The 230,686-nt window shown below is 61.1% G+C and carries 202 protein-coding genes and 1 other RNA gene (1 of these 203 cut by a window edge); 87 read left to right on the forward strand and 116 right to left on the reverse strand.

Going from position 1 to position 230,686, the window contains the following annotated elements; all coding sequences use genetic code 11:
- Positions 1–207: 207 nt before the first annotated feature.
- Complete coding sequence (locus tag AC30D9_RS20085; RefSeq protein ID WP_490144706.1) at positions 208–828, forward strand: flavin reductase family protein; 621 nt, start codon at positions 208–210, stop codon at positions 826–828.
- Positions 829–986: 158 nt separating this feature from the next.
- On the opposite strand, the gene AC30D9_RS20090 is transcribed toward AC30D9_RS20085, so the two are convergent.
- Together AC30D9_RS20090 and AC30D9_RS20095 are read right to left on the reverse strand one after the other, a co-directional pair.
- Positions 987–1,220 (reverse strand): hypothetical protein, encoded by a 234-nt coding sequence (locus tag AC30D9_RS20090; RefSeq protein WP_109753768.1) that lies wholly within the window; start codon positions 1,218–1,220, stop codon positions 987–989.
- A 43-nt stretch (positions 1,221–1,263) separates the two neighbouring features.
- The gene (locus AC30D9_RS20095) at positions 1,264–1,617 is read right to left on the reverse strand and encodes a putative quinol monooxygenase (protein WP_109753767.1); all 354 of its coding nucleotides are present in this window, start codon (positions 1,615–1,617) and stop codon (positions 1,264–1,266) included.
- Between the two features lie 325 nt (positions 1,618–1,942).
- On the opposite strand from AC30D9_RS20095, the gene AC30D9_RS20100 reads away from it, so the two are divergent.
- Positions 1,943–2,872 carry an AraC family transcriptional regulator gene (locus tag AC30D9_RS20100; RefSeq protein WP_134925604.1) on the forward strand — a complete coding sequence of 310 codons (930 nt, stop codon included), beginning with the start codon at positions 1,943–1,945 and terminating at the stop codon, positions 2,870–2,872.
- 154 nt (positions 2,873–3,026) lie between these two features.
- On the opposite strand, the gene AC30D9_RS20105 is transcribed toward AC30D9_RS20100, so the two are convergent.
- From AC30D9_RS20105 to AC30D9_RS20130, 6 genes are all read right to left on the reverse strand, one after another.
- Positions 3,027–4,082 carry an ABC transporter ATP-binding protein gene (locus AC30D9_RS20105; RefSeq protein WP_307574271.1) on the reverse strand — a complete coding sequence of 352 codons (1,056 nt, stop codon included), beginning with the start codon at positions 4,080–4,082 and terminating at the stop codon, positions 3,027–3,029.
- A gap of 15 nt (positions 4,083–4,097) precedes the next feature.
- Positions 4,098–4,946: an ABC transporter permease gene (locus AC30D9_RS20110; protein WP_163856938.1), complete on the reverse strand. Its 849-nt coding sequence runs from the start codon at positions 4,944–4,946 to the stop codon at positions 4,098–4,100.
- Entirely contained in the window at positions 4,943–5,851 is a 909-nt protein-coding gene (locus AC30D9_RS20115) for an ABC transporter permease (RefSeq protein ID WP_134925607.1), read from the reverse strand. The genes AC30D9_RS20110 and AC30D9_RS20115 overlap by 4 nt, the downstream gene beginning before the upstream one ends.
- 400 nt (positions 5,852–6,251) lie before the next feature.
- Positions 6,252–7,355 carry an ABC transporter substrate-binding protein gene (locus tag AC30D9_RS20120; protein WP_134925608.1) on the reverse strand — a complete coding sequence of 368 codons (1,104 nt, stop codon included), beginning with the start codon at positions 7,353–7,355 and terminating at the stop codon, positions 6,252–6,254.
- A 216-nt stretch (positions 7,356–7,571) separates the two neighbouring features.
- Complete coding sequence (locus AC30D9_RS20125) at positions 7,572–9,020, reverse strand: aldehyde dehydrogenase family protein (protein ID WP_490144707.1); 1,449 nt, start codon at positions 9,018–9,020, stop codon at positions 7,572–7,574.
- The gene (locus AC30D9_RS20130) at positions 9,017–10,654 is read right to left on the reverse strand and encodes a 5-guanidino-2-oxopentanoate decarboxylase (protein WP_490144816.1); all 1,638 of its coding nucleotides are present in this window, start codon (positions 10,652–10,654) and stop codon (positions 9,017–9,019) included. The genes AC30D9_RS20125 and AC30D9_RS20130 overlap by 4 nt, the downstream gene beginning before the upstream one ends.
- Before the next feature lie 155 nt (positions 10,655–10,809).
- Here AC30D9_RS20130 and AC30D9_RS20135 point away from each other — a divergent pair, with 155 nt between their 5' ends.
- Positions 10,810–11,691, forward strand: coding sequence for a LysR substrate-binding domain-containing protein (locus AC30D9_RS20135; RefSeq protein WP_490144708.1), 882 nt, complete (start codon positions 10,810–10,812; stop codon positions 11,689–11,691).
- 200 nt (positions 11,692–11,891) lie between these two features.
- Here AC30D9_RS20135 and AC30D9_RS20140 read toward each other — a convergent pair whose 3' ends face one another.
- Complete coding sequence (locus tag AC30D9_RS20140) at positions 11,892–12,911, reverse strand: alpha/beta fold hydrolase (protein ID WP_490144709.1); 1,020 nt, start codon at positions 12,909–12,911, stop codon at positions 11,892–11,894.
- 237 nt (positions 12,912–13,148) lie between these two features.
- Positions 13,149–15,461 carry a 5-methyltetrahydropteroyltriglutamate--homocysteine S-methyltransferase gene (metE, locus tag AC30D9_RS20145; protein ID WP_490144710.1) on the reverse strand — a complete coding sequence of 771 codons (2,313 nt, stop codon included), beginning with the start codon at positions 15,459–15,461 and terminating at the stop codon, positions 13,149–13,151.
- Positions 15,462–15,568: 107 nt separating this feature from the next.
- Between metE and metR the strand changes: the two genes are divergently transcribed.
- Complete coding sequence (metR, locus tag AC30D9_RS20150) at positions 15,569–16,486, forward strand: transcriptional regulator MetR (RefSeq protein ID WP_060740854.1); 918 nt, start codon at positions 15,569–15,571, stop codon at positions 16,484–16,486.
- A 170-nt stretch (positions 16,487–16,656) separates the two neighbouring features.
- Here metR and AC30D9_RS20155 read toward each other — a convergent pair whose 3' ends face one another.
- The 4 genes from AC30D9_RS20155 to nosR form a co-directional block, all read right to left on the reverse strand.
- Positions 16,657–17,154 (reverse strand): GNAT family N-acetyltransferase, encoded by a 498-nt coding sequence (locus tag AC30D9_RS20155; RefSeq protein ID WP_307574283.1) that lies wholly within the window; start codon positions 17,152–17,154, stop codon positions 16,657–16,659.
- The gene (locus AC30D9_RS20160) at positions 17,151–17,789 is read right to left on the reverse strand and encodes a LysE family translocator (RefSeq protein ID WP_109753755.1); all 639 of its coding nucleotides are present in this window, start codon (positions 17,787–17,789) and stop codon (positions 17,151–17,153) included. Before AC30D9_RS20160 ends, AC30D9_RS20155 begins: the two co-directional genes overlap by 4 nt.
- A 24-nt stretch (positions 17,790–17,813) precedes the next feature.
- Positions 17,814–18,230 (reverse strand): NUDIX hydrolase, encoded by a 417-nt coding sequence (locus AC30D9_RS20165; protein WP_490144711.1) that lies wholly within the window; start codon positions 18,228–18,230, stop codon positions 17,814–17,816.
- 217 nt (positions 18,231–18,447) lie between these two features.
- Positions 18,448–19,812: a response regulator c-di-GMP phosphodiesterase, NosR family gene (gene nosR, locus AC30D9_RS20170; protein ID WP_134925615.1), complete on the reverse strand. Its 1,365-nt coding sequence runs from the start codon at positions 19,810–19,812 to the stop codon at positions 18,448–18,450.
- A 228-nt stretch (positions 19,813–20,040) separates the two neighbouring features.
- Between nosR and AC30D9_RS20175 the strand changes: the two genes are divergently transcribed.
- The 6 genes from AC30D9_RS20175 to AC30D9_RS20200 all read left to right on the forward strand — a co-directional run bounded on the left by AC30D9_RS20175 (position 20,041) and on the right by AC30D9_RS20200 (position 30,329).
- On the forward strand, positions 20,041–22,332 hold the full coding sequence (locus AC30D9_RS20175; protein ID WP_490144712.1) for a GGDEF/EAL domain-containing response regulator: 2,292 nt from the start codon (positions 20,041–20,043) through the stop codon (positions 22,330–22,332).
- Positions 22,329–24,203: a two-component system response regulator gene (locus AC30D9_RS20180; protein WP_490144713.1), complete on the forward strand. Its 1,875-nt coding sequence runs from the start codon at positions 22,329–22,331 to the stop codon at positions 24,201–24,203. Before AC30D9_RS20175 ends, AC30D9_RS20180 begins: the two co-directional genes overlap by 4 nt.
- 42 nt (positions 24,204–24,245) lie before the next feature.
- Positions 24,246–25,205 carry a cytochrome-c peroxidase gene (locus tag AC30D9_RS20185; protein WP_307574292.1) on the forward strand — a complete coding sequence of 320 codons (960 nt, stop codon included), beginning with the start codon at positions 24,246–24,248 and terminating at the stop codon, positions 25,203–25,205.
- On the forward strand, positions 25,202–27,004 hold the full coding sequence (locus tag AC30D9_RS20190; RefSeq protein WP_490144714.1) for a DAHL domain-containing protein: 1,803 nt from the start codon (positions 25,202–25,204) through the stop codon (positions 27,002–27,004). The genes AC30D9_RS20185 and AC30D9_RS20190 overlap by 4 nt, the downstream gene beginning before the upstream one ends.
- Entirely contained in the window at positions 27,001–28,407 is a 1,407-nt protein-coding gene (locus AC30D9_RS20195) for an ATP-binding protein (protein WP_307574296.1), read from the forward strand. Before AC30D9_RS20190 ends, AC30D9_RS20195 begins: the two co-directional genes overlap by 4 nt.
- 302 nt (positions 28,408–28,709) lie before the next feature.
- Positions 28,710–30,329 (forward strand): FMN-binding glutamate synthase family protein, encoded by a 1,620-nt coding sequence (locus AC30D9_RS20200; protein ID WP_490144715.1) that lies wholly within the window; start codon positions 28,710–28,712, stop codon positions 30,327–30,329.
- A 51-nt stretch (positions 30,330–30,380) separates the two neighbouring features.
- On the opposite strand, the gene AC30D9_RS20205 is transcribed toward AC30D9_RS20200, so the two are convergent.
- The 5 genes from AC30D9_RS20205 to AC30D9_RS20225 form a co-directional block, all read right to left on the reverse strand.
- Positions 30,381–31,976: a glycosyltransferase family 39 protein gene (locus tag AC30D9_RS20205; RefSeq protein WP_490144716.1), complete on the reverse strand. Its 1,596-nt coding sequence runs from the start codon at positions 31,974–31,976 to the stop codon at positions 30,381–30,383.
- A complete protein-coding gene (locus tag AC30D9_RS20210) occupies positions 31,973–32,347 on the reverse strand; it encodes a GtrA family protein (protein WP_307574302.1) in 375 nt (124 codons plus the stop codon). Before AC30D9_RS20210 ends, AC30D9_RS20205 begins: the two co-directional genes overlap by 4 nt.
- A gap of 88 nt (positions 32,348–32,435) precedes the next feature.
- Complete coding sequence (locus tag AC30D9_RS20215; RefSeq protein WP_307574304.1) at positions 32,436–33,959, reverse strand: glucosyltransferase domain-containing protein; 1,524 nt, start codon at positions 33,957–33,959, stop codon at positions 32,436–32,438.
- 269 nt (positions 33,960–34,228) lie between these two features.
- Positions 34,229–35,650, reverse strand: a complete 1,422-nt coding sequence (locus AC30D9_RS20220; protein WP_307574306.1) for an amino acid permease — start codon at positions 35,648–35,650, stop codon at positions 34,229–34,231.
- Between the two features lie 617 nt (positions 35,651–36,267).
- Positions 36,268–36,726 (reverse strand): REP-associated tyrosine transposase, encoded by a 459-nt coding sequence (locus AC30D9_RS20225; RefSeq protein ID WP_490144717.1) that lies wholly within the window; start codon positions 36,724–36,726, stop codon positions 36,268–36,270.
- Between the two features lie 367 nt (positions 36,727–37,093).
- Here AC30D9_RS20225 and AC30D9_RS20230 point away from each other — a divergent pair, with 367 nt between their 5' ends.
- Positions 37,094–40,201, forward strand: coding sequence for a transglycosylase domain-containing protein (locus tag AC30D9_RS20230; RefSeq protein ID WP_490144718.1), 3,108 nt, complete (start codon positions 37,094–37,096; stop codon positions 40,199–40,201).
- A 36-nt stretch (positions 40,202–40,237) separates the two neighbouring features.
- Here AC30D9_RS20230 and AC30D9_RS20235 read toward each other — a convergent pair whose 3' ends face one another.
- The 9 genes from AC30D9_RS20235 to AC30D9_RS20275 all read right to left on the reverse strand — a co-directional run bounded on the left by AC30D9_RS20235 (position 40,238) and on the right by AC30D9_RS20275 (position 50,330).
- Positions 40,238–40,729 (reverse strand): CS1 type fimbrial major subunit, encoded by a 492-nt coding sequence (locus AC30D9_RS20235; RefSeq protein WP_490144719.1) that lies wholly within the window; start codon positions 40,727–40,729, stop codon positions 40,238–40,240.
- 238 nt (positions 40,730–40,967) lie between these two features.
- A complete protein-coding gene (locus tag AC30D9_RS20240) occupies positions 40,968–41,465 on the reverse strand; it encodes a CS1 type fimbrial major subunit (protein WP_490144720.1) in 498 nt (165 codons plus the stop codon).
- 215 nt (positions 41,466–41,680) lie between these two features.
- Positions 41,681–42,163, reverse strand: a complete 483-nt coding sequence (locus AC30D9_RS20245) for a CS1 type fimbrial major subunit (protein ID WP_490144721.1) — start codon at positions 42,161–42,163, stop codon at positions 41,681–41,683.
- A 45-nt stretch (positions 42,164–42,208) separates the two neighbouring features.
- The gene (locus AC30D9_RS20250; protein WP_307574321.1) at positions 42,209–42,952 is read right to left on the reverse strand and encodes a molecular chaperone; all 744 of its coding nucleotides are present in this window, start codon (positions 42,950–42,952) and stop codon (positions 42,209–42,211) included.
- A 61-nt stretch (positions 42,953–43,013) separates the two neighbouring features.
- Positions 43,014–44,261: a hypothetical protein gene (locus AC30D9_RS20255; RefSeq protein WP_490144722.1), complete on the reverse strand. Its 1,248-nt coding sequence runs from the start codon at positions 44,259–44,261 to the stop codon at positions 43,014–43,016.
- Between the two features lie 39 nt (positions 44,262–44,300).
- Entirely contained in the window at positions 44,301–45,563 is a 1,263-nt protein-coding gene (locus AC30D9_RS20260; protein ID WP_490144723.1) for a hypothetical protein, read from the reverse strand.
- Between the two features lie 138 nt (positions 45,564–45,701).
- Complete coding sequence (locus AC30D9_RS20265; RefSeq protein WP_307574705.1) at positions 45,702–46,967, reverse strand: hypothetical protein; 1,266 nt, start codon at positions 46,965–46,967, stop codon at positions 45,702–45,704.
- Positions 46,968–47,183: 216 nt separating this feature from the next.
- Positions 47,184–49,718 (reverse strand): CS1-pili formation C-terminal domain-containing protein, encoded by a 2,535-nt coding sequence (locus AC30D9_RS20270; protein WP_490144724.1) that lies wholly within the window; start codon positions 49,716–49,718, stop codon positions 47,184–47,186.
- A gap of 126 nt (positions 49,719–49,844) precedes the next feature.
- Entirely contained in the window at positions 49,845–50,330 is a 486-nt protein-coding gene (locus tag AC30D9_RS20275) for a CS1 type fimbrial major subunit (RefSeq protein WP_256453693.1), read from the reverse strand.
- 436 nt (positions 50,331–50,766) lie between these two features.
- Here AC30D9_RS20275 and AC30D9_RS20280 point away from each other — a divergent pair, with 436 nt between their 5' ends.
- From AC30D9_RS20280 to purT, 4 genes are all read left to right on the forward strand, one after another.
- Entirely contained in the window at positions 50,767–51,342 is a 576-nt protein-coding gene (locus AC30D9_RS20280; protein WP_134925637.1) for a PadR family transcriptional regulator, read from the forward strand.
- Positions 51,339–52,124 (forward strand): siderophore-interacting protein, encoded by a 786-nt coding sequence (locus AC30D9_RS20285; RefSeq protein ID WP_490144725.1) that lies wholly within the window; start codon positions 51,339–51,341, stop codon positions 52,122–52,124. The genes AC30D9_RS20280 and AC30D9_RS20285 overlap by 4 nt, the downstream gene beginning before the upstream one ends.
- A 300-nt stretch (positions 52,125–52,424) precedes the next feature.
- Positions 52,425–52,892 carry a preQ0 transporter gene (locus tag AC30D9_RS20290; RefSeq protein ID WP_490144726.1) on the forward strand — a complete coding sequence of 156 codons (468 nt, stop codon included), beginning with the start codon at positions 52,425–52,427 and terminating at the stop codon, positions 52,890–52,892.
- A 101-nt stretch (positions 52,893–52,993) separates the two neighbouring features.
- Entirely contained in the window at positions 52,994–54,175 is a 1,182-nt protein-coding gene (gene purT, locus AC30D9_RS20295; protein WP_063324546.1) for a formate-dependent phosphoribosylglycinamide formyltransferase, read from the forward strand.
- Between the two features lie 983 nt (positions 54,176–55,158).
- Here the strand turns inward: purT and AC30D9_RS20300 are convergent.
- Complete coding sequence (locus AC30D9_RS20300; RefSeq protein WP_490144727.1) at positions 55,159–57,573, reverse strand: glucose/quinate/shikimate family membrane-bound PQQ-dependent dehydrogenase; 2,415 nt, start codon at positions 57,571–57,573, stop codon at positions 55,159–55,161.
- Positions 57,574–58,083: 510 nt separating this feature from the next.
- Between AC30D9_RS20300 and AC30D9_RS20305 the strand changes: the two genes are divergently transcribed.
- Entirely contained in the window at positions 58,084–58,314 is a 231-nt protein-coding gene (locus AC30D9_RS20305; RefSeq protein WP_490144728.1) for a VF530 family protein, read from the forward strand.
- 3 nt (positions 58,315–58,317) lie between these two features.
- Positions 58,318–58,962, forward strand: a complete 645-nt coding sequence (locus AC30D9_RS20310; RefSeq protein ID WP_490144729.1) for a Pr6Pr family membrane protein — start codon at positions 58,318–58,320, stop codon at positions 58,960–58,962.
- A gap of 193 nt (positions 58,963–59,155) precedes the next feature.
- Here the strand turns inward: AC30D9_RS20310 and AC30D9_RS20315 are convergent, their stop codons facing one another.
- Genes AC30D9_RS20315 through AC30D9_RS20325 form a run of 3 tightly spaced genes read right to left on the reverse strand, consistent with a single transcriptional unit; the run spans position 59,156 to position 60,502 of the window.
- A complete protein-coding gene (locus AC30D9_RS20315) occupies positions 59,156–59,365 on the reverse strand; it encodes a DUF1289 domain-containing protein (protein WP_134925643.1) in 210 nt (69 codons plus the stop codon).
- Positions 59,362–59,886, reverse strand: coding sequence for a gamma carbonic anhydrase family protein (locus tag AC30D9_RS20320; protein WP_134925644.1), 525 nt, complete (start codon positions 59,884–59,886; stop codon positions 59,362–59,364). Before AC30D9_RS20320 ends, AC30D9_RS20315 begins: the two co-directional genes overlap by 4 nt.
- A 16-nt stretch (positions 59,887–59,902) precedes the next feature.
- Entirely contained in the window at positions 59,903–60,502 is a 600-nt protein-coding gene (locus tag AC30D9_RS20325) for a CoA pyrophosphatase (protein ID WP_014339998.1), read from the reverse strand.
- Positions 60,503–60,647: 145 nt separating this feature from the next.
- On the opposite strand from AC30D9_RS20325, the gene AC30D9_RS20330 reads away from it, so the two are divergent.
- The 3 genes from AC30D9_RS20330 (at position 60,648) to AC30D9_RS20340 (ending at position 63,201) form a co-directional block, all read left to right on the forward strand.
- Positions 60,648–61,199: an NUDIX hydrolase gene (locus AC30D9_RS20330; RefSeq protein WP_210640609.1), complete on the forward strand. Its 552-nt coding sequence runs from the start codon at positions 60,648–60,650 to the stop codon at positions 61,197–61,199.
- A 46-nt stretch (positions 61,200–61,245) separates the two neighbouring features.
- Entirely contained in the window at positions 61,246–61,752 is a 507-nt protein-coding gene (locus tag AC30D9_RS20335; RefSeq protein WP_072409000.1) for a L,D-transpeptidase family protein, read from the forward strand.
- Between the two features lie 375 nt (positions 61,753–62,127).
- Positions 62,128–63,201: a scabin-related ADP-ribosyltransferase gene (locus AC30D9_RS20340; protein WP_490144730.1), complete on the forward strand. Its 1,074-nt coding sequence runs from the start codon at positions 62,128–62,130 to the stop codon at positions 63,199–63,201.
- A 222-nt stretch (positions 63,202–63,423) separates the two neighbouring features.
- On the opposite strand, the gene AC30D9_RS20345 is transcribed toward AC30D9_RS20340, so the two are convergent.
- A complete protein-coding gene (locus AC30D9_RS20345) occupies positions 63,424–63,783 on the reverse strand; it encodes a DUF6124 family protein (RefSeq protein ID WP_490144731.1) in 360 nt (119 codons plus the stop codon).
- Positions 63,784–65,269: 1,486 nt separating this feature from the next.
- On the opposite strand from AC30D9_RS20345, the gene AC30D9_RS20350 reads away from it, so the two are divergent.
- From AC30D9_RS20350 to nagE, 5 genes are read left to right on the forward strand one after another with little or no spacing between them, the layout of a single operon-like run.
- Positions 65,270–66,001 (forward strand): GntR family transcriptional regulator, encoded by a 732-nt coding sequence (locus AC30D9_RS20350; RefSeq protein WP_072395392.1) that lies wholly within the window; start codon positions 65,270–65,272, stop codon positions 65,999–66,001.
- 17 nt (positions 66,002–66,018) lie between these two features.
- The gene (gene nagA, locus AC30D9_RS20355) at positions 66,019–67,125 is read left to right on the forward strand and encodes an N-acetylglucosamine-6-phosphate deacetylase (RefSeq protein ID WP_490144732.1); all 1,107 of its coding nucleotides are present in this window, start codon (positions 66,019–66,021) and stop codon (positions 67,123–67,125) included.
- Positions 67,106–68,128: an SIS domain-containing protein gene (locus AC30D9_RS20360; RefSeq protein ID WP_490144733.1), complete on the forward strand. Its 1,023-nt coding sequence runs from the start codon at positions 67,106–67,108 to the stop codon at positions 68,126–68,128. The genes nagA and AC30D9_RS20360 overlap by 20 nt, the downstream gene beginning before the upstream one ends.
- A gap of 37 nt (positions 68,129–68,165) precedes the next feature.
- Positions 68,166–70,679, forward strand: a complete 2,514-nt coding sequence (ptsP, locus tag AC30D9_RS20365) for a phosphoenolpyruvate--protein phosphotransferase (protein ID WP_490144734.1) — start codon at positions 68,166–68,168, stop codon at positions 70,677–70,679.
- Between the two features lie 33 nt (positions 70,680–70,712).
- A complete protein-coding gene (nagE, locus tag AC30D9_RS20370) occupies positions 70,713–72,428 on the forward strand; it encodes an N-acetylglucosamine-specific PTS transporter subunit IIBC (RefSeq protein ID WP_490144735.1) in 1,716 nt (571 codons plus the stop codon).
- Positions 72,429–72,711: 283 nt separating this feature from the next.
- Here the strand turns inward: nagE and AC30D9_RS20375 are convergent, their stop codons facing one another.
- Complete coding sequence (locus tag AC30D9_RS20375) at positions 72,712–73,023, reverse strand: YqfO family protein (protein WP_307574349.1); 312 nt, start codon at positions 73,021–73,023, stop codon at positions 72,712–72,714.
- A 4-nt stretch (positions 73,024–73,027) separates the two neighbouring features.
- Positions 73,028–76,924: a phosphoribosylformylglycinamidine synthase gene (gene purL, locus AC30D9_RS20380; protein WP_490144736.1), complete on the reverse strand. Its 3,897-nt coding sequence runs from the start codon at positions 76,922–76,924 to the stop codon at positions 73,028–73,030.
- Between the two features lie 288 nt (positions 76,925–77,212).
- Between purL and mltF the strand changes: the two genes are divergently transcribed.
- A complete protein-coding gene (gene mltF, locus AC30D9_RS20385; RefSeq protein WP_134925655.1) occupies positions 77,213–78,673 on the forward strand; it encodes a membrane-bound lytic murein transglycosylase MltF in 1,461 nt (486 codons plus the stop codon).
- A gap of 216 nt (positions 78,674–78,889) precedes the next feature.
- Here the strand turns inward: mltF and pdxJ are convergent, their stop codons facing one another.
- The 8 genes from pdxJ to lptF form a co-directional block, all read right to left on the reverse strand.
- Positions 78,890–79,633 carry a pyridoxine 5'-phosphate synthase gene (gene pdxJ / locus AC30D9_RS20390; RefSeq protein WP_490144737.1) on the reverse strand — a complete coding sequence of 248 codons (744 nt, stop codon included), beginning with the start codon at positions 79,631–79,633 and terminating at the stop codon, positions 78,890–78,892.
- Positions 79,634–79,682: 49 nt separating this feature from the next.
- On the reverse strand, positions 79,683–80,372 hold the full coding sequence (gene recO / locus AC30D9_RS20395) for a DNA repair protein RecO (RefSeq protein ID WP_134925657.1): 690 nt from the start codon (positions 80,370–80,372) through the stop codon (positions 79,683–79,685).
- A gap of 169 nt (positions 80,373–80,541) precedes the next feature.
- Positions 80,542–81,444, reverse strand: a complete 903-nt coding sequence (era, locus tag AC30D9_RS20400) for a GTPase Era (protein ID WP_063324534.1) — start codon at positions 81,442–81,444, stop codon at positions 80,542–80,544.
- Positions 81,437–82,126, reverse strand: a complete 690-nt coding sequence (rnc, locus tag AC30D9_RS20405; RefSeq protein ID WP_109754752.1) for a ribonuclease III — start codon at positions 82,124–82,126, stop codon at positions 81,437–81,439. Before rnc ends, era begins: the two co-directional genes overlap by 8 nt.
- Positions 82,127–82,310: 184 nt before the next feature.
- Positions 82,311–83,165 (reverse strand): signal peptidase I, encoded by an 855-nt coding sequence (gene lepB, locus AC30D9_RS20410; protein ID WP_109754753.1) that lies wholly within the window; start codon positions 83,163–83,165, stop codon positions 82,311–82,313.
- A 5-nt stretch (positions 83,166–83,170) separates the two neighbouring features.
- Positions 83,171–84,970, reverse strand: a complete 1,800-nt coding sequence (gene lepA, locus AC30D9_RS20415) for a translation elongation factor 4 (RefSeq protein WP_109754754.1) — start codon at positions 84,968–84,970, stop codon at positions 83,171–83,173.
- 287 nt (positions 84,971–85,257) lie between these two features.
- Positions 85,258–86,319 (reverse strand): LPS export ABC transporter permease LptG, encoded by a 1,062-nt coding sequence (lptG, locus tag AC30D9_RS20420; protein ID WP_134925659.1) that lies wholly within the window; start codon positions 86,317–86,319, stop codon positions 85,258–85,260.
- Positions 86,312–87,433, reverse strand: coding sequence for an LPS export ABC transporter permease LptF (lptF, locus tag AC30D9_RS20425; RefSeq protein ID WP_134925660.1), 1,122 nt, complete (start codon positions 87,431–87,433; stop codon positions 86,312–86,314). Before lptF ends, lptG begins: the two co-directional genes overlap by 8 nt.
- Positions 87,434–87,747: 314 nt before the next feature.
- On the opposite strand from lptF, the gene AC30D9_RS20430 reads away from it, so the two are divergent.
- The 5 genes from AC30D9_RS20430 (at position 87,748) to rlmF (ending at position 94,482) form a co-directional block, all read left to right on the forward strand.
- Positions 87,748–89,238, forward strand: coding sequence for a leucyl aminopeptidase (locus tag AC30D9_RS20430; RefSeq protein ID WP_134925661.1), 1,491 nt, complete (start codon positions 87,748–87,750; stop codon positions 89,236–89,238).
- A gap of 60 nt (positions 89,239–89,298) precedes the next feature.
- The gene (locus AC30D9_RS20435; protein ID WP_134925662.1) at positions 89,299–89,727 is read left to right on the forward strand and encodes a DNA polymerase III subunit chi; all 429 of its coding nucleotides are present in this window, start codon (positions 89,299–89,301) and stop codon (positions 89,725–89,727) included.
- Positions 89,728–89,735: 8 nt separating this feature from the next.
- Entirely contained in the window at positions 89,736–90,101 is a 366-nt protein-coding gene (locus tag AC30D9_RS20440; RefSeq protein ID WP_134925663.1) for a DNA polymerase III subunit chi, read from the forward strand.
- A 243-nt stretch (positions 90,102–90,344) separates the two neighbouring features.
- Positions 90,345–93,191, forward strand: a complete 2,847-nt coding sequence (locus tag AC30D9_RS20445) for a valine--tRNA ligase (RefSeq protein ID WP_490144738.1) — start codon at positions 90,345–90,347, stop codon at positions 93,189–93,191.
- 265 nt (positions 93,192–93,456) lie between these two features.
- Positions 93,457–94,482 carry a 23S rRNA (adenine(1618)-N(6))-methyltransferase RlmF gene (gene rlmF / locus AC30D9_RS20450; RefSeq protein ID WP_490144739.1) on the forward strand — a complete coding sequence of 342 codons (1,026 nt, stop codon included), beginning with the start codon at positions 93,457–93,459 and terminating at the stop codon, positions 94,480–94,482.
- A gap of 87 nt (positions 94,483–94,569) precedes the next feature.
- On the opposite strand, the gene AC30D9_RS20455 is transcribed toward rlmF, so the two are convergent.
- On the reverse strand, positions 94,570–94,851 hold the full coding sequence (locus AC30D9_RS20455; RefSeq protein ID WP_307574369.1) for an HU family DNA-binding protein: 282 nt from the start codon (positions 94,849–94,851) through the stop codon (positions 94,570–94,572).
- Between the two features lie 396 nt (positions 94,852–95,247).
- On the opposite strand from AC30D9_RS20455, the gene yejK reads away from it, so the two are divergent.
- Positions 95,248–96,252 carry a nucleoid-associated protein YejK gene (gene yejK / locus AC30D9_RS20460; protein ID WP_014340016.1) on the forward strand — a complete coding sequence of 335 codons (1,005 nt, stop codon included), beginning with the start codon at positions 95,248–95,250 and terminating at the stop codon, positions 96,250–96,252.
- Complete coding sequence (locus tag AC30D9_RS20465; protein WP_490144740.1) at positions 96,252–96,608, forward strand: glutaredoxin family protein; 357 nt, start codon at positions 96,252–96,254, stop codon at positions 96,606–96,608. Before yejK ends, AC30D9_RS20465 begins: the two co-directional genes overlap by 1 nt.
- 210 nt (positions 96,609–96,818) lie before the next feature.
- Here the strand turns inward: AC30D9_RS20465 and AC30D9_RS20470 are convergent, their stop codons facing one another.
- The 5 genes from AC30D9_RS20470 to AC30D9_RS20490 form a co-directional block, all read right to left on the reverse strand.
- Positions 96,819–97,754 (reverse strand): glutathione S-transferase family protein, encoded by a 936-nt coding sequence (locus tag AC30D9_RS20470; protein ID WP_490144741.1) that lies wholly within the window; start codon positions 97,752–97,754, stop codon positions 96,819–96,821.
- Positions 97,755–97,833: 79 nt separating this feature from the next.
- Entirely contained in the window at positions 97,834–98,157 is a 324-nt protein-coding gene (locus AC30D9_RS20475) for a GIY-YIG nuclease family protein (RefSeq protein WP_134925669.1), read from the reverse strand.
- Between the two features lie 41 nt (positions 98,158–98,198).
- Positions 98,199–98,669 carry a nuclear transport factor 2 family protein gene (locus AC30D9_RS20480; protein WP_134925670.1) on the reverse strand — a complete coding sequence of 157 codons (471 nt, stop codon included), beginning with the start codon at positions 98,667–98,669 and terminating at the stop codon, positions 98,199–98,201.
- Between the two features lie 86 nt (positions 98,670–98,755).
- Entirely contained in the window at positions 98,756–100,060 is a 1,305-nt protein-coding gene (locus AC30D9_RS20485) for a CynX/NimT family MFS transporter (RefSeq protein WP_307574379.1), read from the reverse strand.
- 36 nt (positions 100,061–100,096) lie between these two features.
- Positions 100,097–100,756: a FadR/GntR family transcriptional regulator gene (locus AC30D9_RS20490; RefSeq protein ID WP_134925672.1), complete on the reverse strand. Its 660-nt coding sequence runs from the start codon at positions 100,754–100,756 to the stop codon at positions 100,097–100,099.
- A gap of 165 nt (positions 100,757–100,921) precedes the next feature.
- On the opposite strand from AC30D9_RS20490, the gene AC30D9_RS20495 reads away from it, so the two are divergent.
- Together AC30D9_RS20495 and AC30D9_RS20500 are read left to right on the forward strand one after the other, a co-directional pair.
- Positions 100,922–101,233 (forward strand): type II toxin-antitoxin system MqsR family toxin, encoded by a 312-nt coding sequence (locus tag AC30D9_RS20495; protein ID WP_490144742.1) that lies wholly within the window; start codon positions 100,922–100,924, stop codon positions 101,231–101,233.
- Complete coding sequence (locus tag AC30D9_RS20500; protein ID WP_232201142.1) at positions 101,230–101,712, forward strand: type II toxin-antitoxin system MqsA family antitoxin; 483 nt, start codon at positions 101,230–101,232, stop codon at positions 101,710–101,712. The genes AC30D9_RS20495 and AC30D9_RS20500 overlap by 4 nt, the downstream gene beginning before the upstream one ends.
- Positions 101,713–101,775: 63 nt before the next feature.
- On the opposite strand, the gene AC30D9_RS20505 is transcribed toward AC30D9_RS20500, so the two are convergent.
- From AC30D9_RS20505 to AC30D9_RS20520, 4 genes are all read right to left on the reverse strand, one after another.
- Positions 101,776–102,540 (reverse strand): amino acid ABC transporter ATP-binding protein, encoded by a 765-nt coding sequence (locus tag AC30D9_RS20505; RefSeq protein WP_003178331.1) that lies wholly within the window; start codon positions 102,538–102,540, stop codon positions 101,776–101,778.
- Positions 102,541–102,550: 10 nt separating this feature from the next.
- Positions 102,551–103,648: an amino acid ABC transporter permease gene (locus AC30D9_RS20510; RefSeq protein WP_134925675.1), complete on the reverse strand. Its 1,098-nt coding sequence runs from the start codon at positions 103,646–103,648 to the stop codon at positions 102,551–102,553.
- Positions 103,649–103,658: 10 nt separating this feature from the next.
- Positions 103,659–104,840, reverse strand: a complete 1,182-nt coding sequence (locus AC30D9_RS20515; RefSeq protein WP_307574387.1) for an amino acid ABC transporter permease — start codon at positions 104,838–104,840, stop codon at positions 103,659–103,661.
- A 65-nt stretch (positions 104,841–104,905) separates the two neighbouring features.
- Positions 104,906–105,937 carry an amino acid ABC transporter substrate-binding protein gene (locus AC30D9_RS20520; protein ID WP_134925677.1) on the reverse strand — a complete coding sequence of 344 codons (1,032 nt, stop codon included), beginning with the start codon at positions 105,935–105,937 and terminating at the stop codon, positions 104,906–104,908.
- 473 nt (positions 105,938–106,410) lie between these two features.
- Here AC30D9_RS20520 and AC30D9_RS20525 point away from each other — a divergent pair, with 473 nt between their 5' ends.
- The 5 genes from AC30D9_RS20525 (at position 106,411) to AC30D9_RS20545 (ending at position 111,690) form a co-directional block, all read left to right on the forward strand.
- Positions 106,411–107,067, forward strand: a complete 657-nt coding sequence (locus AC30D9_RS20525) for an alpha/beta hydrolase (protein ID WP_134925678.1) — start codon at positions 106,411–106,413, stop codon at positions 107,065–107,067.
- A 98-nt stretch (positions 107,068–107,165) separates the two neighbouring features.
- Complete coding sequence (gene rhlB, locus AC30D9_RS20530) at positions 107,166–108,629, forward strand: ATP-dependent RNA helicase RhlB (RefSeq protein WP_490144743.1); 1,464 nt, start codon at positions 107,166–107,168, stop codon at positions 108,627–108,629.
- Between the two features lie 123 nt (positions 108,630–108,752).
- On the forward strand, positions 108,753–109,700 hold the full coding sequence (locus AC30D9_RS20535) for an ornithine cyclodeaminase family protein (RefSeq protein WP_490144744.1): 948 nt from the start codon (positions 108,753–108,755) through the stop codon (positions 109,698–109,700).
- A 147-nt stretch (positions 109,701–109,847) separates the two neighbouring features.
- Positions 109,848–110,975, forward strand: a complete 1,128-nt coding sequence (locus AC30D9_RS20540; RefSeq protein WP_490144745.1) for an NAD(P)/FAD-dependent oxidoreductase — start codon at positions 109,848–109,850, stop codon at positions 110,973–110,975.
- Between the two features lie 88 nt (positions 110,976–111,063).
- Positions 111,064–111,690 (forward strand): helix-turn-helix transcriptional regulator, encoded by a 627-nt coding sequence (locus AC30D9_RS20545; RefSeq protein WP_490144746.1) that lies wholly within the window; start codon positions 111,064–111,066, stop codon positions 111,688–111,690.
- Positions 111,691–111,818: 128 nt separating this feature from the next.
- Here the strand turns inward: AC30D9_RS20545 and AC30D9_RS20550 are convergent, their stop codons facing one another.
- The 6 genes from AC30D9_RS20550 to AC30D9_RS20575 form a co-directional block, all read right to left on the reverse strand.
- Positions 111,819–112,595, reverse strand: a complete 777-nt coding sequence (locus AC30D9_RS20550; RefSeq protein WP_134925688.1) for an ABC transporter substrate-binding protein — start codon at positions 112,593–112,595, stop codon at positions 111,819–111,821.
- A gap of 269 nt (positions 112,596–112,864) precedes the next feature.
- A complete protein-coding gene (gene moaE, locus AC30D9_RS20555; protein ID WP_134925689.1) occupies positions 112,865–113,317 on the reverse strand; it encodes a molybdopterin synthase catalytic subunit MoaE in 453 nt (150 codons plus the stop codon).
- Between the two features lie 3 nt (positions 113,318–113,320).
- Complete coding sequence (moaD, locus tag AC30D9_RS20560) at positions 113,321–113,563, reverse strand: molybdopterin converting factor subunit 1 (RefSeq protein WP_134925690.1); 243 nt, start codon at positions 113,561–113,563, stop codon at positions 113,321–113,323.
- Positions 113,560–114,033, reverse strand: a complete 474-nt coding sequence (gene moaC, locus AC30D9_RS20565) for a cyclic pyranopterin monophosphate synthase MoaC (RefSeq protein ID WP_134925691.1) — start codon at positions 114,031–114,033, stop codon at positions 113,560–113,562. The genes moaD and moaC overlap by 4 nt, the downstream gene beginning before the upstream one ends.
- A 260-nt stretch (positions 114,034–114,293) precedes the next feature.
- Positions 114,294–115,688 carry a PhoH family protein gene (locus AC30D9_RS20570; RefSeq protein WP_109754781.1) on the reverse strand — a complete coding sequence of 465 codons (1,395 nt, stop codon included), beginning with the start codon at positions 115,686–115,688 and terminating at the stop codon, positions 114,294–114,296.
- Between the two features lie 338 nt (positions 115,689–116,026).
- Complete coding sequence (locus AC30D9_RS20575) at positions 116,027–117,151, reverse strand: polysaccharide deacetylase family protein (RefSeq protein ID WP_490144747.1); 1,125 nt, start codon at positions 117,149–117,151, stop codon at positions 116,027–116,029.
- A 282-nt stretch (positions 117,152–117,433) separates the two neighbouring features.
- Between AC30D9_RS20575 and yaaA the strand changes: the two genes are divergently transcribed.
- The 15 genes from yaaA (at position 117,434) to AC30D9_RS20650 (ending at position 137,153) form a co-directional block, all read left to right on the forward strand.
- Complete coding sequence (yaaA, locus tag AC30D9_RS20580) at positions 117,434–118,213, forward strand: peroxide stress protein YaaA (RefSeq protein WP_134925693.1); 780 nt, start codon at positions 117,434–117,436, stop codon at positions 118,211–118,213.
- Between the two features lie 811 nt (positions 118,214–119,024).
- Positions 119,025–120,341 carry a nucleotide sugar dehydrogenase gene (locus tag AC30D9_RS20585; protein ID WP_057448969.1) on the forward strand — a complete coding sequence of 439 codons (1,317 nt, stop codon included), beginning with the start codon at positions 119,025–119,027 and terminating at the stop codon, positions 120,339–120,341.
- Positions 120,342–120,441: 100 nt separating this feature from the next.
- Entirely contained in the window at positions 120,442–121,923 is a 1,482-nt protein-coding gene (alg8, locus tag AC30D9_RS20590; RefSeq protein WP_373459239.1) for a mannuronan synthase, read from the forward strand.
- Between the two features lie 35 nt (positions 121,924–121,958).
- Positions 121,959–123,128 (forward strand): PilZ domain-containing protein, encoded by a 1,170-nt coding sequence (locus tag AC30D9_RS20595; RefSeq protein ID WP_490144748.1) that lies wholly within the window; start codon positions 121,959–121,961, stop codon positions 123,126–123,128.
- Between the two features lie 15 nt (positions 123,129–123,143).
- The gene (algK, locus tag AC30D9_RS20600) at positions 123,144–124,628 is read left to right on the forward strand and encodes an alginate biosynthesis TPR repeat lipoprotein AlgK (RefSeq protein ID WP_134925696.1); all 1,485 of its coding nucleotides are present in this window, start codon (positions 123,144–123,146) and stop codon (positions 124,626–124,628) included.
- A 5-nt stretch (positions 124,629–124,633) separates the two neighbouring features.
- Positions 124,634–126,124 (forward strand): alginate export family protein, encoded by a 1,491-nt coding sequence (locus tag AC30D9_RS20605; protein WP_109754936.1) that lies wholly within the window; start codon positions 124,634–124,636, stop codon positions 126,122–126,124.
- Positions 126,125–126,150: 26 nt separating this feature from the next.
- Complete coding sequence (gene algG / locus AC30D9_RS20610) at positions 126,151–127,740, forward strand: mannuronan 5-epimerase AlgG (RefSeq protein WP_134925697.1); 1,590 nt, start codon at positions 126,151–126,153, stop codon at positions 127,738–127,740.
- An 11-nt stretch (positions 127,741–127,751) separates the two neighbouring features.
- Positions 127,752–129,200 (forward strand): alginate O-acetyltransferase, encoded by a 1,449-nt coding sequence (locus AC30D9_RS20615; RefSeq protein ID WP_490144749.1) that lies wholly within the window; start codon positions 127,752–127,754, stop codon positions 129,198–129,200.
- A 23-nt stretch (positions 129,201–129,223) separates the two neighbouring features.
- Complete coding sequence (locus AC30D9_RS20620; RefSeq protein WP_134925699.1) at positions 129,224–130,348, forward strand: mannuronate-specific alginate lyase; 1,125 nt, start codon at positions 129,224–129,226, stop codon at positions 130,346–130,348.
- Positions 130,349–130,557: 209 nt separating this feature from the next.
- Positions 130,558–132,123: an MBOAT family O-acyltransferase gene (locus AC30D9_RS20625; protein ID WP_134925701.1), complete on the forward strand. Its 1,566-nt coding sequence runs from the start codon at positions 130,558–130,560 to the stop codon at positions 132,121–132,123.
- A gap of 11 nt (positions 132,124–132,134) precedes the next feature.
- A complete protein-coding gene (locus tag AC30D9_RS20630) occupies positions 132,135–133,310 on the forward strand; it encodes an alginate O-acetyltransferase (protein WP_490144750.1) in 1,176 nt (391 codons plus the stop codon).
- 14 nt (positions 133,311–133,324) lie between these two features.
- The gene (locus tag AC30D9_RS20635) at positions 133,325–133,993 is read left to right on the forward strand and encodes an alginate O-acetyltransferase AlgF (RefSeq protein ID WP_490144751.1); all 669 of its coding nucleotides are present in this window, start codon (positions 133,325–133,327) and stop codon (positions 133,991–133,993) included.
- Positions 133,994–134,211: 218 nt separating this feature from the next.
- Positions 134,212–135,663 (forward strand): mannose-1-phosphate guanylyltransferase/mannose-6-phosphate isomerase, encoded by a 1,452-nt coding sequence (locus tag AC30D9_RS20640; RefSeq protein ID WP_134925704.1) that lies wholly within the window; start codon positions 134,212–134,214, stop codon positions 135,661–135,663.
- Positions 135,664–135,824: 161 nt separating this feature from the next.
- The gene (locus AC30D9_RS20645) at positions 135,825–136,289 is read left to right on the forward strand and encodes a multidrug transporter (RefSeq protein ID WP_134925705.1); all 465 of its coding nucleotides are present in this window, start codon (positions 135,825–135,827) and stop codon (positions 136,287–136,289) included.
- Between the two features lie 39 nt (positions 136,290–136,328).
- Positions 136,329–137,153, forward strand: coding sequence for an SDR family oxidoreductase (locus tag AC30D9_RS20650; RefSeq protein ID WP_490144752.1), 825 nt, complete (start codon positions 136,329–136,331; stop codon positions 137,151–137,153).
- Between the two features lie 207 nt (positions 137,154–137,360).
- On the opposite strand, the gene AC30D9_RS20655 is transcribed toward AC30D9_RS20650, so the two are convergent.
- Genes AC30D9_RS20655 through AC30D9_RS20670 form a run of 4 tightly spaced genes read right to left on the reverse strand, consistent with a single transcriptional unit; the run spans position 137,361 to position 142,109 of the window.
- Positions 137,361–138,224: an efflux RND transporter periplasmic adaptor subunit gene (locus AC30D9_RS20655; protein ID WP_490144753.1), complete on the reverse strand. Its 864-nt coding sequence runs from the start codon at positions 138,222–138,224 to the stop codon at positions 137,361–137,363.
- Between the two features lie 10 nt (positions 138,225–138,234).
- On the reverse strand, positions 138,235–138,435 hold the full coding sequence (locus AC30D9_RS20660; protein WP_024617598.1) for a DUF1656 domain-containing protein: 201 nt from the start codon (positions 138,433–138,435) through the stop codon (positions 138,235–138,237).
- Positions 138,425–140,629: an FUSC family protein gene (locus tag AC30D9_RS20665; protein ID WP_490144817.1), complete on the reverse strand. Its 2,205-nt coding sequence runs from the start codon at positions 140,627–140,629 to the stop codon at positions 138,425–138,427. The genes AC30D9_RS20660 and AC30D9_RS20665 overlap by 11 nt, the downstream gene beginning before the upstream one ends.
- A 7-nt stretch (positions 140,630–140,636) precedes the next feature.
- Positions 140,637–142,109 carry an efflux transporter outer membrane subunit gene (locus AC30D9_RS20670; RefSeq protein ID WP_490144818.1) on the reverse strand — a complete coding sequence of 491 codons (1,473 nt, stop codon included), beginning with the start codon at positions 142,107–142,109 and terminating at the stop codon, positions 140,637–140,639.
- 322 nt (positions 142,110–142,431) lie between these two features.
- Between AC30D9_RS20670 and AC30D9_RS20675 the strand changes: the two genes are divergently transcribed.
- Complete coding sequence (locus AC30D9_RS20675) at positions 142,432–143,400, forward strand: LysR family transcriptional regulator (RefSeq protein WP_134925708.1); 969 nt, start codon at positions 142,432–142,434, stop codon at positions 143,398–143,400.
- 27 nt (positions 143,401–143,427) lie between these two features.
- On the opposite strand, the gene AC30D9_RS20680 is transcribed toward AC30D9_RS20675, so the two are convergent.
- Positions 143,428–143,685 (reverse strand): hypothetical protein, encoded by a 258-nt coding sequence (locus AC30D9_RS20680; RefSeq protein ID WP_134925709.1) that lies wholly within the window; start codon positions 143,683–143,685, stop codon positions 143,428–143,430.
- A 236-nt stretch (positions 143,686–143,921) separates the two neighbouring features.
- Here AC30D9_RS20680 and AC30D9_RS20685 point away from each other — a divergent pair, with 236 nt between their 5' ends.
- The 5 genes from AC30D9_RS20685 (at position 143,922) to AC30D9_RS20705 (ending at position 151,967) form a co-directional block, all read left to right on the forward strand.
- On the forward strand, positions 143,922–145,079 hold the full coding sequence (locus tag AC30D9_RS20685; protein WP_307574426.1) for an efflux RND transporter periplasmic adaptor subunit: 1,158 nt from the start codon (positions 143,922–143,924) through the stop codon (positions 145,077–145,079).
- On the forward strand, positions 145,076–148,192 hold the full coding sequence (locus AC30D9_RS20690) for a multidrug efflux RND transporter permease subunit (RefSeq protein ID WP_490144754.1): 3,117 nt from the start codon (positions 145,076–145,078) through the stop codon (positions 148,190–148,192). The genes AC30D9_RS20685 and AC30D9_RS20690 overlap by 4 nt, the downstream gene beginning before the upstream one ends.
- 9 nt (positions 148,193–148,201) lie before the next feature.
- Positions 148,202–148,885, forward strand: coding sequence for a heavy metal response regulator transcription factor (locus AC30D9_RS20695; protein ID WP_134925712.1), 684 nt, complete (start codon positions 148,202–148,204; stop codon positions 148,883–148,885).
- A complete protein-coding gene (locus AC30D9_RS20700; RefSeq protein WP_134925713.1) occupies positions 148,872–150,239 on the forward strand; it encodes a heavy metal sensor histidine kinase in 1,368 nt (455 codons plus the stop codon). Before AC30D9_RS20695 ends, AC30D9_RS20700 begins: the two co-directional genes overlap by 14 nt.
- 231 nt (positions 150,240–150,470) lie before the next feature.
- Positions 150,471–151,967: a sensor domain-containing diguanylate cyclase gene (locus AC30D9_RS20705; protein ID WP_307574431.1), complete on the forward strand. Its 1,497-nt coding sequence runs from the start codon at positions 150,471–150,473 to the stop codon at positions 151,965–151,967.
- A 663-nt stretch (positions 151,968–152,630) separates the two neighbouring features.
- On the opposite strand, the gene lpxC is transcribed toward AC30D9_RS20705, so the two are convergent.
- The 18 genes from lpxC to rsmI all read right to left on the reverse strand — a co-directional run bounded on the left by lpxC (position 152,631) and on the right by rsmI (position 172,107).
- On the reverse strand, positions 152,631–153,542 hold the full coding sequence (gene lpxC, locus AC30D9_RS20710; protein WP_030139673.1) for a UDP-3-O-acyl-N-acetylglucosamine deacetylase: 912 nt from the start codon (positions 153,540–153,542) through the stop codon (positions 152,631–152,633).
- Between the two features lie 112 nt (positions 153,543–153,654).
- Positions 153,655–154,848, reverse strand: coding sequence for a cell division protein FtsZ (gene ftsZ, locus AC30D9_RS20715; protein ID WP_109754807.1), 1,194 nt, complete (start codon positions 154,846–154,848; stop codon positions 153,655–153,657).
- Between the two features lie 98 nt (positions 154,849–154,946).
- A complete protein-coding gene (gene ftsA, locus AC30D9_RS20720; protein WP_134925717.1) occupies positions 154,947–156,206 on the reverse strand; it encodes a cell division protein FtsA in 1,260 nt (419 codons plus the stop codon).
- Positions 156,207–156,220: 14 nt separating this feature from the next.
- Positions 156,221–157,087, reverse strand: a complete 867-nt coding sequence (locus tag AC30D9_RS20725; protein WP_030139675.1) for a cell division protein FtsQ/DivIB — start codon at positions 157,085–157,087, stop codon at positions 156,221–156,223.
- Positions 157,088–157,090: 3 nt separating this feature from the next.
- Positions 157,091–158,056 (reverse strand): D-alanine--D-alanine ligase, encoded by a 966-nt coding sequence (locus AC30D9_RS20730; protein ID WP_490144755.1) that lies wholly within the window; start codon positions 158,054–158,056, stop codon positions 157,091–157,093.
- The gene (murC, locus tag AC30D9_RS20735) at positions 158,053–159,513 is read right to left on the reverse strand and encodes a UDP-N-acetylmuramate--L-alanine ligase (RefSeq protein ID WP_134925719.1); all 1,461 of its coding nucleotides are present in this window, start codon (positions 159,511–159,513) and stop codon (positions 158,053–158,055) included. Before murC ends, AC30D9_RS20730 begins: the two co-directional genes overlap by 4 nt.
- Entirely contained in the window at positions 159,506–160,576 is a 1,071-nt protein-coding gene (gene murG / locus AC30D9_RS20740; RefSeq protein WP_109754810.1) for an undecaprenyldiphospho-muramoylpentapeptide beta-N-acetylglucosaminyltransferase, read from the reverse strand. The genes murC and murG overlap by 8 nt, the downstream gene beginning before the upstream one ends.
- Positions 160,566–161,783, reverse strand: coding sequence for a putative lipid II flippase FtsW (gene ftsW / locus AC30D9_RS20745; protein WP_134925721.1), 1,218 nt, complete (start codon positions 161,781–161,783; stop codon positions 160,566–160,568). Before ftsW ends, murG begins: the two co-directional genes overlap by 11 nt.
- Positions 161,780–163,126, reverse strand: a complete 1,347-nt coding sequence (gene murD / locus AC30D9_RS20750) for a UDP-N-acetylmuramoyl-L-alanine--D-glutamate ligase (protein WP_116833398.1) — start codon at positions 163,124–163,126, stop codon at positions 161,780–161,782. The genes ftsW and murD overlap by 4 nt, the downstream gene beginning before the upstream one ends.
- 5 nt (positions 163,127–163,131) lie before the next feature.
- Positions 163,132–164,214 carry a phospho-N-acetylmuramoyl-pentapeptide-transferase gene (gene mraY, locus AC30D9_RS20755; protein ID WP_109754813.1) on the reverse strand — a complete coding sequence of 361 codons (1,083 nt, stop codon included), beginning with the start codon at positions 164,212–164,214 and terminating at the stop codon, positions 163,132–163,134.
- On the reverse strand, positions 164,214–165,581 hold the full coding sequence (locus tag AC30D9_RS20760; protein WP_490144756.1) for a UDP-N-acetylmuramoyl-tripeptide--D-alanyl-D-alanine ligase: 1,368 nt from the start codon (positions 165,579–165,581) through the stop codon (positions 164,214–164,216). Before AC30D9_RS20760 ends, mraY begins: the two co-directional genes overlap by 1 nt.
- Entirely contained in the window at positions 165,574–167,037 is a 1,464-nt protein-coding gene (locus AC30D9_RS20765) for a UDP-N-acetylmuramoyl-L-alanyl-D-glutamate--2,6-diaminopimelate ligase (protein ID WP_307574441.1), read from the reverse strand. The genes AC30D9_RS20760 and AC30D9_RS20765 overlap by 8 nt, the downstream gene beginning before the upstream one ends.
- A complete protein-coding gene (locus AC30D9_RS20770; RefSeq protein WP_162893922.1) occupies positions 167,037–168,776 on the reverse strand; it encodes a peptidoglycan D,D-transpeptidase FtsI family protein in 1,740 nt (579 codons plus the stop codon). The genes AC30D9_RS20765 and AC30D9_RS20770 overlap by 1 nt, the downstream gene beginning before the upstream one ends.
- The gene (gene ftsL / locus AC30D9_RS20775) at positions 168,776–169,069 is read right to left on the reverse strand and encodes a cell division protein FtsL (RefSeq protein WP_003178214.1); all 294 of its coding nucleotides are present in this window, start codon (positions 169,067–169,069) and stop codon (positions 168,776–168,778) included. The genes AC30D9_RS20770 and ftsL overlap by 1 nt, the downstream gene beginning before the upstream one ends.
- Positions 169,066–170,013 carry a 16S rRNA (cytosine(1402)-N(4))-methyltransferase RsmH gene (gene rsmH, locus AC30D9_RS20780; protein WP_167659354.1) on the reverse strand — a complete coding sequence of 316 codons (948 nt, stop codon included), beginning with the start codon at positions 170,011–170,013 and terminating at the stop codon, positions 169,066–169,068. The genes ftsL and rsmH overlap by 4 nt, the downstream gene beginning before the upstream one ends.
- Complete coding sequence (gene mraZ, locus AC30D9_RS20785; protein WP_003205355.1) at positions 170,010–170,465, reverse strand: division/cell wall cluster transcriptional repressor MraZ; 456 nt, start codon at positions 170,463–170,465, stop codon at positions 170,010–170,012. The genes rsmH and mraZ overlap by 4 nt, the downstream gene beginning before the upstream one ends.
- 308 nt (positions 170,466–170,773) lie before the next feature.
- Positions 170,774–171,127: RNase P RNA component class A (gene rnpB, locus AC30D9_RS20790), an RNA gene on the reverse strand.
- A gap of 74 nt (positions 171,128–171,201) precedes the next feature.
- On the reverse strand, positions 171,202–172,107 hold the full coding sequence (rsmI, locus tag AC30D9_RS20795) for a 16S rRNA (cytidine(1402)-2'-O)-methyltransferase (RefSeq protein WP_134925724.1): 906 nt from the start codon (positions 172,105–172,107) through the stop codon (positions 171,202–171,204).
- A gap of 328 nt (positions 172,108–172,435) precedes the next feature.
- Here rsmI and AC30D9_RS20800 point away from each other — a divergent pair, with 328 nt between their 5' ends.
- From AC30D9_RS20800 to AC30D9_RS20815, 4 genes are all read left to right on the forward strand, one after another.
- Positions 172,436–174,247: a penicillin-binding protein activator gene (locus AC30D9_RS20800; RefSeq protein WP_490144757.1), complete on the forward strand. Its 1,812-nt coding sequence runs from the start codon at positions 172,436–172,438 to the stop codon at positions 174,245–174,247.
- Positions 174,247–174,609, forward strand: a complete 363-nt coding sequence (locus AC30D9_RS20805; protein ID WP_109754818.1) for a YraN family protein — start codon at positions 174,247–174,249, stop codon at positions 174,607–174,609. Before AC30D9_RS20800 ends, AC30D9_RS20805 begins: the two co-directional genes overlap by 1 nt.
- Positions 174,610–174,711: 102 nt before the next feature.
- Complete coding sequence (locus AC30D9_RS20810; protein ID WP_007928463.1) at positions 174,712–175,305, forward strand: phosphoheptose isomerase; 594 nt, start codon at positions 174,712–174,714, stop codon at positions 175,303–175,305.
- Entirely contained in the window at positions 175,302–175,880 is a 579-nt protein-coding gene (locus AC30D9_RS20815; RefSeq protein WP_134925727.1) for a BON domain-containing protein, read from the forward strand. The genes AC30D9_RS20810 and AC30D9_RS20815 overlap by 4 nt, the downstream gene beginning before the upstream one ends.
- 165 nt (positions 175,881–176,045) lie before the next feature.
- On the opposite strand, the gene AC30D9_RS20820 is transcribed toward AC30D9_RS20815, so the two are convergent.
- The 7 genes from AC30D9_RS20820 to rplM all read right to left on the reverse strand — a co-directional run bounded on the left by AC30D9_RS20820 (position 176,046) and on the right by rplM (position 180,923).
- Complete coding sequence (locus AC30D9_RS20820) at positions 176,046–176,459, reverse strand: ClpXP protease specificity-enhancing factor (RefSeq protein WP_058545586.1); 414 nt, start codon at positions 176,457–176,459, stop codon at positions 176,046–176,048.
- A gap of 16 nt (positions 176,460–176,475) precedes the next feature.
- On the reverse strand, positions 176,476–177,093 hold the full coding sequence (locus AC30D9_RS20825; RefSeq protein WP_003178195.1) for a glutathione S-transferase N-terminal domain-containing protein: 618 nt from the start codon (positions 177,091–177,093) through the stop codon (positions 176,476–176,478).
- A 151-nt stretch (positions 177,094–177,244) separates the two neighbouring features.
- Complete coding sequence (locus AC30D9_RS20830) at positions 177,245–178,027, reverse strand: cytochrome c1 (RefSeq protein WP_109754819.1); 783 nt, start codon at positions 178,025–178,027, stop codon at positions 177,245–177,247.
- Positions 178,027–179,238 (reverse strand): cytochrome b, encoded by a 1,212-nt coding sequence (locus tag AC30D9_RS20835; protein WP_134925729.1) that lies wholly within the window; start codon positions 179,236–179,238, stop codon positions 178,027–178,029. The genes AC30D9_RS20830 and AC30D9_RS20835 overlap by 1 nt, the downstream gene beginning before the upstream one ends.
- Positions 179,238–179,831: a ubiquinol-cytochrome c reductase iron-sulfur subunit gene (gene petA, locus AC30D9_RS20840; RefSeq protein WP_008060255.1), complete on the reverse strand. Its 594-nt coding sequence runs from the start codon at positions 179,829–179,831 to the stop codon at positions 179,238–179,240. The genes AC30D9_RS20835 and petA overlap by 1 nt, the downstream gene beginning before the upstream one ends.
- Positions 179,832–180,087: 256 nt before the next feature.
- A complete protein-coding gene (rpsI, locus tag AC30D9_RS20845) occupies positions 180,088–180,480 on the reverse strand; it encodes a 30S ribosomal protein S9 (protein ID WP_003228056.1) in 393 nt (130 codons plus the stop codon).
- Positions 180,481–180,494: 14 nt separating this feature from the next.
- Positions 180,495–180,923, reverse strand: coding sequence for a 50S ribosomal protein L13 (gene rplM / locus AC30D9_RS20850; protein WP_003205365.1), 429 nt, complete (start codon positions 180,921–180,923; stop codon positions 180,495–180,497).
- 245 nt (positions 180,924–181,168) lie between these two features.
- Here rplM and AC30D9_RS20855 point away from each other — a divergent pair, with 245 nt between their 5' ends.
- Entirely contained in the window at positions 181,169–182,209 is a 1,041-nt protein-coding gene (locus AC30D9_RS20855; protein WP_134925730.1) for an NADP(H)-dependent aldo-keto reductase, read from the forward strand.
- Between the two features lie 132 nt (positions 182,210–182,341).
- Here the strand turns inward: AC30D9_RS20855 and AC30D9_RS20860 are convergent, their stop codons facing one another.
- Complete coding sequence (locus AC30D9_RS20860) at positions 182,342–183,478, reverse strand: acyl-CoA dehydrogenase family protein (protein ID WP_116833403.1); 1,137 nt, start codon at positions 183,476–183,478, stop codon at positions 182,342–182,344.
- Positions 183,479–183,723: 245 nt separating this feature from the next.
- On the opposite strand from AC30D9_RS20860, the gene AC30D9_RS20865 reads away from it, so the two are divergent.
- A complete protein-coding gene (locus tag AC30D9_RS20865; protein WP_209022221.1) occupies positions 183,724–184,620 on the forward strand; it encodes a GlxA family transcriptional regulator in 897 nt (298 codons plus the stop codon).
- 191 nt (positions 184,621–184,811) lie between these two features.
- On the opposite strand, the gene zapE is transcribed toward AC30D9_RS20865, so the two are convergent.
- The 3 genes from zapE to AC30D9_RS20880 form a co-directional block, all read right to left on the reverse strand.
- A complete protein-coding gene (gene zapE / locus AC30D9_RS20870) occupies positions 184,812–185,906 on the reverse strand; it encodes a cell division protein ZapE (RefSeq protein ID WP_134925732.1) in 1,095 nt (364 codons plus the stop codon).
- A gap of 103 nt (positions 185,907–186,009) precedes the next feature.
- On the reverse strand, positions 186,010–187,365 hold the full coding sequence (locus AC30D9_RS20875) for a tryptophan--tRNA ligase (RefSeq protein ID WP_490144758.1): 1,356 nt from the start codon (positions 187,363–187,365) through the stop codon (positions 186,010–186,012).
- Between the two features lie 24 nt (positions 187,366–187,389).
- Positions 187,390–188,019: an alpha/beta hydrolase gene (locus AC30D9_RS20880; RefSeq protein WP_490144819.1), complete on the reverse strand. Its 630-nt coding sequence runs from the start codon at positions 188,017–188,019 to the stop codon at positions 187,390–187,392.
- 147 nt (positions 188,020–188,166) lie between these two features.
- Between AC30D9_RS20880 and AC30D9_RS20885 the strand changes: the two genes are divergently transcribed.
- The gene (locus AC30D9_RS20885) at positions 188,167–188,604 is read left to right on the forward strand and encodes a Z-ring associated ZapG family protein (protein WP_134925734.1); all 438 of its coding nucleotides are present in this window, start codon (positions 188,167–188,169) and stop codon (positions 188,602–188,604) included.
- A gap of 94 nt (positions 188,605–188,698) precedes the next feature.
- Here AC30D9_RS20885 and AC30D9_RS20890 read toward each other — a convergent pair whose 3' ends face one another.
- The 8 genes from AC30D9_RS20890 to ehuR all read right to left on the reverse strand — a co-directional run bounded on the left by AC30D9_RS20890 (position 188,699) and on the right by ehuR (position 198,069).
- Positions 188,699–190,084, reverse strand: a complete 1,386-nt coding sequence (locus AC30D9_RS20890) for an aspartate aminotransferase family protein (RefSeq protein WP_490144759.1) — start codon at positions 190,082–190,084, stop codon at positions 188,699–188,701.
- A complete protein-coding gene (locus AC30D9_RS20895) occupies positions 190,081–191,568 on the reverse strand; it encodes an NAD-dependent succinate-semialdehyde dehydrogenase (RefSeq protein ID WP_307574491.1) in 1,488 nt (495 codons plus the stop codon). The genes AC30D9_RS20890 and AC30D9_RS20895 overlap by 4 nt, the downstream gene beginning before the upstream one ends.
- Before the next feature lie 130 nt (positions 191,569–191,698).
- Entirely contained in the window at positions 191,699–192,178 is a 480-nt protein-coding gene (locus AC30D9_RS20900) for an Lrp/AsnC family transcriptional regulator (protein ID WP_307574494.1), read from the reverse strand.
- Between the two features lie 92 nt (positions 192,179–192,270).
- On the reverse strand, positions 192,271–193,272 hold the full coding sequence (gene doeB, locus AC30D9_RS20905) for a N(2)-acetyl-L-2,4-diaminobutanoate deacetylase DoeB (protein ID WP_307574496.1): 1,002 nt from the start codon (positions 193,270–193,272) through the stop codon (positions 192,271–192,273).
- Positions 193,273–193,275: 3 nt separating this feature from the next.
- Positions 193,276–194,466 (reverse strand): ectoine hydrolase DoeA, encoded by a 1,191-nt coding sequence (gene doeA, locus AC30D9_RS20910; RefSeq protein ID WP_490144760.1) that lies wholly within the window; start codon positions 194,464–194,466, stop codon positions 193,276–193,278.
- Positions 194,467–194,505: 39 nt separating this feature from the next.
- Complete coding sequence (locus tag AC30D9_RS20915; RefSeq protein ID WP_490144761.1) at positions 194,506–195,498, reverse strand: cyclodeaminase; 993 nt, start codon at positions 195,496–195,498, stop codon at positions 194,506–194,508.
- Positions 195,499–195,520: 22 nt separating this feature from the next.
- On the reverse strand, positions 195,521–196,492 hold the full coding sequence (eutB, locus tag AC30D9_RS20920) for a hydroxyectoine utilization dehydratase EutB (RefSeq protein ID WP_307574504.1): 972 nt from the start codon (positions 196,490–196,492) through the stop codon (positions 195,521–195,523).
- A gap of 182 nt (positions 196,493–196,674) precedes the next feature.
- A complete protein-coding gene (ehuR, locus tag AC30D9_RS20925; protein ID WP_307574507.1) occupies positions 196,675–198,069 on the reverse strand; it encodes a MocR-like ectoine utilization transcription factor EhuR in 1,395 nt (464 codons plus the stop codon).
- Between the two features lie 289 nt (positions 198,070–198,358).
- Between ehuR and ehuB the strand changes: the two genes are divergently transcribed.
- The 4 genes from ehuB to ehuA all read left to right on the forward strand — a co-directional run bounded on the left by ehuB (position 198,359) and on the right by ehuA (position 201,464).
- The gene (gene ehuB, locus AC30D9_RS20930) at positions 198,359–199,216 is read left to right on the forward strand and encodes an ectoine/hydroxyectoine ABC transporter substrate-binding protein EhuB (protein ID WP_307574509.1); all 858 of its coding nucleotides are present in this window, start codon (positions 198,359–198,361) and stop codon (positions 199,214–199,216) included.
- A 66-nt stretch (positions 199,217–199,282) separates the two neighbouring features.
- On the forward strand, positions 199,283–199,942 hold the full coding sequence (gene ehuC, locus AC30D9_RS20935; RefSeq protein ID WP_307574511.1) for an ectoine/hydroxyectoine ABC transporter permease subunit EhuC: 660 nt from the start codon (positions 199,283–199,285) through the stop codon (positions 199,940–199,942).
- Complete coding sequence (ehuD, locus tag AC30D9_RS20940) at positions 199,939–200,595, forward strand: ectoine/hydroxyectoine ABC transporter permease subunit EhuD (RefSeq protein ID WP_307574512.1); 657 nt, start codon at positions 199,939–199,941, stop codon at positions 200,593–200,595. The genes ehuC and ehuD overlap by 4 nt, the downstream gene beginning before the upstream one ends.
- A 74-nt stretch (positions 200,596–200,669) precedes the next feature.
- A complete protein-coding gene (gene ehuA / locus AC30D9_RS20945; protein WP_307574721.1) occupies positions 200,670–201,464 on the forward strand; it encodes an ectoine/hydroxyectoine ABC transporter ATP-binding protein EhuA in 795 nt (264 codons plus the stop codon).
- A gap of 242 nt (positions 201,465–201,706) precedes the next feature.
- Here the strand turns inward: ehuA and AC30D9_RS20950 are convergent, their stop codons facing one another.
- Together AC30D9_RS20950 and AC30D9_RS20955 are read right to left on the reverse strand one after the other, a co-directional pair.
- Positions 201,707–202,441 (reverse strand): YiaD family glycine zipper/OmpA-like lipoprotein, encoded by a 735-nt coding sequence (locus AC30D9_RS20950; protein WP_490144762.1) that lies wholly within the window; start codon positions 202,439–202,441, stop codon positions 201,707–201,709.
- A gap of 151 nt (positions 202,442–202,592) precedes the next feature.
- Positions 202,593–203,768: an aspartate aminotransferase family protein gene (locus AC30D9_RS20955; protein ID WP_490144763.1), complete on the reverse strand. Its 1,176-nt coding sequence runs from the start codon at positions 203,766–203,768 to the stop codon at positions 202,593–202,595.
- A gap of 97 nt (positions 203,769–203,865) precedes the next feature.
- On the opposite strand from AC30D9_RS20955, the gene AC30D9_RS20960 reads away from it, so the two are divergent.
- From AC30D9_RS20960 to AC30D9_RS20975, 4 genes are all read left to right on the forward strand, one after another.
- Positions 203,866–204,783, forward strand: coding sequence for a LysR family transcriptional regulator (locus AC30D9_RS20960; protein ID WP_134925736.1), 918 nt, complete (start codon positions 203,866–203,868; stop codon positions 204,781–204,783).
- 244 nt (positions 204,784–205,027) lie between these two features.
- Positions 205,028–206,041 (forward strand): sensor domain-containing diguanylate cyclase, encoded by a 1,014-nt coding sequence (locus tag AC30D9_RS20965; protein ID WP_134925738.1) that lies wholly within the window; start codon positions 205,028–205,030, stop codon positions 206,039–206,041.
- A gap of 92 nt (positions 206,042–206,133) precedes the next feature.
- Positions 206,134–206,877, forward strand: a complete 744-nt coding sequence (locus tag AC30D9_RS20970; RefSeq protein ID WP_490144764.1) for a DUF72 domain-containing protein — start codon at positions 206,134–206,136, stop codon at positions 206,875–206,877.
- A 138-nt stretch (positions 206,878–207,015) separates the two neighbouring features.
- Positions 207,016–207,720, forward strand: coding sequence for a hypothetical protein (locus AC30D9_RS20975; protein ID WP_212801428.1), 705 nt, complete (start codon positions 207,016–207,018; stop codon positions 207,718–207,720).
- 240 nt (positions 207,721–207,960) lie between these two features.
- Here AC30D9_RS20975 and AC30D9_RS20980 read toward each other — a convergent pair whose 3' ends face one another.
- From AC30D9_RS20980 to hmpA, 9 genes are all read right to left on the reverse strand, one after another.
- Positions 207,961–208,275, reverse strand: a complete 315-nt coding sequence (locus tag AC30D9_RS20980; protein WP_003205391.1) for a helix-turn-helix domain-containing protein — start codon at positions 208,273–208,275, stop codon at positions 207,961–207,963.
- Complete coding sequence (locus AC30D9_RS20985; protein ID WP_307574522.1) at positions 208,272–208,616, reverse strand: toxin; 345 nt, start codon at positions 208,614–208,616, stop codon at positions 208,272–208,274. The genes AC30D9_RS20980 and AC30D9_RS20985 overlap by 4 nt, the downstream gene beginning before the upstream one ends.
- A 139-nt stretch (positions 208,617–208,755) precedes the next feature.
- On the reverse strand, positions 208,756–209,643 hold the full coding sequence (gene cyoE, locus AC30D9_RS20990) for a heme o synthase (protein WP_109754834.1): 888 nt from the start codon (positions 209,641–209,643) through the stop codon (positions 208,756–208,758).
- A gap of 11 nt (positions 209,644–209,654) precedes the next feature.
- Positions 209,655–209,990 carry a cytochrome o ubiquinol oxidase subunit IV gene (gene cyoD / locus AC30D9_RS20995; protein ID WP_025211927.1) on the reverse strand — a complete coding sequence of 112 codons (336 nt, stop codon included), beginning with the start codon at positions 209,988–209,990 and terminating at the stop codon, positions 209,655–209,657.
- Positions 209,991–210,617 carry a cytochrome o ubiquinol oxidase subunit III gene (locus AC30D9_RS21000; RefSeq protein ID WP_134925741.1) on the reverse strand — a complete coding sequence of 209 codons (627 nt, stop codon included), beginning with the start codon at positions 210,615–210,617 and terminating at the stop codon, positions 209,991–209,993.
- Positions 210,618–210,620: 3 nt separating this feature from the next.
- Positions 210,621–212,651 carry a cytochrome o ubiquinol oxidase subunit I gene (cyoB, locus tag AC30D9_RS21005; RefSeq protein ID WP_057451772.1) on the reverse strand — a complete coding sequence of 677 codons (2,031 nt, stop codon included), beginning with the start codon at positions 212,649–212,651 and terminating at the stop codon, positions 210,621–210,623.
- A gap of 3 nt (positions 212,652–212,654) precedes the next feature.
- The gene (cyoA, locus tag AC30D9_RS21010) at positions 212,655–213,602 is read right to left on the reverse strand and encodes a ubiquinol oxidase subunit II (RefSeq protein WP_134925742.1); all 948 of its coding nucleotides are present in this window, start codon (positions 213,600–213,602) and stop codon (positions 212,655–212,657) included.
- 774 nt (positions 213,603–214,376) lie between these two features.
- Complete coding sequence (locus AC30D9_RS21015) at positions 214,377–214,886, reverse strand: disulfide bond formation protein B (protein WP_109754837.1); 510 nt, start codon at positions 214,884–214,886, stop codon at positions 214,377–214,379.
- A 320-nt stretch (positions 214,887–215,206) separates the two neighbouring features.
- Positions 215,207–216,388, reverse strand: a complete 1,182-nt coding sequence (hmpA, locus tag AC30D9_RS21020; RefSeq protein WP_307574529.1) for an NO-inducible flavohemoprotein — start codon at positions 216,386–216,388, stop codon at positions 215,207–215,209.
- A 152-nt stretch (positions 216,389–216,540) separates the two neighbouring features.
- Here hmpA and norR point away from each other — a divergent pair, with 152 nt between their 5' ends.
- The 5 genes from norR to AC30D9_RS21045 all read left to right on the forward strand — a co-directional run bounded on the left by norR (position 216,541) and on the right by AC30D9_RS21045 (position 221,690).
- Positions 216,541–218,097: a nitric oxide reductase transcriptional regulator NorR gene (gene norR, locus AC30D9_RS21025; protein WP_134925745.1), complete on the forward strand. Its 1,557-nt coding sequence runs from the start codon at positions 216,541–216,543 to the stop codon at positions 218,095–218,097.
- 211 nt (positions 218,098–218,308) lie between these two features.
- Entirely contained in the window at positions 218,309–219,211 is a 903-nt protein-coding gene (locus AC30D9_RS21030; protein ID WP_030139917.1) for a chemotaxis protein CheV, read from the forward strand.
- Positions 219,212–219,330: 119 nt separating this feature from the next.
- Entirely contained in the window at positions 219,331–219,660 is a 330-nt protein-coding gene (locus tag AC30D9_RS21035; protein WP_134925746.1) for a hypothetical protein, read from the forward strand.
- 79 nt (positions 219,661–219,739) lie between these two features.
- Positions 219,740–220,489: a YkgJ family cysteine cluster protein gene (locus AC30D9_RS21040; RefSeq protein WP_134925747.1), complete on the forward strand. Its 750-nt coding sequence runs from the start codon at positions 219,740–219,742 to the stop codon at positions 220,487–220,489.
- A 229-nt stretch (positions 220,490–220,718) separates the two neighbouring features.
- Positions 220,719–221,690, forward strand: coding sequence for a 2-hydroxyacid dehydrogenase (locus tag AC30D9_RS21045; RefSeq protein WP_490144765.1), 972 nt, complete (start codon positions 220,719–220,721; stop codon positions 221,688–221,690).
- Positions 221,691–221,735: 45 nt separating this feature from the next.
- On the opposite strand, the gene AC30D9_RS21050 is transcribed toward AC30D9_RS21045, so the two are convergent.
- A complete protein-coding gene (locus AC30D9_RS21050) occupies positions 221,736–222,638 on the reverse strand; it encodes a DMT family transporter (protein WP_490144766.1) in 903 nt (300 codons plus the stop codon).
- 139 nt (positions 222,639–222,777) lie between these two features.
- Between AC30D9_RS21050 and AC30D9_RS21055 the strand changes: the two genes are divergently transcribed.
- The gene (locus AC30D9_RS21055; RefSeq protein ID WP_134925751.1) at positions 222,778–223,653 is read left to right on the forward strand and encodes an AraC family transcriptional regulator; all 876 of its coding nucleotides are present in this window, start codon (positions 222,778–222,780) and stop codon (positions 223,651–223,653) included.
- Between the two features lie 402 nt (positions 223,654–224,055).
- Here AC30D9_RS21055 and AC30D9_RS21060 read toward each other — a convergent pair whose 3' ends face one another.
- Entirely contained in the window at positions 224,056–224,466 is a 411-nt protein-coding gene (locus AC30D9_RS21060) for an HPF/RaiA family ribosome-associated protein (protein WP_134925752.1), read from the reverse strand.
- Positions 224,467–224,973: 507 nt separating this feature from the next.
- On the opposite strand from AC30D9_RS21060, the gene AC30D9_RS21065 reads away from it, so the two are divergent.
- Positions 224,974–225,291 carry a DUF3509 domain-containing protein gene (locus tag AC30D9_RS21065; RefSeq protein ID WP_134925753.1) on the forward strand — a complete coding sequence of 106 codons (318 nt, stop codon included), beginning with the start codon at positions 224,974–224,976 and terminating at the stop codon, positions 225,289–225,291.
- Here the strand turns inward: AC30D9_RS21065 and AC30D9_RS21070 are convergent.
- Positions 225,288–225,788 carry a phosphate-starvation-inducible protein PsiE gene (locus tag AC30D9_RS21070; RefSeq protein ID WP_047699631.1) on the reverse strand — a complete coding sequence of 167 codons (501 nt, stop codon included), beginning with the start codon at positions 225,786–225,788 and terminating at the stop codon, positions 225,288–225,290. The two genes, AC30D9_RS21065 and AC30D9_RS21070, sit on opposite strands and share 4 nt — an antisense overlap.
- 306 nt (positions 225,789–226,094) lie before the next feature.
- On the opposite strand from AC30D9_RS21070, the gene AC30D9_RS21075 reads away from it, so the two are divergent.
- The gene (locus tag AC30D9_RS21075; protein ID WP_003205410.1) at positions 226,095–226,355 is read left to right on the forward strand and encodes a YebG family protein; all 261 of its coding nucleotides are present in this window, start codon (positions 226,095–226,097) and stop codon (positions 226,353–226,355) included.
- A gap of 65 nt (positions 226,356–226,420) precedes the next feature.
- Here the strand turns inward: AC30D9_RS21075 and AC30D9_RS21080 are convergent, their stop codons facing one another.
- Positions 226,421–227,812 carry an aminotransferase-like domain-containing protein gene (locus AC30D9_RS21080; protein WP_490144767.1) on the reverse strand — a complete coding sequence of 464 codons (1,392 nt, stop codon included), beginning with the start codon at positions 227,810–227,812 and terminating at the stop codon, positions 226,421–226,423.
- A 342-nt stretch (positions 227,813–228,154) separates the two neighbouring features.
- Here AC30D9_RS21080 and AC30D9_RS21085 point away from each other — a divergent pair, with 342 nt between their 5' ends.
- The 3 genes in view from AC30D9_RS21085 to AC30D9_RS21095 are tightly spaced (at most 27 nt apart) and all read left to right on the forward strand, a layout consistent with a single transcriptional unit that may run on beyond the window.
- Positions 228,155–229,360 (forward strand): benzoate/H(+) symporter BenE family transporter, encoded by a 1,206-nt coding sequence (locus AC30D9_RS21085; protein ID WP_490144768.1) that lies wholly within the window; start codon positions 228,155–228,157, stop codon positions 229,358–229,360.
- Positions 229,357–230,529: an NAD(P)/FAD-dependent oxidoreductase gene (locus AC30D9_RS21090; RefSeq protein ID WP_490144769.1), complete on the forward strand. Its 1,173-nt coding sequence runs from the start codon at positions 229,357–229,359 to the stop codon at positions 230,527–230,529. Before AC30D9_RS21085 ends, AC30D9_RS21090 begins: the two co-directional genes overlap by 4 nt.
- 27 nt (positions 230,530–230,556) lie before the next feature.
- Positions 230,557–230,686: the start of a Rid family detoxifying hydrolase gene (locus AC30D9_RS21095; RefSeq protein ID WP_134925756.1), read on the forward strand. 302 nt of this gene lie beyond the right edge of the window; 130 of the gene's 432 nt are visible here — the first part of the coding sequence; its start codon is at positions 230,557–230,559; its stop codon lies off the right edge, out of view.

Consider the following 230,686-nt stretch of genomic DNA (forward strand, 5'->3'; position numbering starts at 1 on the left):
GGTTTCGACAAGACCGGTACCGCCGAAGCGATTGGTTAATGCTTGAACGTCAAAAGATCGCAGCTTTCGGCAGTTCCCACAGGAGCGTATTCAATCTGTAGGAACTGCCGAAGGCTGCGATCTTTTTGCATCAACCAAATCTGGAAATTAAAGGCCCGGCCTTGCACTATTGGCCGCCTACGAATGCCCTTCCAGGAAACACTCGCCATGCCCGACGACATCCATTTCTACGAACCTGCCAACGGTCACGGCCTGCCCCACGATCCGTTCAACGCCATCGTTGGCCCGCGCCCCATCGGCTGGATTTCGTCCCAGGATGCCGAGGGTCACCTGAACCTGGCGCCCTACAGCTTCTTCAACGCCTTCAACTACATCCCGCCGATCATTGGTTTTTCCAGCGTCGGGCGCAAAGACAGCCTGAACAACATCGAACAGACCGGCGAGTTCGCCTGGAACCTGGCCACGCGCCCGCTGGCCGAGCAGATGAACCAGAGCTGCGCGATGGTCGCGCCAGAGGTCAACGAGTTCGAACTGGCGGGTTTGACAGCAGCCCCGTCACGGCTGATCCAGGTGCCGCGTGTGGCCGAAAGCCCGGTGTCCTTCGAATGCAAGGTCACGCAAATCATTCAATTGCAGCGGGCGGACAAGGGGCTGGTGCCGAGCTGGCTGATCCTCGGCGAAGTGGTCGCCGTGCATATCGCCAAATGGCTGTTGAAGGATGGGGTGTACGACACTGCCGCCGCCGAGCCGATCTTGCGCGGTGGCGGGCCGGCGGATTACTTCCAGTTGGGGCCTGAGGCGTTGTTCAAGATGCACCGCCCAAAGTAGGAGCAGCGCGATCCCCTGTGGCGAGGGGATTTATCCCCGCTGGGCTGCGAAGCAGCCCCAATAGCCATCTGACACTGAGTTGATTGGACTTTTTAGGGCCGCTTCGCGCCCCAGCGGGGATAAATCCCCTCGCCACAAAAGCATCTCCAAAATACTGATTACCAGACCAACCCACCCTCGTCGTCGACCCCCTTGAGATGGGTCAACTGCACGGCGGCCGCATCGTCGGCCTCGGTAGCTGTCTTGAAGGTCTGCTCCTCAAGCACCTTGTTGAAACGCGGCGCACCGGAGCCGCCGATGGCTTTGGTGGCAATAGCGGCGAAATAGCCGCCACCTTCCCGAGGAACGACTGCAGAAACAGCTTCAAAGGTTTCAAAGGCTTTACGTGCCATGTCTTGTGCATCCTGGCGGTGGAAAATGACGCTCATTAAACCTTCAACCGGCCAGTTTGTGTACCTGCGCCAAGCACCCTTCAGTCGCCTGGGCGGCGGAGACTTCGCGGAACGTGTGGAAATCCAGGCTGCTCACCACCAGGTCCTGCACCAGCTCGGCGAAAATCGCCATGGCCGGTGAATTGAAGTAGGCGTCCATCGACGGTTGGTTGACCCAGAGCCCGGACACCAGCCACAAATCAGCGTCGCATTGCGATTGCTGCAAGGCGAAGTGCAAGCAACCGGGAGCCTGGCGCGAAGGCGCGATCAACGTACTCAGGCGCGCGCCCAGTTGCTTGGAGCAACCGCCGCGGGCGCGGACAAAAGCCATGTGGCTGACGGGGATCTGTGTAGTCATGTTCAACCCTCCCAGGTAATCCGTTGTGCAGCCGGGGACAGGCTGCGACAGGATCAAAGGTTAAGCGCCGCGATGCCAGCTTCGTTAGTCGATTCCTGCCGACCCCTTGCACGATCCTGCGCATCGGTAGCACGAAATCCGCCATCGATTCGCTTACGGCCCGGAAAGTTGAAACAAAAGGTTTCAAGCAAGTTTCTACCGCATTGCAGCGTCATGGCCCCTTGCATCGTGCAGGATCAGGCAAGCTTTCAACAGGATGTTGCTACCGCTACGCCTTGCACAAACATAAGCTTTGTCCATCGCCCCTATGCCTGAGGATCCCGGCATGTCGCCACTCGACCACGCCCACGTCCCGCTGGACCCCTACCTGGAACAACAGCGCGCCGAACTGGCGTCGATCATCGACCGCAATACCAGCGAGGACGGCAGCTACGCCACGGCCATCGGCTCGCTGAACCTGTCGCGCCACAGCAAGCCCCAGAAGTTCGCCCCGGTGCTCGCGCAGCCGGCGCTGTGCATCATGGCCCAGGGCAGCAAGCAGGTGCGCCTGGCCGACGAATTGTTCAACTACGATCCGCTCCATTACCTGGTGGTCTCGGTGTCGATGCCGTTGAGTGGCTGCATCGCTAACGTCTCGCCCGACGAACCGATCCTGGCCTTGCGCCTGGACATCGACCCGGCGGAAATCACCGCGTTGATCGCCGACGCCGGCCCCTTGGGTGTACCGACCCGTCCCGCCGGGCGCGGGCTGTATGTCGAACGCCTGGACACGCCGACGCTCGACGCCGTGCTGCGCCTGGCGCGGTTGCTGGACAGCCCGAAAGACATCGCCATGCTCGCGCCCCTGGTACGTCGGGAAATTCTCTATCGTTTGCTGCGCAGCCCACAGGGCTATCGGCTCTACGAAATCGCCATCGCCAACAGTCAGAGCCATCGCATCAGCCAGGCGATCAAATGGCTCAATGGCCATTTCGAGAAACCGTTGCGCATCGATGACCTGGCCCGGGAAGTGAACCTCAGCGTCTCGACCTTGCATCACCGCTTCAAGGCCATGACTGCCATGAGCCCGCTGCAATATCAGAAGCAACTGCGCTTGCAGGAAGCCCGGCGGCTGATGCTGGCCGAAGGGCTGGAAGCTTCGGCGGCGGGGTATCGGGTGGGGTATGAAAGCCCTTCGCAGTTCAGCCGCGAGTACAGCCGGTTGTTCGGCGCGCCGCCGTTGCGGGATCTGGCGCGGTTGCGGATGACCGTCTGAGCTGATTCTTGAGTTGTCTGTACCGGCCTCATCGCGAGCAGGCTCGCTCCCACATTGGAACTGCGGTGAACATAGAGTTTGTGTTCACTGAAGATCCGCTGTGGGAGCGAGCCTGCTCGCGATGGGGCCAGCCGCAGCACCACATCTTTAGAGATCAGGCACCCAGCAACCGACACGCCTGCGCCGGTATGGTCACCGACACCGCATGCCCAATGCCCAGGTCCATGCCCTGGCAAGGCGTGCTCAGCGCCGTGAACGAAATTCCGGAACACTCCACCGTGGTCTCGACGGTGGCGCCGATGTCCCGCACGAACGTCACCTTGCCCAGCAACCGGTTGCCCGCCGTGGCCTGAGGCGAAGACAGTTGCAAGTCTTCGGGACGCACCAGCAGCTTGACCTTCTCGCCAGCGCTGACGCTATGGCTGGCCGGCACGTCCAGCGTATCGCCGCCCGGCAACCCGACCCGCCCGTTACCCAGCGTGGTCGCCGGAAAGATGTTGCCCGAGCCGATGAAGTCGGCGACGAATTCATTGGCCGGGTGCCGGTAGATCTCGATCGGCGTACCGACCTGTTGCACCCGATGTTCCCCCAGTACCACCACAATATCGGCCATGGTCATGGCTTCGCGCTGATCATGGGTCACCAAAATGGTGGTGATGTTCAAGCGCTGTTGCAGTTGGCGGATTTCCACTTGCATCGACTCGCGCAACTTGGCGTCCAGGGCCGACAACGGTTCGTCCAGCAGCAGGATTTTCGGCCGGGCGGCAATGGCCCGGGCAATCGCCACGCGCTGGCGCTGGCCGCCGGAAAGCTTCGCCACGGGCCGGTCGATCATCGCCTGGAGCTGGATCAGTTCCAGCAACTCCACCACCCGCGCCTGTTGCTCGGCCTTGTTCACTCCGCGCAGTTTCAGTGGATAGGCAATGTTCTCGCCGACGGTCATGTGGGGAAACAACGCCAACGATTGAAACACCATGCCGAAGTTGCGCAGATGCGCCGGGGTATGGCCGATGTCTTGGCCATCCAGGCGGATTTCACCGCCGCTGAGGCTTTCCAGGCCGGCGATCATGCGCAACAGCGTGGTCTTGCCACAGCCCGAAGGTCCGAGGAAACACACCAGCTTGCCCTCGGGCAAATGCAGGTTCACGTCCGTTACCGCGCAGGCCGAGCCGTAGTGTTTCTCGACGTTTTCCAGTATCAGTCCAGTCATGTCTTCACCTCGAAATCAAAAGGAAACGCCGCCCTCGCCTACCAGTTTCTCCAACGCCCAGATCAACACGAAGTCGATCAGCACGATGAGCACGGCAAACGAAAAAACGGTGGGGTCCAGCGACGACACGGTGCGGCTGTACATCCAGATCGGCACGGTCATGACATCGATGGTGTAGAGGAAATAGGTCACGGTGAATTCGTTGAACGAGACGATGAACGCCAACAGCATCCCGGCGAGAATCCCCGACTTCATCAACGGCACCACCACATCGACGATGGCCCGTTGCGGTGTCGCCCCCAGCATGCGCGCGGCCTCTTCCACTTCACTGCCGATGCCGAGCATGGCGGCGGTGCAGTTCTTCACCACGAACGGCAAGGCCAAAATGACGTGGGCAATGACCAACCGCGAGGTGGTCATCTGGAACGGCAAGCTGTCGAACACCAGCAGCAGCGCCAAGCCCAGCACCACCATGGGAAACACCAGCGGCAGCGACATCAGTTGCAGCGCCACGGCCTTGCCACGGAACTCGCAACGGGTCAGCGCGTAGGCCGCCGGCACCGCGATCAGCGTAGCGAACACCATGGTCAGGCAGGCCACCAACAGGCTGGTCGCCATGGCCTGGCCCAGGCTCAACACGTCGCTGGCATCCGGCGAAACGAAGGTGTGCCAGGCGGCCCGATACCATTGCAGGCTGTAGCTGCTCGGCGGAAAGTCCAGGTTCGCGGCGCCGCTGAAGGACATGACGATCATGGTCAGGATCGGCAGCACCGCCAGCAACAGGATGAAACCCGACAGCAGCCCGACGGCACGCCCGGTTTCGCCGGGCAACAGCGACTGGCGTTTTTTACTCGACGCGCTCATTGCGAAGCCTCCAGCATCCGCCGACGACGGCCGGTGAAATATTCGGACAGGGTCATGATCATCAGCGTGGTGACAATCAGCACCACCCCGGCGGCGGACGCGGCGGGCCAGTTCATCAACGGGGCGATCTGGTCGTGAACCATCACGGCCAGCATCGGCACCCGTCGACCGCCCAACAGCAGCGGCACGACAAAGCTGCTGGCGTTATAAGCGAACACCAGCGTCGCGCCGGTGATGATCCCCGGCAGGCTCATGGGCAGCACCACTTGGCGAAACACCTGGAAGCGACTGGCGCCAAGGGTGGCGGCGGCCTCTTCATAACTGCGAGCCACGCCGCGCATGGCACTGGCGATGGGCAGCACGGCCAGGGGGAACGCGGTCTGGACCAGGCCCATCAGCACGCCATTCTGGTTGTACAGCAGCATGATCGGTCGCTTGATCAGGCCCAGGCCCATGAGCGCCTGGTTGAGCATGCCGGCCGGGCCGAGGATCACCAGCCAGCCATAGCTTTGCAGCAGCAGGTTGACCAACAACGGCAACAGCACCGCCGCCAGGAACACCCGTCGCAACAACGGCGAAGCGAGACGCGACATGGTGTAGGCCACAGGGATCGCCAGCAGCACGGCGATCACTGCGCTAATCAATGCCAGGCGCAAAGTCAGCAGCAAGGACTTGAGGTAATAGGGCTCCAGCAACTGCCCATAACTGGCGAGGCTGAAGCCACTCCACTCCGCGCCCTTGGTGCCGACGCTCATGCGCAGCACCAACAGGCTGGCGGCGATCAGCACGCCGAGAAACAACATCGACGGCGACAGGAAAAGCCAGGCTCGACTGGTGGGCGAAATGCCCCGGGGTGCATGCATCGGCGCAACACTCTGGGGATGGATTAACGGTTGGTGTTCCATGGCAAGGTCTCGTCAGTGGAAAACGACAGAACAAACACACATCTCAATTCCCTGTGGGAGCAAGCACAGTCAATATCTCCATCAGCTGAACCACCGCTATCGCGAGCAGGCTCGCTCCCACAGTGGATCTCTGGTGATCACAAATTTCCTATACACCTCAACCTCCTGTGGGAGCGAGCCTGCTCGCGATGGCGGCGGCACAGGCAACATCTCCATCACTGAACCACCGCTATCGCGAGCAGGCTCGCTCCCACAGTGGATCTCTGGTGATCACAAATTTCCTGTACACCTCAACCTCCTGTGGGAGCGAGCCTGCTCGCGATGGCGGCGGCACAGGCAACATCTCCATCAACTGAACCATCGCTATCGCAAGCAGCCCGCTCACACAGTGGAGTTCGAATCAGGAAGAGAAGATTTCCGTGTACCGGCGAATCCACTGGTCATGCACCGTCGCCAGGAAGGCGTTGTCATGCATGATCGCCTTGTCGGCGATTTGCTCCGGGGTGAGGATATACGGGCTCTTGCGCGCTTCGGCGGAGATGATGGCCTTGGCGTTGACCGGGCCGTTGAAGATGTCTTCGGCCATCTTGCCCTGCACCAGCGGGTCGAGGGAGTGGTCGATGAAGGCGTAGGCCAGGTCGGTGTCGCCCGGGCGGTTTTTCGGCATGACCGAGAGCATCAGGTCGGTGTAGAAACCTTCCTTCATGCCAAACGTCGCCCCCAGGCTGTAGGCCGGGTCGCGGATCTGCTTGGGAAAAAACGCCGGCGCGTACAAGCCGCCCATGTCCAGGGAACCGGTGCGGAACAACTCGGCGATCTGGTTCGGGTTTTCCCCCAGGGTCACCACCCGCTCCTTGAGCTCGGCGAGTTTCTTGAAGCCGGGTTCGATGTTGTGCTCGTCACCACCGGCCAGCTTGGCGGCGATGATGATCAGGTCCATGGCCTCGGTCCAGTTCGGCGGCGGCAGGAAAATGTTCGGCGCCAGGTCCGCGTCCCACAGTGCGGCGTAGCTGTCCGGCGCCTGTTTCAAGGTTCGGGTGCTGTAGACCAGGCTGTTGCACCACAGCAGGTAACCGATGCCATGGCCACCAGCGCCCGTGCGATATTGCGCCGGTACGTCGGCCAGGTTGGGAATGCGATTGAGGTCGGGTTTTTCCAGCAGCCCGGCAGCGGCCAGGCCCTCGGCGCCGACGCCTGCCAGGGTGATGATGTCGTACTGCGGCCGGTCGCCACCGGCCTTGAGCTTGGCGACCATTTCCGATGTGCTGCCGGTGCGGTCGGCGATGACCTTGGCGCCGGTCTTGGCCTCGAAGGTCGCCGCGATGTTGCGCAACGCCGCCAGCCCGGTGTCATCGGACCAGGTGAGCAAGCGCAGGGTCTTGCCAACGAACCGCGTGTCACTGGCCCGGGCGCTGATGAAGGGCACGCTCATGGCGGCCGCCGCTACCGAAACCACACTTGCAGTCTTGATGAATTGACGTCTGTTCAGATCATGCTCGCCCATGGAGGACTCCCTTTATTTTTTTAAGTATGAGGTGGGTAAAAACCGTTGCGCCCGCACCGTTCGACGTCGAGCAAAACCCCGTATTGCTTGGGCTTCGCCGCCGCCTGCGGCCATCCTGAGGTTGTGCAAAATCCCTGACTATCGAAAAAAACTCATTGAAGCCATGTTCCTGGCGCATGCCTTTTTTCGAGGCATGCGTGACCTGATAACGTGCCGTCAGACCGCCCGGACCACATGCTTGATTTCCTGGAATGCCGCCAATCCCCAAGGCCCCAATTCACGGCCGAGACTGCTCTGCTTGTAACCCCCCCACGCCGCCTGGGGGAAAATCACCTGAGGTGCGTTGATCCACACCAGCCCTGCCTGTAACGCGTTGGCCACCTGCTCGGCGGCCGTCGTATCACGGCTGACCACGCTGGCTACCAGGCCGAAACGGCTGTCGTTGGCCAGGGCGATGGCCTGCGCCTGGCTGCTGAAACGGCGTACGCACAGCACTGGCCCGAAGATCTCCTCGCACCACAACGCACTGTCCAAGGGCACGTCGGTGAAGATAGTCGGCTGTAAAAAAAAGCCGCGTGGCAGATGCTCGGGGCGCTGTCCACCACACACCAGCGTCGCCCCGGCGCTCAAGCCACGGTCGATATGTCCCAGCACCCGCTGGTACTGCGCCTGGTTGACCAGCGCGCCCATCTCCACGTCCGCGTCGAACGGGTCGGCCACGCGGATCGCCTCGGCGCGGGTCTTGAGCCGTTGCAGGAACTCATCGGCCAGTTCATCGGCGACCAGCACGCGGCTGGTGGCCGAACACATCTGCCCGGCATTGAAGAAACCGCCACCGCAGGCCAGTTCCACCGCCAGGTCCAGGTCGGCATCGGCCAGCACCAGCAAGGACGATTTGCCGCCCAATTCCAGGCTCACGCCCTTGACCGTTTCCGCCGCCCGTTGCATCACCTGCACACCCACCGCATTGCTGCCGGTGAAGGAAATCTTCGCCACGCGCGGGTCCGCCGCTAGCGGCGCCCCGACTGCCAGGCCGGTGCCACAGACGAGGTTGAACACCCCGTAGGGCAAACCGCAGCCGGCGATGATCGATGCCAGTTCCAGCTCCGGCAGCGGCGTGACTTCCGAAGGCTTGAGCACCACGCAACAGCCGGCAGCCAGGGCCGGGGCGAGTTTCCAGGCGGTGGTGACCATCGGGAAATTCCACGGCACGATCAAGCCAACCACACCGCAGGGTTCGCGGCGCAGGCGGGCGCTGAAATCAGCGCTGGGCAATGCCAGTGGACTGTCCTGGCGGGCGTCGAGGCCTTCGGCCAACTCGGCGTAATACTCGAAGGTGGCGATCACATCGTCGACATCGATGGCCGCTTCGAACAACGGTTTGCCGTTGTTGCTCGATTGCAGGTGCATCAACCGCTCACGGGCCTCCCGCACGCCGGCAGCGATACGGCGCAGAAGCGCGCCGCGCTCTCTGCCAGAAGTGTTCGACCATGGGCCGAAAGCCTGGGTAGCGGCGTCCAAGGCCTGATCGACGGCGTGTTCATCGCCACCATAAACAGTGCTCAGCAGCGCCTCGGTCGCCGGGTTGATCACCCGCAACGGTTGATCGCCGGCCAACCACTCACCGTTGATGTACAGCCCGTCTTGCCTGGTAGGGAAATTCATTTCGACACCTGCGCCATCCAGGTTGCCTGGTCGATTTCGATCAGCGTCGGCCCCTGCCGGTCGCAAGCGGCGAGTAACGCGGCGTGCAGTTGCGCCACGCCGTCGATGGTTTCAGCCGCGCAGCCCAAGGCCTTGGCGACACCGATGAAGTCCGGGGTGTAGATGTCCACGCCTACCGGTTCGATGGCGCGGTTGACCATGTATTTCTTGATCTCTTCGTAGCCTTGGTTATTCCACAGCAGCACGATCACCGGCGTGCGCGCTTCCACGGCGCTGGCCAGCTCCGGCAAGGTGAATTGCAAGCCGCCGTCGCCAATCAGGCACACCACCGCCGGGCGCCCGTGGCCCAGGTCTTTGCCACCGAGCCAGGCGCCGATGGCCGCCGGCAAGGCGTAGCCGAGGGTGCCGTAGCCGGTCGACGAGTTGAACCAGCGACGTGGCCGTTCCAGGTTGAAGGTCAGGTTGCCGGTATACACCGGTTGGGTGGAGTCGCCGACGAATACTGCATCGGGCAGCGCCTGCAAAACGCTGTCGAGAAACAGCGTCTGGGCGCGGGTCGCAGCGTCCCAGTTTCTTTCCAGATCGGCGCGCAACCGCGCAGCCCGCGCCGGGCCCCAATCGCCACAGCGCTCGGCCAAGGGCTGCGCGTTCAACTCGTCGAGCAGAGCCCAGACAGCCGTACGTGCGTCGGCCACCAGGGCCAAGCGCGGTGGATAGTTGCGCACGGTCTGGTCCGGGTCGATGTCGATACGCAGCAACGCACCGGGGATCTCGAAGCCGCCAGCAAAGGTGATGTCGTAGTCGGTTTCGGCCAGCTCGGTGCCGATCGCCAGCACCACATCCGCCTCGGCCACCAGGGCGCGGGTAGCGACCAGGCTCTGGGTGGAGCCGATCAGCAGAGGATGCCGTGACGGTAGCATCCCCTTGGCGTTGATGGTCAACGCCACAGGCGCGCCGAGGCGTTCGGCCAGTTCGGTCAGTTCGGCCGCCGCATCGAGGGCGCCGCCGCCGGCCAGGATCAAGGGCCGTTTGGCCGACGCCAGCATAGCCGTCATTTGCTCCACGGCACTCGGTGCAGCGCCCGCACGGCTGATGCTGACCGGTGTGCTGGCGAGCAAAGCGTCAGCGTCTTCGACCAAAACATCCAACGGAATTTCGATATGTACCGGACGCGGCCGCCCGGCCTGGAACAAGGCAAAAGCCCGGGCCAGCACGCCAGGCAATTCAGCGGCGGACATCAGCGTGTGGGAAAACGCCGCCACCCCGCTCACCAGCGCGCTCTGGTTGGGCAATTCATGCAACTTGCCGCGCCCGCCACCCAGCTGACTGCGCGACTGCACGCTGGAGATCACCAGCATCGGGATCGAATCGGCGTAGGCCTGGCCCATGGCGGTGGTGATATTGGTCATGCCGGGGCCGGTAATGATGAAACACACACCGGGCTTGCCGCTGACCCGGGCGTAGCCGTCGGCCATGAAGCCGGCGCCCTGTTCGTGACGCGGGGTCACATGGCGGATGCTGGAACGGGCCAGCCCGCGATACAACTCGACGGTGTGTACGCCGGGGATGCCGAACACCTGCTCCACGCCATAGCCTTCGAGTAACTTGACCAATACTTCGCCACACGTCGCCATTGCCATTGCCATTTCCTTGTAAAGGGCTCCGCACAGCACGCGGCGGGTCCCTTTTTGTCTGGGGGAATGGCGTTATTGGAACGGTGCGACCATAGCGGCAACAATCGATAAAAAGTCATACTAGCCATGTCCTCACGTCATGGCTTGGATCCGAAATGAAACGACTCCCCCCGCTGCCGGCGCTCCATACGTTTCTGATCACGGCCCAGTGCTGCAACTTCACCCGGGCCGCCGAACAACTGCACATCACCCAAGGCGCGGTGAGCCGACAGATCGCCGGGCTGGAAGATCATTTGGGTTATGCGCTGTTCCAGCGCCAGGCGCGCGGCCTGAGCCTGACCGTCGAGGGCCTGGCGTGGCTGCCACGGGTGCAGCAGGTGTTCAGCCTGATCGGCGAAGCGGTGGAGCAGATCGGCGAAAAGCGCCAGACCCTGCAACTCAAGGCCCCGACCTGTGTGATGCGCTGGCTGCTGCCACGCCTGTTGCAGTGGCAGAAGGAACGGCCGGACGTACCGGTGGAGCTGACCACCACGGTCAGGCACGGTGTGGATTTCCAGCGTGAAGCCTTCGACGCCGCGGTGATCTATGGTCCGCCACCTGATGCCTCATTGGCGTGCCTGCACCTGTTCGACGAACAACTGACGCCCGTTTGTTCCCGCCCGGTCCTGGAAGGCGCCGTGCCACTGCGTGAACCCGCCGACCTGCAACAACACCTGCTGTTGCATCCCACCCGCGACGAACGCGACTGGAACGCCTGGCTGGAAGCGGCCGATGTGCACTTGAGCAATGTCAGCAAGGGCCAGCACTTCGAAACCCTGGACCTGGCGATGTCCATGGCCTCCCAAGGCACGGGCGTGGCGATTGGCGACTGGTCGTTGATCGGCGACGACCTGAGCGCCGGCAGGCTGGTGATGCCGTTCGAATTGAAGGTCAAGACCGGGTTGGGCTACCACCTGGTGCATCCGCGCAAACCCGAGGCGTCGGGGCCGTTGCAGGAATTGATGGGGTGGTTGGTGGAGCAGGCTCAAGCGCGGTAACTGTTTCACCGCGCCTCCCGTGGCGAGGGGATTTAGCGAAACGTCGCACCGCCCCGCTGGACTGCGCAGCAGGCCCAAAACATTCGAACATGATCAGCCTGACTCAGCGAGGCGTCAGGTTTTTGGGTTGCTTCGCAACCCAGCGGGGCGGTGCGACGTTTCGCTAAATCCCCTCGCCACAGGAAAGCTCCAGGCTCGCGCTAAAGGAGATTCGGCGCCTGCACCGGCTCGATCTGCGCCCAGTGCGAAGTGTCTTCGCGGTGCTGCTGCAGGTACGGCAAAACCGCCCCCAGCAACGGTGCCTTGAATGCATCCTGGAAGCGATGGGCCAGGCCCGGGATCAGTTTCAATTGACTGCCTTGGATGTGCGCCGCCAAGTGCACGCCGTGCATCACTGGCAGCAAAGGGTCGGCGGTGCCATGGACCACCAGGGTCGGCACTCGCAGTTGGTTGAGCAGTGCCACCCGGCTCGGCTCGGCCATGATCGCCATGATCTGGCGCTTCACGCCTTCGGGGTTGAAGGCCCGGTCATAGGCCACGGCGGCCTGATGCAGCAATACCTGGCGATCATCCACCACCATCGGACTGCCCAACGCGGCCAGCAGGTCGGCCTGCTGTTGCAATGCAGCTTCGCGATTCGGCGCACTGCGTCGCGATAGCAACTGCACCAGTGCGGCGCTGGGTGCGGGCAGGCCTTCGGCACCGGAACTGGTCATGATCAGGGTCAGGCTTTCGACGCGCTGCGGTGCCATGGCGGCCATGTGCTGGGCGATCATCCCGCCCATGCTCACACCCAACACGTGGAAGCTTTGCACGTGCAAGGCGTCCATCAGCCCCAGCCCGTCGTCAGCCATGTCGGTCAAGGTATAAGGCGCGGCTACGGGCAAGCCGAGCTTGTAGCGCAGGGCTTCGAAGGTCAGGTTGGCGCTGCCGGGCGCCTGGCGCCAGGTGGACAGGCCGACGTCGCGGTTGTCGTAGCGGATTACCCGGAAACCTTGCTCGCACAAGGCAACCACCACTTCATCCGGCCAATGGATCAACTGCCCGCCCAGGCCCATCACCAATAGCAACGCCGGATCCGAGGCACGACCAATGCTCTGGTACGCCAGGCTGACCTGATCCAGATCGGCCCGTTGGGTCGCAACATTGACATCACAACGAGACGCCGCCATCGACGGCAGGCCGAATAACAACGCGGCCAGGAAAATGAATACACGCATGAAGAAACACCGAAACGCAGAACCCCAGTAGAGCGCGAGTCTGATGAAGTTTGTTCAAGCGCGCTGCCACAGTTGCGTGACAGTTTGATGAAGATTGCCGAGTGGTTGCCTGCGCAAAGGATGTATCTGTGGGAGCAAAGCTTGCTCGCGATACAGGCACCTCGATTCCAGAGAAATCGCGTTGGCTTCATCGCGAGCAAGCTTTGCTCCCACAAGTCCCGGCTCAAGGTACCGGTTTCAGGCCAACTGGCTACGCAACTGCCGCGCCGCCGCCACCATGTTCACCAACGCCGCCTCCGTCTCCGGCCAACCCCGGGTTTTCAGCCCGCAGTCAGGGTTGACCCACAGCCGCTCAGGCGCGATCCGTTTCACTGCCTTGCTCATCAACGCGACCATCTCGGCGGTGTCCGGCACCCGTGGCGAGTGGATGTCGTAGACGCCCGGGCCAATATCGTTGGGGTAGTCGAACGCCTCGAACGCGTCGAGCAGCTCCATGTCCGAGCGCGAGGTCTCGATGGTGATGACATCGGCGTCCATGTCGGCAATGGCCTGGATCACGTCGTTGAATTCGCTGTAGCACATGTGGGTATGGATCTGGGTTTCGTCGCCCACGCCCGACGCGCTCAAGCGGAAGGCCTCCACGGCCCAGTCCAGGTACGCCTGCCATTGCCCGCGACGCAGCGGCAAGCCTTCACGGAACGCCGCCTCGTCGATCTGCACGATCTTGATCCCGGCCTTTTCCAGGTCCAGCACTTCGTCGCGCAGGGCCAGGGCCAGTTGTCGGGCCTGGACCTGGCGCGACACATCTTCGCGGGGGAACGACCACATCAGCATGGTCACGGGACCGGTGAGCATGCCTTTCATGACCTTGTCGGTCAGGCTTTGCGCGTAGCGGATCCAGTCGACAGTCATGGCTTTCGGTCGACTGATGTCGCCGTAGATGATCGCCGGCTTTACGCAACGCGAGCCGTAGCTCTGCACCCAACCGAAACGGGTGAAGGCGTAGCCGTCCAGTTGCTCGGCGAAGTATTCCACCATGTCGTTGCGCTCGGCTTCACCGTGCACCAGCACGTCCAGGCCCAGGCGTTCCTGGATCTGCACGGCATGGCGGATCTCGGTGTGCATGGCGTCCTGATAATCGTTGGCCGACAGCTTGCCTTGCTTATAAGCCTGGCGTGCCAGGCGGATCGCCGGGGTCTGCGGGAAGGAGCCTATGGTGGTGGTGGGAAAAGTGGGCAGTTTCAGCCGGGCACGCTGCGCTTCGATGCGCTTGGCAAACGGCGAACCTCGCTGGCTGTCCTGTGGCCCAATGGCCGCCAGACGGGCCTGGACCTCGGCTTTATGAATGCGCGTCGAGCTGGCGCGCCTGGCCTGCACCTCGCGGCTGTCGGCCAAGGCCTGTTGCACGGCGGGCGCCTGCGGATCGTTGAGCGCATCACGCAACACCGCCACTTCACCGCACTTCTGCACGGCAAAGGCCAGCCAGCTCTTGAGTTCCGGATCGAGCCGGTCTTCGCGTTCCAGGTCCACCGGGCTGTGCAACAGCGAGCACGAAGTGCTGACCCAGAGGTTGTCGCCAAAGCGCTCCTGGGCCGGTTGCAGTTGTGCCAGCGCCTGTTCCAGCTCGCAACGCCAAACGTTGCGGCCATTGACCAGGCCCACCGAGAGGATCTTGTAGGTCGGCAGGCGGTCCAGCACCTGGCCCAATTGTTCCGGGGCGCGCACCGCGTCGATGTGCAAACCGTCCACCGGCAGGCTCACCGCCAGGCCGAGGTTGTCTTGCAGGCCACTGAAATAAGTCGCCACGAGTTTTTTCAGCGGCGAATACTGGAGGATGTGATAAGCCCGCTCGAACGCACTTTTCCAGGCCTGGGGCAGGTCGAGGGTGAGGATCGGTTCGTCGATCTGCACCCACTCCACGCCCTGGGCCTTGAGGCGATTGAGGATTTCCCCGTAGACCGGCAGCAGGCGCTCGAGCAGGCCGAGCTTGTCGAAATCCGCACCCTTGGCCTTGCCCAGCCACAAGTAGGTCAACGGGCCGATGATTACCGGTTTGACCTGATGGCCCAAGGCATGGGCCTCGTCCACTTCATCGAACAACTGCTCCCAGCTCAGGGCGAAGGTCTGGTCGGCGGAGAACTCCGGGACCAGGTAGTGGTAGTTGGTGTCGAACCACTTGGTCAGCTCCTGGGCGTATTGCGCCTGGCCGTGGTCGGCATTGCAGCAACTGGCCGTGGCGCCACGGGCCATGGCGAACAGGGTGTCGAGGGTCGGTCGGCCCTGGGCATTCAAGGTGCCGTGGAAACGTTGTGGGACGGCGCCCAAGGTCAAGGTATGGCCCAGCACCTGGTCGTACCAGGCAAAGTCACCGACGGGCAGCAGGTCGATGCCGGCGTCTTTCTGCAATTGCCAGTGCCGGGCCCGCAGTTCGCGTCCCACCGCTTGCAGCGCGGCCGGGGCCAGGTCGCCCTTCCAGTAGGCTTCGAGGGCTTTTTTCAATTCGCGGTCGGCGCCGATGCGGGGAAAACCGAGGGTGTGGGCCAGGGCCATGGTGTGCGTCCTCCTATAAAAGATGGCGCTATTGTCGACAGCACGGCCCACATGAGACAAACTCAACCTTTTCGTGTTGATCACAAGTTTTACTCATGGAGACCACGGTGCTTGAACTCCGTCACCTCAAGACCCTGCACGCCCTGCGCGAAGCCGACAGCCTGGTCGAAGCCGCTGAACGCCTGCACCTGACCCAGTCCGCCCTCTCCCACCAGTTCAAGGAACTGGAAGAGCGCCTGGGCATGCAGTTGTTCGTGCGCAAGACCAAACCCGTGCGCTTCACCAGCGCCGGCCTGCGCCTGTTGCAACTGGCCGATGCCGCCCTGCCGTTGCTGCGCAGTGCTGAACGGGACATCGCCCGCTTGGCTGGCGGCACCGCCGGGCGCCTGCACATGGCCATCGAGTGCCATAGCTGCTTCCAGTGGTTGATGCCGACCATCGACCAGTTCCGCGATGCCTGGCCGGAAGTCGAACTGGACCTGGCCTCGGGCTTCGCCTTCGCCCCATTGCCGGCCTTGGCCCGGGGCGACCTCGACCTGGTGGTGACCTCCGACCCGCTGGAGCTGGCCGGTATCACGTACGTGCCGTTGTTCACCTACGAAGCGATGCTCGCCGTCGCCAACCAGCATCGACTGGCGGGCAAGCCCTACATCGTGCCCGAGGACCTGATCAGCGAAACCCTGATCACCTACCCGGTGGAGCGCGACCGCCTGGACATCTTCACCCGCTTCCTGGAACCAGCCGATATCGAACCGGCCCAGGTCCGCACCTCTGAATTGACGGTGATGATGATGCAATTGGTGGCCAGCGGCCGTGGCGTGTGCGGCATGCCGCACTGGGCCCTGCATGAATACAGCTCGCGGGGTTACGTGAAAGCCAAGCGGCTGGGGGAGAAAGGCTTGTTCGCCACGCTGTATGCGGCGGTGCGTACCGACATGCTCGACGCGCCGTACATGCGCGATTTTCTGCTGACGGCCAAGGACACCTCGTTTTCGACATTGGATGGGGTCAGTGCCGTGCGCTGACTGGCGGCCTTTGTGGCGAGGGGATTTATCCCCGCTGGGCTGCGAAGCAGCCCCCAAGCCAGGCAACTCGGTGTGTCAGGAAGATTGAGTTCACTGCTTTAGGGCCGCTTCGCAGCCCAACGGGGATAAATCCCCTCGCCACAAAAGCGCAGCGGTCATGGTCACAGGGATTAGAGCTCGAGCCACATATGGATTTTGTCGAGGTATTCGTCGTCCACGCGGATCGCCATCGGCTCGAGGCCGTACAGGACGAAGCCGCAGCGTTGGTAGAGCTTGACCGCCGGGTCGTTGCCGGCGGTGACGGTCAGTTGCACCAGGCGCAGGAAGGGATAGCGCCGGGCTTCGTCGAGGGCGGCCTGCACCAGTTGGTAGCCGAGCCCGCGATGGCGATGCTCATCGGCGACGTACATGCCGAACAGCAACGCCTTGTGCCGGGCTTTTTCCCGGGGCTCCAGGGCCAGGCCGACGATGCCGACCAACGCTTGCTCGACAAACGCCCCCAGCAGCACATCGAACCGGCTGCCCAGGCGCGACTCCCACCAGTTGATGGGCAGCTTCGCCCGCTCGTTGACGCTGGAAGTGAAGGCCTGCGGATGCAGGGCGTACGCCTGGAGCATCAGTTGGCGATACGCCTGGGCATCGCCGGCCCGCAACCGTCGGATGCTCACGCCGAACGCCGTTGCTCAAACATCAGGCGCAACGCCAGCGCACCGAGCACAAACCCCATGAAGTAACGCTGCGCCGCCAGCCAGGTCGGGTTGTGGACGAACCACGAGGCAATGCCGGCAGCGAACAGGGCAATCAACAGGTTGACGCTGAAACTGACGCTGATCTGGGTCAGGCCCAGGACGATGCTCTGGGTGAACAGCGAACCGTGTTCCGGGCTGATGAACTGCGGGAACACCGACAGATAGAACACCGCGATCTTGGGATTCAGCGCGCTGGTGAGAAACCCCATGGTGATCAACTTGCGCGTCGAGTCCGCCGGCAACTGCTGGGCCTCGAAGGGCGAACGCGCGCCCGGCTTCACGGCCTGCCAGGCCAGCCACAACAGGTACAGCGCACCGGCCCATTTCAACAACTCATAGGCCACGGGCACCGCCAGGAACACCGCCGTCAACCCGGCGGCAGCGGCGAACATGTGCACGAAGAACCCCGCCACCACCCCCAGCAGGGAGGTAACGCCGGCCTTGCGGCCCTGGCAGATCGAACGGGAGATCAGGTAAATCATGTTCGGGCCGGGCGTCAGTACCATCAACAACGCGGCGGCGGCGAATATCAGCAGGTCCGGCAATGGAATCATGAGCATCAGTCCTTGAGGCGTGAATCAGCAGGTAGCGAGATGGGTCGCTCGATAAAACGGCAGGATCACCTCGCCTGTCAACGGTGCCAGCACAAGATCGTTGTCACCGGCCGGGTCGATCCAGCAAACCTCTTCAATCTCGGCAGCCGGCAAAACCGGCGCGTCGATGCGCAGCAAAAACACCTCGGCCTGCACGACGAACCCCGGTTCGTTGGCCGCCGGCGCGCTGAACACGCCCAGGTGCCGGGCCTGTGCCGGGTCGATCTGTAAGCCAAGCTCCTCTTCCAATTCACGGGCCAGCGCCTGCAGCGGCTGCTCATGGGCCTCGATCTTGCCGCCCGGCTGCATGAAAGCCCGCGTGCCGCGCTTGCGCACCAGCAGGGTTCGCCCGTCCGGCCCGAGCAACAGGGCAGCGGCGATACAGATGAGGGAAGTGGTCATGGGTGATCAAGGCCTTGGGCGGGGAAATGCCGGGGAGATTACAGACCAGGACGGAGGGAGAAAAGCCTGGCACCCATTTCAGCACACGCACAGCCTCCCTGTGGGAGCGAGCCTGCTCGCGATGACGGAGTGTCAGTCGATTTCTTTTTTAACTGATACGCCGCCATCGCGAGCAGGCTCGCTCCCACAAGGAATCGCAGTGACCGCTAGAAGTCTGTCACCCCAAAATCGGCTTCGGCGCCGAAGGGTCGACCTCCTCAGGGATTTTGACGAACACGCTGTACCGGGCCCCCTCCATCGCTTCGAAGGCGATGAGCTTATCCACCAGCGGGCCATTCAGAACCTTGCCGGCGTTGAGCAACAGCATGCCGTTGTCGGCGTTGAGGTTGCGCGCCAGGATCATGCCAGCCGTCAGTTCCCGGGTATTCATGACCTTCACCGTAGGGTCCGACAGGGTCACGTCTTCCAGGTATTCGCCACAGGCCTTGATGAAGTCCTCGATCATATTCGGGTCGTACAACTTGCCGGCGTACTTGCGGATGTAGACCAGCGCTTCGTCGCTGTTCATCTGCCGCTCGAGGATCAAGCCGCGTTGCAGTTCGATGAAGTCCACCGCCAGTTTCAACAGCCGCGAACCGAACGGAATGGCTTCGCCCTTGAGGTGCTCGGGGAAACCGCTGCCGTCCCAGCGCTCCTGGTGGTGGCGGATGATCCGCGCCGCGTCCTTCATCGGGTCCAGGGTCATCAGCAGCGATTCGCTCTGCTTCGGATAGGCGCGGTACAGCTCGAGCTCAGTGTGGTGCAGCAAGTCGGCGGGCGTGACCATCATGTTGTCGGTCCAGCTCAGCTTGCCGATGTTGTAGAGCGCCGCGGCCATGGTCAGGTCGCGGTCGGTGGACTCATCGAGGAAATGCAGCCGGCTGTAGACCCTGATCAACTCGATGATCTGCCGGTTGGTCTGCTTGGCCTTGGGCAGGCGCAGGTTGGCGATCAGCGAAAACACCTCGGTGCTGGTCACATAACTGCGCTTGAGTTCGTCATAGGCCAGGTCGAGCATGTCGGCGGTCTGTTGCAGCTCGGAGGTACGCGACGCCACGCGTTTTTCCAGGGTGGCGTTGAGGGTCTTGAGTTGCTGGTTCTGCTCGCGGTTCAGCGCTTCGAGGCGCTGGCGCTCGCTTTCGGAATGCTGGTGGGCCAGGGCCTGGCGCAGGGCCTGCACCAGTTCTTCATCGTTCCAGGGCTTGCTGAGGTAGCGATAGAGCTGCCCCTCGTTGATGGCCTTGGTCATCATGTCCACATCGGCATAACCGGTGAGCAGGATGCGCAAGGTCGATGGGTACAGCTTGCGGATCTCGGCCAGCAGCGTGGCGCCATCCATGTTCGGCATACGCGCGTCGGTCATCACCAGATCGACCGGCCGTTCCTTGAGGATTTCCAGGGCCTTGGCGCCACTGTCGGCCAGCAGGATCTCGTATGGCTGACTGCGCAATAGCCGACGCAGGCTATTGAGAATCGACTCTTCGTCATCGACCAGCAGCACCGTCGGCTTCTTTACCGGAACGTCCGGCGATAGATCTTCCATTTGAAACCCCCTCCTAATTCACGACAACCGTTCTACCTTAGCCCCAAAATACAGGCTAGTAGATTGCGAAAATTTAGACACATTTGCCATCAGTGGCCGAGCGCATCCCGATCAGACAGCTATGCTGTACCCCATGAAGGGCCATGTACAGGCCGAATACTCATGCCTGCGAAAGGGATATCAGATGTTTCCAGGGTTCTATAGTCAGCATCAAGACGGTGCACGGCCATGAGCCTGCCGTTGGATAAAACCAATCGGCGGATCCTGATCGTCGATGACACCCCAACCATCCATGAGGATTTTCGCAAGATCCTCAGCCCCCAGATGAACGCCGAAGACAACCTGAGCAGCGCCGAAGAAGCCCTGTTCGGCGCGCCGGTGGCCGTCGCCAGCACCAGTTTCGTGCTCGAATCGGCGTTCCAGGGCATGGAAGCCTTGAACAAGGTCGAAACGGCGCTGGCCCAGGGGCAGCCCTTCGCCATGGCGTTCATCGACATGCGCATGCCGCCGGGCTGGGACGGCCTGGAAACCATCGAACGGCTGTGGCGTGCCGACCCCAAGCTGCAAGTGGCCCTGTGCACGGCTTACTCGGATTATTCCTGGGAAGACATCGCCGATCGCCTGGACCTGGGCGACCGCCTGCTCATCCTGAAAAAACCCTTCGACGCCATCGAGATCCGCCAGATGGCCAGCACCTTGACCGTCAAATGGCAGATGACCGAGGACGCGGCGCTGAAAATGGACATGCTCGAGCGCGCGGTCGAGGAGCGCACCCGGGAACTGGCCGACGCCAACATCATCGTGCAGAACAGCCCGACCATCCTCTATCGCCTGCGGGGCGAGCCGCCGTTCCCATTGATGTACATCTCCCACAACATCACCAAGTTCGGCCATTCCGCGGCGCAACTGACCAACGCGCCGGATTGGGCACAAACCCTGATCCACCCCGACGACCAGGACAAAGTCCATGAGGCCATGGTCCGCGTCCTGGACCGCGACACCGCGGGGGCTTCCATCGAGTTTCGCATGCGCACCGGCGACGACACGTTCCGCTGGGTGGAGAACCGCTACATCCCGGTGCGCAACGATCAGGGCCTGTTGCTGGAAGTGGAAGGCATCATCCTCGACATCACCGAGCGCAAGCTGGCCGAAGAGAAGATCGCCCTGCTGGCCCGCACCGACGGCCTGACCGGGCTGGCCAACCGCGCCACCGTGATCGAGCGCCTGCACCAGGCCTTCGCCGCCGCTCGTCGGGGAGCGGCGCCGTTTGCCATGTTCTACCTGGACCTGGACCACTTCAAACGGATCAACGACACCTTGGGCCACCCGATCGGTGACCTGCTGTTGCAGGAGGTCGCCGCCCGGATCAAGGCCTGTACCCGGGAAAACGACGTGGTGGCGCGCCTCGGTGGCGATGAATTCGCCCTGCTGCAACTGGACGTCCATGAAGCGACCCACTGCGCCGCACTGGCAGCCAAGATCCGCGATGCCCTCGTGGCGCCGTATTCCCTGGACGGCAACGACGTGCGGATCTCGGTGAGCATTGGCATCGCCCTGTACACCCCGCAGAGCCTGAGTGCCGACAGCCTGATGGCGCAGTCCGACATGGCCCTGTACCGTTCCAAGGAAAAGGGCCGCAACCAGTACCATTTCCATAACGAGGAAATCAATCAGGAGGTCACCGACCGGGTCGCCCTCGCCAACGACCTGCGCCAAGCGGTCGAAAATAACGAGCTGCACTTGCACTATCTGCCGGAAGTCGACCTCGGCACCGGCAAGATCCTCGGCATGGGCGTGCAAGTGCGCTGGAACCACCCCGAACGTGGCTGGCTGGAACCGAAGGCCTTCATGCCCGCCGCCGAGAAAACCGGGATCATCATTGGCCTGGGGCATTGGGTGCTGGACCAGGCCTGCCAACAGATGCGCCAGTGGCGCGACCAGGGCATGGCGCCTCCGGTGATCGCCATCGACCTGTCCTTGACCCAACTCAAGACCGGCCCGGAACTGATCTACGATGTGCTGCGCACCACCGCGCGTTGGGAACTGGCGCCCTGGGACCTGCGTTTCGACGTCACCGAAGCCACCCTGGCCCAGACCAAGTGGACCCACAACGACGTCTTGCCGCGCCTCTGCGAATTGGGTGTGCAGATCGCCATCGATGACTTCGGCACCGAGTACTCCTCGTTCGACTACCTCAAGACCTACCGGGTCAACCACCTCAAGCTCGCCCAGCGTTTCCTCGACAGCGCCAACGCCGACCCCGAGAACGCCACGACGCTGCGGGCGATCATCAACTTCGCCCGGGACGTGGGCATCGGGATCATCGCCGAGGGCGTCGAGACCCAGGAGCAGCGCACTACGCTGATGTCCAGTGGCGGAGCGATGCAGGCCCAGGGGCATTACTTCAGTACCGTGGTCGACAGCGGCCAGGCCGCCGAACTGCTCAAGGCCGGCACCATCGTTCCGGCGACGGACCACTGGACTCGACCTGCGAGCCAGCTATCGGAGAGCAATCCATGAACCCCATGTCGGTCCCTGCCAACCGGCGGATCCTGGTGGTGGACGACACGCCGGCGATCCATCAGGACTTTCGCAAGATCCTCAGCCCCAGCGCCGGCAACGATGACTCACTGGACGATACCGAGAGCCTGCTGTTCGGCACCCCGCAGGTCAACCGGCTGCAATTCCAGATCGACTCGGCCTATCAGGGCGAAGAAGCCCTGGAGCTGGTCAAGCGCGCCCAGGCCGAAGGCCAGCCCTATGCGCTGGTGTTCGCCGACATGCGCATGCCCCCGGGCTGGGACGGCCTGCAAACCATCGAGCAACTGTGGAAAGCCGACCCGCGCTTGCAAATCGCCCTGTGCACGGCGTTCTCGGATTACTCCTGGGAAACCATGTCCGAGCGGATCGAGTTCGACGACCAACTGCTGATCCTCAAGAAACCCTTCGACACCCTGGAAATCCGCCAGATGGCCAGCGCCATGACCTGGAAATGGCAACTGGCCCAGGATGCCGCGAGAAAAATGCGCAGCCTGGAGCGCACGATCGAAGAGCGGGTCCAGGAACTGCTCAAGGTGTCTCACTTGTTGCAGTACGACGTGCTCACCGAGCTGCCCAACAGCATGTTGCTCGGCGATCGCCTGACCCAGGCAATGGCCCAGTGTCGCCGACATGACCGGCAACTGGCGGTGATGTTCATCGGCCTGGACCGCTTCAAGCGCGTCAATAACGCGCTGGGGCATCCGGTGGGCGACGAAATGCTCAAACGAGTGGCCCGGGGGCTGGCGACCGTGGTGCGTGAATCCGATTCGGTGTTCCGCTACGGCTCCGATGAATTCGTGGTGATAGCGGGGGATATCGTCGACGCGCAACAAACCAAGAGCGTGGCCGAAAAACTGTTGGGGGCCATCAGTACCCCCCAGCCCATTGACGGCCATGACCTGAGCGTCACCGCCAGCCTGGGCATCAGTGTGTACCCCACCGACGGTTTCGACGCCGTGGCGCTGATCAAGAAAGCCGAGACGGCAATGCGCAACGTCAAGGAAACCGGGCCCAACGACTACCGCTTCTTCACCGAAGACATGAACCGCCGGGCGCGACAGCAGCAGACCATCGAATCCGGCCTGCGCCTGGGCCTGCAACGCAAGGAATTCGTATTGCATTACCAACCCAAGCTCGACCTCAAGAGCGGCAAGGTGGTAGGGGTCGAGGCACTGGTGCGCTGGAACAGGCCGGATCATGGCCTGGTCTATCCGTCGGATTTCATTCCGGTCGCCGAAGACAGTGGCCTGATCGTTCCGCTGAGCCAATGGGTGCTTCAGGAAGCCTGCCAACAGGCCTGCCGTTGGCAAGCCCAGGGAATGCGGCCGCTGTATTTGTCGGTGAATATCTCGGCCATCGATTTTCGCCAGCGCGGCTTCGTCGACGGCATTGCCCGCACCCTCAAGGAAACCGGTCTGGACCCGACACAGTTAGAACTGGAGATCACTGAAAGCGTACTGATGCAGAACGTGGATACCACGGTCGCCATCCTCAAGGCCATCAAGCAACTGGGGATACGCCTGGCCATCGACGACTTCGGCACCGGCTATTCGAGCCTGAGCTACCTGCAGAAATTTCCGGTGGATGTGTTGAAGATCGACCAGTCGTTCGTCGGTGACCTGAGCATCGACAGCAACGACGCCAAGTTGGTGAGCACCATCATCAGCCTGGGCAAGAGCCTGAACCTGCACATCATTGCCGAAGGTGTGGAGACCCTCGAGCAATTGGAGTTTCTCAAGGAACACCAATGCGAGGAGGTCCAGGGTTATTACTTCAGCAAGGCCGTGGAACCGCAGGCCTTCGCCGACTGGATGACCGAGTGGGAAAAACGCCAGAACCCGTTTTCGTGAACACCTGAGTGTCATCAACCAAAGTTTCAAGGAAAGCATCCCATGGCGTCACATGGACTGATTCTGGCTCTCGGCCTGCTCGTGGGATCAAGCGTGACCGCTCACGCCGAACCACTGGACGAACCCCTCAAGCCCCTGCCCCCGATTCCGACCCTGGACCCCAAGCGCGTCCAGTTGGGGCTGCGGCTGTTCAACGACCCACGGCTGTCGGTGAACAACACCCTGTCCTGCGCCAGTTGCCATCGCCTGGACAAGGGCGGCGCAGACGACAAGCCGTTTTCCTTAGGGTTCGACGGCAAGCCGGTGGAGGTCAATACGCCCACCGTGTTCAATGCCGGCCTGAACTTCCACCAGTTCTGGGATGGCCGCGTCGACACCTTGGAAGAACAAGTCCATGTGGTCGTGACCAGCCCGGTGGAAATGGGCAGCACCTGGGAATCCGTCGTCAAGCGCATTGCCGATGACCCAGGCTATGCCAAGGACTTCAAGGACGCTTACCCCGACGGCGTGACCAAGCCCAATATCCAGGGCGCGCTGGCGGATTACGAGCGCACCTTGCAAACGCCCAATTCGCGCTTCGACCAATACCTGCTGGGCAATACCGACATCCTCACGCCCCGGGAGAAGTTCGGTTACCAGCGCTTCAAGGAGTACGGCTGCATCGCTTGCCATCAAGGCGTGAACATCGGTGGCAACATGTTCCAGAAGTTCGGGGTCATGGGCGACTACATCAAGGACCGGGGCAACCCCACCCGAGCCGACGAAGGACGCTTCAACATCACTGGTGATGAAGCCGACCGCCAGGTTTTCAAGGTGCCCAGCCTGCGCAACGTGGCCGTCACCGCGCCGTATTTCCACGATGCGTCGGCGCCGACCCTGGAACACGCGGTAGAGGTCATGTTCAAGTACCAACTCGGTCGTGAGCCGCTCAAGAACGATACGACCCTGATCGTCGAGTTTCTCAAGACGCTGACTGGTGAATCGGGGGGCAAGCCTCTATGACAACTCTCCGTCGCCTCGGTCTTGCGCTCATCGGCCTGTTGCTGGCTTCAGTCCTGCTGTTCATGTACATCAATTCGGGGGCCCAGCAGGCCGCCTCGTACATTGAGTCACGGGACTTGATCCGCCAACTCAAACAACAAGACGCGATCTGGGACAACGAGGTGCTCAAGTCGCGGATCGCCCTGACCCACAACTACGACCCCCTGGTTTCGCCCCTGCATGAAATGACACGCCTATGGCATCGTCTCGACGCCATCGAATCGGAGCCCGGGCGCCACAAACCGTCACTCTGGGAAGCCCAGCGCGACGAGTACCTCAAGGCGGTCAAGGAAAAGACCCGGCTGGTGGAGCAGTTCAAATCCCACAACGCGGTGCTGCGCAACTCCATGGCGTTCCTGCCCACGGCAGAGGACGACATCCAGGCGCAATTCGCCCGGCTGAACGACACCGAGCGGCTGCAACTGCAAAGCGTCGCCATCGACACCTACGACCTGTTGCTCAGCAGCATGGAATTCGCCCAGCTCAGCACCCCTGAGGTGGCTGCCGAAGTGCTGCTGGGCCTGAACAGGCTGGACGTCAACAAGGAACGCATGCCGCAGGGGCTGCAAGGCCCCGTCGACATCCTGAGCAGGCACATCGCGCTGATCCTGCGCGAACAACCACGGGTCAATGAGCTGTTGCAGGGCATCGAAGCGATCCCCCTGGCCCGTCGCCTGGACACCATCACCGACCTGCTGGAGAAAGATCAGGGCAAAGCCGCGGCCAAGTACGAGCGTAACCACGTTTACCTGCTGGTGTTCGCCACGCTCCTGGTGTTGATACTGATCTGGCTGGCGATCCGGCTGGTGCGCAGCTTCGCCGAGATCAAAAGGGTCAACAATGCCCTGCAAACCGCCAACGACGAGCTGGAACAACGGGTCGAGGAACGGACCCGCCAGCTCAAGGACACCCAGAGCGAATTGATGGACACCGCCCGCCAGGCCGGCATGGCGGAAATCGCCACCAACGTGCTGCACAACGTCGGCAACGTCCTCAACAGCGTGAACATCTCCGCCGACCTGGTCAGCCGCAAACTGCGCAGCAGCAAGGCCTTGGGGCTGGGCAAGGCGATGCAACTGATCAACGAACACGCCGATGACCTGGGGCACTTCCTCACCCAGGACGAAAAAGGCAAGTTGCTGCCCGGCTACCTCAACCAACTGGTCGAGGCCATTGCCGTTGAGCAGCAGGGCCTGACCGACGAACTGGCCCAATTGAGCAAGAGCGTGGACCACATCAAGGACATCGTCGCCACCCAGCAGTCCTATGCCGGGGCCAACAGCCTGCTGGAACCCCTGGTAGTCAGTGAACTGCTCGAAGATGCCTTGCGCATGAACTCGGGCGCCCTGACCCGCCACCATGTTACGGTGATCAAGGAATACGGCGAGGTGCCGCGGATCATGGGCGACAAGCACCGCTTGCTGTTGATCCTGATCAACCTGATCAGCAATGCCAAATACGCCATGGCTGGGGTTTCCAATCATGCGCGGAACATGACCCTGAAGGCCGCTGTCATTGATGGCGACACCTTGCAAATCAGCGTCAAGGACGAAGGCGAAGGTATCCCGGAGGAAAACATGACGCGCATCTTCGCCCACGGTTTTACCACGCGTAAGGAAGGCCACGGTTTTGGCCTGCACAGCTGCGCACTGGCGGCCATTGAAATGAACGGCCACCTCACCGCCCACAGTGAGGGGCCTGGAAAGGGGGCAACGTTCCAACTACAGGTGCCCCTGAAACTCGCAGAAGGTGAGCCATGAATAGCATGAGTAACCGCCGCATCCTGCTGATCGACGATACGCCCGCCATTCATGAAGATTTCCGCAAGATCCTCACCCCGGAGGATGACAGCAACGCCGACTTGCTGGACATGGAAAGCGCGCTGTTCGGCGACGCGCCAAAACCTGCCACCACCGTGTTCGAACTCGACTCGGCCTACGGTGGCCAGGAAGGCCTGAGCAAACTGCTGGAGGCGGCAGCGAAAGAGCGCCCCTATGCCCTGGCGTTTGTCGACATGCGCATGCCCGAAGGCTGGGATGGCGCCAAGACCATCGAAGAACTCTGGAAGCGCGACCCGCAATTGCAGGTGGTGGTCTGCACAGCGTATTCGGATTATTCCTGGGATGAACTGCTCGACCGTCTCAACGGCCACGACCGCTTGCTGATCCTGAAAAAACCCTTCGACAACATCGAAGTCCAGCAGATGGCCAATACCCTGACCACCAAATGGGAAATGACCTCGCGCGCGCAATTGAAAATGAACAAGCTCGAAGACCTGGTGGAACAACGGACCCTGGCGTTCAAACAGGCCAGCGAGCTGCTGCAAATGGAAATCGACGAACGCAAGATGCTGGAAAGCCAGCTGGTGCAGTCGGAAAAACTTGCCTCGCTGGGCCAGTTGGCGGCCGGGGTGGCCCACGAAATCAACAACCCGATCGGCTTCATTTCTTCCAACCTGGGGGCCTTGGACGGCTATTTCGGCAAACTCCAGGAAATGCTCAGCGCCTACGGCAGCGCCGAGGGGGCCATCGCCTCGCCGGAACTGGTGGTGCACTTGCGCAAGCTGCGCGAACAAGTGGAACTGGATTTTCTCGTCGAGGACATCCCCTTGCTGATCAAGGAATCCAAGGATGGCATCGGCCGCGTCGGGCAGATCGTCAAGGACTTGAAAGACTTCTCCCGCGTCGATTCCAGCCAGGAATGGCAGATGGCCAATTTGCAGCAGGGCATGGATTCGACGTTGAACATCGTCGCCAATGAAATCAAGTACAAGGCCGACGTGGTCAAGGAGTACACGCCGCTGCCGGAAGTGGAATGCCTGCCCTCGCAGATCAACCAGGTAATCATGAACCTGATCGTCAACGCCGCCCAGGCCATCGGCCCCGAGCGTGGCACCATCACCCTGCGCAACGGCGTGGAAGGTGACACCGTGTGGATCGAGGTGGCCGACAATGGCTCGGGCATCCCGCCGGAAACCCTGCAAAAAATCTTCGACCCGTTCTTCACCACCAAGCCCATCGGCCAGGGCACGGGGCTGGGGTTGTCGTTGTCCTACGGCATCGTGAAAAAACACCATGGCGAGATCACGGTACGCAGCGAAGTCGGCGTCGGCACCACCTTTCGCGTGGAATTGCCGGTGCGGCAGATGAAGCAGGCGAGTTGAGCCACCACACCGCATAACTGTAGCGAGGTAGCTTTTGTGGCGAGGGGATTTATCCCCGCTGGGTTGCGCAGCGGCCCCAAATGCCGACAACCCGGTGGGTCAGGTAGGTTGGGGATTGCCTTTTGGGGGGCTGCTGCGCAGCCCAACGGGGATAAATCCCCTCGCCACAGATAAATCCCCTCGCCACAGATAAATCCTCGCCACAGTCAGTCTCCTCGCCACAGGTTGCTGTTGCCCGCCGTTTCGCTGTCAGCGCAGAATGCCTACGCCGCCTCGTCCATCGCTCCCCCCAAGGAAACCGTATGAGCCTGTCTCTGCTGAGTCGTTACGCCTTCTTTGCTGGCTGTGTCATCTTCACCTTCGCCAGCCTGCCGTTCCTGCAACACGACTGGCTCTGGCCGATCACGCTGGTGACCGGGCTGTTGAGCCTGCTGGGGTTATTCGACCTGTTGCAAAGCCGTCACGCCGTGCGGCGCAACTATCCGATCCTGGGCAATATCCGTTACCTGGTGGAAGGCATCCGCCCGGAGATCCGCCAATACCTGCTCGAATCCGACAGCGACGCCCTGCCCTTCTCCCGGGCCCAGCGTTCGCTGGTGTATTCCCGGGCCAAGAACGAAAGCGCCGACAAACCATTCGGCACCTTGATCGACGTCTACCAGACCGGCTTCGAATTCATCGGCCATTCCATGCGCCCGGCCCCGTTGAGCGACCCCAGCGGTTTTCGCGTGACAGTCGGCGGCCCGCAGTGCACCCAGCCGTACTCGGCGTCGGTGTTCAACATCTCGGCCATGAGCTTCGGCTCCCTGAGCGCCAACGCGATCCGGGCGCTGAACCAAGGCGCCAAGCTAGGCAACTTCGCCCACGACACCGGTGAAGGCAGTATCAGCCCCTACCACCGCGAACACGGCGGCGACCTGACCTGGGAACTGGGCAGTGGCTACTTCGGCTGCCGCACCAGCGACGGGCGCTTCGACCCGGAGCGCTTCGCCGCCCAGGCGCAGAACCCGCAGGTGCGAATGATTGAAATCAAGATGAGCCAGGGCGCCAAACCCGGCCATGGCGGGATTCTGCCCAAGCACAAAGTCACCCGGGAAATCGCCGAGACCCGTGGCATCCTCATGGGTGAGGATTGTGTTTCACCGTCTCGCCACAGCGCGTTTTCCACGCCGATCGAACTGATGCAGTTCGTCCAGCAACTGCGTGAGCTGTCCGGCGGCAAACCGGTGGGCTTCAAGTTCTGCCTGGGCCATCCCTGGGAGTTCATGGGCATCGCCAAGGCCATGCTGGAAACCGGGATCCTGCCCGACTTCATCGTGGTGGACGGCAAGGAAGGCGGCACGGGCGCCGCACCGGTGGAGTTCACCGACCACATCGGCGTGCCACTGCGCGAAGGCCTGCTGTTCGTACACAACACCCTGGTGGGCCTGAACCTGCGGGACAAGATCAAGCTCGGCGCCAGCGGCAAGATCGTCAGCGCCTTCGACATCGCCAGCGTCCTGGCCATCGGCGCCGACTGGGCCAACGCCGCGCGCGGCTTCATGTTCGCCATCGGCTGCATCCAGTCCCAAAGCTGCCACACCAACAAATGCCCCACCGGCGTCGCCACCCAGGACACCCTGCGCCAGCGCGCCCTGGTCGTCCCGGACAAGGCCCAGCGGGTCTACAACTTCCACCGCAACACCCTCAAGGCCCTGGCCGAAATGCTCGCCGCCGCTGGCCTTGAACACCCAGCGCAATTGCAGCCCAAGCATCTGGTGCGGCGTATGTCGGCCACCGAGGTGAAGTTGTTCTCTGAGTTGCATGTGTTTTTGAAGCCAGGGGAATTGCTGACGGGTGAGGTCAACGGCCAGTTCTATTCGCGGATGTGGCAGATGGCGCGGGCGGACAGTTTTGAGCCGCTGGAGGTGGTGGCTGCGTAACCGTTGGTACTCGCCAGCACGCACTAGCTTTTGTGGCGTGGAAGCTTGCTCCTAGCCACAGATTGCGCAGGGGTTGTTCGATTGAGATTTCACGGGCGGACAGGTATGAGCCGGTGCGGCGTTTACTCTTAGAGTAAACAGAGAAACGGCCATTTCTCCCTTAACAAAAGTGAATGTTTGCTCCCAATCTTCTGCGGATAAACCCTTGGCGTTCGACGAAGACTTAACCGTTACCCACCAAATCCTGTGTGCAGGACATTTCAGAATCTCTGGATCGTCAAAGTAGATCCACTTCAGATTTTCGGGAATCACCGCATACCCACCGCGATCAGCAACTGCCAGAAAAGTATCAAGCGGCGAACGTACTTGAAGTCTCGGCTGTATCGCTGTCTGATTGTAATAATCGAATGGCAGATACCAAAATAACGACTCAAATACGATTTCGTCATCTGGCCGCACCAACCGCGCTAGCTCTCGTGCCAGCACGTCGAGCCTAAAATCCCGGCGTAAATCAGTTCCATTCAAGTCATCCGTTTGTCGATATACCGACTGTACCCCCTGCATTTCAATTGCCACTATCGCCACTACAGCCAAGGCCAGAACACCGGGATGTCGGACCCATTTATCCAAGGCAACAGCTAAAACTAAAGGAAGTCCAACTGCTGCGAATACCAGATAGCGAGGAACAAACAACGGAATTGTCAGTGAAATCAGACCAAGAACGATAGCAGGGATAAAAAAATAACCGACCAATAAGCTACTGCAACGATGCTGGTTGCTATCTTTCCAAATCACTCCCAGCCCGCACGCAATAACTATTCCTAAGGGAACCATGCGAAAAAATATTGACTGTGCCCCCCAGGCATTCATGGTAATTAACTGCCAAACGAGACTCAACACGGCCTGCCCCGTGACAGGTGGGATCCATCCTGGCTTAACTGTCCAATGCTCAATAAAATTAGGGAACCAAGGTACGAACAATATGACGATTGCAACGTTGACCAAAAGCCAGGCCCGCACCGGCAGGACGGTCTGAGAGACGCCAGAACGCCCCCACCACCAATAGAACCAATGAACAAGCACACACAGCGCTGCCAAATAATGAGTATAGAAAGCCGCAGTCATCAGTAATACATAAATTACCGGAAATCGAACTTTCTCTCGCTCCTGGATCCAGTACACCAAGGCTACGGTTGCGCCCATCAACCAAAACCCCAGTAACGAGTACATACGCACTTCCTGGCTATAACGAACAGAAATAGGGAGCAGCGTCAATAAGAGTGCAGCGATCCAGATTGCTCTTCGCGAGGCAACCAAACTCATCAATCTTAGGCTCAGCAAGACTGTGCCGACGTCAGCTATCGCACTAAGCGACCTTACGGCCAAGACACCATCGCCGAACATAATTATCCAGTAATGCAACACAAGATAATAAAGAGGTGGATGAACATCGCGTGCCGTAACGGACCAAATATCCCAAGGCTCGTACCTTGCGAGCAAAATGCTGAAGGCCTCGTCAAGCCAAATTGCGGGCACTGTGATTCCATGAAAGCGTATGGCCAGCGCAAAGGCAGTCACGGCTACCAAAGCGGAGCAGTCAACAAACCAGCCAGGAGGTTTGAGTAACTCAACGCGCAAAGCCTTCATGCACGGCGCCCGCGAAATATCACAAACCGTGAAAACAGAAAACCAATCACCAAACTCATCAACGAAAAGATCGCGACGGTCAGGAGGCCGTGGAGTTGCCAGCGATCCCCCAGGTAACCCACGATAAAACTGAGCACGCCCATCATGCTGAGAAAAAGGACATAGCGCGGCACCGAGCGTTTGGCCTCGAAGGTATAGAGCGCATTGACATAAAAAGAAAATGAGGCAGCCACGCAAAACGCAACGAAATTACTCGTCGACTGATCGAGTCCGGCGCCCACGCGCAGGACGAAAAAGATCTGCCAATGGATCAGCGTATTCGCCACGCCAATGAGTGCGTAGGTAAAAAAACCTTTCCATATCGCGTTCATACCTATTCCCTACCGGGTCGGTGCTCCAGGCGATACCTAATCTAGGGGCCCATCTATACGCGGTCTACTGTAAGAACTAACAGGTACTTCATTCCAAACGGTGCTCATTGCAGCGCGACGGTCTAAACCGAGACGGCTCCTTCATGACAATGAAGCCATAATCGCCGAGCAGATAAATCCGGTAATACTGGTTGTCCACAAGGGGGGTATAGCCTTGGTAACCAACACGTGTCGCGTTGCGCCGCTCGCGTTCGATCACCACGTTAGTAATGCCCATGAAGAGCGGGCTTTCCGGGAGGATGAAGTAGTCGATGTTAAGCAGATAATGCAGAATCGGCAGCTGTTCGAACGAACCGCAAGCACTGGCCAGCCAGTGGGAGGAATAAGTACGCGACATATAGATCCGCTTGGCTTCGTACAGCTCTCGGCGCGAAGTAATGTCATAACTCAAACTGTAGAGCGCACCATTGGCGAAGGTTTTTTCCAAGGTCAGGACCCGGCCGTAAGCGAAGGACAACGAGAGCGTTGCCAGAAGCGGAATGACCAGCAGCAGCGGTAGTCGACGGTGAATCGGAGCAAGGGCCAGGTAAGCCAGATAAAACAACAGTATCAACAGCACCCCGAACCCCATCAGGGTGCGGGCGCCTTCATTGAAATCACGAAAAAGCAGGGTGATGCCAGGTACCAATAAAACCAACAGGCAAAGTGTCAGTAAGCAGGAAAAACTCAAGACGACTGTTTTCCACCGCGGCTCCTCACGATTGAATATTAGCCGTCCCAAACGTAAGGCACCGAGCAACGAACACAACGCCAGCACGGCGAAAATCCAGGCGTACCCACCGTGGAACAACAGCGTAATTTTCTCCAGGACTATCTCGATATTGAAGCCAATCTGTCCGAGTGGATCAGCTTTCCAGTTCAGCAATGCGGTCCGTTCCGTCCCTATGGACGAGAGGGTCATGACGAAGTAAATCAAAATAGCCAAGCCAATCTGGGCCAGCCTGCTACCCAGCATTGCCCACCACTGTCGCCATGGCAGCTGTCTGCATGCGGCCCCAAACAGGTCCAGGCAAAACAACCCCAGACACACATTGAAACTGATCTGATAGAGCCCGAAAGCCATCACCAGCAATGCCACCGGTACCCACCACTGGCGCATTGGCGATGTGCTGCGCAAAGTCGTTGCGTAAATAACCGCCACCAGACTCAGCGCCATACTCGGTCCGTCATATTGATACGACAGATTCTGCAACAGGAAAGGGTTGTACCAGAGGGGCAACGACACGAGGCAGCAGGCCAGAGTCGGTTCGGGAAAATAGTGATAGGTCAGGCGAGTCAGGGCCAGGGACATAGCCGACGCAGAAAGTAACAAAGGCAACGGAAAAATGTCCGGCGCGGCGCCAGTGAAGGATAACGCCTGGTAGAACAGATCAGCGAACCAACGTCCCTGGCTGGCCCAGGCATTGCCAGCTTCCAGTGTTCGCCAGCTATCGTCGATATAACGTAAGTCCGCGAGGATCAATGGCAGCACATACAGCAGGGTCGCCATCAGAAAAAATGCCACTACATGGCGACGCTCAAACTCGCGATAAAAAATCAGCGGAACGTTCATGCGCCACGTCCTCGAAACGCTACCCACCGGGCTACAGAAAACTGGATATCTGCCAATGAATATTCTATTGACCAGCTCAATCCTTAATTAGCTGAGAAAACCGTCCCATCTCGTTTCAGGCGCGCAGCCGATCCAGCCGGCATTTGGCTGACACCACTCAATTATGTTCCGCACAATACAAGGGTCTACTGTAAGAACTAACAGGTCCTCGACTCCTATAGGAAAGCCCCGATCATCAGACCGGGGCTTTCCTATACATCGCCATCCACTTACGAAGCTGAACGCACCGAACCCTGCACATCACCCGTCGGTTGCAACTTGAAGGTATAGAACAACACCGTCAGCAACACCAGGAACGCCGGGCCGACATACAACGCCACGCGCGTATCCGGGAAGTACGCCATCAACCCCACCACCAACACCAGGAAGGCTAACGCCAGGTACGAGCTGACCGGGTACAGCCACATGCGGTATTTCAGGGCCGCACGTTCCGAAGCGCTGAGGCTTTTGCGGAATTTGAGCTGGGCCAGCAGGATCATCACCCAGGTCCAGATCGCGCCGAAGGTGGCAATGGAGGTGACCCAGACGAAGACTTTTTCCGGCACCAGGTAGTTGAGCAGCACACCCAGCAGCAACGCGGCGATGGACAGCAGTAGCGCGCGGCGCGGTACGCCGTTGTTGGACGTCTTGGCGAAACCGACCGGGGCCTGGCCGTTCTGCGCCAGGCTGTAGAGCATCCGCCCGGTGCTGAATATGCCGCCGTTGCAGGAAGACAGCGCGGCGGTGATCACCACGAAGTTGATGATCCCGGCGGCGGTCTTGATGCCCAGGCGCTCGAAGGTCATCACGAACGGGCTGCCCTGGGTGCCGATCTCGTTCCATGGGTAGATCGACAGGATCACGAACAACGCACCGACGTAGAACAGCAGGATCCGCCAGAACACCGAGCCGATGGCGTTGGGGATGGTTTTCTGCGGGTTCTTCGCCTCACCGGCGGTCAGGCCGATCATCTCCACGCCCAGGTAGGCGAACATCACCATTTGCAGGGACATCAACACGCCCTGCACGCCGTTGGGCATGAAGCCGCCGTGGGTCCAGAGGTTGGAAATGCCCAGGGCCACGCCGTCGTTGCCGAAGCCAAAGGCGATGATGCCGACGCCGCCGATGACCATGGCGATGATGGTGACGATCTTGATCAGGGCGAACCAGAATTCGAATTCACCGAAGGCCTTGACCGCGATCAGGTTGATCGAGCCCATGCTGACCAGTGCGGCCAGGGCCCAGATCCAGCGGGGCACGTCGGGGAACCAGATGCCCATGTACACCGCCACGGCGGTGATCTCCGCCACGCAGGTCACCAGCCAGAGGAACCAGTAGTTCCAACCGGTGAGAAAGCCCGCCAACGGGCCAAGGTAGTCTTGGGCATAGCGGCTGAACGATCCGGCCACCGGGTTATGCACGGCCATCTCACCGAGGGCGCGCATGATCACCAGGATCGCCAGGCCACCAATGATGTAGGACAGCATGATCGCCGGACCGGCCATTTCGATGGCCTTGGCCGAGCCGAGGAACAGCCCGACACCGATGCAGGCGCCGAGCGCCATCAGGCGGATATGCCGCTCACCGAGTTCACGTTTGAGCGGACCACCCTGGGCGGTCTCGCCATGGGGCAGATGATTGCCGACAGGCATAGGGATAACCTCGTCTTGTTATTGGATTAGCCACCGAGTATCCAAGGCCACAGGCCGATAAGCCTGCTGCCTTGCCGAAACCGGGTCTGTCTTGTGGGCAGACCGTCCTGTGGAACAACACCCTCAGGATCAGCGGGCCATGCAGTATAAAAAGCCAGGGATAGAGAGTTTCACTGTAAAACCTGGTAAATCCAGGGATAAGCCTCAGCCGGAGTCTGGTTTTGGAGAGGACTTGTCTGGGATAGAGGTCATTCAGAAAACGGCGCCGAGTATTGCACAACGATGGTGCAGCGTCTTGCCTGGGTACGGGCAGATGGCTCTGGTGCAAGGTTTTCAGACAGTTCTCCTTGTGATGCGGAGAATAATCTGTGGTGAGGAGATTAATCTGTGGCGAGGGGATTTATCCCCGCTGGGCTGCGAAGCGGCCCCAATACAGGCAACTCAGTCTGCCTGACACACCGAGGGGCCTGGTTCAGGGGCTGCTGCGCAGCCCAGCGGGGATAAATCCCCTCGCCACAGATGAGTTCCATCACAACTGGTAAATCCCACCACAACAGATCAATTCTCTCTCCACAGGAAAACCATATTTTCCTATCCAAACAGGGAGCCTTAGCGCTTCAAAGCCATGCGGCATCCCAGAGCGGGTAATCCCCGATACTTTCCACCAGCCCAGCCCGAATCGGATTGGCAATGATGTAGTCGGCGCTGGGGCGCAGCTCTTCATCGTCGCGAATCGCGCGGTCATGAAAGCCACTTTGCCAAAGCGGACCAGTGGCTCCGATCATGCGATTGACGCTATGGGTACAGCGAGCTTTGGTAGCGCCGATGACACGACTCAAATGGCCATCGAGGATTTGCAGCAACCAGTGGAAGTGATCCGGCATCACCACCCAGGCTAAAGAGTTGACCTGATCGGAATCATGAGCACGTTTGAATTCAGCGACCAATAGCCGTCCGATCCTCCAGTCGGAAAAAACCGGTCGCCTATGATGAACAACAGCAGTCACCAGATAAGCTCTTCCTGACTCTGAATAGCGACCCCGACGCAAGCGGTGGGAGTTGGGACGTGGATGCATTCCTTGCTTCCTGTGAAAGGGTTTGAATACAGCCTAGCCATGCAGCTGTTTTGTCGATGCTGCAAAGGTCGAGCGAAATTTCCGAAACTTGTGTAATCCCCATGATGAGAGGGATTTATCTGTGGCGAGGGGATTTATCCCCGCTGGACTGCGAAGCAGTCCCCCCAGATGAAATCCGGTATGTCTGAACAAATTGAATTGTCCGCATTGGGGCTGCTTCGCAGCTCAGCGGGGATAAATCCCCCCGCCACAAAGGAATGCCGCTGGTCATGACAGAGCGGTGTCCATAATTTCCCCTCCCCCCACGCCAACCACCGTCTAAGCTTCAAGCAAGTCCGATCAATCTGCGTGAATGGATCAGTCGACTATGGGCGCTTTGTGGCAAACCGATTCGAATAAACCTGTGGTCCCGACTGAACGTATGGAAGAAGCGCCTTTACCTCAAAAAAAACGCCGCGCGCGGCATGGCTGGCGGGCATTCTGGTTGTTGCTGCTGATTATCGTGGTGGTGGTCGGCCTGGCTGTGGCCAAGGAGATGCGCACGTCGCGATTCCAGGCCCGGGAGATCAGCAAATACGCCGCATCCCTGAGCTATTCGGTACAGCCAGGGCCCAGCGATGCCATCGTCTACCCGGGTGCCGGCCCATTCGACCGGCGCCTGGGCTACAGCGCGCTGGGTGAGTTCCTGCCGCGCTTGCTCAAGCGCGACTACGTGATCCAGGCCCAGGCGCGGTTCTCGCCGGCGCTGATGGGCTACGTCGAAAAAGGCCTGTTCGTTCCCTATGCGGAAAAGATCCAGGCCGGGCTGACCATCACCGATTGCCGCGCCGCACCGGTCTATCAGTTCAAGTACCCGCAGCAACTGTATGCGAACTTCGAAGCGATCCCGCCCGTGGTGGTGCAGAGCCTGTTGTTCATCGAGAACCGCTTTCTGCTCGACCCCAAGCAACCACTGGCAAACCCGGCAGTGGACTGGCCGCGTTTCGCCATGGCGGCCTGGTCGCAAGTGGCCAAGCTGTTGAGCTTGCCGGGGCAGTCCGCCGGCGGCAGCACACTGGCGACGCAACTGGAAAAATACCGGCACTCCCCCGAGGGCCTCACCGTGTCGGGCGGGGAGAAAATCCGCCAGATGATTTCCGCCAGCGTGCGGGCCTACCAGGCCGGTCCGCAAACCCTCGAGGCGCGTCAACGGATCATCCGCGACTACCTCAACAGCGTGCCGCTCTCCGCCGTGCCGGGGCATGGTGAAGTCCACGGCATGGCGGAAGGCTTGCGGGTCTGGTACGGCGCCGATTTCAAGCGGGCCAATGAACGCCTGTTCAGTACCGCCAACGACCCCAAGAGCCTGGCGGAAAAAGGCCTGGCCCTGCGGGAAATGCTGTCGTTGATGATCGCCCAGCGCCGCCCGTCCCATTACCTGTCCAAGGGCCACGATGAGCTGGCGCGCCTGACCGACAGCCACATCCGGCTGCTGGCGCAGAACGGCGTGATCGATGCGGCGCTATCCGAGGCGGCCCTGGCGAGCAAGGTCAGTTATCGCGACTGGGTCCAGGACCCGACGGTCCAGCCCAACGAAACCAACAAGGGCATCAGCGCCGCCCGCAGTCGCCTCGCCACGCTGCTCAATCGCCCGCTGTACGACCTCGATCGCCTGGACCTCTCGGCCACCAGCACCTTGCAAAGCGACTTGCAGGCCCAGGCCACCGAGTACCTCAAGCGCTTGGCCGACCCGGCCTTCGCGACCGAGATCGGCCTGATGGGCGAACGCCTGCTGACCCCCACCAGCACCACCCAGGTGCGCTACAGCTTCACCCTGCTGGAACTGACCCCCGATGGCTCGCGCGTGCGAGTGCAGACCGACAGCACCGACCAGCCTTTCGACATCAACGAAGGCAGCAAACTGGAGTTGGGTTCCACCGCCAAGTTGCGGGTGCTCACCACCTACCTGCAGATCATCGCCGAACTGCACGAACGTTATGCCCAGCAGACCCCGGCGGCGTTGAAGAAAACCGAGATCGCCGAACAGGACCGCCTCTCCCGCTGGGCCGTCGACTACCTGGTCCAGAACAGCGACCGCAGCCTGCCGAAAATGCTCGAGGCGGCGCTCGATCGCACCTATTCCGCCAGTCCTGGCGAGGCGTTCTTCACTGGCGGCGGGCTGCACACCTTCCATAACTTTCGCAACGAGGACAACGGGCGCAACCCGACCCTGCGCGACGCCCTGCGCGAATCGATCAACCTGCCCTTCATCCGCCTGATGCGCGACCTGGTGCGCTACGCCACCTATGCCGGCCCCAATAACAGCTCCGAGCTGCTCAAGGATGACAAGGACCCGCGCCGCCAGGAATACCTGGCCCAGTTCGCCGACCGCGAAGGCACTTCGTTCCTGCTCAGGTTCTGGAAGAAGTATCAGAAAAAGGACACCGGCCAACGCCTGGAAACCTTCCTCGACGGCATGCGTCCTACGGCGATCCGCCTGGCCGCCGTGCACCGCTATTTCTTTCCCAACGACAGCCAGGAGAGCTTCAACCGCTTCGTGCGTGCGCACTTGAAGTCGGCCAAGAGCGCCGAAAAACTCACCGACGAACGCCTGGAACGGCTCTACCAGAGCTACGGTCCCGGCGCCTATGACCTGCCGGACCAGGGTTTCATCGCCAAGGTCCACCCGCTGGACCTTTGGTTGATGGGCTATCTGCTGAACAACCCCGACGCCAAGTTCAGCCAGATCGTCAAGGCCAGTGAGTTCGAGCGTCAGGAGGTCTACAGCTGGCTGTTCAAGAGCCGGCACAAGAGCGCCCGGGACAGTCGCATCCGAACCATGCTGGAGATCGAAGCGTTCCTGGACATCCACCAGCGCTGGCAACAAGTCGGCTACCCGTTCGACCATCTGGTGCCGTCGCTGGCCACCGCCATCGGCAGCTCCGGCGACCGCCCCGCTGCCCTCGCGGAACTGGTGGGCACCATCCTCAACGACGGCATCCGGCAGCCGGCGCTGCGCATCGACAGCCTGGACTTTGCCGTCAATACGCCCTACGAAACGCGGTTGGTCAACAACCCGGACAACGGCAAGCGTGTGATGCCGGTGGAAGTGGCCCAGGCCCTGCGCGGCGCGCTGTCCCAGGTGGTGGATGCCGGCACCGCGAAACGCGTTGCCGGCAGTTTCAAACTGGCCGACGGGACGCCGCTGGCCATGGGCGGCAAGACCGGCACCGGCGACAACCGTATCGAAGCCGTCGGTTCCGGTGGACGGGTGATCAGTTCCAAATCGATCAACCGTACCGCCACCTTCGTGTTCTACATCGGCGACAGCCACTTCGGCACCCTCACCGCCTTCGTTCCGGGGGCTTCAGCGCAGAACTTCAAGTTCACCTCGGCCCTGCCGGTGCAAGTGCTCAAGGGCATGGCGCCGTTTCTATCGCCTTACCTGCAACCGGGGAGTCATACCCAGTGCAAGCCGTTGGTAGCACGGCAATGAGTTATAGCAACATGCGGAACATGATCGTGGGCGAGATCAGAGGGTTACACGGGGTACCGCATCGAAGATGACAGTGAAGTTCCCGGTGTACAGGCCAGGATCGCGCGGGATGGGCCAATGATTCGCATGGATTAACATCTCCACCTGGGTCCCTGGCGTGGATGTGGCGTCATCTACTACTTCTTTAGGCACCTCGTCCAACAATACGTCGTTGAACAACACACGCAGAGGTATGAGCACAGTACCATTAGACAAAACAGAGCGCCCCTCAAGGTAGGCATGAACCGAACCATCGGTATTCTTCACATCAAAGGTCTGGCGTATGGTGCTCAAGTCGTAGCTTACAGGGTTGTAATACATGTACTCATCTTTACCAAAATCCGGATTGCGTGGCTGTACATGAAACTGTTTATTAGGAATATTCGCAGTGATATGAATAGGTGCCATTGCGTTATCGGCAGCGAATACCAAAGAGGTATTCAAGGCGCCGACAGCCAGCACTGTCGCACAGAGTAACTTTTTAAGCATGTTCAATTCCTGTTGATAACATTCAAGAAAAAAATGCATGCCAGCCTAAGCCGACTGCATCTTTAGCATTTGGCCTGCCTTGCAGGCCGACGGGAGCAAGCTCCCGCCACGTGAGGCCAGTTAGGCCAACGTTTTTCGAAAGGGCTAAGACACACTTCAGCCATGCCGCCGTTGCATCTGCCACGCAGCCGAGCGGGAGCAAGCTCCCTCGCCACAGGGGCCTTAGCCCTTATGCGCGTTACAGGGCTGACGCCCGGGGGACCGCATCGTAAATCACGGTGAATTGGCCGGTGTACAAGCCCGGTTGGCGTTCGACCGGCATGCCAATGGGACGGATGACCATCTCGGCCTGGGTGCCTGGCGTGGACGAGGCATCATCCACGACTTCTTGAGGCGAGCCATTGAGGTACACGCCGTTAAAGATGACACCCAGGGGAATATCAATCCGGCCATTGTTCAGATAAGCCCCACCCTCCTGTATGTAGGCGTGGATCGAGCCGTCGGTATTCTTCACATCAAAGGTCTGGCGTATGAAACTCAAGCTGTTTTTCACAGGGTCGTAATACATGTATTCATCCCTGCCGAAATCCGGATTGCGTGGCTGCACATGGAATTGCTTGTTCGGAATGTTCGCGGTGATATGGATGGCTGTAAGTGCATCATCAGCCGCCAACGCCCATGAAGGACTCAGAACTGCAACGCCCAAGGTCATAGCGGATATCATTTTTTTTAACATGCTTGACACCTCTTTTTTGTAATAAAACGAAAGACAGATTCCGTGGCGAGGGGATTTAGCGAAACGTCGCACCGCAGCACCCCCCCAAAAAAACCAGGCAGCGCGGTGCAACAGATAAACCGCATCGCCTGTGTTACGACTGCTTCGCAGCCGAGCGGGGATAAATCCCCTCGCCACAGGAGACTCGTTGCCCTGAGGCCTTCGGGGAACCTGGCTCACGGTGCAACTGCATCGAACACCATGTGCACCGTGCCGTAGTACTCACCCGTCCCGTAGCCGTCATCGGGCTTGATCGCGGCGATTTCCAGCGGCACCTGGCGTCCGGGCCTGGCCTCGAGGGCCGACACCACCTGGGTCGAGTCCAGGGTCAGCTCGACGTTGTTGAACTTCACCTTCAAATCGATACGCTCACGGCCATTGGATAAATAAGCCTCTTCCCCCAAGCGCGCACCGATGGCGCCGTTGCTGTTCTTCACCTCGTAGGTCGCGCGCAACGGGCTGAGCTCGCTCGTGATGTTGCTGAAAGGCAAGCGTTGCTCACGCTGGACCAGCTGCGGATCGAGGGGCAGCACATAAAAATCGTTCGTCGGGATGGTCACGTGGAGTTCGAACGTTTCCCGCTCGACCGCGCCCCAGGCCAGGACCCAGGGCAACATCAGGGTGGTTAACGCGAGGGGGCGTAGCAGTGTCTTGGACATATTGATTTACCTGTGGCGTCTGCGACGGTTGGGCGACGGCAACCGTCAACCCTTGATCTCGACGGCTTTGCTCTTGCCGCCCTCGATCAGCGTGAAGCGATATTCACGCCCCGCCTCCTTGTCGAAGGAAAATGTGCGACCGGCCATGACGTGGTGCTTGGTGGTTGGCCGGCAGTCGTTTTCCTGCTTCGCGACGCAATCCTTGAACTCATCGATCACCACGACGCTATTGCCGTTGTTGCGCATCACGTAACGATTGGCGTTGTCATCGATCACCGTCTCGAAACGGGTGTTATTAGGCCGCACGAAAAACACCGTGCCGTAGCCCGCCAGGACCTTGACCCCCGCCGCCACGCGTTCCTTCTTGTAGGCTTCGCGCTCCTCGGCACTGACGGCAAATTCATCCTCGGCCTCGGGCACCACCGGCACGAAACGCACCCGGAAGTAACGTTCCTTGTCGCGGTTGCCCATGAACAGCAACCGGGTGCCCTGCATGCCGTTGGCCGGTACGATCAGCCGGGCCGGGCTGGCCATCAGGCCATCCTTGGCCGTGGCGCTGGCCTGGTCCTGCAGGGGCACTTCCTGGTAGCTGCCATCCTCGTTGTAGATAATCTCGAGGATGTTGACCTTGACGAATGCCGTGGAGGTTCCCCCGTTGAACACCCGCTTCATGTAGGTACTTTTGTCACCGTCGAGGTAGTCGTAGACCACCCCGACACCAATCTGCGGCCCGGCCTGGGCCACGCCGCAAAACAGATACAATCCAACCCATGCCAATAGATGTTTCATCACTTTTTCAACCTCATGCATTAAACACAACTCACCGAATATGGCCGGCCGGCAGGCCCACTTAAACTTCCGAATCCCAGATCACCGTGACATTGCCGCTGTAGGATTTGCCGCCACTGTCCAGCATTTCCTCGACGCCGCTGCGAGCCACCTCGAAGTGCAGGGTGCCCGCCTGACGATTGATGTAAAAACCCGGCTGAAACAGCTCGGTACCACTGCCGTCACGCAGTAGCGGGCGACGGTTGACCGGTTGCCCGGCGGCATCGGTCAAGCCATCGGGCAAGCTGACGCTGATATCCACCGGTACGGCATGGCCGGAGCCAGCTTGCGACACAGCGCAGGTATTGCCGTTGGGGTACTGGCACTCAAGCTGCATCTTGAAACGCGAGGACGTGGAAAGATGGAAGCGCTGGTCCCGAAGCAACTGCGTCGGCTTGCGCCCGCTGTTCAACCACGCTTGCCAGCCCTCCTGAGGCACCAGTTCCACCCGGTTCCCGCCCGGAGGCACTTCCACCTTGAGGGGATGATCGACCTGAAGGTTGAAATTGAGCGTGAGCGCCGAATCCTCCGGAACCATGACATCGCCCAGGTCTACATCCTGGCCCGGCCCGATGCTGTAGGTCAGCATCCCTGTGTAACGGCCGGCCGACATCTTCAGCGGGTTGGGGGTGCGCAGCTCGTAGGCAAAATCCATGTTGTAGTAACTCATCCTGGGGATCGGGTAATGGGCTGTTTTGGCACACACTCCTTCCGAAGGCGTCTTCCAGAAAAAGTCGTAGGTCACATTGGAGTAAAAGCCCAGGCCACTGTATCGACAGGGCGAGGGAGCCTCGTCCCAGGCAGCCCCGCCCCATAACATCCGATGAGCGACAGCGGCGTTAGGCTCGCCACCGACCAGGTTGCCCACGCCGTCAGGGAGTCGTTGTTGCGCACCGATACCCGACCAGCGCACTTCAACGATTTCGGTTTCGCCCGTTTCGGAGTGGGTGACCTGGATCGGGCGCCAATTGGCCGGCACCTTGAACATCGCACCTTGTCGGGGATCGCCATGATTGGCCTGGATAGGCTGGGTCAAATTGACGGCTATGGGCAACATGATGCTGAACATCCCCGAGGCCCTGCATTGCTCCGGATATCGCTGGCAATAACCAGTGGCCGGCGTGGTATTGAGAAATATATTCTCCCGGGGGTTCGAGGGGTTCGGCCTGAATACCGCGCTGATATCCCGAGTCAGGGCCTGGGCCACGGGCATGCAGACAAACAACGTTGTTGAAACCACACAGATGCCAACTGTCGGTGTTCCTTTCATGGGTACAACCTCGTATTCAAATCCGTTGAATAGATCGTTTTAGACTTCCGAGTCCCAGATCACCGTGACATTGCCGCTGTACGCCTTGGCGCCACTGTCGAGCATGTCTTCGACGTGGTTGCGGGCAACTTCAAAGTGCAGGGTTCCGGATCGGCGATCGACATAAAACCCCGGCTGGAACAGTTCGGTACCACTGCCGTCGCGCAGTAACCGGCGCCGGTTGACCGGTTGCCCGGCGGCGTCGGTCAAGCCCTCGGGCAGGCTGACGCTGATATCCACCGGCACGGCGTGGCCGGTGTCGGTTTCGGCGATCGCGCAGGTATTGCCGCTGACGTATTGGCATTCGAGCGCCATCTTGAAACGCGAAGAAGCGGAGATATGGAAGCGTTGGTCACGGAACAGCCGGGTCGGTTTGCGCCCGCTGTTGAGCCAGGATTGCCAGCCTTCCTGGGGGACAAGTTCCACGCGGTTACCGCCGGGAGGAACATCCACCTTGAGTGTATGCTCGACGTCGAGCTTGAAATTGAATGTAATAACCGAATCACTGGGAAGCATGACATCGCCCATGTCAAAGTCCTGTCTCGGACCAACCCCATAGGTCAGCGCGCCTGTGTACTGGCCGGACGACATGTTCAAAGGATTGGGGGTACGCAGCTCATAGGTGTAATCCAAGTGGCGGTACATCATGCTGGGAATAAGGTAGCGAGCCCTTTTGGCGCATATACCTTCAACCGGGGTTTTCCAGAAAAAACCGTACTTAACGGAGGTCATGGGTGAATTTCCCCCGAATTGACATGGCGATGGAGGCGTGACCCATGTTGAGCCCCACAACATGCCATGGGCTTGTCTGTCGCTGACCCCTCCGCCTACCAACTCGACCGCGGAGCGAGAAAGTTCATACATCGAACCTATGGCGGTCACGCGCATTTGAACAACTTCGGTCTCGCCGGTACTTGCATGGGTTACTTCTGTGGTGCGCCAGTCGGTGGGCACCTTGAACATCGCACCTTGCCGGACGTCTCCATGGTTCGCCTCGATCGGGCCGGCTGAACTGAAGGTGATGGGCAATCGAATACTGAACATCGTCTGCCCGCACTGCCCCGGGTAGGTTGAACAGTAGCCACTGACCGGCGTGGTATTCAGGAATTTATTATCCTGGGGTTTCGAGGGATCCGGTCTGAAGACCGCAGTGATATCCCGAGTCAAGGCATTGGCCGTCGGCATGCCCGCAAACAACAAGGCAAATACCGTGGCTACTCGATATAGAGAAACACCTCGCTTGAGGATGTTTGAACGACTCATGTTCACTCCAATAAAACTGCGACAGGTAAGCCACCCAACTGTGGGAGCGAGCCCGCTCGCGATGACGGCGACACATTCAAAATCGATACAAGCTGACCCACCGCTATCGCGAGCAGGCTCGCTCCCACAGGGGATGGCCTATACCTCGGAATCCCAGATCACCGTGACATTGCCGCTATACGCCTTGGCGCCACTGTCGAGCATCTCTTCGACCTGACTGCGCCCTACTTCGAAGTGCAGGGTCCCTGATCGACGATCGACATAAAAACTTGGCTGGAACAGTTCGGTGCCACTGCCATCACGCAGTAGCCGGCGCCGGTTGACCGGTTGCCCGGCGGCGTCGGTCAAGCCCTCGGGCAGGCTGACGCTGATATCCACCGGCACGGCGTGGCCGGTGTCGGGTTCCGCGACCGCGCAGGTATTGCCGCTGACGTATTGGCATTCGAGGGCCATCTTGAAACGTGAGGACGCCGAGATATGGAAGCGTTGGTCACGGAACAGCCGGGTCGGTTTGCGCCCGCTGTTGAGCCAGGCTTGCCAGCCTTCCTGGGGTTCCAGGTCGACTCGGTTGCCACCGGGGGGGACTTCGACTTTGAGGGTGTGCTGGACTTCGAGATTGAAATTGAGCGTGAGCGCCGAGTCGTTCGGGAGCATGATGTCGCCCATGTCGAAGTCCTGTCCCGGCCCAACGCTATAAGTAATCGACCCCGTGTAATGCCCCGTCGACATTTTCAACGGGTTGGGCGTGCGCAATTCGTAGGCAAGATTCATCTGTGAATATTTGAATCCCGGAATCAGATATTTGGTTTGCTTGGCGCACGTCACATCCTGTTCCGGGGTTATCCAGAAAAACTCAAAACCGGTAAAACCGAAGTGGACACTTACCGAAGTGGCTCTGCATGGCTGGGGGGCACGCCGCCAATTACCTCCTACCCATAGTTTTTCGTGGCCCTCGAAGATGTTCACCCCCCCCCCGACGATGTCGATCACACTCTCGGACAAGGTGTAGTCCCCCCCCCAACCAGCGATGCGCACGGAAAGCTCCTCACTTTCGCCAGTCGCCGAATTAACGACCTGCATCGTTCGCCAGCCACCCGGTATCGTGACCATGGCCCCCTGACGGATGTCTGGCTGATCGGGTTGAATGGGACCGGATGACTCAAAATTCAGCCCCCTCACCAACATACTAGATAGGCCCTCGGCGGCACATTGTGCCGGGAATGTGTGACAAAACCCCGAAACCAGCGTGGTATTGACGAATTTATTGTCCATAGGCTTCGCCGGATCGGGCCGGAATACTGCGCTGATTTCCCTGGTAGCGGCATTAGCCGTTGATAGACCAGCAAGGAGCGCGGCAAACAACACAGAAACCATGCCGCGTCCTGCCGTCGATAAACATTTCATCAATACAACCTCATGCATCAAAGCGAATCGCCGGGAAGGGCTGGCGAGCAATACATCTGTGAAAATCATTCATCTGTGGTAACCACTCATCTGTGGCCCTCCATCTCTCTGGGAACCACTCCCCTGTGGGAGCAAGGCTTGCCCGCGATGCAGGCGCCTCGGTTTCCCGGTGAACCGCGTCATCGTTCATCGCAAGCAAGCCTTGCTCCCACAGCTTCATGAGCGCTGTTTCGCACTGTCGGCCCCGGCCACCGTCGTATCGGCCAGGGTGTCCGGGGTGCAGCGCAAGTCGCCGATCATCAACACATCGCCTTCGCGCTCGACGTTGTCCGGGTCAAGGCGGAACCGGCAAAACAATTCGCTGCCGTAGCGCACTTCCAGGGTGGGCGAGCTGGCATTCATTTCCATGGAGAAGAATCCGTCCGCCTCGCTGACTCCACGACTGGCGTGGTTGATCACGTGATGGCCCCGCAGCGGCTCGCCCTGTTCGTCCACCAGGCGCCCGAGCACGGTCACGGTTTTCATCACCTGGATCTTGCGATAGTCCACACCACCTTTATTCAGGTGATAGCGGGTACGTGAGGGCTCGATATTCGCCGCCGGCGGATGCACGCCGTCGAAGTCGAAAGTCACCATGCTGTTCTTGTAAGCGGTGATGGGGATGAAGTTGCGGCCCGGGCGCAATGTCGTGCTGCCACCGGTCAAGTCGTCGGCACGCAAGGCGACATCGTCCAGGTCGGTTTCCACGTCGACGATCATCCCCGCGCCGCGCCCTTGGGGCACCCCGGTGAAGGCGGTTTTCTGGCCGCCCACGGCTACGGTGCTGCTCAGGTTCAAGCCGCCGGTAAGGTTGTCGTTATAGGACGAGCGCTGGACGAAGCCGTCGCCGTACAGCGAGTCAGTCATGAAACTGGCGATGCCGGACAGACCCACGCCATAGGTGTCGGCCAACGCCGTGGCGGAGACACTTTGCAATACGTGGTCCTGCAGGTCCCGGCGATAGGTTACCGAGGCATTGTTGTCCCGATCCCCGTCCCGTGATGTGCGGGTGCCAATGCTGCCCGACCAGTACTCGCCCGGCCCGCCCAACGCGACACTGACGCTCAGGTCGATGCCACGATTGCGCCGCTCGGCGGTACTCGACGTACCGGGGCGGTCAAACACCGACACCCGCCAGTTGGCATCGCTGCCACGCAGCTTGCCGCGCTGGGTCCAGCCCAGGTCCAGGCCGGTGCCCTGGACATTGCCTTCGCTGTAGGCCAACCGTCCATTGATGGAGGTCTTGTTACTCAAGCGATGGTTGACCGACAACGAGGAGTTGCTGGTCTGGCCGACGAACACGTTGCGCTGGCGGATGCGAGTGCCGTCCGCCAGGGTTTCATAGGTGTTGCGGGTGTCCAGCCAGCTGCGGTTGTGGCTCGCCACGATGCTGCCCTGGCCGTAGCTGTACAGGCCTTGCACGTCCATGCCGGTGCCGTACTGCTGGGTCTGATAGACGTTGGCGTACAGGCTGGTGTTGCTGCCCAGCGTCCAGTCCACCGAGGTGCCCACTTGCAGTTTGTCCTGCACCTGGCGTGTGGAGGCACCGAGGATCACCCGGGGATGCAGCAGGTAATTGAGGCCCACGCCTGCCGTGGTGAAACCCGAGGGCTGGTCTTCCCAGTTGCTCCAGAGCCTGGTTTCGCGCCCGGCGAACAGGTTGTAGCGCCAGCGATCCTCGGAATTGCTCCAATTATTGGGCTTGTAGACCAGCTCCTGGCTGGTGGCGGTGGTTTGCCCGTCCTCGACCAGGCGCACTTCCACTTCATAGATGCCGCCGGGCAAGGGCCGGGTGTCCAGGCTCTGCAGGCCGGCGCTGACCGCCTGGGTATTGATCAACAGGCCATTGCGATAGATCTCCACCGAAGCCTGGCGGCTAGCGGTGACATAAATCGGGTAGACGCTGGGTTTGGGATTCTCCACTACCAGACTGTCGGAGCTGCCGTACATCACGCCGAGTGCGGTGTCCGGGTTGGCACCGAACGAGCGGATCTGACGGTTCAAGCCATCGGAACTGGGGGTGAAATAACCCAGGCGGAAAAAACTCCCTTCCATCTCCCGTTGGGTGTAAAGCTCATGGACGGCGTGGTACAGCTTGTCGTCCGGGCCGCCAAGTCGCGAAAGCTGAAGGTCCAGTGACTGGCTCCAGTTGCCCAGGCTGGAACTGGCGTTGAGGCCATAACGCCCGCCCGTGTCCTGCTCCTGGCCGCCATTGATATTCAGTTGGTTGTTGAAGATCAGGCCGAAGCTGCCGCCTTCCGGCTGATCGTGGTAACGCTTGATCTCGTTGGCTCGCTCCACGTCCCTGGTCAGGATCGATACCAATGAGTTTTCCAGACTGTAGTGCACAGCCAACAGCCCGGAGGGGCAACTGCCTTCACAGGCACCCAGCTTTTGTCCTTGCTTGAGATGCTGTTCCCATTGCTCGCGCTCGACAGCTTTTATCGGGCTGTCCTGGGTGTCGTTGAATTCGAGCAGGGTAATACGATCATCCCGGGTCAAGACCACCATGGCTTCACCGAGATACTGTTGATTGAGTTCGACACGAACCGCCAGAGGCACATCGAAAAAATGCGATTCAAACTCGGCCGGCAGCCCCTTGGCCTGGGCTAGCAGACTTCTGGGTGTGGTACCGGGGGCAGTCGGCGCAGCCAATGCACTCGCGCACAAAAATAGCGCGAGGGCACCCGCGATGGGTGTCATCGGAAACATCAACGGATTCTCATAATCAGCGAACGATCAGGGCGTTTCAGGTGCGGGCCGCCCGGCGGGGGAGCGCCGGACGGCCTGCGGCAATACCCGTTAAACGAGGTGAAACTCAGCGGGCATCGATCGGCATCACGGGCGTGGCACGGCGTCGAAGATCACGGTCATGTCAGCGGTGTACAGGCCGTTCTGGGTATCCAGGGGCTTGGCCGCGACGATGGTCATGTCAGCCTGGGTACCTGGAGTGGAGGTTGCATCATCGACCACTTCCTGAGGGGTGGCGGTCAGGGTGACGCCGTTGAACTTGGTGGTCAGGGCAATAGCATCACGACCGTTGTACAACGCTGCCGGGCCACCCTCGATGTAGGCATGGACCGAACCGTTGGTGTTCTTCACGTCGAAGGTCTGGCGCAGGGAAGTCAAGGTGCCAGCGACGAGGTTGTAGTTCATGACCTCGTCTTTACCGAAGTTCGGATCACGTGGCAGCACATGGAACTGCACGGTCGGGATGTTCGCAGTGATGTGGATCGAGGAGCGAGCATCGTCGACGGCGAACGCCGCCGAAGAACCCAGGGCAGCAGCAACCAGAGCAGTACCGGATACGAATTGTTTGAGCATGTTGTTAACACCTGTTCTTGGCATAAATAGAGAAGGGTCGGAGTTGCTGCCCAACAACAACTTAGGCTGCCTCTCCAACGCCGGGCATGATCTGCTCTATTCAACTAAAAAAAAGCAGGCAATTTCCCACAAGCGTGTAGTAAAACCGGCCAACGAATGCGCGAAAAAGTCCCGTTTTTTTATAAAAAACAAGTTTGGATGTCAGAAACAACCCACATACCCAGCGCCGCCGCAGCCTCGCAAAATGTCAAGAAAAACCGGCTGCAAATTCCCATCATCCGCCTGAATGCCGCATTCAGGTAAGGTCTTGTTTCATTACAAGTAACCGCTGACAAGTTAGATATATCTTAATTACAAAGCAAGCCCAAAACCGAAGATATATCTCATTACAAAAGTTATATCTCAGACCTATCTTATGCAGAACGGAGAACAGCATATGGCAGTCACTTATTCCCATCCCAAACGCGAACAAGAGCTCGACGGCTTTGAACGTCAGCCACCGAGCCGTGAACGTAACAGTCGAGGCCCCCGCGTCTTCGCCGCCGGTGATCTGAAGTTGCTGTCATTGGCACTGATTGCCGAACAGCCCTGCCACGGCTATGACCTGATCCGCCGGATCGAGAACATGTTCGACGGCGCCTATAGCCCCAGCCCCGGCGTGATCTACCCGACCCTGTCGTTCCTGGAAACGAGCGCACTGGTCAGCTGCGGCATCGAAGATGGAAAAAAAAGCTACAGCGTGACCGAGGCCGGACGTCTATCACTTGAGGAACAGGCCGAGGCGCTGGACGAGGTGCGTACGCGCATTGAAACCAGCAAGCGCACCTTGCGCGGCCTTGATCGGCCCCCGGAAATCCACCAAGCGGTGTATAACCTGCGGCATGCGCTGCAAAAGCATCCGGGCCACTGGAGCCCGGAAGAAATCCAGCGGGTGCGCGACCTGCTCAACGACACCGCCCAAGCCATTATCGACGGCCCTGACCGTCCACCTGTCTCGGAGTCAAGCCAATGACCGAAGTCGATCCAAACACCATTCACCGCGTCACCCACGAGATCAAACGCCGTCGCTTGCAAGTGTTGCGGGTACAGGACCTGACCCCACGCATGCGCCGCATCACCGTCGGCGGGCCGGAACTGGCCGGGTTCGTCAGCCTGGGCACGGACGATCATGTGAAGTTGCTGTTCCCGCAGAACGCCGAGGAACACGCCGCCCTGGAAAACTTCAACCCCGGCGCCGGCAAGGCCCAGGGCCCGATGCCCGAGATGCGCGACTACACCCCGCGCCGCTACGACCTGGACACCCTGGAGCTGGATATCGATTTCGTGCTCCATGGCGACGGCCCTGCCGCGACCTGGGCGGCCCAGGCGGCGCCCGGGCAATACCTCAATATCGCCGGACCACGGGGCTCGATGATCGTGCCGGACATCTTCGACAGCTACCTGCTGATCGGCGACGAAACCGCCCTGCCCGCCATCGCTCGCCGCCTCGAAGGCCTGGCACCCAACCGGCGCGCCCTGGTCGTCGTGGAAGTGGAAAACGGCGCCGAACAGCAGATCCTCCAGAGCCCGGCGCAAGTGCATGTGATCTGGGTACTGCGCGAAGGTCGCCGGGACAGCCTGCTGACCACCGTGCAGCAATTGGAAATGCCCAGCGGCAAGCTGTACGCCTGGGTCGCCACCGAGAGCAAGGTGTCGCGGCAGATTCGCAAGGTGTTGCTGGAAGAGAAGGGGCTAGATCAGGATTTCGTGAAGGCGGTGGGGTATTGGAAGGCCGATGGCAGTGAGGAAGATTGAGGGACTGGTAGCGGCTGAAGTACCCTCTATCCACTGACTGAACACACCCACTGTGGCGAGGGGATTTATCCCCGCTGGGCTGCGAAGCAGCCCCCAAAACAGTCACCTCAATCTGTCTGATCCAGCGAGTTGTCTGGTTTTTAGGGCTGCTTCGCAGCCCAGCGGGGATAAATCCCCTCGCCACAGATGAGTTCCCTTTACCACAGATAAATCCCTTTACTACAGGTAAATTCCCCTACCACAGGGGCAATCGCTGTCCTTTAATGTCTTGATCAAACCTCTCACCCGGTACCCCGCCCCATGCTTTTCCTGATTGCCTACATCGCCAGCGTCGTGCTGATCAACTTCGCGTTCTCCGCCGCGCCGCACCTGGACATCATCTGGTCGGCCTGGGGTGGGCTGGTGTTTATCCTGCGGGACATGGTGCAGACCCGTTTCGGCCATGGCGCCATCGTGGCGATGCTGGCGGCGCTGGTGTTGTCCTATGTCACCTCGGACCCGACCATCGCCCTGGCCAGCGCCACCGCGTTTGCCGTGTCCGAGTGCATCGACTGGCTGGTGTTCACCATTACCAAGCGTCCGCTGCATGATCGACTGTGGATCAGTTCGGCCCTGAGCATTCCCCTGGACACCTTTGTCTTCTTCGGCCTGATCGACGCCCTGACACCGCCCGTGGTGATCACCGCCCTGGCCTCGAAATTCGCCGGGGTCACGGTGGTCTGGCTGATCATGGCCTGGCGTTTACGCAAGCAAACCGTCGCCGGCTGAAGCCAAACCCCGCGGTTCATGTAAAATGCCGCGCTTTCTCCCATGGGAAGCTCGCCCGGCGCGCAACCCGCGATGATCCGCTCCTGTTTGAGGACCTTCAGATGACCCGTATCGGAACCCCATTGTCGCCCACCGCGACCCGCGTTTTGTTGTGTGGCAGCGGTGAGCTGGGCAAGGAAGTGGTAATCGAACTGCAGCGCCTGGGCGTCGAGGTGATTGCCGTGGATCGCTACGCCAACGCGCCGGCCATGCAAGTGGCCCACCGCAGCCATGTGATCAACATGCTCGACGGCGCCGCCCTGCGTGCGGTGATCGAGGCCGAGAAGCCGCATTTCATCGTGCCGGAAATCGAAGCCATCGCCACCGCCACCCTGGTGGAACTGGAAGCCGAAGGCTTCACCGTGATCCCCACCGCCCGCGCTGCACAGTTGACCATGAACCGCGAAGGCATCCGGCGCCTGGCCGCCGAAGAGCTGGGCCTGCCGACCTCGCCATACTTCTTCGCCGACACGGTGGAAGACTACCGCAAGGCCGTGGAAACCCTGGGTTTCCCTTGCGTGGTCAAGCCGGTGATGAGCTCCTCGGGCAAGGGGCAAAGCCTGCTGCGCAGCGCCGATGACGTTCAGAAAGCCTGGGACTACGCCCAGGAAGGCGGCCGTGCCGGCAAGGGTCGGGTGATCATCGAAGGTTTCATCGATTTCGACTACGAAATCACCTTGCTCACCGTACGTCACGTGGGTGGCACGACCTTCTGCGCACCGGTCGGCCACCGTCAGGAAAAAGGCGACTATCAGGAGTCCTGGCAGCCGCAAGCCATGAGCCCGGTGGCCCTGGCCGAATCCGAGCGTGTGGCCAAGGCAGTGACCGAGGCCCTGGGTGGTCGTGGCCTGTTTGGCGTCGAGCTGTTCATCAAGGGTGACCAGGTGTGGTTCAGCGAAGTCTCGCCGCGCCCTCACGACACCGGGCTGGTGACGCTGATTTCCCAGGACCTGTCGCAGTTCGCCCTGCACGCCCGCGCCATTCTCGGCCTGCCGATCCCGCTGATCCGCCAGTTCGGCCCATCGGCCTCGGCAGTGATCCTGGTGGAAGGTCAGTCGACCCAGACCGCTTTCGCCAACCTCGGCGCCGCCCTGAGCGAACCGGACACCGCCCTGCGCCTGTTCGGCAAACCTGAAGTCAACGGCCAGCGCCGCCTGGGCGTGGCCCTGGCCCGGGATGAATCCATCGAAGCCGCCCGCGCCAAGGCGACCCGGGCTTCCCAGGCGGTGAAGATCGAGTTGTAAAACCTGAGGTGGACAATCCCCTGTGGCAAAGGGATGTATCTGTGGCGAGGGGATTTATCCCCGCTGGGCTGCGCAGCAGCCCCCAAAACAGCCACCTCAAACCATCTGATCCACCGAGTTGTCAGGTTTTAGGGCTGCTTCGCAGCCCAACGGGGATAAATCCCCTCGCCACAAAAGCTTGTTGTGCTCACAAAAGCTTGCTGTGCTCACGAGTTGTAAAAACTGGGATGGACAATCCCCTGTGGTGAGAGGGTTTAACTGTGGCGAGGGGATTTATCCCCGCTGGGCTGCGCAGCAGCCCCAAAACAGCCACCTCAAACCATTTGATCCACCGAGTTGTCAGGTTTTAGGGCTGCTTCGCAGCCCAACGGGGATAAATCCCCTCGCCACAAAAGCTTGTTGTGCCCACAAAAGCTTGCTGTGCTCACGAGTTGTAAAAACTGGGGTGGACAATCCCCTGTGGCAAAGGGATGTATCTGTGGCGAGGGGATTTATCCCCGCTGGGCTGCGCAGCAGCCCCCAAAACAGCCACCTCAAACCATCTGATCCGCCGAGTTGTCAGGTTTTAGGGCTGCTTCGCAGCCCAACGGGGATAAATCCCCTCGCCACAAAAGCTTGTTGTGCTCACAAAAGCTTGCTGTGCTCACGAGTTGTAAAAACTGGGGTGGACAATCCCCTGTGGCAAAGGGATGTATCTGTGGCGAGGGGATTTATCCCCGCTGGGCTGCGCAGCAGCCCCCAAAACAACCACCTCAAACCATCTGATCCACCGAGTTGTCAGGTTTTAGGGCTGCTTCGCAGCCCAACGGGGATAAATCCCCTCGCCACAAAAGCTTGTTGTGCTCACAAAAGCTTGCTGTGCTCACAAAAGCTTGTTGTGTTCACAAAGGCTTGTTGCCTTCACAAAAGCCAGTGTGAAATCGAAGTATTAAAAAAGGCGACACTCGCAAGGGTGTCGCCTTTTTCATGAGCGCCGGTTGTGCTTAATCCGGCAGCTTGTACGCGATCACATAGTCACCCTGCTTGGTACCCAGGGAACCATGACCACCCGCAACGACCAGCACGTACTGCTTGCCGTCCTTGCCGGTGTAGGTCATCGGCGTGGTCTGGGCGCCAGCGGGCAGGCGGCCTTCCCACAGTTGCTTGCCGTTTTTCACGTCATAGGCACGCAGGTACTGGTCGAGGGTGCCACTGAGGAACGCCAGGCCACTGGCCGTGGTGAAGGTGCCGCCCAGGCTCGGTACACCCATGCTCAGCGGGATCGGCACCGGCGAGCTATCACGCACGGTGCCGTTCTTGTGCTTCCACAGGGTCTTGTTGTTGGTCAGGTCCACTGCCGCGACATAACCCCAGGCCGGTGCCTGGCAAGGCAGGCCCATGGGCGACAGCAGCGCTTCGAGGATCACGCCATACGGTGCGCCCTTGTTCGGCTGCACGCCTTCGGTTTCGCTCTTGCGCCCCGGGCCGCCAGCCACTTCGGCCGCTGGCACCAGTTTCGACTTGAACGCCATGTAGCTCGGGTTGACGAAGGCGATCTGCCGCACTGGGTCAACCGAGAGGCCGCCCCAGTCGAACACGCCGAAGTTGCCCGGGTAGACGATCGAGCCTTGCAGCGACGGTGGAGTGAACATGCCGTCATAACGCAGCGACTTGAAGTCGATCCGGCACAGCATCTGGTCGAACGGGGTCACGCCCCACATGTCCCGCTCCTTGAGGACCGGCGGCACGAAGTTCAGGTCGGACATCGGCTGGGTCGGCGAAGTGTGATCGCCTTCCACCGCGCCTTGCGGCACCGGGATTTCCTTGATCGGGATGATCGGCTGGCCGTTGCTGCGGTCGAGCACGTAGATGCTGCCTTGCTTGGTGGAAGCCAATACAGCCGGCTTCACGCCGTCGGCGGTCTTCATGTCCATCAGGGTCGGTTGACCGCCGACGTCCATGTCCCACAGGTCGTGGTGGGTGAACTGGAAGTACCAGCGCACCTTGCCGGTGGCGATGTCCAGGGCGGTCAGGCCGGCGGAATATTTTTCCGATTCCGGCGTGCGGTTACCACCGAACTGGTCGGGGGTCTGGTTGCCCATCGGCAGGTAGAGCATGCCGAGTTTTTCATCGACGCTGAACATGGACCACATGTTCGGCGAGTTGCGGGTGTAGGTCTTGCCTTCGGCAATCGGCGTGGTGTCGTCCGGGTTGCCGCTGTCCCAGTTCCACACCAGCTTGCCGGTGTGTACGTCGTAGGCACGGATCACACCGCTTGGCTCGTCGGTGGAAACGTTATCGGTGACGTGGCCGCCGATCACCACCAGGTTCTGGGTCACCGCCGGTGGCGAGGTGGAGTAGTAACCGCCAGCGGTGAAACCACCGATGTTGGCGGTCAGGTCGACCTGGCCTTTGTCGCCGAAGTCTTCGCACATCTTGCCGGTGTCGGCGTTCAGGGCGATCAGGCGGGTGTCGGCGGTCGGCAGGAAGATCCGTCGTGGGCATGAGGTGCTGGCCGGCGTGGTGCTGGCGGTGCCGGTGGGGCTCTGTTCGGCCGAGGCGTAGACGGCGTCATCGTGATAGGTCACGCCACGGCAGGTCATGTGGGCCCAACCCTTGAAGTTCTGCGCTTTTTGCGTGGAAAGCTTCGGATCGAAACGCCAGATTTCCTTGCCGGTTTCCGGCTCCAGGGCGATCACCTGGCTGTGGGGCGTGCACACGTAGAGCATGCCGTTGACCTTCAGCGGGGTGTTTTCCGCGGTGGTCTCACCCGGGTCGTTCGGCCCTGGCAGGTCGCCGGTGCGATAGGTCCAGGCCGGCACCAGTTTGCTGACGTTCTCGGGGGTGATCTGCGCCAGCGGCGAATAACGGTCGCCATGAGCGCTGCGGCCGTAGGAGTTCCAATCGCCATCGGGCATGGCCGGCGCGGTGTTGGTCATGCCCGGCACGCTGTCGCGGTCCAGTTGACCCTTGATCTCGCCCGGGTTGGTGAACTGGCTGGCCAGTGCGGCGATACCGGCGATGACCACGGCGGCGCCCAATGCCCGGGTTCCCGTGGCCGGTGCATCGACGCTCAACAACGGGCGGCGGAACCACGGCAGCAACATGACGATGCCCAAGGCAAACAACATCGCCAGGCGCGGCACCAGTTGCCACCAATCCAGGCCCACTTCCCACAACGCCCACACGGTGCTGGCGAACAGCACCAGCGCGTACAGGCCCAGGGCCGCGCGACGGGCCATGATCAGCAATATGCCGGTCAGCCCCAGGCCGATACCGGCCAGCAGGTAATACCACGAGCCGCCAAGCGTGCTCAGCTTGACTCCCCCGGCCAACAGGGCCAGGCCCATCAATAGAAGCAGAATGCCGAGCAGGCTCGGTAGCAGACGGCTTCGACTCAAAGCACCCTCAGTGCTCATAGTGTGATTCTCCGTGATGTTTTAAGGAGTCCCGCGCAAGTAGTCACTGTAGATGACGATCTGATACGGGCTTGGTTCAGTTGAAAAAGGTATTCGGTTTGTGCGATTCCTCTGTGGGAGCGAGCCTGCTCGCGATTGCGTTTGCACATCCAGCCGCGATGTCGACTGCCAGGTCGCAATCGCGAGCAGGCTCGCTCCCACAGGTTTGCCAGCAAAGACAGCGCTGTCTTTCAGGACCTGAATATTAGGCATAAAAAGAATTCTTTGATCTTCCAGCAAGAATGAGCCGGACGCAGAGGCTTCACCCAACAGCGCAGAAGCGTTTCAGCAGGCGGCGCAAGGATAATGTCCTGTTATCAATAGAGAAAGGGCTTTTGTTGACATGAATCATCTCGGATTCGGTAACAGTGCGCCTGGCCCTGAAGCCCCACGAGGAAGGCTATGCTTCCACCACAAGGGCACCTCGGCTAAGGTGCGCGGCTTTACATCTTTTCCGTGCGAAGGCCTCCCATGACCGAACCCAAGAACAACCCGCTGCACGGCGTGACGCTGGAGCAGATCCTCAACGCCCTCGTGCAGCACTATGAATGGTCGGGCCTGGCCGAACGCATCGACATCCGCTGCTTCAAGAGCGACCCGAGCATCAAGTCGAGCCTGACCTTCCTGCGCAAGACGCCGTGGGCGCGGGAGAAAGTCGAGCGCCTGTACATCAAGTTGATGCGTACCAAGCGGCCGGTTTGAACCGTGGACATCGATCTGCGTCGTCCCGCGCGGCTCGTGGCGGTGGCGGCAGTGCTCGGCTGGACGGGTTTGAGCATCCAGTTGTACCTGATCCTGCTCGGTCGATGGGAACTGGGGGCGAGCCTGTTGGGTGGGCTGGTGAACTTCTTCAGTTTTTTCACGGTGCTGACCAACACCTTGGTGGCGGTGGTGCTGACCTGGGAACTGACGCCTCGCCAATCCCCGGCCCGACGCTGGTTCCTGCTGCCCGGCGTACGCAGTGGTATCGCCGTGAGCATCGCCCTGGTCAGCCTGGCCTATAACCTGCTGTTGCGGCATCTGTGGCAACCCGAAGGCTGGCAGTTCGTGGCCGACGAGTTGCTGCACGACGTGATGCCGCTGCTGTACATCGTCTATTGGTGGCGGTACGTGCCCAAAGGCACCTTGCGCCTGGGCCACATCGGGCTGTGGGTGATCTATCCCTTGGTGTATTTCGCCTACCTCCTGCTGCGCGGGGACTTATTGGCGGCCTACCCCTACCCTTTCATTGATGTAGCGAACCTGGGTTATCCACAGGTGTTCATCAATGCCGGGGGGATATTGGCGGGATTTGTCGGGATTGCGTTGGCGGTGGTAGGAGTGGATCGGTGGTTGGGGCGAACACATTGAAGCCTGGTGAATATGCTCTTGTGGCGAGGGGATTTATCCCCGCTGGGCTGCGTAGCAGCCCAAAGCTGTCAACTTACTCTGCCGGACACACCGAGGCTCCGGATTTGGGGGCTGCTACGCAGCCCAGCGGGGATAAATCCCCTCGCCACAGATAAATCCTCTGCCACAAGGGGGTTGTGTTCCATATCCGGCATCAGCGCCTGGCCGGCAACATCCACACCAACCCACTGCTCTTGGCCCGTTCATGACACAACGCCAAGACACTGCGGCGCTCCTCGTTGTCCATCCGGCTCCAACGGGTGATTTCCGCCACGGTGCGCTGGCAACCGGTGCAGACATCGTCATCGTCCAGCGCGCAGATGTTCACGCAGGGCGAAGGCACCGGGCGTTCAGGGGCGCTCATGATTCCTGCTCGGCAAGGTCGCGGGCGTAGCGCTGCGCGTTGTGGACATAGTGGGCCGCGCTGGCTTCGAGCATTTTCTTCTGGGCCTCGGTCAATTCCCGCACGACCTTGCCGGGCGAGCCCATCACCAGCGAGCCGTCGGGGATCTCCTTGCCTTCACCGATCAGCGAGTTGGCGCCAATGATGCAGTTCTTGCCGATCTTCGCCCCGTTGAGGATCACCGCGTTGATGCCGATAAGGCTGTAGTCGCCCACCGTACAGCCGTGAAGCATGGCGTTGTGGCCGATGGTCACGCCGGTGCCGATGGTCAGCGGGTAGCCCATGTCGGTGTGCATCACCGTGCCGTCCTGCACGTTGCTGTTCTTGCCGATCAGGATCAGTTCGTTGTCGCCGCGCAGGACGGCGTTGAACCAGACATTGGCGCCCTCTTCGAGGCGAACCTTGCCCACCAGCGTGGCGTTGGGCGCGACCCAGCTCTGTGGGTGGGTTTCGACACGGGCATCGCCCAGGCGGTATTTCATGAGGATCCTCGGGTCATCAGGTATTGATGTAGCTTTTGGGCGGCGTGTGCAGGTCGATATCGGCGTCGTACAGCAGGTTGACCAGTTCGACGATCATGATCGCCGTCAGGCCCCAGATCTTGTATTCGCCAAAACGATAGCTGGGCACGTACCAACTGCGGCCTTGGTAATCGATACGGTGCGTGTGTTCGCGCGGGTCCTTGCGGAAGAACTCCAGCGGCACGCTGAACACCGCGGCGATCTCGGCATCGTTGGCCTGGTATTCGACGTAGTCCGGAATCACCCCGACATAAGGCGTGACCTTGATGCCATGCAGCGAGATCAACGGGCTGAGGGGGCCGATCACTTCCACCAGGCCGGGAGGCAGGCCGATTTCTTCCTCGGCTTCGCGCAGGGCGGTGAAGATCAGGTCGGGGTCTTCCGGGTCGCGGCGCCCGCCAGGGAACGCCACCTCGCCGCCATGGGTCGAGAGACCGCTGGCGCGCAGGGTCAGGACCAATTCCGGTTCATCACTGCGGGTGATCGGCACCAGCACCGCGGCTTCAGGGAAACGTCGGTCGGCCTGCAGGTCGTGCGGGGTATGGTTGCTTACTCGATGCAGTAGCTCGTCCAGCATGAGACTTCTCGATTTATTCGCTACCTTGCATCATGCACCAATCATTCAAGCGGCCCAAGCCCCGCACCGCGTCGTGTCGCGAAACGACAACTTGCCGCACCGGCCCACGCACGCCAAGATAGGCGCAGCATTCAGGAACCCAAGCATGAAATTCTGCAGCCAGTGCGGTAACCCGGTGACCCAGCGCATACCCGAAGGCGACTCGCGCCTGCGCTTCGTTTGCGACACCTGCCATACCATCCATTACCAGAACCCCAACATCGTCGCCGGTTGCGTACCGACCTGGGGCAGTAAAGTCCTGTTGTGCCGGCGCGCCATCGAGCCGCGGCGCGGTTACTGGACCCTGCCGGCGGGCTTCATGGAGAACGGCGAAACGGTCGAACAGGCCGCCGTGCGCGAAACCGCCGAAGAGGCGTGCGCCCGGGTGCGAAACTTGAGCATCTATACGCTGATTGACGTACCGCATATCAGCCAGGTACATGTATTCTTCCGCGCCGAACTGGTGGATGAGGATTTCGCCGCCGGGCCCGAGAGCCTGGAAGTGAAACTGTTCGAAGAGGCGGAAATTCCCTGGGATGAGCTGGCTTTCCGCACGGTGGGCCGCACCCTGGAATATTTCTACGCCGACCGCCGGGCCGAGGATTACCCGGTGCGATCCGAATCGATCCCACCGCTGGCCCAGCCCGCCAACACCTGAAAATACCAATCAATATAGCCGCGACACCTCTAGGGATATCGTTTCAATGCGCTGGTTGCTTGTCCTGTTCTGCTTGTCGTTCACCGCTGTGTCCCAGGCCGCCGCCGTGGGAACCTACAACGGCAAGGTCATCGAAAAAGTGCTGGTGCTCAAGTCCGCCCATCAATTGCAATTGATCAACGACGGCAAGCCGCTCAAAACCTATCGCATCTCCCTGGGCAAGGGCGCCAAGAAAGGCCCCAAGCTGATCGAAGGCGACAAGCGCACCCCCGAGGGCTTCTACTGGATCGACTGGCGCAAGACCAGCGACCGTTTCTACCTGTCGATGCACATTTCCTACCCCAACATCAGCGACGCCGCCCGCGCCCGACGCGAAGGCGTGGAGCCGGGGGGCATGATCATGATCCACGGCACCCCGGATTCGGAAGAAAACCCCGAGCAGCTGTTCCATACGCTGGACTGGACCGATGGCTGCATTGCCATGCGCAATGTGGACATGCGCGAGGTTTGGAACCTGGTGCCGGATGGGACGATGATCGAGATCCGACCGTAGCACCCGACCACACATGAGTTCCCTGTGGTGAGGGGATTTATCCCCGTTGGACTGCGCAGCAGTCCCCTAAGCCAACAACTCAATCTGCCTGACACACCGAATTGCCTGACTTGAGGGCTGCTGCGCAGCCCAGCGGGGATAAATCCCCTCGCCACAAAAGTCGGTGGCTATCAGCCTTTTGTTACAAGTCCAGGCACCGCAACGTAATCCCTCCCCCAGCCTTGATCTACTCTCAGAACTGATGCGGTGGGTCGAGGTTCTGCCCAGCAGGTCGCCCCCGCAGAATTCAAAGTGAGACGTGTCACGTCGAAGCATAGGCAGTCATGACGTATGTGATTCGACAGGGCTTCACCGTTCCAGATGAGACATCAAATCATGACAACCAATAACAATTTCATAGGGGCGACGGCTGTCGCGGTGGTGGTGTTGGCGGGTGTGTGGCAACCAGGCGCAGACGCGTGGGGAGCCGATGGAAAAGAGGAGCCGTGGTATACCGCCTGGCTTCAGGTTACCGCGGATTCGAGTGTGCCGATCCGCGATACCAAGCCATCGTTGCATTGGCGTACCGACATGGACACGCTCTATCGAGGGGATACGACGGATCAGGGACTCGGGGCCTTCCAAGACGGGATTTTACCCAAAGCCGTAGGCTTCCCCGTGATCGAGTGGATGTATGACTGGTGGAGCCATGGGGCTGGGGCAGGTAAATCGGTCTACAGCAGTACAACCCGCGACCAGGGGCTCGCCCAACGTTTCGCCAAGGAATGGGTGTATGAGATCAAAGCCCCTCATGGTATCGATCAGGATGTGTCGGGAGGACCTGTCAGTGAGCAAGAAATCAGCTTTCCGGGAGGAGTCAAGCGCCAGTTCATCAAGCAAGCCTGTAAGAAAGACAACCTTGCCGATTGTGAGCCTAACCCGAACTACCGCGAACCGACGGGCCATGAAAGCCCCTTGGAGGTCGCGGCGGTGAGCATCGATTGGAGCCAGATCACGCCCCCGGAAGGTCTGGCATGGGTAACGAGTAAGCAATCCCTCTGGGCAGTCGGCTCTCCAAAAATCAACTCCGTACAAGGGGCGGATGCGCTTGCCCAAGGATTACGAGCCTGGAATTCGCAGGTACCGAACTTGAGATTGGCGAGTGATCCAGAGTCGCCCGTTTTTACCAACTCGGCCGTTGTCGCGTTTCGCGACTATACCGATGCCAAGATCTGGGCCATTGCTCAGGCGCAAAATGGCGGCTGGGTATATGAAGTCAGACCCAATAGCGTGGCCGTGGACTTGTCAGGACGTAACACAGGCGGACGTGAAGGCTCCTTCGCATTCATTGGCGGTATCAAAGGCGGCCTATTGATAAATGCACGCCGGTTCGAGAAAGGCGTGGGCGAACCGGTCGAATGCATCGGCATAGAAAAAGAGGTTTGCCGCCTCGAGAACCGCCATCAATAGTTTTCAAGCCCATGCCAGCAGCCGTGCAGGGTGGCTGATGCTGTCACTTGAGGCTTGCTCGCCACAGGTTCAGTGCTCTGCCGGGACTTTTGTATTCGTCTTTCGATTTATCGCGAGCAGGCTCGCTCCCACAGTGGATTTGTGGTGTTCACAGAACTTGTGGTCGACACTCGTGCCTTGTGGGAGCGAGCCTGCTCGCGATGAGGCTGGCACTTACTTGCATCAGGTCCGAAGCTCTACCCGATCCAAAGCCTTGTTTGCCAACAACGCTCCCAACTCAATTATCTGCGCCACTCCCAATAACACGTGCCGCCGCGAGCCATCCAGGTCGAAGGCAAGATCGCTGAGCATCGCATTGGCCGAGGCCAGGGTTTCGCTGAGGTTGGCTAGCAGGGCTTCGGTATCGACGTTGTCCGAGACGGTGAACAACTGCGTCGAGGGTTGGGGTTCTGGTTCGCTGTCGTCGGGCTTGAGGTAATGGTCCATCGCGCGGTCGGCGGCTTCTTTCAGCTTGTCGGGGGCGTAGTCGCCGTAGGGGAAGGTGGAGGCGGGTTTTGGAGGGTTGGGGGTTTCTTTGATCATTTAGAGCTCCTGATTCAATGGAGCCACCACTCTTCGCGGTCAAACAAAAAGGGGCAGCTGTACGCGGGTTGACCGACCGGGAATCAGAAGAACCGGCACGTCCGAAGACGTCCCACGCACAGCTGCCGCGACACGATACCTCAGGCGAAAGAAAAACGCCTGAACTAGGTCTTGGAACACTGGCGCGTCTAGATTCTCGGACGGTCAAATCCGGTCGCTGAATTTGGCAGCGACACCCAAAGGCTAGAGCCCTCGCTTCCGAGGGACAACCTTAAAAACATGTCGGAAACTTCGGGGCGTCTGACAGACCACCCATCTGATGAGGGATGTTTCGCACAGATTTCAGATGGGCTTTTTTGGATGGGGTTGGGTACATATCCATTGCTGCGGTAACGGCTACTTAGGGTTCCGCCCTGACGGCGGGTCACTTTCGAAAAGCCGGAATGCCGGCCCAGGCGAAAGTAACCAAAGCGCTTCTGCCCCACCACTCGGCACCTCGCCTAGGCTCGGTGTGCCCCGAGGCGGCCTGATAGCCGACCTGGTTCTGGGTGGGTCCGCGTTTCTCCTGTGGGAGCGAGCCTGCTCGCGAGGAGGCCGGCACTTATTGCATCAAGCTATCCACGGTCCTTGTGGCGAGGGGATTTATCCCCGTTGGGCTGCGCAGCAGCCCCCTGGGCAGGTCACTCAATTTGCCTGATGCAACCGGGTTGTCCAGTTTGGGGCCGCTTCGCGCCCCAGCGGGGATAAATCCCCTCGCCACAGAGGGTTCTGTGTTCATTGGTATTTTTTATTCGCCTTCCGATTTTTCGCGAGCAGGCTCGCTCCCACATTCAGTCCTCAGCGGACACAGCCTCTATGTCCAACACAGACCCTTTGTGGGAGCGGGCTTGCTCGCGAAGAGGCCAGTACATTCAACATCCTCGTTGGCTGTTATGCCGCCTTCGCGAGCAAGCCCGCTCCCACAGGGGAATCGGAGTACGACCGGGAGAGCCAGGTCGGCAGTCAGGCCGCCTCGCAAGCAAGCTTTGCTCCCACAGATCTGACGGGTGTACGACTGGGTGAGCAAGGTCGGCTATCAGGCCGCCTCGTGGTGGGGTGGACGTAGATCTCAGCGCCCCGTCAACCATGTGTCCGGTCTATACACGCTTCTCAAAAGTGAGCCGCCGTAAGGGCGGAACCCTAAGTGGCCGTTACCGCAGCAACGGATATACACACAAAACAAACAACCGCCGGTCACCACAAAAATAAATATCAATTTTCAAAACCCGCGCCCCATGCATACCACTGACCTCTAATCCCCAGCCCAAAGCAAGTAATCTCACGCACTATCCCCACCACCCTAATACCACTTCAAACAACCCCTCTAAAAACACCCCATAAACACTCGTAACCCACCAGAGCCAACGTTGACATGGTATTCAAGTGGTATTAGCTTCAACCCCACTCACCGAGCGAAAACTCCTACAAATCCGCATCGGATACATCAATGAACGACATTCTGGCCCTGCGCCCCGACGACACCCAACCCACCCCGCTCTACCTGCAACTGGCACGCAACCTGGAAACCGCCATCCACGCCGGCCAGTGGAAAGCCGAGCAAGCGATGCCATCCGAACGCAGCTTGAGCGAGCAACTGGGCATTTCCCGGGTCACCGCCCGCAAAGCGCTGGAAGTGCTGTTCGAACAAGGCCTGATCCGCCGCAACCAGGGCTCGGGCACGTTCATCACCCCGCGTCTGGAACAACCGCTGTCACGCCTCAGCGGCTTCAGCGAGATGCTACGGCTCAAGGGCTTCGTGCCCGGTTCGCAATGGCTGGAACGGGAAATCACCCCGCCAACCCACGAAGAACTGATCCGCCTGGGCCTGTCGCCCACCGACAAAGTCGCGCGGCTCAAGCGCCTGCGCAAGGCCGACGACACGGTCATGGCCATCGAAATGAGCACCCTGCCCGCCAGCATCATCCCCAAGCCGCAAGCGGTGGGCGATTCGCTCTACGAATTCCTCGACGGCATCGGCAAACCGGTAGTGCGCGCGCTGCAACACATCCAGGCCATCAACGCCTCGGACGAATTCGCCGCCCTGGTGGGCATCGCCCCCGGCACCGCGATGTTGCTGATGACCCGGGTCGGCTACCTGGAAGACAACACCCCCATCGAAGTCACCGACACCTATTGCCGCAACGACTACTACGACTTTGTCGCAGAGCTGCGGCGTTAGACGACTAGAGAGTGCCCATGTCCGAAGACAACATCCTCACCGCCCATGGCTGGGTTCGTGGCCGGCTGATCCATGAACACGGCAAGGTCGTGGCCATCGACGGCCAGCCCTGCGATCCGGCGAGCAACGACCTGCCCTATCTGCTGCCCGGCTTCATCGACCTGCACGTCCACGGCGGTGGCGGCATGGACATCATGCAAGGCGCCCCGGCGTTCGAAACCATCGCCCGCACCCATGTGCGTTTCGGCACGACGTCGTTGCTGGCGACCACCATGACCGCGCCCAGCGACGAGATCGCCAGCGTACTCAAGGCACTCGGCGAGTTCTGCGAGCAGCGGCGCCACGGCAACGCCCGGGTTCTCGGCGTACATCTGGAAGGCCCTTACATCAACCCGGGCAAACTGGGCGCCCAACCGAATTTCGCCCACACCGCGCTGCTGGCCGAGGTGGAGAGTTACCTGGCCCTGGCACCGATCCGGGTGATCACCATCGCCCCGGAAATCGCCGGCCACGACGCCCTGATCCGCACCCTCAGCACCCGGGGCGTGCGCATGCAGATCGGCCACACCCTGGGCAGCTACGAGGAAGGCGTCGCCGCGCTGGCGGCCGGGGCCAGCAGTTTCACGCACTTGTACAACGCCATGAGCCCGCTGCATCACCGTGAACCGGGTATCGTTGGCGCAGCACTGGCCCATGCGCAATACGCCGAGCTGATCCCGGATCTGCTGCACGTACACCCCGGCGCCATGCGCGTGGCCCTGCGTTCGATCCCGTGCCTGTATTGCGTGACCGATTCCACCGCCGCCGCCGGCATGCCCGATGGCGAATACAAGCTGGGCAGCCACACCGTGACCAAATGCCTGGGCGGCGTACGGCTGGCCGATGGCACCCTGGCCGGCAGCACCCTGACCATGGACCAGGCCCTGCGCAACCTGGTGAAAATCGGCCTGCCCATCCGCGAGGCCTCGCAACGCCTGTCCCAATTCCCTGCCGACTACCTCGGCCTGGCCGAGCGCGGACGCCTGCAACCCGGCGCCTGGGCCGACTGCGTGCGCCTGGACCGTTCCCTGACGCTGACCGACGTGATGGTCGAAGGAGAAGCCATTGACTTCAAAAATGCTTGAAGAGGCCCTGGCCTCGTGGGAAGCCGTCGAGCGCCAGTTGCAGCAACTGGACCCGGCCCTCAAGGAAATCGCCGGACGCCTGCGCCGTCAGCCGCCGCAAGTGGCGATGACCGTCGCCCGTGGCAGTTCCGACCACGCCGCCAGCTACTTCGCCTACCTGACCATGCAGTTATTGGGCATCCCGGTGGCCTCGCTGCCAATGTCGGTGGTGACCATGCAGCAGGCGCCGCTCAAGGTCAGCGGCCAGGTGGCCTTTGCGTTTTCCCAGTCGGGACAGAGCCCGGACCTGGTCGACAGCCTGCGCCTGCTGCGCAAGCGCGGCGCCTTGAGCGTGGCCTTGGTCAACGCCGCCGACTCACCGCTGGAAGCGGCATGTGAATTCAGCGTGCCGTTGTGCGCCGGTGTGGAAAGCAGCGTCGCCGCCACCAAGAGTTTCATCGCCACCCTGAGCGCCAGTGCGCGACTGGTGGCCCACTGGAAGGACGACGCCGAATTGCTCGAAGCCGGCAATGCCCTGCCCGAAGGTTTGCGCGATGCCGCCCATCAGGACTGGGGCGTTGCCGTCGAAGCCCTGCGCAACTGCCAGCGGTTGATGGTGATTGGTCGGGGCGCCGGGTTCGCCATCGCCCAGGAAGCCGCGCTCAAGTTCAAGGAAACCTCGGCGATCCAGGCCGAAGCCTTCAGCAGCGCCGAGGTCCGCCACGGGCCGATGGCCCTGATCGATGCCGACTACCCGCTGCTGGTGTTCGCCCCACGCGGTGCCGAGCAGGCCGGGGTGTTGAGCCTGGCCGCAGACATGCGCCAGCGCGGCGCCCGGGTGTTGCTGGCGGCGCCGGATGACATCGCCGAACGCGACCTGACGCTGACCCGCGCCGGACACCCGGCCCTGGACCCGATCCTGGCGATCCAGAGCTTCTACGGCATGGCCGCGAACCTGGCGGTGGCCCGAGGCCTGGACCCGGACCAGCCACGGCATTTGAGCAAGGTCACCCGTACGCACTGAGCCATCTTTTAATAAAAGAGTCTGATGAGAGCGCCCCATGCCCAACAATAATAAAGAGCTGACCCTCAGCGCCCCGCTCAGCGGCCCGGTGCTCACCCTCGCCAACGTCCCGGACGCGGTGTTCGCCAGTGGCGCGATGGGCGACGGGATCGCCATCGATCCGCTGAACGACACCCTCTATGCGCCGTGTGCCGGTGAAGTGATCCACGTCGCCCGCAGCGGCCACGCCATGACCCTGCGCGCCGACAACGGCGCCGAACTGCTGCTGCACCTGGGCCTGGACACGGTCGAGCTGCAGGGCGAGGGATTTTCCATGCTGGTCAAGGAAGGCGCGCGGGTCAGCAATGGCCAGCCACTGCTGCGTTATGACGTGGACAAGGTGGCATTGCGCTGCAAGAGCCTGGTCAGCCTAATGGTCATCACCAACGGCGAGCACTTTCAGGCGCGGCCTATCACCCTCAAAGGGGTGAAGGTCGGCGAGCCGCTGTTGCACGTCGTCGCCAAGACTCCGGCTGAGATGCAAGACGAAGACCAGGCCATTGGCATCGAAGTCTTCGGTCAGGTGCGCATCGCCCATCGTGGCGGTCTGCACGCCCGCCCGGCGGCGTTGATCCGCCAGACCGCACAGGGCTTCAAGAGCCGTTCGCAGCTGCATTTCCAAGGCAAATCGGCATCCTGCGACAGCGTGATGGGAATGATGGGCCTGGCCATTACCGAACAGGCAGAGGTGCACGTCAGTTGCCGGGGCAGCGATGCCGAAGCGGCGTTGCACGCCCTGCTAAGCACGTTATCCACAGCCCTGGCTGAAGAAGCCCACGCCGTGACGCCTGCGGTAAAAGCCCAGAACCGTAGGGCCGAAGCCGGCGTGCTGCATGGTGTGTGTGCGGCCCCCGGTCTGGTGGCCGGGCCGTTGGTTCGACTCGATGGCATTCAATTGCCCGAGGACGCTGGCCACCATGACGTCGAAGAACAACGGCAACGGCTGGACGATGCCTTGGCGCAAGTCCGTCAGGCAATCCAGCTCACCCTGGAAAACGCCAGGACCCGCCGCCAGCGCGACGAAGAAGCAATCTTCAGCGCTCATCTGGCGCTGCTGGAAGACCCAGTCTTGCTCGACGCCGCGCACCTTGCCATTGACCAGGGCAGTGCCGCGAGCCACGCCTGGAGCCGCTCCATCGACGTCCAATGCCAGGTGTTGCAGCAACTGGGCAGCACGCTGCTGGCCGAGCGCGCCAATGATTTACGCGACCTGCGCCAGCGAGTCTTGCGGGCGCTGTTGGGCGAGGCCTGGCAATTCGACGTGCCGGCGGGCGCCATCATTGCCGCGCAGGAACTGACCCCATCGGATCTGCTGCAACTCAGTGCCCAAGGCGTGGCCGGCGTGTGCATGGTTGAGGGCGGGGCAACCTCCCATGTGGCGATCCTGGCCCGCGGCAAAGGCCTGCCGTGCCTGGTGGCGCTGGGCGATGCGTTGCTAGTGCAGGCGCCGGGACAATCGGTGGTGCTGGATGCCGACGGCGGCCGCCTCGAACTTGCGCCAACCGCCGAGCGCCTGGCCCAGGTGCAGCAAGAACAAATGCGGCGAACGACCCAACACGCCCAACATCAGGCCCTCGCCCACACACCGGCGCACACCCGCGATGGCGTGAATATAGAAGTGGCAGCCAATGTCGCCTCCAGCGGAGATGCGGCCCAGGCGTTGGCAAGCGGTGCCGACGGGGTTGGCTTGCTGCGCACTGAATTCCTTTTCGTCGACCGCCACACCGCGCCCGATGAAGAAGAACAACGCCAGGCCTATCAAGCCGTGCTCGATGCCATGGGCGACAAGCCGGTGATCATCCGCACCATCGATGTCGGCGGCGACAAGCAGTTGGATTACCTACCACTGCCCGCCGAAGCCAACCCGGTGCTGGGCCTGCGCGGCATCCGCCTGGCCCAGTTGCGGCCGGAACTGCTCGACCAGCAACTGCGGGCCTTGCTGCAAACCCGTCCGCTGCAGCGCTGCCGAATCCTGCTGCCGATGGTGACCGAGGTCGACGAGTTGCTGCTCATCCGCCAGCGCCTCGATGCCTTGGCCAGCGAAGTGGGCCTGAGCGAACGCCCGCAACTGGGGGTGATGATCGAAGTACCGGCCGCCGCGTTACTGGCCGAACAACTGGCCGAACACGCGGACTTCCTCTCCATCGGCACCAACGACCTCTCGCAATACACCCTGGCCATGGACCGCGACCACGCCGGCCTCGCCGCCCGGGTCGATGCCTTGCACCCGGCACTGCTGCGGCTGATCGCCCAGACCTGCGCTGGCGCGGCGAAGCATGGACGCTGGGTCGGCGTGTGCGGCGCCCTGGCCTCCGATCCATTGGCCACGCCCGTACTGATCGGGCTGGGCGTACGGGAACTGTCGGTCAGCCCGCCGCAGATCGCTGAAATCAAGGCGCGCGTGCGCCAGCTCGACACCATCAAGTGCGCTTGCCTCAGCGCCGAACTGCTGAACCTGGGCAGTGCCGCCGCCGTGCGCCGCGCCTGTCACCAACACTGGCCCCTGGGCTGAGCCCACATCCAAGAACGATAAGGAAGGGACACCATGTACCAACATTTCATCGAAGGGCTGCAACGCCTCGGCCGCGCGCTGATGCTGCCGATCGCGATCCTGCCGATTGCCGGCCTGTTGCTGCGCCTGGGCGACACCGATCTTTTGAACATCGCCATCATCCACGACGCCGGGCAAGCGATTTTCGCCAACCTGGCAATGATCTTCGCCATCGGCATCGCCGTGGGTTTCGCCCGGGACAATAACGGTACGGCCGGGTTGGCCGGGGCCATTGGTTATCTGGTGATGATCGCCACCCTGAAGGTGCTCGATGCCAGCATCAATATGGGCATGCTCGCCGGGATCATCAGCGGCCTGCTGGCTGGCGCGCTGTATAACCGCTTCAAGGACATCAAGCTGCCGGAGTACCTGGCGTTCTTTGGTGGCCGGCGCTTCGTGCCGATTGTCACTGGTTTCAGCGCCGTCGGCCTTGGCGTGGTGTTCGGCCTGATCTGGCCACCGGTCCAGCAAGGCATCAACAGCTTCGGCGCCTTGCTGATGGAAAGTGGCAGCATCGGTGCGTTCGTGTTCGGCGTGTTCAACCGGCTGCTGATCGTCACCGGCCTGCACCATATCCTCAACAACATGGCCTGGTTCATCTTCGGCAGCTTCACCGACCCGCAAACCGGCGCGGTGGTCACGGGCGATCTGACTCGTTACTTTGCCGGCGATCCCAATGGCGGCCAGTTCATGACCGGCATGTTCCCGGTGATGCTCTTCGGCCTGCCCGCCGCGTGCCTGGCGATGTACCGCAATGCCCTGCCCCAGCGGCGCAAAGTCATGGGCGGGATTTTGTTGTCCATGGCGCTGACGTCGTTTCTCACCGGGGTCACCGAACCGGTGGAATTCGCCTTCATGTTCCTCGCACCGTTGTTGTTCCTGTTGCATGCCTTGCTCACCGGGCTGTCGATGGCGATCACCGATCTGCTGAACATCCGCCTGGGCTTCACCTTCTCCGGCGGTTTCATCGACATGGTCCTGGGTTGGGGCAAGTCCAGTAACGGTTGGTTGGTGGTACCGGTGGGCCTGGTCTATGCGGTGATCTATTACACGGTGTTCGACTTCTGCATCCGTCGTTTCGACCTGAAGACCCCAGGGCGTGAGGACGTGCCGGCCGGGGACAAACCGGTCATCGCCCAGAACCAGCGCGCCAAGGCCTACATCCAGGCCTTGGGTGGCGCGGACAATCTGATCACCGTCGGCGCCTGTACCACACGGCTGCGCCTGGACATGGTCGATCGCAACAAAGCGTCCGACACGCAACTCAAAGCCCTTGGCGCCATGGCCGTGGTGCGTCCCGGCAATGGCGGGAGCTTGCAGGTAGTGGTCGGGCCGATGGCCGACAGCATTGCCGATGAAATTCGCCTGGCCCTGCCCTCTTCCGACCGTCCAGCCACTGCACCCGTGGTGGCGCTGGTTGAGCCTGCTGTACCCACGACCGTGTCCAGGGCCGAAGCGCAGCAGTGGCTGGATGCGCTGGGTGGCGCTGGCAATGTGTTGCAGCTCGATTGCGTGGCGACGAGCCGGTTGCGGGTGCGACTGGCCGATGGCCAAGGGTTGTCGGAGAGCCAGCTCAAGGCACTGGGTTGCCAGGGGGTGAGCCCGTTGGACGGTGGCGTCTGGCACCTGCTGCTGGGGGAGAAAGCGCCGGGGTTGTGGCGGGCGTTGGAGGCGGTGGTGCTGAGTCGTCAGGCGGGTGTCAAAGCCTGAATTTTCGTTGCCTGATAGCCTGCTCGCGATGAGGCCGGCACATACCCAACACATCCGACAGACCGCCCCCCCTGTGGCGAGGGGATTTATCCCCGCTGGGCTGCGCAGCAGCCCCAAAGCAAGCAAACTCAATTTGCCTGACACACCGAGTTGCCGGGTTTGGGGGCCGCTTCGCAGCCCAGCGGGGATAAATCCCCTCGCCACAGTTCTGTGCGCACTCTGAATCCCGCTAATAAAAAACCCGCTGAATAATCAGCGGGTTCTTCATTCAAGCGCCAGAGGATCAGAAATCCTCCAACCGCCACACTTCATACGCCGGTGTCTCGTAGGGATGGCTCTGTTTCAGCGCCTCCACTACGGGGCGGATCAACTCATCGGCAACGACTAGCTCCACCTTCCATTCCTCGACCTGCTCGACCTGCCCCGCTTCGCCAATGAACGGCTGGCTGCCGTCCAACGGGCGGAACTGGCCCAGGCCCAGCACTTGCCAGGCGCAGTGGTCATAGTCGCCGATCCGCCCGCCACCGGCGGCGAATACGGCGCTTTTGACCTCGTCCAGGTGGCTGGTCGGGACGAAGAAGCAGAGCTTGTACACCGCCTCAGTTCACCCAGACGCGGGCGTTGCGGAACATGCGCATCCATGGCGCGTCTTCGTTCCAGTCGTCCGAACGCCACGAGTTCTGCACCGCGCGGAATACCCGCTCAGGGTGCGGCATCATGATCGTGACGCGACCGTCGCGGCTGGTCAGGCCGGTGATCCCGCGCGGCGAGCCGTTCGGGTTGGCCGGGTAGGTTTCGGTGACCTTGCCGTGGTTGTCGACGAAACGCAGCGCCACACAACCGGACAGGTCGGCTTCGAGCAGGGCTTCCTCGCTTTCGAATTCGGCATGGCCTTCACCGTGGGCGATGGCGATCGGCATGCGCGAACCGGCCATGCCCTGCAGGAAGATCGAGTTCGATTCCTGGACCTGGACCATCGCCACGCGCGCTTCGAACTGCTCGGAGCGGTTGCGCACGAAGTGCGGCCAGAACTCGCTGCCCGGGATCAGCTCGTGCAGGTTGGACATCATCTGGCAACCGTTGCACACGCCGAGGGTGAAACTGTCGGTACGTTCGAAGAAACCCTGGAACGCATCGCGGGCGCGGCTGTTGAACAGTGCCGACTTGGCCCAGCCTTCACCGGCACCCAGCACGTCACCGTAGGAGAAACCGCCACAGGCGACCATGCCCTTGAAGTCGTTCAGGTCGACACGACCGGCGAGGATGTCGCTCATGTGCACGTCGATCGCGCTGAAACCGGCACGGTCGAACGCCGCCGCCATTTCCACCTGGCCGTTGACGCCCTGCTCGCGCAGCACCGCCACTTGTGGGCGAATGCCTTTCTTGATGTAAGGCGCGGCCACGTCGTGGTTGACGTCGTAGCTGAGCTTGGCGCTCAAACCCGGGTTGTCTTCTTCCAGCAGCGCGTCGAATTCCTGCTCGGCGCAGTCGGCGTTGTCGCGCAGACGCTGGATCTGGTAGCTGGTTTCCGCCCACTGGCGCTGCAACAGGCGGCGCTGGCCTTCGAAGACGGTGTCGCCGTTGAAGGTGATGTTGATGTGGGCGTTGTTGATCGGCTGGCCGATCACCGAGACGCAGTCGGCCAGGCCGGCGGCGCTGAACTGGGCGAGGATGTCCGGGGTAGCGTCCTGGCGAACCTGGATCACCGCACCCAGTTCTTCGTTGAACAGGATGGCCGGGATTTCGGCTTTGGATTCCGCGACGCTGTCGAGGGTCAGGCTCAGGCCGCAGTGGCCGGCGAAAGCCATTTCCACCACGGTGGTCAGCAAACCGCCGTCGGAACGGTCGTGGTAGGCCAGCAGGTGACCGTCGGCGTTGAGACCCTGGATCACGGCGAAGAACGCCTTCAGGTCTTCGGCATCGTCGACGTCCGGCGCTTGCGAACCGAGCTTGCCGTGCACCTGGGCCAGGATCGAGGCGCCCATGCGGTTCTGGCCGCGACCCAGGTCGATCAGGATCAGGTCGGTGGTGCCCTTGTCCATGCGCAGTTGCGGGGTCAGGGTCTGGCGGATGTCGGTGACCGGAGCGAAACCGGTCACGATCAGCGACAGCGGCGAGGTCACGCTCTTGTCCACGCCTTCGTCGTTCCAGCGCGTGGCCATGGACATGGAGTCCTTGCCCACCGGAATGGTGATGCCCAGCTCCGGACACAGCTCCATGCCGACGGCCTTGACCGTGTCGTACAGGCGGGCATCTTCACCCGGGTGGCCGGCGGCGGACATCCAGTTGGCCGACAGCTTGATGTCGGAAATCTTGCCGATGCGCGAGGCGGCGATGTTGGTCAGGGTCTCGCCAATCGCCATGCGGCCCGACGCCGGAGCGTCCAGCAGCGCCAGCGGCGTACGCTCGCCCATGGCCATGGCTTCGCCGGTGTAGACGTCGAAGCTGGTGGCGGTCACGGCCACGTCGGCCACCGGCACCTGCCACGGGCCGACCATCTGGTCGCGGGCTACGAGGCCGGTGATGGTGCGGTCGCCGATGGTGATCAGGAAGCTTTTGCTCGCCACGGCCGGGTGATGCAGCACGCGTTCGATGGACTCGGCGAGGTCGAGGGTGGACGGATCGAAATCGTCGCCCAACTCGGTTTCACGAACGGCCGAACGGTGCATGCGCGGGGCCTTGCCCAGCAGCACTTCCAGCGGCATGTCCACCGGGCTGTTGCCGAAGTGGCTGTCGGTGACGGTCAGTTGCGGCTCGGCGGTGGCTTCACCCACCACGGCGAACGGGCAGCGCTCGCGCTCGCAGATGGCCTGGAAGCGTTCGAAGTCAGCCGGGCCGACCGCCAGGACGTAACGTTCCTGGGATTCGTTGCTCCAGATTTCGTGCGGGGCCATGCCCGGCTCGTCGTTCGGAATGTTGCGCAGTTCGAAGCGGCCACCACGGCCACCGTCGTTGACCAGTTCCGGGAAGGCGTTGGACAGGCCACCGGCGCCGACGTCGTGGATGAAGCTGATGGGGTTGTGTTCGCCCAACTGCCAGCAACGGTCGATGACTTCCTGGCAACGGCGTTCCATTTCCGGGTTTTCCCGCTGGACCGAAGCGAAGTCCAGGTCCGCCGAGCTGGTACCGGTGGCCATGGAGGAAGCGGCGCCGCCACCCAGGCCGATCAGCATCGCCGGGCCACCGAGGACGATCAGCTTGGAGCCGACCACGATTTCGCCTTTCTGCACGTGTTCGGCGCGGATGTTGCCCATGCCGCCGGCAAGCATGATCGGCTTGTGGTAACCACGGACTTCCTCACCACGCGGGGTGCTGATGGACTGTTCGAAAGTACGGAAATAGCCAGTCAGGGCCGGACGGCCGAATTCGTTGTTGAACGCCGCGCCCCCCAGGGGGCCTTCGATCATGATGTCCAGGGCGTTGACGATGCGCTCAGGCTTGCCGTACGGCTTTTCCCACGGCTGTTCGAAGCCCGGGATCTGCAGGTTCGATACGGTGAAGCCGGTCAGGCCAGCCTTGGGCTTGGCACCGCGACCGGTGGCGCCTTCGTCGCGGATCTCGCCACCGGAACCGGTGGACGCGCCCGGGAATGGGGCGATGGCGGTCGGGTGGTTGTGAGTCTCGACCTTCATCAGGATATGCACCGGCTCCTGGACCGCACCGTACTGGCGGGTCTCGGGATTCGGGTAGAAACGACCGGCGACGTTGCCGACGATCACCGCGGCGTTGTCCTTGTAGGCCGAGAGCACACCTTCGTTGTGCATCTGGTAGGTGTTCTTGATCATGCCGAACAGGCTTTTTTCCTGGCTCTGGCCGTCAATGTCCCAACTGGCGTTGAAGATCTTGTGGCGGCAGTGCTCGGAGTTGGCCTGGGCGAACATCATCAGTTCGATGTCGTGGGGGTTGCGCTTGAGGCCCTGGAAGGCGTTGACCAGGTAATCGATCTCGTCCTCGGCCAGGGCCAGGCCCAGTTCGGCGTTGGCTTTTTCCAGCGCGGCACGACCGCCGCCCAGCACGTCGATAGCGGTCAGCGGCTTGGGTTCGGCGTGGCTGAACAGGCCGGCAGCCTGCTCCAGGTTACCCAGCACGACCTGGGTCATGCGGTCATGCAAGCCATCGGCGATCAACTGGGCCTCGGCCTCGCTGAACTCACCGGAGACATAGAAGGCAATACCGCGCTCCAGGCGCTGGATTTTCGCCAGGCCGCAGTTGCGGGCGATGTCGCTGGCCTTGCTCGACCACGGCGAAATGGTGCCGAAACGCGGCAGTACCAGGAACAGACGACCGGCCGGCTCCTGGACGGGAACACTGGGACCGTACTTCAGAAGGCGCGCGAGCACCTGCTGTTCGTCGCCGGTCAAACCGCCGGTGACTTCGGCGAAGTGAGCGAATTCAGCATACAAGCCACTGACAGCCGGAACCTTCTGGCTCAGTTGCTCAAGGAGTTTGCTGTGGCGAAAGGCAGAAAGGGCAGGAGCGCCGCGCAGGATCAACATCTTCGGGACAGCCTCGGGAAGGGGGTGTGCTTTGAGGCCGTGCATTCTAGCCTAAACCGCCGGCAACGGCACCCGAAACGGCACGCGCGGTGCGAGCCGAATGTCGGTCTTTGCCTGCACGGTGCTATTGGACACCCGTACCCATGCTTGCAAAGAGATATTTTTCAGGGAGACAAACCCCGGCGCCCCCCGGCCAGCCTGCGCTGCGGACATGTTTTGCAATGGCTAGCAGACTGGCCTTTTGCTGTCGAGATATGGCGGTAGGGGCCGTTTGCGTATACTGCGCAGATGTTTTCCCCAACGGCTTTGCGTCCGCGATATGCCAGATGGCTGATCGCAACCGGACTCTTCCTGGTGCTCGGTGGTTGTGTTGAGAAACCCAACACACTGGAGCGCGTAAAGGAGGATGGCGTGCTGCGGGTGGTCACCCGAAACAGCCCCGCCACCTACTTTGAGGATCGTAACGGTGAAACCGGCTTCGAATACGAGCTGGTGAAGCGCTTCGCCGACGATTTGGGGGTGGAACTGAAGATAGAGACCGCCGACAACCTCGACGACCTGTTCAACCAGATCGGCAAGCCCAACGGCCCGGTGTTGGCCGCCGCGGGCCTGGTCAGCAGCGAGCAGCGCAAGAAACAGGTGCGGTTTTCCCACCCCTATCTGGAAGTCACCCCGCAGGTCATCTACCGCAACGGCCAGTCGCGCCCCACCGATGCCGCCGCCCTGGCCGGCAAGAAGATCATGGTGCTCAAGGGCAGCAGCCACGCCGAGCAGCTGGCGCAGTTGAAACAGCAATATCCAGGCATCGAATACGAAGAGTCCGACGCGGTTGAAGTCGTCGACCTGTTGCGCATGGTCGACGAAGGCCAGATCGACCTGACCCTGGTGGATTCCAACGAAGTGGCGATGAACCAGGTGTACTTCCCCAACGTGCGCGTGGCCTTCGACCTGGGCGACGCCCGTAGCCAGAGCTGGGCAGTGGCCCCCGGCGAAGACAACAGCCTGCTCAACGAAATCAACAGCTACCTCGACAAGGTGCAGAAGAACGGCACGCTGCAACGCCTCAAGGACCGTTATTACGGGCATGTCGACGTCCTCGGCTACATGGGCGCCACCACGTTCGCCCAGCATCTGCAGCAGCGGTTGCCCAAATACGAACAGCATTTCAAGGCTTACGCCAAGCAGGAGAAAGTCGATTGGCGCCTGCTGGCCGCGATCGGCTACCAGGAATCGCTGTGGCAACCGGCGGTCACGTCCAAGACCGGCGTGCGTGGCCTGATGATGCTGACCCAGAACACCGCCCAGGCCATGGGCGTGTCCAACCGCCTGGATCCGAAGCAAAGCATCATGGGCGGCGCCAAGTACCTGGCCTATATGAAGGATCAACTGGACGAGAGCATCGAGGAGCCGGACCGCACCTGGTTCGCCCTCGCCGCTTATAACGTGGGCAGTGGTCACTTGGACGACGCCCGCAAACTGGCGGCCAAGGAAGGGCTGAACCCAAACAAGTGGCTGGACGTGAAGAAAATCCTGCCGCGCCTGTCCCAGAAACAGTGGTATAGCAAGACCCGCTACGGCTACGCCCGGGGCGGCGAACCGGTACATTTCGTGGCGAACATCCGGCGCTACTACGACATCCTGACCTGGGTCACGCAGCCGCAACTCGAAGGCAACCAGGTGGCCGAGGGCAACCTGCACGTGCCGGGCGTCGACAAGAGCAAGCCGAACCAGGAAACCCCGCCGCTATAAGCTGTACACAACTCCTGATGCTGTGATGAACCTGTGGCGAGGGGATTTATCCCCGCTGGGGCGCGAAGCGGCCCCAAGACAGGTCAACTCAATCTGCCTGACACACCAAGGCGCCGGGTTTTAGGGCTGCTGCGCAACCCAACGGGGATAAATCCCCTCGCCACAATGGATCAGGCAAGCCTCAAGTGAGCAGGCACATTGGGTTATGGGATGGGCTCAGGATCTGGCGGCAGCCAGGATCAGCGCTTTCATTTCCGACACGGCCGACTTGAACCCGACGAACAACGCATGGGCCACCAGCGCGTGGCCGATGTTCAGTTCGTTGATGCCCTTGATCGCCGCGACGGCTTCGACGTTGTGGTAGTGCAAGCCATGGCCGGCATTGACGATCAGGCCCTTGGCCAGGCCGAAGGCGACGCCGTCGGCCACGCGTTTCAGCTCATCGGCCACGTCCGTTGGCGTTTCGGCATCGGCGTAACGGCCGGTGTGCAGTTCGATGGCCGGGGCGCCGACACGCTTGGAGGCTGCGATCTGCCGTTCGTCGGCATCGATGAACAGCGACACCTCGGCACCGATCTTCGACAACCGCTCCACCGCCGCCATGATCCGTGCTTCCTGCCCTGCCACGTCCAGGCCGCCTTCGGTGGTCAGCTCCTGGCGCGTCTCGGGAACCAGGCAAATGTGTGCCGGACGAATCCGCTCGGCGAACGCCATCATTTCTTCGGTCACGCCCATTTCGAAGTTCATGCGGGTTTGCAGCACGTCCTTGAGCAGCAGCACGTCGCGCTCCTGGATGTGGCGACGGTCTTCACGCAAATGCACGGTGATGCCGTCGGCGCCCGCCTCTTCGGCGTCCAGTGCGGCCTTGACCGGATCCGGGTAGCGCGTACCGCGGGCCTGGCGCAGGGTGGCGACATGGTCGATGTTCACGCCGAGAAGAATGCGATTGCTGGTGCTCACGAAAAGGCTCCTGAAGGGACAAGTATTCGGCCCACAGCATACGGGTAGATCAGGGCTTGCGAAACAGCTCGCGACTGACCAGCGGCCGACCGCCCAGATGCACGGCCAGGGCCTGGCGCATCAGCCGCTTGGCCGCCGACAAGGCGCCCGGCGCACTCCAGTCGGCCTCGGCCATGGCCAGAAGCTCAGCGCCGTTGAACAGCCCGGGTTGCAGCAAGTAGACCTGCTCCAGGCCGGCATCCACCTGCAAGCGGTACAGACCGTCGGCCGCGATGGGGTCGCCATGCAGGTCAGTGTTCAGGGCAAAGCCGTAGCCGAGGTCATCCAGCAGCCGCCATTCGAACGAGCGCAACAGCGGCTCCAACGGCCGGCCTTCGGCCAGGGCCAGCAGCGTGGCGGCATAGTGGTCGAAGACGGCCGGGTGGGGATCTTCGGCGGGCAGCAGGCGGATCAGCAATTCATTGAGGTACAAACCGCTGAACAGCGCCTCGCCGTTGAGCCACGCCGCCACACCATTGCTTTCCATGCGCCCGACGTTCTTCAACTCGCCTCGACCGCGGAACTCGACTTCCAGCGGCACGAACGGCCGCGCCAGCGTCCCGGCCTTGCCCCGCGCCCCACGCAACACCGCCCGCAGGCGCCCTTGCGGCGTGAGGAAATCCACCAGGGCGCTGCTTTCGCGGTAGGCCCGCGAATGCAGGACGTAGGCGGGTTGGGCGATGGGTTGGCTGGGAGACATGGGGATCGCGGTTCTCAATGAGCGAGCACAATTTTACTGACAACCACAAACCACTGTGGGAGCGAGCCTGCTCGCGATGAGGGACTGATATTCAACAAAGATGCTGACTGACAGACCGTTATCGCGAGCAGGCTCGCTCCCACAATGGAATTCATGTATCCAAAAAGGATTACAAGTCGCCGTAACCCAACGACCGCAACGCCCGCTCATCATCGGACCAACCGCCCTTCACCTTGACCCACAGGTTGAGCATGATCTTGGAGTCGAACAGCAGCTCCATGTCCTTGCGTGCCTCGGTGCCGATGCGCTTGATGCGCTCGCCCTTGTCGCCAATGATGATTTTCTTCTGGCCGTCACGTTCGACGAGGATCAACGCATGGATGTGCAGGGTCTTGCCCTGCTGCTTGAACTCTTCGATTTCCACGGTGATCTGGTACGGCAGCTCGGCGCCCATCTGGCGCATGATTTTCTCGCGCACCAACTCGGCGGCGAGGAAGCGGCTGCTGCGGTCGGTGATCTGGTCTTCGGGGAAGAAGTGATCGTTTTCCGGCAGGTGCTCGGCAATCACCCGCTCCAGCGCGTCGAGGTTATGGCCGTGCTGGGCGGAGATCGGGATGATCTGGGCGTTCGGCAACTGTTCCTGCAACCAGGACAGGTGCGGCATCAGCTCCGCCTTGTCTTCGATGCGGTCGGTCTTGTTCAGCGCCACGATCAGCGGGCCGGTGACGTACTGGACACGCTCGAGGACCATCTGGTCTTCGTCGGTCCACTTGGTGCGGTCGACCACGAAGATCACCACGTCGACGTCTTTCAACGCCGCCGATGCGGTCTTGTTCATGTAACGGTTCAGGGCCTTCTCGCCGCCCTTGTGCATGCCCGGGGTGTCGACGTAGATCGCCTGCACGGCGCCTTCGGTCTTGATGCCCAGCATGTTGTGGCGAGTGGTCTGGGGCTTGCGCGAAGTGATCGCCAGCTTTTGGCCCAGGATGTGGTTCAGCAACGTGGACTTGCCCACGTTCGGCCGACCGACAATGGCGACGTAGCCGCAGCGGGTGACGGTTGTATCAGTCATTGCCATTCTCCACGCCCAGGGCAATCAGTGCTGCGGCGGCCGCTACCTGTTCGGCAATACGACGACTCACACCCTGGCCCCGGCTTTTTTCATTCAATAGGACAACTTCGCATTCGACGAAGAAAGTACGGCAATGCGGTTCACCCTGGATATCCACGACTTCGTAGCGCGGCAACTCGCAACTGCGCGATTGCAGGAACTCCTGCAAACGGGTTTTCGGGTCCTTGTTGGTGTCCACCAGCGTCAGGCTGTCGATCTCGGAAGTCAGCCAGGCCAGCACGCGTTCGCGCGCCATTTCCATGCCTGAATCCAGGTAGATCGCGCCAATCAACGCTTCCAGGGCATCGGCCAGAATCGACTCACGACGGAAACCGCCGCTTTTCAATTCACCGGAGCCCAGGCGCAGGTATTCGCCCAGGTCAAAACCACGAGCCAGTACGGCCAGGGTCTCACCTTTTACCAAGCGCGCGCGTAAACGCGACAACTGGCCTTCGCGAGCCAGTGGGAAACGCTCGAACAGCGCCTCGCCCGCCACGAAGTTGAGGATGGCATCACCGAGGAATTCCAGGCGTTCATTGTTGCGCCCGGCAAAACTGCGGTGAGTGAGGGCCAGGAGCATCAGGTCCTGGTCCTTGAAGGTGTAGCCGAGCTGGCGCTCGAGACGGCTTAGAGAAACGCTCACGGTTTACCCACGCTGAGTTCGTGGCTGGATTCCACCGCCACGGCGGCGAGGCACCGTTGGCTTGGGACAATTAACGCTGTGTTCAAAAATGACGTCCTGACTATCGTTGGCTTCATGCCTTCGGGCAACCTTGTGCAGGCTCCAGAAAAGCATTCGGCGCTGTGTTCAACAGCGCCGTGTGTGATTACTTGATCAGGCCAACCCGCGAGAAATTCGGCAGGTGACTGAGTTTGGGTTCCGGCCAGCTCATCCAGACCGCGAAGGCCTTGCCGACGATATTCCGGTCGGGGACCATGCCCAGCATGTCCTTGGGAATGTTCGGATCATCCCAGTAACGGCTGTCGTTGGAGTTGTCGCGGTTGTCGCCCATCATGAAGTAGTGCCCCGCCGGTACGGTCCACGAATGGTCCGGCGTGGCGCGGTAGCGGCTCATTTCCTTGCGGATCAGGTGCTCGGCCTCGCCGAGTTTTTCCCGGTAGAGCTCGGCACTGCCCAGCGTACCCGGCTCGGAGCCAAGCAACTGTTCGGCCACCGATTCGCCATTGACGAACAGACGCTTGTCGGCGGTGTAGCGGACCGTGTCGCCCGGCAGGCCGACGACCCGCTTGATGTAGTTGACGTTCGGGTCGCTCGGGAAGCGGAACACCATCACATCGCCGCGTTGCGGGTCACCGACTTCGATGACTTTCTTGTCGATCACCGGCAGGCGGATCCCGTAGGAAAACTTGTTCACCAGGATGAAATCGCCCACGTCCAGGGTCGGTTTCATCGAACCGGACGGGATCTGGAACGGTTCCACCAGGAACGAACGCAACACCAGCACGATGAACAGCACCGGGAAGAACGACTTGCCGTATTCGACCAGCAGCGGTTCCTTGTTGAGCTTTTCGATCACCACACCATCAGGCTGGCTGACGCTGCCCTGATAAGAGGCGATGGCCGCCCGGCGCCGGGGCGCCAGGAACAACAGATCAAGCAACGCCAACAGGCCGCAGACAAACACGGCGATAACCAGCAACAGCGGGAAATTTAGCGACATAGGACCTAACTATCCAACCTGAGCACCGCAAGGAAGGCTTCCTGTGGAATTTCCACGTTACCGACCTGCTTCATGCGTTTTTTACCGGCCTTCTGCTTTTCCAACAGCTTGCGCTTACGGCTGACGTCGCCGCCGTAGCATTTGGCCAATACGTTCTTTCTGAGCGCCTTGACGGTTGTACGCGCCACAATCTGCCCGCCAATGGCGGCCTGGATTGCCACATCGAACATCTGCCGCGGAATCAGTTCCTTCATCTTCTCGGTCAATGCACGACCTTTGTAGTGCGCGTTGTCACGGTGCACGATCAATGCCAGGGCATCGACTTTCTCACCGTTGATCAGCACATCCAGCTTCACCAGATTAGCCGATTGGTAACGATCGAAATGATAGTCCAGCGAAGCATAGCCGCGACTGGTGGATTTGAGGCGGTCGAAGAAGTCCAGCACCACTTCGTTCATCGGCAGGTCGTAGGTCACCTGGACCTGCGAGCCGAGGAACAGCATATCGTGCTGCACGCCGCGCTTCTCGATGCACAGGGTAATGACGTTGCCCAGGTGCTCCTGAGGCACAAGGATGTTGGCCCGCACGATCGGTTCGCGCATGTCCTCGATGGCCGACAGGTCCGGGAGCTTGGACGGGTTGTCGACGTAGAGGGTTTCGCCATTCTTGAGCAGCAGCTCGAAGATTACCGTCGGCGCCGTGGTGATCAGGTCCAGGTCGTACTCGCGCTCCAGGCGCTCCTGGATGATTTCCATGTGCAACATGCCCAGGAACCCGCAACGGAAGCCGAAGCCCAGGGCATCGGAGCTTTCCGGGGTGTATTGCAGGGACGAGTCGTTCAGGGTCAGCTTTTGCAGGGCTTCGCGGAAATCCTCGAAGTCATCGGAGCTGACCGGGAACAGGCCGGCATAGACCTGTGGCTGAATGCGTTTGAAACCTGGCAGTACATCGACGTCGGGAGTGGAGCTCAAGGTCAGGGTGTCGCCGACCGGCGCCCCGTGGATGTCCTTGATGCCGGCGATGATGAAGCCCACTTCACCGGCCTTCAGGTCGACGGTGGCGGTATGTTTGGGATTGAACACACCGACGCTGTCCACCAGGTGGATCTTGCCGGTGGACTTGACCAGGATCTTGTCGCCCTTCTTCACGCGGCCATGGCGCACGCGAACCAGGGAGACCACGCCCAGGTAGTTGTCGAACCAGGAGTCGATGATCAACGCTTGCAGCGGATCCTCGATGTTGCCGGTTGGCGCGGGAATGGTGGTGACCAGGCGTTCGAGCACTTCATCCACGCCCAGGCCGGTCTTGGCGCTGCAGGTGACCGCGTCGGTGGCGTCGATGCCGATGATTTTCTCGATTTCTTCCTTCACGCGGTCCGGATCGGCCTGGGGCAGGTCGATCTTGTTCAGTACCGGCATGACTTCCAGGCCCTGCTCGATGGCCGTGTAGCAGTTGGCGACCGACTGGGCCTCGACGCCCTGCCCGGCATCGACCACCAGCAAGGCACCTTCACAGGCCGCCAGCGACCGGCTGACTTCATAGGTGAAGTCGACGTGGCCCGGGGTATCGATGAAGTTCAGCTGATAGGTGATGCCGTCGCGGGCCTTGTAGTAGAGGGTAACGCTGTGGGCCTTGATGGTGATCCCGCGTTCACGCTCCAGATCCATGGAGTCCAGGACCTGGGCTTCCATTTCACGCTCGGCCAGGCCGCCGCACATCTGGATGAAGCGATCAGCCAGCGTCGACTTGCCATGGTCAATGTGGGCGATGATGGAGAAATTGCGGATATGACTCAAATCACTCACGGATCAACACTCAAAAAGGCTGCAGGCATGGCCCGCCGAAAAATAGCCGGGAATTGTACCTGATACAGCGCGCAAGCGTCACGCTCGCCTGTCGATACCCATTGTTTGGACCGGGGAGAGGGTGGACACACCTGTGGCGAGGGGATTTATCCCCGCTGGGCTGCAAAGCAGCCCCACAATCCATCAACCGAGGTGATGGGGCAGATAGAACGCAGGGGGTTGCTACGCAACCCAGCGGGGATAAATCCCCTCGCCACAGCAAGCTCCCTCGCCACAAGAAACCGGGGTCAACCGGCCCGACGCAGCAGCCAGAGCCCGGCCAACGCACAGACACCGGCCGGCACCAGTACCGCGAACAGCGGCGAGAAACCGAACACCAGGCTCGAAGGCCCCAGCAGATCCTGGGCGATACGGAACGTGAAACCCACCAGCACGCCGGTAAACACCCGTTGTCCCAGGGTAACCGAACGCAGCGGGCCGAAGATGAAAGAAATCGCCATGAGCACCAGCGCGGCGGTGACCAACGGCTGCAACACCTTGACCCAAAAAGCCAGCCAGTAGCGGCCGTTGTTCAGGCCCTGGTCCGCCAGGTAGTGGATATAGCCCCACAAACCGGTAATCGACAGGGATTCCGGCGCCATCACCACGGTGCTGAGCAACTGCGGGCTGATCGACACGTCCCAGCGCTCTTGCGCGGCGGTGACCACTTCAGTGCGCTTGTCATGGAACAGGGTGGTGGTGACATCGCTCAACTGCCAATGATCCTCGGCAAAGTTGGCGCGCTTGGCGAAGCTCGACGAGAGCATGTGCCGTTGGTCGTCGAAACGATAGCGGGTCACGCCATAGAGGATGCCATTGGGCTGGACCGAGTTGATGTGGATGAACTCGTCGCCCTGGCGGTGCCACAGGCCATGCTTGGCACTTTGCGCATCACCGCCGCCCTGGGCCAGGGAACGGTTGGCCTGGGCGGTATTTTCGGTGGCCGGGGCGATGTATTCGCCGATCAGCACACCCACCAGCATCAGCACTAGCATGGGCTTCATCACCGCCCAGACGATCCGACCAATGGACACGCCGGCGGCGCGCATGATGGTCAGCTCACTGTTGCTGGCCAGGCTGCCCAGGCCGATCAGGCAGCCGATCAGCGCGGCCATCGGCAGCATGTCGTACAAACGCCGCGGCGCGGTCAGGAGCACGTAGCTCGCCACGTCCGTCAGCGTATAGGTGTCGCTGACGTCACTCATTTCATCGATGAAGGCAAACAGGGTCGCCAGGCCGAGGATGATCCCCAGCACCGCGAGGATCGCCATGAACACACTGCTGCCGATGTAGCGGTCGAGTTTAACCACGGGCCACCTCCAGCGCGCTGCGGCGACTGGCCAGCTTCAGGCGCAACGGTTCCCAATAGAGCAGCCCCAGGCCGATGACCAGGAAGATGCCATGCACCCACCACAGGCCCAGCGTCGGCGAAATCTTGCCCTTCTCCAGGGCGCCGCGGGCGGAAATCAGGATAGTCAGGTAAGCCATATACAAAAGAATCGCCGGCAGCAGCTTGAGGAAACGCCCTTGACGTGGGTTGACCCGCGACAGCGGGACCGCCATGAGGGTCACGATGAACACCAGCAGCGGCAAGGACAGGCGCCATTGCAGCTCGGTACGGGCGCGAATGTCATTGTTGCCCAGCAGGCTGGCGGTGGGCATCGCGTCGCGGTCGGTGACTTCGTTGCTGACATCTGGCTTGGGCAGCAGCACGCCATAGGTGTCGTACTTGATGGCCCGGTAATCGGCCTGCCCGGGCTTGCCGTCATAGCGATAGCCATTGTGCAGGATCAGGTAGCGGTTGCCGTCGGGGTTGATTTCCTGGCGCCCCTTCTCGGCCACCAGCACGGAAATGCCACGGTCCTTCTTGGTGTCCGAAGACAGGTTCTTTTGTGTAATGAAGACGCCGCCCAGGTCGATCCGGTCGTCCGAGAGCTGTTCGGTGTAGGTCACGCGCGTGCCGTCGCGCAGCGCCTGGAAACGCCCTGGCACCAGGGTATCGAACTCGGTCAAGGCGTCCTGCTGGTTGATCAGCATTTGGAACTGGTTGGCGCCCTGGGGGGCCAGGCTCAGGCTCAGCCAGGCCACCACCAGCGCCACCAACGTGGCCGGGAACAGGGTCATGCGAAACAGGCGCTGCTGGCTCATGCCAGTGGCCGACAGCACGGTCATTTCGCTGTCCAGGTACAAGCGCCCGTAGGCCAGCAGGATGCCGAGGAACAACCCCAACGGCAGGATCAACTGCAGGAAGCCCGGCAGGCGGAACCCCATGATCAGGAACAGCGAGCCCGGGTCCAGGGCGCCGGAAGCCGCCTGGGCGAGGTACTTGATGAAGCGTCCGCTCATGATGATGACCAGCAGCACGGCGCTCACGGCACTCAGGGTCAGCAGGACTTCACGGGATAGATAACGAAAGACGATCAAACCAGACACTCCAAGGTTGTCAGGCTAAGGCGGCCAAACAAGCAAACGTATCGAGCCGGCCCGCCAACGCGGACCGCCGAAAAAAGAGCCGCATTATCCTGTGATTGGAGGCGCCTGTCACTTCGCATGCTTTAAGCCGGTGCTTGAAGCCAAAAAGTTAAGGGTACCGAGGGTTGTCAGGCTCGTGCGCCGGGGTTCAAACTGCGGCCTTTGTCGCCGGCCAATACCGGCGCTTCGTTTTATAAGAAGAAGCTTGCTCAGCGCGCCATTGCCTCGGCGCCTGGCCTCTTGACCATTCACTCAGGGATCCGGACATGGAACTGGTTGTAAAAAGCGTCAGCCCAGAAACGTTGAAAACCGCCACGCTGGTGGTCGCCGTCGGTGAAAACCGCAAGCTCGGCGTGGTGGCCACCCAGCTCGATACCCTTAGCGGTGGCGCCATCAGTGCCGTGCTCAAGCGCGGCGACCTGGCCGGTAAAGTCGGCCAGAGCCTGTTGCTGCACAGCCTGCCCAACCTCAAGGCCGAACGCGTGCTGCTGGTGGGCGTGGGCAAGGACGCCGAACTGGGCGACCGTCCGTTCCGTAAAATCATCGCCGGCGTACTGGGCACCCTCAAGGGCTTGGGCGGCGGTGACGCAGCACTGGCATTGGACGAATTGGTTGTCAAAGGCCGCGACAGCTACGGCAAGAACCGCCTGCTGGCCGAGACCCTGGTGGACGGCGGATACCAGTTCGACCAGTTCAAGAGCCAGAAAGCCGAACCCCGCGCCCTGAAAAAAATCACCCTGCTGACCATCAAGGCGGCCCAGGCTGAAGTCCAGCGCGCCGTGACCCATGCCACCGCGATTGCCAACGGCATGGCCTTCACCCGCGACCTGGGCAACCTGCCGCCAAACATCTGCCACCCGACCTTCATGGGTGAACAGGCCAAGGCCTTGGGCAAGGAGTTCAAGGGCCTGAAGGTCGAAGTCTTCGACGAGAAGAAAATCAAGGACCTGGGCATGGGTTCGTTCTACTCCGTCGGCCAGGGCAGCGCCCAGCCGCCGCGCCTGATCGTCATGCAATACAACGGCGGCAAGAAATCCGAGAAGCCGTACGCACTGGTGGGCAAGGGCATCACCTTCGACACCGGCGGCATCAGCCTCAAGCCGGGCGCAAACATGGATGAGATGAAGTACGACATGGGCGGCGCCGCCAGCGTGTTCGGCACCCTGCGTGCCGTGCTCGAACTGCAATTGCCGATCAACCTGGTGTGCATCCTGGCCTGCGCCGAGAACATGCCCAGCGGCACGGCCTCGCGCCCGGGCGACATTGTCACCACCATGAGCGGCCAGACCGTGGAAATCCTCAACACCGACGCCGAAGGCCGCCTGGTGCTGTGTGACGCCCTCACCTACTCCGAGCGCTTCAAGCCGCAAGCGGTGATCGACATCGCGACCCTGACCGGCGCCTGCGTCGTCGCCCTGGGCGCCCATACCTCGGGCCTGCTGGGCAACAACGACGAGCTGATCGGCCAATTGCTCAGCGCCGGCCAGCAAGCCGACGACCGCGCCTGGCAGTTGCCACTGTTCGACGAGTACCAGGAACAACTGGATAGCCCATTCGCCGACATCGCCAACATCGGCGGCCCGAAAGCCGGGACCATCACGGCGGCGTGCTTCCTGTCGCGCTTCACCAAGAACCTGAACTGGGCGCACCTGGACATCGCTGGCACGGCGTGGACCAGCGGTGGCAAGGACAAGGGGGCCACCGGCCGTCCGGTGCCCCTGCTGACCCAGTACCTGCTGGATCGCGCCAAGGCCTGACACCAATGACCGTCGTTGGCGTCGCCCTCGGGTGACGCCAGCGGCGGCTCAGGAACCGCAATGACCAAAGTCGATTTCTATATCCTGCCCAGCGCCGATCCGTCGGCGCGGCTGGATTTCGCCTGCAAGCTGACTGAAAAGGCCTGGCGCATGGGGCACAGCATCTACCTGCATTGCAGCGATGCCGCCCAGCGCGAGGACCTGGACGCACGCCTGTGGGCATTCAAGGGCGAGAGTTTCGTGCCCCACGGCCCGGCCGAAAACGAACCCGAGGGGTTGATCGTGCTGGGGCTGGGAGACGACTGCGGCCAGCACCAGGATCTGCTGGTCAACCTCGACCTGAAAGTACCGGCCTTTGCCCAGCGCTTCGCCCGCGTGGCGGAAGTGGTGGTCGAAGATCCGGCCATCCGACAAGCCGCGCGGGAGAGTTTCCGTTTCTACCGCGAACAGGGCTATCCTCTGCAAGACCACCGTTTACAGCGACTCTGAGCCCTACGATGGACACTCCAAAACCGCCACAAAAGCCCGCGCACCTGCTGGATGACCTCGAATCGATCCGCCAACTGCTCGGTGACGACAACCTGCAACCGCCGCTGCTGACCGATACGGTCGTGCACGAGCCGGTGCATGACGAACAGATCCCCCTGCTGTTCGAGCCGATCAACGGCCAGCCTGAGCCCAAGCCGGCTGCCAAGGCCGAGGCCAAAGGGCCCGACGCCCTGCTGCACCTGGACCGCGAATTGCGCGCTGCCGCGCAATTGATCATGCAAGACGTCATCGACGACTTCGCCCCGCACATCGAGACCGAGATCAAGCGCCGACTGGATGCGCGGATGGAACGGTTGTTGAGTCAGTACGAATAACCCGCTCTACCCACCGAATAAACCTGTGGGAGCGGGCTTGCTCGCGAAGGCGGTGTGTCAGCTAGCACATGTATACCTGACACACCGCCTTCGCGAGCAAGCCCGCTCCCACATTGTCCAACTGTGTTCACAAACTATCAGTATGGCTGCTCGCTTCCAGCTCGCTGCGTGTGGCTTGCATCTCCCCCGCCCGCTATACTTCCCGGCTTTTCCTGAATAAATGCCAATAGGGTCCCGCCGCGCATGGATAAGACCTACCAGCCGCACGCCATTGAAACTTCCTGGTACAACACCTGGGAGTCCGAGAATTATTTCGCTCCGCAAGGCGCGGGCGATTCCTACACCATCATGATCCCGCCGCCGAACGTCACCGGCAGCCTGCACATGGGCCACGGTTTCAACAACGCGATCATGGACGCCCTGATCCGTTTCCGTCGTATGCAAGGTCGCAACACCTTGTGGCAGCCGGGTACCGACCACGCCGGTATCGCCACGCAGATGCTGGTGGAACGTCGCCTCGAAGCCCAGGGCCAGAGTCGCCATGACCTGGGTCGCGAGAAATTCCTCGAGAAAGTCTGGGAATGGAAAGACGAGTCCGGTGGCAACATCAGCCGGCAGATCCGTCGCCTCGGCTCGTCCGTGGACTGGAGCCGCGAGCGCTTCACCATGGACGACGGTCTCTCGGAAGCGGTGAAGGAAGCCTTCGTGCGCCTGCATGAAGATGGGCTGATCTATCGCGGCAAGCGCCTGGTCAACTGGGACACCAAGTTGCACACGGCCATTTCCGACCTCGAAGTGGAAAACCACGACGAGAAAGGTTTCCTGTGGAACCTCAAGTACCCGCTGGCCGACGGCGCCAAGACCGCCGAAGGCAAGGATTACCTGATCGTCGCCACCACGCGTCCGGAAACCATGCTGGGTGACTCCGCCGTGGCGGTGAACCCGAACGATGAGCGCTACCAGGCGCTGATCGGCAAGTTCGTCGAGCTGCCGCTGGTTGGCCGGCGCATCCCGATCATCGGCGACGATTACTGCGACCCGGAATTCGGCACCGGCTGCGTGAAAATCACCCCGGCCCACGACTTCAACGACTACGAAGTCGGCAAGCGCCACAACCTGCCGCTGCTGAACATCTTCGACAAGAACGCCCACGTATTGCCGGCAGCCCAGGCATTCAACCTCGACGGCACGCTGAACGAAAGCGTCGACGGCCAGATCCCGGCGCAGTTCGCCGGCCTGGACCGCTTCGAGGCACGCAAGCAGATCGTCGCGGCGTTCGAGGCCGCCGGCCTGCTGGTCAGCGTCGACGATCACGCCCTGAAAGTCCCGAAAGGCGACCGTTCCGGCACCATCATCGAGCCGTGGCTGACCGACCAGTGGTACGTGTCCACCAAGCCGCTGGCCGAGCCGGCGATTGCCGCCGTGGAAGATGGCCGCATCCAGTTCGTGCCCAAGCAGTACGAAAACATGTATTTCTCGTGGATGCGCGATATCCAGGACTGGTGCATCAGCCGTCAGCTGTGGTGGGGCCATCGCATCCCGGCCTGGTACGACGAGTCGGGCAAGGTCTATGTCGGCCGCGATGAAGCCGAAGTTCGCGCCAAGCACAACCTCGGCGCCGACGTGGCGCTGCAACAGGACAACGACGTTCTCGATACCTGGTTCAGTTCGGGCCTGTGGACTTTCTCCACGCTCGGCTGGCCGCAGCAGACCGAGTTCCTGAAGAAATTCCACTCCACCGACGTACTGGTCACCGGTTTCGACATCATTTTCTTCTGGGTCGCCCGGATGATCATGCTGACCATGCACCTGGTGAAGAACGAAGACGGCACGCCTCAGGTTCCGTTCAAGACCGTCTATGTCCACGGCCTGGTGCGCGATGGCCAGGGCCAGAAGATGTCCAAGTCCAAGGGCAACGTCCTCGACCCGCTGGACATCATCGACGGCATCGACCTGGAAACCCTGGTGCAGAAACGCACCTCCGGCCTGATGCAACCCAAACTGGCGAAGAAAATCGAGAAGGCCACCCGGGAAGAATTCGCCGAGGGCATCGCCAGCTACGGCACCGACGCCTTGCGTTTCACCTTTTGCTCGCTGGCGTCCACCGGTCGTGACATCAAGTTCGACATGGGCCGCGTCGAAGGCTACCGCAACTTCTGCAACAAGATCTGGAACGCCGCGCGCTACGTGCTGGACAAAGGCGAAGACTGCGGCCAGAACGGCGAAGCCTACGAGCTGACCCTGGCTGATCGCTGGATCATTTCGCAGTTGCAACGCACCGAAGCCGAAGTGACCCGCCAACTCGATCAGTTCCGTTTCGACCTGGCCGCCCAGGCCTTGTACGAATTCATCTGGAACCAGTATTGCGACTGGTACCTGGAACTGTCCAAGCCAGTGCTGTGGGACGAAAACGCCCCGGTCGAACGCCAGCGCGGCACCCGTCGCACCCTGGTACGCGTGCTGGAAGTGGCCCTGCGCCTGGCGCATCCGTTCATGCCGTTCATCACCGAGGAAATCTGGCAGCGCATCGCACCGCTGGCGGGCGCCCAAGGCAAGACGATCATGCTGCAACCTTGGCCAGTGGCCAACGAAACCCGCATCGATCCGGCGGCCGAAGACGACATCGAATGGCTCAAGACCTTCATGCTGGGCCTGCGTAATATCCGCGCCGAAATGAACATCGGCCCGGGCAAGCCGCTGACCCTGTTCCTGAAGAACGCCAGCGCCGAAGACCTGCGTCGCCTCAACGAAAACGAGGCGCTGCTCAAGAAACTGGCGAAACTCGAATCGGTGACGGTCCTGGCCGCCGGCGAAGAAGCGCCACTGTCGGCGACCGCCCTGGTCGGCGAGATGGAAGTGCTGGTACCGATGGCAGGTCTGATCGACAAGGCCGCGGAACTGGCGCGCCTGGACAAGGAAATCCTGCGTCTCAAAGGCGAAGTGCAGCGGGTCGGCGGCAAGCTGTCCAACGCCGGCTTCGTCGACAAGGCGCCGGCCGAAGTCATCGAGAAGGAACGGGCCAAACTGGCCGAGGCCGAACAGGCCTTGGGCAAGCTGGCCGAGCAGCATGGGCGGATTTCCAGCCTGTAACGGCGGTTCGCTACTGAAAAAGGAGGTCCTGATGGCCTCCTTTTTTTATGCCACCGCTTTCTTACGAACACTGGATACCCCCTGTGGGAGCGAGCCTGCTCGCGATGACGGAGGCACATTCAACATTGATGCAAGCTGACCCACCACTATCGCGAGCAGGCTCGCTCCCACAGGGGGTCGCGCCGGTCGTTGCAGTTGGGTTCACACGGGCTGGATGTGGGACAATACCCGCCACTTTTTGAACCCTCCCCGAATCGACCCGCCCATGACTGCCCCACGCTCCCCAAAACCTGCCCGCCAGAAGCCCAAGCCCGCCACCGAGGCCATACCCATGGCGCCACGGGAGAAGGCCAGCCTGCACCCGCGTAACCGCCACCAGGGTCGCTACGACTTCCCAGCGCTGATCAAGTCCACGCCTGAGTTGGCCAAGTTCGTGATCATCAACCCCTACGGCAAGGAAAGCATCGATTTCGCCAGCCCCGAAGCCGTGCGGGTGTTCAACCGGGCGCTGCTCAAATCCTTCTATGGCATCGCCCACTGGGATATCCCGGCCGACTACCTGTGCCCTCCGGTGCCAGGTCGTGCGGACTATGTGCACTTCCTCGCCGACTTGCTCGCCAGCCACAACGACGGTGAAATCCCCCGCGGCGCGGCAGTCAAGGTGCTGGACATCGGCACCGGCGCCAACTGCGTCTATCCGCTGATCGGCCACAGCGACTACCGCTGGCATTTCCTCGGTTCGGAGATCGACCCGACGGCCATCGCCTCGGCCAAGGCGATTATCCAGTCCAACGGGTTGAACAAGGCCATCCAGTTGCGCCAACAAACCAACCGCAAGCAGATCCTGCTGGGTTTGCTGGAGGACGCCGAGCGGTTCGACCTGACGATGTGCAATCCACCGTTCCATGCCTCCCTGGAGGAAGCCACCAAGGGCAGCCAACGCAAGTGGCGCGCGCTGGGCAAGGCCGATCCGAAGCGCAAGCTGCCGGTGCTGAATTTCGGCGGTCAGGCCGCCGAGCTGTGGTGTGAGGGTGGGGAAGCGCGGTTCGTGACGCAACTGATCAGCGAAAGCGCGCAGGTGGCCGGGCAAGTGCTGTGGTTCAGCACCCTGGTGTCGAAGGCGTCGAACCTGCCGGCGATTCAAGCCGCGTTGAAAAAGGCCGGGGCACTGCACAGCCAGGTGGTGGAGATGTCCCAAGGCCAGAAGCAGAGCCGCTTCGTGGCCTGGACCTTCCAGACCGAGACGCAGCAACAGGCCTGGCGCCAGGCCCGCTGGGTGCGCAAGGACTGAGGGAGCAGCCTTGTTCCTACAACTTTTTCCAAGGCAATAAAAAACCGTGCCCGGATCGCTCCGAGGCACGGTTTTTTTACGCCGGTCTTACTTGTTGACCGAGTCGGTCAGGGCTTTGGCCACAACCAGCTTGATCACTTTCTTGGCAGCGATTTCGATGGCAGCGCCAGTCGAAGGGTTGCGGCCGGTACGGGCAGGACGCTCGGTGACTTTCAGCTTGCCAACACCTGGCAGAGTGATTTCGCCGCCATTTTCCAGCTGATCAGCCACGATTTGGCCCAGTTGGTCCAGCAGCGCACGCACGGTAGCTTTTGGTGCGTCTACAGCTTCAGCCAAATCGCCGATCAGTTGGTCTTTAGTAAGAGCCATGTAGTGTTCCTTCCCTATCAAATTCATATGGATTGCAGAGTGCAGTGTCAGCCATCGAGCCCGATCTCTCTTGATCAGGCACCCTCGGCAATCACCGCGACGGATCGGGGTAATAGATGCCGAAAACCGGGTTTGGTTCGACCTGACAGATGCTGAATGCACGCTTAACGCAGTGACTTCGCGTAAGACCGGGCAAAACTAGCACAACGCCTCTGAAATATCCGCCTCTAGCTACCCATTTGGTCAGCTTTCTTGCGCTAAAACGTTAAAAAATTGCATATAGGGCGTCGGACGGGTCTGAAAGGGCCTTTGCTGGGTCGCAAAACCAGTGATTGCGGTACACTGGGCCCTTTTTCGGGGAGCGCGCCCTCCTCTCTTTCATCAGCCGAGAAATCCATGCCGATCCGTCATTGCATCGTCCACCTGATCGACAAAAAACCCGACGGCACCCCTGCTGTGCTCCATGCCCGCGACTCCGAACTGGCAGAGTCCACGGCCATCGAGAACATGCTCGCCGACCTCAACGAGAGCTATAACGCCAAGCAAGGCAAGGCCTGGGGCTTTTTCCATGCCGAGTCCGGGGCGCATCCGTTCAGCGGCTGGCTGAAGGAATACCTGGACGGCGGCAAGGATTTCACCGCGTTCAGTCGCGTGGCGGTGGAACACCTGCAAAAGCTGATGGAAGAATCCAACCTGTCGGTGGGCGGCCACGTACTGTTCGCGCATTACCAACAGGGCATGACCGACTACCTGGCGATCGCCCTGCTGCACCACAGCGAAGGCGTGGCCGTGACCGATGAGCTGGACGTGACTCCGTCCCGGCACCTGGATTTGGGCCAGTTGCACCTGGCGGCGCGAATCAACGTGTCGGAATGGCAGAACAACAAACAATCCAAGCAGTACATCTCGTTCATCAAGGGCAAGAACGGCAAGAAGGTCTCGGAGTACTTCCGCGACTTCATTGGCTGCCAGGAAGGCGTCGACGGCCCCGGCGAGACCCGCACCCTGCTCAAGGCCTTCAGTGACTTCGTCGAAAGCGAAGACCTGCCGGAAGACGATGCCCGGGAAAAAACCAAGACCCTGGTGGATTACGCCAGCAGCCAGGCCAAGCTCGGCGAACCGATGGGCCTGGAAGAACTGTCCGAGCTCATCGACGAAGATCGCCCGAAAGCCTTCTACGATCACATCCGCAACAAAGACTACGGGCTGTCACCGGAAATCCCGGCGGATAAACGCACCCTCAACCAGTTCCGCCGCTTCACCGGCCGCGCCGAAGGTTTGTCCATCAGCTTCGAAGCGCACTTGCTGGGCTCCAAGATCGAATATGACGAAGAAGCTGGCACGCTGATCATCAAGGGTTTGCCGACGTCGCTGACCGATCAGCTCAAGCGCCGTAACTGATGCTCGGCAGGGTGCTGAAAAAGTTTCTGCTGATTTTGCTGGTGGTGGTGGCGTACCAGAACTGGGGCAAGATCGAGCGGGTGTTCAACCCCTCGCAGATGGTTTCCGAGCAGATTCGCAGCAACGCCCACGTCGTGCTGTACGCCACCGACTGGTGCGGCTACTGCAAGGCCACCCGGCGATTCCTGGACGAGAAAGGCGTGCCGTTTCGCGAGTTCGACATTGAGAAGGACGCCGAGGCGCGCAAGGCCTATGAGGCGCTGGGCGGCCGGGGGATCCCGATTCTCGATGTGAATGGCACGTTGATTCGTGGGTTTGAGCCGGAGAATATTCTCAAGGCGTTGTCCGCGACATAGGGTTATTCGCTAACGGCGATGTTGGATCTGATGTCCTCATCGCGAGCAGGCTCGCCCCCACAGTGGAATTGTGGTGGCCACAGGATTCGTGTCCGCCGTGAATCATTGTGGGAGCGAGCCTGCTCGCGATAGCGACGGCACATTCAATAGTGATGTTGACTGTCACACCGCCATCGCGAGCAAGCTCGCTCCCATAGGGTCATTGGTCGTTCATCGAGGCTCGATTCGAAACCCGAACCGCGGAAAGTGCACATGCACCACCCCGCCACGCGCGTCTTCACGACGCAGGATCAGTTCTTCGCGACCGGCAAACAGCAACTCCCCGGCCACCGGATCGACGCCGTAGTCAGTCGCAGCGATGCTCACTTGTTGGCCCGGCACAAACCCGTTCGGCTCTTCGAACACCTCATCCGGCAACGCTACCGGTGTGGCATTGCGGGCAATCTCCAGGGCTTCTTCGGAACTCATCTCGTTCGGCGCGCCGTGGCCGAAACCCAGCACCCGCGCCAACCAGGCCGATACCGCCGGATAAGCGTCCACCAGCGGCGAAGTCACAGGCGTACCCTTGAGAAACCACAGCGGATGGGCCATGGCGAAGTCGGCAATCGAGGGATCTCCCAATAGGAAGTCGCCCTCCTCGCGCTGCAACTGTTGCTCAAGGCGGGCCATGATCGTTGGCCATTGGTGCTTGGCCTGATCGGCGGGCAAGCGCGTGGTCGTGCCACCGCTGAACAGCCCGGCGCGGTCGCTGATGAATGCCTTGATCGCTTCGGGCGGTAGCTTGGCGAACCGCACCGCCACTGACTCCGGCTGAAACACCAGGCTCACCGCATGCTGGAACACCACCGAATCGGCCCATGCCGCAAAAGACGCTGCGAGCATTTCCCGGCCTTCGGGGAACAGGGTCGGCGAGGCTTTTTCCTGTTCCAGGCGACGGGCGATCAGGGCGGTGTCGCAATAAATATCCGCACCGATTTGCAATACCGGGGTCTTGCGGTAGCCGCCCGTGAGGGCCGTCAGGTCGGGCTTGGGCATCATCGGCGGGATCTTCACCGAACGCCAGGACAGGCCCTTGAAACCCAGCAACAGCCGGGCTTTTTCCGCGAAAGGAGACGTCGGGTAATGATGAAGAATCAACTCTGGCATGGGATTGGCCACTGCTGGGAGGAAGTCCCGCAGCTTAGCGCGCCATGGACGCAGCGCCCACCCTCCTGATGAAGGCGTATCAGTGTGACTGATGGAGCTGCGCGGCACTCGCCACCAGGCATTCCTTGGCGCTTTTCCTGAGCTTTTTGATCAGCCGCTCCTGGCGCAGGGCTTCGCCCTTGTCGCGACAGGCTTCGGTGTACACCAGCGCCACCGCCGGGCTGGAAAGGAAGAAGCGCGCACCCTTGCCGCTTTGATGCTTGGCGAAACGGCGCACCGGGTCATCACTGATACCGCAGTACAGCGAGCCATTGGCGGCCCGCACCAGGTAGACGAACCAGGGTTTGTCCGGTTCGGCCGGGCCTTGTGCAGGCAGATCGGGAGATGGGGTGGCGTTCGTCACAAAGGTGTTCAACAGGTCGGCACAGACAAGCCGAGATCTTATCAGCGACTGGCCTGGAACGCCCGCAGCCCCTTGAGCGCCTGGGCCCTGACGGCGTTGCGCACCAGCGGTGTCCAGCCCAACAACAGGCCCTTGGCGCCCAATGCCTGACGGGACCAACGCCACAGATCAAAGTTGTCGTGGTGCTCGCAGATCTTGCCGTCGCGAAAAACGAACCGCGCCTGGATGTCATTGATCACGACGTTACCCGTCTGGCTGAACAGGTAGGTCGCCACCCAATGCGCTCCACCGGTACGCTCATCGCTGCGCACGTTATCGAAGGTCAGGGAGAAATCCTTGGCCCGGGTGGTGAGCATGCGCCACATGTCGCCGGCATCACGTCCGCGCAATTCACCAAACGCCGGATCGCTGAACACCACATCGTCGGTGTAGCAGGCGCTCATCGCTTCGGCGTCCAGGCGCTGGAAGGCCTGGTAAAAGCGGGTGATCAAGGCGTTGTGGGCATCACTCATGGACAGGCTCCGAAATTCGCTTCAAAGACCTGCACGATAATCTGTCACAGCGGCGAAGACTATCGTCATTCGCCATGAAAATGACATCAACGAAGATCGGTGACTTTTTCGCTGCTGACCCCCACGTACAACGCCCGGCCCGCGCCGATGCCCGCGAGGATCGCGCCAAGCCCGATCAGACCGAAGATCCAGCCCAAGGCATTCCAGCCGCCGGTCAAGTCGTGGACCACGCCCACCGCGAACGGCCCCAGCGACGCCAGTGTATAACCAAAGCCCTGGGCCATGCTGGACAGGTTGGCGGCCACGTGAGCGTCCCGCGAACGCAACACGATCAACGTCAGCGCCAGGCTGAACGTCCCGCCCTGCCCCAAGCCCAGCAGGATCGCCCAGCCCCACAAGCCGTCGAGCGGAGCGTAGAGGCAACCGAACAGCCCACCCAGGGCCATGAGCATGACGATCACGATGGCCAGGCGCTGGTCCTTGCCGCGCGTTGCCAGCCACGGAGCTGCGAGGGAACTGATCAACTGCACGATGACCGAACCGGACAACACCAGCCCGGCCTGAGTCGGGGTCAGGCCACGTCCAATAAGGATCGAGGGCAGCCAACCAAAAACGATGTAGGCCAGGGACGATTGCAGCCCCATGTACAAGGTCACTTGCCAAGCCAGGGGATCGCGCAGCAAGCCGCGAACCCGGTACGCCACTTGATGGGCACCGTGTTTCTCGCCCACTTGCGGCAACCAGAACACCGCTGCCAGCAGCGCCGGGACCACCCAGAATCCCAGGCCCAAGGCCCAACTGTGACCAAGTTGTTCACTCAGCGGCACCGTCGACCCGGCCGCCATCGCCGCGCCCAGGCATAGCGCCATGGTGTAGACCCCGGTCATGGTGCCAGCCTGTTTGGCGAAGTCGCGCTTGACGATGCCCGGCAACAGCACGCCGATCACACCAATGCTCGCACCGGCCAGGAGGCTGCCGACGAACAACCCGACCTGACCGAATGCACTGCGCAGGACAATCCCACCCGCTAGCGTCAACAAGATCCCCAGCACCACGCGCTCGGCACCGAAGCGCCGTGCCAGCACCGGTGCCAGCGGCGCGAACAGGCCCAGGCAAAGCACAGGCAATGTGGTCAGCAAACCGGCTTGGGCGGCCGACAGGCCAAGGCTTCGTGACACTTCGCTGAGCAGCGGCGCCATGCTCGACAACGCCGGACGCAGATTCAGCGCCACCAGGATCAACCCGAGCAGCAACAGCCAGGGACGACGCACCAATGGATGGCGCTGCTGGGTCTGCTCATCGTCGGCTTCGGCGTCGATCAACAGTTCTTCAAGTTCGGCGGCGCGTTTGGGCGCCGTCGAGGGGGCAGGGTCAAGCAGATCGCGGGACATGGAAAACTCGTGTTCGGGGCTCAGGGTTTCAAGAGCTCAGGGTTCATTGATCAACTGGCGGCACAGGGACTTGGCCCGTTGCGGATCCTGTTGCTCGACGGCTTCAAGGATTTCGACGTGCAGGTCGAACACATGCTGATGGCGCGGGGTGATGTTGAGGCTCTGGCGCAACTGTGCGCCGATGACGCTGGAAAAGTAGCGATAGAGCTCGCTCAGCGCGGGGTTGTGCGCGGCATCCACCAATAGACGGTGGAACACCAGGTCGCAGGCGATGTAGTGATCCAGGTCGCCGTGATAATGCTCGCCGCTGTCTTGCAGCGCCTGGCGCAAGGCAATCAAGTCTTCATCGGTGCGTCGCAGCGCGGCCAGGCCGATGGCCTCGACCTCCAGGATATGCCGGGTTTCCCGGGCCTGCTCCAACGAACAGCGCGACAGCACCTTGAGGGTATCCAGCGGATCAACCACCGCACGCACGTAGCTGCCGTCGCCCTGACGGATCTCGATCAACCCGGAAAACGCCAGCACACGCATGGCTTCGCGCACGGTGTTGCGGCTGATACCCAGCTCGGCCACCAGCTCCGGCTCGGTAGGCAGGCGCTGGCCGACGGCCCACACGCCATCGCTGATGCGCCGACGCAATTGCTCCAGGGCCTGATCGACCAAGGAGCGCTTTATTAACGGAGAGCTATCGGACATTGGATTCGCCTTTTCATCCAATCATAGGATGAATTTTCTGACATGTTAGTCAGCTTCATGTAGGACGGCAACCGCCTAGGGTCAATGGGACGGAAAAGGAGCGAAATTTTCGATTAGCCAACATTACCCTTTAAGGGTAATTTTAAGGACAAGGCACACCGTTCCATGGAAAAGAACACACCCCATTACGCCTTGGTGGCGATACAGGCGGATGTCAGACGGCTTAAAGGGAAAGCTTTCACCAGCACTGCGAAGAACACTGCTCGAACACTTGGTTTAAACGTCTCGGACATGCAGCAGGTCATCCAAGGGCTTGAGCGAAAACAGTTCTACAAATCGATGACCACCTATGACGATCATCGGGTCTGGCATGACGTCTACCACGCCAATTCACACGGTCTGCAGATTTACCTGAAGGTGACGTACCGCCCCAGCGGAGGCCCACCGGTAATTTCCTTCAAGGAGAAAAACTCATGAAACACCAGCAATGCTTCAGCTGTGGTGCCCCGGAGGGCATGTTGCATTTCGAAGGTCGCGGCGAAACCATGAGCGTCAAGGGACTGGAACGCCGGGTCGATGACTTGTCTGGCTGGGAATGTCAGATGTGCGGCGAAGTCGAGCTCGATTCAAGCTGCTCGGATCGCTACGACCACGCAGGTGATGAGCTGGTCAATGCGGCCAGGCGAATGATCGGCGAAGAGATCAAACGTGTCCGGCGCAAACTGCATCTATCGCAAAAGGAAGCGGTACTGCTGCTATCGGGCGGTGGACACAATGCGTTTTCCCGCTACGAGCGCGGCGAGGTAGTGCCACCCAAGGCGTTGATCTTGCTGATGCGTCTGCTTGACCGTTACCCGCATTTGCTTGCAGATGCGCGAGCCCTGGCCGAAGACGCGGACTTGAGAGGTTTCAAGACGACGGTGCACAAGGAGCACGAAACCCTCACGGCTTCCTGAGCAGCCGAAGCAGAAAAAATAAACCCGGACAAGTCCGGGTTCATTTCGCTGCCTAAGGCTGGATCAATGCAGGATCTGGCTCAGGAACAGCTTGGTGCGGTCGTTCTGCGGGTTGTCGAAGAAGTCGTTCGGCGCGGCCTGTTCGACGATTTCACCCTTGTCCATGAAGATCACACGGTTGGCCACGGTGCGGGCGAAGCCCATTTCGTGGGTCACGCAGAGCATGGTCATGCCGTCTTCGGCCAGGCCGATCATGGTGTCCAGTACCTCTTTCACCATTTCCGGGTCGAGGGCCGAGGTCGGCTCGTCGAACAGCATGATTTTCGGCTTCATGCACAGGGCACGGGCGATGGCAACACGCTGCTGCTGACCGCCGGAGAGCTGGCCCGGGTATTTGTGCGCCTGCTCTGGAATGCGCACGCGCTCCAGGTAGTGCATGGCGATTTCCTCGGCCTTGCGCTTGGGCATCTTGCGCACCCACATCGGCGCCAGGGTGCAGTTCTGCAGGATGGTCAGGTGCGGGAACAGGTTGAAGTGCTGGAACACCATGCCGACTTCACGGCGGATCGCTTCGATCTGCTTGAGGTCATTGGTCAGCTCCACGCCGTCAACCACGATGCGACCCTGCTGGTGCTCTTCCAGGCGGTTGAGGCAGCGGATGGTGGTGGATTTGCCGGAGCCCGACGGGCCGCACAGCACGATACGCTCGCCCTGCTTGACGTTCAGGTTGATGTCTTTCAACACGTGGAACTGGCCGTACCACTTGTTTACGCCCTGCATCTGAATAATGCCTTCAGGGCTCACAGGCTGTTTGATCGCTTCACTCATGAGTCAACTCCTAACGCTTGTGGCCAGTGTCCAGCTTGCGTTCCAAATGCATGGAATAGCGGGACATACCAAAACAGAAAATCCAGAACACCAGGGCGGCGAACACATAGCCTTCGGTGGCCATGCCCAGCCATTTCGGGTCGGCGGCAGCTTGTTTCACGCTGTTGAGCAGGTCGAACAGGCCGATGATGATCACCAGGCTGGTGTCCTTGAACAACGCAATGAAGGTGTTGACGATCCCCGGGATCACCAGCTTCAGGGCTTGCGGCAAAATCACCAGGCCCATGCTGCGCCAGTAGCCCAGGCCCATCGCCGCGGCCGCTTCGTATTGCCCCTTGGGAATGGCTTGCAGGCCACCACGCACCACTTCGGCAATGTAGGCCGACTGGAACAGGATCACCCCGATCAGCGCCCGCAGCAGCTTGTCGAAGTTCATGCCTTCGGGCAGGAACAGCGGCAGCATCACCGAGGACATGAACAGCACCGTGATCAACGGCACGCCGCGCCAGAACTCGATGAAGGTCACGCAGACCACGCGAATCGCCGGCATGTTCGAGCGCCGGCCCAAGGCCAGGACGATGCCCAGTGGCAGTGCACCGACAATACCGACGGTGGCGATCACCAGGGTCAGCATCAGACCGCCCCATTGGCTGGTCGCCACGGCAGCCAGGCCGAACACGCCACCGTGCAACAGGCACCAGGCGATGATCGGGTACAGCACCAGGAAGCTCAGGCCATAGATCGCCTTGCGCGGGAAGCGCGAGATGAACAGTGGCGCCACGCCGATGACCGCCAGCCACACGGTCAGGTCTACGCGCCAGCGCAGATCCGCCGGGTAGTAGCCGTACATGAACTGACCGAAACGCTGCTGGATGAACACCCAGCAGGCGCCTTCCTTGGTGCAGTCGGCGCGGGTGGTGCCGACCCAGTTGGCATCGAGGATCGCCCAGTGCAACAGCGGCGGAACGATCAGGTAGATCAGATAGAACGCAAACAACGTCAGCAGCGTGTTGATCCAGCTGGAGAACATGTTGGCGCGCATCCACGCCACCACGCCGATGCTGCTGCCCGGCGGGGGCATGTCAGGTTTGAAAGTATGAGTCGTCATGCGCGTTTCCTCACCGCTCGATCAGCGCAATGCGCTTGTTGTACCAGTTCATCAGCAAGGAAATGCTGATACTGATCGCCAGGTACACACTCATGGTGATCGCGATTACCTCGATGGCCTGGCCGGTCTGGTTCAACACCGTGCCGGCAAACAGCGAAACCATTTCCGGGTAACCGATACCGGCGGCCAGGGACGAGTTTTTCGCCAGGTTCAGGTATTGGCTGGTCAACGGCGGGATGATCACGCGCAGGGCTTGCGGGATGATCACCTTGCGCAAGGTCGGGCCGTTGCGCAGCCCCAGGGAACGGGCCGCTTCGGTCTGGCCGTGGCTGACCGACTTGATGCCCGAACGCACGATCTCGGCGATAAACGCCGCTGTGTACACGGTCAAGGCCAGGGTCAGGGCCAGCAGTTCAGGAATCAGTACCCAACCACCGACGAAGTTGAAGCCCTTGAGCTCCGGCATTTCCCAATGCACCGGCGCACCAAAAAGCAGCGCGCTCAAGGCCGGGATCACCAGGAACAGCGCCAGGCCGACCCAGAATTTATGGAACGGTTCACCGGTCGCCTCGAAGCGCTTGTTGGCCCAGCGAGCCATCAGCAAGATGGCGACAATCGCCAGTACGATGCTGACCACGAACGGCCAGAACCCTTCGGCCACCAGCGCGGCGGGCATGTTCAGGCCCCGGCTGCTGACGAAGAAGGTGTCGCCGAAGTTATGGGCAGCCCGCGGTCCCGGCATGCTCAGGAACACGGCAAAGTACCAGAACAGGATTTGCAGCAGCGGCGGGATGTTGCGGAAAACCTCCACATAAACGGTCGCCAGCTTGGCGATGATCCAGTTCGGCGACAGTCGTGCCACGCCGATGATGAAGCCGAGGATAGTCGCCAGGATCACGCCGATGAACGTCACCAGCAGCGTGTTGAGCAACCCGATGACAAAGACGCGGGCATAGCTGTCCGCTTCGGTGTAGTCGATCAGGTGTTGGGCAATGCCGAACCCGGCACTGCGTTCCAGAAAGCCGAAACCGGAGGTGATGCCCCGGTGCGCGAGGTTGGTCTGCGTGTTATCGAACAGAAACCAGCCCAGCGAAATAACCGCCACGACCGTGACGATCTGAAATACCCACGCACGCACTCGTGGATCGCTGAGGCTGAGCCTCTGCTTAGGTGCGCCGATTGAATTTTGCATGAAGTGCCCCGCAAAGAATGGAACAGAACATCACCCGGTGGTTGGCCCACCGGGTGATAGAACCATCAGCGCACTGGTGGTGCGTATTGAATGCCGCCAGCGTTCCACAGAGCGTTCAGGCCGCGGTCGATTTCCAGCGGAGTGCTCTTGCCGAGGTTGCGCTCGAACATTTCACCGTAGTTGCCGACTTGCTTGACGATCTGCACGACCCAGTCTTTCGGCAGTTTCAGGTCTTTGCCGTATTCACCGTCGGCGCCCAGCATACGAGCGACGTCAGGGTTCTTGGTGGACTTGGCTTCAGCTTCGACGTTTTTCGAGGTCACGCCGGCTTCTTCCGTGTTGAGCAGGGCGTAGCCAGTCCAGCGCACGATGGCCAGCCACTCGTCGTCACCGTTACGTACGACCGGGCCCAGGGGCTCCTTGGAAATGGTTTCCGGCAGAACCACGTAGTCCTTCGGCGAAGCCAGCTTGCTGCGCTGGGCGAACAGTTGGGACTTGTCGGAGGTCAGCACGTCGCAACGACCGGATTCCAGCGACTTGGCGCTTTCATCGGAGGTGTCGAACGTGATCGGGGTGTACTTCAGGCCGTTGGCGCGGAAGTAGTCGGAAACGTTCAGCTCGGTGGTGGTACCGGCCTGGATGCAGATGGTTGCACCGTCCAGTTCCTTGGCGCTCTTGACGCCCAGCTTGTTGTTGGCCAGGAAGCCGATGCCATCGTAGTAGGTGATGAAGCCTGGGAATTTCAGGCCCATGCCCGCGTCACGGGAGCTGGTCATGGTGGAGTTGCGCGAGAGCAGGTCGATTTCGCCCGATTGCAACGCGGTGAAGCGCTCCTTGGCGTTCAACTGGCTGAACTTGACCTTGGTCGCATCGCCAAATACCGCAGCGGCAACGGCGCGGCAGAAGTCAGCGTCGATACCAACGATCTTGCCGGTCGAATCAGGCACCGAGAAACCCGGCAGGCCATCACTCACACCGCACTGCACAAAGCCTTTCTTCTGCACGGCATCCAGGGTTGCACCCGCCTGAGCGAACCCGCTGACACCGAGCACAGCTGCGGCAGTCACGACAGCCAGGGTGGATTTCAGTAACTTCATTCAAACCTCCAGTTTTGCTCTTGTTGTGTCGGAGCTGGGGTCCTGTCGCACCCTTTTGAGGCATTGCCGACCCTTGTTGGCTTTTTTTAGGGTCAACCGACGTCTGGACCTTCGCTATGAGTCTATTAATGAGAACGCCCACAATCAGTGTTCATGCTCACTTCTCACCAATCGGCCGAACGGGCTGTAGCCCTTCACGTTCGCGAAGCCCCGTAGCGGCTATTGGCGAACATCCATCACCGGATTTCCGATATCCCATGCGGCGCGTCTAACTGATAGTGTTACCGCGTAGCGTGAGAATCATCACTCAGCTACCCCATAGCAAAGCCCGTACCAGACCGCTGCGCTTAGCCCTTGTAAAACACGTCAAGACAAAAACTTTCAACTTTGCGACATCTAATTAACTGAGGCACCGGGAACGCACTGTAATCACGCACTGATTAAGCGCACCCGCACAGATTTGGAGCACAGCCATGTCCGACCCCTTGATTCTCGAGCCCAGCAGCACTGCCGACGCGTGCGTAATCTGGCTCCACGGCCTGGGCGCCGATCGTTTTGATTTCCTGCCGGTTGCCGAAATGCTGCAGCAAAAACTGCTCACCACACGTTTCGTTCTGCCCCAGGCCCCGACCCAACCAGTAACGATCAACGGCGGCTATGAGATGCCCAGTTGGTACGACATCCGTGCCCTGAGCCCGGCGCGGGCCATTGACGAACAGCAACTCGAAGCCTCGGCACAACGGGTCATTGACTTGATCGACAGCCAGCGAGCCAGCGGAATAGACGCCTCGCGGATTTTCCTGGCGGGTTTCTCCCAGGGCGGCGCGGTGGTCTATCACACCGCCTTCGTGAAATGGCAGGGCCCGCTGGGCGGCGTGATCGCGCTGTCTACTTATGCCCCGACTTTCAGCGACGAGCTGCAATTGTCGGCCAGCCAGCAACGCATTCCGGTCCTGGCGCTGCACGGGCAATACGACGAAGTGGTACTCAACCCGATGGGCCGCACCGCGAAAGAGTATTTAAAGCAGCATGGTGTCACCGTGACATGGCAGGAATACCCAATGGGCCACGAAGTGTTACCCGAGGAGATTCGCGACATCGGCACCTGGCTGGCCGAGCGGTTGCGCTAAGGGCCTGATTGCCAGGTCAACGCATTGATCATCACACTACGCCGCGCCCGTTTCTTGCATTACACTGGCCGGCGTACATTCCTTAACCAATCGATGAGATGACCGTGCTCAAAGCACTCAAGAAGATGTTCGGTAAAAGCGAGGCCGAGCAACTCGCGCCTGGCTCCACTGCGCCGACCCAAGGCCCGAGCCGTACCGATGCGCAACAACCGCGCCGCGCCGCCCCTGTTGCACAGGCCAAAAAAGAGCCCGCCGCCCAACCTGTCAGCGCCCCTGAACCGGAAAAACCACGTAGCGAAGCCCCCAAGCCACGCCGCGAACGCGCACCAAAACCGCCGGTCGTCGCCTGGAAACTCGAAGACTTCGTCGTAGAACCCCAGGAAGGCAAGACCCGCTTCCACGACTTCAAGCTCGCCCCGGAACTGATGCATGCCATCCAGGACCTGGGCTTCCCGTACTGCACGCCGATCCAGGCGCAAGTGCTCGGCTACACCCTCGCCGGCAAAGACGCCATCGGCCGCGCCCAGACCGGCACCGGCAAGACCGCCGCGTTCCTGATTTCCATCATCACCCAGTTGCTCCAGACCCCACCGCCCAAAGAGCGCTACATGGGCGAGCCACGGGCGCTGATCATCGCCCCCACCCGCGAACTGGTGGTGCAGATCGCCAAGGACGCCGCCGACCTGACCAAGTACACCGGCCTGAACGTCATGACGTTCGTGGGCGGCATGGACTTCGACAAACAGCTCAAGCACCTCGAAGCCCGCCACTGCGACATCCTGGTCGCCACGCCGGGCCGCCTGCTGGACTTCAACCAGCGCGGCGACGTGCACCTGGACATGGTCGAAGTGATGGTGCTGGACGAAGCCGACCGCATGCTCGACATGGGCTTCATCCCCCAAGTGCGCCAGATCATTCGCCAGACCCCACCGAAAAGCGAACGCCAGACCCTGCTGTTCTCCGCCACCTTCACCGAAGACGTGATGAACCTGGCCAAGCAGTGGACCACCGATCCTGCCATCGTCGAGATCGAAGCCGAGAACGTCGCCAGCGAAAACGTCGAGCAACACATCTACGCCGTCGCCGGGGCCGACAAGTACAAGCTGCTCTACAACCTGGTCAACGACAACGGCTGGGAACGGGTGATGGTCTTCGCCAACCGCAAGGACGAAGTACGCCGCATCGAGGAACGCCTGGTGCGCGATGGCGTCAACGCCGCGCAACTGTCGGGCGATGTGCCGCAGCACAAGCGTATCAAGACACTGGAAGGCTTTCGCGAAGGCAAGATTCGTGTGCTGGTGGCTACTGACGTGGCAGGCCGTGGGATTCACATCGACGGGATCAGCCATGTGATCAACTTCACCCTGCCGGAAGTGCCGGATGACTATGTGCACCGGATCGGGCGTACTGGGCGTGCGGGTGCTGCGGGTGTATCGATCAGCTTCGCGGGGGAGGATGATTCTTATCAGTTGCCGTCGATCGAGGCGTTGTTGGGTCGCAAGATCAGTTGTGAAATGCCTCCGACTCATTTGTTGCGGGCGGTTGAGCGTAAGCGGCCTTAACCGTCTCCACAGAACACAAGCGCAGCCAAGATAGGCTGCGCTTTTTTTTGCCTCGGGATATTGCTCGAAGAAACTAAAAGTCCATAATGGACAAATTAGTTTAATTAATATCACGGAGCTCCCATGCCCAGCACGCCCTATGTGATGACCCAAGCCCAGGCCCGAGAACTGCTCGGGCAAGTCGATGTGCCGCGGATCCTGCGCAAGCTGTTCCGCGATCTCGCCGTCGGGCAAGCGGTGCAGCCGCCCCAGCAACTGGTGGTGTTTCCCCAGGGCGCCGGAGATTTCATCAACTATCTGGGCGTGCTGGCTGAAGACCAGGTCTACGGGGTCAAGACCTCGCCCTATATCGTGCGCGAGCAAGGCGCGCTGGTGACCGCGTGGACCTTGTTGATGTCGATGCAGACCGGCCAGCCGCTGTTGCTGTGCGATGCCGCCGAGCTGACCACCGCTCGCACCGCCGCCACCACGGCTGTCGCCGTCGATGCCCTCGCTCCTCTCGGGGCCAGGCGCCTGGCGGTCATCGGTAGCGGTGCGGTGGCCCGGGCCCACGTGCAATACGTCAAGGACCTGCGGGACTGGCGAGACATCTGCCTCTATTCACCGAGCCTGAAGGGCAAAACGGCACAAGAGCTCGCGCCGATCACCGAGCTGGACCCGCGCCTGCACATCGCTGACAGCCTCGAAGCGGCGCTGCATGACGCCGACGTGGTGATGCTTTGCACCTCGTCCGCCAAGGCAGTACTCGACCCACAGACCCTGAGCAAACCGGCCCTGATCACCTCCATCAGCACCAACGCCCCACGCGCTCATGAAGTGCCGCCACAGAGCCTCAACGACATGGATGTGTTCTGCGACTATCGTCAGACCACCCCAGGTTCGGCCGGCGAGATGCTGATAGCCAGCGAACAGTTCGGCTGGGATGTTTCGAAAATCGTCGGCGATTTGCCCGAACTGCTCAGCGACTACGTGACCCGTCCCGATTATCAACGCCATGTGTTCTTCCGTTCCATCGGCCTGGGGTTGGAAGACGTTGCGCTGGCGAATGCGCTTTACCGACTTCACCACTGACACACCCCATTCCCTTGTGGGAGCGAGCCTGCTCGCGATGGCGGTGTATCAGATAGATATAGGTGGCTGACACACCGCTATCGCGAGCAAGCCCGCTCCCACAGGTTCCTACGAACTCCCGGCACCGTTGCTCGACAGGAGAGCTTCATGACCTCAGCAGACTTCATCATCATCGGCGGCGGCATTGCCGGTGCTTCCACCGGTTATTGGCTGGCGCCCCATGGCCGGGTCATCGTGCTTGAACGCGAATCCCATCCGGCCTACCACTCAACCGGACGCTCGGCGGCGCTGTACACCGCGGCCTATGGCACGCCTCAGGTGCGGGCGCTGACCCAAGCCAGTCGGGATTTTTTCGATGCACCGCCGGCCGGCTTCTGCGAACACCCCTTGCTGACCCCACGGGGCGAAATGACCGTGGACTTCACCGGTGACCCGGCCGAGCTGAACAACCAGTACCTCAGCGCCAAGGCCACGGTGCCGCAGATGCAATTGCTCAGCGCCGAAGAAGCCTGCGTACGGCTGCCAATCCTGCGGCGGGACAAGGTCCACGGGGCAATCTACGATCCCACGGCCTGCGACATCGACACCGATGCGCTGCATCAGGGCTACTTGCGCGGTATCCGTCGCAGCGGCGGTCAAGTGCACACCGACAGCGAAGTACTGGGCCTGAGCCGCGATGACCAGGGGCTGTGGCAAGTGAAGACCGCCAACCAGACCTTCAGCGCCCCCGTGTTGATCAATGCTGCCGGCGCCTGGGCCGATCAGGTGGCCGAAATGGCCGGCGCCCGGAAGCTTGGGTTGCAACCCAAGCGGCGTGCGGCGTTCATTTTCGCCGGGCCCGAAGGCGTGGACATCCATGACTGGCCGATGCTGGTGAGCCTGGACGAATCCTTCTACATGAAGCCCGACGCCGGGATGTTCCTTGGCTCGCCGGCCAACGCCGACCCGGTGGAGCCTCATGATGTGCAGCCCGAAGAGCTGGACATCGCCATGGGCATCTACCAGATCGAGGAGGCGACTACCTTGACCATCCGCCGTCCGACCCGCACCTGGGCCGGGTTGCGCAGCTTCGTCCACGACGGCGACCTGCTGTCCGGTTTCGATCCACAGGTGCCCGGACTGTTCTGGGTCGCGGCCCAAGGTGGCTACGGCATCCAGACCTCCCCGGCGATGGGCCAGGCCAGCGCGGCGCTGGTGCGTGGCGAACCGCTGCCCGAGGCGTTGACCCGTTTCGGCCTGAGCAGCGCCATGCTCTCTCCCAAGCGCTTGGAGTGAACCCACTCAGGTGACGCATCGCCACGATTGCGGCACACTCCCCCGCGCCCCTGTCTCACGGGGCGCTGACGCTGCCTGGAGCCCTGTCATGACCGCCTCGCAACCCGATCCGGCGCTGGAAAACTTCCGCACCATCGCCGACGCCATCGCCACGCTGTTCTATCCCCACGCCGAAGTGGTGTTGCACGACCTGCGCACTCAGAAAGTCGACTACATCGCCAACAACCTGTCCAAGCGCGAGATTGGCGACGATTCGTCCCTGGAAGACATGCTCAGCGAGGACGTCAGCGAACGTAACATCGGGCCCTACGAAAAACTGAACTGGGACGGGCAGAAGATTCGCAGCCTCAGCAGCGTACTGCGTGACACCAACGGGCATCCGCTGGCGGTGCTGTGCATCAACCTGAATATTTCGCTGTTCGAGAATGCCAAGGCCGCGCTGGACCTGTTCCTGTCGCCGAACAAGTTGATCCCGCAGCCGGACTCACTGTTTCGCGATGACTGGCAGGAGCGGATCAACACCTTCCTGCACGCCTGGATGCGCGAACGTCAATTGAGCCTGAACCTGCTGACCCGCGACCACAAACGCGAGCTGGTACTGGCGCTGCACGCCGAGGGCGCGTTCAAGGGCAAGAGCGCGTCCAACTACGTGGCGAATGTGCTGAACATGGGGCGGGCGACGGTTTACAAGCATTTGAAGGAGTTGAAGGGCTGAGGTTTTGGGTTGCCTTTGCTGACGCCTTCGCGAGCAAGCCCGCTCCCACAAGGGATTTGCGCTGAACACAAGATTTATGTCCTACGAAGATCCAATGTGGGAGCGGGCTTGCTCGCGAAGGCGATGTATCAGTCGCCGTAGATGTCTGACTTGAAATACTTGGCCTGGATCTCCTGGTACTTCCCATTGGCCCGAATCCCATCGATGGCCTTGTTCAAGTCCGCTACCAGTTGGGTATTGCCTTTGCGCACCGCGATACCCGCGCCTTCGCCGACGTATTTCGGGTCCTTGAGTTCCGGCCCAACAAACGCGTAGCCCTTGCCACGGGGCATCGACAGGAAGTCTTCCAGCGGGATGGTGTCGGCGAAAATCGCGTCCAGGCGACCGGACGCCAGGTCCATGTAGATTTCTTCGTTGTTGCTGTAGCGCTTGACGATCACACCCTTGGGTTCGAGGACTTCGGTGGCATAACGGTCAGTGGTGGTGGCCCGCTGCACGCCCACGGTCTTGCCCTTGAGGCTGGCGTACTGGTCATCGACCACCGCGCCTTCTTTCATGACCAGCCGGGATGAGGTGAAGTAATACTTGTGGGTGAAATCCACCGATTTCTTGCGCTCTTCGGTGATGGTCATGGACGACAGCGCCAGGTCGATCTTCTTCACCTTCAGCGAGGGGATCAGGCCGTCGAACTCACCCTCGACCCACTCGCACTTGACCTGCATCTGCGCGCACAGGGCATTGCCAATGTCGTAGTCGAACCCTTCGATCTTCCCTTCCGAGGTCTTGGAAGCAAACGGCGGGTAAGCCGCCTCGATGCCGATGCGCAAGGTCTTCTCGGCGGCGAACAGGCTGCTGGAGGCCAGCAGGCTCAAGGCCAGGCCGGTGATGAGGGGGAGTTTTTTCATGATCGATCTCTCGCGGGTTGTTGTTGGTTTGGCAGAGAAAGGTGGACGCGACTATTTTGTACTTATAAATCCATACTGGACTTTAATGTACATATCGTCAATTGGGTAAAGCGGGAGAATGATGGAAGGCTGATAGCCCCTTCGCGAGCAAGCCCGCTCCCACAGAGGCCCTGCGTTGAGCACAAATATTGTGTACGACACAGATTCCCTGTGGGAGCGGGCTTGCTCGCGAAGGCGGACTCACAGCCTCCAAATGACTGACAGGCTGCCTACTGCTTCCAGCGATCCGCCGCCGCATGATCACTGTCGCGCCCTTCCACCCAGCGCGGGCCGTCGACGGTGTTTTCCTTCTTCCAGAACGGCGCGCGGGTCTTGAGGTAGTCCATGACGAAGGCGCAGGCGTCGAACGCCGCCTGGCGATGGGCACTGGCGGCCGCGACAAAGACGATCGGCTCGCCCGGCTCCAGGGCACCGATGCGGTGCAGGACTTCCAGCTTGAGCAGTGGCCAGCGCTGCTCGGCCTCGGTGGCGATCTTGCCCAGGGCTTTTTCGGTCATGCCCGGATAGTGCTCCAGGAACATCCCGGACACCTCGAGGCCGTCATTGAAATCACGCACGTAGCCGACAAAACTCACCACCGCCCCCACGCCGACATTGGCCGCGTGCATCGCGTTGACTTCGGCGCCCGGATCGAACGGCTCGGCCTGCACACGAATCGCCATGGCTCAGCCTCCGGTCACGGTGGGGAAAAACGCCACTTCGTCACCGTCCAGCAGCGGCTCGTCGAGCTGGCATAGGTCTTCATTGCGCGCGCACATCAGGTTTTGTTCCTTCAGCACCTCGGCACCGTCACGCTGGGCGAGCAACTCGCGCACATCGTCGACCGTGGCAAAATCACCTTCCACCTTCACCGAGTCCACGCCAAGCGCTTCCCGGTAACGGGCAAAGAATTTCACGTTGATTTTCATGATGCATCCGCCTGGAAATGGCCGCTCTTGCCGCCGAGTTTCTCCAGCACCCGCACGCCTTCGATGGTCATGCCGCGATCCACGGCCTTGCACATGTCATAAATGGTCAGCGCGGCAACGCTGGCGGCGGTCAGTGCCTCCATCTCCACACCGGTCTGCCCCGACAGTTTGCAACGGGCAACGATGCGAACGCGCTCCTCACCCTCGGCATTGAGTTCGACCTTGACGCTGGTGAGCATCAGCGGATGACAGAGCGGGATCAGATCGCTGGTTTTTTTCGCCGCTTGAATACCGGCAATGCGCGCAACGGCAAACACATCGCCCTTGGGGTGGCCGCCGCTGACGATCATCTGCAGGGTATCGGGCAGCATGCGTACGAAGGCTTCGGCCGTGGCTTCACGGAACGTCACGGCCTTGTCGGTCACGTCGACCATGTTGGCGCGACCTTGGGAATCGAGATGAGTCAGCACAGGGTTACTCCTGATCGGGAGTGTCGATTGTAAACCTGTGGGTCAGATTCCGGCAGGGTTGATTGTCGCACCCACGGCGGCCTGTAATTTGCTGAACACCGTAGATCCCTTTGTGGGAGCGAGCCTGCTCGCGATGGCGGTGTATCAGATAAAAATATGTGGCTGGCACACCGTCATCGCGAGCAGGCTCGCTCCCACAGGGGCTTATGGTGACAGGGTAAAAAACCGGGCGACCTTGAGGCCGTCCGGTTTGCCTGGGGTTACAGATGGGATTCGGCGTATTCGGCCAGGATCGAGCGCGGTACGCCCTGCAGGGTGATGTGGACCCCGTTGGGGAAGTCCTTGAAGCGTTCGGTCAGGTAGGTCAGCCCGGAGCTGGTCGCGGACAGGTAAGGGGTGTCGATCTGCGCCAGGTTACCCAGGCACACCACTTTGGAACCGGCGCCGGCACGGGTGATGATGGTTTTCATCTGGTGCGGGGTGAGGTTCTGGCATTCGTCGATCAGGATCAGGCTCTGCTGGAAGCTGCGCCCGCGAATGTAGTTGAGGGATTTGAACTGCAACGGCACTTTGCTGAGGATGTAGTCGACGCTGCCATGGGTGCTTTCGTCATCCATGTGCAAGGCTTCGAGGTTGTCGGTGATCGCCCCCAGCCACGGCTCCATTTTCTCCGCTTCGGTGCCGGGCAGGAAACCGATCTCCTGGTCCAGGCCCTGCACGCTGCGGGTGGCGATGATGCGCCGGTAGCGTTTGCTGACCATGGTCTGCTCGATGGCGGCGGCCAGGGCCAGAATGGTCTTGCCGGAACCGGCGGCGCCGGACAGGTTGACCAGGTGGATATCCGGGTCGAGCAAGGCGAACAGGGCCAGGCTCTGGTAGATGTCGCGAGGCTTGAGACCCCAGGCTTCCTGGTGCAGCAAAGGTTCCTGGTGCAGGTCGAGGATCAGCAGCTTGTCGACCTGGATTTCCTTGATCCAGCCGACGAATCCTTGTTCGTCGATGATGAATTCGTTGATGTGTACAGCCGGCAGGTTGTCGATCAGTTGCACCTGGTGCCAGGTGCGACCATGGTCCTGGCGGGTCTCGACCTTGCTCACACGGTCCCAGAAGGAGCCAGTCATGGTGTGGTAGCCGTTGGGCAACAGCGAGACGTCGTCGACCAGTTGGTCGGTGCTGTAGTCCTCCGCCGCGATCCCGCAGGCGCGGGCCTTGAGGCGCATGTTGATGTCTTTGGTCACCAGCACCACGGCTTGATCCTTGGTGCGCGCGTGCAGGTCGATCAACTGGTTGATGATGATGTTGTCGTTCAGGTGTTCAGGCAGCACCAGGTTGGGTTCGGTGCGCTTGCTCATCAAAATCGAAAGCAGGCCCTTGGGACCACTTTTGCCACGCTGGATCGGCACGCCAAGCTCTACATCCTCAGGGGAGGCATCGCCCAGGGTCTTGTCGATCAGGCGGATCGCCTGCCGGCATTCGGCCGCAACGCTGTGGTGCCCGCTCTTGAGCTTGTCCAGCTCCTCGAGCACGGTCATCGGGATGGCAACGTGGTGTTCTTCGAAGTTCAGGAGTGCGTTTGGATCGTGGATCAATACGTTGGTATCGAGTACATAGAGGATTGGCTGGTTGGAGGAAAGGCTACGTCCGTGGTCATCCATACTCGGTCACCTATGTGGGGGCCATTCGACGCAATACCGTGACAGTGCTGCGCCTCGAGGTAGCCACCGAATTCACCCGCGAGGATTTTCAGGTGAACTGCACACAATCTGGGTCTTGGAAGACGCCACCTGTGTTGCAGGTTTCGGCGGTCTGACTTCTTGATACTCCAAAAACCATGACAGGAAAAAGCACTTTGACGCTTTTTTGAAGTTTATTTTTCAGAGTGACGAATAACCCTTGGCGTACCGCCGTTGCGCCGTTAAAGTCGGAAGTCCGGTTGTCATGAATGTGCGCCGTTTTTTCCTCCTCCCCCAATGTTTCCGGGCCTTTGCAGGTTTCAGCGAAACGCTTCCTGGCACTCCGCCCAACCGATCCCGCTTTGCGCCGTCTGCGTCATGAGCCAGGGCAACGCCGTTTTCACCCCGTCCTGCTTGGCATTGAAATTGATCACCCCGTGGCGCCACAGCAGCATCAGGGTCAGTGCGCGCTGGGCGCTTTGCTCAGGCTTGAGCCGACTGTTGCTGTCCAGGGGGTCGATGTCCCATAGCGCCACTTGCAAGCCCTGCTGCCGGAAGAACGCTTGCGCATCGCCACGACGCTGGCCTTGGGGCGGGCGGAACAGCGGCACGTAATTTTCCGGTAGCTTGCCCTTGACCAGCTCGACACTGCGCCGGACCGAGTCTTGCCAGTCCTGCCAATGGCTATGGGAGCGGAACTCCCAGCCCTGCACGCCCACGCATTGTCCCGAATACAACGCCTGGAGATTGTTGACCGAGCGCTCTTCCAACCGCGCCTGGATGTCCTTGCCCAGCACGAAGAAGGTGCCATTCATGTTGGCCTTGCGCAGGTAGTCGGTCAGCCACGGGGTGTTGTCCGGCGCAACGTTGGCGGCGCTGTCGAAGGTCAGCAGGAACAGGCGGTCGTTCATCTCCTCGCCGTTGCGCTCGTAATCGCCGAAACGTTCGATTTCGCTGCTGGTCTGCGGAAAAAGCGCGGCTTTACGCAGCAGTTCATCGCGGTATTGGGTATGAAAGATCTGGCTCGGCGCGGCCCACTTGATGTAATAGGAGTCGTCGTCCAGATGGAACCGGCGCGCTTCTTCGCGCAGGGTCGCCATGTCCTCGACCAGGTAACAGAAGGAAGCGTCCTGATCGCAGCTGCGCTGGGCAAAGTTGTAACTGGCCAGCAAGCGCTGCCACAGCCGGGCGCGAAGCGCGTCGATCGAGGCCATATTGACCGTGCGCAGCCCCAGGTATTGCTTGAGCGCGATTTCGTCCATGGCATCGACGTCCAGCAAGACCCGGGCGAACATCAGGATTTCGGCCCGCGAGGCCACATCGAACAGCGTCGGGCTGGTGAGTTGTTCCGGCCAGGCGCTGCGATCCAGGGTGGCGACATCGTTGGGCGCGGCAATGGCGCCCAGGCTCAACAGCCAGGCCGATAACAGAAGAGCGATACGCAAAAGGGATGTCTCCATAACGAAACCCGCGCGGCATCATAGCCGATCCTGGTGTAATCCCCTTGTGGTCAGGGAATTCTGTGGGAGCAAGCCTTGCCCGCGATGGCAGCGACGCGACCCTTCAGAATCGAATTGCCGCAATCGCGAGCACGCTTTGCTCCCACAACTCCCACAGCACCCTCACCATGCCCGTCAATATTCGCCCATCCATCACCTATCACCCCAATAGCTGGAGTCCACCCGGACAACCCCCTAGAATCGCCGCACCCTCAAGGAGACGATTGCATGCTGATGGTGATTTCCCCCGCCAAGACCCTCGATTACGAAACACCGCCGGCCACCGAGCGTTTTACCCAGCCGCAGTACCTGGATCATTCCCAGGAGTTGATCGAACAGTTGCGCGAACTCTCGCCGGCACAGATCAGCGAGCTGATGCACGTCTCCGACAAGATCGGCGGCCTCAATGCCGCACGATTCGGCAGTTGGACGCCGGCGTTCACCCCGGCCAACGCCAAGCAGGCGTTGCTGGCCTTCAAGGGCGACGTGTACACGGGCCTGGATGCGCAAAGCTTTGACGAAGCCGATTTCGACTACGCCCAGCAACACCTGCGCATGCTTTCCGGCCTCTATGGCCTGCTGCGGCCATTGGATCTGATGCAACCCTATCGCCTGGAAATGGGCACGAAGCTGGCCAATGCCCGGGGCAAGGACCTTTACGCTTTCTGGGGTACACGCATTAGCGAATGGCTGAACGAAGCCCTGGCCGAACAAGGCGATGACGTCCTGTTGAACCTGGCGTCCAATGAGTACTTCTCGGCGGTCAAGCGCAGCGCACTGAAAGCGCGCGTCATCGATACCGAATTCCGCGACCTGAAAAATGGCCAGTACAAAATCATCAGTTTCTACGCCAAGAAAGCCCGGGGACTGATGAGCCGTTTCGTGATTCAGGAACGGATCAACGACCCTGCGGCACTTAGCCAATTCGATGTGCAGGGCTATCGCTTCAACGCACAACAGTCGAGCCGGGACAAACTGGTTTTCCTACGTGATCATGCCCCCGATTAAGGCATAACCTTATATCGCCTCCTGATCGGGGGCTTCAATCAACCCCCGATTGTCATCTTACTTCCTCGCCCACTTCGCCAGTTTCATGGCGTCAATAAGCCGCCCCACTCTCTCGCTAACTTTTCTTTCACTCGACACTCGTCAGTTTTTTGCGTAGTGGCACCGATTTTTTTCATCGGTAGTGGCACAAAAATATCTCAGCCACCTAACTGCCCATTAATAAAGGACGAAACGGCAAGTGCCATCATATTGAGAGCAGTGCCATCTTCGATAATATTTCGAAAAATTTCGAAAATCGCGATGAGCGGATCGGAACTATGTGAAATTGCACGGCTCATACCACCCGTAACGATTCTCGCCGTGCGTGTAAGAGATGACTTACATAGGCCGTCGATCCAAGTAACCAAGTTGTCATGGCAATTTAGTGAAACGGTCGCCTATTTGGATCCATCTTATAAAGGACAGGAGATAACGCACCATTACTATCCCCTACAAGGCCAAGGCTGCGCCCCTACAACGTGCTCACCCGAGCACACAAGCTTCTGATTTTGTGGGCTTTTTGCCAGGGATCGGAAGTGAAGGATTTTTGCACGAGCGTTCCTGAAAACGGGAACTGGCTGCATAACAGGGCAGGTCATAACAAACTAGGCCGCTTTGCGCACAACTTGAGTGCAATTATTTAGACACTCGGAACTTAGTATGCCTGCACACGGCATTGTGGCGCCTGCATTCCACACTTCCGAGTGCACTATGACCGCTGAACACTATTAACTCCGGCCATTTAATGGCGTGAAAAACAGAGGTAAATGCGATGCGCATTAGCATATTTGGTTTGGGTTACGTCGGTGCAGTATGTGCCGGTTGCCTGTCTGCACGGGGCCATGATGTAGTTGGCGTGGATGTCGCCAAAGACAAAATCGACATGATCAACGCCGGCAAATCGCCGATCGTTGAACCTGGTCTTGGCGAGCTATTGGCGCAAGGCATTCAAACAGGCCGACTGCGCGGTACGACCAACTTCGCCGAGGCAATTCGCGATACTGACCTGTCGATGATTTGTGTCGGTACGCCCAGCAAAAAGAACGGCGACCTGGAACTGAACTACATCGAAGCGGTGTGCCGCGAGATCGGTTTTGTCCTGCGTGACAAGACCACCCGCCACACCATCGTGGTTCGCAGCACCGTATTGCCGGGCACTGTGGCAAACGTTGTCATCCCGATCCTGGAAGACTGCTCCGGCAAGAAAGCCGGCGTTGATTTCGGTGTCGCGGTCAACCCTGAGTTCCTGCGCGAAAGCACCGCGATCAAAGACTACGACCAGCCGCCGATGACCGTTATCGGTGAGTTCGACAAAGCCTCTGGCGACGTTCTGCAATCGCTGTACGAAGAGCTCGACGCACCGATCATCCGCAAGGACATCGCCGTCGCCGAGATGATCAAGTACACCTGCAACGTGTGGCACGCCACCAAGGTGACCTTCGCCAACGAGATCGGCAACATCGCCAAGGCTGTCGGCGTCGATGGCCGTGAAGTGATGGACGTGGTCTGCCAGGACAAGACCCTGAACCTGTCCCAGTACTACATGCGCCCAGGCTTCGCCTTCGGCGGCTCCTGCCTGCCCAAGGACGTTCGTGCCCTGACCTACCGCGCCGGTTCCCTGGACGTGGAAGCGCCGCTGCTCAACTCGCTGATGCGCAGCAACGAATCCCAGGTGCAGAACGCCTTCGACATCGTTTCCAGCCACGACAAGCGCAAAGTCGCCCTGCTGGGCCTGAGCTTCAAGGCCGGTACCGACGACCTGCGTGAAAGCCCATTGGTGGAACTGGCGGAAATGCTGATCGGCAAGGGTTTCGACCTGAAGATCTACGACAGCAACGTCGAATACGCTCGCGTCCACGGTGCGAACAAGGATTACATCGAGTCGAAGATTCCTCACGTCTCGTCCTTGCTCAACGCCGACTTCGACTCGGTGATCGACAGCTCCGACATCATCATCCTGGGTAACCGCGACGAGAAGTTCCGCGCGCTGACCGAAAACGTACCGGAAGGCAAGCAGGTCATCGACCTGGTCGGCTTCATGTCCAAGGCCACCAACCCGAGTGGCCGGACCGAAGGCATCTGCTGGTAAGTCTGTTTGCCGGCCGGGGCATGCCCCGGCCGGCCTTTCGCCTGCCTTAACCCATCGGGCCGCCCACAAGGCCCGCCCGAGATAGAGACGGATGCAGATTATGCACAGGCTAAAGCACGGCCTGCTTCAGGCCGCCGGTTGGCTGTTTTACTTGAGTTTATTGATGGGCATCGCCATGGCGCTGCCCACGTCCACGTTCGACTCCGAATCCAAGGATTTCATCTTCCTGATCGGCGCCGTGGGCATCTGGCGTTACTCCATGGGAGCAACGCATTTCGTGCGCGGCATGATCTTCCTGTACATCGTCTACCCACACCTGCGCCGCAAGGTACGCAAGCTGGGCAAGGCGGCGGATCCGTCCCACGTGTACCTGATGGTCACCAGCTTCCGGATCGATGCGCTGACCACTGCCCAGGTGTATGGCTCGGTAATCCGCGAAGCCATCGACTGCGAGCTGCCCACCACCGTGGTCTGCTCCATCGTGGAAATGTCCGACGAACTGCTGGTCAAGAGCCTCTGGGCCCGCATGAACCCGCCAGAGCGGGTCAAGCTGGACTTCGTGCGCATTCCCGGCACTGGCAAGCGTGACGGCCTGGCCTACGGCTTCCGCGCCATCTCCCGTCACTTGCCGGACGACCGCGCCGTGGTTGCGGTGATCGACGGCGACACCGTGCTCGCCGAAGGCGTCGTACGCAAGACCGTGCCGTGGTTCCAGCTGTTCGGCAACGTCGGCGGCCTGACCACCAACGAGTTCTGCGAAGTGCGCGGCGGCTACATCATGAGCGAGTGGCACAAACTGCGCTTCGCTCAGCGGCACATCAACATGTGCTCCATGGCCTTGTCCAAGCGCGTGCTGACCATGACCGGCCGTATGTCGGTGTTCCGCGCCACCGTGGTGACCAACCCGGACTTCATCGCCGACGTGGAAAGCGACTCGCTGCAACACTGGCGCCTGGGTCGCTTCAAGTTCCTCACCGGTGATGACAAGTCGAGCTGGTTCAGCCTGATGCGACTGGGCTACGACACATTCTATGTGCCTGACGCGGCAATCAACACTGTTGAGCACCCGCCGGAAAAGAGCTTCATCAAGGCCAGTCGCAAGCTGATGTTCCGATGGTACGGCAACAACCTGCGGCAAAACTCCCGGGCACTTGGCCTGGGCATGAGGCGTTTGGGCCTGTTTACCTCGGTGGTGCTGTTCGACCAGCGCGTGTCGATGTGGACCTCGCTGCTGGGCCTGACCGTGGCACTGATCGCCAGCTTCAAGTACGGCACCGCGTTCATCCTGGTGTACCTGCTATGGATCGGCATCACCCGGTTGATCCTGACTTTGCTGCTGTCGTGCTCCGGACACAAGATCGGCCCTGCCTACCCGGCGATTCTTTATTACAACCAGATCGTCGGCGCGTTGGTGAAGATCTACGTGTTCTTCCGCCTTGACCAGCAGTCCTGGACCCGCCAGCCCACCTCACTGACCCGTGATCTCGCCAGCTTTCAACGTTGGTTCAACACTTGGTCGTCTCGGACCATGACCTTCTCCGCCGGTAGCATTTTTGTCGCCGTGCTGCTGACGATGGTCTGACCGGACTTGAATGAATTAACTAGGAAATCGCCCCTATGAACACCGCCGTGAATGTCAACGTAGTGCATGAATCCGAAGCCCAGCGCCAACACGCCCGAGTGAAAATCCCGGCCAAGTTGCGCTTCTTCGGCCCCGACCGTACGCCCATGGAAGTCAAGGTCCTGGACCTGTCCGCCGGTGGCCTGAGCTTCAATGCCGGCCAGATGCCGCTCAAGGTCGGGGAGTCCTATAAGGGCCGCCTGCAGTTCGTGATCGACAACCTTGGCCTGGCCATGGACGTGGAACTGCAGATCCGCTCCTACGACCGCGAGACCGGTCGTACCGGTTGCCAGTTCCAGAACCTGGAGCCTCGGGACATCTCGACACTGCGCCACATCATCACTTCGCACCTGGCCGGTGACATCGTCGGCGTCGGCGACGTACTGGCGACTCTGCAGCGCGACAACTTCACCAAGGCGCGCAAGCAGAAGGACCAAACCGGCGGCATGAGCGCCCTGGGCCGCCTGCGGGCCGTGACCTTCAGCCTGGCGATTTTCCTCGTCGGCCTGGCGGCATTCGGCTTCATCTTCAAATCGGTGTACGGCATGTACTTCGTCAGCCACGCCCAGGCGGGCCTGGTGAACGTACCGGGCACGGCCATCACCATGCCGCGCGACGGCACCGTGCAGAGCCTGGTCAAGGCCGACGGTGTGGCCGCCAAAGGCGCCCCGCTGGCGACCTTCAGCACCAGCATGCTCGATGTGCTCAAGGGTCACCTGGATGACAACCAGTTGCAGCCAGCCAAGGTCGAGGAGCTGTTCGGCAAGCAAATGACCGGCACCCTGACCTCTCCGTGCGACTGCATCGTGGCCCAGCAACTGGTCGCCAACGGCCAGTACGCCAGCAAGGGCGATGTGATCTTCCAACTGGTTCCACGGGGCACCGAAGCCAACGTCGAGGCGCGCTTCTCCTATCGCCAGTTCGGCGACGTGCGCCCAGGTACGCCGGTCAACTTCCAGGTCGCCGGCGAAGAAGGCACCCGTACCGGCAAGATCGTCAGCAGCACCAGCCTGAAAAGTGCCGACCTGTCTTCCGATATCCGTGTGTTGATCCAACCTGACGAACCCCTGGACAGCTCGCTGGCCGGCCGTCCGGTAGAAGTCACCAGCGACCGTGGCCCGAACCTGAACTGGCTGATCGACAAAGCCATGGCCGTCGGTCTTTAAGTCGAGGATATGCCCGTGACCATTATAAAAATCCTTAACACCCCACAGACCCTGTGGGAGCGAGCTTGCTCGCGAAAGGATCAACGCGGTCAGGATGATATGCCGCAAGCTCGTTCCCACATGGGAACACTCTGTGCCCTGGCATTGGCCGTCAGCCTGGCCGGTTGCGCCGGCCTGCCCGATCAACGCCTGGCCAACGAAGCCCTCAAGCGCGGCGACACGGCGCTGGCGCAGCAGAACTATCAGCAACTGGCAGACCTGGGCTACAGCGAAGCCCAGGTCGGCCTGGCCGATATCCAGGTGGACAGCCGTGATCCGGAGCAGATGAAAAAAGCCGAGGCGACCTATCGCGCTGCGGCCGATATCTCGCCCCGGGCCCAGGCGCGCCTGGGTCGCCTGCTGGTGGCCAAGCCGGGCTCCACCGAAGCGGAAAAACACGAAGCCGAAGGTCTGTTGAAAAAAGCCTTCGCCAACGGTGAAGGCAACACCCTGATCCCGCTGGCGATGCTGTACCTGCAATACCCCCACAGTTTCCCGAACGTCAACGCCCAGCAGCAGATCAGCCAATGGCGCAGCGCCGGCTACCCGGAAGCGGGCCTGGCGCAGATTCTGCTCTATCGCACCCAGGGCACCTACGACCAGCACCTGGACGAAGTCGAGAAGGTCTGCAAGGCCGCGCTGGCGACCACGGACATTTGCTACGTCGAACTGGCCACGGTCTATCAGAAACGCGGCCAGCCGGAACAGCAGGCCGCGTTGCTCAAGCAGATGCAGGACGGTCACGCCCGTGGCGTCGTGTCCGCCCAGCGCGTGGACAGTGTCGCCCGTGTCCTGGCCGATGCCAGCCTGGGCAAGACCGATGAAAAGACCGCCCAGTCGTTGCTCGAAGGCATCGCCCCTGGCTACCCCGCTGCCTGGGTCAGCCTGGCGCAGTTGCTCTACGACTTCCCGGAACTGGGTGACGTCGACAAGATGATGCAGTACCTGGAAAACGGCCGCGCCGCCGACCAGCCTCGCGCCGAGCTGTTGCTGGGCAAGCTCTACTACGAAGGCAAGTGGGTTCCGGCCGATGCCAAGGTCGCCGAGGAGCATTTCCAGAAAGCCGTTGGCCGCGAAGTGGCCGCCGACTACTACCTCGGCCAGATCTATCGCCGCGGTTATCTGGGCCAGGTGTACCCGCAAAAAGCCCTGGACCACCTGCTCAAGGCCGCCCGCAACGGCCAGAACAGCGCCGATTTCGCCATTGCCCAGCTGTTCTCCCAGGGCAAGGGCACCAAGCCCAACCCGGTCAACGCCTATGTCTTCAGCCAGTTGGCCAAGGCGCAGAACACCCCGCAAGCGATCGAACTTGCCCAGACCCTCGAAACACAATTACCGCCGCAACAACTTGCACAAGCCCAACGCCTGCTACAACAAGAGCAGGCCATTCGCGGCTCGATGAGCCCCGATACGCTGGAACTGCAAGCCCTAAAAGAAGATGACGGCGAGGAACCTCTATGAAGCCTTTGAAGCTCAATCCTTTTGTGCAGGCCGGAATTGGCCTGACCTGTGCCCTGCTGTGGTCCTGCCCGACCCTGGCGGCCCTGACCGATACCAAGAACTTCGGCCTGGAAGTGAAGATCACCGGCCAGTCCGAAGATGACCGTGACCTCGGTACCCAGAGCGGTGGCGACGTCAACGGTGTCGGCCTGGATTTGCGTCCGTGGGTCTACGGCGAAAGCGAAAGCGGTGCCTGGAGCGCCTACGCCATGGCCCAGGCCGTGACGTCCAGCGATATCATCGAGACCGACACCCTGCAACAGTCCGATGGCAGCACCCAGGAAACCGACAGCGGCGATCGCGAAGCCAAGAAAAGCTACCTGGCCATGCGCGAGTTCTGGATTGGCTACCGTGGCCTGACCCCTTACCCAGGCGAGCAGTTGAAGTTCGGTCGCCAGCGCCTGCGCAATGACGACGGTCAATGGCGCGACACCAACATCGAAGCCCTGAACTGGACCTTCGACACCACGCTGCTGCGCGCCAACCTCGGCGTCGCCGAACGTTTCAGCGAATACCGCACCGACCTGAAAGAATTGTCCCCCAAGGACAAGGACCGCCTGCACGTCTACGGCGACGTGGGTTACCAGTGGATGCCCGGCCAGTGGGCCGGTATCCGTGCCCACCATTCCCACGACAGCGGCAGCCTCGATTACCCGACCCCGGGCGAACCCACCGACACCCTGGACAAGACCCAGAACGGTGACTTGACCTGGCTGGGCCTGGAAGCCAACAGCGACGCCTACAACTGGCGCAACACCAACACCGTCAACTACTGGGCGAGCCTGACCGGCATGACCGGTGATCGTGACACCGTCAACCCGCTCAACGCCGACGGTACGCGCCCGGCGCAAGCCAAGCACAGCGATGACGTCGATGGCTGGGCCACCGACCTGGGTATCCGCCTGCGTCTGGACCCGCAATGGCAAGTCGGCGCGGCCTATGCCCGTGCCAGCGAGGACTACGAACAGAACGGCCTGCAAAGCAACCGCTCGAACTTCACCGGCACCCGCTCGCGCGTGCACCGTTTCGGCGAAGCGTTCCGTGGCGAAATGGCCAACACCCAGAGCGCCAGCCTGTTCGGTTCCTGGCAACTGCGTGACGAATACGACGCCAGCCTGGTGTACCACAAGTTCTGGCGCGTGGACGGCAACAAGCCGGTGGGCAGCAACGGCATCAACGCCGTGGAAAACAACACCGACGACGTGACGGGCGCGATTCTGTCCACCTCGTCCCTGCCGCTGCGTGACGGTAACAAGGACCTGGGCCAGGAAGTCGACCTGGTGGTCACCAAGTACTTCAAGCAAGGCCTGCTGCCGGCCGCGCTGAGTCAATCAATTGATGAGCCGTCGGCGCTGGTGCGCTTTCGTGGCGGCGTGTTCAAGCCAGGCGACGCCTACGGCAAAGAGGTCGATTCGTACATGCATCGCGCCTTTGTCGACGTGATCTGGCGCTTCTGATGCGAATGGCCATGGGAGTGCCCGAAATGAACCGCTACCTCAGGAACAGCCAGGCGATGAAAGGTTCGATCAGCCTGTTGGTCGCAGCGATGCTGCTGGCCGGCTCGCCGGCGTTCGCCAACGTTGAACCGGTGGTCAAGCCGGGCAAAGTGGTCAAAGAACTGCAACGAGCCAAGACCTACACCGTCAACAGTGCGCCGACCGCGCCACTGGAACTGGCCAAGCCGACCCTGCCCGACCTCTCCGGCTACACCGCCGAAGCGGTCGCGGCAAAAATCGTGCGGACCAAGCCAGGCAAAGTCAGCGTACGTCGGATGATGCAGGAAAACGCCTTGAAGGACTTCATCGGCGGCGACAACAAGATGGCCGAGTGGGTGGTGCGTCAGCACGGCATCCCACAGGCCATCTTCGTCGACGATGGCTACATGAACCTCAAGGAACTGGCCAAGAAACAGCCCAAGTACATCATCCAGACTTCGCCGGGTGTCTACCTGGCGAAGATTCCGATCGTGGTCGGCCAGAAAGGCATCCTGGAAATCGACAAACAGACCCAGGAACTGCGCCTGTCCCAGGAGGGCGGTGCGTTCCTGGTCAACGATGGCCAGATGTTCATTCGCGACACCAAGGTCACCGGCTGGCGTGAAAAGGACAATGGCCCCGCCACGTTCCGCTCGCCCAAGGAGTTCCGGCCGTTCCTGCTAGCCTGGGGCGGCACCGAGACCTACGTCGTCAACACCAAGATGGCCAGCTTCGGCTACGCCAACAGTAAGTCGTACGGGGTGAGTATTTCCCAGTACACGCCGAACATGGCCAAGGTCCTCAAGCGTCCAGAACCGACTGGCTGGATCATCGGTTCGGAGTTCTCGGACATGTGGTACGGCTTCTACTGCTACGAGACCCGCGACTTCGTGGTCAAGGGCAATACCTACAAAGACAACATCGTCTACGGCATCGACCCCCACGACCGTTCCCATCGGCTGATCATCGCCGACAACACCGTCTACGGGACCAAGAAGAAACACGGGATCATTATTTCCCGTGAGGTCAACGACAGCTTCATTTTCAACAACCGCAGCTACGACAACAAACTCTCGGGCCTGGTGATCGACCGTAACAGTGTGAACAACCTGATCGCCTACAACGAGATCTACAAGAACCACACCGACGGCATCACGCTCTATGAGAGTGCTGACAACCTGCTGTGGGGCAACAAAGTGATCAGCAACCAACGCCACGGCATCCGCATTCGTAACAGCGTGAACATCCGCCTCTACGAAAACGTATCCATGGCCAACGGCCTGACCGGTATCTACGGTCACATCAAGGACCTGTCCGATACCGACCGGGACATCAAGCTCGACCCGTTCGACGCCGAAGTCTCGCTGATCGTGGTCGGCGGCGAACTGGCTGCCAACGGCAGCGGCCCGCTGTCCATCGACTCGCCGTTGAGCGTCGAGTTGTACCGCGTGTCCATGCTCGCGCCGACCAAATCCAGCGGCATCAGCTTCACGGGGATCCTTGGCGAGCGCCAGGATGAAATTCTCGACCTGCTGGTGCGCCAGCAGAAAGCCGTGCTGATCGACCCTGTCGAACGCCAGACCGAAATGCGGGACTGAGGATGACCTTTATGAACCCACAAATGATCAAACTCCTGGGCCTGTCCGCCCTGACTGCCGGCATTCTCGCCGCCGCTAGCGGCGCCCGCGCCGATGAAATCAAGGCCCCGACCTTCACGGCCGAACCGTGCTGCAACCTCTGCCCTGCAGCCCACGATCCGAAGAACTACACCACGCGCTACCAGCAGAACTTCACCACGCTGGTACAAGCCCAGGGTGACTGGCTGTTCCGGACCCAGGAAGACCTGCGTACCGAATTCAACACCACCCCGGCCGGCTACAAGCGCATGCAGCAGTTGCACGATGCGTTCAAGGCCAAAGGCGTCGAGCTGGTGATCGTCTACCAGCCAACCCGGGGCCTGGTGAACCGCAACAAGCTCAACCCACAGGAAAAGGCCGCTTTCGACTACGAGAAAGCCCTGACCAACTACAAAACCATGCTCGGTCGTTTCGCCCAGATGGGTTATGTGGTGCCGGACCTGTCGCCGCTGACCAACGAGAACCTGCCGGAAACCCTGCCGGCCCACGATTTCTATTTCCGTGGCGACCAACACTGGACCCCGTACGGCGCCCAGCGCACGGCCAAGATCGTCGCCGAGAAGGTCAAGCAGATCCCGGCCTTCGCCGACATTCCCAAGCGTGAGTTCGAGACCAAGAAGTCCGGCCGCATGGGCAAGACCGGCACCCTGCACAACATGGCCGGGCAACTGTGCGGCACCAGCTATGCGATCCAGTACATGGACCAGTTCACCACCGAACCCAAGGGCGAGGCTGGCGACGGCGACCTGTTCGGCGATTCCGGCAACCCGCAGATCACCCTCGTGGGCACCAGTCACAGCGGCAAGAACTACAACTTTGCCGGTTTCCTGGAAGAAGCCATCGGCGCCGATATCCTCAACGTCGCCTTCCCTGGCGGCGGTCTGGAAGGCGCGATGATCCAGTACCTGGGCAGCGAAGAGTTCCAGAAGAACCCGCCGAAAATCCTCATCTGGGAATTCTCGCCGCTGTATCGCCTGGACCAGGAAACCATCTACCGCCAGATGATGGCGCTGCTGGACAACAACGCTTGCGAAGGCAAGCCGGCCCAGATGAGCAGCAAGACTGCCCTCAAGCCGGGCAAGAACGAATTGATGGTCAATAGCGAGAACATGGACCTGCGTAACGGCAGCCACCAAGTCGACATCCGCTTCGCCGACACCTCGGTGAAAACCTTGCAAGCCACCCTCTGGTACATGAATGGGCGCCACGAGGATATCAAGATCGAAAAACCGGATACCTCGGAAACCGACGGACGTTTCGCCTTCCAATTGCGCACTGATGAGGACTGGGCTTCCCAGAACCTGCTGGCTGTAGAAGTCCAGGGACCTGAAGCCGGTAAGGAGCCACAGCAAGTGGAAGCGAAAATCTGCAAACGCAACGTATCTCCGCAAGCCGAACAAACGGCTCAAATCGGACAATGAGGTCTCGTCTCATGACTAGAACCATGCGCACCCGAACGTTGAAAACGCTGCTGGCGCCATCCCTGCTAACCCTGGCGATGTTCGCCGGGGCCACGCAGGCGGCGGCGCCGCTGCGTCCGCCACAGGGTTACTTCGCACCGATCGAAAAGGTCAAGGTGGGCGAAGCCGCCCAAGGTTGCGATGCCACACCGACGCCCTACACCGGCTCCCTGCAATTTCGCAGCAAGTACGAGGGCTCCGACAAGGCCCGCGCGACCCTGAACGTGCAGTCGGAAAAAGCCTTCCGTGACAGCACCGCCGACATCACCAAGATCGAGCGTGGTGTCAGCAAGCAAGTGATGCAATTCATGCGTGACGGTCGTCCCGAACAATTGGAATGCACCCTCAACTGGCTGACCGCGTGGGCCCAGGCCGACGCACTGATGTCCAAGGACTTCAACCACACCGGCAAGTCCATGCGCAAATGGGCACTGGGCAGCATGGCTTCGGCCTATGTACGCCTGAAGTTCTCCGAGTCCCGCCCGCTGGCCAATCACCAGGAGCAGGCGCAACTGATCGAAGGCTGGTTCAGCCGGATGGCCGATCAGGTGGTCAGCGACTGGGACAACCTGCCGCTGGACAAGACCAACAACCACTCCTACTGGGCCGCCTGGTCGGTGATGGCGACGGCCGTGGCAACCAACCGCCGCGACCTGTTCGATTGGGCCGTCAAGGAATACAAGGTCGGCGTCAACCAGGTCGATGCGGACGGTTTCCTGCCCAACGAACTCAAGCGCAAGCAACGGGCCCTGTCCTACCACAACTACGCGTTGCCGCCGCTGGCGATGATCGCCAGTTTCGCCCAGGTCAACGGCGTGGACCTGCGCCAGGAAAACAACGGTGCCCTCAAGCGACTGGGTGATCGGGTGCTGGCCGGGGTGAAAGACCCGGACATCTTCGAAGAGAAGAACGGCGACGAGCAGGACATGAAGGACCTGAAGATCGATTCGAAATTCGCCTGGCTCGAACCGTTCTGCAGCCTCTACACCTGTTCCGAGGACGTGCTGGAGCGCAAGCACGAGATGCAACCGTTCAAGACTTTCCGCCTCGGCGGGGACTTGACCAAGGTGTATGACCCGTCACGGGAGAAAGGCGAAAAAGGAAGCTGACATCACTCACCCTGCCGACAGGGAAACCTGCTCGCGATAGCGGTCTGACATTCGCCAAGGATGTCGACTGATACACCGTCATCGCGAGCAGGCTCGCTCCCACAAGGGGAGTTGGGTCTGTTTCGAATGTAATGAAGCCCCCCGGTTTTCATGGGGGGGTTTGGGGGGGCTCTGGCCCTTGACTGTTGATTCAACATGGAGAGATCGGGATGGTATTTTCATCCAATGTGTTCCTGTTCCTGTTCCTGCCGATCTTTCTCGGCTTGTACTACTTGAGCGGGCAACGCTACCGCAACCTGCTGCTGCTGATCGCCAGCTACGTGTTCTACGCCTGGTGGCGGGTGGACTTCCTGGCGCTGTTCGCCGGCGTGACCCTGTGGAACTACTGGATCGGCCTGAAAGTCGGCGCCGCCGGTGTGCGCACCAAACCGGCCCAGCGCTGGCTGTTGCTCGGCGTGGGCGTGGACTTGGCCATCCTGGGCTACTTCAAGTACGCCAACTTCGGCGTGGACAGCCTCAACGCAATCATCACCGGCTTCGGTCTCAACCCGTTCATCCTGACCCACGTGCTGTTGCCGATCGGGATCTCGTTCTACATCTTCGAGTCCATCAGCTACATCATCGACGTCTATCGCGGTGACACGCCGGCCACCCGCAACCTGATCGACTTCGCGGCGTTCGTGGCGATTTTCCCGCACCTGATCGCCGGCCCCGTGTTGCGTTTCCGCGACCTGGCCGACCAGTTCAACAACCGTACCCACACCCTGGACAAGTTCTCCGAAGGCTGCACCCGCTTCATGCAGGGCTTCATCAAGAAAGTGTTCATCGCCGACACCCTGGCAGTCGTGGCCGACCATTGCTTCGCCTTGCAAAACCCGACCACGGGCGATGCCTGGCTCGGCGCCCTGGCCTACACCGCGCAGCTGTACTTCGACTTCTCCGGCTACAGCGACATGGCCATCGGCCTGGGCCTGATGATGGGTTTCCGTTTCATGGAAAACTTCAAGCAGCCCTACATCAGCCAGTCGATCACCGAGTTCTGGCGCCGCTGGCACATCAGCCTGTCGACCTGGCTGCGCGATTACCTCTACATCACCCTGGGCGGTAACCGCAAAGGCACGTTGATGACCTATCGCAACCTGTTCCTGACCATGCTGCTCGGTGGTCTGTGGCACGGCGCGAACATCACCTACGTGATCTGGGGTGCCTGGCACGGTATCTGGCTGGCCATCGAGAAGGCCGTGGGCATCAACACCACACCACGCAGCATCAACCCGATCCGCTGGGCGCTGACCTTCCTGCTGGTGGTCATGGGCTGGGTGATTTTCCGTGCCGAGAACCTGCACGTGGCCGGTCGCATGTACGGCGCCATGTTCAGCTTCGGCGACTGGTCGCTGTCGGAACTGACTCGCGCCAACCTCACCGGCCTGCAGATCGCTACGCTGGTGGTGGCCTACATCACCCTCGCCTTCTTCGGCCTGCGGGACTTCTACACCAACCGTCCGCCGCTCAAGACCAAGCCTGAGGTCAACACCGAGGCCAACGGCCCGGCCACCGCGCAACCGGGGATGATCAAGGCCGTACCGGGTGACAACCCATCGACGATCCATGAACCGGGCTACACCGTGGGTGTCGAAGCCCAGGTACAACCTGCCTACTGGACCGTGGACTGGTCACGCTACGTGATGCGCACCCTGGTACTGCTGCTGTTCATCGCCTCGATTCTCAAACTCTCGGCGCAAAGCTTCTCGCCGTTCCTTTACTTCCAGTTCTGAGGGATCTGAATATGACCCGCTCATTACGCATCTTTTACGTCGCACTGTTCATGCTGATCCTGACAGCGCTGGGCCTGTGGTCGATGCGCAGCTTCTTCGGCTTCAACACCAACCCCGACGCGACCGTGCTCAACGGGCGCTGGGCCAAGGCCGTGGAAACGCACTACGACGACGAGTTCCCGATCAAGCGCCTGGGCACCAACATCTGGGCCGCGCTGGACTACAAGCTGTTCAACGAAGGCCGCAAAGGCGTGGTCCTGGGCCGCGACCAGTGGCTGTACAGCGACGAAGAGTTCAACCCGATCGTCAACGAAGAGCTGAACCTGCAAAGCAACTACGCGCTGGTCGAAGGCGTGCGCCAGAAGCTCAAGGAACAGGGCATCACCCTGGTGATGGCGATCATACCGGCCAAGGCGCGCCTGTATCCGGAGCACCTGGGTGACGAGAAGCCATCGAGCATTCACACCAACCTTTACCAGGACTTCCACGCTCGCGTGGCGGCCGACAAGATCCTCGCCCCTGACCTGCTCGGCCCGCTGCAACAGGCCAAGCAAAGCGGCCAGCAAGTGTTCCTGCGCACCGACACCCACTGGACCCCGGAAGGTGCCCAGGTCGCTGCCGAGAACCTGGCCAAGGCCATTGCCGAGAAATCACCGCTCAACGGCGAGCCGCAACGCTTCGTCACCGAGCCTGCCGAGAAAATCACCCACAAGGGCGACCTGCGTCAGTTCCTGCCCCTGGATCCGCTGTTCGAAAACCTGATGCCGGCCCAGGAACCGCTGGTCAAGCGCAATACCCGCGAAGCCGACGACCAGCCGGCCGGCGACGACGCGCTGTTCGCTGACGCCCAGGTGCCCGTGGCCCTGATCGGCACCAGCTACAGCGCCAACCCTACCTGGAACTTCGTCGGTGCACTCAAGCAAGCCCTGCACAGCGACGTCGTGAACTACGCCGAAGACGGCCACGGCCCGATTCTGCCGATGCTCAGCTACCTCAAGAGCGATGCCTTCAAGAACAGCCCGCCACAGGTGCTGATCTGGGAGTTCCCTGAACGTTATCTGCCCGTGAACAACGAAATCGGCGACGCCGACCCACAGTGGGTCGCAGAGCTCAAACAAGCCGGTGCGCGCCAACAGAACGTAGCCGCCAACACCCCATCCGAGACGCCCGACCGGGCGCAAAACTGAAAGAGAGGTCCACCATGACTTTCAACACTACTCCTCGCCGTCTCGCTGCTCGCTCCTTCAAGGCCGTTGCCCTCGTCGCCAGCATGAGCGCCCTCTCACTGTCCGCCTTTGCCGGTGGTGACTCAGCCCTGTATGGCCCAACCGCACCAAAAGGCTCGAGCTTCGTGCGGGTGTACAACGCCAGCAACGCCGAAGTCAGCGCCACCGTCGGCAGCACCAACATCAGCGACGTAGCTCCCTTGGCCAGCAGCGACTTCAGCTTCATGCCCGGTGGCGACTACAGCGCCAAGGTCGGCAGCCAGACCGTACCGGTGAAACTGGCCTCCGATCACTATTACACCCTGGTCAACAACGCCAGCGGCCAGCCTCAACTGATCGAGGAACCGCCGTTCAAGAACAAGCAGAAGTCCCTGGTCCGCGTGCAGAACCTCACCGACAAGGCACTGACCCTCAAGACCGCCGACGGCAAGACCGAAGTGGTGCCGAACGTCGCGGCCAAAGGTCGTGGCGAGCGTGAAATCAACCCAGTGAAGGTGACCCTGGCGCTGTTCGAAGGCGACAAGAAAGTCGGCGACCTCAAGCCTGTGGCCCTGGAACGCGGCGAAGCGGCCGTGCTGTACGTCACCGGTTCAGGCAGCAGCCTGTCGCCAGTGTGGGTGAAACGCCCAGTGTCGACCCGCTGATGAATTCACCTGATTGACGCTGTACCCCTGTGGGAGCGGGCTTGCTCGCGAATACGGTCTCACATTCAACATTGATGTTGGCTGAACCACCGCTTTCGCGAGCAAGCCCGCTCCCACCCTGAATCGGGGTGTCATTCGGGTACGGAACAACAACAAGAGAGTGAAACGACAGAACGCAGTAGCTCTAACAACCATTTCGCTTCAAAGGAGTAACAAACATGATTCCGGTGATCTTGTCAGGTGGTAGTGGCTCACGTCTTTGGCCGCTTTCGCGCAAGCAATTCCCTAAACAGTTCCTGGCCCTGACCGGTGAACACACCCTGTTCCAGCAGACCCTCGAGCGCCTGGTGTTCGAAGGCATGGACACGCCGATCGTGGTCTGCAACAAAGACCACCGTTTCATCGTCAACGAGCAGTTGACCAACCGTAAGCTCGAAGCCCAGCGCATCCTGATGGAACCGTTCGGGCGCAACACCGCACCGGCCGTGGCGCTGACCGCGATGATGCTGGTCAACGAAGGTCGCGACGAGCTGATGCTGGTGCTGCCGGCCGACCACGTGATCGAAGACCAGAAAGCCCTGCAACGCGCCCTGGCCCTGGCCACTGTGGCCGCCGAGCGTGGCGAAATGGTGCTGTTCGGCGTACCGGCCACCAAACCGGAAACCGGCTACGGCTACATCAAGTCGACCAACGATGCGCTGCTGCCCGAGGGCGTGAGCCGCGTCTCGCACTTCGTCGAAAAACCCGACGTCAAGCGCGCCACCGAGTTCGTCGAGGCCGGCGGGTATTTCTGGAACAGCGGCATGTTCCTGTTCCGCGCCAGCCGCTTCCTCGAAGAGCTGAAAAAGCACGATCCGGACATCTACGACACCTGCCTGCTGACCCTGGAACGCAGTGAGCAGACCGCGGATACCATCACCTTCGACGAAGCCACCTTCGCCTGCTGCCCGGACAACTCCATCGACTACGCCGTGATGGAAAAGACCCAGCGTGCCTGTGTCGTCCCCCTGTCGGCCGGTTGGAGCGATGTCGGCTGCTGGGCGTCGCTGTGGGAAGTCAACGAAAAAGACACCAACGGCAACGTCACCAAGGGCGACGTGGTGATCCAGGACAGCCGCAACTGCATGATCCACGGCAACGGCAAACTGGTGTCGGTGATCGGCCTGGAAAACATCGTGGTGGTCGAAACCAAGGACGCCATGATGATCGCCCACAAGGACAAGGTCCAAGGCGTGAAACAGATGGTCAACACCCTCAACGCCCAGGGCCGCACCGAGACCCAGAACCATTGCGAAGTCTACCGTCCGTGGGGCTCGTATGACTCGGTGGACATGGGCGGTCGCTTCCAGGTCAAGCACATCTCGGTCAAGCCGGGCGCGTGCCTGTCGTTGCAGATGCACCACCACCGCGCCGAACACTGGATCGTGGTCAGCGGCACCGCCGAAGTGACCTGCGACGAGAACGTGTTCCTGCTCTGCGAAAACCAGTCGACCTACATCCCGATCGCGTCGGTCCACCGCCTGCGCAACCCGGGCAAGATCCCGCTGGAAATCATCGAAGTGCAGTCCGGCAGCTACCTGGGCGAAGACGACATCGAGCGTTTCGAGGACATCTACGGTCGTTCCACCCCGGTTGAGCGCGGCGTCTCGGTGAAAACCATCGCGCAGTAAACCTTCGCAAAAGAGAAGCCCCCGTCCAGCCCACTGCGTCCCCTATCCGCAGTGGGTTGGGTGGGGGCTTTTTTTTGCCCGCACATGACGAGCAACATCATCGCTTCAACATCTGCCACTCCCTTCGGTAGGATGGGCCTACGGTATCGGAGGCTTCAACCATGCTTATCGGCGTCTTGCTGGTCATCACCTGGCTCATCCTGCTGTTGCGCTACCCGGCCAAGGCCTTGCCGGTCTCCCTGGCGGCGTTCATCGGCCTGGGCCTGGTGGCCGCGTGGGTGCTCTGGCAGGAAAACCGCGAGACCCGGCAATTGGAGCGCCTGGAGTTGCGCATTACCTATGCCCCCGAACAATGCCCCGCCGATAGGCCGCTGTCGCTGAACATGAAAAACACCAACGACGTGCCGCTGATCGAGCTGCGTTGGCGGGTCGCTGCCTATGCGCCTGGCGACACCATCAACCTGGCCGACACGCCCTACGACGCACCGCGCTACCGTGGCCCCGGTGAATTGCAGGCTGGCGCCGCCTGGCAAGACTGCCTGCCCCTGCCGCCCTTGCGTCCGGGTTATCGCCCGCAGACCCTGGAGTTTCGCGCCGAGCGATTGCACGGTAGCTTTTCCAACTGATTGCCCTGCTCCCCTACTTTTCTGCATAAGGAATGCGCCATGCCTGTTGTGTTGATTACCGGATGTTCCAGCGGCATTGGCCGCGCCCTCGCCGACGCCTTCAAGGCTGCGGGTTATCAGGTCTGGGCCACGGCGCGCAAGGCGCAAGACGTGGCGACGCTCAGCACCGCCGGGTTCACCGCCGTGCAACTGGACGTCAATGATGGCCAAGCCCTGGAACAACTGAACGAGCGGATCAACCAGCAGCATGGCGGACTGGATGTGCTGGTCAACAATGCCGGCTACGGCGCCATGGGCCCGCTGCTGGACGGTGGCGTGCCGGCCATGCAACGTCAGTTCGAAACCAACGTGTTCGCCATCGTCGGCGTGACCCGCGCGCTGTTCCCGGTATTGCGCCGGGCCAGGGGGCTGGTGGTGAACATCGGCAGCGTTTCCGGCGTGCTGGTCACGCCGTTTGCCGGCGCCTATTGCGCCTCGAAAGCGGCGGTGCACGCCTTGAGCGATGCCTTGCGCATGGAACTGGCGCCGTTCGGCATCCGCGTGATGGAAGTCCAACCCGGTGCCATTGCCTCCAGCTTCGCCAAGAATGCCGGCCATGAAGCCGAACAGCTGATCAGCGAACAATCGCCCTGGTGGCCCCTGCGCGACGGTATCCGCGCCCGGGCCAAGGCCTCCCAGGACAACCCGACCCCAGCCAGCGAGTTCGCCGCCGGCCTGCTCAAGGCCGTGCAACACCCCAAGCCACCGCGCCTGCTGCGCCTGGGCAACGGCAGCCGGTCACTGCCCTTGATGGCCGGGTGGCTGCCCAAGGGGCTTCTGGAGAAGGGGTTGATGAAGCGGTTTGGGTTGGGTGGGTCGCTGTAGCTACTGAAAAAGCAGGCACTTTTCTGTGGCGGACACAAAAAACACGCCCACCGAAGTTCCAATGTGGGAGCGGGCTTGCTCGCGAAGGCGCCGGCACAGCCAATATCAATGCAAGCTGAACCACCGCATTCGCGAGCAAGCCCGCTCCCACAGGGGATCTCTGGTGTGTATCAAATCTCACCATCATTCCATTGGTAATCAGTGATCTCAGCGCTCGCCCTGGGGCTCGACCACCACGGTACAGGTCATCCCCGCCGCCAGCAGCACACCCTGCGGCACTTCGTCGAGATGAATCCGCACCGGCACCCGTTGGGCCAGGCGCACCCAGTTGAAGGTCGGGTTGACGTCGGCGATCAATTCGCGGCTTTCAGGGTTGTCACGGTCGTAGATGCCACGGGAGATGCTTTCCACGTGTCCTTTGAGCATTTCGCCGCTCATGAGCTGCAACTGCGCCGAATCACCGACCCGCACCTTGGGCAATTTGGTCTCTTCGAAGTAGCCATAGACCCAGAACGAATTCATGTCCACCACGGCCATCTTCGCCTCGCCGATGCGCGCATAGTCGCCACGGTGCACGTTGAGGTTGGTGACGTAACCGTCCACCGCCGCGCGGACTTCGGTGCGCGCCAGGTTCAGCTCGGCCGCCTCCAGTTGCGCCTGGGCCTGCTGGTAATCGGCCAGGGCCGAGTCGGCGATGTTGCTGGCGTCGTCGCGGTTTTCCCGGGAGATCACCAGGCTGTCCAGGTCGGCGCGGCGATGGGCGTTGACCTTGCGCATCTCCCAGGTGGCCTTGCGCGACGCCACCAGGGAACGCGCCTGCTTCACGGCGATGCGGTAATGCTCGGGATCGATGCGCAGCAGCAGGTCACCCTTTTTTACGATTTGGTTGTCGCGCACCGGCACCTCGACCACCTCGCCGCTGACGTCGGCGGCCACGTTGATGATGTCAGCCCGCACCCGACCATCGCGGGTCCAGGGGGTGTTCATGTAATGCACCCATAACGTACGGCCAATCCACAGCGCCAGGGCCAGCACCAACAGTGTCGCCAGCAGGCTGAAAAACTTTTTCATCGCATCGATCTCAACGGTAGACCGTCAGCGCCAGCGCGCCGAACAGGCAGGTAAACAGACTCAGGCGCAGCAACGCCGGGTGCCAGAAGAAGCGGTACAGGTCCAGCCCCGACAGGAAGCGGTCCAACGCCCAGGCCAGCGCGGCGGCGATGAAGAACATCAAGGTCATGGTGGGCATGTACACGCCATGGAAGGCGATCTCACGGGGCATGTTCAGGTTCCTGGGGAAGCGGTGTGGCAGGCGGCATGGCATAGCCGGCCAATGGCGATTGCGGGTCGAGCAGCGAGGTACGGATGAAATGCAGGTAGCTTTTCACCCGACGCAGGGCCGAGGTGTCGAAATGCGGAGCGAAAGGCTCGTCAGTGGCTTGCACGCGACTGATGGCGTGATCCACCGCCACCAGGGCGCGCTCCAGATTGCTCTGGCTCGGCAGGCGAAACAGCCGCACAAGTGCCCGCCCCATCACGCGGATCGCCTGGCGCCACGGCTGGCTTTCGGCATAAGCCGGATGCACCGGCAAAATCGCCTGCTCCTTGCGCAACTCGATAATCGCGTGGCCGACCTCCAGCACCACGAACATCCAACGCAGCAATCCCCGTTGCACCTGGGGCTGCCCCGCCGCCAGCCCGTAGGCTTGGTGCAGCAAATCGCGGGTACCACTTTCGAAGCTCGACGCCAGGCCCTTGAGCTTGCCGCTGATGGCAAACACCACTTGCTCGCGCAGGTCCTGCTCCAACCGGCGCCACAACCAGCGGCTGTTGGGCGGCAGGATGATCGCCCCGGCGGCGGCGCATACCAGCATGCCGAGGATCATCGCGATGTAGTCGTTGATGAAGGCATAGGGGTTGTAGACCGTCAGGTTGTCCGGCACCGAGCCAGTGCTGAAAAAGATCAACAGCCCCAACCCTACCCCGGCGTACTGCGGCCTGGAACTGAGGAACGAACCGAGCATGATCACCGGCGCCAGCATCACGCAAAGCAGGGGAAAGCCGTCGATCAACGGGAAGATGAAAAACATCTCGACGAAGCCGATCAACGCCCCGAACAACGTGCCGCAGGCCATCTGGAACGCCATGCGCTTGGGGTTGGGTGTCGCGGCCGACAAGCCCACGGTGGCGGCGGCGATCATCGTCATGGTCGCGCCGCTCGGCCAAGCCGTGGCGACCCAGTAGCTGCCCAGCACCAACAGGATGAAGGCGGCACGAATACCCGATGCCGTGGCGGCCAGCCAGTTGGTCTGCGGCACGAATGGTTCGTCCCAGCGTTCACGTTCGTGGCGATGCTCGGCCAGGGATGCGTGGGTCAGGGCATAGCCATGCAGGTCGTCGACGAAGCGATAGAGCAGCTCGTAGGCGGTATGGAAATCCAGTTGCTGCCCATCACTGGGTTCCGTTTCCTGGAACAACGCCCGCAGCCGTCGCACCTGGGCCGGCAGCTCGGCCTTATAGTCGGCCAGCGCCACCGCCAGACGGGCCGCATCGGCGTCGGTCAGGGCGCGGCCACTGAAGCCGTCGAGCAGTTCGGCCAACGTTTGCAAACCAGGCTTGATGGCGTTGACCACGTGACCCGCCGCGCTGCCGCGCAAGCGCTCGAGCAATTGGTGCAAGGCGTTGAAGCGAGTGGTAATGCCCATGAACTCGCTGTTCAAGCGACTGAGCCGGCCGTTGCGCCGACGCATGTGCGGGTCTTCGAACACGGTCACGCTACGCAGGCTTTCCAGGCCCACCGCCTCGGCAATGAAGCCGACGTTGCGCGCTTCGAAGGCCTCCCGCTTGCTGCGTCCACGCAGGCCATCGGTGACAAACAGGGCAAACACCCCGAAGCGTTGGTACAAGGCATTGCGCATGGCGGCGCTGGCGGTTTGCGGCAAGATCGCGGCGCTGACCAGGGTGGCGCAGAGAATCCCCAGGGATATTTCCAGCACCCGCCAGACCGCCGCCATGAACGCGCCTTCCGGATGGGCCAGGGCCGGCAGGCCGATCATCGCCGCGGTGTAGCCGGCCAGCACGAAACCGTAGGCCCGGAAGTTGCGGTAACGCGCCGCCCCTGCCGAACAGAGGCCCACCCAGATCGCCAGGCAACCGAGAAACGGCTCGGTGTTCTGGGCAAACAAGGCGATCAACGCCACCATCACCGCCGAGCCGGCCAGGGTGCCGAGCAAGCGATAGAAGCTCTTGGCGAACACCTGCCCGCTCTGGGGCTGCATGACAATGAACACGGTGATCATGGCCGTGCGCGGCTGCGGCAGTTCCAGGCGCATCGCCAGCCACAAGGTCAAAAACGCGGCAAACAGGACCTTGAAGATATAGACCCAGGTCACCCCGTCGCTGCGGGCCCAGTCGAAGAACCCACGGCGCCATTCGAGGCGGTAGAGCCAGCGGGCAGGAGCGAATAAAGACATCACGATAGAACTACTCTGCATGGCTCGAGTCGGGGGAATCGTTGCCGGCTTCCAGCCCACCGCCCAACGCCGTCACCAGGTCGGCATGGGCACTCAAGCGCGCCGCCTGCACCTGCTGTTGCACCTGTTGCTGCTTGAACAACAGGCTTTGGGCGTTGAGCACGTTGAGGTAATCCGTCAGCCCGCGCTGGAACGCCACCAGCGCAATATCGTAAGTACGCTGGGCGGCCGCCACCGATTCGGCGGCGAAGGCTTGTTGCTTATCCATCGATTCACGGCGGATCAACTGATCGGAAATGCTCTTGAGGGCCTCCACCAGCGTCTGGTTGTAGTGGGCCACGGCGATGTCATAGCCGGCCGCCGCCTCGCCCAACTGCGAACGCAAGCGACCACCGTCAAAGATCGGCAACGTGATCGCCGGCCCGACGTTGTAGGTGAGCTTCTTGCCGGTCAAGAACTCCAGCGCCCCGCCGCCGGTGGCCATGTAGCCGATACTGCCGACCAGGTCGACGTTGGGATAAAAACCGGCACGAGCCACATCGATACCCCGGGCCTGGGCCGCCACTTGCCAGCGCCCGGCCACCACATCCGGACGCTGGCCGAGCAGTTCGGCGGGCAAGGCCGACGGCAGCTTCAAGGGCGCGCCGAGGGCCAGGGTCGGACGCCGCAACCGCGCCCCCTCTCCTGGCCCCTTGCCCGCTAGCGCCGCCAATTGATTGCGGCTCAAGGCAATGGCTTCGTCGAGGGCGTCGAGTTGGCGATGGGTCTCAGGCAACGGCGCCTGGGCCTGGCTGACTTCAAAATGGGTGCCGATGCCGCCATCCAGGCGCTTTTGCGCCAGCTCTAGAATCTGCTCTTGTTGATGGAGGGTCGCGGCGACGATATCGCGCTGGGCGTAGTGCAGCGAAAACTGGATGTAGGCGCGCACGATGTTGCTCTGCAACTCCAGTTGTGCCTGCCGCGCCTCAGCGACACTGGCATGGGCCAGGTCAACCGCCCGTTCACTGGCATTACGCTCGCGGCCCCACAGGTCCAGGGCGTAACTCAAGCCCAGGCCGGCGTTGTTGTCCCAGGTCGTGGTATCAGCCAACTCGCCGGGGCCGTAGAACTGATCGGTGGGCCAGTTATGGCGCTTGAGGGTCGACTCGCCATTGATCTGCAGCGACTCGGCGGCCTCGGCTACACCGGCCATCGCCTTGGCCTGGCGCACCCGGGCGGCGGCCATGGCCAGGCTCGGGCTGTCATGCACGGCCAGGTCGATCCAGCGATTCAACTGCGGGTCGCCATAGGCGTTCCACCACTGGAGGGTAGGCCAGTGGGCATCGCGGGCGGCCTCGCGGATGGCCGCATCGGTAGCCAATTGGTTGGCCGGTAACACCTGGCTTTGCGGCCCAATCCCTCCTGTCCCGATGCAACCGCTGATGGTTAATGTCAGAACCCAAACACTGAGAGTCTTCAGCTCTCTGCTGATGCAACGCGGCACTTGCGCAAAATTCCTGAGATGGAGAGGCATGAAGCGATCATGAGGATGCATGCCTGGTAACACACTTGTGGGAGCGAGCCTGCTCGCGATGACGTCCGGCCAGACACATCGAGGGTGGATGTGATGCCCCCATCGCGAGCAGGCTCGCTCCCACAAGGAATCAATAGGTCCAGGATTGGCAGCAATTCTAGGCATCGCCCTCCCCGGCGATAAGCCGACCTTTCTGTGAATCTTTGTTACCGTTAACGCGATAATCCATTAGTCGGGTCCCGCAGCTCTGTAACTTCGTGTCACAATTTGCCACCTCCCAAGAGAGCCCTCCATGGACACCTTGCAAAACATGCGCGCGTTTAGCTGTGTTGCCGAAGCCGGCAGTTTCACCGCCGCCGCCGTGCAACTGGATACCACCACAGCCAACGTCTCGCGTGCGGTTTCCAACCTGGAAGCCCACCTGCAAACCCGCCTTCTCAACCGCACCACTCGCCGCATCGCCCTGACCGAGGCGGGTAAACGCTACTTGTTGCGTTGCGAGCAGATCCTGGCTTATGTCGAAGAAGCGGAAGCCGAGGCCAGCGATGCCCACGCGCGACCGGCCGGGCAGTTGAAGGTCCACACGATGACCGGCATCGGCCAGCATTTCGTGATCGACGCCATTGCCCGCTACCGCAAGACGCATCCGGATGTGACCTTCGACCTGACCCTGGCCAACCGGGTGCCGGACATCCTCGACGAGGGCTACGACGTCTCCATCGTGCTCGCCAGCGAGCTGCCGGATTCGGGTTTCGTCTCCCAACGCCTGGGGATTACCTACAGCATCGTCTGTGCGTCGCCCGCCTACGTGAAAGCCAGCGGCTGCCCGCAAAAACCCAGCGACCTGCTCAACCACGCCTGCCTGCGCCTGGTCAGCCCGGTCATTCCGCTGGAAAAATGGGTGTTCGACGGCCCGGAAGGCCAGGAGATGGTCACCATCAACAGCTCACCGTTCCTGGTCAATTCCGCCGATGCGATGAAAACCGCGATCACCAGCGGCATGGGCGTGGGGGTACTACCGGTGTACGCCGCCATCGAAGGCTTGCGCAACGGCACGCTGGTGCGGGTCATGCCCAACTACCGTTCCCAGGAACTGAACCTCTATGCCATCTACCCGTCGCGCCAATACCTGGATGCGAAGATCAAGACCTGGGTCGAGTACCTGCGAGGCTCGTTGCCGGAAATCCTCGCGGCGCACCAGTCTGAGCTGGCGGCTTACGAATTGAGCGGAAAGATGGCTGGCGCACGGGTCGCGAACTGAAATCGGCCCCGTGCGTGAAGGATGATTTCAGCGCTTGCCCATCGAGCGACGGGTGCCGGGAGGCGCGGCGCCCGGGGTCTTGGTATGGCCATTCTTCGCGCCGTTCTTGTACCACGGCTGTTGCCCGGCGCCCTTGGCCGCAGCCAGCTCACCGGGCTTGAACGGGAATTTGAAGGCCGGGATCGGCGCTTTGACGTCCTCGACGCTGGAAACATCGCTGTGGGACAAGTCGGCCTGTTCGCCGCCAGGGAGTTCGTCCACAGGCGAAGATGTCGGGGAAGTCATGTAGGGCTCCGGGTCATGCATGCAAGTCGGGCCCGAAGGGCGAGCCACGAAAGGCGGCAGTATACCTGGCCGATATCACAGCGCGCAGGGCAGTTTCATCCGGCACAACCATTCGTCTGACCGCAAGCCAGGACAAAACTGACAAGCCCGTCAGTTAGCCGTCACCTTCCTGACCGGCTCGTAACGCTATATAAGAAAGCTCCAACTCCTGTGTCCCGAACCGGCCTTTCATATCCATGCACACCCAGAAGAAAACTGTCCTGCTCGTCGTGCTGTTGGTCGCCCTGGCGGCCCTCGTCCTCTGGTTCGTGCTCAAGCCCGTGACCGCCAAGCCCAGCGCTCCCGCCGCCGTTCCGGTACGGGCCGTCAGCGTGGTGCAAAAAGACGTACCGCGCTTTGCCAGCGGCATCGGCACGGTCCTGTCGCTGCACAGCGTGGTCATCCGGCCGCAGATCGACGGCATCCTCACCCGGTTGCTGGTCAAGGAAGGACAGTTGGTCAAGAAGGGGGACCTGCTGGCGACCATCGACGATCGTTCGATCCGCGCCAGCCTCGACCAGGCCCGGGCCCAACTCGGCGAGAGCCAGGCGCAGCTCGCCGTGGCCCAGGTCAATCTCAAGCGCTACAAATTGCTCAGCGTCGATGACGGCGTATCGAAGCAGACCTATGACCAGCAACAGGCGCTGGTCAACCAGCTCAAGGCCACCGCCCAGGGCAACCAGGCGGCCATCGACTCGGCACAGGTGCAACTTTCCTACACCCAGATCCGCTCCCCGGTGAGCGGGCGTGTCGGCATTCGTAACGTGGATGAAGGCAACTTCCTGCGCACCAGCGACACCGAAGGCCTGTTCACGGTGACCCAGATCGATCCGATCGCAGTGGAGTTCTCCCTGCCCCAGCAGATGCTGCCCACCTTGCAACGGTTGATCGCGGCGCCCGAGCAAGCCTTGGTCAAGGCTTACATCGGTGCCGACGGCGCCACCGGGGAGTTGCTGGGCGAAGGGCGACTGAGTCTTATCGACAACCAGATCAACGCCAACACCGGGACCTTGCGGGCCAAGGCTGAATTCAACAACGCCGCGCAACGGTTGTGGCCCGGGCAACTGGTGACGCTGAAGATCCAGACCGCCCTCGACAAGGACGCCCTGGTGGTGCCTCCCACCGTGGTCCAGCGCGGGCTGGAGCAACACTTCGTGTACCGGATCAAGGGCGACAAGGTCGAGAGCGTGCCGGTGGTGATGGTTTACCAGGACAGCGACATGCACATCATCAAGGGCGTGAACGCCGGCGACCAGTTGGTGAGTGACGGTCAGTCACGGCTCAAGCCAGGCAGTCACGTCCAGGTGCTCAGTGATCCGCCCGCCCTGGCCAAGACCGCGGAGCCGCAACCATGAAGGGTCGCGGCTCGGTTTCGGCATGGTGCATCGACCACCCCATCGCCACGGTGCTGCTGACGTTCGCCCTGGTCCTGCTGGGGGTGATCGCGTTTCCTCGCCTGCCCGTCGCGCCGTTGCCGGAGGCGGAATTCCCGACCATCCAGGTCAACGCGCAGTTGCCGGGGGCCAGTCCCGAAACCATGGCCTCGTCGGTGGCCACACCCCTGGAAGTGCAATTCAGTGCCATCCCCGGCATTACCCAGATGACCTCCAGCAGCGCCCTGGGCTCGACCAACCTGATCCTGCAATTCAGCCTCGACAAAAGCATCGACACCGCCGCCCAGGAAGTGCAGGCGGCGATCAACACCGCCGCCGGCAAACTGCCCAACGACATGCCGAACCTGCCGACCTGGCGCAAGGTCAACCCGGCCGACAGCCCGGTTCTGATCCTCAGCATCAGTTCCACCCTGATGCCCGGCACCGAGCTGAGCGACTACGTCGAGACCCTGCTCTCGCGTCAGATCAGCCAGATCGATGGTGTAGGACAAATCTACATTACCGGCCAGCAACGTCCGGCGATCCGGGTCCAGGCCTCGGCTGACCGACTCGCCGCCATCGGCCTGACCCTGGCGGACATCCGCCTGGCGCTCCAGCAGGCCAGCCTCAATTTGGCAAAGGGCGCCCTGTACGGCGAGTCGAGCGTTTCCACCCTGTCGACCAACGACCAGTTATTCCAACCTGAGGAGTACGGTGAGCTGATCGTGTCCTACAAGGACGGGGCACCGGTTCACCTCAAGGACATCGCCAAGGTCGTCAACGGCTCGGAAAACGCCTACGTCCAGGCCTGGGCCGACAACGAACCAGGAGTCAACCTGGTGATCTTCCGGCAGCCGGGGGCGAACATCGTCGAGACCGTCGACCGCGTCCAGGCGGCCCTGCCCACCCTGCAAGCCATGTTGCCCGCCGCGGTGCAGGTCAAGGTCCTGATCGACCGCACCCAGACCATCCGCGCCTCGTTGCATGAAGTGGAAATCACCTTGCTGATCGCGGTGCTGCTGGTGGTCGCGGTGATGGCGTTGTTCCTGCGCCAGCTCTCGGCGACCCTGATTGTCTCGGCGGTGCTGGGGGTGTCGCTGACCGCCAGTTTCGCGTTGATGTACGTGATGGGTTTCAGCCTGAACAACCTGACCCTGGTGGCGATCGTCATTTCGGTGGGGTTCGTGGTGGACGATGCGATCGTGGTGGTGGAGAACATCCACCGGCACCTGGAGGCCGGAGACAGCATGCGCGAAGCGGCGATCAAGGGCGCTAGCGAAATCGGCTTCACCGTAGTCTCCATCAGTTTCTCGTTGATAGCGGCGTTCATTCCGTTGCTGTTCATGGGCGGCGTGGTCGGGCGCCTGTTCAAGGAGTTCGCCCTGACCGCCACGTCGACCATCCTGATTTCAGTGGTGGTGTCGCTCACGTTGGCGCCGACCCTGGCCGCGCTGTTCATGCGCGCCCCGGTGCATCATGCCCACGGCGCGCCAGGCTTTGGCGAGCGCCTGCTGAGCTGGTACGAGCACGGCCTGCGTCGGGCCCTGGCCCATCAAAAACTGATGATCGGTGTGTTCGGCCTGACCCTGGCATTGGCGGTGGTGGGCTACGTGTTCATCCCCAAGGGGTTCTTCCCGGTACAGGACACCGGCCTGGTGCTGGGCACCAGCGAAGCCGCCGCCGATGTGTCATTCCCGGACATGGTGGCCAAGCACAAGGCCCTGGCCGAAATCGTCGCCGCCGACCCGGCAGTGCAAACCTTCTCCCACTCCGTCGGCGTCTCGGGCAACAACCAGACCATCGCCAACGGCCGCTTCTGGATCGCCCTCAAGCCCCGGGGCGAGCGTGACGTGTCAGCCAGCGGCTTCATCGACCGGATCCGCCCGCAATTGCTGAAAATCCCCGGCGTGGTGCTGTACCTCAGGGCCGGACAGGACATCAACCTCAGTTCCGGCCCCAGTCGCGCCCAATACCAATACGTGCTCAAGAGCAACGATGGGCCGAGCCTGAACGCCTGGACGCAAAAACTCACCGACAAGCTGCGCGGCAACCCGGCGTTTCGTGACATCTCCAACGACCTGCAACTGGGCGGCAGCATCACCCACATCAACATCGACCGCAGCGCGGCCGCGCGTTTCGGCCTCACCGCCACCGATGTCGACCAGGCCCTGTACGACGCCTTCGGCCAGCGCCAGATCAATGAATTCCAGACCGAGACCAACCAGTACAACGTGATCCTGGAGCTCGACGCCCAGCAACGGGGCAAGGCCGAAAGCCTGGCGTATTTCTACCTGCGTTCGCCCCTGAGTGGGGAAATGGTGCCGCTCTCGGCCCTGGCCCGCTTCGATGCGCCGAGTAGCGGCCCGCTGTCAATTGCCCACGACGGCATGTTCCCGGCCGCCAACCTGTCATTCAACCTGGCGCCAGGCGTGGCCCTGGGGGACGCGGTGCGCCTGCTCGACCAGGCGAAGAACGAAATCGGCATGCCGGCGGCCATCACCGGCAGCTTCCAGGGTGCAGCCCAGGCCTTCCAGAGCTCCCTGGCCAGCCAGCCATGGCTGATCCTCGCCGCGCTGGTGGCCGTGTACATCATCCTCGGCGTGCTCTATGAGAGTTTCGTGCACCCGTTGACGATCATCTCCACCCTGCCCTCCGCCGGCCTCGGCGCGCTGATCATGCTCTGGCTGCTGGGCCAGGACTTTTCGATCATGGCGCTGATCGGGCTGGTGCTGCTGATCGGGATCGTCAAGAAGAACGGCATCCTGATGATCGACTTCGCCCTCGACGCCCAGCGCAACAGAGGGCTCGCGCCCCAGGAAGCGATTTTCCAGGCGTGCCTGACACGCTTCCGTCCGATCATGATGACCACCCTGGCGGCCCTGCTCGGTGCCTTGCCGCTGATGCTCGGCTATGGCCCCGGCGCAGAGCTGCGTCAGCCCCTGGGCATCGCGGTGGTTGGCGGCCTGCTGGTGAGCCAGGCGCTGACGCTGTTCACCACACCGGTCATATACTTGTGGCTGGAGCGACTGTTCCATCGGCCCGCCCATCAGCCAGGGTCGGCGCCGACGGCGGCGCTGGCGAGCACAGACCACTGAGGCGGGGCCATGCGCGTTCTGATTATCGAAGACGAAGAAAAAACCGCGGACTACCTGCACCGCGGCCTGACCGAACAGGGCTACACCGTGGACGTGGCGCCGGACGGCATCGAGGGGCTGCATCTGGCCCTGGAAACCGACTATGCGGTGATCGTGCTCGACGTGATGCTACCGGGCCTGGACGGCTTCGGCGTACTGCGGGCCTTGCGTGCCCGCAAGCAGACACCGGTGATCATGCTCACCGCCCGGGAACGGGTGGAAGACCGCATCAAGGGGCTGCGCGACGGTGCCGATGACTACCTGGGCAAGCCCTTCTCGTTCCTGGAACTGGTGGCCCGCCTGCAAGCCTTGACGCGCCGCAGCGGTGGTCATGAACCGGTGCAGGTGAGCATCGCCGACCTGTGGATCGACCTGATCAGCCGCAAGGCCACCCGCGCCGGCCAGCGCCTGGACCTGACGGCCAAGGAGTTCTCCCTGCTCAGCGTCCTGGCCCGTCGTCAGGGCGAGATCCTATCGAAAACCGCCATTGCCGAAATGGTCTGGGACATCAACTTCGACAGTGACGCCAACGTGGTGGAAGTGGCGATCAAACGCTTGCGGGCCAAGCTCGATGGGCCATTCGAGCAGAAGTTGCTACACACCATCCGCGGCATGGGTTATGTGCTGGAGAGCCGCAGTGATGAGCATCCCTGACAGCATTGCCCTGCGCCTGAGCGCCATGTTCACACTGGTGGCGGCGCTGGTGTTCCTGTTGATCGGGGGCGCCTTGTACCAACAGGTCGCCAAGGGCCTGGGGCTGCTGCCCGAAGCCGAACTCGATGCCCGCTACAGTGTCCTGGAGTCCATGGTCGGCCGCTACGGCACGCCTGAACACTGGATGAAGATCAACAACAAGCTGCGATTGCTCGGTGAGGAAGACAAGCGTATCCATTTCTGGATCGTCAGTGACGACCCACGGTTTGAATACGGCGATCCCGATGCGCAGATCCGTACCTTTGCCCAAGGCCCCCTGGGTAAGCGCGACCTGACGCTGCCCCACCGGAACTACCCGATGAAAGTGTTGGTGAGCCAATTCCCGGCCAAGGACCAGCGCCCTCCGCTGCGCTTCATGATCGGCATCGACACCGAGACCTTCTACCAGACCCAGCATCGCCTGTTGGTGGCGCTGGTGAGCCTGGCGATCATCGGTGTGACCCTCGCTTCGTTGCTGGGCTACTGGGTCGCGCGCATCGGCCTCAAGCCGCTGATCAAGCTGTCCGAAGAGGCTCGGCGCCTGGCCCCGCCCCGCCTGTCCGGGCGCTTGCAGCTATCGCCCTTGCCGCCGGAGCTGAGCCAGTTCGTCAGCTCCTTCAACGCCACCCTCGACCGGGTCGAACAGGCTTACTCACGCCTGGAATCGTTCAACGCCGACGTCGCCCATGAACTGCGCTCGCCCCTGACCAACCTGATCGGCCAGACCCAAGTGGCCCTGACCCGCGGACGCTCGGCCGAGCATTACTTCGAAGTGTTGCAGTCAAACCTCGAAGAATTGGAGCGGCTGCGCTCGATCATCAACGACATGCTGTTCCTGGCCAGCGCCGACCAGGGCAGCAAGGCCACCAAACTGACCAGCACCTCCCTGGCCGGCGAAGTAGCGACCACTCTCGACTACCTGGACTTCATTCTGGAAGATGCCCAGGTCCAGGTTCGGGTCAGCGGCGACGCCCAGGCCAACATCGAGATCGCCCACTTGCGACGGGCGCTGATCAACCTGTTGAGCAACGCAGTACAGCACACCGCGCCCGGGCAAGTGATCGACGTGCGCATCGAAGCCCTTGGCGACCAGATCAGCTTGGCCGTCAGTAACCCCGGCGAACCGATTGCCGGCGAACACCTGCCGCGCCTGTTCGAACGGTTCTATCGCGTCGATGCCTCGCGCAGCAACAGTGGCGCCAACCATGGGTTGGGATTGGCCATCGTCAAAGCGATTGCACTGATGCATGGTGGGGATGTGTTCGCACACAGCGACCAGGGTGCCAACACGTTCGGGATCCGCTTGCCAGCCTGAGGTATCCACAAAGCTTGATCTTTTCCCGAGTTGAATGCTGGGCGAAAGCCAGTTGGATCAAAATCAACAGAACGCAACCTTCAGCCGCTCCCACCGAGTTATTGCACAAACACTGATTGCCCGCTCTCACCGATCCAAGCACAATCAGCAAAAGGCCAGCATCTGGTTCATTGCCGGTTTGCAATCCTTTGGGATGGATCCCAGCCACATGACAATGCAGACATCGGAACCATGAGCGCGCGCAGTGCGATACCCGGCAACACCCCGGCTTCTACACGTTCAGAATGGGTACTCGTACTGGCCAGTTCGCTGGTTGTCATTGCCATCCTGGGTATCGTGACCTTCCTGCTAATTCGCGAACACGCCGCCGCCCAACAGGCAGCGACACGTGCGGCGAACAATATCGTGCAGCTGATCGACGCCGATGTGCTGCGCAATGTGGAACTCTACGATCTGTCGCTGCAAGGTTTGGTCGCCGCCGCCAAGCGCGATGACCTGAAAGACGTTTCGCCGAAGATTCGTCATCTGGCGCTGTTCGACCGCGCCACCGCCGCGCCCTATAAAGGCGACATCCTGCTGCTGGACAAGCACGGCGATGTAATCGCTGACTCCGCCTCGATCGAACCACGCAAAGGCAATTATGCCGACCGGGAGTATTTCCAATCCCATGTCCAGGACCCGAGCCTGGACATGATGATCAGCCGCCCGTTTCGGTCCAGGAGCCACGCGCAGGAATGGCGCATCAGTTTCAGCCGTCGGCTGAACGATGAACGGGGTGAATTCATGGGCGTGGCCGAGGCGGCAATGCGCTTGAACTACTTCAACCAATTGTTCAGGAGCCTGAATATCGGTCATGGCGGCACGGTCAATCTGGTCAGCCGAGACGGTGTTCTCCTGGCCCAAGAACCACCCTTGGCCAAAGACCTGACAGGCAAGGACTTCAGTAACCGACCGAACTTCGTACGCATCCTGCGCGAAGGCAACGGCAGTTTCACCAGCGTGTCTGGCCAGGACCAGACAACGCGCCTGTACACCTTTTCCCAGGTGGGCAACTTGCCGTTGATCGTGGTGGTCGCGCTCTCGACCCAGGAGGTTTTTGCTTCCTGGCAACGTACGGCATTGCTGGTCAGCGGCGCTACCGGCGCACTGTGCATCGGTTTACTCTGGCTCACCTGGCTGCTGCGCCGTGAACTACGACGCCGCCACGCCGCGGAGCGGGAATTGGCCCAACTGGCGTCCGTCGACTCGCTAACGGGCCTGGCCAACCGCCGGACCCTGGACGAAACACTGCAACAGGAATGGCTACGGGCCCAGCGCTCAGGCCAGCCTCTGTCGGTCATGATGATTGATGCCGATCACTTCAAGGCGTTCAATGATCGCCATGGGCACCAGGGCGGTGACGAAGCCTTGCGAACCCTGGCGCGGTTGATCAGCCGGCACGTCCGCCGACCGGCCGATCTGGCAGCGCGCTACGGCGGTGAGGAATTCTCGGTAGTACTGCCGGAAACCACCACCGCCGGAGCCTTTACCATGGCCCAGAGCATTCGCGAAGCGGTGGAGCAATTGCCGCCTGCTCTCGACGGTGATGATCCCATGACGGTCAGCATCGGCATCGCCACTTGGGCCCAAGGGCCGTATGGCGAACTAGAACAACTCATGTTCGCCGCTGACAAGGCGCTGTATCAGGCCAAGGCCAGTGGGCGTAATCGTGTGGTTTGTGCGATGTAATGGCCCCTTCCCTGTGGCTATTCGACCGATTTGGGTAGGTGTGTATATCCATTGCTGCGGTAACGGGGCGCCAAAATCTACGTCCACCGCGAGACGGTCTGATAGCCGACCTGTTTTTTGATGACTGCGTTCATCCTGTGGGAACGAGCCTGCTCGCGATGACGGTGATTCAGTCGATGAGGATGTTGAATGTGCCGGCCTCTTCGCGAGCAGGCTCGCTCCCACAATAGGCTGCGGGTGTTCACAAGCGTGCGGTCCCCGCCAATCCCCTGTGGGAGCGGGCTTGCTCGCGAAAGGGGCATGACATCCAACATTCATGCAAGCTGACCCACCGCCTTCGCGAGCAAGCCCGCTCCCACAGGTCCAGCTCAAACAAGTCTGATGGGCGTACACCCCCCGCAAGAGCCAGGTCGGCTGTCAGGCCGCCTCGCGGTGGACGTAGATTTTGGCGCCCCGTTAACCATGTGTCCGGTCCGGACACGCTGTTCGAAAGTGACCCGCCGTAAGGGCGGAACCCTAAGCGGCCGTTACCGCAGCAATGGATATGTACCCCAACCAACCCAAAAAACAGCATTACCCCCTATCGCCACAGACATCCCAGAAAGCAGCCATAAAAAAAGGCCACCCGAAGGCAGCCCTTAAAAAACTAGAGAGGTTTTTTACTTACACAGCCGCTACAGGGCGCATGTAAGAGATCGGTGCGGTACTGGCATCTTCAAACGTCACGACTTCCCAAGCATCTTTCTGCTCAATCAACTTGCGCAGCAGCTGGTTGTTCAGTGCGTGGCCGGACTTGAAGCCCTTGAACTCACCAATCAGGCTATTGCCCAGCAGGTAGAGGTCGCCGATTGCATCGAGGATCTTGTGCTTGACGAATTCGTCTTCATAACGAAGGCCGTCTTCGTTCAATACACCATCGGAATCGACCACGATCGCGTTTTCAACACTGCCGCCGAGTGCGAGGTTGTGCTTGCGCAGGTACTCGATGTCACTCATGAAACCAAAGGTACGGGCGCGGCTGACTTCTTTTACGAACGAAGTGCTGGAAAAATCCACGCTTGCACTCTGGGTGCGGTCACGGAAAACCGGGTGATCGAAATCGATCTCGAAGCTCACCTTGAAACCTTCGAAAGGGACGAAAGTGGCGCGCTTGTCGCCGTCTTCCACTGTCACTTCCCGCAGGATGCGGATGAACTTCTTGGCCGCGTCCTGCTCTTCCAGGCCAGCCGATTGAATCAGGAATACGAAGGGTCCGGCACTGCCATCCATGATCGGGACTTCGGACGCGGAGAGCTCGACGTAGGCGTTATCGATGCCCAGGCCAGCCATGGCCGAGAGCAAATGCTCCACCGTGTCCACTTTGGTGTCACCGTTGACCAACGTGGTCGACATAGTGGTTTCACCAACGTTTTCCGCGCGAGCAGGGATCTGCACCACAGGGTCGAGGTCGGCACGACAAAACACGATGCCGGTATCGACAGGCGCGGGCTTGAGGGTCAGGTAGACCTTCTCGCCGGAGTGCAAGCCGACACCTGTGGCACGGATAATATTCTTCAGGGTGCGTTGTTTAATCATGGCATGGGCCGCTTCAGCGCAAATTGCGAACTGGTATCAACAAAGGCTGGCGATGATAGCAGACCAGACCTTTGCTGAACACCAATCACCCGTATCCCCCTGATACATTTCATCAATCGGCCTGACGACGCAGGAATGCCGGGATGTCCAGGTAATCCAGATCGTCTTGCGGATTCATCTTCGCGGCAGTCGCAGCACCGGCCTGGGCCTGGTTGCGCATGACGGTCGGACGGTCCAGGTCACGGTAGTTCACAGCCGGTTGTTCCTGACGAGCGGCCGCTTGCTGCTGTGGCTGGGAGGCCATGGTGGTTTGAACGGTGTTGTCGATCACCTTCATCGGCTTCTCGATTTTCGCGCCCAGACCGGTGGCTACTACAGTCACGTGCAGCTCGTCACGCATGTCAGGATCGATCACGGTGCCGACCTTGACCATCGCGTGGTCGGAAGCGAACGCCTCGATGATGCTACCCACGTCGGAGTACTCGCCCAGGGACAAGTCCGGACCGGCGGTGATGTTCACCAGGATGCCACGGGCGCCCTGCAGGTTCACATCTTCGAGCAACGGGTTGCGGATGGCCGCTTCGGTGGCTTCGCGAGCGCGGTTCGGACCGCTGGCGCAGCCAGTGCCCATCATCGCCATGCCCATTTCGGACATCACGGTGCGTACGTCGGCGAAGTCGACGTTGATCATACCCGGACGCTTGATGATGTCGGAGATACCGCGAACGGCACCGGCCAGTACGTCATCGGCCTTGGCGAAAGCCGACAAGAGGCTTGCGTCTTTACCGAGGATGGTCAGCAGCTTCTCGTTGGGGATGGTGATCAACGAGTCGACGCTTTCGCTCAGCGCACGGATGCCTTCATCGGCGATCTGCATGCGCTTGCGGCCTTCGAACGGGAATGGACGGGTCACCACCGCAACGGTGAGGATCCCCATTTCCTTGGCCACTTCGGCAATGATCGGCGCAGCACCGGTACCGGTACCGCCGCCCATGCCAGTGGTGATGAACACCATGTTGGTGCCGGCCAGGACTTCAGCGATGCGCTCGCGGTCTTCCAGGGCAGCCTGACGGCCAACCTCGGGGTTCGCGCCGGCACCCAGGCCCTTGGTCACGCCGGTACCCAGTTGCAGGATGGTCCGCGCGCCGATGTTTTTCAGCGCTTGAGCATCGGTGTTGGCGCAGATGAATTCGACGCCTTCGATGTTGCTCTTGACCATGTGGTTGACAGCGTTGCCGCCGCCACCGCCGACACCGATTACTTTGATAACCGGGCTAGCGGGGATGTTGTCTACGAGTTCGAACATTTTCCCTCTCCTTTCATTCTCTAGTTTTTTCGCCTACTGCGTTTGCCGCGTCTTCCAGCGCCAAGCCTGAAACTTGTCGCTTGAAGCTTTGAAACTGTTTAAAAGTTGCCTTTGACCCAAGCCTGGAGCCGCTCGAACAGCGGTGCCTTCGGCTCGTCGTTGCTGTAGCTGTCACGGCTGCCGATGCCCGAGAACGAGATCCCGTCGGACTGCTTCTGCAAGCCGTACATCAACAGGCCCACGCCGGTGGAATAGATCGGGTTGCGGACCACGTCATCCAGGCCCTTGATGCCATGGGGCACGCCCAGGCGCACCGGCATGTGGAAGATCTCTTCGGCCAGTTCGACCGCGCCTTCCATCTTCGAAGTACCGCCGGTCAGCACGATGCCGGCCGGGATCAGGTCTTCGTAGCCGCTGCGGCGCAATTCGGCCTGGATCAGCGTGAACAGCTCGTCGTAACGCGGCTCGACCACTTCGGCCAGGGCCTGGCGCGACAGCTCGCGCGGTGGACGGTCGCCGACGCTTGGCACCTTGATGGTTTCACCGGCACCGGCGAGTTTCGCCAGGGCGCAGGCGTAGCGGATCTTGATTTCCTCGGCGTACTGGGTCGGAGTGCGCAAGGCCATGGCGATGTCGTTGGTCACCTGGTCACCGGCAATCGGGATCACTGCCGTATGGCGAATGGCGCCTTCGGTGAAGATCGCGATGTCGGTGGTACCGCCGCCGATGTCCACCAGGCATACGCCCAGTTCTTTCTCGTCGTCGGTCAGCACCGAGTAGGCCGAGGCCAGTTGCTCGAGGATGATGTCGTCGATTTCCAGGCCGCAGCGACGCACGCATTTTTCGATGTTCTGCGCAGCGTTCACCGCACAGGTGACCACGTGGACCTTGGCCTCCAGGCGTACGCCGGACATGCCCAGGGGCTCGCGCACGCCTTCCTGGTTATCGATCACGTAATCCTGCGGCAGGGTGTGCAGCACCCGCTGGTCGGCCGGGATCGCCACGGCCTGGGCCGCGTCGAGTACGCGCTCGAGGTCGGCGGAGCTGACTTCGCGATCACGGATCGCCACGATGCCGTGGGAGTTCAGGCTGCGGATGTGATTGCCCGCCACGCCAACGAACGCCGAGTGGATCCGGCAACCGGCCATCAGCTGCGCCTCTTCGATGGCGCGCTGGATCGATTGCACGGTGGACTCGATGTTCACCACCACGCCTTTTTTCAAGCCACGGGACGGGTGGGTACCGATCCCGACGATGACCAGCGTGCCGTCGTCCGCGACCTCGCCTACCAGCGCTACCACCTTGGAAGTGCCGATATCCAGACCGACGATCATTTTCCCGCTTTGCACGTTTGCCATGGTCCTGCCTCTTCTTAATTCTTCGCGACGGCGGGTACGGCCGTCGTCGGCGCTACAGGTTCCCGCCAGCCAACAGCCAGGCCGTTGGCGTAGCGCAGATCGATGCGCGCAATGTTCGTAATCTGTTCTTTAAGCGTCTTGTCATAGATGGCGATGAAGCGGCGCATCTTTTCCACCAGGTTGCCGCGACCGAGCAATAGCTCGATGCCCGGCCCCGAGCTGCCCGCGCCAGTGGTCAGGAACCAACTGCCGCGCTCACGCAATTCCAGGCGCGCGATGGAGAAGCCCAACGGCCGCAACATCTGGCTCAACACCTGGTACTGCTGCATCACTTGCTGCTGGGCCCGCTGTGGGCCGAACAGTTGTGGCAAATGTTCATAGTTGGCCAGTTCCCGCGGCGTAAACGCCTGGCCCTGGTTGTTCAACAACGACTCGTCGCCCCATCGGGCCACCGGCAGTTGCTCTTCCAGGCGGATCGACACCTGGTCAGGCCACACCCGCCGGACTTCGGCGTGGGCGATCCAGGGCATCTGTTCCAGCTCCGTGCGCATGCCCGCCAGGTCGATGGTGAAGAAGCTCGACGCGACGAACGGGGCGATCCGCTGCTGCACAGCCTGCTGGCTGATGTAGCTCAGGTCGCCCTGGACGTTGATCCGGGCAATCGGCCGGTCGGCGTAAGGCAACAGCCGTTGGGCGCCTTCATAAGTACCGAACCCCAACGCCACCAGCAGCACCGGCCAGAACAGGCTCTTGAGAAAGCCAAAGTTGGCTTTCGGCAGACGCGCCGACATCGGCTCCTTGGCCACCATTCGGCTGGCACCCCGCGGCACCGGCTTGCGACCGGGTGCGGATGGCTGATGACGAAGCGATGCGCCTTGCATGGCTTAACCTCTTGGCTCTTGTTGGCCGACACTGGCGACCAGGATCGACAGCACCAGTTGCTGGAAATCCAGGCCGGCGGCGCGGGCCGCCATCGGTACCAGGCTGTGATCGGTCATGCCGGGAGCGGTGTTGACTTCCAGGAACCAGAACTGCCCATCGGCGTCCTGCATCACGTCTGCCCGGCCCCAACCGGCAATACCCAGCGCCTCACAGGCCTTGGCCGTGAGGTCCATCAGTTCTTTTTCCTTGGCGGCGTCCAGCCCGCAGGGAATGCGGTACTGGGTATCGTTGGCGACGTACTTGGCGTCGTAGTCGTAGAACGTGTGGGGCGTGCCCAGGGCAATCGGGGGCAACACCTGGTCACGCAGGGTGGCGATGGTGAACTCTGGACCACTGATCCACTGCTCGACCAACACTTGCGAATCGTAGGAACTGGCGTCTTTCCATGCCGCGGTCAACTCAGGCAGCGAATTCACTTTCGCCATGCCGATACTTGAACCTTCATGGGCCGGTTTGACGATCAAAGGGAAGCCCAGTTCCGTGGCCGCCGAAATACAATCGGCCTCGGACGCCAGCACGGCGTGGCGCGGCGTCGGAATGCCGAGGCTGTGCCAGACCTGCTTGGTGCGCAGCTTGTCCATCGCCAGGGCGGAAGCCAGGATGCCGCTGCCGGTGTAGGGAATCCCCAGGCACTCGAGCAAACCTTGCATGCTGCCGTCTTCACCACCGCGACCGTGCAGGATGATGAATGCGCGGTCGATCTTCTCGTTCAGCAGGCGCTGCAGGAAGTCGTCGCCCACATCGATGCCGAATGCGTCGACACCTGCACTTTGCAAGGCTTGCAGCACGGCGTTGCCAGACTTGAGGGACACCTCGCGCTCGGCGCTCTTGCCACCGAACAGCACGGCCACGCGACCGAAGGCTTTCGGATCGAGGGTCGAGACCAGGTTAGCGTAGGCAGCAGTCATTTCAGTTTCCCCGCGCTGGAAGCTACGATGGCCCCGGCGAATAACGGACTGTTCAACAGTTTCGGGGCCAGGCCACCGATATCGCCGGCACCCTGGCACAGCAGGATGTCGCCGGCGCGCAGCAGCGGCTTGACCAGCGGCGCGAGGTCCACGCCGCGTTCGATGTAGATCGGGTCCAACTGGCCGCGCTGGCGAATGCTGTGGCACAGCTGGCGACTGTCGGCCCCCGGGATCGGCTCTTCACCGGCCGGGTAGACTTCCATCAAGAGCAGCACATTGGCGTCGGCCAGCACCTGGACGAAATCGTCATACAGGTCGCGGGTGCGGCTGTAGCGGTGCGGCTGGTAGACCATCACCAGGCGCCGCTCCGGCCAGCCACCGCGCACAGCCTTGATCACCGCCGCGACTTCGGTCGGATGATGGCCGTAGTCGTCCACCAGCATCACGTTGCCGCCTTCCACCGGCAGTTCGCCGTAGACCTGGAAGCGCCGGCCCACGCCCTGGAACCCGGACAGGCCCTGGACGATGGCTTCATCGCTGACGCCTTCGTCGGTGGCGATGCAGATGGTGGCCAAGGCATTGAGCACGTTGTGGTTGCCGGGCATGTTCACCGACACGTCCAATGGCTCGCGATCAGGACGCAAGACGGTGAAGAACGTCTGCATGCCCTGCTGGCGCACGTTGATGGCGCGCACGTCGGCTTCTTCGCCAAAACCGTAGGTCACGGTCGGACGCTTGATCAGCGGCAGGATCTCGCGCACTACCGGGTCGTCCAGGCACACCACCGCCAGACCGTAGAACGGCAGGTTGTGCAGGAACTCGACGAAGGTTTTCTTCAGTTTGTTGAAGTCACCGTCGTAGGTCGCCATGTGGTCGGCGTCGATGTTGGTGACCACGGCCACCAGCGGTTGCAGGTGCAGGAAACTCGCGTCGCTCTCGTCGGCTTCGGCGATCAGGTAGCGGCTGGTGCCCAGCTGGGCATTGGTGCCCGCGGCGTTCAGGCGCCCACCGATCACGAAGGTCGGGTCCAGGCCACCGGCAGCGAACACCGAGGCGATCAGGCTGGTGGTAGTGGTCTTGCCGTGGGTACCGGCAACGGCGATGCCGTGGCGATAACGCATCAGCTCGGCGAGCATCTCGGCCCGTGGTACCACCGGAATGCGGCGTTCCAGGGCGGTGGCGACTTCCGGGTTGGAGGTGTTCACGGCACTGGAAACCACCAGCACGTCGGCATTGGCGGCGTTCTCGGCGCGGTGGCCAATAAAGATCTGCGCGCCGAAGGATTCCAGGCGCTCGGTCACCGGCGACGCTTTGAGGTCGGAACCGGAGACTTCATAGCCCAGGTTCAACAGCACTTCGGCGATCCCGCACATGCCCACGCCGCCGATACCGACGAAGTGGATGCGGCGGATACGGCGCATTTCCGGCTGCGGCATGGCTTTGCGATTCTCAACCATGGGCCACCTCCAGGCAGGTATCGACCACTTGGGCCGTGGCATCGGGTTTGGCCAGGCGGCGTGCGGCGCGGGCCATCTCTTCAAGTCGTTGCGGCTGCATCAAAACCTCTGTCAGGCGCGCGGCAAGATCCGCGGCGCCAGTCGTTCTTTGCGGCATCAGGAAGGCAGCGCCTTCACGGGCCAAATAATCGGCGTTACGGGTCTGGTGATCGTCGATGGCGTGGGGCAAAGGCACCAGCATCGAGGGCAGACCGGCGGCAGCCAGTTCACTGATGGTCAGCGCGCCTGCGCGGCAGACCACCAGGTCGGCCCAGCCATAGGCTTGGGCCATGTCTTTGATGAAAGGCTGCACCTGCGCCTCGACGCCAGCGGCGCGGTAGCGCTCGGCGGTCACTTCATCGTGGTTCTTGCCGGCCTGGTGAAACACTTCCGGGCGCAGTTCAGGGGCGACCTGCGACAGGGCTTCAGGCAGCAATTTGTTCAACGGTTCTGCCCCCAGGCTCCCGCCCAGGACCAGCAAACGCGCCTTGCGTCCAGCCAGGGCCGGGCGCGGTGTATCGAAAAACAGCTCGGTACGCACCGGATTACCGGTGGTACGGCGGCTGCCCGACAGGGTAAAGGTGTCGGGAAAGGCTTCACAGACCCGGGCGGCCAACGGCACCAGTAACCGATTGGCGGTACCGGCCACGGCGTTTTGTTCGTGAACGATCACCGGCACACCGGCCAATTTCGCCGCGACACCGCCAGGACCGGTCACATAACCACCGAACCCGACCACGCACACCGGCCGCAACCGACGGATGATCGCCCGCGCCTGCCAGATCGACTTGAGCAGCATCAGCGGCGCCTTGAGCAACGACAGCTTGCCTTTGCCGCGCAGGCCACTGGCGTCGATCCGGTGCAGTTCGAGGCCGGCACCCGGCACCAGTTCGTTCTCGATCCCCCGTGGCGTGCCCAGCCAGTGCACGGTATAGCCGCGCGCCTGGAACTCCCGGGCACAGGCCAGCGCCGGGAAGACGTGCCCGCCGGTACCGCCCGCCATGATCAGCACGTTAGCGCCCATGAGTCGGCTCCTCGGCGAAGTCGCTCTCCTGGAATTCCATCTCTTCGCTGCCCAAATGGGTTCGACTCTCCCATTCGATACGCAGCAACAAGCCGAGACAGGCACAGCAGATCACCAGGGAACTGCCGCCATAACTGAGGAACGGCAGCGTCAGGCCCTTGGTCGGCAACAGGCCGACGTTCACGCCGATGTTGATCAGGAATTGGCCGATCCACAGGAACGACAAGCCATACGCCACGTACGCAGCAAAAAACTGCTTGGCCTTCTCCGCCCACAAGCCGATGTACATGCCGCGCACGCAGACGAACACGAACAGCGCCACGGTGCACAGCGAGCCCACGACGCCCAGCTCCTCGGCCAGCACCGAGAACACGAAGTCGGTATGGGCTTCGGGCAGGTAGAACTGCTTCTGCACGCTGTTGCCCAGGCCGACGCCCAGCCATTCGCCACGACCAAAGGCAATCAGTGCCTGGGTCAATTGATAGCCGGAACCGAACTGGTCGGCCCACGGATCGGTAAAGGTGATCAAACGCGCCATCCGATACGGTTGCGCCTGGACCAGCACGGTCACTGCCGCCACCGCCAGCGCCACCATCAGGGTGAAACGGAACAGCCCGACGCCCCCCAGGAACAGCATCGCCGCCGCGGCGCCCATCATCACCACCGTGGCGCCGAAGTCCGGCTCCATCAGCAACAGGCCCGCCATCGGCAGCAACACGATGAACGGCTTGAAAAAACCCATCCAGCTTTCGCGTACTTCTTTCTGGCGCCGCACCAGGTAACCGGCGAGGTAGATCACCACGAAGACCTTGGCGATCTCCGAAGGCTGAACGTTGAAGAAGCTGAAGCCGATCCAGCGCATCGAACCGTTGACCTCGCGGCCAATCCCCGGCAACAGCACCATCACCAACAGGCCAAAGGCACCGAGCAGCATCATCCAGCCCAGGCGCTGCCAGGTGGCGATCGGCACCATCATGGTGACGATGCACGCGCCCAAGCCGAGCACCAGGTAAATCAGGTGGCGGATCATGTGGTAAAGCGTATTGCCCGACTGCACCGCGGCCACTTCCGACGATGCGGACGTGATCATCACCAGGCCCAGGCCCAGCAGCGCCAGGCAACCGGCGAGCATCGGGAAATCCAGGTCGATGCCACGTCCGGTGATCAACGGCGACGGATACGGCTTGATGATGTTCATCAGGCTCATGCCAAGTCCTCCGCCGCCCGGGCGAACAACTGCCCACGCTCTTCGTAGTTCTTGAACATGTCGAAACTGGCGCAGGCCGGCGACAACAGCACCGCGTCGCCTGGTTGCGCGAGGGCGCGGCACTGCTGCACCGCTTCATCCAGCGAAGCGACGCGCACCAGCGGCACGGCATCGCCAAGCGCCTGGGCGATCAACTCGCGGTCGCGCCCCATCAGGACCACGGCACGGCAGTTGGCCGCCACCGGATCGCGCAGATCCTTGAAGTCGGCACCCTTGCCGTCGCCCCCGGCGATCAGCACCAGTTTGCCTTCGATGTCCGCGCCCAGCCCTTCGATGGCCGCCAGTGCCGCGCCCACGTTGGTGGCCTTGGAATCGTTGTACCAGGCCACGCCATCGAGGTCGCGCACCCACTGGCAGCGGTGTTCGAGACCGGCAAACGTGCGCAGGGCCGAGAGCATGGCGTCGAACGGCAGGCCAACCGCATGCCCCAGGGCCAGGGCCGCCAGGGCATTGGCCTGATTGTGGGCGCCGCGAATCTTCAGCTCGCGCACTGGCATCAGGTTCTGGAATTCGAAGGCAAGGTATTTCTCGCCATTCTCTTCGCGCAGCCCGAAACCTTTGAAATCCGGAACGCCCAGGCCGAAGGACCAGCATGGCATGCCCTCGCCCAACAGAGGTCGAGTCAGGGCGTCCTGACGGTTGAACACCACTTGCCGGGCGCCACGGAAGATCCGGTGCTTGGCCAGGTGATAAGCCGGCAGGCCGCTGTAGCGGTCCATGTGGTCTTCGCTGATGTTGAGCACGGTCGCCACTTCGGCGCCCAGATGGTCAGTGGTTTCCAGCTGGAAACTCGACAGCTCCATCACGTACAGCTCGACGTCGTCACTGAGCAGGTCCAGCGCCGGGGTACCGAGGTTGCCACCCACGGCGACACGCTTGCCAGCTGCCGCCGCCATCTCGCCCACCAGGGTGGTGACGGTGCTCTTGGCATTGGAACCGCTGATGGCGACGATCGGCGCCTTGGCGTTACGCGCGAACAGCTCGATGTCTCCGGACAGTTTCACGCCACGGGCAGCCGCCGCCTGCAGGGCCGGAGTCGCCAGGGCCAGGCCGGGGCTCACGTAGAGCTCGTCGGCGCGGCACAGGAATTCGACATCCAGCTCGCCACAACGCACGTCCACCTGGGGATAGTCACGGCGCAGCGTGGCCAGCTCAGGCGGATTCTCCCGCGTATCGGCCACGGCAAACGACACGCCCCGGTTCGCCAGGAAGCGAACCAGGGACATGCCGCTCTTGCCGAGGCCGACAACGATGCGGAAGTGGTCAGAAGCGATCAGGGACACTCGTTCTACCTCAGCTTCAGGGTGGCAAGGCCGATCAGCACCAGGATCACGGTGATGATCCAGAAACGGACGATCACACGCGGCTCGGGCCAGCCCTTGAGTTCAAAGTGGTGGTGGATCGGTGCCATGCGGAATACGCGGCGGCCGGTCAATTTAAAGGAAGCAACCTGAATGACGACTGACAGGGTCTCCATCACGAACACACCGCCCATGATGAACAGGACGATTTCCTGGCGAACGATGACAGCGATGGTGCCCAGGGCCGCGCCCAGCGCCAACGCGCCGACGTCGCCCATGAAGACTTGCGCCGGGTAGGTGTTGAACCACAGGAAGCCCAGGCCGGCACCGATCAGTGCACCGCAGAACACGATCAGCTCGCCCGCCCCAGGCACATAAGGGATCAGCAGGTACTCGGCGAATTTCACGTTACCCGACAGGTAGCAGAAGATCCCCAGCGCACCGCCCACCATCACCGTTGGCATGATCGCCAGGCCATCGAGGCCGTCGGTGAGGTTGACTGCGTTGCTCGAACCGACGATCACCAGGTAGGTCAACACGACGAAGCCGGCGCCCAGCGGAATGCTGTAGTCCTTGAGCATCGGCAGGATCAGGGTGGTCTCCACCGGCGAGGCGGCAGTCATATAAAGGAAGATCGCCGCGCCGAGGCCGAACACCGACTGCCAGAAGTATTTCCAGCGGCTTGGCAGGCCACGGGAGTTCTTCTCGATGACCTTGCGGTAGTCGTCGACCCAACCGATGGCGCCGAACAGCAGGGTCACCAGCAGCACGACCCAGACGTAACGGTTCGCCAGGTCGGCCCAGAGCACGGTGCTGATGCCAATGGACGACAGGATCAGCGCGCCGCCCATGGTCGGGGTGCCGGATTTGGACAGGTGCGACTGCGGGCCATCGTTACGAACCGACTGGCCGATTTGCAGGTTCTGCAGGGTGCGGATCATCCACGGGCCCAGGAACAGCGACAACGACAGCGCGGTCAGCACACCCAGGATCCCGCGCAGGGTCAGGTACTGGAAGACCGCGAAGCCTTTGTGGAACTGTTGCAGGTACTCCGCTAGCAGCAGCAGCATTAATGTTTCTCCATACGGGTGCCGCACAGCGCCGCGACGACGTTTTCCATCGCTGCGCTGCGTGAGCCCTTGATCAATAAGGTGGTGTTCGGGTCTTGCTCGGCGCCCAGGGCCTGGATCAGCTCGGCCTGAGTGGTGAAATGCTGTGCGTGTTCGCCAAACGCCGCGACCGCGTGGGCCATCATCGGGCCGACGGCATACAGTGCATCGACTTTGCCGCGCGCATAGGCACCGACATCGTGATGGCCCTGTTGCGCCCATTCGCCCAGTTCGCCGATATCCCCCAGCACCAGCACGGTGCGGCCGGAGAAACCGGCGAGGATATCCACTGCCACGCACATGGACGTCGGGTTGGCGTTGTAGGTGTCGTCGATCACGCGCATGCCGTTGCTGGCCAGTTGCGCGACGGAGCGTCCCTTGACCGGCTGCACGGCGTTCAGCCCGGCGACGATGCCTGGCAGCGACACGCCCAGGGCATGGGCGGCAGCGGCGGCAGCCAGGGCATTGGCGACGTTATGGGTGCCCAGCAGGTTCAACTGGACCCGCTCGGCGCCGTCGGGGCTGTGCAGGTTGAAGGCCGGGCAACCACGGGCGTCACGGTCCAGGTCGCTGGCATAGAAATTAGCGGCGAGGTTGCTCAGGGCGAAGGTCAACACCTTGCGCTCGCCCGCCCGGGCCTTCCAGATTTCAAAGGCCTTGTCGTCGAGATTCAGCACGGCGACGCCATCGGCATCCAGCCCTTCGATGATCTCGCCCTTGGCCTCGACGATTTTTTCCGGGCCGCCGAACTCGCCGACGTGGGCGGTCCCGGCATTGTTGAGCACCGCCACGTGGGGCTTGGTCATGGCCACGGTGTAGGCAATCTCGCCGAGCCGCGAGGCACCCAGCTCGATGACGGCGGCGCTGTGTTCCGGCGCCAGCTCCAGCAAGGTCAGCGGTACGCCGAGGTCATTGTTCAGGTTGCCACGGGTCGCCAGCACCGGACCGCGGGTGCGCAGGATACTGGCAAGCATCTCCTTGACCGTGGTCTTGCCGCTGGAGCCGGTGATGGCCGCGACCGGATTGCCAAACGCCGCGCGGTTCAGCGCGCCGAGTTGGCCCAAGGCCTGGCGGGTGTCGTTGACCAGCAATTGCGGCAACGTACTGTTGGTCACTTCCCGCTCGACCAATGCCGCGACCGCACCTTTGCCCGCGACTTCGTTCAGGTAATCGTGGCCGTCGAAACGTGGCCCGGCCAGGGCGACAAAAAGTTGTCCCGGGGCGATGGCGCGGCTGTCGATGCTGACGCCATTGAAGGTGGCGTCCGCAGCGATGAGGCGCCCATTCAGGGCGCTGGTCAGTTCGCTGAGTTTCAGGGCCTTAAGCATGGGCCACCTCCCACGCGGTCAAGGCATGATCGGCTTCCACCAGATCGGAGAAAGCATGGCGTTCGCCGTTGATTTCCTGATAGTCCTCGTGGCCCTTGCCGGCCAGGACGATGACGTCGTCCGCCGAAGCGCTGGCAATCAACTGGGCGATGGCCTGGCCGCGACCGGCCACGAAGGTGACGTTGTCCACGGCCGAGAAACCGGCGCGGATATCGTCGAAAATCCGCAGTGGGTCTTCGGTACGTGGATTGTCATCGGTGACCAGCACACCGTCGGCCAGCCGCTCGACCACCTCGGCCATCAGCGGACGCTTGCCGCGATCGCGATCGCCGCCGCAGCCGAACAGGCACAACAACTTGCCCTTGGCGTGAGGCCGCAGGGCCATCAAGACTTTTTCCAGCGCATCGGGGGTATGGGCGTAGTCGACCACCACCAGCGGTTGCGTTCCGCCCCCCAAGCGCTGCATGCGACCGGCCGGGCCTTCGAGTTTCGGCAGGACCTTGAGGATTTCATCCAACGCGTAGTCCAGGCCGAGCAAGGCACCGATAGCGGCCAATACGTTGCTCAGGTTGAAGCGACCCAGCAAGGTGCTGCGCAAATGGTGCTCGCCCTGAGGCGTGACCAGCGTGGCGCGCACACCCTCGTCAGTGAATTGCGCCTGGCGTACATAAAGGTAGGCGCTGGCATCTTCCAGGCTGTAGGTAATCAACCGTGACTCGCGTTTTTCGGCGGCCAATTGCCGACCGAACTCGTCATCTAGGTTGATGACCCGGCATTTCAAATCATTCCAGGCGAACAGCTTGGCCTTGGCTTCGCCGTAGGCCTGCATGGTGCCGTGGTAATCCAGGTGATCCCGGGACAGGTTGGTCAACACCGCGACGTCAAAGGCCAGCGCGGTTACACGGCCTTGGTCCAGGCCATGGGAAGAGACTTCCATCGCGACGGCCTTGGCACCGGCCTTTTTCAGGTCCGCCAGGGTCGCTTGTACGGCAATCGGGTTCGGCGTGGTGTGCAGGCCACTTTCCAGCGCGCCATGGAAGCCGTTGCCCAGGGTTCCGACAATGCCGCAATGCTGGCCGAGCAGGTCCAGGGCCTGGGCCACCAGTTGGGTGACGCTGGTCTTGCCGTTGGTACCGGTCACGCCAATCAGGTTCAGGTGACGGCTCGGGTCGCCATAGAAACGGCCGGCGATGTCCGACAACTGCGCCGCCAGGCCCTTGACTGGAATCAGCGGAACGTCAGTGATCGGCAGCACGGTCGCGCCTTGCACTTCATAAGCCACGGCCGCCGCGCCGCGCTTGAGGGCGTCGGCGATGTGGGCGCGACCATCGAACCGCGCGCCCGGCACCGCCAGGAACAAGTCCCCGGCACGTACATTGCGGCTATCCAGGGCCAGCTCGCGAATCAACAGGTCGTGACCGGCATGGGCAAAAATCTTGTTCAGGCTCAGGGACATCAGCCACGCCCTCCTTCGGCTTTCAAGGGAACGACCGGTGCGGTATTGGCCTGCTGGGTCGGCGGCAGGTTATCCGGGGTAATGTTCATCAGGCGCAGGGTGCCGGACATCACTTTGCTGAACACCGGCGCCGAGACCAGGCCACCGAAGTAGCCCGCCTTGCTCGGTTCGTCGATGACCACGACGATGGCGTAGCGCGGGTCGCTCATCGGGCCGAAGCCGGCGAACAGCGAACGGTAGGAGTTCTCGGCGTAGCCTTTGGTGCCCACGGAGGTCTTGCGCGCGGTACCCGATTTACCTGCCACATGATAAGCCGGCACTTGGGCGCGGTAGACGCCGCGCGGCGCCTCGATCACCTGTTGCAGCATGCCCTGCATGGTCTTGGCGACGTTCTCCGGGATCACTTGGGTGGTCTGCGGTGCTTTGTCGGTTTTGATCAGCGTCAGCGGTGCGATACGGCCATTGTTGGCCAACGCGGAAAACGCGTGGACCAGTTGGATCGCTGTCACGGAAACCCCGTAGCCGTAGGACAGGGTGGCGGTTTCAGCCTTGCGCCAGTCACGGTAGTTCGGCAGGTTGCCGACACGCTCGCCCGGGAAGCCCAGGCCAGTGTCCTGGCCGAGGCCGATCTTCTGGGCCAGGCGATAAATCGTCTCGCCGCCAATGTCGAAGGCGATCTTGCTCATGCCCACGTTACTGGAATTGATCAGGATGCCGGTCAGGTCGAGCACCGGGCCTTCGGTCTTGGACACGTCGCGAATGGTGTACTTGCCGATCTGCAGCGTGCCCGGATACACCTCGACGGTGTCGCTCGGCTTCCAGCGCCCGGTTTCCAGCGCAGCGGCCATGGACACGGCCTTCATGGTCGAGCCCGGTTCGAACACGTCGATCATCGCGCGGTTACGCATCATCGCCGGTTGCAGGTTGCGACGGTTGTTCGGGTTGTAGGTCGGCTGGTTGACCATGGCCAGGATCTCGCCGGTCTTCACGTCCATGATCACCAGGCTGCCGGCCTTGGCACCGTTCTCGACGATGGCATTGCGCAACTCGCGGTTGGCCAGATATTGCAGGCGCAAATCAATGGACAACGCCAAGGGCTTGCCGGCCTTGGCGTTTTTGGTGACCTGGACATCCTTGATCAGCCTGCCGCGCCGATCCTTGATGACCTGTCGCTTGCCGGCAACCCCGGCGAGCCATTCGTCATAGGCCAGTTCGACACCTTCCCGACCTCGGTCATCGATGTCGGTAAACCCGACCATGTGGGCCGTGACTTCACCGGCCGGGTAGAAACGCCGGAACTCTTCGATGCCATAGACGCCCGGCACTTTCAGGTCGAGCACACTCTGCCCTTGCTCGGGGGTCAACCCGCGCACCAGATAGATGAATTCCTTGTTGGCCTGGGCTTCGAGGCGCTCGGCCAGGGCCTTGGGGTCCTGCCCGAGGGCGGCGGCCAGTGCCGGCCATTTTTCCTTGGCCAGCTGCATTTCCTTGGCGTTGGCCCAAAGGGTGGTCACCGGGGTACTCACGGCCAGGGGTTCGCCATTGCGGTCGGTGATCAGGCCGCGGTGAGCCGGGATAGGAATGTGCCGCACGCTGCGGGCATCGCCCTGCCCCTTGAGGAAATCACGGTCGACGACCTGCAGGTCGATGATGCGCCACGAAATCGCCGCCACCATGATCCCGAGCAAGCCCAAAACCAGACGAAACCGCCATGGGAACAGCGCCCCTTCGAGTTTCATCATGGCGCCACCATCTGCACTTCAGCGGCGCCGGGAATGCGCATCTTCAGTTGTTCGGTGGCCAATACTTCGATGCGGCTGTGGGCGGTCCAGGTGCTCTGCTCCAGGATCAACCGGCCCCACTCGGCCTGCGCCTTGTCGCGCACGCTCAGTTCGTTGTAGAGGGTATTGAGCAACTGCCGGTTCCAGTGCGCGCTATAGGACACGGCGATGGCCGACACGAGCACGCCGATAAACAGCAGCAGCATGAAAAAGCTGCCGCCGGGCAGGGGCTTGGCGAAGAGCTTGCTCACCGCAACTTCTCCGCGACACGCATGACGGCGCTACGGGCGCGTGGGTTGGCCTTGAGTTCGGCTTCGGAAGCGAACTGCGCCTTGCCATGGATCTTGATTTTCGGCACGAAGGCTTCGAAACGCACCGGCAGGTTGCGCGGCAGGTTATCGGCTTCGCCCTTGGTGAGCTTGCGCATGAACAGCTTGACGATGCGGTCTTCCAGGGAATGGAAGCTGATCACCACCAGCCGGCCGCCGATTTCCAGCGCTTCAAGCGCTGCTTCAAGGCCAGCTTCGAGATCGCCCAGCTCGTTATTGACGTGGATGCGCAGGCCCTGGAAAGCACGGGTCGCCGGGTTCTTGCCCTTCTCCCAGGCCGGGTTGGCGACTTTCAGCACTTCGGCCAGGTCGCCGGTGCGTTCGAATGGCTTGATGTCGCGACGCTCGACCACGGCGCGGGCCATGCGGCCGGAGAAACGTTCTTCACCGTATTCCTTGAAGACACGGGCGATTTCTTCCACCGAGGCAGTGTTGACGAATTCGGCAGCGCTGATGCCACGGGACGGGTCCATGCGCATGTCCAGCGGGCCGTCATTGAGGAAGCTGAAGCCGCGCTCCGGGTCGTCTAGTTGTGGCGAAGACACGCCCAGGTCGAGCAGCACGCCACTGACCTTGCCGGCCAGGCCACGCTCGGCGACTTCCGAACCCAACTCGGCAAAGCTGCGCTGCACAACGACAAAGCGGCCGTCTTCGGCCGCCAGCGCTTGCCCGGTGGCAATCGCTTGAGGATCCTTGTCGAATCCGAGCAACCGGCCGCCCGGCCCCAGCTTGCTGAGAATCAACCGGCTATGTCCGCCACGCCCGAACGTACCGTCCAGATAGCAGCCATCAGGACGTACGGCGAGAGCCTCGACGGCTTCGTCAAGCAGTACGGTGATGTGGTTAAAGCCGCTATCAATAGTCACAGGATCAAATCACGCAGTTCATCAGGCATGGCGCCCGGTTGTTGAATAGCAGCGAGGTCGGCGGCAGAAACCGCATTCCAGGCATCTTCGTCCCACAGCTGGAACTTGTTCAGTTGGCCCACCAGCATCGCGCGCTTGTCCAACTTGGCGTATTCGCGCAAGCGCGGCGGCACCAGGAAACGACCGCTGCCATCGAGCTCGAGGTCAACGGCGTTACCGATCAGCAAACGTTGCAGGCGACGGTTTTCTTCACGCAACGAAGGCAGTGCGCGCAGTTTGGTTTCGATGATTTCCCACTCATCAAGAGGGTAAACGCACAAACATGGATCAACAGCGTCGATCGTGACGATTAACTGCCCGGAACTTCGCGAAACGAGCTCGTCACGATACCGGCTCGGCATGGCGAGACGGCCTTTTGCATCGAGACTGATAGCGTTAGCTCCGCGAAACACGTCAGCGTTTCTCCACTTTTTGGCGTTTTACCTTCAAAAAAACCCACTTCATGCCACTTTCCGCCACTTGCGCACACTATAGGAATGCGCCCACCGCACCGTCAAGGCGCGGATTGAAGGAAAAGCCTTATAGATCGGAGATTTAGGAGCGTTTCAGGAGGGGCAACAAGAATCTGACGTAGGAAATTTCGCCTCAACCCGAGGAAGCACAGGAGGCTGCGCGCACAAGTTAAAGTGATTTGTTAAGAGTAAGATTTTTTTGGTATTAGGAACTGCGTCTGCCAGTGATTCTGGCAGGGAGGGAAAAGGTGGAGAGTCGATCTATAAGCCGGGTTCTGTCTTGAACAGTCATTCGTCTACGATGGCCATCACTGGACATCTTTAGCAACCTACCCGGTCCCAGCGCGGGCCACGCCTTGGGACCCTATTTGGTCTTGCTCCAAGTGGGGTTTACCTAGCCACGAACTGTTGCCAGACGTGCGGTGCGCTCTTACCGCACCTTTTCACCCTTACCGGCGCCGAAGCGCTTAGGCGGTTATTTTCTGTGGCACTTTCCGTAGGCTCACGCCTCCCAGGCATTACCTGGCACTTCGCCCTATGGAGCCCGGACTTTCCTCCCCCCCCTAATTCTCATAGAGGGCAGCGACTGTCCAATCGACTCTCCGCCGCGAAGGTTAACGGTAGAGCGCCCGAAGAACAAGCGCTAAAAGCCTTGGGCCAGCCCCATATCCCGGTTTCACTGGCCTTTCTGTTTTTCCAGCGCGACCTGATATAGCACGTTCTTGCGCTCGCCAGTGATCTGCGCAGCAAGGGCAGCGGCGCGCTTGAGAGGCATCTCCTCGAGCAGCAGGTCAAGGATGCGCATCGCCTCGCTGCTGACAGCGTCTTCACTGTCCGGCGCTGTCCACCCGGCCACTAGCACCACGCATTCGCCGCGTTGCTGATTGCTGTCGCTTTCGACAAAGGCTCGCAACTCGGCCAACGGCAGGCCCTTGAGGGTTTCAAACGTCTTGGTCAGCTCACGAGCCAACAGTGCCGGACGCTCGGGGCCGAACACCAACTCCATGTCTTGCAGGCATTCCAGAATGCGGTGCGGCGCTTCATAGAAGATCAGCGTGCGCGGCTCCTCCTTTATAGCTTCCAGACGGGCACGCCGCCCCACCGCCTTGGCCGGCAGGAAACCTTCGAAGATGAACCGGTCCGACGGCAGGCCCGCCGCCGACAGTGCAGCGATCAATGCGCAGGCGCCCGGCACCGGCACCACATTGATGCCAGCGGCCCGGGCCTGGCGCACCAGGTGATAACCAGGATCGGAAATCAGCGGCGTCCCCGCATCGGAAATCAGCGCGACGTTATCGCCCGCCAATAGCCGGGTAATGAAACGACTGCCCTCGTCGCGCTCATTGTGTTCATGACAGGCCGCCAATGGCGTGGAAATACCGAAATGCTGCAGCAGGCGCTGGGAGTGACGCGTGTCTTCCGCCGCGATCAGCGCAACCTCCCGCAGGATTTTCAGCGCCCGGGCACTGATATCGTCCAGGTTGCCGATGGGCGTCGCCACCACATAAAGCGAGCCGGCAGCGGAATTCAAAGCACCTGGAGCAGTCAAAGCGCACACCTCATGATCGGTAAAAACCGCCATTGTAGCGTGTGCCAGCCCTCTCAGTTGTTCACATCAGCCATTGTGACGAGGGGATTCATCCCCCTGGGCTGCGCAGCAGCCCCAAAAAGGCTGGAAACCATTCAGCCTGACACATCGATGTGGAAGGTCTTGGGGCTGCTGCGCAACCCAGCGGGGATAAATCCCCTCGCCACAGGTTGGTGTCGCCAGCCGAGTGAGCAGCGTCTTTTGTGCTGCACCGCACTCTTTGAAATGCCTAAATTGATCGATTCACACCACTAACATCGCGCCCCGGCCAGTGCTTGGGTACAATTCGACGCTAATTTGATCTCGTATCAGGAACACTTACATGATCGCTTGCCTGCGGCTGCTCTCCGCCCTCTGCCTCGCTGCCTTCCTGGCGGCCTGCGCCAGCTCGCCCTCGTCCAGCCTTGGCGAGCTTCCACGGACCCCGGATGCCAGTATCGAGCAGTTGCTCGAACAGGCCAACCAAAGCAAGAACCCGGAAAAAGCCGCCCTACTGCGCCTGAGCGCTGCCGACCTGGCCTACCGCCAGGGCAACGCCGGCCAGTCCGCACAGATCCTGCAACAAGTGCCGATGGAGCAACTCAAGCCCGGCCAGCAGATTTTCGCCAGCACGCTGTCGGCTGAACTGGCGATGACCCGCAACCAGCCCAAGGCAGCACTGACCGCCTTGAGTCATCCAAGCCTGCAGCACCTGAGCGAAATGCCGGTAGAGCAGCAGGTCCGCACCGGTACCGTCCGCGCCCGTGCCCTCGAGGCCGATGGCCAGACCCTGGCCGCCGCCAAGGAGCGCATCTTCATCGCGCCCCTGCTGGAAAACGACGCCGCGGCGAAAAACCACGAAGCCATCTGGGTACTGATCGCCTCGCTGCCCACCGACCAGTTGCAACCGACCAGCAACGACGATCTGGGCGGCTGGCTGAGCCTCGCCCAGGCCGTCAAGACCGCCGGCACCCTGGAACAACAGCAGGCGGCCATCGACCACTGGCGCGAACAGAATCCGAAGCACCCCGCCGCCCTGCAACTACCGACACCCCTGGTCAAGCTCAAGGAACTGGCGAGCCAGCCGCTGAGCAAGATCGCCCTGCTGCTGCCGCAAAATGGCCCGTTGGCCACGGTTGCCAAGGCCTTGCGTGAGGGCTTCATGGCCGCGCACTACCAGGCCCAGCAGGCCGGGCAGAAGCCACCAAGCATCCAGTTCTACGACAGCTCCAGCCTGACCTCCATGGACGAGTTCTACCGCAAGGCCCAGGCCGACGGCGTGCAACTGGTGGTCGGACCGCTGGAAAAGCCACTGGTCAAGCAGATCAGCACCCGCCCGCAACTGCCAATCACTACCCTGGCGCTGAACTACAGCGAAGGCGAACAAGGGCCACCGCAACTGTTCCAGTTTGGCCTGGCGCCCGAGGATGAAGCGCGCGAAGTGTCCCGTCGTGCCCGCGCCGACGGCCTGCATCGTGCCGCCGCCATGATACCGAAGGGTGAATGGGGAGATCGTGTACTGAAGGCCTTCAGCCAGGACTGGCAGGCCAATGGCGGCACCATCATCGCGGTCGAACGGGTCGACCAGCCGGTGCAACTGGCCCAGCAGATCGCCGACATGTTCCAATTGCGCCAGAGCGAAGGTCGCGCCAAGAGCCTGCAAAACACCGTTGGCACCACGGTCGCAGCCCAGCCGTCCCGTCGCCAGGACATCGAGTTCATCTTCCTGGCCTCGACGCCGCAACAGGCCCAGCAGATCAAGCCAACCCTGAACTTCCAGTACGCGGGTGACGTACCAGTCTATGCGACGTCTTCGGTGTTCAGCGCCAGCGGCGACCAGAACCAGTACAACGACATGAGCGGCATCCGCTTCTGCGAAACCCCGTGGTTGCTGGACGCCAATGACCCACTGCGCAAGCAGGTCACCGCCCAGTGGCCCCAGGCCGGTGGCAGCCTGGGCCGGTTGTACGCGATGGGTGTAGATGCCTATCGCCTGGCACCGCGCCTGGGCCAGCTCAAGACGTTGCCGGACAGCCGCATCGAAGGCCTGTCGGGTAGCCTGGCGGTATCCGCCACCCAGCGCGTGCAGCGTCAACTGCCATGGGCCGAGTTCGTCAGCGGCCAGGTGCAGCGCCTGCCGGATACCCAGCGCTGATGCCTGACCGATCACGCCAGCAACGCGGACGGGATGCCGAGGGCCAGGCCCTCGCGCATCTCCAGCAGCAAGGCCTGCGGCTGGTGGCGCAGAACTGGTTGTGTAAACGCGGCGAGCTTGATCTGGTCATGCTTGACGGCGATACAGTAGTATTCGTCGAAGTCCGCTACAGAAAAAATACTCAATGGGGTGGCGCACTCGACAGCATTGACGAGCGCAAGCGCCAGAAGCTGGTTTTCGCCGCGCAGTACTTTCTGCAAAGCGAGTCTCGCTGGGCCGATCATCCCTGCCGCTTCGACGTGGTTGCCATCGACAGCAACGCCGCCCAGTTGAATTGGCTGCAGAACGCCTTCGACAGTTGAACGCCCATGCCGAGCCGGACACCTTCACCTAACTTTTTTGCTCTTTGCTTTGCGCGCCGCACACGTTTGTGCCGATAAGCCGCGCTACTTAAGGTCACACTGATGGACATGCAATCGCGAATTCGCCAGCTTTTTCAGGCCAGTATCGACACCAAGCAACAGGCGATGGACGTACTTGCACCACACATCGAGCAAGCCAGCCAAGTGATGGTCAACGCCTTGCTCAACGAGGGCAAGATGCTTTCGTGCGGCAATGGCGGCTCGGCCGGCGATGCCCAGCATTTCTCTTCGGAACTGCTCAACCGCTTCGAGCGCGAGCGTCCGAGCCTGCCGGCAATCGCCCTGACTACCGACAGCTCGACGATCACCTCGATCGCCAACGACTACAGCTACAACGAAGTATTCTCCAAACAGATCCGCGCCCTGGGACAACCTGGCGATGTGCTGCTGGCCATTTCCACCAGTGGCAACTCGGCCAATATTATTCAAGCGATCCAGGCCGCACATGATCGCGAAATGATTGTCGTAGCATTGACCGGTCGTGACGGCGGCGGCATGGCGTCCCTGCTATTGCCTGAAGACGTCGAGATCCGCGTACCGGCCAATGTCACCGCACGTATCCAGGAAGTCCACCTGCTGGCGATCCACTGCCTTTGCGACTTGATCGACAGCCAACTGTTCGGGAGTGAAGAATGACCCCTAATCGCCTAGGCCTTCTGGCCCTGACCCTGTGCCTCGGCATCAGCGGCTGCACATCGGTGGTTAACGCCAGCCGGGAAAAGCCGATTGAAGACGACCGCGGCACCCGTACCTTCGGCAGCAAGATCGACGACTCCCTGATCGAAACCAAAGTGGGAGTGAACATCGCCAAGGCCGACCCGGACCTGGACAACAACTCGCACATCGTCGTCACCAGCTTCAACGGCGTCGTATTGCTGGCCGGCCAGACCCCACGCGCGGACCTCAAGGCCAAGGCCGAACAGGAAGCGAGCGCCGTGCAACGGGTCAAGACCGTGCACAACGAGTTGCAGATCCTGCAACCTTCCTCGCTGCTGGCACGCCAGAACGATGCGTGGCTGACCACCAAGATCAAGACCCAGATGCTCACCGACGCCAGCATTCCCGGCTCGCGCATCAAGGTTGTGACCGAGAACGGCATCGTCTATCTGCTGGGTCTGCTGACCAAGCAGGAGGCCGCGCAGGCGACCAACCTGGTGCAGGGTGTGTCCGGGGTGCAGAAGATCGTCAAGCTGTTTGAGTACATTGACTGATACGGCGCGAGCTCAGAAAAGGCGCTTTTCCCAGGCGGGGAAAGCGCCTTTTTTTTGGGTTCGATTTCAGGGCTGACTGGCGCGATATACACATCAACCACGGAACCACAAAAAAAATGCCCGCATCTCGCGACACAGGCATTTTCTTCAAACCAGCCAGCAGATCTATTTCACCACTTTCAGACTCGGCCGACCGCTAGGACGCGGCGGCTCGTCATCCGGTGGCGGCAGGTCATCATCCGGCTCGAACTCTTCTTCGCCATCCAGCGGCGCTTCCAGCTCAAACACCATACCCTGACCATTCTCCCGGGCATAAATCCCCAGGATCGCAGCAATAGGCACATACAACGTGTGCGGCACACCACCGAAGCGCCCTTCGAAGCTGACAGCGTCATTATCCATGTGCAGGTGACGCACAGCGGCTGGCGACACGTTCAGGACAATCTGCCCATCGTTGGCAAAACCCTGCGGCACCTGCACCGAAGGATACTCGGCGTTGACCAGCATGTGCGGGGTGCAATCGTTGTCCACAATCCACTCGTAGAGCGCGCGGACCAGATAAGGTCGACTGGAGTTCATAGCGGCTCCCTAAGCCTTAGCGCATGTCGCGTTCGACACCAGACAGACTCGCCTGGAAAGCCTCACGCGCGAATTGGCGCTCCATATAATCAAGCAGCGGCTTGGCAGGCCGCGGCAGTTCTATACCCAGAATCGGCAAACGCCAGAGTATTGGCAATAGGCAGCAATCCACCAGACTTTGTTCCTCACTGAGGAAAAACGGCTTATCGACGAACAACGGCGATACGCCTGTCAGGCTTTCACGCAACTCCTTACGCGCCACGACCCGCGCGGGCTCCTTGGTCCGGGAATCCAGGATCAGATCCACCAACCCGCACCAGTCACGCTGGATGCGATGGATCAGCAAACGACTGTTGGCGCGTGCGACAGGGTACACCGGCAGCAAAGGCGGATGCGGATAACGCTCATCCAGGTATTCCATCACCACAGTCGACTCCCACAATGCCAGGTCACGATCGACCAGTGTGGGCAGGCTGCCATAAGGGTTCACTTCGATCAGCTTCGGCGGCTGACGGCCCGCTTCGACGTAAATGATCTCGGCGCTGACACCCTTCTCTGCCAGTACGATACGTACCCGGTGGGAATAGTGGTCGGCGGGGTCGGAGTAACAGGCCAACCGATTGGTCACGCCCATGGCGATCCTCCTCGCTTGTTGAAATTATCGAAAAACGGAAAAACGAGCGCGCCCAGAGAGCGTCTCCCGTAACGCCTGGCTGACCAGGCTCGTTACATTTCTAGAGACGCCCTTGGGCGCGCACGATTAACAGCAACGGCTTACAGCTTTATCAATGCACGTCTTTCCAGTATTCACGCTTGAGCAGGTAAGCGAATACGAAGAAGAACGCCAGGTACAGCAATACATAGGTACCGATGCGCTGATGCTCCAGCTTCACCGGGTTGGCCGAGTAGGCCAGGAAGGTCACCAGGTTCTTGACCTTCTCATCGAACTGCTCTGGGGTCAGGCTACCGGTGTTCGGCAATACGGTCAGCTGGTCGCAGGCTTCATGCGTCAAAGCGGTGCCAGTCAGCGGATCGAATTGCTTTTTACCACCCTCAACGATCTGAACCTGTTTGCAGCCTACCACCTGGCGCCCCTGGAGGCCGACCAGAACGTTAGGCATGCCGACGTTCGGGAAGACCTTGTTGTTCACGCCCCATGGGCGCGCAGGATCTTCGTAGAACGAACGCAGGTAACCATAAAGCCAGTCAGTTCCACGAACGCGGGCGACCAGGGTCAGGTCCGGCGGCGCGGCGCCGAACCAGGTCTTGGCATCCGCAGGCTGCATGCCGATGGTCATGTGATCGCCCAGCTTGGCACCGGTGAACACCAGTTTCTCGAGCATCATTTCATGAGGAATGCCCAGGTCATCGGCCACACGCTCGTAACGCTGGAACTTGGCACTGTGGCAGCCCATGCAGTAGTTGGCGAACGTCCGTGCGCCGTCCTGCATGGCAGCTTTGTCGGAAACGTCGATGTCGACTTTTTCCAGCTCTGGACCACCGTGTTCGGCCGCGAAGGACAATACAGGCATAGCAGCAAGAATCAGTACAGCAAATAGCTTTTTCATCAGCCAGTCACCCTTTCCGGAACCGGTTTGGTCTTCTCGAGCCTGGTATAGAACGGCATCAGAATGAAGTAGGCGAAGTACAGGAAGGTGCAAACCTGCGACAGCAACGTACGCTCCGGTGTCGGTGCCAGTACACCCAGCACGCCCAGGATCACGAACGAGATGCAGAACACCACGAGCCAGATCTTGCTCAGCCAGCCTTTGTAGCGCATCGACTTGACCGGGCTGCGGTCCAGCCACGGCAGGACGAACAGCACGGCGATGGCCGCGCCCATGGCGATAACGCCCATCAGCTTGTCTGGAATTGCCCGCAGAATCGCGTAGAACGGTGTGAAGTACCAGACCGGGGCAATGTGCTCAGGGGTCTTGAAGGCGTTCGCCTGCTCGAAGTTCGGCTTCTCGAGGAAATAACCACCCATTTCCGGGAAGAAGAACACGATGGAGCAGAAGATGAACAGGAAGACCACCACACCGACGATATCTTTCACGGTGTAGTACGGGTGGAAGGCAATGCCATCCAGCGGTACGCCGTTCTCGTCCTTGTGCTTCTTGATGTCCACGCCATCGGGGTTGTTCGAGCCGACTTCGTGCAGCGCCAGGATGTGCAGCACCACCAGACCGAGGATCACGATCGGCAGGGCCACGACGTGCAGGGCGAAGAAGCGGTTCAGGGTGATGCCGGAGATCAGGTAGTCACCGCGGATCCACTGGGTCAGGTCGTTACCGATGACCGGAATCGCACCGAACAACGAGATGATCACCTGGGCGCCCCAGTAGGACATCTGGCCCCACGGCAGCAGGTAGCCCATGAAGGCTTCGGCCATCAGCGCCAGGTAGATCAGCATGCCGAAGACCCACACCAGCTCACGTGGCTTCTGGTACGAACCGTAGAGCAGGCCACGGAACATGTGCAGGTAGACCACGATGAAGAACGCCGAAGCGCCAGTGGAGTGCAGCAGACGCAGGATCGAGCCGTACTCGACGTCGCGCATGATGTATTCGACGGAGGCAAACGCTTCTTCCGCCGACGGGGTGTAGCTCATGGTCAGCCAGACACCGGTGACGATCTGGTTGACCAGAACGAGCAATGCCAGGGAGCCAAAGAAGTAGAAGAAGTTGAAGTTTTTTGGAGCGTAATACTTGCTGAGATGGTCTTCCCACATTTTGGTCGCGGGAAAGCGCGCATCAACCCAATCCATGAATTTGCTCATCACGCTTTCTCCGTATCGACGCCAACGACAATGATGTCGTCGGTCTCATAGGAATGCGGGGGAACTGGCAGGTTCAGAGGTGCAGGCTGCGATTTGTAGACGCGACCCGCCAGGTCGTAGTGGGAGCCGTGGCAAGGGCAGAAATAACCACCGACCCAGTCCTTGCCCAAGTCGGCAGGCGCCACTTCAGGACGGAACGTTGGCGAGCAACCCAGGTGCGTGCAGATCCCGATCAGCAGCAGGACTTCTGGCTTGATCGAACGCGTCTCTGGGTCGACATAGGTCGGTTGCGTCGAGTTCTTGGAGGTGGGGTCGGACAACTGGCCTTCGATCTTTTTCAGATTCCCCAGGATTTCCTCTGTACGGCGGACGATGAACACCGGCTGACCGCGCCACTCAGCAATCATCTGCTGGCCTGGCTCGATCTTGCTGACATTCACTTTCACCGGTGCACCTGCAGCTTTCGCCTTGGCACTGGGAAACCATGACCCCACGAACGGGACCGCAGCCCCCACCGCTCCTGCAGCACCCACCACGGATGTGGCTGCTACCAGGAAGCGACGCCGGCCTGCATTCACGCCGTCATTGCTCATTCAGTCCTCTCCCATCAGCTTTGTGGCCTGTTAGATCAGGCGTCTACTAAGTAAAAATCTGAACTTATAAAAATTTTGCCGAATGGTAATGAAAAGCCCCAATTCTGACAAGGTAATTACCAAGCGGCCAAACCGCCAAGCCTTGTAGTATAGGGGCTCTACGAATGTGGCAAGTTGTCACAGAGCAATTCTTTTGCACATAAAAAAACGCCCAGCTCCGTGAGGAACTGGGCGCCTTTTGAAAGCGGAAGCGAAATTAACGCTTCGAGTACTGCGGACGCTTACGCGCTTTACGCAGACCGACTTTCTTACGTTCAACTTCGCGAGCATCGCGAGTTACGAAGCCGGCTTTGCGCAGAGCACTACGCAGAGTCTCGTCGTAGTCCATCAGGGCGCGAGTGATGCCGTGGCGGATTGCGCCAGCTTGACCACTTACACCACCACCGATAACGGTGACGTAGATGTCGAATTTTTCGACGGTCTCGGTCAGTTCCAGCGGCTGACGAACTACCATGCGGGCAGTTTCGCGGCCGAAGAAGTTATCCAGGGAGCGGTTGTTGATGGAGATGTTACCAGTGCCCGGACGCAGGAAAACGCGTGCGGTTGCAGTCTTGCGACGGCCAGTGCCGTAATTTTGAGTCGCCGACATAATGAACTATTCCGTTAAAACTTCAGTTCTTGGGGCTGCTGAGCAGTATGAGGGTGAGCAGCGCCCGCATAAACCTTCAGCTTACGATACATGTCGCGACCCAGTGGGTTCTTAGGCAGCATGCCTTTAACCGCGGTCTCGATCACGCGCTCAGGGGCTTTGGCGATCAGCTTTTCGAAGTTGATCGACTTGATGCCGCCAGGAAAACCGGAGTGGGAGTAGTACATTTTGTCAGTGGTTTTAGCGCCAGTAACACGTACTTGCTCAGCGTTGATCACGACGATGTAGTCACCGGTGTCAACGTGAGGGGTGTACTCAGGCTTGTGCTTGCCACGCAGACGGCTCGCGATTTCGGTGGCCAGACGACCCAGGGTCTGACCAGCAGCGTCGACGACAAACCAGTCGCGCTTTACTGTTTCCGGTTTAGCAGTAAAAGTTTTCATTCTTTATAGCCTCAGGGGCCGCCCTGTAAATTAGACGGCGGATCTTACTGAATAGTGCGTACTTTGACAAGTCAAAGGCAGCCGGATACAGACGCTTTCGGGGGCTCGGGTCGGCGCGTCCGTTCAACGGCAAGATTCTTCGGCGGCGGCGCATCACTTCCACTGCAGAAAGAGGTGCGCAATTATGCAGATTGCGAAAAATATTTCAACCTGCTTTTATGATTGTTTTGCCCAAGGAGGTCCCGATGGACTATCGCCAGCTAGGCCGTACCGATCTGAACGTGAGTGCCCTGTGCCTCGGAACCATGACCTGGGGTGAGCAGAACAGCGAGGCCGAAGCCTTCGCCCAGATCGAACGCGCCAAGGGTGCCGGCATCAATTTCATGGACACCGCCGAGATGTACCCGGTGCCACCGAAGGCCGAGACCTACGCCACCACCGAGCGCTACATCGGCAATTACTTCAAGAGCCGCGGCGACCGTGCCGACTGGATCCTGGCAAGCAAGATCGCCGGTCCCGGCAACACCATCGACTACATCCGCGACAAGAACCTCAAGCACAACCGCCGCCACATCGTCGAAGCGGTGGATGCCAGCCTCAAGCGCTTGCAGACCGACTGGATCGATCTTTACCAATTGCACTGGCCGGAGCGCAGCACCAATTTCTTTGGCCAACTGGGCTACCAGCACAAGGCCGACGAAACGTTCACCCCGCTGGAGGAAACCCTCGAAGCCCTGGACGAACAGGTCCGCGCCGGCAAGATCCGCCACATCGGCCTGTCCAACGAAACGCCCTGGGGCACCATGAAATTCCTCGCCCTGGCCGAAGCCCGTGGCTGGCCGCGGGCAGTGTCGATCCAGAATCCTTACAACCTGCTCAATCGCAGCTTCGAGGTCGGCCTCGCGGAAATCGCCATTCGCGAACAGTGCGGCCTGCTGGCCTACTCGCCCCTGGCGTTCGGTTTCCTGTCGGGCAAATACGAAAACGGCGCACGGCCAGCCAAGGGGCGCCTGACCCTCTATAGCCGCTTCATGCGCTACTTCAATCCGCAATCGGAAGCAGCATGCAGCCGCTATGTGGCGTTGGCCCGCGACCATGGCCTGGACCCGGCACAGATGGCCCTGGCGTTCGTCACCCAGCAGCCGTTCGTGACCAGCAACATCATCGGCGCCACCACGCTGGAGCAACTGGACAGCAACATCGCCAGCTTCGACCTGAAGCTGTCGGATGAGGTTCTGGCGGGGATCGAGGCGATTCACAAGGATCAGCCGAACCCGGCGCCCTGATTGATTCATAGCCCTCATCGCGAGCAGGCTCGCTCCCACATTGGATTTATGTCTGACCACAATTTGTGATTCGACAGACACCCTTGTGGGAGCGAGCCTGCTCGCGATAGCGGTCTAACAGTCACTACGGCATCAAAGCGACCGCGCAATAATCTCCTTCATGATTTCATTGGTCCCGGCATAGATCCGCTGCACCCGCGCATCCGCCCACGCCCGGGCAACCGGGTATTCCCACATGAAGCCGTAGCCGCCATGCAACTGCACGCATTCATCGAGCACCTTGCATTGCAGGTCGGTGCCCCAGTACTTGGCCATCGCCGCCGTCGGTACATCGAGCTTGCCTTGCAGGTGCAGTTCCAGGCAGCGGTCGACGAAGACCCGGCCAATCTGGATTTCGGTGGCCATTTCCGCGAGCTTGAAACGGGTGTTCTGGAAGTCCGCGATGGATTTGCCGAACGCCTTGCGGTCACGGGTGTAGTCCAGGGTCCATTGCAGCGCCGCTTCGGCCGAGGCCAGGCCGCCAATGGCGACGGTCAGGCGCTCCTGAGGCAGCTCCTGCATCAAGTAGGCGAAGCCCATTCCGGCCTGGCCAAGCAGGTTTTCCTTCGGCACGCGGACATCCTGGAAGAACAATTCCGAGGTGTCCTGGGCCTTCATGCCGACTTTTTCCAGGCGCTTGCCTTTTTCGAAACCCGGCGTGCCCGCCTCCACCAGGAACAGGCTGGTGCCCTTGGACCCGGCCTTCGGATCGGTCTTGGCGACCACGATCACCAGGTCGGCCAGGAAACCATTGGTAATGAAGGTCTTCGAGCCGTTGATGACGTACTCATCGCCGTCCAGCACCGCCGAGGTCTTCACGCCTTGCAGATCGGAACCGGCGCCCGGCTCGGTCATGGCGATGGCCGTGACCATTTCGCCGGACACCAGTTTCGGCAGGTATTTGTGTTTCAGCGCCTCGCTGCCGTAATGCAGGATGTACGGCGCGACGATGTCGGAATGCAGCGAGAAACCGATCCCCGTCAGCCCCAGGCGGCCGATCTCCTCGATCACCACCGTGCTGTAGAGGAAGTCCGCGTCCAGCCCGCCGTAGGCTTCTGGAAGGTGCGAGCACAACATGCCCGCCTCCCCCGCTTTGTTCCAGAGCTGGCGGTCGACATGCCCCTGTTTTTCCCACTGGCTGTGGTACGGCACGGCTTCTTTTTCGAGGAAGGTTCGTACGCTGTCGCGAAACAATTCGTGCTCGGGACTGAACAGTGTTCTTGGGATCATGACGCACCTTTGATTATTGTTGAACGTGGTTATCCGATAGAGCCTAAAGCCTGCGGTGTACGACAGGACACTGGACACATGCGACAAAAAATAAGACGATCCAGCCGTCTGGTGACCACTTTCCCCTATAAAAATAAAGATGAATTATGTCTATGCACGTCTCCACGCCCTTGCGGCGCGTCAGCATCCTGGCAATCGACCGGGTCTTCGCCTTCACCCTCATGCAAGCCAAGGATTTTTTCCACCTGGCCAGCCTGCGCTATGGCAAGCAACTGGGCCTAGGCCTGACGCCGGCGTTTGAAATCCGCCTGGTCAGCCCCGATGGCAAACCGGTGAACAGCTTCAGCGATGTGATCATGCCGGTGGACGGTGGCCTGGAAAATACCGACGTCATCATCCTGCCAGCCTTCTGGGATGATTTCGCCAGCCTCTGCCAGCGCTACCCCCAGATCCTGCCCTGGCTACGCGAACAACACGCTCGCGGCGCGGTGCTCTGCGGCGAAGCCACCGGGGTGTTCTGGCTGGCCGAGTCCGGGCTGCTCGACGGCAAGGAGGCGACCACCTACTGGCGCTTCTTCAATGCCTTCAAGGAGCGCTTCCCCCAAGTGCACCTGAACCAGGACAAGCACCTGACCGACGCCGACAACCTGTTCTGCGCCGGCGGCGCGACCTCAGCCTGCGACCTCTACATTTACCTCATTGAACGCTTCTGTGGCGCCAATGTGGCCCAGGCCGTGGCGCGGGACATCCTGTATGAAGTGCAACGCAGCTATTCGCCGGGACGGATCGGCTTCGGCGGACAGAAACTGCACCAGGATGTGATCATCCTGCAGATCCAGCACTGGCTTGAGGAACACTTCGCCGACAAATTCCGCTTCGAGGACGTCGCCCGCGAACACGGCATGAGCATTCGCAATTTCATGCGTCGCTTCCAGACCGCCACGGGCGACAAACCACTGCATTACCTGCAACGACTGCGGATAGAAACCGCCAAGGGCCTGCTCTCCGGCAGCCGCAAGAGCATCAAGACCATCAGCTATGAAGTCGGCTACGACGATGCGAGTTTTTTCGCCCGGCTGTTCCGGCAACATACCGACCTGTCGCCGAACCAGTATCGGCAGCAGTTTCAACAGGCGGCGTGAACCAGAACTGAATGCAATCCAGTGTGGGAGCGGGCTTGCTCGCGAAAGCGGTGGATCAGCTTGCATCTATGCTGAACATGCCGCCCCCTTCGCGAGCAAGCCCGCTCCCACAGGGTTATGCAGTGAACTGCTAAATCCCGCACGCATAAAAAAGGCCTGCAATCGCAGGCCTTTTTCGTGCTTCGAATCCCCTACGGCTTATGCGCACGCGCCAGGAATTCGTGGGATTGCATCTCCAGCAAACGACTCAAGGTCCGCTGGAATTCGAACGTCAGGCGACCACCGGTGTAGAGGTCCTTGAGTTCGACTTCAGCCGAAATGATCAGCTTCACGTTACGGTCGTAGAACTCGTCGACCATGTTGATGAAGCGACGGGCGATGTCGTCGGTGGTGACGCTCATCTGCTCGACACCACTGAGCAACACGGCGTGGAAGATCTTGCCCAGTTCAATGTAATCGTTCTGGCTGCGAGGGCCGTCGCAGAGTTCGCGGAAGTCGAACCAGGCCACGTCGTCACAGGTGCGGATGGCGCGGATCTCGCGGTTTTCGATGATCAACACATCGTTTTCCACCGCCTGGGTGCATTCCGGCGTCAAGGCACGGAAGCTCTTGCGCAAGCTTTCCTCGGCGGCAGCATCCAAGGGAAAGTGGAACAGTTCCGCTTGCTCCAGGTGCCGTAGGCGGTAGTCCACCCCGCTGTCGACGTTGACGATTTCGGTGTGTTCCTTGATCAGCGCGATCGCCGGCAGGAAACGCGCCCGCTGCAGGCCGTCCTTGTACAGGCCGTCCGGCACGATGTTCGAGGTGGCGACCAGGGTCACGCCGTTCTTGAACAGCTCTTCCATCAAGGTGCCGAGGATCATGGCGTCGGTGATATCGGACACGAAAAACTCATCGAAGCAGATCACCCGGGTCTCGGCGGAAAAACGCTTGGCGATGATGGTCAGCGGGTTCTTCTCGCCGCCCAGGGTCTTCATTTCCTCGTGCACGCGCTTCATGAAGCGGTGGAAGTGCGTCCGCGTCTTTTCCTTGAACGGCAGCGCTTCGAAGAAGGTGTCCACCAGATAGGTCTTGCCACGGCCTACGCCGCCCCAGAAATACAGGCCCTTGACCGGTGTCTGGTCTTTTTTGCCGAACAGTTTGCCCAACAGGCCCGGTTTGTTGTTCGACGCCGCTACCAAGTCATCGTACAGGCGCTGCAAATGCCGCACCGCCGTTTCCTGGGCTGCGTCGTGGAAGAACTCCGGGCGTTTCAGATCAGCTTGATATCGTTCTAGGGGCGTCATATTCGTTAGCAAGGCAACAAAAACGGGCCGTCACTGTAGCGATGGCCCAAAGGAATGGCAATCGGCCCGTATTCGGGCCGATGGTCGGAGTCACACGCCGGAATCAGTCCTGGGCAGGTGTCAGGGCGACGCGCAACGCATCGATCCCTGCATCGCGAGCGGCACTGTCCGCGAAAGCCGGGCTGTCCGCCACGCATTCGCCGTCGAGCCAGACACTGAAACTCAATGCATCGTTACGAACATCCAATGGCTGACCGGACTGCAATTGCTTGGTGACCTGGCCAGCAGCCTTGCCATCGGCAAAGTGGCGGGACAACAACAGTTGCTCGCCGTCGGCGGCCAGCAGACGGAAGCGGAAACTGCCGTCGTCCTCGCGAAAGCTCACGAAGCGTGCAGCCTTGGTGGCTTTCTTCTTGGTGCTGGCGGCCACTTGGACCTGGCTGACAAACGACCGCAGGCCAACGGCCTCGCGCAGTTCATTGAGGAACGGTGTCGCCACGGCCCGGGCTTTTTTCGCCCCGTGCTGCAGGATGTCTTCCAGGTCCGCCGGCCGCTCGATCAACTGGTGATAACGCTCGCGCGCTTCACCCAACTCACTGTCGAGCAACTGGAACAGACGGTTCTTGGCTTCGCCCCAACCCAGGCCTTGCAGCAGTTCGCTGCGAAACCCCGCGGACTGTTCGGCAGTGGCAAACGCCTGGAACAGGGTGAACAGGTGTGAATTGTCCGGATCCTTGGCTTCGCCCGGGGCACGGGAGTCGGTAACGATCCGCGAGATCGCGTCCTTCATGTCCTTGGCACTGCTGAACAACGGGATGGTGTTGTCGTAGCTCTTGGACATCTTGCGGCCATCGAGGCCCGGCAGCGTGGCGACGCTTTCCTCGATCAGCGCCTCGGGCATGGTGAAGAACTCCTTGCCCTGGCCGAACAGGTGATTGAAGCGCTGGCCGATGTCGCGGGCCATTTCCACGTGCTGGATCTGGTCACGACCGACCGGCACCTTGTGGGCGTTGAACATCAGGATGTCGGCAGCCATCAGTACCGGGTAGCTGTACAGGCCCATGGTGATGCCGGCGTCCGGGTCTTCACCGGCTTCGACATTCTTGTCCACCGAGGCCTTGTAGGCGTGGGCACGATTGAGCAACCCCTTGGCGGCAACGCAGGTCAGCAGCCAGGTCAGCTCGGGAATCTCGGGGATGTCGGACTGGCGATAAAAGGTCACGCGGTCCACGTCCAGGCCGCCGGCCAGCCAAGTGGCGGCGATTTCCAGGCGCGAACGCTGGATACGCAGCGGGTCATCGCATTTGATCAGGGCGTGGTAGTCGGCCAGGAAGTAGAACGAATCGGCGTTGCTGTCGCGGCTGGCGAGGATCGCCGGACGGATGGCGCCGGCATAGTTGCCCAGGTGCGGGGTGCCGGTGGTGGTGATGCCGGTCAGGATACGGGTACGCGTCGTCATGGGTTATCGCTTGTCAGACTGCTGTCAATTCGAAAGGCGCGGCAGGATCAGATCCTTGAGATCGGTCAGCTTGCCATGAAAAAAGTGTCCGCATTCTGCCACTTTCAGCAGCTCATGGGGGCGTTGGAGCGTGTCGGACCATTCGTAAACCAGTTGCGGATCGACCACTTCGTCGGTTTCCGGCTGGATCACGGTCAACTCACCGTTCATCGGCAGGGGCGACTGCTCATTCAGGCGCATCACCGCCGGGGCCACCATGAACAGGTGCTTGAGCGGCTGCCCCTGGGCTTCCAGGCGTCCGCCAAGGCTTGCGGCAACGAAACCACCAAACGAAAAACCGAACAGGGTGAGCGGCAGTTGTGGGTATTTTTCCCGCAGCCAGGCGGCGGCGGCCTGGGCGTCGTCGACTTCACCAGTGTCCATGTCATGCGTACCGGCACTGGCACCCACGCCACGATAATTGAAACGCAACGTAACCAGCCCAGCATCGCGGGCAGTACGTTGCAGGGTCGAGACCACTTTGTTGAGCATGGTCCCGCCCTGCACCGGGTTCGGGTGGCAGATCAGCGCCAGGCCACGGGGCGTCTCGCTGTCCAGGTACAAGGCTTCCAGTTGGCCCACCGGGCCATCGATGACTACAGGGGTTTCGCGCATAAGCAAGGGAAAGAACTCCGTGACCTCGAATAGGGTCGACTCGTCTAGCTAAAGTCTGTGCCTGGCATGATTGCGATGTTCTTCGCGGTATACAGCGCAGGTCCGAGCCGTTAACGTAAAGCAAAGCCGTTTATAGAGGAAGGACTCGTGGAACACTCGCTCTTAGTTTGGCTGTTGCCGACTCTTGCCCTGGTTGCCGGTGTCGCCATTGGATTCCTGCTTGCCCGATTGCTGCCCAACGCGGTGCCCAACAGCACGCAACGTCAGCTGGACGACATTCAGGAACGTTTCGACAGTTATCAGAATGAGGTGGTCACCCACTTCAACAGCACCGCGTCCCTGGTGAAAAAACTCACCCAGAGCTACCAGGACGTCCAGGATCATTTGTCCGAGGGTGCCAATCGCCTGGCCCTGGACGAGCAGACTCGCCAACGTCTGCTGGCCGCCCTGCAAGCCGATGCGGCACAGGCTCCCCGGGAACGCCTGACCCCACCAAAAGGGCTCCAGGAGCCGCCGCGGGACTATGCCCCCAAGGCCCCCAATTCACCCGGCATGCTCGATGAGCATTACGGTTTGAAGAAGTAATCTCCAAGCGACACCAAAAGCCCGCCCGATCAGATGATCGGGCGGGCTTTTTATTGGTTCAAGAAAATCCCCCTCGCTCCCTTAGTGAAGGGGCTCAAGCCAGAACTTCACCCGCCACCTGGTCGACAGCCCCTTTGGTGATGTCGACGATCAGGTCCGCCTCTTCGCGGGTCAGGATCAAGGGCGGGGCGAAGCCCAGGATGTCGCCGTGGGGCATGGCGCGGGCGATCATGCCTCGCTCCAGGCAGGCGGCCGAGACCTTCGGGCCGACCTTGAGTGCCGGATCGAACGCCGTCCGTTGTTCACGGTCGGCCATGAATTCCACCGCCGCCAGCATGCCGTCACCACGCACTTCACCCACCAATGGATGACCTTCAAGGGTTTCACGCAGACGACGATTCAGGTAGCCACCCACGTCCTCGGCGTTGGCCGTGAGGTTTTCCCGTTCGAGGATGTCGAGGTTCGCCAGCGCCGCCGCCGCGCAGATCGGGTGCCCCGAATAAGTCCAGCCATGGCCCATGGCGCCTTCGGCCTGGGAGGCTTTTTCAATCACGCTCCAGATCTTTTCGCCGATGATCACCGCCGACAACGGTGCATAGGCGCTGGTCAGGCCTTTGGCGGTGGTGATCAGGTCCGGCTTCATGCCATAGCGTTGGCTACCCATCTTCGAGCCCAGGCGACCGAAGGCGCAGACCACTTCATCGGCAATCAGCAATACGTCATATTTTTTCAGCACGGCCTGGATCGCATCCCAATAGCCAGCGGGCGGCACGATGATGCCACCGGTGCCCATCAACGGCTCGCCAATGAACGCCGCCACGGTGTCCGGGCCTTCGGCGAGGATCATTTTTTCCAGTTCATCGGCGCAGTACCGCACGAAAGCCGGTTCGTCCATGCCCGTCGGCGCCTTGCGATACCAGTGCGGACACACAGTGTGCTTGACCCCTTCCACCGGCAGGTCGAAATGCTGGTGGAAGGTCGCCAGGCCGGTCAGGCTGCCGGTCATGATGCCCGAGCCATGGTAGCCACGGTCCCGTGAAATGATTTTCTTCTTCTGCGGCCGGCCCAGTACGTTGTTGTAATAGCGCACCAGCTTGACCTGGGTTTCGTTGGCATCGGAGCCGGACAAACCGTAATAGACCTTCTTCATCCCTTCCGGCGCCCAGTCCATGATGCGACTGGACAGCTCGATGATCGCCTCGCTCGAATGGCCGACATAGGTGTGGTAGTAAGCCAGTTCCTTGGCCTGCTTGTAGATGGCGTCGGCCACTTCGGTGCGGCCGTAACCGATGTTCACGCAATAGAGACCGGCGAAGGCGTCGATGAAATCACGGCCCTCATGGTCGCGGATGCGAATGCCCGATGCGCTCTTGATGATCCGCCCCTTGAGCGCGCCGCTGGCGTGATCGTGGGCATGGGTCGAGGGGTGCATGAAATGCGCACGGTCTTGTTCGAACAGCGTGTTGAGTTCTTGGCTCATGCGGGCTCTCCTGGGAACTGGCCTTGATGGTGCAGGCAAAAGTATTTGGTTTCGACAAAGGGCTCGAAGCCCTCGCTGCCACCCTCGCGACCGAGGCCCGAGGCTTTCATGCCACCGAAGGGAATCGGGTGGCCGGTGAACTTGACGCCGTTGACCGCGACCATCGCGTGGTCGAGACGGCGGATCAGCGGATAAATGAGGTCCAGGCGGTTGGAACAAATATAGGCCGCCAGTCCGTACTCGGTGTCGTTGGCCATTTCGATGGCTTCGTCCAGGGTGTCGAACGGCATCACCCCGGCAATGGGCGCGAAGTTTTCTTCGCGGTAGATGCGCATCTGCGGCGTGACATCGGCCAGCACCGTAGGCTGGTAGAACAACCCGCCCAAGGCATGGGCCTCACCGCCCACCAAGCGCTGGGCGCCGAGGGCCAGCGCATCGGCGACGCGGTCGGCGGTCGCATCGAGCGCCGCCTGATGCATCAACGGGCCGACATCCACGTCCTGCTCCTGCTGATCGACCATGGCTGGGCCGACTCGCAAGGCACGCACCGCTGCGGTGAAACGACTGAGGAACGCCTGGTACACCGGGCGCTGCACCATGATCCGGTTGGCCGCGCAGCAGTCTTGCCCTGAGGTCTGGAATTTCGCCTCCACCGCGACTTTCACCGCCAAGGCCAGGTCGGCATCGGCGCAGACAATGAACGGCGCGTTACCGCCCAACTCCAGCGCGACCTTCTTCACGTCTTGGGCCGCCGCTTGCAGCACCAGCTTGCCGACCCGGGTCGAGCCAGTGAAGCTCACCGAGCGTACACGACGATCCTTGACCAAGGTTTCCATGGCCATTTGCGGCTCGCCCAATACCACGTTGAACACCCCGGCGGGAAAGCCGGCTTCCTCGGCCAGTTGCGCCAGGGCCAAGGCCGAGTAAGGCGTTTCATGGGCCGGCTTGATCACTACCGTGCAACCCGCGGCCAGGGCTGCGGCGGCCTTGCGGGTGATCATCGCCGATGGAAAATTCCACGGCGTGAGCAGCGCGCAGACGCCCACCGGTTCCTTGAGCGTGCCCAGGTGCGCGTTCGGGATATGGCTGGGGATATTCTGCCCGTACAGGCGCCGGGCTTCTTCGGCGAACCACGGGATGAAGCTCGCGGCATAGGCAATTTCGCCACGGGATTCGGCCAACGATTTGCCCTGCTCCAGGCTGAGGATGCGCGCCAGGTCTTCGCGGTGCTCGACGATCAACGCCGCCCAGCGCCGCAGGATCGCGCCCCGGGCGTCCAGGCTCTGCTCGCGCCAGGCCGGGAACGCACGATGGGCCGCGTCCACCGCCGCGACGATCTGCGGCTGATCGAGCAGCGGCACATGGCCGATGACCGTGCGGGTCGCGGGGTTGTGCACGGCGATACTGTGGCCGCTGTCGCTGTGGACCCAATGGCCGTCGATGTAGCAAAGCGCCTTGAACAGCAGCGGATGTTGGTAAGTCATGACGTTCACTCCAGAGCGTGTGCGTGAAACCATGCTAGGACGGTGGCGCTCGGGTAATCGGCTGTTTGCCGTGGGTCAAACCCTGGTTTTTTTCTGAATCGAGGGCGACAAAAGCGGTTTTTTGCGGTGCTCAGGATGGCTCGGCCAACTCCGCCGGCAGGGCGCCGCTGGTCTTGATGGTCTTGGTGACGATGTAGGTGAAGTAGCGCTCGATGCCGAGGTCTTCGAGCAGCAGTTGGTCGACGAAACGCTGATAGGCATCGACGTCCGGAGCCTGGATCATCGCCAGGTAATCTACCCCGCCACCAGTGGCGTAACAGAACGCCACTTCTGGAGCGGCGATCATGCGTTGCTCGAAACGCCGCATGTCCTGGGCGGTATGCCGCGCCAGGGTGATTTCCACCAGCACCTGCTGACGCTTGAACACCGCGCCCCAATCGATCTGCGCCCGGTAGCCGATGATCAGGCCCGCGGCTTCGAGCTTGCGCACCCGCTCCCAGGCCGGCGTCACCGACAGGTTGATGGCCTCGGCCAGGCTCGACTTGGTGATCCGCCCATCCTCGGCGAGGATCTGCAGGATCTTGAGGTCATAGCGATCGAGCTTGTGCATGGGCCGGGCTCCGAGTGGTTGAAAACTCAAGGCATACATCAATTGTGGCGAGGGGATTTATCCCCTCACCACAGGTTCTGTGCCAACCCGACTCAAGCCAACACATCCGCAATCACCGCCAACGTGTCGCCGCACTGCACCAGCCCCGGAAAATGCCGGGCCGCCAGCAAACCGCTACGGGCGGAGCGATATTCAACCGGCGCGACGCCGCTGCGGGTGGTGTCATGGATGCGCGCCACCACCTCGCCCCGGGTCACGTGCTCACCCAGGTCGCGACACATTTCCAGCAAGCCATCGTGCTCGCTGGCGATGAAGCAACTGGCGTCCGGCATGTCGAGCACCAACGAGGGCTGCAACTCGATCGAACCGCGGAGGATGCCGCAGTGAACCAGCAGGTTGCGCACCCCACGCTCGGCAATCGCTACGCTACGGGCGGTCGATGAGCCGCCGCCGCCCAGCTCCGTGGTGACGAATACCTTGCCCTGGGATTCGGCCGCCGTGTCGTACATTGCCCCGGCGTCCAGCTCCAGCATGCGCATGCAATACGGCGCGTTGAACGCCAGCATCCCGGCCTCGCAGCGGGCCTGTTGCGCTTTGTCCGGCAACACGTGACAAGCGGCGAATGGCAGGAAATCCAGAGTCCGGCCGCCGGAATGAATATCCAGGACAATGTCGGCCAAGGGCAGCAGAGTGCGATTGAAATAATCGGCGATCTTCTCGGTGACGGTGCCGTCCGGCTTGCCGGGAAAACTGCGATTGAGGTTGCCCTTGTCGATGGGCGAGGTACGGCGCCCGGCATGGAACGCCGGGGTGTTCATGAACGGCACGATGATCACCCGTCCGCTCACTTCTTCAGCCGTCAGCCGCTGCGCCAGTTTGCTCAGCGCCACCGGACCTTCGTATTCATCGCCGTGGTTGCCGCCGCTGAGCAGCGCCGTCGGCCCGCTGCCACGCTGGATGACAGTGATGGGGATCATCACCGCGCCCCAGGCCGAATCGTCCCGCGAATAGGGCAGCTTGAGAAAGCCGTGCTGCACGCCCTCGCGAGTGAAGTCGACCGTGGCGCTGATGGGATTGCTGGGCAATTCGGGCATGGCTCAATCCTTCACGAACAATTGACGAGGCACGTTGCACAGCGTCTCGACGCCGGTCTCGGTGATCAGAATGCTTTCGGTGATTTCCAGGCCCCAATCGTCCATCCACAACCCCGGCATGAAGTGGAAGGTCATGCCCGGCTGCAACACGCTGGTGTCGCCGGGGCGCAGGCTCATGGTGCGTTCGCCCCAGTCAGGCGGATAACTGATACCGATGGGGTAGCCGCAGCGGCTGTCCTTGTGGATGCCGAACTTCTCCAGCACCTTGAAAAACGCCACGGCGATGTCGCCCGTGGTGTTGCCCGGCTTGGCCGCGTCCAGGCCGGCGGCGATGCCCTCGACCACGGCTTTTTCGCCATCGAGGAAATGTTGCGGCGGCTTGCCCAGGTAAACGGTGCGCGACAGCGGACAGTGATAACGCTTGTAGCAACCGGCAATTTCAAAGAAGGTGCCGGCGCCCTTTTCGAACGGCGAATCGTCCCAGGTCAGGTGCGGTGCACTGGCATCGGCACCGGTGGGCAATAGCGGCACGATGGCCGGGTAATCGCCGCCATGACCGTCGGCGCCGAGGATGCCGCTGCTGTAGATCTCGGCCACCAGTTCGTTCTTGCGCATGCCCGGCTCGATCCGTTCCAGGATCCGCCCGTGCATGTTCTCGACAATGCGCGCGGCGATGCGCATGTAGGCGATTTCCTGGGGCGACTTGACCGCGCGTTGCCAATTCACCAGCCCCACCGCGTCCACCAGTTTCGCCTGGGGTAAATGCTTTTGCAGCGACAGGTACGCGGCGGCGCTGAAGTAGTAGTTGTCCATTTCCACGCCAATGGTCAGCGCGCCCCAGCCACGGGCCGTGATCACCTCGCGGGACAGGTAGTCCATGGGATGGCGCTCGCGGGACTGCACGTAGATGTCCGGGTAGCCGACGATATTGTCGGCCTGCATGAACACCGTACGCTTCGCCCCGTTGGCATCCTGGCCACGCCCGAACCATACAGGCTCGCCGTCCAGCGCCAGCAACACGCACTGGTGCACATAGAACGACCAACCGTCATAGCCGGTGAGCCAGGCCATGTTCGACGGATCGGTGACCAGCAGCAGCTCCAGGCCCTGGGCCTGCATGGCCGCGCGAACCTTCGCCAGGCGTTGGCTGTATTCCTCCCGCTGGAACGGAAGATTGACGACGATCTCTGACATCCACCTGCCCTCTGTTCAATGACTCATGAGAAAAATGATCTAGCGGCCGAACGCAAAGCCCTTGCCCGCCGCCCGCGCCCGCTCGAACGCCAGGTTGGCGATGGCGGTGTCCTGGGCGCCGGTACCGGTGAGGTCGCACAGGGTGACTTGTGCCTCGCTGGTACGTCCGGCCCGCTGTCCCGCCAGCACTTGGCCCAGTTCCAGCAACGCCTGCTCATCGCCAACAACACCGGCCGCCAGGGCGTGGTGCAGTTCGCCAAGCAGGCGGGTCTGGCTCAGGCGGTCGGCGACATAGCAGTCGACGGCGGCCAGGGCTTGCGGGGAAATCTCGTTCTTGTGCTCGGCGTCCGAGCCCATCGCGGTGATGTGCAGGCCGGGGTGCAGGTGGCGGGCTTCGATCAACGGCTCGCGGCTGGGGGTGCAGGTGATGGCGATGTCCACGCCTTCCAGGGCTGCATCGACACTGGCGCACGGCGTGACCGAAAGCCCTGTATCGCGGGCAAGCTCGCTGCTGAAGGCCTGGGCCTTCGCTGCGTCGCGAGCCCAGACCCGCACTTCTGCGATAGGCCGTACCAGGCGCAACGCCTGCAACTGCAACGCGGCCTGCTCGCCAGCGCCAATCAGCGCGACGCTGCGGCTGTGCTCGCGAGACAGGCAACGCGCCGCCACCGCCCCGGCCGCCGCCGTGCGCACGGCGGTGAGGTAACCGTTGTCCAGCAACAGCGCTTCCAGCAAACCGGTGCGCGCCGAGAGCAGCATCATCATGCCATTGAGGCTGGGCAGGCCGAGTTTCGGGTTGTCGAAAAAGCCCGGGCTGACCTTGATGGCGAAGCGTTCCAGGCCCGGCAGGTAAGCGGTCTTCACATCGACTTCGCCGTTGTGCTCGGGGATGTCCAATCGCAGGATCGGCGGCATCGCCACGGCGGCGGTGGCCAACAGCACGAAAGCCTGCTCGATGGCGTCGATGCTGGCCAAGTCGAGGGCCACGCAACTGCGCAGGTCGGCTTCGCTCAATAGGGTGACTTCACTCATGACAGGCTCCGTTAACGGGTTATCAAGCGTTGGCGCCGGCGAGTACGCGGGCATGTTGTTCGGTGTCGACGTTGCGTCCGCTGACCACCAGCACGATGGGCCCGCGTGGCTCGATCAGGCCGTCGAGCAACGCGGCGATACCCACCACGGCGGCGCCTTCGAGCACCAGGCGTTCGTGGTGATAGGCGTGGCGGATGGCGTTGGCGATAGAGGCTTCCGAGAGCAGGTGCAGGTCATCGATCAGTTGTCGGGTCAGGTCGAAGGTGTAGCGATTGCCCAGGCCGATGCCGCCGCCGAGGGAGTCGGCCAGCGTCGGCAACTCTTCGACGTCCACCGGCTGCCCGGCGGCGAGGCTGGCATGCATCGCCGCGCCTCGGGCCATGCTGATGCCGTGGACCTGGATCGCCGGGTTCGCGCTTTTGAGGGCCAGGGCCACGCCGGCGAACAGGCCACCGCCGGACAACGGCACCAGCACTTGGGCGACGTCCGGTCGCTGCTCGAGGATCTCCAGGCCGAGGGTGCCTTGGCCGGCGATGATCGCCGGGTGATCGAACGGCGGCAGGAAGGTCGCACCCTGCTCCCGTGCAATGCGTTCGGCTTCGCCCTGGGCATCGTCCTGGGACTGGCCGACGATGCACACTTGGGCACCGAGGTCGCGGATCGCCTGGACCTTGTTGGCCGGCACCAGGTGCGACAGGCAGACAATCGCCTTGACGCCTTGTTGCGAAGCCGCATGGGCCAGCGCCCGACCGTGATTACCGGTCGAAGCGGTGACCACACCGGGGGCCTTTTGCTCGGGGCTGAGTTGGGCCACGGCATTGCTCGCGCCACGCAACTTGAAGCTGCCGGTGATTTGCAGGGATTCGAGCTTGAGGTAAACCGCCACCCCCATCAGACGCGACAGGCTCTCGGAATGCTCCATGGGCGTGCGCCGCACCTGCGACTCGATGCGCTGGCGAGCGAGGTAGACATCCTGAAGCTGCAACACTGACATGACCGCGTCCCGAGCTGATGTGTTGGGCGCAGTCTAAGAGGGCTGGATTGTCGTGATGAATGTACTAGGGCAATTTAATCGATGATTGTTCGGTCCCAAATTCCCTGCCCGCGATGGGGGCAGTACAGTCACAGTTTCTGTTGGCTGTTACGCCGCTATCGCGAGCAGGCTCGCTCCCACAGTTAGAAATCATGCACCTGCGGGTACTGGTTGAAGATCTGCCGCATGCCGATCAGCGCATGGCGCATTTCCTCATCGTTGCACTCGGCCCCGACGCACACCCGTACCGCGCGGGGCTTGGGGGTGCCGCGGACAGTGAAGGGGTCGGGAGAGGTCACGGCGATGTGTTTGTGCCGCAGCGCCCGCACCAGGCTGTCCACTTCCCAACGGGGTGGGATGCCGATCCAGGCATTCAGGGCGTGAGGATGCTGGCCCAGCAGATGCTCGCCCATGTACTCGGTGACCATCGCCTGGCGCGCGGCCAACAGCCGTCGTTGCAGTTGCAGCAGCGATTCGGCGCGGCCATCGCGAATCCAGCGGGCGGCGATTTCCGAGACCATGGGCGTGGCCATCCAACTGTTGACCCGCAAGATGCTCTCGGTGCGCAGGGCCAGGCGCTTGGGCACCACCAGGTAGCCGATGCGCAGGCCCGTGAGCACCGACTTGGTCATGCTGGTGCAATAGAACGACAGCTCCGGCAGGTAATGGCTGATGGGCGGTGCCCGGCGTTCGTCCAGCAGCGGGCCGTACACGTCGTCTTCGATGATGTGCACGCCGAAGCGCCGGGCAATCTCGGCGATTTCCCGGCGGCGGGTATCGGGCATCAGGCTGGTGGTGGGGTTGTTCAGGTTCGGCGTGCACACCAGCGCGGTGATGCGCTCGTTGCTGCACATGTCTTCGAAGTGCTCGGGGTCGATGCCGTAGCGGTCCATTTCCAGCCCCTTGAGGGTGAAGCCCAGTACCTGGGAATTACCAATCACCCCGTGGTCGGTCACGCCTTCGCAGAGCACCACGTCATCGGGACCGGCCAGCGAAGCCAGGGCGAGGAAGATTCCGTGGGCCGCGCCATTGGTGATCAGAACATCGTTGCGATCGACCTTCAGCCCCTGGCGGGCGATCCATTGGGCAGCGGCCTCACGGTGGGATTCAAAACCGGCAATCGGTCGGAAAGCATGGATCCACGGCTGGTCTTCTTCGGTGCTCAGCTCCAGGCAGGTATCGCGCCAGCACTGGTCGTGCTCACGGGTATGCAGGATCCGCGTGATGGAAAAATCCACCAGCGCTCGCTCGGGGCTGTCGAGGATATAGGTGGCGACCCGGTCGCTCATGCGCCGCGAGACGAAACTGCCGCGCCCCACCTCGCAACGCACCAGGCCCTGGCGTTCCAGTTCCTTGTAGGCATTGGTGACGGTCTGCACGCTGATGCCCATGGCGTCGGCCACTTGCCGTTGCGGCGGCAGGCGCTGGTCGTTGGCCAGGGTGCCCTGTTCGATGTCGTCGGCAATGGCCTGCACCAGAATCTTGTATTTGGATTCACCGCTACGGGCGACCTCCAAGGCTGATTTCCACTTATCCATGACGCTGCAACCCGCGTGTGTTCCGGTGCGCACAGCATCCCGCGACAATCCCGGCAAAGCAATTGTCCTAGTGCAATGCAATCGGTGCCGGGGCTTTTGTATGCTCGGTCCAAGGTCGTCATCCAGGCGGGTCCATGGCCCTTACAAAAAGCCGGATCGACCTGTACCGGCGCCGTTCCCGATCCAGGGCCCAGCCTGGATCAGCCGCTGTACGCTTTGCTCTTGTAACACTGCCTCCTACCACAGAGCCGTCCAACGACGGATCCACAAGAAACAGGAGATTTTATCGATGAGCAATTTTCTTCCCGGCACCTGCGCGCCCCTGCGTCGGCTCTTGCTGACCTGCGCCGTACTCGGCCTGGCCAGCAGCGTTCAAGCGGCCACCCTGGATACCGTCAAAAGCAACAGCAGTATCCGCATCGGCTACGCCAACGAAACGCCGTTCGCCTTCACCGAAACCGACGGCACCGTGACCGGTGAATCGCCGGAAATCGCCAAGGTGATCTTCGCCAAGATGGGCATCAAGCAGGTCAATGGTGTGCTCACCGAATGGGGCTCGCTGATTCCTGGCTTGCGCGCCGGCCGCTTCGACGTGATTGCCGCCGGCATGTACATCACCCCGGCGCGCTGCAAGCAAGTGTTGTTCACCGACCCGCAATACCAGTTGCCCGACGCGTTGCTCGTGGCCAAGGGCAATCCGAAACAACTCCACAGCTATGAAGACATCGCCAAGCAACCGGATGTGAAGCTGGCGATCATGGCCGGCACGGTGAACCTGGCCTACGCCCGGGACTCCGGGGTCAAGGACGAGCAGATCCTCCAAGTCCCCGACACCACCGCGCAACTGCAGGCCGTGCGCGCCGGTCGCGCGGACGCTGCCGTCGGCACGCAACTGACCATGAAAGGCCTGGCCGGCAAGGGCGGCGACAAGGTCGAGGCGATGACCGAGTTCAAGGACGACCCTTCCCATATCGGCTACGGCGCCCTCGCCTTCCGTCCCGAAGACAAAGACCTGCGCGACGCGGTCAACGCTGAGCTGAAGAAGTGGCTGGGCTCTGAAGAACACCTCAAGACGGTTGCGCCGTTCGGTTTCGACAAGTCCAACGTGACCAGCAAGACCGCGGCCGAGCTCTGCGCCCAGCCATAGTCGAAACGGGCATGACGCACGGTGCGTAATGCCTGTTCCCTGCTTCATCGGATATCGGGTTGAACCATGGGTGAATTACTTCCGTTATTGATACAAGGGGCCTGGGTCACGCTGCAGGTGACCTTCTTCGGTTCAGTGCTGGCGATTATCGCGGCGGTGCTGGCGGCCCTGGGCCGGCTCTCACCGTGGCGAGCGCTACGTTGGTTCAGCATTACCTACATCGAAGTGTTTCGTGGCACTTCATTGCTGGTGCAGCTGTTCTGGTTGTTTTTCGTGCTGCCACTGCCGCCGTTCAACATCGAACTGAGCCCGTACGCGGTGGCCATCGTCGGCCTGGGCCTGCACATCGGCGCCTACGGTGCCGAGGTCATGCGCGGCGCCATCAGTTCGGTGGCCAAGGGGCAATACGAAGCCTGCACGGCGCTGAATTTCAGCGCCTTCACGCGCTTCAAGCGAATCATCCTGCCCCAGGCCTTGCTGGCGGCGATTCCACCGGGCACCAACCTGTTGATCGAGTTGCTGAAAAATACCTCGTTGGTGTCGCTGATCACTTTGTCCGACCTGAGCTTCCGGGCGCGACAGTTGGATCAGGCGACGTTCCAGACCCTGGAGATCTTCAGCCTGGCACTGGTGATGTACTTCATCCTCGCCCAGGCCATCAACTTCGGTATGCGCCAGGTCGAACGAAGGCTGAGCCGGGGCCGGATGCGTGGAGGCCTGTCATGACCCTGTTCGATTGGTCCTACGCCGCACAGATCCTGCCCGACCTGCTGCGCGCCTCCCTCAATACCGTGGGCATCACCCTGATCGGTTTCCTGATCGCGATTGTCCTGGGGCTGTTCCTGGCGATTGGTCGGCGCAGTCGTAAACTCTGGCTGTCGTGGCCGGCCACGGCGGTGATCGAGTTCATCCGCAGCACGCCGCTGCTGATCCAGGTGTATTTCCTCTACTACGTGTTGCCCAACTACGGCTTGAGCCTGACAGCCATGCAAGTGGGCATCCTCGGCATCGGCCTGCACTACGCCTGCTACATCGCCGAGGTCTACCGCAGCGGGCTCGACGCGGTGCCACGGGCGCAATGGGAAGCGGTGACGGCACTGAACATTGCGCCGTACAACGCTTACCGCAACATCATCCTGCCCCAGGCGCTGCGGCCGATCGTGCCGCCGCTGGGTAACTACCTGGTGGCGATGCTCAAGGACACGCCGGTGCTGTCGGCGATCACCGTGGTGGAAATCATGCAACAGGCCAAGAACATCGGTTCCGAGAATTTCCGTTACCTGGAACCGATCACCATGGTCGGCCTGTTTTTCCTCGCCCTGAGCCTTGCCTTGGCTTATCTGGTACGGCGCCTTGAAACGCGCATGGAGCTACGCTAATGACTTTACCTCTGTCCACGCCCACCGATTTGTCCCGGCGCAGTACGCTGGCGTCGCAGCAGGAGGCCCCGGCCATGCAAGACCCCATCTCGTCCCGGCCGATCGTGAGTTTCCAGGACGTGACCAAAAGCTATGGCAGCTTCACGGTGCTCGACCATCTGAACCTGGATGTCGCACCGGGAGAAAAGGTCGCGATCATTGGCCCCAGCGGCTCGGGCAAGTCCACGCTGCTGCGGGTGTTGATGACCCTGGAAGGCATCGACCAGGGCCAGATCCGCATCGAGGATGACTCACTGACCCACATGCCAAACCGCAACGGCATATTGGTGCCGGCCAACGACCGGCACATCCGCCGGGTGCGCGGCAAGATCGGCATGGTGTTCCAGAGCTTCAACCTGTTCCCCCACATGACCGCGTTGCAGAACGTGATCGAGGCGCCGGTGCAGGTGCTGGGCATGAACCCGAAAGAAGCCCGGGAACGCGCCGCCGATCTGCTGGAACTGGTGGGCCTGGGCAACAAGCTCGAGCATTATCCGTCGCAGTTGTCTGGCGGCCAGCAACAACGGGTGGCGATTGCCCGGGCGCTGGCAATGCGACCCAAGGTGATGCTGTTCGACGAAGTGACCTCGGCGCTCGATCCGGAGCTGTGCGGCGAGGTGCTGAATGTGATCCGCAAACTGGGAGCCGAACACAACCTGACGATGCTGATGGTGACCCACCAGATGGGCTTCGCCCGGGAGTTCGCCGACCGGGTGTGCTTCTTCTACAAAGGGCAGATCCATGAGCAGGGCACGCCGGCGCAGATCTTCGAAAACCCGCAGCAGGAGCGTACCTGTGCGTTCTTGAGTGCGGTAAAAGAGGCGAACTAATCTACCCACTAGAGTGAACACTGTTGTGACGAAGGGATTTATCCCCGCTGGGCTGCGCAGCAGCCCCAAAACAACCGGCTCAGTCAGCCTGACACACCGGGTGACTTGGTTTGAGGGCCGCTTCGCGCCCCAGCGGGGATAAATCCCCTCGCCACAAAAGGTTCAGCGCCGAGCTGGAGGAAACTGACAAAAAAAGGAGGGCCATGCAAGCATGGCCCTCCGTTTCATTTATCGCCCAGCGGTTATGGATATTGCTGGTAAGTCTGGCCCTGCTGCGGTGCCTGCTGGTAATTCTGGCCCGGAATAGCCTTGAGGTTCACCTCGACCCGACGGTTCTGCGCACGACCATTGACATCGGCGTTGCTCGCCACCGGGTTGTCCGGGCCGGCGCCACGGGCCGAGAGGTTGGCACCGCTCACGCCTTGGGACGTCAGGTAGGTCGCCACGCTCTGGGCACGACGCTGGGACAGGTCCATGTTGTGCTGGCGGCTGCCGGTGCTGTCGGTGTAACCGACGATTTCGATCTGGTTCTGGTTGAACTCCTTGAGGGAGTTGGCCAGGTTGTTCAGCGGCTGGTAGAAGCTGGAGGCGATGTTCGCCGAGTCGGTGGCGAAGGTGATGTTGCCCGGCATGATCAGCTTGATCTGGTCGCCCTGGCGCTGCACTTCAACACCGGTATTGGCCATGCTCGCACGCAGTTTCTTTTCCTGCTGGTCGGCGTAGTAGCCGTAGCCGGCCGCGGAAGCCCCCACCACCGCCGCGCCGATCAATGCCCCCTTGCCACGGTTATCGTGACCGATGGCCGCACCGGCCAACGCCCCCGCCAGTGCTCCGAGGCCACCGTACTTGGCGGTTTTGCTCATGCCCGACGATTCGGTAGAGGCCTGGCCCTGGTTGTCATAGGGGTTAGGCGACGCACAGCCGGACAACAGGGCCACAGCAGTAGCGACAACGATCAAGCGACGCGAGGTGAACATGGAATGCTCCTGGGTTTTCAGTCTGAAGTGCCAGGGCGTAGGCAATCGACTCTGGCAGGCGTTGGAACGCGGCAATCGTTAAAAATTCCGTCCCGCTGCGTTGCGTTTCGCCCGGCTACCCGATAAAAACCGTCGTCCGGGCGAACGCCCCTCAACCCTGCGCCAGACAGCGGCTTACGCCCCTGATAATCATCTCCACTTCGCGCCCATCGATCGTCAACGGCGGCAGCAGGCGGATGGTCTGGCCCCGGGTGACATTGATCAGCAGCCCGTGGTCCCGGGCGGCGCGAAGGGTCAGGTCGCGGACCGGTTGCTTGAGTTCGATGCCGATCATCAAGCCCTGGCCGCGAATCGCCAACACATTGGGGTTGTCCGCCAACTCGATCCGCAGCCGATTCAGCAGTTGTTCGCCCTGGTGCCTGGCGTTGTCCACCAGCGCTTGTTGCTCAATGATGTCCAGCACCGTGCAACCGACCCGACAGGCCAGTGGATTGCCACCAAAGGTGCTGCCATGGCTGCCAGGAGTAAACAACTCGGCAGCCTTGCCCCGCGCCAGGCAGGCACCGATGGGCACGCCGTTGCCCAAGCCTTTGGCAAGGGTCATGACGTCCGGCACGATGTCTTCGTGCTGGAACGCGAACCATTGGCCGGTGCGACCGATACCGGTCTGGATCTCGTCGAGCATCAACAGCCAGGCACGCCGGCTGCACAACTGCCGCAAGGCCTTGAGGTAACCTGGCGGGGCGAGTTGCACACCGCTCTCGCCCTGGATCGGCTCCACCAGTACCGCAACGATGCGCTCGGCATGAGCCTGCTGGACCTCTTCCAACGCCGCGAGGTCGCCAAACGGTACCTTGATGAAATCCCCCGGCAACCGATTGAAACCCAGCCGCACGGACGGGCCGTCGCTGGCAGACATGGTACCCAAGGTGCGCCCGTGGAATGCATTGTCCATCACCACCACCAACGGCTGCTCGATGCCCCTGTGCCAGCCATAGAGGCGCGCCAGTTTCAGTGCGGTTTCGTTGGCCTCGGCGCCCGAGTTGTTGAAAAACGCCCGCTCCAGCCCGGACAGCTGAGTGAGCTTTTGCGCCAGGCGCTGCTGCCAATCGATGCTGTACAGGTTGGACGTGTGCAACAGCAAGCCGGCCTGCTCGCTGATGGCGGCCACCAGCCGAGGATGGGAATGGCCGACATTGGTCACCGCCACACCCGCCACCGCATCGAGGTATTCGCGGCCGTCCTGGTCCCACAGGCGCGTACCCAAGCCATGGGTGAAATTCAGCGCCAGGGGTTGGTAAGTGGTCATCAGGCAGGCAGCGGTCATGGCTCAGGCTCCATTGGGTGGTTTTTTCCAGTATGGTTAGCCACCGAGGCTGGATAAACGTCGCTTTACTTCAATCATTTAAAAGCCGAGCTTGATAATGGACCTGTTCCAGGCAATGACCGTTTATGTAAAAGTGGTGGAAACCGGCAGCCTGACAGCGGCGGCCCAGGCCTGCGAGATGTCCACCACCATGGTGGGCAATCATCTGCGGGCGCTGGAGCAACGCCTCGGCGTGCGCCTGATCAACCGTACGACACGGCGCCAGCGCCTGACTGAATTCGGCTCGGCCTACTACCAGCGTTGCCTGGAAGTGCTGGGGTTGGTGGCCGATTCCGAACGCCTGGCCGAACAGGCCCAGGGCGAGCCCACCGGCACCCTGCGCATCACCGCACCACTGACCTTTGGTACCGAACGCCTTTCGCCGGCGCTGGCCGAGTTCAGCCAACGTTACCCGCAGGTCAAGCTCGACGTGGTGCTGACCAACCAGCGCCTGGACCTGCTCGACCATGGCTTCGACGTGGCCATCCGCCTTGGCCATCCCGACCCGAAACTGATTGCCCGTCCGTTGATGGACTACACCCTGACCATCTGCGCCTCCCCTGCTTACCTGGCCCGGCGAGGCACGCCGGAAAAACCCGCGGACCTGCAACAGCACGACTGCCTGTCGTTCGCCTATTCGGCAGCAGACGAATGGCGCTTTGCCCAGGATCACTGGCCGATCAATGGCCCGCAAGGCGAGATCAAGATCCCGGTGAACGGACCGATGCTGATCAACAGCTCCTCGGGCCTGCATCGCGCCGCCCTGGCCGGGATGGGCGTGGTGATGCTGCCCGATGCGCTGGTGGCTCAGGATCTGAAGGAGGGGCACCTGGTGACGTTGTTGCAGGGTTACCAGTTGCCCCATCGGCCGATGAGCCTGATGTACGCGCAGGATCGCTACCGCCTGCCGAAGCTGCGCAGTTTCGTTGAGTTTGCGTTGGAGAAATGGGGCAAACCCCACCCCACAGCCGAGTGATGTTGTGGCGAGAGGATTTATCCCCGCAGGGTTGCGCAGCAACCCCCAAGGCTGTCGGTTCACATAGCAGGCGAGTCGGGTTTGATGACTTTGGGGGCCGCTACGCGCCCCAACGGGGATAAATCCCCTCGCCACAAAAGCGAACCCCGTCTGAACATCCCCCGCTAGTGACGCCCGCGCCCCATCAGCTACTCTTTCTCCTTGGACAAGCATTTTGACATCAAGGCTGATTGAGGAAACGACGATGGGAGATGCCTCGAACATCGACATGCTGCGGTTCGACTTGTCCGATCTGGACGAAGGCGTACTGCACACCATCCTGGAACTGGTCAGCGATGGCATCTGGGACTGGAATGCCAACACCGGCTTCGTCTATCGCAATCCCGGCTGGTACACGATGCTTGGCTACATGCCTCATACCTTGGAAAACACCGTGCTGACCTGGGAGAGCGTGATCCATCCGGATGACTATCCACGGGTCATGGCATTGTTCGACGACTACCTGGAACAACGATCCCACGGCTACCAGGCCGAATATCGCTGCCGCACGCGCGACGGTTCCTACATCTGGATCGAGGATCGCGGCTACGTGATCGCACGCAATCCTGACGGCACGGTGGCGCGCATGATCGGCGCCCATCGCAGTATCGACGACAAGAAGCGCTTGTTCGAGCAACTGGAGCGGCGCAACAAGTCCCTGGAAGCAGTGATCGAAGAGCGCACCCGCGAACTGTCCCGGGTCAACCAACAATTACAGATTCAACTCGAGGAAAACCGTCGACTCGCCGAGACCGATGCACTGACGCTGGTCGCCAACCGCTATCGCCTGGAGCAAGCGCTGCCACTGGCCTGCGAGCGTGCCCAGCGCTTTCGCGAACCTTTATCGCTGATCGCCATGGATGTCGACGATTTCAAGGACATCAATGATCGCTACGGCCACGCCTTCGGCGACGCGGCGCTGGTGCAAGTGGTGCAGAGCGTCAAGCGCTGCGAGCGCGACGGCGACCTGCTGGTACGCTGGGGCGGCGACGAATTCATCATGATCTTGCCCAACACCTCCCTGACCGACGCCTGCCTGATGGCCGAAACCATTCGCCGTGGATTGTCCGACCTGCTGCCGGTGGGCGATTTTCAGATCACCATGAGTTTTGGCGTGGTCCAGCGCTTCGACGATGAACAACAAGCGGCGCTGCTGGACCGGGCGGACCAGGCGCTGTATCGCTCCAAGGTGGCCGGCAAGAATGTGATCTGCCAATGAAACCGGGCTCGGAGTCCGCGGCGAAAATGAATGCATCTTTGCGGCGCTTGCAGCGGTCATAGGTTGTAACGCTTGCAATCAGGTCCGCGCACTTGTCGACTCGATCCCCCTCCCCTTCAAACCTTTATCTGGGCTGCGCCGGTTGGTCGTTACCCCGGGAGCAATGGTCGGCCTTTCCCGTCGAAGGCACCCATCTGCAGCGCTATAGCGCACGGTTCCCGGCGGTGGAGATCAACAGTTCGTTCTACCGCCCACACCGCCCCGCCACCTACGCAAAGTGGGCCGAGAGCGTCACCCCGGACTTTCGCTTCTCGGTCAAAGTGCCGAAGCAGATCACCCATGAACGGCGGCTGCTCGATTGCGAAGGGCTTATGGATGATTTTCTGGGGCAATGCTCGCAATTGGCAGAAAAACTCGGCTGCCTGCTGATCCAGTTACCCCCGTCACTGGCCTTCGATGCCGCAGTGGCCGGAGCATTCTTCACCGCATTGCGCGACCGTTACCAGGGGCACGCCGTGCTTGAACCCCGGCATCCGAGCTGGCTCGCGCCAACGGTGGAGGCAATGCTGCAAACCCAGCACATCGGCCGCGTCGCCGCCGATCCCTCGCCATTACCCGGTTGCGATCGACCGGCAGGCTGGCCTGGCGTCCGTTACTACCGATTGCACGGCTCACCGCGAATTTACTATTCCCCATACGATGATTCCTGGCTGGAACGGCTCGCCCGGCAATTGAAGACCGGGGCCGACACACCGACCTGGTGCATCTTTGACAACACTGCCAGTGGCGCCGCAACGCCCAATGCCTTGCGATTGTTGGAGCTGATGCGGGATTGAAGCCAGGACCGGCAACAAAAGCCAACCTGTCGCTGGTCCGACCGTGACAACACCGTCCGCGTCCAATAGATTAGGCGACCGGAAAAAAGCTCAATGCCTTTCTCGCCTCATCCCGCTAACAGAAGTAGTGAAATTTCAATGTCCGATTCCAATACCGCTGAATCCGTAGTCACCCTGTCGTCCAAAGCGGAATACGAAAACTCCATCAATCTTTCACAGCATCTGCCCCAGGCCAAAACCATCAGTGAGATGGTCCTCGATGCGTTCCAGTCGAACCGCGAGAGCGACCAGATCCGCGAACTGCGCAACGCCATTCGCCAGGCTCACGATGCGTTCGACGACGACAAGGCCTACGAACTGATGGGCCAGCTCAAGCAGCTCAAGGACGCCGAAGCCGCCGATTTCGCGGCCCTGGAAGACCTGAGCAGCCGCTTCCCGATCAGCCGCATCCTCTCCAGTTACAAGGACGATCCGTCGTTCCAGGAATTGGTCTACGGCCTGGCCCTGAAAGTGCTGAACCAGACCCACCAGGCCATCAGTAACCCAAGCGGCAGCAAGGGCAAGGCCTCGCGGGCCAAGAAGGAAGCCGAAGTGTTTGTCATCAGCAAGGACGGCATCAGCGTGACCCTGCCCTTGCGCACACCACGCTCCAAGCCGAACGTTGACCGTGAAGCCTTCGAGTTCCTCGGTTTCAATTTTGTCGGCGAAGGCGAAGAAGCCGAGCTGGAAAGCGAAACCTTCCTGGACAACGACGGCACCGAACAACCGGTGACCCGCAAAAGCATCGTCACCGCCCTGCAACAGCAAAAGGCATTCGACGGCTATAGCATCGCCCAGCAATAAGCCTTCTTTTCAGGAGGTTACGAGTCCACCACAAACACCTGTGGGAGCGAGCCTGCTCGCGATAGCGGTGGTTCAGCTTGCATCGATGTTGAATGTGCCGGCCTCATCGCGAGCAGGCTCGCTCCCACAATGGATCAGCGGTGTTTGTCGACCATGTGTCCACCAAGGAAACACCGACAACACCATGAAAAAGCCCCGCGCTTGTGTCGAAGGCGGGGCTTTTTCATGGGTGTCAGCTGTTCAAACAGCGCCAAGCCGTTCGACCATGTCTGGAAACTTCTCGACCAGTTTGATCAACAAAGCCGCCTGGGCGTTAGGCTTGGATTTTTCCTGCTCCCAATTTCTCAGGGTACCTGGACTGGTCCTGATGCTCTTGGCGAAAACGGCTTGGGACATATGGAGCTTATCGCGCAAAGCCACGATTTCCTGGGCCGACACCTCGGGAACCGGTTTGTCTTCGATCGATATCTGGCGAAGGGTAATCTTGCCCTCGCGGTGAGCGGCCATCTCCTCGACGCCTTGCATCATCTCGGCAAACAGATCGCGCTTTTTCATAAGGTACCTCGTACTTTCAACTCAGCTTCTATGGCGCGCTTGAGCATCTTCTCTTGCTCGGAGGTCAGGTTTACCAACTCGTCCTTGTCATAAATCGCGAACATCCAAAACTGACGATCGTTCATGAGCCAATAGTAAATGACTCGCAACCCACCGCGCTTCCCTTTGCCACGACGTTCATCGAACCAGCGCAGCTTACGAAAGCCGCCGGTACGTGGCATGACGTCACCGACTTCTGGATGCTCCAGCATATAGGACTGAAGCAGGCGATACTCATCATCAGTCAGGTAATGGCCAACCGTGGCGGTGAACGTAGTCGTTTCAAAGAATAGGGTACGCATGGCAGAAACTATAGGCAAATTGCGTATAGCTCAACAAACCATAATCTATTGCGACGAATGACAGTCCATCCATGTCCTTCTAGAAAAAAAAGCCCCGCGCTTCTCTCGAAGGCGGGGCTTTTTGTGCAGCGTCTGAAGCTTAAGGCGCGTAAGTCAGCAGCAGCTCACTCGGCACTTTGAAGTCCAGGGACATCATGACGCTCAGGGCGGTGATGGTGAAGATCGAGAACACGAACAGCTTGCGTGCCCAGACCGTGTCATCCACCGCCTTGTAGCCGGTCCAGGCCATGTACAGCCAGTACATGCCCATGGCGGCGGCGACGGCGAGGTAGCTCATGCCGGCGTAGCCGCTGAAGGTCAGCATCAAGGTCGCCACGAGGAAAGCCAGGATGTAGAGCAGGATGTGCTTCTTCGCCACCCGGATACCGCGCTTGACCGGCAGCACCGGAATCGAGGCTGCCAGGTAGTCGTTGAAGCGGAAGATCGCGATGGCATAGGAATGCGGCATCTGCCACAGGCTGAACATCACCAGCAGCGTCAGCGCCGCCATGTCGAAGCTGTTGCTCACCGCGACGTAACCGATCACCGGTGGCATCGCCCCCGACAGACTGCCCACCAGCGTGCCGTGGACCGACTTGCGCTTGAGGTACAGGCTGTAGAGGCCGACGTAGATGACAAAACCGATCACCGCGAACAGCGCCGCCAATGGGTTGGCGACCCAGTACAACAGCGCCACGCCGGCCACGCCCAGCACCGTGGCGAACACCAGGGCCAGTTGTACCGGAATCAGGCCTTGGACCAGGGCGCGGTTCTTGGTGCGCTCCATCTTGATGTCGATGTCACGGTCGATGCAGTTGTTGAACACGCAACCGGACGCCACCACCAGGGAAGTGCCGATCATCGCCGCCAGGAAGATGGCCAGATCGACATGCCCTTTCGAGGCCAGGAAAAACCCGCCTGCCACAGAAAGCACGTTACCGAAAATGATCCCCGGCTTGGTGATTTGGATAAAGTGCTTCAGGGACATCCGGATTTTCCTCAGTGCGCCATCATGTTGGTGTGGATGCTGAACATGATCCACAACGACAGGCCAACCAGCAGGACAATCACGATCGCGGCAAAGACAAACGCGACCACGTTGTTACGTTGGGCGGCGGAGCGGTCCAGGTGCAGGAAGTACACCAGGTGCACCAGTACCTGGACCACGGCGAAGATCAGGATGATCCACAGGGTCAGGCTCTTGGGCAGCGTCGGGTACATCACCAGGCCGAACGGAATGACGGTCAGGATCACCGACAGGATGAAACCGATGGCGTAGGACTTGACGCTGCCGTGGCCGGCGTCGTGGCCATCATGGGAATGAGCGTTAGCCATTTACAGGGTCCCCATCAGATAAACAACGGTGAATACGCAGATCCACACCACGTCCAGGAAGTGCCAGAACAGGCTCAGGCAGCTCAGGCGCGTCTTGTTGGTGGCGGTCAGGCCGTTTTTCTGGACCTGGTACATCATGATCGCCATCCAGATCAGGCCGCTGGTCACGTGCAGACCGTGGGTACCGACCAGGGTGAAGAACCCGGACAGGAAGCCGCTGCGGTTAGGGCCGAAGCCCTCGGAGATCAACATGTGGAACTCGTTGATCTCCATGCCGATGAAGCCGGCACCGAACAGGAAGGTCATGGCCAGCCAGCCCAGTACCTGGGTTTTCTTGCCCTTGAACAACGCCAGCATGGCGAAGCCGTAGGTGATCGAGCTGAACAGCAGCAGCGCGGTTTCGCCCAGTACGTACGGCAGCTCGAAGATGTCGTGGCCCGACGGGCCACCGGCGACGTTGTTAACCAGCACCGCGTACGCTGCGAAGATCGACGCGAACAGAATGCAGTCGGTCATCAGGTAGAGCCAGAAACCGAATACGGTCATCTCGCCCGAGTCGTGGTGATGGTCATCGTGCCCATGGTCATGACCATGGGCGTGTCCAACATTGGTCACTAAGTTCGACATGGTTTAAGCCTGTTCCAACGAGGTTTCAACACGGGTGGCGGTGGCTGGGACTTTCCCGGCCGCTACCAGACGTTTGTGCTGCTCGGCTTCGATGCGCTCGATGACATCCACCGGCACCATGTAGCCCTGATCGTCACGGGCGGCATGGATGGCGAAATACACCACGGTGCCGACCAGGCTGGCGATGGCCAGCCACCAGATGTGCCAGATCATCGCGAAACCGAACACGGTCAGCAGCGCGCCCATGACCACACCGGTGGCGGTGTTGTTGGGCATGTGGATCGGCTCGTACTTGGCCGGGACCGGGTACGCTGTGCCGTTTTCCTTGGCTTCGGTGAACGGGTCGATGACGTCCGCTTTTGGCAGCACGGCAAAGTTGTAGAACGGCGGTGGCGAAGAGGTCGACCATTCCAGGGTATGGGCATTCCACGGGTCACCGTGTTCGCACATGTTCTCTGGCTTGTTGCGATCGCGCACGCTGACATACAGCTGGATCAGCTGGCAGGCGATACCGACTGCGATCATCACCGCACCGAACATGGCGACGTACAGGTACGGCACCCACTCAGGGTTGGTGGTGGTGTTCAGGCGACGGGTCATGCCCATGAAGCCCAGTACATAGAGCGGCATGAACGCGACGAAGAAACCGGTGATCCAGAACCAGAACGCAGCCTTGCCCCAACCTTCGTGCAGCTTGAAGCCGAACGCTTTCGGGAAGTAGAAGGCGAAACCGGCGATGTAGCCAAACACGGCGCCACCGATGATCACGTTGTGGAAGTGCGCGATCACGAACAGGCTGTTGTGCAGCACGAAGTCAGCACCCGGGATGGCCAGCAGTACGCCGGTCATGCCGCCGATGGCGAAGGTCACCATGAAGCCCAGGGTCCACATTACGTGGCTGGTGAAACGCAGGCGGCCCTGATAGATGGTGAACAGCCAGTTGAACAGCTTCACCCCGGTCGGGATCGAGATCAGCATCGTCGCCAGGCCGAAGAAGGCGTTGACGCTGGCCCCGGAACCCATGGTGAAGAAGTGGTGCAGCCAGACCATGAAGCCCAGTACCGAGATCGCGCCGCTGGCGTAGATCATCGAGTGGTGGCCGAACAGTTTCTTGCCGGAGAAGGTCGAGATGACTTCGGAGAAAATACCGAACGCCGGCAGGATCAGGATGTACACCTCGGGGTGACCCCAGGCCCAGAACAGGTTGACGTACATCATCGGATTTCCACCCAGTTCATTGGTGAAAATGTGGAAATCCATGTAACGGTCAAGCGTCAGCAGTGCCAGGGTGGCGGTCAGGATCGGGAAGGAAGCGACGATCAGTACGTTGGCCCAGGTGCAGGTCCAGGTGAAGATCGGCATGTCCATCAGCTTCATGCCCGGGGTACGCATTTTCACCACGGTGGCCAGGAAGTTGACCCCCGTCAGCGTCGTACCCAACCCGGATAGCTGTAGCGCCCAGATGTAGTAATCCATCCCCACGCCCGGGCTGTATTGCAGGCCCGACAGCGGCGGATAGGCAACCCAACCGGTCTTGGCGAATTCGCCAACGCCCAGGGACAGGTTGATCAGCACCACGCCCGACACCAGCAGCCAGAAGCTCAAGGAGTTCAGGAACGGGAAGGCCACGTCACGCGCGCCGATCTGCAGCGGCACTGCAAGGTTCATCAGGCCGGTGAAGAATGGCATCGCCATGAAGATGATCATGATCACACCGTGGGCGGTGAAGATCTGGTCATAGTGTTCAGGCGGCAGGTAGCCAGGCGAACCCTCGGTGGCCATGGCCAGCTGGGTACGCATCATGATGGCGTCGGCAAAACCGCGCAGCAGCATGACCATGGCGACGATGATGTACATCACGCCGATCTTCTTGTGGTCGACCGAAGTCAGCCACTCGGTCCACAGGTAGGTCCACTTCTTGAAATAAGTGATGCCTGCAAACAATGCCAGACCACCGAGCGCGATGATGGCGAGGGTCACCATGACAATCGGCTCGTGGAACGGGATCGCTTCCCAACTTAATTTACCAAACATCGTTTACTCCTCTGCCCCGGCAGCTGAATGCGAGCTCATGTCCATCCCTTCCATGTTGTGAGCCACTTCCTTTTCGTTCTTCTCGTGGTGCATCGGCTTGCCCGGATTCATCCCTTCATATTTGTCGATGATGGTCTGGAACAGGTTCGGCGTAACCGACGAGTAGAGTTCGACTGGGTTGTTCTGGCTCGGTTTGGAAAGGGCTTCGTATTCAGCTTTTTCAAGCTGTTTAGGTGCCTTCTTCACATCGTTGACCCAGGCGTCGAAATCTTCCTGGGTCGTGGCGATTGCTTTGAACTTCATGCCGGTGAAACCCGCGCCGCTGTAGTTGGCGGAGATACCGTCGAGTTCGGCGTTCTGGTTGGCGATCAAGTGCAGCTTGGTCTGCATGCCCGCCATCGCGTAGATCTGGCCGCCCAGGCCCGGGATGAAGAACGAGTTCATCACGGTGTCGGAGGTGACCTTGAAGTTGATCGGCGTATGGGCCGGGAACACGATCTTGTTGACGGTGGCGATGCCTTGTTCCGGATAGATGAACAGCCACTTCCAGTCCATCGAGACCACTTCAATGGTGATCGGCTTGACGTCGGAATCCAGCGGACGATATGGGTCCAGGGCGTGAGTCGACTTATAGGTGACGTAACCCAGGGCAATGATGATCAGCACCGGGATCGTCCACACCGCTACTTCGATCTTGGTCGAGTGCGACCACTTCGGCGTGTAGGTGGCATTGGTGTTGGATGCGCGGTATTTCCAGGCGAACAGGAAAGTCATGACGATAACCGGCACGACGACCAGCAACATCAGCAGCGTGGCGGTGATGATCAGGTTTCGTTCATCCAGGCCGACCTGGCCCTTGGGATCGAGCAGGGTCATGTTGCAGCCTCCCAGCAACAACGTGCCGAGCAGCGGCAGCAAGCCTAGTAATCGGGGGTACCTGTTTTTACTCATCTCACGACCTCTAAAGCAGCTTGCGCAATGCAGTTGGGTTTTGATCGCCAACACTTCACCCTGCCAAGGGTTGGCATTTTCTTGGATTGAATAAGGGCTGCCCGTCGAACGTCAGCGGCTGTTCGACACATCCTGGGCCAGCAGTGAGTTCTTATTCGTTGGTCAAAGGCCTAGTTCAAGCCCAATTCCATTTGGTGCGGATAGTTGGAGGCACCGACACCTGGGGTCGCATGGGGCGCTGGCGCCCTTCGACCACTCTCGTGCTCAAGCTGAGCCGGGTCGGAAAATCGGTGCGGGCGATTGTAGTGAGCTGACGCGCTGTAGACCATGTCTCATCCCGAAATAATTTTTATCCGATCCGGCAACAATCTCTTGCCGATATTGCAACGGGGCAGCATGTTATCGAAATTAATTCTCAACAAGAACCCCAAAAAACGTAGGTCTACTACGCCCGATTTAGACAGCTCGGGAGGACTACCAAGCGCTTTTTTGCCCGGCAAGCGCCCATTTTTCGGGGCTTTTGGCGCCGCACGCTTCGCTGTTAAAAATGCCTGCTGCCAGCGGTAGGCTTGTGGCGAAAGCTCATGATTTTTTATTACAGGAAGAAGTGCTTAATCGTCTTCGCAAAGGCTGAGCGCCTCAAGATATGTGACAACGTGTCGCACATTGTCGCAGGCCATTCTTGCCCCGGGTCAAGGACGACCCGGCTCGAGAGTGAAACGCAAAACGCCCCGGCTCTCCTGGAGAGAAACCGGGGCGTTTCATCGAGGCGGTTCAGCGAATCTGTTTACGGTTACGCGACACCAGCAACGGCACCAGCACCGCTGTCAACACGAAGGCCACCAGCGCCCATTGCGCCAGGGACAGACCCAGGATCGGTGGATAGGGGGTGGAGCAAAAGCCATCGACCTGGAAGCCCAGCGGGAAGATCTTCGCCAGCGGCAGGTCATCGACAATCGGTTGCAACACGTCGATGCCGCAACTGACCGCGGGGAAAAACTGGGTATACACGTGATGCCCCGCCACTCCGGCACCGGCCAGGGCGCTGAGCACCACCAGGCCTTCGAAGATCGTCAGGCTGCGGCGGGTGCGCATGGCTGCGCCAATGAAGGCGAAGATCGCGATTAGCAACAACGCATAGCGTTGCAGAATGCACAGCGGGCATGGCGCCTCACCGAGGGCCACCTGCATGTACAGCGCACCGCCGATCAGCGCCAGGCAGATCAGCCCCAGCAGCACCAGATAGCGCCGCTCACGGCCTAACCGCATCATTTCCTCACTCATTGCGTTTCCCTTTGTCTGCATGGATCGACGCGCAGCACGGCAACACCCGGGCGCGCGCTCGGATGCCCGAAGTCTACACGCAGACCATGACAGTGAACGAGCAGCGGGCGTCGACATTGGAGGGGAATAGACCGCAAGAAGGTTAAGCGGAGATTAATTCTGGCAGTTGGACAGGAGGCGGACCGGCCAATGCCATCGCGAGCAGGCTCGCTCCCACAGTTTTTTGTGGCGTTCACAGGAATCGTGTCCACCACAAATCCCCTGTGGGAGCGAGCCTGCTCGCGATGAGGCCAACCCGGTTCCCCGGATTAGCCGCGACCTTATTCCAGCGCCGCCGCCGGGCCGAAGAACTCGTAACGGCTCTGCTGCTCCGGTACGCCCAGGGCCTTGAGGTGGCGCTTGACCGCTCCCATGAAACCCTTCGGCCCGAGGAAATAGGCGTCCAGGTCACGTTGCTGGGGCAGCCATTGCGCCAGTTGCTCCTGGCTCAATAGCCCTACTTTGTCGGCCGCCGGGCTCAAGCCGTCGTCTTCGTCGTAGCAGTAGAAGCGCTTGAGCTGCGGATGCCGCTTGGCCAGGTCGTCGATCCAGTCGCGGAAAGCATGGGCACGGCCATTACGCGCGCAGTGAATGAAATGCACCGGCCGCTCGGTTTGCAGCGCCGCCTGCAACATGGCCAGGGTCGGGGTGATGCCGACGCCGCCGCTGATCAGCACCAACGGCTTGTCGCTGGCGGTCAGGTAGAAATCCCCGGACGGCGGGAACAACTGGATGCGATTACCGACATCGAAATGATGATGCAGGTGATTGGACACCCGCCCACCCGGCTCGCGCTTGACGCTGATACGGTATTGACCATTGTCCGCCAGGGCAGACAGTGAATAGTTGCGGCGCACTTCCTCGCCATCGAGCACCAGTTTCATGCCAATGTACTGGCCCGGTTCGGCCACCAGGATCGGGCCCTTGTCCGCAGGTTCAAAGTAGAACGAGGTGATCTCCGAGCTCTCCTGGACCTTGTCCGTCAGGATGAACTCACGTTCGCCACGCCAGCCGCCCGGTGCCTCGGCCTTCTTGTCGTACATGCCGGCTTCGGCGCCGATCAGGATATCGGCCAACTGGTTGTAGGCTGCGCCCCACGCTGCAATCACTTCCGGGGTGGCGATCTCCGCACCCAGCACTTCGGCGATTGCCCGCAACAGGCACGAGCCGACAATCGGGTAATGTTCCGGCAGGATTTGCAGGGCAACGTGCTTGTTGACGATCTTCGCCACCAGGTCGCCCAGTTGATCGAGCTGGTCAATGTGCCGTGCATACATCAACACACCGTTGGCCAAGGCACGCGGTTGATCGCCACTGGCCTGGTGAGCCTGGTTGAACAGCGGGCGCACCTGCGGATACTCGGACAGCATCATGCGATAGAAGTGAGTGATCAACGCTTCACCCCCGCTTTCAAGCAACGGAACGGTGGAGCGAATGATGGCGCGTTCTTCTTGACTGAGCATAGGGTGACTCCTGGCGTATGATCGATAACAGTTGCCTAAGCCTTATCAGTTTCCATGCCATAAATTTTTCCATTTAATATCAGCAAGTTAAAAACAATGCAGTCATAAAGACACGGCTCGGTTTATAGTCGTTACGACTACATGGAGTCATTATGACCGCAACCGCCCTGCTGACCTCCCTGCTGCCACTGGTGGCCGATCTGTCCCGCGAATTGCCTGAAGGCGAACGCTATCGTCGCCTGCTCGGCACCTTGCGCGCCCTGCTGCCCTGCGATGCGGCGGCGTTGTTGCGCCTGGACGGCGACTGCCTGGTGCCGCTCGCCGTGGATGGCTTGAGCACCGATACACTGGGCCGGCGGTTCCGGGTCAGCGAACATCCACGCTTCGAAGCACTGCTGGCCAACCCGCAGCCCACCCGCTTCGCCGCCGACAGCGGCCTGCCCGATCCGTACGACGGGCTGGTCGAGGGGCTGGCCGAGCATCTGGAGGTCCATGACTGCATGGGTTGTCCGCTGTTCGTCGACGAGCGCCCCTGGGGCCTGCTGACCCTCGACTCTCTTGACCCGGAGCGCTTCGAGCCCATCGACCTGAGTGCCCTGCAAGCCTTCGCCAGCCTCGCCGCCGCGACGGTCAGCGCCGCCGAGCGCATCGAGCGCCTGGCCTTGAAGGCCGAGGACGAGCACCGTCGCGCCGAGGTCTATCGCCAGGCCAGCGGCCAGCAACCACGCGACATGGTCGGCCAGAGCAAGGCCCACAAGCGCTTGGTGGAAGAGATCGCGCTGGTGGGCGGCAGTGACCTGACGGTACTGATCACGGGCGAAACCGGTGTGGGCAAGGAGCTGGTCGCCCAGGCGATCCATGCCGCGTCAAAACGCGCCGAGCAGCCACTCATCAGCCTCAATTGCGCCGCCCTGCCGGATACGCTGGTGGAAAGTGAACTCTTCGGTCATGTACGAGGTGCCTTCACCGGCGCCACGAACGACCGGCGTGGCAAGTTCGAACTGGCCGACGGCGGCACCTTGTTCCTCGATGAAGTGGGTGAGCTGTCCCTGACCGTCCAGGCCAAGTTGCTGCGAGTGCTGCAGAGCGGCCAATTGCAACGCTTGGGCTCGGACAAGGAACATCGGGTCGATGTACGCCTGATCGCGGCCACCAATCGCGACCTTGCCGAAGAAGTGCGCAATGGGCGTTATCGGGCCGACTTCTACCATCGCTTGAGTGTGTATCCGTTGCAGGTGCCGGCGCTACGGGATCGTGGGCGGGACGTGCTGCTGCTCAGCGGTTTTTTCCTTGAGCAAAATCGTTCGCGCATGGGCCTGGGCAGCCTGCGCCTGACCAGCGACGCCCAGGCTGCATTGCTGGCCTACGACTGGCCGGGCAACGTGCGCGAGCTGGAACACCTGATCGGCCGCAGCGCCCTGAAGGCCTTGGGCCGCTGCGCGACACGCCCGAAAATCCTCAGCCTCAGCGCCCAGGACCTGGATTTGCCCCAGGCTCCTGTGGATAACCCCGCCCCTTCGTCCATCAGTCCGGCGCCGGCCATGGCGCAGGTGAGGGGGGACCTGCGCGAAGCGGTGGACGAGTTCCAGCGCCAACTGATCGCTGCCTGCCTGGAGCGTCATCGGCACAACTGGGCCAGCGCCGCCCGGGAGCTGGGCCTGGACCGAGCGAACCTGGGGCGGATGGCAAAACGGTTGGGGCTTAGATAACCCCTTCTGTTGCTGCCAACCGCCACAGACAAGTCCCCTTGCAACAGATAAATCCCCGCGCCACAAGGTGTGTGTCCACAAGTCATTGGCTTGAAAATGACTGTCGATGGTTTTCGCCCTAAAGCCTGCCCCCGACAAGTCGATAACCCGATATCACAAGCTGTTCTGGCGATCTGTTTGCTCGCCCCACCTTTTTCCACAGAAGGTTTTTATGTCTTCCAACAAAGCCCGCGCAGATTCACTTTCGCTTCTGCTGTTTACCTTGCGCAGCGGCAAGCTGATGGCAATCAACCTGCTCAAGGTCAGTGAAATCATTCCCTGCCCACCGTTGACCAAGCTGCCGGAGTCGCATCCGCACGTCAAAGGCATCGCCACCCTGCGCGGGACGTCGTTGTCGGTGATCGACCTGAGCCGCGCCATTGGCGAGCGGCCGCTGGAAGATCCGGATGGCGGCTGCCTGATCGTCACCGACGTCAGCCGCTCCAAACAGGGCCTGCATGTGCAGGCGGTAAGCAAGATCGTGCATTGCCTGACCACCGACATCAAACCGCCGCCCTACGGTTCCGGCGGTGTACGGGCGTTCATCACCGGCGTGACCTCGGTGGATGGCACACTGGTGCAAGTATTGGATATCGAAAAGGTCATCCACGGCATCGCACCGGCGCAGATCGAAACCGCGCCGACCGAATTGAGCATGGAAGACGCCGAAGTCCTGGGCAACGCCCGGATCCTAGTGGTCGATGACAGCCAGGTCGCGCTGCAACAATCGGTGCACACCTTGCGCAACCTGGGCCTGCAATGCCACACCGCCCGCAGCGCCAAGGAAGCCATCGACTGTCTGCTGGAACTGCAGGGCACTGCCCAGGAGATCAACCTGATCGTTTCCGATATCGAAATGTCGGAAATGGACGGCTACGCCCTCACCCGAACCCTGCGCGAAACGCCGGACTTCGCTCACCTCTACGTATTGCTGCACACTTCCCTCGACAGCGCCATGAACAGCGAGAAAGCGCGGCTGGCCGGCGCCAATGGGGTGCTCACCAAGTTCTCGTCGCCCGAATTGACCAAGTGCCTGATCACAGCGGCCAAGGCCGTCGCCGAACAAGGGCGCTGAGACCCTCCCGCGTCGACGCGGGCCAAGCTCAACGAGGCTGCGCTCTTCGCGGCCTCTGAACACTGTCCCGATCTCAGGCATACTCCTGCCCTGGCTCCCCCTGAACAAGGACATTGTTGATGAAAGCCCCTGCGCTGATCCTCCTCGGCCTCACTGCCGCCATGGCTTTTCAGGCTCAGGCTTCCAGCCCTGACGCCTGGGCCGCCTACGACAAAAAAGTGCTCGCCAGTTGCCTGAAGGCCAGCGGCCTTAAAGACCCCAAACCCGTTGGCACCGCCGCGCAATTCGACGACCGGGTGGGCTACACCGCGCTGTTGCTGCAAGGCCAATACCCACAGAAACACATGAAAGGCGCCACCGGCACCGAGTTGTGCCTCTATCGCAAGAAAACCGCGACCGCCTACGTGACCGAATGGGACTCGATCCGCCCGACCGACGCCCCTCGATGAATGGCGCATAACTTGCTTCCCGGGGCTTATCGCGGCGTTTTTCTGGCGCCGCTTTCAGCCTATTGCCTTCGGTCGATCAATGAATACAACGTTTTCCTGTGTAGGGTGCGGTAAATGCTGTACCGGCCATCACGTTCCTCTGACCCTCGACGAAGCCAGGATGTGGGCCAATGACGGCGGCCAGGTGATCGTCCTGGTCGAGGCCTTTCTGCCTAACGGCCTTGGCCTTCCAGTGGCACAACGTGAACATGCCGAACGACGCTCGGCGGTGGTCCGTAGCGGCAATTGCGAGGCCCTCGTGGCGATCACCTTCGCCGCCTATAACGCCGGCCCTTGCCATAATCTGGACGCCGACAACCTATGCCGCATCTATGAACGCAGGCCCTTGGTCTGCCGTATTTACCCCATGGAAATCAATCCACACATCCCGCTCAATACCGCCACCAAGGATTGCCCGCCGGAGTCGTGGGAAACCGGGCCGCAGTTGATACTTGGCGGTGAATTGGTGGACCCGGAACTGGCCCGGTTGATCGAGCGTTCACGCCAGGCCGATCGTGAGGAAATCGCGATCAAGGAACGCATCTGTGTGTCCCTGGGCATCCACACGACGGCGTTGAAGGGCGACGGATTCACGGCCTACCTGCCGAACATGGCGGCGTTTGCCGCCGCTATCGATCAGGCCCGCTCGCAACCGTTGGACCAAGAGGCTGGCGAATGGCAGTTCCACCTGTCCGGTGACGACATTGCCAGCCAAGTAGCGGCCAGTGGAGCAAGCGTTGTCACCGAAGCACCCGTCAACTACGCCTTCATTTCCCTGCGGGCTGCATAGGGACTTTCAGAAGCTACAAAATCAGAGCCCACCACAGATCAAATGTGGGAGCGGGCTCGCTCGCGAAAACGGTCTGGCATTCAACACCAATGCAAGCTGAGCCGGCATCTTCGCGAGCAAGCCCGTACACAGGGGCAGTTTGCGATATCCCAATCAAACTCCCCTCTCGCCTAACCTTCACCAGGAATGTTAGCGTGCTTGGTATCTTCTCCCAGACGAGCCTTGCACGATGAAAAAAACCGTACTTGCCTTCAGCCGTATCACGCCCCAGATGGTCGAGCGCCTGCAACAGGACTTCGACGTGATCGTGCCGAGCCCGTCCAAGGGCGATATCAACGCACAGTTCAACGAAGCCCTGCCCCACGTCCATGGGCTGATCGGAGTCGGTCGCAAGCTCGGCCGCGAGCAACTGCAGAACGCTGCGAACCTGCAAGTGGTCTCCAGTGTCTCGGTGGGCTACGACAACTATGACCTGGCCTACTTCAATGAGCGCGGGATCATGCTCACCAACACCCCCGACGTACTCACCGAAAGTACCGCCGACCTGGCCTTCGCCCTGCTGATGAGCAGTGCCCGTCGCGTAGCCGAGCTGGACGCCTGGACCAAGGCCGGGCAATGGCAGGCGACAGTCGGGCCGCAATTGTTCGGCTGCGATGTGCATGGCAAGACCCTGGGTATCGTCGGCATGGGCAATATCGGCGCGGCCATTGCCCGGCGTGGGCGGCTGGGGTTCAACATGCCGATCCTCTACAGCGGTAACAGTCGCAAGACCGAACTGGAAAACCAGCTGGGCGCACAATTTCGCGAGCTGGATCAGTTGCTGGCCGAGGCAGACTTTGTCTGCCTCGTGGTGCCATTGAGCGAAAAGACCCGCCACCTGATCGGCCAGCGCGAACTGAGCCTGATGAAACCGAGCGCGATCCTGGTCAACATTTCCCGTGGCCCGGTGGTGGATGAACCGGCGTTGATCGAAGCCCTGCAAAACAATCACATCCGCGGTGCCGGGCTGGATGTCTACGAGAAAGAGCCGTTGGCCGAATCGCCGCTGTTCCAGTTGAAGAACGCCGTCACCCTGCCCCATATCGGCTCGGCGACCCACGAAACCCGCGAAGCCATGGCCAATCTTGCTGTGGATAACTTGCGCAGCGCTTTGCTGGGCAAGCGACCGCAGAACCTGGTCAACCCGCAAGTCTGGAAGTAACCCGCCTGGCAGGCCCTGTCGGGCGGGCCTGCCATTGCTTTCGAGTCAGCGAGCGCCCAAGACCACATTGGCTGGCGCTGGTCGCGGTTTGCGAAATACCAGCACGTTGCCCAGCATGACCAGGACCAATCCCACCAATGCCGGCGCGGTCCATTGATAGCCCTCGGCAAACGCCGAGACGTTCAACGCCACCACCGGGAACAACACCGTGCAATACGCCGCCCGCTCCGGCCCCATGCGCCCCACCAGCGTCAGGTAGGCGGTAAAGCCGATCACCGACCCCGGGATCACCAGGTACAACAGCGAACCGATGTAGCGCGTGTTCCATTCCATGTTGAACGGGATGTCCTGGAACAGGCACCACAGCGACAGTATGGCCGCGCCGTAGGCCATGCCCCAGGCATTGGTGGTCAGCGGCTTGAGACCGGCTTTCTGTTGCAGACTCGAGAGCATGTTGCCCGCCGAGAAACACAAGGTCCCCAGCAACGCCAGCGCCAACCCAAGCAAGGTTTGCGGACTTGCGCTGTGGCCGGCCAGCTCCGGCCAGAACAGCAGCGCCAACCCCAGCAGACCCAGGGCACCACCCAACAGCACGTTGCGCGCGATCCTCTGACCGAAGAACGCACGGGCATTGAGGGCGTTCCAGAGCGTGGCGGTGGAAAACACCACGGCGACCAACCCACTGGGGATCCACTGGCTGGCGGTCAGGAAACACATGAAGTTGATGCAGAACAGACACAGGCCCTGGGCAACGCAAATCAAATGGCCACGCCGGTTCATCACTTGCAGGCGGCGGCTGAGCAAGAGCATCGCAAACAGAATCAGAGCCGCGAGGCCGAAACGATAGACAATCGACACGGGAATGGCGACCACGCCCAATTGCAATTTCAGCGCAATCCAGGTGGTGCCCCAGATGAGCACGGTGAGCAGATACAACGAAAGGTTCATGGCGACGACTCCTGACAATGGCAACCAGTGTCACGCCACTGCGCCTGCGGCACTTGCGTAAACTTGCGGTTTTGTCGACCGACAGGCTGGCACACCCCCATCGACGGAGTAGGATGCAAGGCGTTGGAGAGAACCGATCATGCCCACACTGCAAACCCTGCAAGTCTTTCAAGCCCTCAACAGCTCGCCCAATGCTCGCCTGGAGCACAGTGCCGAGCTCGGGGACGGCATGGCGGCCGCTTTGTGGAGCAATCATCACGACGCCCGGGACTATGAGGCGCCGACCCACCATACGCTGTCGTGCTACATCGCCGGCGGTACCGGCACGTTTCGCCGCGAACGGCCCGACACCACGGGGGCGCCGGACAAACTCTGCATCCTGCCGGCCGGGCATGAATCAGCCTGGGTCATCAACGGCGACATTCGCCTCGCCCACCTGTATTTCAGCGCTGAACAATTCGCCCTGGGTTGCATCACGCTGCTGGACCGCGAGCCTCGGCAGGTGCAATTGCACGAGGAGACATTCCTCGACGACCCGCGACAGGCACAGCGTTTTCGCCAATTGATCGCGCTGAACTGGGATGAACCGGGCGAACGCCTGCTGACCACCAGCCTGGCCCACGACCTGCTCGACCACCTGCTGCTCAACCAGGTGGGCCAGCGCCAGGGGCTTCGCCTCAAGGGCGGCCTGGCCGCTCACCAGCGGCGGTTGCTGGTGGACTACGTCGACAGCCACCTGGCCGACGCCATCAGCCTTGGGCAATTGGCGGCGCTGTGTGCGTTGTCCGAATACCACTTCGCGCGGATGTTCCGCGAAAGCTTCGGGTTGCCTCCCCATCAGTACGTACTGGCCAGACGCTTGACCTGCGCAAGGCATTTGCTGCGCACCACTTCACAACCGCTGGGCGACGTAGCGCTGGCTTGCGGATTTGCCAGCGCCAGCCACTTCACCAACCGGTTCCGCCAGGCCTTGGGCGCGACGCCCGGGGAGTATCGGCAGGCGTTTTTGCGCTAGCCCCGGCATCGCCATCGCGAGCAGGCTCGCTCCCACAGGAGTTCTATGCTGAACATGAAACTCAAATCCACTGAAGATCCAGTGTGGGAGCGAGCCTGCTCGCGATGACGTCGGCACATCCAACATCCATGCAAGCTGCCCCACTACTATCGCGAGCAGGCTCGCTCCACAGGAGTTCTATGCTGAACATGAAACTCAAATCCGCTGAAGATCCAGTGTGGGAGCGAGCCTGCTCGCGATGACGTCGGCACATCCAACATCCATGCAAGCTGCCCCGCCACTATCGCGAGCAGGCTCGCTCTCCCATCGACTGCGTTTCTCCAGATAACGGGTCACATACAAAAGCAAAACGGGCCTGCAATTGCAGGCCCGTTGTTCAGTCGGAATTGAAATGGACGGGTTTCAGCCGTGAAGCGAAGCCCGTTCGTTCTCGAGGAATTCTTCTTCCAGCATTGCATCGGCCAGGGCTGCGGATTCGCTCGGCTTATCAACGGGGGCGCGCTTGCCGCGCAGTTTGCCGAACAAATGCTCCAGAGCATTTTCAAGTTTGGTGGCCGCACCTTCGATCGCCAGTTCCAGCGATTCGGCCTTGTGCGTCACGGAAATCGGCTGATGGCCCTTCGGCCGTGCTTCAAGCTGGCAACGCAGGTCATGGGGACCTGGCTTGTCGCCGTTCTCGTCCCGCAGGTGAACCTCGACCCGTGTCAGGTCCTCTTCATAACGTTCGAGCGTGCTTTCGATGGTAGTACGTACCCACTCCTCCAGTCGGATGCTGCTTTGAATATGGTTATCGCTGTTGACTTGGATTTGCATAGTTCATCCCTTATTTCAGCTAGCTCGCCGGGGGCCATCGACGTTGATGCAACGGCCCCTTGAATACAGAGTCGGGCTGGCGGAGGAACAATTCAACCCCTGGGAAAAGATAAATATTCATACGCAAATAAAGCCGGACAACGAGCAAAAGCGCTGTTAATGTCGGGAGTTACCCCTGCCCTGCCTATCCAGCGCAAATCGTCCCTGCCTCCTGCACCGTCAACGAACATCCGCGCGTTATTGCCCCGAAACGGGCAGCGGCCACGGCCGCATTCCAGAGCGTTCGGCGCCCAGGCTCCGCGATCATTGTCCGACAGTTTTTCCGGCATGCCACTTGCTAACTCTATGCAGGAGCTGCCGCAGGCTGCGGTCTTTTGATCCTGGGCCTGCCCGGCCCGGGAATCTTGAGATGAACACGATCATGGAATGGCCGATGGTCCGGTGTTGCGAACTAATCCCGATCACGGCCGGTCAACAACTGCACGTTCAATCAGGCGGTGACGCATCATGGACAACCCTTTTCAGATCATTACCGACGCCTTTGCGCCGCATTATCAAATCAACCTGAGTATCCAGGGCCTGGATGGCAGCATCATGCTGACCCTGTCCAAGAGCGGGCGCGTCGTCGCCAAACGCATGATCAGCGCCCAGCAGCGCAACGACCCGGAGCGACTCAAACGCCTGGTACAAAGCATTCAGTTCGGTATCGCCATCGAGCAAGGCCACAGCGCCGTGGCCATCCTCGAAGCCATGACCGGCGGTGACAACATCAAGCTGCCACCACCGCATGCACAAGGGCCAGCACCCTCTGCCGCCGGGATTTAGATTTCTCCTTTCTCCACTTCGGCATGCTCACTGGAGCCCGCGCCAACCTTGCGGTGCGGGTGCTCGATCTTGACCGAAGGGAATTGCGATGAGGCGTAGCGCACCACCAGGATCGAAAACGCCAGTAGCAGGATGCCTCCGCACAGGTAAATGATCCCCAGGTCTGGTGGGCTGTGATGGGAAACATTGGAAATCAGCAGCCGTGTCAGCGCCGTGATCGCCACGTAGATCAGAAACCGCACCGGCATGTGGTTGGTCTTGAAGTAGATCCCGACCATCGCCCCCAATTCCAGGTAGATGAACAACAGCAGGATGTCATCGATCTTGATGTGTCCTGCCTCGATCATCTGCAAGAATTCCATCACCGCTGCCCACGCGGTCACCGCACCGATGGCGAACAGCGCCAGGTAGTGGAAGGTCTCGACGAACAGGTTTCCCAGGGATTCGGCCAGTTGATGGACGTTCTGGCGCAAATTCTCGGCCCAGTTGATTTTCACGATGTAGTTTCCTTAGGTCGGCTCGACCGGATGATGCGGGTTGGACGTGACGGTTGTTCTGCATGCAGAAAAAAGGCCAGCGACTGAGAGTGAGATGGCGATAGGCTTGTATCCGGCACTTTTATGAGCGTAATGCGGCTTATCGCGAGCAGGCTTTGTTCCTGTACAAGCTTTTGCTCTCACATACAGAAACCGGTCTACATTAAAAAGCCACTATCCAAAGCAAAAGGATTCGCTTATTCTTTTGCCTGTATATAAATACAGTAGTCACAAAGACAACCAATGTGAAGGCATGTGAGGTGGTGAATGGCCGTCGAAGTGGTATACCGCAGCAGCCGAGATCTGGAGCGCTTGTTCATGGATAAAGCCGAAGCTGACCGTCATGACAAAATGCTGGAACTCGCCGAATTGCTTGCGGAGGTGTTGCAAAAAGCCGTTCCATCGCTGAGCGAGCAACAGGTCGAGGAAGCCGGGATCTACATGGCGAAGAATCGTGATGTGTTCGCCAAGGCTTTCAAGAGCCAGCCGGACGCCTTGTCCGAACTGCTCAACCCGTCGGACGAATGACCAAGAGATCGCCGCCTTCGGCAGAGCCTACACCGCGTAGGCGCTGCCGAAGGCGGCGATCTTTTTCAGTAATAACGGCGAGGGTCTGAATCGATCAGGCTGGCCAGCTTGGTCAGGGCGAAGCGCAGTTCATCCTGGCTGGTGGGCGACATCAACACCAACCGTACACATCGCGTGGCCCCCGAACGCTCAGCCTGGAACTGGGTGCCACTGAGCACCAATACACCGTTGGCCCGGGCGAGCATGGTGAACTCGTCGCTGGTCCATGGTTCCGGCAGCGTCAACCAGACGTGATAGGAGTACGGCTGGGTCTTGAGCTCGAAATCGGCAAAGATTTCCCGGGCGATCGCTTGCCGCCCCGTCGCCTCGTTGCGCTGGATGCGGATCAGTTTCTTGTCCAGGCCTTCGGTAATCACATTGCTGGCCAACTGCGCGGTCAACGGCGACGGCATCCAGACACTGCTGCGCACCATCGAGGTCAGGCGCGACAGCAGTTTCGGCGGGCTGTAGATGTAACCGACACGAAGCGCCGGCATGACCGATTTCGACAGACTGGTCAGGTACACCGACCGCTCCGGCGCAAAGGCCGACAGTGGCTTGATCGACGGATCAGTGGCCAGGAAACCATAGATGTCATCGTCCAGGATGATGAAGTCGAATTCCTCGGCAAGCGCAGCGATCTGGGCCCGACGCTTCTGCGACATGATCGCCGCCGTCGGGTTCTGGCAGGTCGCCACGCAGACCAGCATCGCCGGCTTCTCCCGCAGGCACAGTTCGCGCAATGCTTCGGGAATGATGCCTTCGTCATCCATTGGCACGCCACGCAGACGGCGCTCGAGGCCATGGGCCAGGGAAATGATGCCGGGGTAGCAAAGCGCTTCGCAGAGCACCAGGTCACCGGCGTTGGTCAGGGCGCTCATCGCGACCATCAAGCCATGCTGGGCCCCTGCGGTAATCACCACTTGCTGCCATTGCGCATCGGGCAATGAATGGCGCAACCACTGCGCACCCGCCTCGCGATGAGCCGGGTGACCGCCATCCGGCGCGTAATCCAGTGCGCGAGCGAAATCGGTGCTTTTGGCCATGCCCACCAACGCACCGCGCAACCAGTACTCCAGGGTTTCGCTGTAGGGCTTGATGATCGAAAGATCGAGCAGTTCGGATTGCCCCAGGTTCAGCGGCGCGGCGGCGCTGTTGCTTGCCGGCAGCTCCAACTGCTTCTGGTTGAGTACGTAGGTGCCACGCCCCACCTCCCCCTGCACCAACCGACGCCGGTGGGCCTCGCTATAGGCCCGGCTGATAGTGCCCGGCGTGACATTCAAGGTGGTGGCCAGCTCCCGCAAGGTCGGAAGGCGATCGCCCTCGTTCAACACGCCGTTGTTGATATCGCGCGCCAACGCATCGGCAATCGACAGATACATCGGCTGGTTGAACTCGCTTAGCTGGGGAACCCACATGAATGATCACTGCCCATCGTAGAAATGATGAATATCCGAGCATATCACATGGAGGTTAGGCAACTAATAATTCGACGCAATCAAGGTATTGAATCGATTGATTCGATTATTGGACGGATCCACGGCGCGACATCAATAAATTTTTACGACGAAAAATATCCATTAAAATCAATAAATTAATTCTCTAAAACACCAAAAACAGACTGTAGCAGCAGAAAAATATCTCGTAACAATCCCGCCCCCTATTGAATCAACTCAATTTATTCAAATACACTGATATCGAATCGAATCAATCGACTCAATCACCTACCGCGCGCTCCTGTCGCGCCAAGTCGAGACATCATGGACACATTCAGAAAGGATCTATCCCTGTCAGCGGTGATTGCGGGCTTCATCGCCGTGATCATCTCCTACGCCGGCCCGCTCATCATCGTGTTCCAGGCAGCCAAGGAAGCGCACCTGCCCAACGACGTGGTGTCTTCCTGGATCTGGGCCATCTCCATCGGCAGCGGGATTACCGGTCTCTTCTTGAGCTGGCGCCTGCGAGTTCCAGTCATCACCGCGTGGTCGACGCCCGGGGCGGCGTTGCTGGTGTCGATGCTGCCCACCGTGACCCTGCCCCAGGCCATCGGGGCCTATGTGGTGGCGTCGGTGATCATCGCGCTGGTCGGTTTGTCCGGGGCGTTCGACAAGCTGATGAGCCGCCTGCCCAAGGCCATTGCCGCCGCCATGCTCGCCGGCATTCTGTTCCGCTTTGGCGCCGAGCTGTTCATGTCGATCAAGTTGCAGCCGGCATTGGTGCTGGCGATGATCGCGGCGTACCTGGTCTTCAAGCGCTTTTCGCCACGCTACGCGATCCTGTCGGTATTGATCGTCGGTTGCGCGGTGGCCGCCTCGTTCGGTGAACTCAACAGCAGCTCGATCACCATCGCCGTGGCCCAACCGGTCTTCATTGCCCCTGAATGGAATTGGCACGCAATCATCAACATCGGTCTGCCACTGGCGCTGGTGACCTTGACCGGCCAGTACGTGCCTGGCATGGCGGTGTTGCGCACCTCGGGCTACAACACGCCAGCGCGCTCGATCATTTCCGTCACTGCGATTGGCTCGGTGCTGATGGCTCCATTCGGTTCCCACGGTTTTAACCTGGCGGCCATTACCGCAGCGATCTGCACCGGCCGCGAAGCCCACGAGGACCGCGACAAACGCTACATGGCCGGAATTGCCTGCGGGGTGTTCTACATTCTGATGGGCACCTTTGGCGCCACCCTGGCCTCGGTGTTCTCCGCCCTGCCGAAAGAATTGATCGCATCCCTCGCCGGCCTCGCCTTGTTTGGCGCGATCAGCGCCGGGCTGAGCGGCGCCATGGCTGACGAGAAGCAACGTGAAGCCGCGCTGATCACCTTCCTGGTGACCGCTTCGGGCATGAGCTTCCTTGGCCTGGCCGCCGCATTCTGGGGGTTGATCTTCGGCCTCGTGGCGCACTTCGTGCTGACTTACACCCGCGAAAGCAAAGCCGCCGTTATCGCCGAGGGCAGCCGACCATGATCGCTCGTTACGACTTCATTGTGATCGGTGGCGGCATCGCCGGCGTGTCTGCCGCTTATGAATTGGCGGCCCATGGCAGCGTCTGCCTGCTCGAACAGGAACAGCAACTGGCCTATCACACCACGGGGCGTTCAGCCGCGATCTCGATGGAAAGCTACGGCAACCAGCAGATCCGCTCACTGACCTGCGCATCCCGCGGCTTCTTCGAAAACCCGCCCGAAGGCCTGGCCGAGCATCCGCTATGGGCACCACGGGGCGCGCTGATCGTGGCCCAGGCGGCACGGGTGGACAAACTCAAAGCGCGTTTCAGCGCCGTACTGGGGCAAGTGCCCACGGCCGAGTTGCTCGACGCCAAGCAAGTGCTGGAACTGGTCCCCTACCTCGCCGAAGGCGCCTGGAGTGCCGGGATCTACGAGCCCAGCGCCTTCGACCTGGACGTGCATGGCATCCACGGCGCCTACCTCGGTGGGCTGCGTGCCCGCGGTGGTGTGATCAAGCGTGAGACCCAAGTGCTGCGTGGCGAATATCGCGCTGGGCACTGGCGCTTGCACACCCAGGACGGTCAGCAACTGCAAGCAGCCACCGTGGTCAACTCCGCCGGAGCCTGGGCCGACGAAGTCGCCGAGCGCTGCGGCGTGCCCAAGGTCGGTGTCCGCCCGTTGCGGCGCACCGTGCTGGCGGTCGATCCACAGTGCGACGTGCACCACACACCCTACCTGGGCACGGTGGACGAGGACATTTTCATCAAACCTGAAGCCGGGCGACTGATCGTCTCCCCGTGCGATGAAAGCCCTTCGCTGCCCTGTGACGCGCTGCCGGAAGAGCTGGACCTGGCCATCACCATGGATCGCCTGCAAAACACCACGCGCCTGCGTCCGCGCTCGATCATCAATAAATGGGCAGGCCTGCGCACCTTCGTCGCCGACCGCTCGCCGGTGCTCGGCCAGGACCCACAGCAAGAGAGTTTTATCTGGCTCGCGGCCCTCGGTGGCTACGGCATCCAGGCAGCACCCGCCATTGCACGCTTGTGCAGCCATGCGGCGCTGGGCATCGCCATGCCGGACGACCTGGCGGCGCTGCAACTCAACTACCAGCACTTTTCTCCAGCCCGTTGCCGCGACGAGGAGTTTTCCAGCCTGGCCGTCAAGCAGGTTGCCGATTTGCACTAACCCATCCACTTAACAAGGAACGTCACCATGCAAACCACCGCTCAAATCCAGCCCGCCGCCAAACCTTTCCTGGGTGAAGAAAACGTGATTTTCACCGACAAGGCACCGCTGCCGCTGGGCACCTATTCCCAGGGCATCAAGGTCAATCACGGGCAGA

The sequence above is a fragment of the Pseudomonas sp. DF11 genome, from assembly GCF_058148565.1.

What these genes read in the sequence shown, in the direction of transcription:
- AC30D9_RS20285 (WP_490144725.1), top strand. Translation starts at nt 51,339, where the DNA reads ATGACCGAAGTCGATCCAAACACCATTCACCGCGTCACCCACGAGATC.
- AC30D9_RS20465 (WP_490144740.1), top strand. Translation starts at nt 96,252, where the DNA reads ATGCTCGGCAGGGTGCTGAAAAAGTTTCTGCTGATTTTGCTGGTGGTG.
- AC30D9_RS20440 (WP_134925663.1), top strand. Translation starts at nt 89,736, where the DNA reads ATGGACACTCCAAAACCGCCACAAAAGCCCGCGCACCTGCTGGATGAC.
- AC30D9_RS21050 (WP_490144766.1), bottom strand. Translation starts at nt 222,638, where the DNA reads ATGAACCTTTCGTTGTATCTGCTCACCGTGCTCATCTGGGGCACCACC.
- AC30D9_RS20260 (WP_490144723.1), bottom strand. Translation starts at nt 45,563, where the DNA reads ATGAGTCGTTCAAACATCCTCAAGCGAGGTGTTTCTCTATATCGAGTA.
- AC30D9_RS20835 (WP_134925729.1), bottom strand. Translation starts at nt 179,238, where the DNA reads ATGAGCAAATTCATGGATTGGGTTGATGCGCGCTTTCCCGCGACCAAA.
- ptsP (WP_490144734.1), top strand. Translation starts at nt 68,166, where the DNA reads ATGCCCAACAATAATAAAGAGCTGACCCTCAGCGCCCCGCTCAGCGGC.
- AC30D9_RS21080 (WP_490144767.1), bottom strand. Translation starts at nt 227,812, where the DNA reads ATGTGGGTTCCCCAGCTAAGCGAGTTCAACCAGCCGATGTATCTGTCG.
- AC30D9_RS20350 (WP_072395392.1), top strand. Translation starts at nt 65,270, where the DNA reads ATGAACGACATTCTGGCCCTGCGCCCCGACGACACCCAACCCACCCCG.
- ehuC (WP_307574511.1), top strand. Translation starts at nt 199,283, where the DNA reads ATGGGTGAATTACTTCCGTTATTGATACAAGGGGCCTGGGTCACGCTG.
- AC30D9_RS20550 (WP_134925688.1), bottom strand. Translation starts at nt 112,595, where the DNA reads ATGAAAAAACTCCCCCTCATCACCGGCCTGGCCTTGAGCCTGCTGGCC.
- AC30D9_RS20890 (WP_490144759.1), bottom strand. Translation starts at nt 190,084, where the DNA reads ATGAGCCAAGAACTCAACACGCTGTTCGAACAAGACCGTGCGCATTTC.
- AC30D9_RS20630 (WP_490144750.1), top strand. Translation starts at nt 132,135, where the DNA reads ATGACCCGCTCATTACGCATCTTTTACGTCGCACTGTTCATGCTGATC.
- AC30D9_RS21055 (WP_134925751.1), top strand. Translation starts at nt 222,778, where the DNA reads ATGCCCACACTGCAAACCCTGCAAGTCTTTCAAGCCCTCAACAGCTCG.
- AC30D9_RS20175 (WP_490144712.1), top strand. Translation starts at nt 20,041, where the DNA reads ATGAGCCTGCCGTTGGATAAAACCAATCGGCGGATCCTGATCGTCGAT.
- nagE (WP_490144735.1), top strand. Translation starts at nt 70,713, where the DNA reads ATGTACCAACATTTCATCGAAGGGCTGCAACGCCTCGGCCGCGCGCTG.
- AC30D9_RS20895 (WP_307574491.1), bottom strand. Translation starts at nt 191,568, where the DNA reads ATGACTTACCAACATCCGCTGCTGTTCAAGGCGCTTTGCTACATCGAC.
- rsmI (WP_134925724.1), bottom strand. Translation starts at nt 172,107, where the DNA reads ATGGCGGTTTTTACCGATCATGAGGTGTGCGCTTTGACTGCTCCAGGT.
- yejK (WP_014340016.1), top strand. Translation starts at nt 95,248, where the DNA reads ATGCCGATCCGTCATTGCATCGTCCACCTGATCGACAAAAAACCCGAC.
- AC30D9_RS20305 (WP_490144728.1), top strand. Translation starts at nt 58,084, where the DNA reads ATGACCGAACCCAAGAACAACCCGCTGCACGGCGTGACGCTGGAGCAG.
- AC30D9_RS20430 (WP_134925661.1), top strand. Translation starts at nt 87,748, where the DNA reads ATGGAACTGGTTGTAAAAAGCGTCAGCCCAGAAACGTTGAAAACCGCC.
- AC30D9_RS20335 (WP_072409000.1), top strand. Translation starts at nt 61,246, where the DNA reads ATGCGCTGGTTGCTTGTCCTGTTCTGCTTGTCGTTCACCGCTGTGTCC.
- AC30D9_RS20290 (WP_490144726.1), top strand. Translation starts at nt 52,425, where the DNA reads ATGCTTTTCCTGATTGCCTACATCGCCAGCGTCGTGCTGATCAACTTC.
- AC30D9_RS20185 (WP_307574292.1), top strand. Translation starts at nt 24,246, where the DNA reads ATGGCGTCACATGGACTGATTCTGGCTCTCGGCCTGCTCGTGGGATCA.
- era (WP_063324534.1), bottom strand. Translation starts at nt 81,444, where the DNA reads ATGACTGATACAACCGTCACCCGCTGCGGCTACGTCGCCATTGTCGGT.
- AC30D9_RS20500 (WP_232201142.1), top strand. Translation starts at nt 101,230, where the DNA reads ATGAAACACCAGCAATGCTTCAGCTGTGGTGCCCCGGAGGGCATGTTG.
- AC30D9_RS20115 (WP_134925607.1), bottom strand. Translation starts at nt 5,851, where the DNA reads ATGGAACACCAACCGTTAATCCATCCCCAGAGTGTTGCGCCGATGCAT.
- purL (WP_490144736.1), bottom strand. Translation starts at nt 76,924, where the DNA reads ATGTTGATCCTGCGCGGCGCTCCTGCCCTTTCTGCCTTTCGCCACAGC.
- AC30D9_RS20815 (WP_134925727.1), top strand. Translation starts at nt 175,302, where the DNA reads ATGACCCCTAATCGCCTAGGCCTTCTGGCCCTGACCCTGTGCCTCGGC.
- AC30D9_RS20085 (WP_490144706.1), top strand. Translation starts at nt 208, where the DNA reads ATGCCCGACGACATCCATTTCTACGAACCTGCCAACGGTCACGGCCTG.
- AC30D9_RS20100 (WP_134925604.1), top strand. Translation starts at nt 1,943, where the DNA reads ATGTCGCCACTCGACCACGCCCACGTCCCGCTGGACCCCTACCTGGAA.
- AC30D9_RS20225 (WP_490144717.1), bottom strand. Translation starts at nt 36,726, where the DNA reads ATGCATCCACGTCCCAACTCCCACCGCTTGCGTCGGGGTCGCTATTCA.
- ehuD (WP_307574512.1), top strand. Translation starts at nt 199,939, where the DNA reads ATGACCCTGTTCGATTGGTCCTACGCCGCACAGATCCTGCCCGACCTG.
- murC (WP_134925719.1), bottom strand. Translation starts at nt 159,513, where the DNA reads ATGGTTGAGAATCGCAAAGCCATGCCGCAGCCGGAAATGCGCCGTATC.
- AC30D9_RS20695 (WP_134925712.1), top strand. Translation starts at nt 148,202, where the DNA reads ATGCGCGTTCTGATTATCGAAGACGAAGAAAAAACCGCGGACTACCTG.
- AC30D9_RS20730 (WP_490144755.1), bottom strand. Translation starts at nt 158,056, where the DNA reads ATGACTGCTGCCTACGCTAACCTGGTCTCGACCCTCGATCCGAAAGCC.
- AC30D9_RS20270 (WP_490144724.1), bottom strand. Translation starts at nt 49,718, where the DNA reads ATGTTTCCGATGACACCCATCGCGGGTGCCCTCGCGCTATTTTTGTGC.
- AC30D9_RS21060 (WP_134925752.1), bottom strand. Translation starts at nt 224,466, where the DNA reads ATGCAAATCCAAGTCAACAGCGATAACCATATTCAAAGCAGCATCCGA.
- AC30D9_RS20105 (WP_307574271.1), bottom strand. Translation starts at nt 4,082, where the DNA reads ATGACTGGACTGATACTGGAAAACGTCGAGAAACACTACGGCTCGGCC.
- AC30D9_RS20615 (WP_490144749.1), top strand. Translation starts at nt 127,752, where the DNA reads ATGAACCCACAAATGATCAAACTCCTGGGCCTGTCCGCCCTGACTGCC.
- mltF (WP_134925655.1), top strand. Translation starts at nt 77,213, where the DNA reads ATGTTTTCCCCAACGGCTTTGCGTCCGCGATATGCCAGATGGCTGATC.
- AC30D9_RS21065 (WP_134925753.1), top strand. Translation starts at nt 224,974, where the DNA reads ATGGACAACCCTTTTCAGATCATTACCGACGCCTTTGCGCCGCATTAT.
- moaD (WP_134925690.1), bottom strand. Translation starts at nt 113,563, where the DNA reads ATGAAAATCAACGTGAAATTCTTTGCCCGTTACCGGGAAGCGCTTGGC.
- AC30D9_RS20760 (WP_490144756.1), bottom strand. Translation starts at nt 165,581, where the DNA reads ATGCTTAAGGCCCTGAAACTCAGCGAACTGACCAGCGCCCTGAATGGG.
- AC30D9_RS20205 (WP_490144716.1), bottom strand. Translation starts at nt 31,976, where the DNA reads ATGAAGGCTTTGCGCGTTGAGTTACTCAAACCTCCTGGCTGGTTTGTT.
- AC30D9_RS20660 (WP_024617598.1), bottom strand. Translation starts at nt 138,435, where the DNA reads ATGCCCCGTGAGATCGCCTTCCATGGCGTGTACATGCCCACCATGACC.
- AC30D9_RS20620 (WP_134925699.1), top strand. Translation starts at nt 129,224, where the DNA reads ATGCGCACCCGAACGTTGAAAACGCTGCTGGCGCCATCCCTGCTAACC.
- cyoE (WP_109754834.1), bottom strand. Translation starts at nt 209,643, where the DNA reads ATGTCCCTGAAGCACTTTATCCAAATCACCAAGCCGGGGATCATTTTC.
- purT (WP_063324546.1), top strand. Translation starts at nt 52,994, where the DNA reads ATGACCCGTATCGGAACCCCATTGTCGCCCACCGCGACCCGCGTTTTG.
- AC30D9_RS20880 (WP_490144819.1), bottom strand. Translation starts at nt 188,019, where the DNA reads ATGCGCGAAACCCCTGTAGTCATCGATGGCCCGGTGGGCCAACTGGAA.
- AC30D9_RS20810 (WP_007928463.1), top strand. Translation starts at nt 174,712, where the DNA reads ATGGACATGCAATCGCGAATTCGCCAGCTTTTTCAGGCCAGTATCGAC.
- AC30D9_RS21085 (WP_490144768.1), top strand. Translation starts at nt 228,155, where the DNA reads ATGGACACATTCAGAAAGGATCTATCCCTGTCAGCGGTGATTGCGGGC.
- AC30D9_RS20765 (WP_307574441.1), bottom strand. Translation starts at nt 167,037, where the DNA reads ATGTCCCTGAGCCTGAACAAGATTTTTGCCCATGCCGGTCACGACCTG.
- AC30D9_RS20165 (WP_490144711.1), bottom strand. Translation starts at nt 18,230, where the DNA reads ATGACCACTTCCCTCATCTGTATCGCCGCTGCCCTGTTGCTCGGGCCG.
- rhlB (WP_490144743.1), top strand. Translation starts at nt 107,166, where the DNA reads ATGACCGTGCTCAAAGCACTCAAGAAGATGTTCGGTAAAAGCGAGGCC.
- rpsI (WP_003228056.1), bottom strand. Translation starts at nt 180,480, where the DNA reads ATGTCGGCGACTCAAAATTACGGCACTGGCCGTCGCAAGACTGCAACC.
- AC30D9_RS20200 (WP_490144715.1), top strand. Translation starts at nt 28,710, where the DNA reads ATGAGCCTGTCTCTGCTGAGTCGTTACGCCTTCTTTGCTGGCTGTGTC.
- AC30D9_RS20915 (WP_490144761.1), bottom strand. Translation starts at nt 195,498, where the DNA reads ATGAGTGAAGTCACCCTATTGAGCGAAGCCGACCTGCGCAGTTGCGTG.
- AC30D9_RS20825 (WP_003178195.1), bottom strand. Translation starts at nt 177,093, where the DNA reads ATGGGCGTGACCAATCGGTTGGCCTGTTACTCCGACCCCGCCGACCAC.
- AC30D9_RS20320 (WP_134925644.1), bottom strand. Translation starts at nt 59,886, where the DNA reads ATGAAATACCGCCTGGGCGATGCCCGTGTCGAAACCCACCCACAGAGC.
- AC30D9_RS20140 (WP_490144709.1), bottom strand. Translation starts at nt 12,911, where the DNA reads ATGCGTGTATTCATTTTCCTGGCCGCGTTGTTATTCGGCCTGCCGTCG.
- AC30D9_RS20455 (WP_307574369.1), bottom strand. Translation starts at nt 94,851, where the DNA reads ATGGCTCTTACTAAAGACCAACTGATCGGCGATTTGGCTGAAGCTGTA.
- AC30D9_RS20315 (WP_134925643.1), bottom strand. Translation starts at nt 59,365, where the DNA reads ATGAGCGCCCCTGAACGCCCGGTGCCTTCGCCCTGCGTGAACATCTGC.
- AC30D9_RS20860 (WP_116833403.1), bottom strand. Translation starts at nt 183,478, where the DNA reads ATGATCCCAAGAACACTGTTCAGTCCCGAGCACGAATTGTTTCGCGAC.
- AC30D9_RS20120 (WP_134925608.1), bottom strand. Translation starts at nt 7,355, where the DNA reads ATGGGCGAGCATGATCTGAACAGACGTCAATTCATCAAGACTGCAAGT.
- AC30D9_RS20535 (WP_490144744.1), top strand. Translation starts at nt 108,753, where the DNA reads ATGCCCAGCACGCCCTATGTGATGACCCAAGCCCAGGCCCGAGAACTG.
- AC30D9_RS20510 (WP_134925675.1), bottom strand. Translation starts at nt 103,648, where the DNA reads ATGACGACTCATACTTTCAAACCTGACATGCCCCCGCCGGGCAGCAGC.
- AC30D9_RS20700 (WP_134925713.1), top strand. Translation starts at nt 148,872, where the DNA reads ATGAGCATCCCTGACAGCATTGCCCTGCGCCTGAGCGCCATGTTCACA.
- algG (WP_134925697.1), top strand. Translation starts at nt 126,151, where the DNA reads ATGAACCGCTACCTCAGGAACAGCCAGGCGATGAAAGGTTCGATCAGC.
- rplM (WP_003205365.1), bottom strand. Translation starts at nt 180,923, where the DNA reads ATGAAAACTTTTACTGCTAAACCGGAAACAGTAAAGCGCGACTGGTTT.
- AC30D9_RS20190 (WP_490144714.1), top strand. Translation starts at nt 25,202, where the DNA reads ATGACAACTCTCCGTCGCCTCGGTCTTGCGCTCATCGGCCTGTTGCTG.
- AC30D9_RS20495 (WP_490144742.1), top strand. Translation starts at nt 100,922, where the DNA reads ATGGAAAAGAACACACCCCATTACGCCTTGGTGGCGATACAGGCGGAT.
- AC30D9_RS20540 (WP_490144745.1), top strand. Translation starts at nt 109,848, where the DNA reads ATGACCTCAGCAGACTTCATCATCATCGGCGGCGGCATTGCCGGTGCT.
- doeA (WP_490144760.1), bottom strand. Translation starts at nt 194,466, where the DNA reads ATGTCAGAGATCGTCGTCAATCTTCCGTTCCAGCGGGAGGAATACAGC.
- petA (WP_008060255.1), bottom strand. Translation starts at nt 179,831, where the DNA reads ATGAGCAATGACGGCGTGAATGCAGGCCGGCGTCGCTTCCTGGTAGCA.
- doeB (WP_307574496.1), bottom strand. Translation starts at nt 193,272, where the DNA reads ATGCCCGAATTGCCCAGCAATCCCATCAGCGCCACGGTCGACTTCACT.
- AC30D9_RS20520 (WP_134925677.1), bottom strand. Translation starts at nt 105,937, where the DNA reads ATGAAGTTACTGAAATCCACCCTGGCTGTCGTGACTGCCGCAGCTGTG.
- AC30D9_RS20770 (WP_162893922.1), bottom strand. Translation starts at nt 168,776, where the DNA reads ATGAAACTCGAAGGGGCGCTGTTCCCATGGCGGTTTCGTCTGGTTTTG.
- AC30D9_RS20985 (WP_307574522.1), bottom strand. Translation starts at nt 208,616, where the DNA reads ATGCGTACCCTATTCTTTGAAACGACTACGTTCACCGCCACGGTTGGC.
- AC30D9_RS20245 (WP_490144721.1), bottom strand. Translation starts at nt 42,163, where the DNA reads ATGTCCAAGACACTGCTACGCCCCCTCGCGTTAACCACCCTGATGTTG.
- AC30D9_RS21045 (WP_490144765.1), top strand. Translation starts at nt 220,719, where the DNA reads ATGAAAAAAACCGTACTTGCCTTCAGCCGTATCACGCCCCAGATGGTC.
- ftsZ (WP_109754807.1), bottom strand. Translation starts at nt 154,848, where the DNA reads ATGTTCGAACTCGTAGACAACATCCCCGCTAGCCCGGTTATCAAAGTA.
- AC30D9_RS20125 (WP_490144707.1), bottom strand. Translation starts at nt 9,020, where the DNA reads ATGAATTTCCCTACCAGGCAAGACGGGCTGTACATCAACGGTGAGTGG.
- AC30D9_RS20160 (WP_109753755.1), bottom strand. Translation starts at nt 17,789, where the DNA reads ATGATTCCATTGCCGGACCTGCTGATATTCGCCGCCGCCGCGTTGTTG.
- AC30D9_RS21040 (WP_134925747.1), top strand. Translation starts at nt 219,740, where the DNA reads ATGAATACAACGTTTTCCTGTGTAGGGTGCGGTAAATGCTGTACCGGC.
- AC30D9_RS20515 (WP_307574387.1), bottom strand. Translation starts at nt 104,840, where the DNA reads ATGCAAAATTCAATCGGCGCACCTAAGCAGAGGCTCAGCCTCAGCGAT.
- AC30D9_RS20875 (WP_490144758.1), bottom strand. Translation starts at nt 187,365, where the DNA reads ATGACGACGCGTACCCGTATCCTGACCGGCATCACCACCACCGGCACC.
- AC30D9_RS20635 (WP_490144751.1), top strand. Translation starts at nt 133,325, where the DNA reads ATGACTTTCAACACTACTCCTCGCCGTCTCGCTGCTCGCTCCTTCAAG.
- AC30D9_RS20680 (WP_134925709.1), bottom strand. Translation starts at nt 143,685, where the DNA reads ATGACTTCCCCGACATCTTCGCCTGTGGACGAACTCCCTGGCGGCGAA.
- AC30D9_RS20975 (WP_212801428.1), top strand. Translation starts at nt 207,016, where the DNA reads ATGTCCGATTCCAATACCGCTGAATCCGTAGTCACCCTGTCGTCCAAA.
- AC30D9_RS20545 (WP_490144746.1), top strand. Translation starts at nt 111,064, where the DNA reads ATGACCGCCTCGCAACCCGATCCGGCGCTGGAAAACTTCCGCACCATC.
- ftsA (WP_134925717.1), bottom strand. Translation starts at nt 156,206, where the DNA reads ATGGCAAACGTGCAAAGCGGGAAAATGATCGTCGGTCTGGATATCGGC.
- AC30D9_RS20445 (WP_490144738.1), top strand. Translation starts at nt 90,345, where the DNA reads ATGGATAAGACCTACCAGCCGCACGCCATTGAAACTTCCTGGTACAAC.
- AC30D9_RS20490 (WP_134925672.1), bottom strand. Translation starts at nt 100,756, where the DNA reads ATGTCCGATAGCTCTCCGTTAATAAAGCGCTCCTTGGTCGATCAGGCC.
- AC30D9_RS20135 (WP_490144708.1), top strand. Translation starts at nt 10,810, where the DNA reads ATGAAACGACTCCCCCCGCTGCCGGCGCTCCATACGTTTCTGATCACG.
- AC30D9_RS20585 (WP_057448969.1), top strand. Translation starts at nt 119,025, where the DNA reads ATGCGCATTAGCATATTTGGTTTGGGTTACGTCGGTGCAGTATGTGCC.
- mraY (WP_109754813.1), bottom strand. Translation starts at nt 164,214, where the DNA reads ATGCTGCTGCTGCTAGCGGAGTACCTGCAACAGTTCCACAAAGGCTTC.
- alg8 (WP_373459239.1), top strand. Translation starts at nt 120,442, where the DNA reads ATGCACAGGCTAAAGCACGGCCTGCTTCAGGCCGCCGGTTGGCTGTTT.
- AC30D9_RS20130 (WP_490144816.1), bottom strand. Translation starts at nt 10,654, where the DNA reads ATGGCGACGTGTGGCGAAGTATTGGTCAAGTTACTCGAAGGCTATGGC.
- AC30D9_RS20965 (WP_134925738.1), top strand. Translation starts at nt 205,028, where the DNA reads ATGGGAGATGCCTCGAACATCGACATGCTGCGGTTCGACTTGTCCGAT.
- ehuB (WP_307574509.1), top strand. Translation starts at nt 198,359, where the DNA reads ATGAGCAATTTTCTTCCCGGCACCTGCGCGCCCCTGCGTCGGCTCTTG.
- yaaA (WP_134925693.1), top strand. Translation starts at nt 117,434, where the DNA reads ATGCTGATGGTGATTTCCCCCGCCAAGACCCTCGATTACGAAACACCG.
- AC30D9_RS20180 (WP_490144713.1), top strand. Translation starts at nt 22,329, where the DNA reads ATGAACCCCATGTCGGTCCCTGCCAACCGGCGGATCCTGGTGGTGGAC.
- AC30D9_RS20280 (WP_134925637.1), top strand. Translation starts at nt 50,767, where the DNA reads ATGGCAGTCACTTATTCCCATCCCAAACGCGAACAAGAGCTCGACGGC.
- cyoD (WP_025211927.1), bottom strand. Translation starts at nt 209,990, where the DNA reads ATGGCTAACGCTCATTCCCATGATGGCCACGACGCCGGCCACGGCAGC.
- AC30D9_RS20485 (WP_307574379.1), bottom strand. Translation starts at nt 100,060, where the DNA reads ATGTCCCGCGATCTGCTTGACCCTGCCCCCTCGACGGCGCCCAAACGC.
- AC30D9_RS20235 (WP_490144719.1), bottom strand. Translation starts at nt 40,729, where the DNA reads ATGCTTAAAAAGTTACTCTGTGCGACAGTGCTGGCTGTCGGCGCCTTG.
- AC30D9_RS20830 (WP_109754819.1), bottom strand. Translation starts at nt 178,027, where the DNA reads ATGAAAAAGCTATTTGCTGTACTGATTCTTGCTGCTATGCCTGTATTG.
- recO (WP_134925657.1), bottom strand. Translation starts at nt 80,372, where the DNA reads ATGTCTCCCAGCCAACCCATCGCCCAACCCGCCTACGTCCTGCATTCG.
- AC30D9_RS20685 (WP_307574426.1), top strand. Translation starts at nt 143,922, where the DNA reads ATGCACACCCAGAAGAAAACTGTCCTGCTCGTCGTGCTGTTGGTCGCC.
- ehuR (WP_307574507.1), bottom strand. Translation starts at nt 198,069, where the DNA reads ATGGATAAGTGGAAATCAGCCTTGGAGGTCGCCCGTAGCGGTGAATCC.
- AC30D9_RS20640 (WP_134925704.1), top strand. Translation starts at nt 134,212, where the DNA reads ATGATTCCGGTGATCTTGTCAGGTGGTAGTGGCTCACGTCTTTGGCCG.
- AC30D9_RS20240 (WP_490144720.1), bottom strand. Translation starts at nt 41,465, where the DNA reads ATGTTAAAAAAAATGATATCCGCTATGACCTTGGGCGTTGCAGTTCTG.
- AC30D9_RS20690 (WP_490144754.1), top strand. Translation starts at nt 145,076, where the DNA reads ATGAAGGGTCGCGGCTCGGTTTCGGCATGGTGCATCGACCACCCCATC.
- AC30D9_RS20645 (WP_134925705.1), top strand. Translation starts at nt 135,825, where the DNA reads ATGCTTATCGGCGTCTTGCTGGTCATCACCTGGCTCATCCTGCTGTTG.
- AC30D9_RS20300 (WP_490144727.1), bottom strand. Translation starts at nt 57,573, where the DNA reads ATGAGCACTGAGGGTGCTTTGAGTCGAAGCCGTCTGCTACCGAGCCTG.
- nagA (WP_490144732.1), top strand. Translation starts at nt 66,019, where the DNA reads ATGTCCGAAGACAACATCCTCACCGCCCATGGCTGGGTTCGTGGCCGG.
- AC30D9_RS20325 (WP_014339998.1), bottom strand. Translation starts at nt 60,502, where the DNA reads ATGCTGGACGAGCTACTGCATCGAGTAAGCAACCATACCCCGCACGAC.
- AC30D9_RS20960 (WP_134925736.1), top strand. Translation starts at nt 203,866, where the DNA reads ATGGACCTGTTCCAGGCAATGACCGTTTATGTAAAAGTGGTGGAAACC.
- AC30D9_RS20195 (WP_307574296.1), top strand. Translation starts at nt 27,001, where the DNA reads ATGAATAGCATGAGTAACCGCCGCATCCTGCTGATCGACGATACGCCC.
- AC30D9_RS20110 (WP_163856938.1), bottom strand. Translation starts at nt 4,946, where the DNA reads ATGAGCGCGTCGAGTAAAAAACGCCAGTCGCTGTTGCCCGGCGAAACC.
- AC30D9_RS21035 (WP_134925746.1), top strand. Translation starts at nt 219,331, where the DNA reads ATGAAAGCCCCTGCGCTGATCCTCCTCGGCCTCACTGCCGCCATGGCT.
- AC30D9_RS20725 (WP_030139675.1), bottom strand. Translation starts at nt 157,087, where the DNA reads ATGCAAGGCGCATCGCTTCGTCATCAGCCATCCGCACCCGGTCGCAAG.
- AC30D9_RS20525 (WP_134925678.1), top strand. Translation starts at nt 106,411, where the DNA reads ATGTCCGACCCCTTGATTCTCGAGCCCAGCAGCACTGCCGACGCGTGC.
- AC30D9_RS21000 (WP_134925741.1), bottom strand. Translation starts at nt 210,617, where the DNA reads ATGTCGAACTTAGTGACCAATGTTGGACACGCCCATGGTCATGACCAT.
- norR (WP_134925745.1), top strand. Translation starts at nt 216,541, where the DNA reads ATGACCGCAACCGCCCTGCTGACCTCCCTGCTGCCACTGGTGGCCGAT.
- ehuA (WP_307574721.1), top strand. Translation starts at nt 200,670, where the DNA reads ATGCAAGACCCCATCTCGTCCCGGCCGATCGTGAGTTTCCAGGACGTG.
- AC30D9_RS20250 (WP_307574321.1), bottom strand. Translation starts at nt 42,952, where the DNA reads ATGAAACATCTATTGGCATGGGTTGGATTGTATCTGTTTTGCGGCGTG.
- lepB (WP_109754753.1), bottom strand. Translation starts at nt 83,165, where the DNA reads ATGTCGCTAAATTTCCCGCTGTTGCTGGTTATCGCCGTGTTTGTCTGC.
- AC30D9_RS20230 (WP_490144718.1), top strand. Translation starts at nt 37,094, where the DNA reads ATGGGCGCTTTGTGGCAAACCGATTCGAATAAACCTGTGGTCCCGACT.
- AC30D9_RS21075 (WP_003205410.1), top strand. Translation starts at nt 226,095, where the DNA reads ATGGCCGTCGAAGTGGTATACCGCAGCAGCCGAGATCTGGAGCGCTTG.
- metE (WP_490144710.1), bottom strand. Translation starts at nt 15,461, where the DNA reads ATGGCCCTGGCCCACACCCTCGGTTTTCCCCGCATCGGCGCCGACCGC.
- AC30D9_RS21015 (WP_109754837.1), bottom strand. Translation starts at nt 214,886, where the DNA reads ATGAGTGAGGAAATGATGCGGTTAGGCCGTGAGCGGCGCTATCTGGTG.
- AC30D9_RS20650 (WP_490144752.1), top strand. Translation starts at nt 136,329, where the DNA reads ATGCCTGTTGTGTTGATTACCGGATGTTCCAGCGGCATTGGCCGCGCC.
- AC30D9_RS20210 (WP_307574302.1), bottom strand. Translation starts at nt 32,347, where the DNA reads ATGAACGCGATATGGAAAGGTTTTTTTACCTACGCACTCATTGGCGTG.
- AC30D9_RS20215 (WP_307574304.1), bottom strand. Translation starts at nt 33,959, where the DNA reads ATGAACGTTCCGCTGATTTTTTATCGCGAGTTTGAGCGTCGCCATGTA.
- eutB (WP_307574504.1), bottom strand. Translation starts at nt 196,492, where the DNA reads ATGTCAGTGTTGCAGCTTCAGGATGTCTACCTCGCTCGCCAGCGCATC.
- AC30D9_RS20505 (WP_003178331.1), bottom strand. Translation starts at nt 102,540, where the DNA reads ATGAGTGAAGCGATCAAACAGCCTGTGAGCCCTGAAGGCATTATTCAG.
- AC30D9_RS20955 (WP_490144763.1), bottom strand. Translation starts at nt 203,768, where the DNA reads ATGACCGCTGCCTGCCTGATGACCACTTACCAACCCCTGGCGCTGAAT.
- ftsW (WP_134925721.1), bottom strand. Translation starts at nt 161,783, where the DNA reads ATGAGCCTGATGAACATCATCAAGCCGTATCCGTCGCCGTTGATCACC.
- nosR (WP_134925615.1), bottom strand. Translation starts at nt 19,812, where the DNA reads ATGGAAGATCTATCGCCGGACGTTCCGGTAAAGAAGCCGACGGTGCTG.
- moaE (WP_134925689.1), bottom strand. Translation starts at nt 113,317, where the DNA reads ATGGCGATTCGTGTGCAGGCCGAGCCGTTCGATCCGGGCGCCGAAGTC.
- lpxC (WP_030139673.1), bottom strand. Translation starts at nt 153,542, where the DNA reads ATGATTAAACAACGCACCCTGAAGAATATTATCCGTGCCACAGGTGTC.
- zapE (WP_134925732.1), bottom strand. Translation starts at nt 185,906, where the DNA reads ATGACGCCCCTAGAACGATATCAAGCTGATCTGAAACGCCCGGAGTTC.
- AC30D9_RS20705 (WP_307574431.1), top strand. Translation starts at nt 150,471, where the DNA reads ATGAGCGCGCGCAGTGCGATACCCGGCAACACCCCGGCTTCTACACGT.
- cyoB (WP_057451772.1), bottom strand. Translation starts at nt 212,651, where the DNA reads ATGTTTGGTAAATTAAGTTGGGAAGCGATCCCGTTCCACGAGCCGATT.
- AC30D9_RS20820 (WP_058545586.1), bottom strand. Translation starts at nt 176,459, where the DNA reads ATGAACTCCAGTCGACCTTATCTGGTCCGCGCGCTCTACGAGTGGATT.
- AC30D9_RS20855 (WP_134925730.1), top strand. Translation starts at nt 181,169, where the DNA reads ATGGACTATCGCCAGCTAGGCCGTACCGATCTGAACGTGAGTGCCCTG.
- AC30D9_RS20980 (WP_003205391.1), bottom strand. Translation starts at nt 208,275, where the DNA reads ATGAAAAAGCGCGATCTGTTTGCCGAGATGATGCAAGGCGTCGAGGAG.
- AC30D9_RS20435 (WP_134925662.1), top strand. Translation starts at nt 89,299, where the DNA reads ATGACCAAAGTCGATTTCTATATCCTGCCCAGCGCCGATCCGTCGGCG.
- murG (WP_109754810.1), bottom strand. Translation starts at nt 160,576, where the DNA reads ATGGGCGCTAACGTGCTGATCATGGCGGGCGGTACCGGCGGGCACGTC.
- AC30D9_RS20805 (WP_109754818.1), top strand. Translation starts at nt 174,247, where the DNA reads ATGCCTGACCGATCACGCCAGCAACGCGGACGGGATGCCGAGGGCCAG.
- AC30D9_RS20275 (WP_256453693.1), bottom strand. Translation starts at nt 50,330, where the DNA reads ATGCTCAAACAATTCGTATCCGGTACTGCTCTGGTTGCTGCTGCCCTG.
- AC30D9_RS20655 (WP_490144753.1), bottom strand. Translation starts at nt 138,224, where the DNA reads ATGAAAAAGTTTTTCAGCCTGCTGGCGACACTGTTGGTGCTGGCCCTG.
- AC30D9_RS20950 (WP_490144762.1), bottom strand. Translation starts at nt 202,441, where the DNA reads ATGTTCACCTCGCGTCGCTTGATCGTTGTCGCTACTGCTGTGGCCCTG.
- hmpA (WP_307574529.1), bottom strand. Translation starts at nt 216,388, where the DNA reads ATGCTCAGTCAAGAAGAACGCGCCATCATTCGCTCCACCGTTCCGTTG.
- AC30D9_RS20340 (WP_490144730.1), top strand. Translation starts at nt 62,128, where the DNA reads ATGACAACCAATAACAATTTCATAGGGGCGACGGCTGTCGCGGTGGTG.
- AC30D9_RS21090 (WP_490144769.1), top strand. Translation starts at nt 229,357, where the DNA reads ATGATCGCTCGTTACGACTTCATTGTGATCGGTGGCGGCATCGCCGGC.
- AC30D9_RS20570 (WP_109754781.1), bottom strand. Translation starts at nt 115,688, where the DNA reads ATGGATGACCACGGACGTAGCCTTTCCTCCAACCAGCCAATCCTCTAT.
- AC30D9_RS20095 (WP_109753767.1), bottom strand. Translation starts at nt 1,617, where the DNA reads ATGACTACACAGATCCCCGTCAGCCACATGGCTTTTGTCCGCGCCCGC.
- AC30D9_RS20330 (WP_210640609.1), top strand. Translation starts at nt 60,648, where the DNA reads ATGAAATTCTGCAGCCAGTGCGGTAACCCGGTGACCCAGCGCATACCC.
- AC30D9_RS20345 (WP_490144731.1), bottom strand. Translation starts at nt 63,783, where the DNA reads ATGATCAAAGAAACCCCCAACCCTCCAAAACCCGCCTCCACCTTCCCC.
- AC30D9_RS20800 (WP_490144757.1), top strand. Translation starts at nt 172,436, where the DNA reads ATGATCGCTTGCCTGCGGCTGCTCTCCGCCCTCTGCCTCGCTGCCTTC.
- AC30D9_RS20255 (WP_490144722.1), bottom strand. Translation starts at nt 44,261, where the DNA reads ATGAAAGGAACACCGACAGTTGGCATCTGTGTGGTTTCAACAACGTTG.
- AC30D9_RS20625 (WP_134925701.1), top strand. Translation starts at nt 130,558, where the DNA reads ATGGTATTTTCATCCAATGTGTTCCTGTTCCTGTTCCTGCCGATCTTT.
- AC30D9_RS20470 (WP_490144741.1), bottom strand. Translation starts at nt 97,754, where the DNA reads ATGCCAGAGTTGATTCTTCATCATTACCCGACGTCTCCTTTCGCGGAA.
- AC30D9_RS20900 (WP_307574494.1), bottom strand. Translation starts at nt 192,178, where the DNA reads ATGCACAAGCTCGATCGCTATGACCTCAAGATCCTGCAGATCCTCGCC.
- AC30D9_RS20480 (WP_134925670.1), bottom strand. Translation starts at nt 98,669, where the DNA reads ATGAGTGATGCCCACAACGCCTTGATCACCCGCTTTTACCAGGCCTTC.
- AC30D9_RS20220 (WP_307574306.1), bottom strand. Translation starts at nt 35,650, where the DNA reads ATGCCTGTCGGCAATCATCTGCCCCATGGCGAGACCGCCCAGGGTGGT.
- AC30D9_RS20595 (WP_490144748.1), top strand. Translation starts at nt 121,959, where the DNA reads ATGAACACCGCCGTGAATGTCAACGTAGTGCATGAATCCGAAGCCCAG.
- cyoA (WP_134925742.1), bottom strand. Translation starts at nt 213,602, where the DNA reads ATGAGTAAAAACAGGTACCCCCGATTACTAGGCTTGCTGCCGCTGCTC.
- AC30D9_RS20090 (WP_109753768.1), bottom strand. Translation starts at nt 1,220, where the DNA reads ATGGCACGTAAAGCCTTTGAAACCTTTGAAGCTGTTTCTGCAGTCGTT.
- AC30D9_RS21030 (WP_030139917.1), top strand. Translation starts at nt 218,309, where the DNA reads ATGTCTTCCAACAAAGCCCGCGCAGATTCACTTTCGCTTCTGCTGTTT.
- AC30D9_RS20675 (WP_134925708.1), top strand. Translation starts at nt 142,432, where the DNA reads ATGGACACCTTGCAAAACATGCGCGCGTTTAGCTGTGTTGCCGAAGCC.
- AC30D9_RS20265 (WP_307574705.1), bottom strand. Translation starts at nt 46,967, where the DNA reads ATGAAATGTTTATCGACGGCAGGACGCGGCATGGTTTCTGTGTTGTTT.
- rlmF (WP_490144739.1), top strand. Translation starts at nt 93,457, where the DNA reads ATGACTGCCCCACGCTCCCCAAAACCTGCCCGCCAGAAGCCCAAGCCC.